We start from the raw sequence: 230686 nt of genomic DNA on the forward strand, positions 1-230686 counted from the left end.
GGTGATTGCACCGGCTGCGACCGATCCCTTCCAATCCCCCAACATGCCCTTTGCCCCTGCGCCAAGCGGCTTCTTCGCCACTATTGAGCCGGGGGCCATTGGCTCGTCTCTGGTGCTGTTGGCGGTTATCTGCGGCCTTGGCTACGGCGGTTGGTCTGTTTTGAATGAAATCCAGCGGGTGCAATTCGCCCCGGTGGAGCAGAGCCCGAATGTTCTGGCTGATCTGGACCCTGCCGGCAGCGCTGCTGACACGGGCGAGGGGGCGGTTGTGGCAGGGTCCTTTACCGCGCCGGTCGAAGGATTGGATCGCCTTTACCGTCCTCAGGCGCTTGAGGTTCCGGTTCTGGCGGCCCGGGATGCGCCGATTTCGACATTGGATCCGGCCGCTGTGGGCAGTTTCCTGCCGCCTGAGCCGGATATTGACTTTGGTTCCATCGCGGCAGCGCCGGAACTGGCTGTGCCGCAGGTGGTCGAAGACGCTGCACCCGGTGTGCAGATGGTTGCCGTGCGTCCTGCATGGGTACGGGTACGTGCCGCGGATGGCAGCGTGATCTTTGAGGGTATCATGGAACCGGGTCAAACCTGGCCCGTACCTCAGACCGAGGAAGCGCCCTCGCTGCGCGTAGGGGAAAGCGGTGCGATCTATTTCAAAGTGAACGGCCAGCACTATGGCCCTGCGGGCGCGCGGGGCACTGTTACGTCTAATCTGGCACTGTCGGTGGACCACCTGACCGCGACCTACAGCGTGGCTGATCTGGACAACAATCAGGAGCTGGCCAGCGCGGTTGCAGCGCTGCAGTAACAGCGCCGATTGCGACATAGCCGAATATCGAAAAGGCAGCCCCCGGGCTGCCTTTGTCGTTTCAAAGGGGCTGTTGGAACGCGCCCTTATTGTTCTGCCCGCAGGGCGGCGATCATGTCTTGCATGCCATTCAGCGGAACGTAGCCGCGCAGCAGTTGGTCCTGGACCACAAAGGTAGGCGTGCCGGAAATCGCCAGCGCACCGGCCAGTTGGCGGTTATCAGCGATCAGCTGTGCCACGCGCGGATCCTCCATCGCGCCCAGAATGGCGTCACCGTCCAGATCGAGTTTTCCCGCCAATTTCACCAGAGACCCTTCGGTGATCTTGCCACGATACTCCATCAGCGCATCGTTTAACTGGCCATAGGCTTCGTCACCGGCCACCAACTGGCTGGCGATGGCAAAGCGCGACGCCAGCAGCGACTCTTCACCCAGAATGGGGAACTCTTTGACGATGAACCGGATGTTCTGATCACCGGCGATCAGCTCTTTCACCTCGGCGTGGGCCTTTTTGCAGTAGCCGCAGCGATAATCGAGGAACTCGACCATCACGATGTCACCTTCGGGATTGCCCGTTTCCCAGGCACGCTCATCTTCAAACAGCATCGGCGCGACGCGGGCGATGGTGTTCTGGTCACGTTGCGCCTCAAACTCGGCCTGACGGTCCTGATATATCTCATAAGCTTCGACGATCACCTGCGGGTTCTCCAGCAGGTAGCTGCGCACAGCCGCGCCAAAGGCCTGCTGTTCTGCCGCGTCCATTTCTGACAGGTCCAGTGCCTGCGCGGGCACAGTCATGGCGGGCAGGGCGAGGGTGGCCAGCGTCAACGCACCAGCAAGGAGTTTCTTCATGATTATTTCCTCTTTGAAATCTTGGCCTGTTTCTCAGCCTGAGAGAGCACATCCTGAGCCCGACGCCAAGGGGCAGAGCCGCGTGGCAGAAGGCCGCTGGCCCGTTTGGAATGAATAAGCGCGCTTTTGAAATCGCCGCGCAGGGCGTAGCGTTCCGCCGTGACCAGTGACGCATGGCCGGGTTGACCCAGTTGCGCATAGGCCGTGCCCATATCACGCAAAACGCCACTGTTGCGGAAATCCTTCTGCCGCGCACGCTCCAGCACGGTCAGTGCCGATTTGTGCTGCCCTGCCAGAAGCAGCGCGCGACCCTGACCACCAAGGATCAAGGCATCACGTGGCGCCAGTTTCGCCGCCCGCCCATAAGCGTTAACCGCGGTGCTGATCTGGCGGTTTTCCAGCAGGATCTGACCGCGCAGTTCATGCAGATACGGATCATTTGGACGTTTGGCGATCGCCTGATTGATGTGGCTGAGCGCTTTTTGGGTTTGCGAATTGCGGTGATAGGCGATGGCCTGTCGCATCAGACGAATATCGGCACTGGTGCTGTCTTTGGCGCGGCGCAGGGTCCAGCTGGGGGCGCGTTGAAAGGCGGACAGTTTGCCCTGTGCGCGGGCAAACCAATAGTCCGCCGTGCTGCTGTCGGCGGGTTTGCCCTGCACCCCCGCGGCCAGCGCCTTCACTGCGCGCAGGCGGTCGCGGCTCAGGGGGTGTGTGCGGGCATAAGGGTCTTGGCGATGTTCGCTCAACAACTCCTGACCGCGAAACAACTCCAGCACCTCGGCAAAGGCGTGCGGGTCAACACGGGCAGAAGCGAGATAGCGAATGGCGCTGGCATCGGCAGAGCTTTCTTCGGCGCGGGTGTGGGATTTGAACAGGCGGTCGGCTGTGCTTTGGCTGCCAATGGCAATGCCACCGGCTGCCGACGGATCAGCCCCCGCCGCGGCAGCGGCCACCGCCAGCGCAACACCCAGTGCGGCCGCAGATCGCGAACTGCGTGCAGCCTGTGGGCGGCGGGCCAGATGACCGTTGGCAATATGCGCCGCCTCATGGGCGATCACCGCCTGCAGCGCGGCAGCAGATTTCAGTTTCATGATCAGGCCCGAATGCAGGAAGATATGGCGCGTATCGACCACAAAGGCGTTGAGGCTGGGATCCTGAATGACCAGCACCTTCACCGTGCCAGAGGGCAAACCCGCCGCATCCAGCACTGGTTTGGCTAGCACAGATAGTCCATTTTCAATATCCGGATCACGCAGCAGCGTCACAGCCCGAGCCGCCATCGGCTGTAGGGCCAGAATGATCACCATTGCGACGATATGGATACATCGGGTCATTGACGCCCCTCCTGTTTCGCGCTCAAAAGGCGCGTCGTTATGCGCAGAATGGGAGATAGTGATGCGGAACTCAAGACGCTCTGAGGTTGATCCCTTCATTGTGATGGATGTGATGGAAGCCGCTCATGCTGCAGAGGCCGCAGGCCGTGATATTGTGCATATGGAAGTGGGTCAGCCCGGTACCGCCGCGCCCGCAGCCGCCCGTGCCGCGCTGACCCGCGCGATGGCGACGGACAGTCTGGGCTATACCGGCGGTCTGGGCCTGCCCGCGTTGCGCAAACGCATCGCGCAGATGTATGGCGAATGGTATAACGTCGATCTGGACTGGAACCGCGTGGTGATCACGCCGGGCTCTTCTGGCGCATTTACCCTTGCCTTTTCGGCGCTGTTTGACAGTGGCGATCGTGTTGGTATCGGCGCGCCGGGCTATCCCTCCTATCGTCAGATCCTCAAGGCGCTGGGGATGACGCCGGTGGATTTACCCAGTGCACCGGAAAACCGGCTGCAACCGGTGCCGGCGGATTTTGCGGATATGGAGCTGAACGGCCTTCTGGTCGCATCCCCCGCTAACCCCACAGGCACGATGCTGGATTACGCCGCGATGGAGCGCTTGATGCTGGGGGCATACGCACATGGGGCTTCTTTCATCTCGGATGAGATTTATCATGGTATTGAATATGAGGCGAAGGCCGTCACCGCCCTTGAGGTGAGTGATGAGTGTTATGTCATCAACTCATTTTCAAAGTATTTCTCGATGACCGGCTGGCGCTGTGGCTGGATGGTGGTGCCCCAAGATCAGGTGCGCATTGTTGAACGTCTGGCGCAGAATCTGTTCATCTGTTCCCCGCACGCCAGCCAGATCGTTGCCCTGCATGCAATGGATTGTGAGGAGGAACTGGAGGCAAACATGGCCGTCTATCGCCGCAATCGCCAACTGATGCTGGAGGGGTTGCCCAAGGCCGGTTTCACCAAGATCGCGCCGCCGGACGGGGCGTTCTTTATCTATGCTGATGTTAGCGATCTGACCAACGACAGCCGTGCCTTTGCCTCTCAGATTTTGGAGAAGGCGGGCGTTGCAGTCACGCCGGGTCTGGATTTCGACCCAGTGCGCGGGGGTGGGACGCTGCGGTTTTCCTATGCGCGGGAAACTGCGCAGATCGAGGAGGGGCTGGCGCGCCTGCAACGCTTCATGGCAGAGCGGGGCGCCTGAGACGCCTGTTGGATTCGGGTATGTATCAGATCATTGAAAGGAGCCGGTGCTGTGGTGCGCTGGCTCTTCGCTTTTCGTGGTGGCTGCTTTAGGGTTTCGACAACAACCAAACGGGGGCGAATCCGGTGTGCAGGCTGATCAAAATTTTGGCGATGGTGTTTTGGGGCACGCTTGGGGCGCTGACGCCTGCGGCAGCGCAGGACCTCAGCGGTCTGGCGCGGGTTGAGGTGGGGGCGTCGCAGGTGCGAGACACTTGGGGCGGGGGTGTAGAACTGCGCCTTGGCCTGACGCAAGGCGTGCCGTTTCGGGTTTACACGCTGGCCGAACCTGCCCGTCTGGTTCTGGATTTCCGTGAGGTTGACTGGCGCGGTGTGACGGAAACGGCATTGCTGAATTCTGATAGTGTGTCCGCTCTGCGGTTTGGCGGGGTGCGGCCCGGGTGGTCGCGTATGGTGGTGGATCTGGTGACGCCCTTGACCGTTGAGACGGTGGAGATGGTGACAGAGCCAGAGACAGCCCGCGCCAATCTGGTGGTGGCACTGACCCCTGCGGAAGTGGCGGATTTTGCTGCGAAGTCCGGTGCCCCCTATGATCCGCGCTGGGATCTGCCACCGGTGACCGCGCGTGCGAAGGTCACGGGGCTGCCCGGCGATGGCCCGCTGCGAGTGATGCTGGATCCCGGTCACGGGGGGATTGATCCCGGGGCTGAACGGCAGGGGTATGCGGAAAAGGATCTGATGCTGGCTTTTGCGCTGGAACTCAAAGAAACTCTTTTGAGATCAGGTGGTTTTGAGGTGTTCTTGACGCGCGAAGAAGACCGTTTTGTCAGTCTGGAACGCCGCGTGGCGATGGCGCATGCGGTTGGGGCACATGTGTTTCTGTCGCTGCATGCCGATGCGCTGGCCGAGGGGCAGGCGTTGGGCGCGACCTTCTATCTGCTGTCTGATGAGGCATCAGATGCGGCCTCGGCCAAATTGGCAGAGCGGCACAATCGCTCTGACATCCTGTCAGGCGTTGATCTGACCGGACAGGATGATGTGGTGGCGGATGTGCTGTTGGATCTGGCGCGGCAGGAAACCGCGCCGCGGGCGGACCGGTTGGCGCGGTCGATGATTTCGGGGTTGCGTGGCGTTGGTGCGCCGCTTAACCGTCGTCCGCTGCGTCGGGCCGGCTTTTCGGTGCTGAAGGCGGCGGATATTCCGTCTGTCTTGTTAGAAATCGGCTTCATGTCCAGTGAACGGGATTTGCAAAACATTACAAACAAACAGTGGCGTATCAATGCTGCCGCCGGTGTGCGCGACGCGCTTCAGGCCTGGGCACGCGATGATGCGGCGCAATCGCGGCTGGTACGCCAGTAACCCGTCCAGCGCCGCATCGCCACTGACGCCCTAACGTTAGTGGGCAAAAGCTGGCTGAGGCGGCATCATTACGCCTTCTTGTTTTGACGCCCTTTGTGGGGACGATTATAGAGTGCGCCTAACACGCGATCACCAAGACCGATCCCAAGATAAGGACGCCACCAGTGCTGAGGTTCATTTTTTCCTTCTTCGGGGGGATTTTTTCCCTGATCACGCTGGGCATCGCCGTGGCGGCGTTGAGCATCGGCTCGATCTTCTACATCTATGGCCGTGACCTGCCCAGCCATGAGGCATTGGCGCAATACACTCCGCCGACCATCAGCCGGATCTATTCAGGTGAAGGGCGGATGATAGACGAATTTGCCAAAGAACGCCGTCTGTTTACCCCAGCAGAAGAGATCCCCGATCTGGTGAAGTTCGCGTTTATCTCTGCCGAGGATAAAAACTTCTACACCCATCAGGGCTACGACGCCCGTGGTATCGTGGCCGCGATGGTTGAGGCCGTGCGGTCGCGCGGGCAATCCGTGCGGGGGGCATCGACAATCACCCAGCAGGTGATGAAAAACTTCCTCCTTGGCGGTGAACGCAAGATTGAGCGCAAGATCAAAGAGATCATCCTGGCCACGCGGGTGGAGGATACGCTCAGCAAAGACAAAATCCTTGAACTCTACCTGAACGAAATTTTCCTTGGTCAGAACTCTTACGGAGTGACAGCGGCGGCGCAGACCTATTTCAACAAGACACTGGGTGAATTATCCCCGCATGAGGCGGCAACCCTTGCCTCGATGCCCAAAGCGCCGGGCAAGTTCCATCCGGTCCGCAACAAGGAACGGGTGCTGTCGCGCCGCAACTTCGTGCTGAAGGAAATGGCCGAAAACGGCTACATCACCCAAGCGGCCTACGAGGGAGAGCGGGAATTGCCGCTGCGTTCGGTCCAGAACGGGGATTTTGACAGCTTTAAGTCGGCTCTGCCGCCCCGCGATTATTTCACGGATGAAATTCGTCGTCAGTTGAGCAGCGATTTTGGCGAAGAACAGTTCTTCTCTGGCGGGATGAGCGTGCGGGCAACTGTGGAGCCGTCGATGCAGGTGATTGCTGCCGAGGCGTTGCGCCGTGGACTGGAAGATTATGACCGTGGCCGCGGAGTTTGGCGTGGCACTGGTGTGACCATTGCGGTCGATCAACTGGGCGATGAGGACAGCTGGCGCGCTGCACTGGCCAAGGCGTCTGTGCCCCGTGATATCACTCTGGCCGGCAAGTGGCGTCCTGCTGTGGTGTTGGCAGCCGGTGAAAAAGATATGCGCATTGGCATCGAAGGTGTGGATGAGGACGCAGATGGCCACTGGATCACCGCTAAGGACGTGACCTGGGCCAGCCCGCGTTTGTCAAACGGCAAGGTGGGGCGCAAGGCGAAGGTTGCCAGCGATCTGTTGAGCGTCGGGGATGTGGTGCTGGTGCGTGCGATGACCAAGGACAGCGATGGCAGCTTCATCCGCTGGACCTTGCGGCAAGTGCCGGAAATTCAGGGCGGGTTCATGGCGATGGACGTCAATACCGGCCGTGTAATCGCCATGCAGGGCGGTTTCAGCTACCAGCATTCGGTGTTCAATCGCGCCACGCAGGCCCGTCGTCAGCCCGGTTCCAGCTTCAAACCCTTTGTTTATGCAGCTGCGCTGGACAGTGGCTATTCGCCAGCGACGATCGTGATCGACGCCCCGATTGAGGTGAACACCCCACAGGGTCTTTGGCGGCCGAAAAACTCCTCTAACAAGTTCTATGGCCCGACGCCGCTGCGCACAGGCATCGAACAGTCGCGGAACCTGATGACGATCCGTCTGGCCCAAGAGGTCGGCATGGACGTGATCGCGGATTACGCCGAACGCTTTGGTGTTTATGACAACATGGGACAGTTTCTGGCCAACTCGCTGGGGGCTGATGAAACCACACTGTTCAAGATTGTGGCCGCCTATGCGATGTTTGCCAACGGCGGTGAACGGGTGGAACCGACGCTGGTGGACCGTATTCAGGACCGCTACGGCCGCACGATCTATCGCCACGACCAGCGCGACTGTCTGAACTGTGCGGATGCCAATTTGCCCGAGGGCAAGGCGCCGCGCATCTTCAGCAACCGCGAGCGGGTGATGGATCAGACCACGGCCTATCAGCTGACGTCGATGATGAAGGGTGTTGTCGATCGCGGCACCGCCACAAACATCCGTGTTGGCGTGCCGATCGCGGGCAAGACAGGGACCACCAACGATTCCCGCGATGTGTGGTTTGTGGGCTTTTCTTCGAACATCGTGGCAGGGTGCTACATGGGCCATGACAACCCGCGTCCACTGGGCCGTGGCTCCTATGGCGGCACAATGTGTGGCCCGGTGTTCAACGAGTTTATGAAAGAAGCTGTGAAGAAATACGGTGGCGGCGCCTTCAAGGTGCCGGAAGGTGGTCAGTTCATCAAAATCCACCGTTTCACCGGCGAACGTCTGGCTGATGATGCCAGCGGCGAACATGTTGTGGCTGAATTCTTCCGCGAGGGCGAAGAGCCGATCTTTGGCGTGACCTTTGACGGTGGCTTTGCCATGGGGTCGAACCTGCCGTTGTTTAACGACGGCGCGGAGCAGGGGCAGGAGGTCACCACCTCGACAGGCCGCACCACGGTAGTGGGGCCGAAGGCCAGTTTTGGCGCGGTGTCTTCCGGTGGATTGTACTAACCGGCGGCTGATCCGGTCTTAACATTTGAAACGCTCTGCGCGGATGCGCGGGGCGTTTTTGATTGGGGCGGTGCGCCTTGAGTGCGGCCGTGGTTGGCGCGGGCTTCTGGGCGCTTGTATCACAGGCGCGGCCTTGGTATCACGCAGCACTGTAAAGAGATAAGCAGGATTGCACCATGCGCGCCGAAATTCAGAACACTGTTTCCGAGATTGAGAAATCCCTGGCGTTGCTGCGGCAGCGGATGGACTATGAAACCGCGCAATACCGCATGGAAGAGTTCAACGCCCGCGTTGAAGATCCGACCCTGTGGGATGATCCTGAAAACGCCCAGAAGCTGATGCGCGAGCGTCAGACATTGCTGGATGCGATCAAGACCCATGACGACATGCAGCAGGATCTGGCTGATAATATCGAGCTGATCGAGCTGGGTGAAATGGAAGAAGATGATGAGGTCATCGCAGACGCCGAAGGCGCGCTGAAATCATTGGTCGCGCGGGCCGCTGAGAAAGAGCTGGAAGCGCTCCTCAACGGGGAAGCGGACAGCAACGACACCTTCCTCGAGATCAACTCGGGCGCGGGCGGCACCGAAAGCTGCGACTGGGCCTCGATGCTGGCGCGGATGTATGTCCGCTGGGCCGAAAAGAAGGGCTATAAGGTTGAACTGCAGTCGATGACCGCGGGTGAAGAGGCGGGCATCAAATCCGCCGCCTACAAAATCACCGGCCACAACGCTTATGGTTGGCTGAAATCAGAATCCGGTGTCCATCGTCTGGTGCGTATTTCGCCCTATGACTCGGCTGCGAAGCGCCATACCTCGTTCAGCTCCGTCTGGGTCTATCCGGTGGTGGACGACAACATCGAGATTGACGTGAACCCTTCGGATATCCGCGTGGACACCTACCGGTCGTCCGGTGCCGGTGGTCAGCACGTGAACACCACCGACTCCGCTGTGCGGATCACCCACATCCCGACCGGTATTGTTGTGACTTCATCCGAGAAATCGCAGCACCAGAACCGCGATATCGCGATGAAGGCACTGAAGTCGCGTCTGTATCAACAAGAGTTGGACCGCCGCAACGCTGCCATCAACGAGGCGCATGAAAACAAGGGGGATGCGGGCTGGGGCAACCAGATCCGATCCTATGTTTTGCAGCCCTACCAAATGGTCAAAGACCTGCGCACCAGCCATGAAACAAGCGACACCAAAGGTGTGCTGGACGGCGATCTGGATGGTTTCATGGCGGCCACACTGGCGATGGATGTATCGGGCAAAAGCCGCGCGGATGCGCAGGCAGAGGACTAAAAGCCTTCGCGCTCACTTAGAATTTGCGACAGGCGGTTCCTTCTGGGGCCGCCTTTTTGCTGTGCTGGCGGCTGCATGAGGTGTGGCGGCTAAACCATTATCGCGCTTTGGTCGTTTACTTGTGGGGATTGCCAGCTTTGTGTGTTTCGGCAATCCTTGTTGTGTGAAGGTCGGAGTAGGTGATGGATATTCTGGATTGCGATGCGTTGGAACTGTCCGCGCTCCTCGACGGGCGGGAGTTGAGCGCGGTTGAGCTGATGCGGGTCACGCTGGAACGGATCACTGCGGTCAATGGTGATGTGAACGCGATTGTGGCCCTGCGTGACGGCGATCGCCTGTTGGATGAAGCGCGCGCAATGGATCAGACCGAACGGCGCGGCTGGCTGCATGGTATTCCGCTGGCGGTGAAGGATCTGGCCAATGTCGAAGGGATCGTGACCTCCATGGGCTCGCCCTTGATGGCGGGCAAGGTGGCAGGTCAGGACAGTGTTTTTGCCGAACGGATGCGTCGGGCGGGCGCGCTGTTCATCGGCAAGACCAATACGCCAGAATTTGGTTTGGGCAGTCACACGTTTAACGAGGTCTATGGCGCGACGAAGAACCCCTATGACATGACACGGTCTGCAGGCGGTTCGTCGGGCGGCGCGGCGGCGGCATTGGCGTCGCGGATGGTCTGTGTGGCGGATGGGTCTGACATGATGGGCAGCCTGCGAAATCCGGCCGCCTGGAACAACATCTACGGCTTCCGTCCCAGTTTCGGTCGTGTCCCCGGCGATCCAGAGGGGGAGGTGTTTTTACAGCAGCTGTCCACCAACGGCCCAATGGGGCGATCGCCCGCCGATGTTGCCGCGTTGTTAGAGGTCATGACGGGTTGGGACATTCGTCAGCCGCACGGGCTGTTGCCGCAGATGTTTCTGGATCGCATCCGCACCAACGTAAATGGCTTGCGCATCGGCTGGCTATCGGACTGGGGTGGGGCTTACCCGATGGAGGCAGGCGTTCTGGACACCTGCGAAAGCGCTTTGGGTGTCTTTGAACAGCTGGGATGCGAGGTGGTTGAAATGCCCGCGCCGTTTGAAGCGGCGAAGCTGTGGAGCGCCTGGTGTACACTACGGTCCTGGTCCATTGCGGGGATGTTGGGGCCGCTTCATGCCAATCTGGCCAGTCGTCAGAAGTTGAAAGAAGAGGCGCTATGGGAGGTGGAGCGCGGCAAGGCCCTCAGCGCGATGGCGGTGCATCGCGCTTCTGTTGTGCGCTCGGACTGGTTCCGCCGCGCGGTGGAACTGTTTGCAGAGGTGGATATTTTGATGCTGCCGTCGGCGCAGGTCTGGCCCTTTGCCGTAGGCGATCGCTATCCGACAGAAATTGCAGGGCACGCGATGGACACCTATCATCGCTGGATGGAAATTGTGGTGCCGGTCAGCCTGCTGGGCCTGCCAGCGATGTCGATCCCTGCGGGCTTTGGGCAAAATGGCCTGCCGATGGGGATGCAGCTGATCGGTCCGCCGCGTGGGGATCTGCGGGTGCTGCAAATTGCCCAAGCCTGGCATGAGGCAACGAACTGGCCCGGCAAACACCCGCCGCGCCCCGCCCATAGCCTGCGTTTGCATTAATCTGCGCCTCCGTCGCGGTTTTGGCCCCAGTTGGGGACGTGACGGAGAAAGTGGCTAGGCAACGGCATTACATCTGCTAACCTACCCTTGAGGAGAAAGACCAAGCCTATCGCAAGGTTGAGGGAGGATTTGCATGACGGAGGCGGCAGAACAGTACGCAGCCGCGCACCAAGCGCACCACACAGATGACACGAATAACGGCCTGGAGCATGGCGTGCCCGAGTTCGGAGCGGTCACTTTCGCTGTGCTGTCGCAGGCACTGGCGCGCGGGTGGCGCGATTTTATGCGGGCGCCGGTGTTTGGGGTGATCTTTGCCTCTGTCTATGTGTTGCTGGGCATTTTTATGGTCTGGCTCACACGATGGAGCGGTCACAGCTACTGGTTGGTGTTTGCCGCCGCAGGCTTTCCGTTGATCGGGCCGTTCACCGCCGTCGGGCTTTATGAGGTCAGCCGCCGGTTGGAACGAAACGAAATCCTGAGCATGAGGCGTATTTTCGGCGTCATCCTATTGCAGAGTCAGCGCCAGCTGCCGTCCATCTGCGCGATCATCATCTTTATGTTTCTGTTCTGGTTCTTCCTGGCCCATATGATCTTTGCGGTCTTTATGGGGACGGTGACGATGACCAATGTGTCCACCTCGTTTGAGGTGTATCTGACCACCAACGGCCTTTCGATGTTGGCGGTGGGCACTGTGGTGGGCGCCGGATTTGCGCTGTTGTTGTTCATGATCACGGTGGTGTCGCTGCCGATGCTACTGGACCGTGAGGTGGACTATGTCTCTGCGATGATCGGATCGTTCCAGCTGGTGCAGGAAAACTTCCTGCCGATGATCCTTTGGGCTGGGCTTGTTGCGGTGCTGACTTTTGTGGCAATGCTGCCAGTCTTCATGGGGCTGTTCATTGTGCTGCCGCTTCTGGGGCATGCGACATGGCACCTCTATGATATCCTGCTGCAAAGCGGTGCGGAGGAGGCGGGCTAAAGGTTGCCCGCCAATGTGCAGCTACGGTTCATCTCAATCGTCACCCCAGCTTGGCGGCCTCTGCCGCCAGCGCCCTGATCCCCGCCCAGTCACCTGCGGCCACCATTGCCTTTGGCGCGACCCAACTGCCGCCCACGCAGGCGGTGTTGGTCAGCGACAGGTAGTCCATCGCATTATCCGGGCTGACGCCGCCGGTGGGGCAGAACAGGATCTGCGGCAGCGGTGCACCGATCGCCTTCAATGCAGGTGCGCCACCGTTTGCCTCAGCCGGGAAAAACTTCTGCACGCGGTAGCCGCGTTCCAGTAGCCTCATCGCTTCGCTTGACGTGGCTGCGCCGGGCAGCAGCGGCAGGCCGATCTCTTCGCAGGCGCTCAGCAGCGCATCGGTCGCACCGGGGGAGACGGCGAATTGCGCACCCGCCTCTTTTGCCGCCTCTGCATCGGCGCGGGTCAGAACGGTGCCTGCGCCAACGATGCCGCCATCCACGCTGGCCATTTCGCGGATCACATCCAATGCGGCGGGGGTGCGCAGCGTCACCTCCAGCACCGGCAGGCCACCTGCGACCAGTGCACGGGCCAGATCAGCGGCATAGTTCGCAGTCTCGACCACCAGAACAGGGATCACAGGCGCGGTGCGGCAGAGGTGTTCGGTGAAAGTGCTGGCTGCTTCGGGTGTCATAACTCTTGATCCTCTTATTCAGACAACAACGCCTGCGCCGTCTTCGGCATTACCGACCAACTGGCGGAAGGGGGCGAACAATTCGCGCCCGATGCCGTGGCCATTGTTACTGAGGTCCGGCGCGCGGGCAGGGCGATCCTCAAAACCTGCGGTCAGGTTATCAAGGGTTCCCGCCGTCGCATCCACACGGATCAGATCGCCATCCTGCACCCTGCTGAGCGGACCGGCGCCCAGGGCTTCGGGGCTGACATGAATGGCGGCGGGCACCTTTCCGGAGGCACCGGACATGCGCCCGTCAGTGACCAGCGCTACTTTTAGTCCGCGATCGAGGAGGACAGCGAGGGTCGGCGTCAGATTGTGAAGTTCGGGCATGCCATTGGCGCTGGGACCTTGGAAACGGACAACAACAACGGTGTCTTCGGTAAATTCACCTTTTTGAAACGCTGCCTTAACCGCTGCCTGATCTTCAAACACCCGCGCCTTAGCCTCTACCACATGCAGGTCAGGCGCGACGGCCGACACTTTCATAATGCCGCGTCCCAGATTGCCCTGCAGCTGCTTTAGCCCCCCCGAGGGCTTGAAGGGATCGCTGGCAGGGCGCAGGATCTTGGCGTTCAGACTGTCACGGGGGCCGGGTTCATAGGCCACCCGCCCGTCATGCAGCTTTGGTTCCTGCGTATAGCGGTTCAACCCGTCACCCGCAGTGGTTTTCACATCCTCATGCAGCAGCCCGGCCTCTAGCAGCTGTCCGATCATATATCCCAGACCACCAGCGGCGTGGAAGTGGTTCACATCCGCCAGACCGTTTGGATAGACCTTTGCCAAGAGGGGCGTTGCGCTGGACAGTTCGTCGAAATCCTCCAGCGTCAACAAAACGCCCGCCGCCCGCGCCATCGCGGGCAAATGCAGGACAAGGTTCGTGGATCCCCCCGTCGCCATCAGACCCACAATGCCGTTCACAAAGGCCCGTTCATCAAGGATCTGCGACACCGGACGGTAGTCATTTCCCAGCGCGGTATTGGCCAGGGCGGCCTCTGTGCCTGCAACAGTCAGCGCATCGCGCAGCGGTGTGTTGGGATTGACGAAAGAAGCGCCGGGCAGGTGTAACCCCATAAATTCCATTAGCATCTGGTTGGAGTTTGCAGTGCCGTAGAATGTGCAGGTGCCGGGGCCGTGGTAGCTGGCCATCTCGGCCTTCATCAGCTCATCTCGGCTCACGTTGCCTTGGGCAAATTCCTTGCGCACGCGGGCTTTTTCATCATTCGGCAGACCGGACGTCATCGGTCCCGCAGGGAGGAAAACACCAGGAATATAACCAAAGGTGGCGGCACCGATGATCAGACCCGGCACGATCTTGTCACAGACGCCCAGATAGAGTGCGGTGTCAAAAGTGTTGTGGCTCAGTGCCACACCGGTGGCCAACGCAATCACGTCGCGGGAAAACAGCGACAGTTCCATTCCCACCTGTCCCTGCGTGACGCCATCGCACATTGCAGGCACGCCGCCTGCCACCTGCGCGGTGGCACCGTTTTCACGCGCGGTGGCGCGGATCAGATCGGGGAAGCGTTCAAAGGGCTGATGCGCCGACAGCATGTCATTATAGGCGGTGACAATGCCAATGTTGGGCGTGCGCCCGTCGGCCAGCCGCGCCTGATCATCGCCCATTGCGGCATAGGCGTGGGCCTGATTGCCGCAAGTCAAATGGGCACGGCGCGTGCCTTCCTCCGCCGCCTGTGCCATGCGTGACAGATAGGTTGTGCGGCTCTGCTGGCTGCGTTCACGGATACGGTCTGTGACCCTTGCGACGGTATCGTTCAGCTGGGGCATGGGATCCTCTTGCTTCCTTGGCGCGTCTGGGCACTGCGCACCGTTGCGGAAGATATGTCATGTTAGCGTTAACAATTCAACCATTCATACAGAAAAATAATCTCACCCGTACGGGCCCAATCTGTCGGCATGATCTGGATACGAAAACACCCAGCGAAGGTCTAGAAGGTGCCCCATTTGCGCCTGAATTGCCTGTCAATTTTTAGACAAATCACAACAAAGGGCAGGGGACGCCCTGAGGAGTAGGCAGATGAAAAACTTTGGACTCGCAGCACTGATTGCTTTTGGTTTTGGCCTTTCGGCCTGTGCCACTGTGGATACCGCCAGCCGGAACGCACCGATTGACCTGCCGCAACTGGCAGCACCTGTCACACAAAGCGTGACCGTTGCAGACTACAACATCAAAGTATCGCGCGAACTGCGCGTGTCCGAGGCAAACGTGTATTACCCCCTTGGCGATATTGTCTGGCGCGGTGAACCGATCGGCGATCGCCATGCACAGGTTGCGCGCATCTTCCAATCCTCGGTGCAGCGCGTTCAGGCTGATACTGTGGATGGCGCCCTGCCGGTGATCGTTGATATCGACGTCAAACGCTTCCACGGTATGACCGAAAAAACCCGTTATACCGTTGGCGGAGTGCATTCGATCACCTTTGATATGACCGTGCGCAATCCCACAACCGGCGCCATCCTTGTGCCCCCCCGTGAGATCAGTGCCGACCTGCGTGGTTTTGGCGGCAGTAAGGCCATTCAGGCCGAGCATCAGGGCCGCGGTCAAAAGGTCCGCATCACCCGCCATCTGGCCAATGTGATCCAGCAGGAACTGACCCAGCCGGGTTCGGTGCAGTCGCAGATCACCGAACTGGTGAACGGGCTGGAAGTGAACATCGTCCCCGCTGGCGAGGACGCAGTGCGCCTTTGAAGAGGACACAGGACCAACAGGTCTTTCGCAATAGATCAAACACAGGTAAGAGGGCGCCATGACAGCGCCCTCTTATTCCGTGATCCGCCTTAAACCCAAAGCCAATGCCCGCGCCATTCGCCGCGGCTTCCCTTGGGTTTATGACAATGAACTTGTAACCGACCGCCGCACCAAAAAACTGGCGGCAGGCTCTCTTGCCGTATTGGAAGAGTCTGATCACACCCCCTTGGGTCTGGTGGCGGTGAACCCCAACTCAAAGATTTTCGGTCGTATGCTGGACCGCAATCCAAATGCGGTGATTGATCAGTCGTGGTTTGCCACCCGTATCGGCAAGGCGCTGGATATGCGATCCCGCCTTTACGCCGATCCATTCTACCGCCTTGTGCATGCAGAGGCCGACGGCCTGCCGGGCGTGATCATTGACCGCTTTGGCGAAACTGCCGTGGTGCAACCAAACGCCGCCTGGGCCGATGCGCATTTTGACGCGCTGGAGGCGGCGCTGATCGCCACCACTGGCGTCAAAAACGTGATCAAGAACGCTTCGGGCCGCGCCCGTAGCCTTGAGGGGCTGGATGATGTCACTGCGACCACCACCGGCACCGCCCCTGATGCGCCGGTACAGGTGCCGATGAACGGCGCGATCTATATGGCCGACCTGACGGGCGGTCAAAAAACTGGTCTGTTTTTTGACCAGCGTCCGAACCATGCCTTTGCCGCATCCCTGTCGCGCGATGCCAAGGTGTTGGATGTGTTTTCTCATGTTGGCGGGTTCTCTCTGGCAGCCCTTGCTGGTGGCGCCGCCTCGGCGCTGGCGGTGGATGGATCCGCTGCCGCGCTGGAACTGGCTGAGGCTGGTGCGAAGGCGGCAGGGTTTGACGACCGCTTTGCCACGCGCAAAGGCGATGCGTTTGACACCCTCTCCAAACTGGGGGAAGAGGGCGAAACCTTTGACGTGGTGATCTGTGACCCACCTGCGTTTGCCCCGAACAAACAAGCGCTGGAGGCAGGCCTGCGCGCCTATGAACGTATCGCCCGTCTGGCGGCACCATTGGTGCGGCAGGGCGGCTATCTGGGCCTGTGTTCCTGTTCCCATGCCGCAGATGTGAACAAGTTCCGTGTCGCCTGTCTGCGCGGCCTTGGTCGTGCGGGGCGCGCGTCGCAGCTGTTGCATTCGGGCTTTGCCGGGCCGGATCACCCGCTGATGCCGCAACTGGCAGAAAGCGGCTACCTGAAATCGCTGTTCTTCCGCCTCTGACCGCGCATGAAGGTTCTGCTGGACACCTGCGTGATCTACCCCACCGTGATGCGGGAGGTGCTGCTTGGTGCCGCACGTGCGGGGCTGTTCACGCCGCTCTGGTCAGATCGGATTTTAGAGGAATGGGCGCGTGCTGCGCGCAAACTGGGCCCCGAGGGTGAGGCGCAGGCGCGGGGGGAGGCCGCGCTTCTCTCCGCGGCATGGCCCAAGGCAGCGGTGACATGGCCGCCCTCGCTAGAGGATCGCCTGTATCTGCCCGATCCCGCTGATACACATGTTCTGGCCGCTGCAATCTCTGGATCTGCGGACCTGCTGATCACCATGAATGCCAAGGACTTCCCGCGTCACATTCTGGCCGAAGAGGGGCTGGCGCGACAGGACCCTGATGGCTTCCTGCATGGTTTAACTCAGGCGCATCCGGGTATTATGGCCGATGTGGTCGAACAGGTCCGCGAAACCGCCGAACGCCTGTCGGGGGAGCCGTGGGCAACCCGCGCCCTGATGAAAAAGGCGCGGCTGCCTCGGCTGGGCAAAGCGCTGGGATAATACATTATCTGCGCCTTCCAATACTCTGAAGGAAATAGAAAAAGATCGCTTAAGCCTCAACGCCCCATTTCGCTTCTAGCGCTTCGATCGCCTTGATCCGCTCTGTGGTCTTGGGATGGCTTAGCAGCCACGCGGGGGTGCCGTTGCCAGCGCCTTTGGTCAGCACCTCCAGCTTCTGAAACAGGGATTTCTGACCTGCAGTGCCAATGCCCGATTTGGTCAGCAGGGCGGCGGCGTATTCATCGGCCTCATATTCATCACTGCGCGACAGCCGGGCGGCAAGGAGTGTGGTCAGCGTGTTGGCAATCATTGCGCCGACACCGGGGATGAAGCGTGACAAAACCATCGCCAAGGCGGTGCGCAGGGCGTTCTGGCCGGAAAAATCAATCATCCGGCGGCGCGAATGGCCCAGAGCCACATGGCCCAACTCATGGGCGATCACACTGGCCAGCTCTTCGCCGGTAACCTCGCCGTTCTGAAATTTGCGATAAAATCCACGGGTGATGAAAATCCGTCCGTCCGGTGCGGCCAGACCGTTTACCGGATCGATCTCATAGATGTGCACCTTGATGCGGTCCAGCTCCAGCGCTGCGGCCATACGATCGGTCAGCAGGCGCATCTTGGGATCCATCAGCTCGGTCGATTGTTCGTTCAGTTCCCGCGCAGTGCGCCACGCGGAAAAGCGGTACATCGCCAAGGCATAGAGGATGGCAAGGAGGATCGGGGCAAATTTCAACATACCCCAGATATGGGGCGAGGGCGGGCTTCAGGCAAGAGCGGAGTGCGCCCTACAAACGCAAAGAGCGGCCCCGAAAGGCCGCCCTTGGTCACGCGATGTCAGCGAACATCAGCCTTCCAGATGCGGGCGCAGTTGTTCCAGCATATAGCCTGCCTCGGCCGCAGTGCCGAGGATGTCATCTGCCGACGCCTTGCCAGCCTGACTGAGCGCCCAGACAACTGTGCAGCGGGTGCCAGAGGCGCAGTAGGCCAGAACCGGACCGTCGGCTGCGGCATCGACCATTGCAAACTGTTTGGCCACGTTTTCAGGTGTCATGGTCTGGTGGGTCAACTCCAGCACCTCAAATTCAATGCCTGCCGCCGCGGCGGCCTCGGCCATGGCTGCGGCCTGATGGCTGGGCGGGTTTTCGGCATCGGGGCGGTTGCAGATCACCTTGCTAAAGCCAGCCGCCTTGATGGCGGGCAGGTCGGAGGGGTTGATCTGCGGCGATACGCTATAGCGGGGGGTGATTTGACGAATATCCATGCGCTCAGCCTTATTCTGCCGGAACCGCGCTGTCCAGTGTTTGGCGCACGCGCGGTGCAATCGCCATGCCTGCCACCATCGCCAGCACAAAGATCACGCCGCCTGAGCCACCATAAGACAGCGACGCAATCGCTGGGCCAGGGCACAGGCCAGCCAGTCCCCAACCGGCCCCAAACATAACAGAGCCAAGGACGAGGTTGCGGCCCAGCTTCGGCTCGGGTGGGGTGGGGAAAGCGCCGCCAACCAGTGGCGTGCGGCCCGGAACCAGCAACCACGCGACCGTCATCGGCAGGATTGCCCCCCCCATCACAAAGGCCAGCGTCGGGTCCCAGTCACCAAAGATATCCAGCCAGCCCTGAACCTTGGTGGTGTCGGTCATGCCGGATAGGTAGAGGCCAGTGCCAAACAGCCCACCGGCAATAAATGAAAAGAGCAGGCGCATCAGATCACCCCCAGAATGTGACGGAACAAAATGACGGTCAGGCCGCCCGCCATGATGTAGAACACGGTGGCCACAATGCCGCGCAGCGACAGGCGCGAGATACCGCAAACCCCATGACCAGAGGTGCAGCCATTGGCCATGCGGGTGCCAACGCCGACCAAAAGACCGGCGGCGATGATCACCAGCCAGTTGTCGGTGATATGGGTATCAACAGTGCCCACGAACGGGATCAGCAGCACCGGCAGGGCAAAGACGCCGATCAGAAACGTCAGTCTTTCTGCGCCAGACGACCAGCCAGTGCGATCGACCAATCCGCCGATTATGCCACTGGCGCCCATGATGCGGCCGTTGGCCAAGAGGTAGACCGCCCCGCCAAGGCCGATGACGATACCGCCGATCAGCCCCCAGATCCAATCTGCGGGAAGTGAGCTTAACATCGCGTTTCCTTTCTGGATGTTATTTTGTTTTACGGCCCCTGCACAGTTCGCATGTGATACAGAGGGCGCGCAGGGTCGGTGCAAATTTGCCCCGAGCCTGCGGGTGAGTGGCGTTAGACTCTTACAGCTTGTTCACCGGAACCTTCAGGAAGACGTCGCCCTGTTCATCCGGCTCCGGCATCTGACCGGCGCGCATGTTCACCTGTAGCGACGGGATGATCAGTTTCGGCATCGCCAGTTGCGCATCGCGTTCATCGCGCATCTTGACGAACTCGTCCTGCGCGGCGCCGGCACCGACGTGGATGTTGCGCGCCTTCTGTTCGCCGACGGTGGTTTCCCACGCATAATCCTCACGCCCCGGTGCCTTGTAATCGTGGCCGACGAAAATCCGAGTGTCGTCGGGAAGGGCAAGGATCTTCTGAATCGACTGATAGAGAACTTGGGACGAGCCGCCGGGGAAGTCGCAGCGCGCGGTGCCAAAGTCAGGCATGAACAGCGTGTCGCCGACAAAGGCGGCATCGCCCACCACATAGGTCAGACAGGCAGGCGTGTGACCGGGGGTGTGCAGCACGTCCAGACGCATCTGCCCGATGTGGATGCTGTCGCCTTCGACAAACAGTTTGTCAAATTGGCTGCCGTCGCGCTGAAACTGGGTGCCTTCGTTGAAAACTTTACCGAAGGTGTCCTGCACAATCTTGATCTGATCACCAATACCGATCTTGCCACCCAGCCGTTCCTGTAGATAAGGGGCGGCGCTTAGGTGGTCGGCGTGGACGTGGGTTTCTAGCAGCCACTGCACCTCCAGCCCTTCACGTTCGACAAAAGCGATGACGGCATCTGCTGAGGCAGTGTCGGTGCGGCCAGAGGCATAATCAAAATCCAGCACACTGTCGATCACCGCCGCTGCGGTGCCGGCTGGGTCGCGCACGACATAGGAAATGGTGTTGGTGGCGTCGTCGAAAAAGGCGGTGACAGCGGGTGTCATGGCATGGCGTCCTTATGCGTGGTCCTGTTCGTTGGAAAATATATATTAAATTGCGAATGTGTTTCAAGCCCTGCTTTGCTGCATGACGGCTGTTGATATGTATCAAGGCGTCATATCGGGGGATGCGTCATAATAATAAAGGGCAAGATACTCCTTGTCCGAATAAGAAGGACATACGCTATGACCCCGCTTGAAACCCGCCGTGACCAGTTGCTTTGCCGTCTTGGTGAACTGGACAGTCGTTTGCACAAAATCGAAGACTCGCTCGACAAACCTCATTCCAAGGATTGGGATGAAGCTGCGGTGGAGCGTGAAGGCGATGAGGTGCGCGAAGGCCTGGGCCACGCCGGTCAGGAGGAGATCCGCCGCATCCGTGCCGCCCTGAAACGCGTGCGTGAGGGTGAATATGGCTATTGCGTGCGCTGCGGTGACGAAGTGGCGACAGAACGTCTGGACCTGTTACCCGACACCCCATTTTGTGCGGGCTGCGCCGCCAGCCACTAGCCTTGGCGGCAAACAGGCCTGTTTTCAAAGCGCGGCGATGAGGGGCGCGTCGCACCTGTGCCAAACAGGCCGGGCAAATATGGGAAAACACTGGCCAGCGCACAAAAGAGCGGTAAGATTGCACCACAGGCCAGCACGCACTGGCCTTTTCATGGGAGGAAGACATGAAATACACCGTAGACACACTGCTGACAGGCGGAGATGCCCCGCTGTCTGATGTTCTGGCCACGACGCCTGCACGCGATATCCGCAGCCTTGTTCAGGATCTGCGCACGCTGGCGATCCGGCTGGAGACAGGGATGCGCGCGCGCGCTGGCACAGCATCCGCCAGTACCACGCAGGCCGATGATCTGGACGAAGACTATTTCGACAATATGCCGGTTTGAGGCATTTGTCTGATCGGGGGTCTGCCTCAGCCGAGGAAGATCCCCATCACCACCATCATCAGCCCAAAGACTGACAACAAGAGGGCCGCCATGTTGAGCGGCACGATCTTTTTCAACGCATCGCGCATCTCTTCATCGTTAAGGCCCGCTTTTTTCGCGCCGGCCACTTTCAGGATGCACCAGAACAGGCCGAACAGCCCTGCAACTGCCAACGCGGCGCCACTCCAAATTAACCAAGTCATGCTCTCGCGGTCCTTCCCTCAGCAGATGTTGGCGATGGCCTAGCCGATCCCATGCGCCTTGGCAACGTGGCGCATTTTCGCAGGCGTGGGCCGCCTGCACCCTGCTGCCCCTTGCGGGGGCGACACAGGGGCGCTAGGGAAGGGCAAAGCAAATGGAGATGAGCGCCATGGAAGAACAAGACTACAAACAAGACAAAGACTCCAGCTACCGCGTCACTGCGGACGAACTGCGCCAGTTCATCGAACGGTTCGAGCGTCTGGAGATGGAAAAGAAAGACATCGCCGATCACCAGAAAGAGGTGATGGCCGAAGCCAAAGGTCGCGGCTACGACACCAAGGTGATGCGCAAACTGATCGCCCTGCGCAAACGCGACAAGGACGACATCGCCGAAGAAGAAGCGGTGATGGAAATGTACAAAGAAGCGCTGGGCATGGTCTAAGCCTGCATGGCCTGATCAGATCTGATCTTGCCCCCCAGCCATAGTCTCGAAAGCCGTCCCATTGCGGGGCGGCTTTCTTCTTTCATGCAGGCGTAGCCTAGAGCCCCGCCAGCCACTCCTTCACTGCGGTGCCGATCTCATCCGGGCTGTCTTCTTGGATGAAGTGGCTGCCGGCCACGGTCACTTCAGACAGGTTGGGGAAGCTGCGGACATAGTCGCGTACGGGACCGGCGATCAGTGCGCCGGGTTCAGCGTTCACGAACAGTTTGGGCAGTGGCGTTTCGCATAGCCATGCGGAATAGGCGCCGACAATCTCTGCCACATCCGCTGGCGTGCCCTCGATCGGGATCTGGCGCGGCCATGTCAGGGTGGGGCGACGATCCTCACCCTTGTTCAGGAAGGGGCGGCGGTATTCGGCCATTTCTTCCTCGCTCAGATCGCGCAGGATGGACCCGGGCAGGATCGCCGCGACGAAGGTGTTGTTCTCTAGGATCATCTCTTCCCCTGCGGGGGAGCGCATGGCCTCAAAAATCGGACGCGCTGCGGCGGGGAAGGCGTCCCAGCTGGGCACAGGTGCGACGATCCCCTCCATAAAGGCGATACCTTTGACGCGGTCGGTATAGGTATGCGCCCAGTGAAACCCAAGGGCAGAGCCCCAGTCGTGAATAACCAGCGTCACGTTATCATGCACGCCCAGCTGATCCAGCAGGGCGTAGAGGTAGTCGCGATGCTGCAAGAAGGTGTAGCTGCCTGGCCCACTCTTTTCCAGTTTGTCGCTATCCCCCATGCCAATCAGATCCGGCGCAATCAGACGGCCCATCCCACTCAGGTGCGGCATGACATTGCGCCACAGGTAGGACGAGGTCGGGTTGCCATGAAGAAAGACGATCGGGTCGCCTGTGCCGGCCTCAATATAGGCCATCTGTTTGCCGTGGACGGTGGCGAATTTCTTGCAGTTGCGGAAATCTGTAGGCATGGGGCGGCATCCTTGGATGGATTGGACATGACGTTTCCGGCTGCACCGCAGGGTGGAAAGCGGCAAGGCGCTGGAAGGATCATTCCAGAGTAAAAGAGCCAAAACAAGTGCGCAGGCAGACGACGATTGCTACGAATATATGGGCTTCAATACTCACCACCGCGTCAGCCCCTGTATGTCATCAGCCAACGCATGCCCTTAGCTGGAACGCTCAGCGATGGGCAGAAGGGGGCGTCACATTTGTGCGCATGAGGGTCAGTAGGGGGCGCCCTGCAATGATTGTGAGCTTGGTTTTCATCTGTTGATCTGTGCTGGTCGACAATAGTGGCAGAGCGAACCTGTGGCACTGGCAAAGGAAAGTGGCACGTGATCAGGCGTTGGCACCCGCCGACCGGTCTTGGCCCGTAGTATAATCGCTTTCGACTTGCCCCTGCCACCGCTTCTGCCCATTTTGGCGCCTATGACCTTCCTGCCTGATCACCCGCTGCCCAAAGGGGCGTTCCGTTTCATCGCGCTGGACGTGGAAACCGCCAACCGTAACCGTGGCAGCATCAGCCAGATCGGTCTGGCCTGTGTGGGTCTTGACGGGGGGATGCAGACGTTTGCCACCTATATCGACCCGCGCGAGGATTTTGCCGCTTTCAATATCCAGCTTACCGGCATCAATGCCGAAACCGTACGCGGTGCGCCCACCTTTGCGCAGGCTTGGGCGCGCCTCTTACCGTTTCTGCGTGGCGAATTGATCATTCAGCATAGTGGTTTTGACGAAAAGGCAATCAATGAAGCCTGCACGCTGGCGGGGCTGCCTGTGCCACGGCTGATCTGGGCCGACAGTGTGAAAATCGCCCGCAAGGCCTTCCCAGAGTTTCGTGGGAATGGCGGTCACGGCTTGGGTCATCTGAAAGAGGCGCTGGGCCTTGAGTTTCACCACCATGATGCAGGCGAGGATGCACGCGCCGCAGCGGAGGTGGTTCTGCTGGCAGAGGAGCGGTTGCAACACTCGGTGGAGGCAATCACCGGCAAACGCGCCGATGCGCAACTGTCGCTGAATATCTAGCGTTGCCGGTGGCGTGGTGTTGTCGCAGGGCTAAACCTCAAGGCTCAACCAGTGTTACGCCTTGGATGCGCGAGATGTCATAGACGTCTTCGTCGTAAATCTCACTCAACGTGTCCAGCATGCTGTCATTCCAGCCGGGCAGGTCGATCTCTTCTTCCAGCTCGTCATCCAGCGCGAATTTGTCGAGGAAGGCAGCGATCACGCGGCGCTTCTGGATTTCATTCATATTGGGATGCTGTTTCAGATAGGCGCGGAAGCGTTTCATGCCTTCACCGCTCATGATTTCTGTCAACAGATCAAACCCGCCCACAATCTTTTCGTTATGTTCCAACCCCGCCATGTCACGCACCAGTTGCGCCCACAGCAGCGGGGTGTCCTCATTGCACCAGACATGGATCTGCGCCTCTGGCACATGGCTGCGCAGGCGGTTGATCAACTCGCTCCAGCGCAGGTGCCGGGGATCTGCGCCGCCCATGAAGTCCAGAAAATCCGGCGTTGGCGCCTGTGCAAAAACCGCCGGTAGAAAGGTTGCCGGATTGCGGATCGCCAGAAACAGTTCGACCTGATCGTGCTGAAACAACGTGCAGAATCGGGCCAGCCGCACCTCTGCACCGGGGTAGATCACCCCCTTGTTGATCGCCACCTTAGGCACAGAGAAGAAGTTTTCGTTGGAAAACAGAATGCGGTCGGGATCATCCGCACCCTCTAAAATGTCATGCAGCAGTCTGTCATGCGCATCCTCGGCCAGTGGGCCCTGATCCATCGTCTGCAACAGATCACGAATCAAGCGGCGATAGGCGGTCGGGCGCGGCACGCTGATGCCACGTTTGTGGAAAGCATCGCGGTTCTTCAGCAGACAACGGACCAGTCGTTCGTCGTCGGTATTGTGGGCGCCAGCGTGTAGGACGACGTGCATCGATTTCCTCAAATACTGTCAGCGGGGTCACGGCAGGGTGCCGCAGTAGGGTTTGATGACGCAGTATAAGGTCTTTTCTGGACAGATAAACTGCTTTCAGGCAAAGGGGGCGGCATGACCGACAGCACTGCTCATTCCTCGCGCCCGTCGCCCTCCGCCGCCCCCAAATGTCGTTCGTTCTGGCGGATGAACCCGTGGTCGCTGGGCGCGGCGCTGATTGCGGCGCTGGTGTTGATGCCGATTGTGGCGGTGGTGTGGATTGCCTTTAACCCCACCGACAATATCTGGCCGCACCTAATTTCCACTACGCTGCCACGCTACATGCGCACGACGCTGGCGCTGATGATCTGTGTCGGTGCGCTGGCCGGTGTGATGGGCACCGTGACCGCATGGCTGATTTCGCGCTACCGCTTTCCGCTGTCTGGCTGGCTGGAATGGCTGCTACTTTTGCCACTGGCGATCCCGGCCTATGTGGGAGCCTATGCGCTGGTTGATCTGCTGGAATACGCAGGTCCGGTACAAACATGGCTGCGCGGGCTAATGGGGTGGAAGACCTCGCGTGACTACTGGTTCCCTGAAATTCGCAGCTTCGGCGCGGCGGTGATTGTGCTGGGTGCTGCGCTTTACCCCTATGTTTACCTCTTGGCGCGCCAAGCGTTCCGCGAGCAATCCGCCGCAACCGAGGAGGTGGCGCGTTCGCTCGGCTCAAACGCTTGGGGACGGTTTTTCCGTGTTGGTCTGCCGCTGGCGCGTCCGGCGATTGCCGCTGGAATGGCGATCGCGATGATGGAAACTGTGAATGATTTCGGCACCGTGGATTATTTTGCCGTGCAGACCCTGACCACTGGTATTTTCACCGTCTGGCTGGAAAGCAACAACGCAGGCGGTGCAGCGCAGCTGGCGTCTGTGGTGCTGGTTCTGGTGATCTTCTTGGTCACGATGGAAAAGGTCAGCCGCCGCAAGACCCGGTTCTTTGCCATGTCCGGCCGCCACCGTTCGGTTACGCCTGTGGCTTTGTCGGGCGCGGTGGGCTGGGGAGCGATGGCGCTCTGCGCTCTGCCGTTCCTGATCGGCTTTGCCATGCCTGTTGGGGTGATTTTGCACCATGCATTGCGCAATGCAGAGGTGTGGCAGGACCCAGCCCTTTATGCCGCACTTTGGAACACGCTGTATGTCGGTGGCATCGCGGCGGTGCTGACGGTGCTGGCGGCGGTCTTTATGGTTTACGGCGTGCGCTTGTCGGGCCGCAGCCTGCCGCGTCTGTTGTTGCCGGTCACCACCATTGGCTACGCGGCCCCCGGTGCGGTGCTGGGCGTTGGGATCCTGATCCCGCTGGCGGCCTTTGACAACTGGATGGCTGATCTGATCGAGGCCGCAACCGGCGTAGACATCGGGCTGGTGCTGACGGGATCAGCGGTGGCGCTGATCTTTGCCTATGGTGTGCGTTTCTTTGCCATTGCGCAGGGGGCTGCGGATGCGGCGATGGGGCGGGTGTCGCCCAGCCTGCCGATGGCGGCACGGTCGCTGGGCCGCACCAAAGGACAGGTGCTGCGTCAGATCTATGCGCCGCTGATCCGCGGCTCTGTCGGGTCGGCACTGCTATTGGTGTTTGTGGATGCGGTGAAGGAACTGCCCGCCACGCTGTTGCTGCGCCCGTTCAATTTCGACACGTTGGCGACACGAGTGCATGAACAGGCGTCACTGGAAAACCTCGGCGATGCGTCACCTGCGGCGATTCTGGTGGTGCTGGTGGGGCTGGCCGCGGTGGCGATGCTGGCGCGGGCCAATCGCTGATCACCGGTGTTTAAACTGACACTCTGATCCGATGCCCCAAGCCGCTATAGGTTCAGCTTATGGTGAGATAAAGCCCTTGAATGCTCTCACGAATTTGTGCCCAGAAAAGAGGCATGCATTGTCGTTAGCGCCTTTAATGTCGCGAACCGTCGCGCTACGTTGCGTCACTTAGGGGGTCGTATTTCTACGACTCGCAGTCGCTTGGAACACAGCATCAACACCTTTCTGTCACGCCTTGTCGCGCGGCATGGCCCGTTAGTTGCAGTTCCTCAGCAATGTGCCCAGCAGTGTTTTCTGTTCGGGGCTTCTAGCAAAGGACAAACGTGATGGGACGTTTTCTCGTTTTTTCAATCGTCGTGGCGCTGACGGCGCTGTCACTCTTGGCGGCGATCTTCAATGTGTGGTTCCTGCTGCCGTTCCTGTTTTTTGCCTTCCTGAGTATTCTTGGGGTGCATGATCTGATGCAGGCGCGCCATGCGGTGCTGCGCAACTATCCGGTCATCGGCCATATGCGGTTCCTGTTCGAAGGGATCCGCCCCGAGATTCGCCAATACCTGATCGAAAGCGATCAGGACGAAGAACCATTTTCGCGCGATGCCCGTTCGCTGATTTACCAACGCGCCAAAGGGGTCGAGGATAAACGCGCCTTTGGCACCCGCCAGCGCGTTTATGATTCAGGCTATCAGTGGATCACGCACTCGGTCGCACCTAAGGACATCAAGGATGAGGATTTCCGCATCACCGTCGGCGGGCCGGAATGCAAACAGCCCTATGAGGCGTCGATCTACAACATCTCTGGCATGAGTTTTGGCGCGCTATCGCCGAATGCCATTCTGGCGCTGAACACCGGTGCAAAGAAGGGCGGCTTTGCCCATACCACCGGCGAAGGCGGAATCAGTCGGTACCACAAAGAAGGTGGCGGCGATCTGATTTATCAGATCGGGTCGGGCTATTTCGGTTGCCGCACTGAAGAAGGGCGCTTTGACCCTGATAAATTCACCAAGGTTGTGGCCAACCCGCAAGTGAAGATGATCGAGGTGAAGCTCAGTCAGGGCGCCAAACCGGGTCACGGCGGCGTTCTGCCCGCGGCCAAGATCACGCCAGAGATTGCCGAGGCACGCGATGTCCCGATGGGCAAGGACTGCGTGTCGCCCGCGCGTCACCCCGAATTTGAAACCCCGATTGAGCTGTGTCAGTTCATCGCCCGCCTGCGCGATCTGTCCGGGGGCAAGCCGGTGGGGTTGAAGATGTGTATCGGCCACCGTCGGGAATTTATGTGTCTGGTGAAGGCGATGCTGGAAACAGATATTGTGCCCGATTTTATCGTGATCGACGGCAAAGAGGGCGGGACAGGTGCCGCGCCAGTGGAATTTGCTGATCACCTCGGCATGCCGCTGACAGAGGGTCTGACGTTTGCCCACAACACCCTGCGCGGGGTGAACCTGCGCCACCGCCTGAAAATCGGCGCCTCGGGTAAGATCGTGTCAGCCTTTGATCTGGCCCGTATCATTGCGCTGGGGGCAGATTGGGCGAATTCGGCCCGTGGCTACATGTTCTCTATCGGCTGTATTCAGGCGCAGGCTTGCCACACCAACCACTGTCCCGTGGGTGTCGCCACGCAGGATCCGCTACGGGCACGGGCGCTGAACGTGCCGACGAAATCGGAACGGGTCTACCGTTTCCACAAAAACACCATGCATGCGCTGGCCGAAATGACCGGTGCGGCGGGTCTGGAACATCCCAGTGAATTTCTGCCCCACCACCTGCTGATCCGCGAAAAGGACGGCGATATGAAGACAGGCCATGAGGTTTATCCCTACCTGCCGCAGGGCTTCCTGTTGCGGAACGAGGATGTGGGCGGTGGCTACATGAAGCGCTGGGAACGCGCCCGCGCCGAAAGCTTCGCGCCGGTGGATTACATCCCGTGAGGATTTTGCGAGTTTAAGACATCAGAACGCCCGCCAATCGGTGGGCGTTTTTTTTGGGCGCGAGGCGCGCCTGACCTTGGGGAGGCGCTTGAAAACCTTTGTGACTTGAAAGGGCGCTCAACAAGAAATGTCTTGCGTTAGTAGTAATGACATCGCAAATGCGCCTTCCCGGGGGGAAGGTCAGGCGCGGCTCGGGCTGACGCCCGAGCTATTTTATCTCACCCTGCTGCAGTTCGATCACTTGGCTCAGCTTGCCGGTGTCGCGGCTGTAGATCAGCACGCGGTCATCTTCTGTCACCACCGCCTGCCAGCGCTTGGTCTGGGTGTAGGCCTCGGCGCGCACACCGTCGGGCAGCACCAGCGTTTCAGGGAAATCCAAGGATTTATCGTTGAAGCGGATGACAATCACCGCGATCAGCACTAAAAGCCCGACAATCATCGTGCCCGTCAGCCCTGTGACCAACAGGCGCAGGACCTTCAGGTCTGCCGGCAGCTCTGCCGCGGGTGTCTCGTTTGTCTCTGGCTCTTGGGGGTTATCCATGTCGCTCACGCAGCTTTCCGTCACCATTCAGGCGGACCCGCCCAAACGCCTTGATAAGGCGCTTTCGCGTGATGTGCCAGCCGAAGCTTCGCTGTCACGCACCCGTCTGGCGAAACTGATGGCTGATGGGATGGTCACCCGCAGTGGTGAGGCGCTGACAGATCCCAAAGGCCGTGTGGCAGAGGGGGACGTGATCGAGATCCGCATTCCTCAGGCCGAGGACAGCCATATCGGTCCCGAAGACATCCCGCTGGAGGTGATTTTTGAGGATGACGATCTGATCGTCATCAATAAACCTGTCGGGATGGTGGTGCACCCGGCCCCTGGCACGCCGTCGGGCACTCTGGTCAATGCGTTGCTGCATCACTGTGGGGACACGCTGTCGGGTGTGGGGGGATCAAAACGTCCGGGCATTGTGCACCGGATCGACAAGGACACCAGCGGCCTGTTGGTGGTGGCAAAATCTGACAAGGCCCACCACGGTCTGGCGGCGCAGTTTGAAAAACACACCGTGGAACGGTATTATCAGGCGGTCTGCTACGGTGTGCCGGATGCGAATGACCCGCGCGTGCGCGGCGTCAAAGGTGTGAACTTTGAGCCGGGAAATATCATGAAAATCACCACCCAGCTGGCGCGGCATAAAACCGACCGCCAGCGTCAGGCGGTGTTGTTTGAAGGCGGGCGTCACGCCGTGACCCGCGTGCGCATTGTCGAGGCGTTTGGAACCCCAGAGGTCGCGGCTCTGGTCGAATGCTGGCTGGAAACCGGCCGCACCCACCAGATCCGCGTGCATCTGTCCCATGCAGGCCATTCGCTGATTGGTGATCAGACCTATGGTGGGCGGCGCAAACTGTCGGAAAAGACGCTGGGCATTCGTGGTGTCACCGCGGCCAAAGATTTCCCCCGTCAGGCGCTGCATGCGGCTGTGTTGGGCTTTGTGCATCCGGTGACCAGTGAGGAAATGCGCTTTGAAGCGCCGCTGCCCAGTGACATGAGCAAACTGATCGAGGCAATGCGGGCTGGCCCGAAGGGCTGAAGCGTTTGAAGGAAATAGAGGCTAAGGGGAGATCCTTAGCCGACAAAACCGAAATCTTTCAGCCCGTCCAGCACGAACTGCACTGACAGTGCCGCCAGCAGCATGCCCAACAGGCGGGTCACAACAGTGATGCCTGTCTTGCCCAATGCGGTTTCCAGCAGTTCTGCGCTGTAAAACAGCACCAGCGTGATGATCAGCACCAGAGACATGATGGTCAGCGTCGACACCAGACCGGCCCAACCGGGGATCTGACCAGACAGCAGGATCACCGTGGCAATCGCACCGGGCCCAGAAATCAGCGGCATGGCGAGGGGGAAGACCGAAGGATCATCGGTATGATCATCCTCTTCGGCCTGCTCTGCCTGATCCTCCCGCCGTTTGGTGCGGCGTTGAAATAGCATGTCCAGCGCGGTCAGGAACAACAGTATGCCACCGGCAATGCGGAACGCAGGCATCGATATACCGACAAAGCCCAGAACCGCCTCACCCCCAAGAGCAAAGAGCGACAGCAGCGTGCCGGCAATCAAACAGGCGCGCAGCCCGATGGCGCGGCGTTTGGCGCGTGGCATCCCGTGGGTCAGCGCGATGAAGATCGGCGCCAGACCGATCGGGTCCATGATCACAAACAGGGTGACAAAACCGGTGATGAAAAAGGCGCTGTCCATAAGTGTCCTCAAAGGCCGATGGGCGGGGTTCGACGAAGATGACGTAAGGGAGGTGCAGATGCAAAGGCAAAATGCCCCAGCGACCTAACCCAACCTTTATCCCTGCGTCTCTGCTGCCTCCAGCCGTTCCAGTGCTTCCATCCACAGCTCCTCGGCGCGGTCCATCGCATCCTTCAGTTCGGCGTATTTCTTCTGCAACATGACAGCTTCGTCTTTACGATCAGTAAACAACGACGGGTCGGCCAGCCGCTCCTGCAGTTTTGCTTCCATCGCCTGTAGCTTCTCGATCCGCTCTTCGCCTTTACGGGCCTCTGCGCGCAGGGCTAGGATTTGATCGCGGTTGGCGCGTTTGGGGGCTACGGGTTTGGGCTTTTCGGCCTTAGGCGGGGTGTCTGCGGCCAGCAGCATCTTGCGATAGGCCTGCAGATCCTCCTCATAAGGGGTCACAGCACCGTCTTTGACCAGCCACAGGCGATCCGCGACCATCGACAGCAGATGCATATCGTGGCTGACCAGCACCACCGCACCGCCATAGGCGCTGAGCGCCTCCACCAACGCCTCACGGCTCTCGATATCCAGGTGGTTGGTCGGTTCATCAAGGATCAACAGCTGCGGCGCGGGCAGGGTGGCCAGCAGCAGCGACAGCCGCGCCTTTTGTCCGCCAGACAGACGCCCGACCTCGGTTTCTGCCTGTTCGGCCATCAGGCCAAAGCCCGCCAGTTTCGCCCGCAACTTGCTGGGATGTTGCCCCGGAAGTTCCCGTTGCAGGTGCTGCAGCGGCGTTTCATCGACGTGCAGTTCATCCACCTGATGCTGGGCAAAAAAGCCGATGCGCAGCTTGCCGGATCGGTTGATCCCGCCCTCCAGCACCTCCAGCCGGTCAGACAGCAGCTTGGCCAGTGTGGATTTGCCCTGACCGTTTTTGCCCAACAGCGCGATCCGGTCGTCCTGATCAATGCGCAGGTTCAGCCGCCGCAGCACTGGCGTGCCATCATAGCCGACGCTGGCATCCTGTGTGGAAATAATCGGCGGTGACAGGGGTTCGGGGTCGGGGAAGGTAAAGACCGTGCGCGCCGCATCTTCGGGTGCGCGGATGGTTTCCATCTTTTCCAGCATCTTCACCCGGCTTTGCGCCTGTTTGGCCTTGCTGGCTTTGGCCTTGAAGCGATCGACGAAGCTTTGCAAATGGGCGCGCTGCGCCTCTTGTTTCTTGGCGGCAGCGGATTGTACCGCACGCTGCGCTGCACGCTGCGCGGCGAATTGATCATAGGGGCCAGTGTAATAGGTCAGCTGGCGCCCCTCCAGATGCAGGATCGACCCGACTGCGCGATTGAGAAGGTCGCGATCGTGGCTGATGATCAGCACCGTATGGGGATATTTCGTCAGGTAGTTTTCCAGCCACAACGCCCCCTCAAGGTCGAGGTAGTTGGTTGGTTCATCCAGCAGCAAGAGGTCAGGTTCGGCAAACAGCACCGCAGCCAGCGCCACCCGCATCCGCCAGCCACCAGAAAAGGCCGAACACGGCATGCGCTGCTCGTCCGCATCAAAGCCAAGGCCGCGCAGGATGTTGCTGGCGCGCGCCTCTGCCGACCAGGCGTCAATATCGGCCAGCCGCGTCTGCACCTCAGCGATGCGGGCAGGATCGGTGGCGGTTTCTGCCTCTGCCATCAGGGCGGCGCGTTCGGTGTCGGCGGCCAGAACCGTGTCGATCAGCGACACCTCATTGCCCGGCACCTCCTGTGCAACACCGCCGATGCGCGCCCGCGAGGGCAGGTCAATCGATCCGCCATCCAGATGCAGATCGCCGCGTATCAGTTTGAAAAGCGTTGTTTTCCCCGCCCCATTGCGGCCAATCAGGCCGACCTTATGGCCGGTGGGAATTGTGGCGCTGGCCCCTTCAAACAGGGGGCGGCCTTCGATGGAATAGCTGATGTCTTGGATCCGTAGCATAAAGGGCCAAGTGCCAGAGAGAGACGGCCAAGTCAATCTGTGCAGGGCTGTGCAGAGATGCGCAAATTGGGCAGAGAAAGTGATATCAGACAACTCAAAACGCGCCGTCGGCCTGTTTGATGTGTTTTACTGCTTTTGAGTGTGTGTCGCCCCTTGCACCGCCCCAATCTGGCGCATAGCAGAAATAGAGCGCATCCTCAGCCTAACCGATTTTCACCATAGCCAGGGTGGTGTGCCCTTTCAAAGGATCCGGACCAAGAATGTCGCCAAGCCTCCGCAAACCGCATCTGTTGACGCTGATCCTGCTGACCTCTCTGTCGGTGATGTCGCTCAACATCCTGCTGCCCTCGCTGGGGGGGATCGCGGCGGATTTTGGTGTCAGCTACACGTTTGCGTCGTTGTCTGTTTCTGGGTTCCTGCTGGTTTCGGCGGTTTTGCAGATGATAATGGGGCCGCTGTCTGATCGTTTCGGGCGCCGTCCGGTGGTGTTGTGGGGGACGGCAGTGTTTTCGTTGGCCTCCCTTGGCTGTGCGCTGGCTGGCGATATCTGGACCTTTCTGCTGTTCCGTTTGGGACAGGGGGGCATTGTGGCGGGCATGGTGTTGTCCCGCGCGGTGGTCCGCGATGTCTACCCGCCGCAGGAGGCTGCCCGTCGCATTGCCCAGATTGGGGCCGCGATTGCACTGGCACCGCTGCTGGCACCGGCGCTGGGGGGCGTTTTGGACAGTTTCTTTGGCTGGCGGTCGGTGTTTTATCTGCTGGCGCTTGTGGGGGCGGGTGTCTTTGCGCTCAGCTGGTATGATCTGACAGAGACGAACATCAGCCGACAGGCCAGTTTCGCAGCGCAGTTTCGCGCCTATCCTCAGCTGCTGCGCTCTGGTGCGTTCTGGGCCTATAGCGGCATTCTGGTGTTCGCATTGGGCGGTTTTTACGCCTACCTCGTCGGTGCGCCGGTGGTGGGCGAAGGCATCTTTGGCATGAACACCACGATGGTGGGCTTGCTGATGGGGGCCACGGCAGTTGGGTTTTTACTGGGCAGTTTGGTCAACGCGCGGCTGGCGGCCTGGATCGGTGCGTGGCGGATGATGCTATTGGGGCGCTGCCTGTCGTTGCTGGGCTGTCTCAGCGCAGCGGCGCTGCTGGCGTTCTGGGTGGTGCATCCGTGTGTGATTTTTCTGGGCGCGATCTGCCTTGGTCTTGGCAATGGGCTGACCTTGCCGGGGGCCAATGTGGGCGTGATGAACGTGGCGCCGCATCTGGCCGGTTCTGCCTCTGGCCTGTCTGGCGCGTTGGGCGTTGTGGTGGGGGCGGTTCTGACGCCTGTGGTGTCGACGCTGTCGGATGGGCCTGATGGGGCGGCTATGCTGATGCTGTCGATGGCCGCCTGTGGTGCGGTGGCGCTGATCTGCACGCTGCTGATCCCGCGCGCCGCGCGCCAATAACGCAGTTGTGCGCATCCGCTTGACCTTTGGGCACCATCAAGCGGCGCCTCAGGCAATCAACAGGCTTTTCAAACGCCTGCCGCCGTGTTAGCAGGCGCGAGAATTGAATTGGCCGGACGTGGTGTCTGGTCTTTGACCTTTGAGGATATCCCGATGGCTGTACAGCGCACTTTCTCGATCATCAAACCCGACGCAACCAAACGCAACCTGACCGGCGCGATCAACGCCAAACTGGAAGCCGCTGGCCTGCGCATCGTCGCCCAGAAGCGCATCCACCTGACCAAAGCCCAAGCTGGCGTTTTCTACGCTGTGCACGCTGAGCGTCCCTTCTACGACGAACTGTGCGAATTCATGGCGTCTGAGCCGATCGTTGTTCAGGTTCTGGAAGGCGAAGACGCCATCGCGAAAAACCGCGAAGTTATGGGCGCAACCAACCCTGCCGAAGCGGCCGAAGGCACCATCCGTAAAGAGTTCGCCCTGTCGATCGGCGAAAACTCGGTTCACGGTTCCGACGCAGCCGAAACCGCAGCAGTTGAAATCGCATACTTCTTCTCCGGTCTGGAACTGGTAGGCTAAGCCACCGACCCAATCGGTTGATGAAATCTAGGACGCCCGTGGCCTGATGGTTGCGGGCGTTTTTCTTTGGCATGACAGGGGTAAACAGGGAACTTGCGGTCTTTCCTAGCGCCTGCGCTATCGCTACCCTCAGACCCAGGTTTGAGGAGGGCTAGCAATGAACAAAGTGGCACTGGTAACGGGCGCAGCACGCGGTATCGGGTTGGAAACAGCGCGGCAGTTTCTGGCAGGCGGCTGGTCGGTGGCGCTGATCGATTGGGATGCTGAGGAAGTGCAGACAGCGGTTGCAGACCTCGGCCCGCAGGCGGCGGCGTTTGTCTGTGATGTGGGTGACCCAGAGGCGGTGCAGGCGATGATTGCGGCGGTGCTGGCGCGGTTCGGGCGGTTGGATGCGCTGGTCAATAACGCAGGTGTGGCAGAGTTTGGCCCGATTGAAGCGTGCGATTTCGCCATGTGGAAACGGGTGATGGGGACAAATCTTGATGGTGTGTTCCTGTGCACTCAGGCGGCCATGCCTGCGCTGAAGGAAACACGGGGCGCGGTGGTGAATATCGGGTCTATTTCGGGCCTGCGGGCCTCCACCCTCAGGGTGGCCTATGGCACCTCCAAGGCGGCTGTTATTCAATTGACAAAACAGCAGGCGGCGGAGCTGGGCGAATATGGCATTCGCGCCAATTGTGTCTGTCCGGGGCCGGTGCGTACCAAATTGGCAATGGCCGTGCATAGCCCTGAAATCATTGCCGCCTATCACGATGCCATCCCCCTCAACCGCTATGGTAGCGAGGGCGAGATCGCCGGTGTGATCACCTTCCTTTGTAGTGAGGCGGCCGGTTACGTGACCGGTCAGGTGATCGCGGCTGATGGCGGGTTTGACTCCACCGGTGTTGGCCTGCCGGCGCTGCGCACCTGATGGGCGCACCACTGTCTATCCCCAACGTGATGGCGCGGCGGTTGTGGCTCGACAGCAACCTGTTGCTGGCGCCGCCCACAGGGTCGCTTGACCTGCCGGATATGATTGCCCGCCTTGGATTCGTCCAACTGGACACGGTGCAGGTGGTAGCGCGGGCGCATCATCATATCCTGTGGTCGCGAAATCAGTCCTACCGTGAGACGATGTTTGACCCGCTGTTGGCCCGTGACCGTGCTGTGTTTGAACATTTCACCCATGATGCTTCGGTTTTGCCGATGCAGTTCCTGCCTTATTGGCAGCGCCAGTTCCGCCGCAAGGCCGAACAGATGGGCAAGGCGGGCTGGTGGAAGGGGCTGCCAGATGAAGCCGCGCGGGCAGAGATCAAGGCGCGGATCGCCCGCGAGGGCGCGCTGTCGACACATGCGTTTCAGTCCGGTCCCAAATCCAAAGACCACGCATGGGCCAAGAAACCCCATAAAATGGCGCTGGATTACATGTGGTATGCGGGCGAACTGGCGACATGCTACCGGCAGAATTTCACCAAGTTTTATAACCTGCCCGAACGGGTATTCCCCGATACCCTGCGCAGCCAGAAGGTATCGGACCCCGATCAGATCAACTGGCTGTGTCAAGCAGCGCTCAGGCGTCTGAGCTTTGCCACGCTGGCCGAGGTGCAGCGGTTCTGGGACGCGATGAGCATGGCAGAATGCCGTAACTGGGCAGCGGATGCGGACCTGATAGAGGTGGAGGTGGAGACCGCCAATGGCAGTCGCTACAGCGCCGTGGCCAGTGCCGATCTGGAGGATCGGATGGCGGAACTGGCGGACCGGCCTGCGCCGGGGCAGCGGATGCGGATCCTCAATCCCTTTGATCCCGCAATCCGTGACCGCGACCGGTTAGAGCGACTGTTTGGCATGCAGTATCGGGTGGAAATGTTCGTGCCTGCGGCCAAGCGACAGTATGGCTATTACGTTTACCCGCTGCTGGAGGGCACACGCTTTGTTGGTCGCGTTGAGGTCAGTGCCGACCGCAAGGCCGGGGTGCTGCGTCTGGGGCAACTGTGGCTGGAGAAAGGGCAGCGGTGGGGGGCAGGCCGTCAGGCGCGGCTGCAGGCAGAGCTGCGCCGATTTGCGCGTCTGGCAGACTGTGTCTATGCGCCAGCGGGCTCAGAGCTGTTAAGCTGAGCCAGACTAGCGTTTCACCGGATGGCTGAGGTCAGGCAGCGAGATATTGGCGACCTGCTCGGCAATCGGATCGGTGGACAGCGGGTGCAATTGCGCATCATAGGCCTCTTCGCCCTGAAAGGTCTCCCATTCACCACCACGGAACACTTCCAGCCCGCTGAAGTTCGATTTGTAGCCCATCTTGGCACTGCCCGGCACCCAGTAGCCCAGATAGACGTGGGGCAGGCCCGCCTCGCGCGAAATTTCAATATGATCGAGGATCACATAGGTCCCCAGAGAGTCTGCGCGCCGTTCCGGGTCATAGAAAGAATAAACCATAGAGGTGCCGTCATCCAACAGATCCGTCAGGCAGACAGCCACCAGTTTGCCGCTGTCGCGGTCCACATATTCGATGACACGGGTGCGGATCGGGGTTTCTTCGACCATGGCGGCAAATTCGAACACATCCATATCAGCCATGCCGCCATCGGAATGACGGCTGTCCAGATAGCGGCGGAACAGGTCAAATTGTTCCTCCGTCGCCCAGGCGGATGTGGTGCGTCGCTCTAGATAATTGTTGCGGCGCAGGGTGCGACGCTGGGATTTGTTGGGGTTAAACGCGCTCACATCAATCCGCGCCGACAGACAGGCGGAACAATCGGTGCAGGACGGACGATAGAGGACGTTTTGCGACCGGCGAAAACCCTGTTTTGACAGGCTATCGTTCAGCTTCGTCGCGCTGTCCCCTTGCAAGGCAGTGAACAGTTTCCGTTCCATTCGGTCCGCCAGATAGGGGCAGGACTGGGGCGCGGTTACGTAAAACTGGGGCGCAAGGGGTAAAGTATGTCTCATACACTCAAAACAATATCGCGGTCGGATTTCGAAAGCCTAGCAGTCAAAATCACGCAGGTCGAGTGTTGATCTCATCCTTTACCCGGCACGCCTAAGCGCCTCGCGCCTTGTTGATCGCGACTGTTCCCAAGAGATGGTCTGTCAAACCTTGACCGCGTGCAGTGGTCAGCATCAAAACGATAGACACAACCTGCAACAGCGTCAGCGCGAACGAAACGCTCAAGCCAAAGGTATGCAGAAAGGCCATCATCAGGGTGAAACGTTCGCCGTTGGCCTGGCGGAATTCTATCGCAAAGACCCGCATGCCCAGCGTCGCCGATCCCCCCGCCAGCGTCACCACACGGTAGGCAAAGCCCACAATCAGCATCAGAAACGGAAAGAAGAACAGGCCGGTGAATGCGGTGAACGGCACAACCAGTATGGTGATCAGCGCGATCATGACAGTGTCCAGCACCCAGGCAAAGAAACGCTTCATTGCCACGTCGCTGTAAAACTCGGGTTGGGTTTCGGGATCGGGCAGGGACCATAGGGGCGTGTTCATTGCAGGGTTCATTGGGGGACCGTCAGATTTGAAAAAGGTAAGGGCAGATTTTTAGGAAAAAACCGGGGCCGGTCTGGGAGAGACCGGCCCACGATAACCTGAGGCATCTTAGGCGTCAGTATATAACGTTCAGGCAGTGTCACCGTCACGGGTGTCAGGTGTCTCGGCAGCAGGTGTTGCGGCGGTTTTGGCACGATCATCCATAAACTGGTCGAATTCTGCCTTGTCTTTGGCATCGCGCAGGCGCTGCAGGAAGGTCTCGAACGCTTCTTGTTCCTGTTCCAGACGGGCCAGCGTGTCTGCCTTATAGGCGTCAAAGGCGCTGTTGCCGCTGGAACGGGTGGCGTAGCCGTAATGTGCGGTGTTGCGGTGGCGGCTGTGGCGGCAGGATTTCTTGAACATTTGCTTACTCCAGATCATGTAGAACAATAGGGCGAGACCAACCGGCCAGAAAAAGATGAACCCCAGAACCATCGCGGCGATCCAGGCGCCTTTGCCCTTGTTGTCCAGCCAGTTTTCGGCACGGGCCAGCCAACCGATCGGGGCGGTTTCGCGGGGGGAATAGGCTGCGGTTGTCATCACTTTCTCCATGTGTTGCGTTGCGGGGGCAGCGTGTGTGCTGCGGCAGTATGTTAATGCCTTTCACATTAAATAGATTGGGATTGCGGGTGCGTCCTGCAAGGGGTGATGTAAATCTTTTTTACATTTATGTGATTGAGGCTGTGAAATCAGCCAGTTGCGCACCCGTGAGGGGGCCTAACATTTGCGAGTCCAACGCAAAAATGTGGTGTGGCGTGCCCGCCGCAGCCCAAATCGCTTCAAAGTCCAGCAAACGCGGGTCCAGAAAGGCACGGATCGGGTTCAGATGTCCCACAGGCGCCACGCCCCCGATGGCAAACCCCGTCTGCGTGCGGATCAATGCCGCATCCGCTTTGCCCAATGGCTCACCGGCAAGGACACTGGCCTTGTCCGTGCAAACCTGATTGCCACCAGCGGTCAGGAACAGCAACGCCTCACCGCTGTCTGCGCCGCGAAAGATGATGGATTTGGCGATTTGGTCCAGATGACAGCCCGCCGCCTCCGCCGCCTGGGCGGCGGTGCGGGCCAGACCCAGTTCCTTGATCTCGACGCGCACACCGGCGTCTTCCAGCGCGCGTTTGACGCGTTTCATGCTTTTGCTCATGGATGGCCCCATTTGTTGATCTGACGGGTGATGCGGCGCGTGAAAAGGGTGAGGCGCGCCTCGGTGATGGTTTCAGCCCCGTAAAGCGATAGCATCCGGAACTGCGCTTTGGGGGCGCAGGGTTTCAATAGTCCCCATTTCAGCACCCGATATAAGGGGCGGCGGAGCACCAGCCGGTCGATCCACGCTGGCCCCCCCAGCGTGGTGATCACCAAAACTTGTTGCAACTGCATCAGACGTGGATGCAGGGCGCCGGTCGCAGCATCGACGTCAAACGCCACACCGGGCAGGAATGACCGGTCTACCCACCCCTTTAATTTCGCCGGCATGCCCGACCACCACGTGGGGAAGATCATCACCAGCGCCTCAATCCCCTGCAGCTCAGCAGTGTCAACATACGGGGGCGTATGATACGCGTCCTTCTCCGCCGCGCTGAGGCAGGGATCATAGCCTTCCGCATAAAGGTCACTCAGGATCACGTCATGGCCACGCGCCCGCAGGTACGCCACCGTATGGTCGGCCAGATGTGCCGATAGGCTGCCTCTAGAGGGGTGACAAAGAACACAGAGGGTTTTCATCGCCTTATACCTCGCTCGTTTTTCCAGATTTAACGTTTCAGCGTGTAGGTGATCAAGGGGCAGCCATCACAGCTGCTGCGCTTTGTCCCCTTGACGGACAGGGGGCGCCGTGGCCATCTGATCCTATGACTTTTGCCGCACGTATCACCCGCCAACCTGTTGCTTTTGATCCCGAACTTGGCGCAGAGGCGCTGGCCCAGCTGCCTGACATGGGATCTGAGGTTAACGCGCTCTTCCATGCTGTTGCGGGCTGTTCCCCCTATCTGAAAGGGCTGATGGCGCGAGAGGGAGAATGGATCTCGGCCGCAATGGCGGACCCAGAAGCGGCAGTGGCCGCAGAACATGCCATCTTGCGCGAAACGGCGCCGGATCAGCTGCCGGATGCGCTGCGGCGTGGCAAGCGGCGGATCGCGCTCCTGTCTGGCGTGGCAGATTGCGGTGGCGTCTGGCAGTTGGAGCAGGTCACAGGGGCGTTGACCGACTACGCTGACCTTGCGGTGCATCTGGCTCTGCGCGCCACCATTGGGGCCGAGATTAAGCGCGGCAAATTGCCCGGCGCAGTACCCGAGGACGCTGAGCGTGCGGGCGGCATGGTGGCCTTGGCAATGGGTAAAATGGGCGCGGGGGAGTTGAACTATTCCTCCGATGTGGATCTGATCTGCCTCTTTGATGAAACGCAGTTTGATCGCGACGATTATCACGATGCCCGCGCCTCTTTTGTGCGGGCCACGCGTCGGATGTCGACGATGCTGTCGGACCTGACCGCCGAAGGCTATGTCTTTCGAACCGACCTGCGCCTGCGCCCCGATCCTGCGGTGACGCCAGTGTGCATGGCCATGGCGGCCGCTGAAACCTATTACGAAAGCTTGGGGCGCACGTGGGAGCGCGCGGCCTATATCAAAGCGCGTCCCTGCGCCGGCGACCTGGAGGCAGGCGCGCGTTTCCTGCACACGCTGCGCCCGTTTGTCTGGCGCAAACACCTAGATTTCGCCGCCATTCAGGACGCCCACGATATGCGCTTGCGCATCCGCGAACACAAAGGTCTGGGCGGTGCGCTGGATCTGGCGGGTCACAACATGAAGCTGGGCCGTGGCGGTATCCGCGAGATCGAATTTTTCACCCAGACCCGCCAGTTGATCGCCGGTGGTCGTGACACCGATCTGCGGGTGCGTGGCACTGTACCGGGGCTGTCTGTGCTGGCAGACAAAGGCTGGATCACGCCCGAAGCGGCGGAGAAACTGACCAACCACTACCGGTTCCACCGCACCGTCGAACACCGTGTGCAGATGGTTAATGATGCCCAAACCCACGCGCTGCCGACATCACCGGAAAACATGCAGCGTCTGGCCTGTTTCCTAGGTCGTGACCGCGCCGATCTGGAGGTGGAACTGCGTCAGCGGCTTGAAGAAGTGCATGGCCTGACAGAAGAATTCTTTGCCCCCGACGCCGCTGATCCCCGCGCGATCGAGGAAGAAGTGCGCTTTGATCCAGAAGTGATCCGCCGCTGGGCCAGCTATCCCGCTTTCCGCAGTTCTCGCGCGGTGGAGATTTTTGAACGGATCAAGCCACGCCTGTTTGGCCAACTGCAACGGTCCGCCAAGCCGGAGGAGGCGCTGATCGCGCTCGATGGGTTCCTGTCGGGCCTGCCTGCTGGCGTGCAACTGTTGTCCCTGTTTGAGGCCAATCCGCAGCTTATTGACCTCTTGGTCGATATTGTCGGCACCTCGCCGTCGCTGGCCACCTATATCTCGCGCAACTCCGGCGTTTTTGATGCAGTCATTGGCGGGTCGTTCTTTGCCGATTGGCCCGGCCGCGCAGCGCTCACCGAGGAGTTGGTCGCAAGGCTGGCGGCCGATCCTGATTATGAACACAAACTTGACCAGACCCGCCGCTGGTCCAAGGAATGGCGGTTCCGCATCGGTGTGCATCACCTGCGTGGGCTGATCAGCGGCGATGAGGCGGCCGAGCAATACGCCGAACTGGCAGAGGCAACGCTGGCGGCGCTCTTCCCTGCAGTATTGACGCAGTTTGCGCTGAAACACGGGGATCAGCCGGGGCGCGGTGCGACGATCCTTGGCATGGGGTCGCTGGGCGCAGGGCGGCTTAACGCCAATTCGGACCTTGACCTGATTGTGGTGTATGATGCCGACGGGGTGGAGTTTTCCGAGGGCCGTAAACCCTTGGCGGCGCGGACATATTACGCGAAACTGACACAGGCGATGGTTACAGCGGTAACCGCGCAGATGCCGCAGGGGCGTCTTTACGAGATCGATATGCGCCTGCGCCCCTCGGGCACGCAGGGTCCGGTGGCAACCTCGCTCACATCGTTCCGCGATTATCAGATGGGGGAGGCCTGGACATGGGAACACCTCGCTCTCAGCCGCGCCCGTGCCGTTGCCGGATCAACGGAGGTCGCGGATGACGTAGAGGCAGTGCGCCGTGACGTGCTAGGTCTGTCGCGCGAAATAGGAACACTCTTTAGCGACGTGTCAGACATGCGCGACCGGATCGCGGCGGCAAAGGGACCAGCAGGTCCGTGGGATGCCAAGGTGGGTGCGGGGCGTTTGCAGGACATCGAGCTGCTCTCGCAAGCGCTGGTGCTGGCAACGCAGGCAGATACGCGATCAACCCGCGACGGGCTGGTTGCGGCGGCCGCCACGGGCGTTTTGGGGGATGAGGAAAAGGAACGGCTGCTCATGGCCCATGATCTGTGTTGGACGGTGCAGATGGTGAACAAACTGATCAGCAACACCCGGCTTGATCCACAGGACATGGGCGAAGGCGGGCGCGAAATGCTGCTGCGCGAGGCGTCAGAGCCGACGCTGGACGTGCTGGAAGCACGGCTGGTTGAGGTCACGGCAGAGGCCGCAGCGGTGATAGAGACTGTTTTGCAGCGAAATATAGTGGCAGAAGGAGCCATGTGATGAGCAACGCAAACCCCTCCGATCCGCTGGATCACAAAGGTCTGATCCGCGAAGCTTACCGTATCGAAGGTCTGACGCAGGATGAAGCGCGCTCCATTTTCCTTGATTGGGCGCTGAACCTGCCGTTGGGCCATGATCAACACGCGGCCGCAGCGGACCTGCTGGCCCGTTATGGTGCCGATCAGCCCGACAATCCGATGACCGCGGTTCTCGAAGAGGCCAAAGCCCCCACAGGCCGGGCCAAACGTCGCGGCGGCTGGCGTGCGCGTCGTGACGATGAGGTTACGGGGTAGGTCACTCGCTGCCAAACCAAAGATTTGGCAGCGCCCGAACCGCCTCCGTTTTGCCGAAGGCAAACCGCCAGTTCGACGGCGTGGGCGTTTCGCTTTGCCCCTTGGGTCGGGCGCTAGAAAGACTGAGAAGAAGCCGTTCGAGGCACATTATAGTTATCCGACATGATAAGGGCCGCGTGATGCGGCCCTTGTCATGTCTGCGATCGTGTTAAACCTCACGCGCCGCGTGACAGGGCGGCGACGCCGGTGCGGGCGATTTCGACCAGACCCAGCGGTTGCATCAGGGCAGCGAAGGCTTCGATCTTGTCGGGTGCGCCGGTCATTTCAAAGACGAAACTCGTCAGGGTCGAGTCGACCACATTGGCGCGGAAAATCTCGGCCAGACGCAGTGCTTCGATGCGTTTTTCGCCTTCGCCGTCAACTTTGATCAGCGCCAGTTCACGTTCCACAACCGGGCCTTCAACGGTTAGGTCGTGGACGTCATGCACGGGCACGATGCGGCCCAGCTGCGCTTTGATCTGTTCGATCACCTGCGGGGTGCCGGTGGTGGCGATGGTGATGCGGCTGAGATGACCTTCGTGATCAATCTCGGCCACGGTGAGGCTTTCGATGTTGTAGCCACGGGCCGAAAACAGGCCGATCACGCGGGCCAGAACCCCTGGCTCGTTGTCTACCAGAATGGCCAGCGTGTGACGTTCCTTCACGTCCGAAAAGTTCGGGCGCAGGTTATAGGCGGAGTGGCTCGTGGAGCCTTTTTTGATGTGTAGAGCAGCCATTTTTCTATCTCTCAAATCTTGTGCATCTGCAATTCAGTAATGGAGGGATCGGGGGCAGAGACCGCCCCCGAGGCCGTTCATCACACCAGAACCGCGCCGCCGGACTGGATCACGCCCTGGGTTTCTGCATTGCCCAAGAGCATTTCGTTATGGGCCTTGCCCGATGGGATCATCGGGAAGCAGTTTTCGTGCTTCTCTACCAGACAGTCAAAGATCACCGGCCCGTCATATTGGATCATCTCCATGATCGCGTCGTCCAGATCAGCAGGGTCGGAACACTGGATGCCCTTACAGCCAAACGCCTCTGCCAGTTTCACGAAATCAGGCAGCGATTCCGACCAGCTGTGGCTGTAGCGTTCGCCGTGCAGCAGTTCCTGCCACTGACGCACCATGCCCAGACGTTCATTGTTCAGGATGAATTGTTTCACCGGCAGGCGGAACTGCATTGCGGTGCCCATTTCCTGCATGTTCATCAACCACGATGCTTCGCCCGCCACGTTAATCACCAGACTGTCCTGATGCGCCATTTGCGCACCAATAGAGGCGGGGATGCCATAGCCCATGGTGCCCAGACCACCCGAGGTCATCCAGCGGTTCGGATCCTCAAACCCAAGGTATTGTGCCGCCCACATCTGGTGCTGCCCCACCTCGGTGGTGACATAGCGGTCCATGTCCTTGGTCAGCGCCTCCAGCCGTGCCAGCGCGTACTGCGGCTTGATGGTGCTGCCTTCCTGCGTGTAGGCAAGACAGTTCACCGCTTTCCAGTCCTCAATCTGTTTCATCCAAGATGCAACGGCCGCTTTGTTGGTTTTGCGACCGCGGGCTTTCCAGACCTTCAGAATGTCTTCCAGAACGTGGCCCACGTCGCCAACGATCGGAATGTCCACACGGATCACCTTGTTGATCGACGACGGATCAATATCGATGTGTGCCTTGGTCGAGTTGGGGCTGAACGCATCCAGACGGCCGGTGATCCGGTCATCAAAACGCGCACCGACGTTGATCATCAGATCGCAGCCGTGCATCGCCATGTTGGCCTCATACAGGCCGTGCATGCCCAGCATGCCCAGCCACCCCTTACCAGACGCCGGATAGGCGCCCAGACCCATCAGCGTCGAGGTGATGGGGAAACCGGTGCCATCCACCAGTTCGCGCAGCAGCTGGCTGGCCGCCGGGCCAGAGTTGATGACGCCACCACCGGTGTAAAATACCGGGCGCTCGGCCTTCTCGATGGCGTCCACCAGCATCTCGATTTCGGCCATGTCACCTTTCAGCTTGGGCTGATAGTGGCTGACTTCAACCTTCTGCGGCGGGGTGTATTCGCCGTCGGCAAACTGTACATCCTTCGGAATGTCGATCAGCACCGGGCCCGGACGGCCCGAGGTGGCAACATGAAACGCCTCATGCAGGGTGCCCGACAGTTTGTCGGTGTTTTTCACCAGCCAGTTGTGCTTGGTGCAGGACCGCGTGATGCCAACAGTGTCGGCTTCTTGGAACGCGTCCGAACCAATCATGAAGGTTGGCACCTGACCCGTCAGAACCACAATCGGGATTGAATCCAGCAGCGCGTCGGTCAGGCCGGTCACCGCGTTGGTTGCACCGGGGCCAGAGGTCACAAGGCACACGCCAGGTTTGCCGGTCGAACGCGCATAGCCTTCCGCCGCATGCACCGCGCCCTGTTCGTGACGCACGAGGACGTGCTTGATATCGTTTTGCTGAAAGATCTCATCATAAATCGGTAGCACTGCGCCCCCGGGGTATCCGAATACGACATCCACACCCTGATCTTTGAGGGCCTGGACTACCATTTTCGCTCCGGTCATCTGACGTGTCATGTTTTTGCTCCGTTTACGACGTCAACTTTACAGCTGCCAAGAAAAAGCCCCCGACTTTCGTTCGGGGGCGCATGGGGTTTCCTTATGGTGTCCGTTACCGGCCCATGCGCCAATGTTCTACAATGACCACTAGGGTGTTCATGTTGAAATGACCTTTCTTGGTGCTTGGCATGGTTTTATTGGCCTGCTGAGGGGGCGTCAACCGTTAAAGAAACGTAAAACGCCCGTTTTTGGGCGAAATTCTTTGCGATAGTTGCGCTGTATGGGTTGTGATGTGAAATTTTCGGAAAAAATCGTAGTGACGTTGGGTGTTTTCCGCCAAATCTCCTTCGAAAATAACGACGCAGCAGGTCGGGGATGGGGGCAGCGTCGGTGAACGGTGATGGGGATCGGCTGATCCGCTGGCCTTGGTTAACAGGTGCGCCGTTGTCGCTGCGGGGCTGGATGATACCCTCCTGATCACTGGCAGCAGAGCGCACGAGCGCTTGCTCCATTCCTGTGCGGCAATCCACCCTGCGCACGCTGCCCTAGCAGCTTGTTCACTTCTGCCTGCCAGTCTCCCCCCACGGTAAGGGGACAGACAGCAGATGAACCAAGCCAACACAGACCAGACCGCGCCGCAGGTGGACAGCCCGCTTGATGCGCAACTCGCCGAGGTGGCCACGACATTGGCCGACCTCAAGGATGACATGAAAGCGATGCAATACCGCATTCGCCTCGATGATGACGGGGCGGTGCGGGACAACCTGCGCCTGATCAGTGATCTGCGCAACTGGTTGAAAATCGCCTTTGAGCTGGAGGCAAAATTCCATGACCGAGAACACACACGCGCCGGACAGGCAGCCGCCTACAGCGTCGATTTCGACCACGCCCGCGATCAGATCCGCTGCCGGTTGGATCGGTTGCGCCGATGCGGCCCTGCAAAACGCCTTCCTTGATGAGCTGAGCGAGGAAGAAATCCTCGCATTGCCCTATCTGTTTGAGTTCTGGGCGCTGGATCATCAGCTGCCGCCTGCGGGTGACTGGCGCGCGTGGGTGATCCTGGGGGGGCGCGGCGCGGGCAAGACACGCGCTGGTGCCGAATGGGTGCGCGCACAGGTCGAAGGGGCGCGGCCTTTGGACAAGGGGCGCTGTCAGCGCCTCGCCATCGTGGGCGAAACACTGGATCAGGCACGCGAAGTGATGGTCTTTGGCGACAGCGGCATCCTGGCCTGTTCACCTCCCGATCGCCGCCCCGACTGGATCGCCAGCCGCCGCCTGTTGCGCTGGCCAAATGGGGCGGAGGCGCAGATTTTCTCTGCCCATGATCCTGAATCCCTCCGTGGCCCGCAGTTTGACGGCGCTTGGGTCGATGAGCTGGCCAAATGGCCGAAGGCGCAGGACACATGGGACATGCTGCAATTTTGCCTGCGTCTGGGCGATCAGCCGCAGGTGTGCGTCACCACGACGCCGCGCAATGTGCCGGTGCTAAAGGACCTCTTGCGCCGCGATAGCACCGTTGTCACCCACGCCGCCACCTCGGCCAACCGCGCCAATCTGGCCGACAGTTTCCTGGAGGAGGTAGAGGCACGCTATGCAGGCACCCGTCTGGGCCGTCAGGAACTGGCCGGCGAGCTGCTGGAGGAGGAAGAGGGCGCGCTGTGGTCCATCGGGGGGCTTGAACGGCTGCAGGTCGAACAGGTGCCGGATCTGGACCGCATTGTCGTTGCCGTTGATCCGGCAGTGACCGCCACCGATCGTTCGGACACCTGCGGGATCATCGTGGTCGGCGCGGTGCTGCGTGGGCCTGTACAGGACTGGCGCGCTTATGTGCTCGATGACGCGAGCTGCCCCGCCGCCAGCCCCAGCGAATGGGCCGGCCAAGCGGTGGCGATGATGCGCAATTGGGACGCCGACCGTCTGGTGGCAGAGGTCAATCAGGGCGGCGATCTGGTGGAAAGCGTTGTGCGTCAGATCGACCCCAGCGTGCCGTTCACCAAATGCCACGCCAGCCGGTCAAAAGCGGCCCGCGCTGAACCGGTAGCTGCTCTTTATGAACAGGGACGGGTGTTTCATGCCCGCGGCCTTGGCCTGTTGGAGGATCAGATGTGCGCCATGACCACCCGTGGCTACATGGGCGCGGGCAGTCCTGACCGCGTCGATGCGCTGGTCTGGGCACTGACGCATCTGCTGCTGGAGCCGTTGCGCAATCAGCGTCAGCCGCAGCTGCGTGCGCTCTAGTGAACGGTTGTTAACCAATTGCCCGCACATTGATCCCAACAGCGAAACGCACATCCGAAACACACCAAACAAGCCGACCCGCAGGAGCGATGATCATGGTCTTTTCCTTCTTTAAATCCACCGCATCTGCCCCCGCAGCGGGCCCCGTTCCGACAACAGCACCCCAAACCCGCGCCGCACCCGTGCCGCATGTGAAGGCCAGCGCCGCAGGCCGTCTGATGGCTCCCCAAGGGCAAGTCCGCACGTCCCCCCGTGCCACGTGGAGTGCCCGCGACGGCGCGACGCTGGCCCGCAACGGATTTCAGGGTAATCCGGTCGGCTTTCGCTGTGTGAAGCTGATTGCCGAGGCCGCGGCCTCACTGCCGCTGATTCTGCAGGACCGCAAGCAACGCTTTGAGGTGCACGAATTGCTGACCCTCCTGCGCCGCCCCAATCCCGTGCAGGGCAAGGCGGAGTTGCTGGAAGCGCTTTATGCGCAGATCCTTCTCAGTGGTGACGGCTATCTGGAACTGGTTAGCCGTGATGGCAGCCCGGTAGAGCTCTATGTTTTGCGCTCTGACCGCATGGCGTTGGTGCCCGGCGCCGATGGCTGGCCTTTGGCTTACGACTACAGCGTTAACGGGCGCAAACACCGTTTTGATATGCAGGGCGAGGTGCCGCCGATCTGTCACATCCGCACCTTTCATCCGCTGGATGATCATTACGGCATGTCGCCGCTGCAGGCTGCCGGGCAGGCGCTGGATGTGCATAATTCCGCCTCGCGCTGGTCAAAGGCGCTGCTCGACAATGCTGCGCGGCCTTCCGGGGCCTTGGTCTATCAGGGTGTCGACGGGCAGGGCGGCCTCAGCCCCGATCAATATGACCGGCTGCAATCGGAAATGGCCACCTACCATCAGGGCGCGGGCAATGCAGGCCGGCCGATGCTGCTCGAAGGGGGGCTGGATTGGAAACCAATGGGCCTGTCGCCCTCGGATATGGAATTTCAGAAGACGAAAGACAGCGCCGCCCGTGAAATCGCGCTGGCCTTCGGGGTGCCGCCGATGCTCTTGGGCATTCCGGGCGATGCCACTTACGCGAATTATCAAGAGGCCAACCGCGCGTTTTACCGCCTGACTGTGCTGCCCTTGGTGCAGAAGGTCTGCGGTCGGCTGGCGACCTTTCTCGGTCAGCACAGCGACGTGGCGCTGGATCTCCGTGTGGATTTGGATCAGGTGCCAGCTCTTGCCGGTGAACGGGATGCACAATGGCAACGGGTCAACGACGCAGCGTTTCTGAGTGACGCAGAAAAACGCCGCCTTCTGGGGCTGCCGGAATTGGGCGTGGCCGAGGGGGCTGCGCCGGACAAACCCGCCGGACAAACGCCATGAGCAATGAGCGCCGCTTTGAACCGTTTGAATGCGCGCCGGGCTTGCGGCTGGAGGCGCATGAGGCGCTCACCGAGTTGCACGTGACCGCGTTGCAGGATCGTCTGACCCGCCTGGAGGCGGCAATGGAACGGCTGGAACGCCGGTTGTGGCTCACCGTCTACGGTGTTGTGGCAATGATATTGGCCGAAGCGGCGCAATCGCTTCTGGGCCTCAACTGAAAGGGGATGATAAAAATGCTGGAACATAAATTTACGCAACATAGTAACACCTTAGTGGTCGAAGATGAGGGCGTGATCAGCGGCTATGCCAGCCTGTTTGATCATGCCGATCAGGGGGGTGATCTGGTGCGCCCAGGCGCATTTGCCGCGTCGCTCAAACGGCTGGCTGCGGCGGGCAGTGCGGTCAAAATGCTTTGGCAGCACGATCCCGCCCAACCCATCGGAATTTGGGACGACATCCGCGAGGACGCCCGCGGCCTATGGGTCAAGGGACGGCTGTTGCCCGGCGTTGCCCGCGCCCGTGAGGCACAAGCCTTGATCGCGGCGGGCGCCATTGACGGGCTGTCGATCGGCTACCGCACCGAACGCGCCAGCAAGGCCGCAGATGGCACCCGTCACCTGCAACAGCTTGACCTTTGGGAAGTGTCGCTGGTGACCTTCCCGATGCTGCCCACCGCCCGTCTGAACCTGACCGGCAAGGGCCGCGACCCCGATACACTCGCTATGCTCTGCACCGCGCTGCGACAGGCTGGGGCAGAGATGCACCCCGACTAAAAGACACCAAACCGACACCGCAGAAAGGATGATCAGATGACCGAGGCCCCCCCTCGGACCGGCGTAGCTATGCCGCCGGTTCAGACAGAACCCCACCCCGAACTCCAGACCAATGTCAAAGCGGCAATGGCTGAATTTATGAACGGTTTCAGCGCTTTCCGCGCTGATGTTGAGAAACGTTTTGCTCGTCAGGAACAACGCATGAAACAGACAGAACAAAAATCCCACAACCCCACACGTCCTCACCTCAGCGCCGCGATGACACCTGAGGTGCCGCATCAGAAAGCCTTCAACGCTTACCTGCGTTTCGGTGATGACGATGGCTTGCGCGGACTGGAACTGGAGGGCAAGGCGCTTTCCACTGCGGTCAACAGCGACGGCGGCTATCTGGTCGACCCCGTCACTTCGGATAGTGTGCAATCGGTGCTGTCCGGCGCCGCTTCGATCCGCCAGATCGCCAATGTGGTGACTGTGGAGGCCACCTCTTACGACGTGCTGGTTGATCATGGCGAATTGGGTCACGGCTGGGCCAATGAGGTGGACGCCACATCTGAGACCACAACGCCGACGATCGACCGTATCGCCATCCCGCTGCACGAGCTGTCTGCTCTGCCAAAAGCCAGCCAGCGCCTGCTGGATGACGCGGCCTTTGATATCGAAGGCTGGTTGGCCGGCCGTATTGGCGAAAAATTTGCCCGCGCCGAGGCTGCGGCCTTCGTCAGCGGGGATGGCATCGACAAACCCACTGGTTTCCTTACCCATGCGACGGCGCATAACGACAGCTGGACCTGGGGCGGTCTGGGCTATGTGAATTCAGGCTCCGAGAGCGGCTTTAGCGGGCCGGAGGTGCTGATTGATCTGGTCTATGCCCTTGGTGCTGAATACCGCGCGGGTGCCAGTTTTGTGATGAACTCGCAAACCGCAGGCATGGTGCGCAAATTGAAGGACGCCGATGGCCGCTTCTTGTGGTCGGATGGTCTGGCAGCGGGTGAACCTGCGCGCCTGTTGGGCTATCCGGTGGTGATTGCCGAGGACATGCCAGACATCGCCGCAAACAGCTACGCGATTGCCTTTGGCAACTTTGGTGTTGGCTATACCGTGGCGGAACGCCCCGATCTGCGCATTCTGCGCGATCCTTTCAGCGCCAAGCCGCATGTGCTGTTTTATGCCACCAAACGGGTGGGCGGCGATGTCAGCGACTTTGCCGCGATCAAGCTGCTGCGCTTCTCCAACAGCTAAGGCGCACAGTTGACCGTTTGCGCGGCCCCATGTCTGGGCCGCGCCCTAAACCCAACACCCAACCAACAGCGGAGAGCACCAAGATGCTGCACACCATGACGCTGCAAGACATCACCCCCGTCGCGCCCGAAGCCCTGCCGATGGCAGAGCTGCGCGATCATCTGCGGCTGGGCAGTGGCTTTGCCACCTCGGACCTGCAGGACGATCTGTTGATAGGGTTCCTGCGCGCTGCATTGGCCGCGATTGAGGCCCGCACCGGCAAGGCCATACTGACCCGAATGGTTCAGCTGCGCCTCAGCACATGGGGCGATCCCTGTCAGCAGGCGTTGCCGCTGGCGCCTGTGCAATCTGTTGCCCGCCTGACGCTGACGGATCCCGACGGTGACGCAGAGGAGGTGGATCCGTCGCGCTATCACCTGATTGCCGACAGTCACCGCCCCCGCCTGATTCCACGCGGTTCCACCCTGCCGCTGATCCCCGCAGGCGGCGAGGCAGAGGTTCAGCTGAGCGTCGGCTTTGGCGACTGGCAGGCGGTGCCACCGGATCTGGCGCAGGCGGTGCTGATGCTGGCGGCGCATTATTATGAATACCGCGATGACATCGGCCTCAGTTCTGGCTGCATGCCCTTTGGCGTCACCGCTTTGATCGAACGACACCGTGACCTGCGGATTGGCGGTGCGTCATGAAGCGCACTGTGAAGCCGCCGCCTCACCGGAACCGCCAGCTGATCCTTGAGGCACCTCTTCAAACCGCTGATGGTGCAGGGGGATTTATCACCACATGGCAGGCCCTTGGCGTCTTGTGGGGGGCAGTTGCGCTGCGCTCTGGCCGCGAGGGCGCGGGCCTGTCGCAGACCCGCCTGCGCATCACGCTCAGGGCCGCGCCGGTGGGATCCGCGATGCGTCCCGCCCCGAACCAACGCCTGCGTGAAGGTACGCGCCTCTACCTCATTGACAGCGTGCATGAAAGCGACGCTGGCGCACGCTACCTCACCTGCCTGGCTCATGAAGAGGTGGTGACATGACCTATGCCCTCGCTGCGGCGCTGCAACAGGCGGTTTTTGATCGTCTCAGCAATGATGCAGACCTGCTGACACTGGTGGATGGTGTCTATGACGCGCTGCCCGCAGGCACGGCGCCGGATCGTTACGTGCAGATCGGGGCTGAGAAGGTCACGCCCCGCTCAGACAAAAGCGGCACCGGCGCACGGCATGAGCTGCAACTGCTGATCGTCGGGCAGGATACAGGCTTTCTGCCCGTCAAACTGGCGGCGGTGCGCATCAGTGATCTGTTGCAGGACACGCCCCTGTCGCTCACCCGTGGTCACCTGCTGCGGCTGTGGTTCCTAAGCGCAGAGGCGCGCCGTGATCGCAGCGACAACAGTCGTCAAATCATCCTGCGTTTTGCTGCGCAAACCTATGATGAATAACATTAAAAAGGAGTGTCGCTATGGTAGCGCAAATGGGTAAGGATCTGTTGATCAAGGTTGATCTGACCGGTGATGGTCAGTTTGAAACACTCGCCGGGCTGCGTGCCACACGCATGTCGTTTAATGCAGAAAGCGTCGATGTTACCAGTCTGGACAGTGCGGGTGGCTGGCGCGAACTGCTGGCGGGTGCGGGCGTGCGTTCTGCCGCGATTACCGGGGCGGGGATCTTCAAGGATGCGGCGACGGATGAGCGGGCGCGTCAGATCTTCTTCGATGCGGAGATGCCAGATTTTCAGGTGGTCATCCCCCATTTCGGCATTGTCGAGGGGCCGTTCCAGCTGACTGCGATTGATTATGCCGGCAGTCATGATGGGGAGGCGACATATGAAATGTCGCTGGCCTCCGCGGGCGCGCTGACCTTTACGGCGGCGGTCTGATGTCAGCGGCTATGGCAGGCGCAACTGAGGGCGCAAACCCCTATGCCGGTGAGGTGACGCTGGTGCTGAACGGTCAACCTCTGGCGCTGAAACTCACCCTTGGCGCCTTGGCCGAATTGGAGGCGTCACTGGGGGCGGACACGCTGATTGCACTGGTCGAACGGTTTGAAACCGGGGCTTTTTCCAGCCGTGACGTGCTGGCGCTGCTGCTCGCGGGGCTACGCGGTGGTGGTTGGCAGGGCAACGCGGCAGATCTGGCGTCTGCTGACATCAACGGCGGTCCGCTCGCTGCTGCCCGCATTGCGGCGACGCTGTTGTTGCGGGCGTTCAGCCTGCCGGAACAGGCACCATGAGCGGGGGTTTTGACTGGCCCGCTCTGCTGCGGGCGGGCCTTTACCAGCTGCAGCTGCGGCCCGATCAGTTCTGGGCGCTGACGCCGATAGAGCTGTCTTTGATGTTGGGCCATGCGCCCGATGGACCCAGCAAAATGACCCGCAACACGTTGCAAGACCTGATCGCCACATACCCCGATGCCAATCCACAGGAGGGATCAATATGACCCCTGATGATATTGAAAATATGGATACTTTGTTGGAATCGCTATCGCGTCAGATGAGCGAAAATGCCAGCCTCACAGGCCAGTTTTCCGCAGAACTTGCCCGTATGCAGGGCAGTTTGCGCCAAACCTCGGCCGAGATGGCGCAGCTGGAACGCGGTATGTCGCGGGGGCTGCGCCGTGCTTTTGACAGCGTGGTTTTTGATGGCGCACGGCTGTCGGAGGCGCTGGGGCAACTGGCGCAGTCGATCTCCAACACTGTTTATGCGACGGCGATGAAACCGGTGACTGATCACTTCGGCAAGCTCTTGGCGCAGGGCGTCGGATCCATCGTGCCCTTTGCCAACGGTGGTGCATTTTCGCAAGGCCGCGTCATGCCTTTTGCCAAGGGGGGCGTTGTCTCTGGCGCCACGCCCTTTGCCATGCGCGGCGGGATGGGCGTGATGGGGGAAGCAGGGCCAGAGGCGATCCTGCCGCTGACCCGCGGTCGCGATGGGCGCCTTGGTGTGCAGATGTCCGGCGGCGGCACGGCGCCCACGGTGGTGATGAATATCACCACGCCGGATGCCGCTTCGTTCCAACGCTCGCGCAGTCAGGTCGCTGCAAAGATGTCTGCGGCGCTGTCGCGGGCTTCGCGCATCAGCTAAAGAGGATAAGCCTATGAATTTTCACGAAGAGCGCTTTCCAGAAACCCTCAGCTTCGGTGCGATAGGCGGGCCGGAACGGCGTACGGATGTGGTGACACTCACCAACGGGTTTGAAGAGAGAAACACCCCCTGGGCCCATTCGCGACGGCGTTATGATGCGGGGTTGGGCCTGCGATCGCTGGACGATGTGGCGGCATTGGTGGCGTTTTTTGAGGCCCGCCAAGGTCAGCTCTTCGGCTTTCGATGGAAGGATTGGGGGGACTATAAATCTGCGCTGCCGTCCGCCGATCTAACGCCAGTGGATCAGGTTCTGGGGACGGGCGATGGCACCGCACGACGCTTTCAATTGGCCAAGACCTACCGATCAGGCGACCACAGCTATTTGCGTCCGATCACCAAACCGGTGGCGGGCACGGTTGTTGTTGCGGTTGATGGCGTGACCATGCGCGAAGGGGCGCAGTTCGATCTGGATGTGGCGACCGGCATTGTCACCCTCAATGAGGCTCCGAACGCCGGGGCCGAGGTCACGGCGGGATTTGAATTTGACGTGCCTGTGCGTTTTGACACCGATCATATCCGCGCCTCGGTCGCGTCGTTTCAGGCGGGCGATGTGCCCGATGTGCCAGTGGTGGAGGTACGGGTCTGATGCAGTTACCGGATCATATGGCAGATCACCTCAGCACAGGCGTCACCACGCTGTGCCGCTGCTGGCGTGTTATCCGCCGTGACGGGGTCACGTTGGGCTTTACCGATCACGATCGCGCCTTGCGCTTTGGCGGGGTGACCTTTCTGGCTGACACTGGCCTTAGCGCCAGTACCTTGCAACAGGCCACGGGCCTGTCGATTGACAATGCCGAGGCTCTGGGTGGTTTAAGTGCCGCGCAGGTCAGTGACGCGGATATTGAGGCGGGGCGCTATGATGGTGCCGCCGTTACCTGCTGGTTGGTCAACTGGACGGATGTCAGTCAGCGTGCAGTGCTGTTTCAGGGGCATTTTGGCGATCTGGAACGCGCTGGCGGCGCCTTTCGGGTGGAGTTGCGCGGGCTGACCGATCAGCTGAACACGCCGCTCGGGCGCAGCTTTATTGCGCCATGCGCGGCCGTGCTGGGAGATCAGCGCTGTCGGTTCGATACGGCGGCGGCGGGGTATTCGGTGACGGCTGCGGTGAGGGAGGTGGAGAGTGGCAGTGCTCTGCGCTTTGCGCCGCTTAACGGATTTGAAGCGGGGTGGTTTCAGCGAGGCCACCTGCGGGTTGTTACCGGCGCAGCGGCAGGCGCCTTGGTTGCCGTGAAGGGGGATGAGGCTGAAGAGGGGGGGCGGCTGATCACCCTGTGGGAGCCGTTGAAAGGCGGGCTTCAGTCTGGTGATCAGGTGACGCTGACCGCAGGCTGCGACAAGGCGTTTCAGACCTGTCGGTTGAAGTTTAATAACGTGCTGAATTACCAAGGTTTCCCCGATATGCCCGGTGATGACTGGCTGATGGCGCATCCCGCGCAGGCGGGGCAGAACAGCGGCGGCTCACGGCGATGAGCGCGCCAGTGCCTGAGCGGATCCTCACCGCTGCGCGCGGCTGGATCGGCACGCCCTATCGCCATCAGGCCAGCGCGCGGGGGGCGGGGTGCGATTGTCTGGGCCTCATTCGTGGTCTGTGGCGCGAGGTGTTGGGTGCGGAGCCTGAAGTGCCCCCAGCCTACAGCCGTGACTGGGATGAGGCGACAGGGGCAGAGGCGCTGTGGCAGGCTGCGGCCCGTCATTTGATCGTGAAACCGCTTGAGACGGCGGCGGTTGGTGATGTGGTGCTGTTTCGCATGCGCCGGGGCGCGGTGGCAAAGCATTTAGGCGTGCAATCCGCCCACACCCCACATGCTAAATTTATTCATGCCTACAGCGGTCATGGCGTCGTCGAAACTATGCTGACTGCGCCCTGGCAACGCCGGATTGTAGCGCGGTTTCAATGGCCTGCACTGATTACTAACGAAACCTGAAGGGGGACTGCACATGGCAACCATTCTCTTATCTGCGGCGGGGGCGGCTGTTGGCGGCGCATTGGGCGGCACGGCCTTTGGTCTCTCTTCGCTTGTTGTGGGCCGTGCCATCGGGGCCACCTTGGGCCGCGCGATTGATCAGCGTCTGATGGGGGGCAGTCAAACGGTAGAAAACGGCCGCATCGACCAACTGCGCCTCACCCGCGCGTCCGAAGGAACGATGATACCGCAGGTCTATGGCCGAATACGGATCGGCGGTTCCGTCATTTGGGCCAGTCAGTTCAGCGAACATGTCACCACCAATCGCGGCGGCAAAGGCAGCCCGCGGCCAACGGTGCGCAGTTATAGCTACAGCGTCAGTCTGGCCCTGGCACTGTGCGAGGGGGTGATCGGCGGCATTGCCCGCATCTGGGCTGATGGGGTGGAGATTTCCCCACACGATCTGACAGTGCGGGTCTACAATGGGACCGATGACCAATTGCCCGACCCCTTGATCGAGGCCGTAGAGGGATCCGGCCAGGTGCCAGCCTATCGCGGCACCGCCTATGTGGTGATTGAGGATCTGGATCTATCCGCCTTCGGCAACCGCGTACCGCAGCTGAACTTCGAGGTGCTGCGCCCTGACTTCACCTATGATGATAGTGCGGATGCGGAGCCTGCGCATGCTGTTCAGGCCGTCGCGTTGATGCCTGGCAGCGGTGAATATGCTCTGGCAACAGAGCGCGCGGTGATTGCGGATGGACCGGCGCGAAAGCGGGTGGCGAATGTGAATTCAGTGAATGGGCAGAGTGACATAGAAGCCTCCCTTGATCTTCTGGCGGTTGAGTTGCCGGAGGTATCCGCCACCTCGCTGATTGTCAGCTGGTTCGGCGATGATCTGCGTGCCGGCCACTGTCGCTTGCGTCCGATGGTCGAGGGGCCGACGGGGGATGCCGACGGCATGCCTTGGGGGGTCAGTGGCATCAGTCGGGGGGCGGCAGAGGTGGTGCCGCAGGAGGAGGGTCGTGCGATCTATGGCGGCACGCCCTGCGATGCGTCGGTCCTCCAAGGTATTGCCGCGTTGAAGGCCGCAGGTCAGGCGGTGATGTTTTACCCCTTCATCCTGATGACGCAGATGCAGGGCAATGATCTGCCCAATCCATGGACGGGCAACACCGGCCAACCGCATTTGCCGTGGCGCGGACGCATTACCGGCGATCCCACGCAGGCCGCTGGCGATGTGGCGCAGTTTGTTGGCACTGCGCAGGCCAGCGATTTCACCGTGATAGACGGACAGGTCCGTTATAATGGCCCAGCCGAGTGGTCCTACAGCCGTTTCATCCTGCACAACGCGGCGCTGTGTGCGGCGGCGGGGGGCGTTGATAGCTTCTGCATTGGATCGGAAATGCGCAGTCTGACGCAGTTGCGCGGGTCTGACGGCAGTTTTCCTTTCGTCGCCGCCTTGCGCAGGCTTGCGGCTGAGGCGCGCATGCTGCTCGGGCCTGAGGTGAAGCTTGGCTATGCGGCGGATTGGTCGGAATACTTCGGGTTTCAGCCGCAGGATGGATCGGGGGATGTGCTGTTTCACCTCGATCCCCTGTGGGCGGATGACAACATCGACTTTATCGGTATCGACAACTACCTGCCGCTGTCGGACTGGCGCGAGGGTGCGGATCACGTGGATGCCCATTGGGGCGCGATTCACAACGTTGATTACCTGCGTGCCAATATCGAAGGTGGGGAGATGTTTGACTGGTACTACGCCAGCCCCGCCGCCCGTGACGTGCAGGACCGCAGTCCGATCACTGATGGCGCCTATGGGGAGAATTGGGTGTACCGCGCCAAGGATCTGCGCGGTTGGTGGTCTAACGCGCATCACGAGCGCGTGGGGGGCGTGCGACAGGCTCAGCCCACTGACTGGGTGCCGCAGTCAAAACCGATCTGGTTTACCGAGTTGGGCTGCGCCGCCATCGACAAAGGCAGCAACCAACCGAACAAGTTTCTGGATCCGAAATCATCCGAGTCTGCGCTGCCCTATTTCTCCACCGGTGGGCGCGATGATCTGATGCAAATGCAGTACCTGCGCGCGATGCTTGGCTATTGGTCTGATCCTGCGCATAACCCGGTGTCCGATGAATATGGTGCGCCGATGCTGGATATGTCGCGCGCCTTTGTCTGGGCGTGGGACACGCGGCCCTATCCGGTTTTTCCGCGTCATCTGGACCTGTGGTCGGATGGCGACAATTACGCGCGCGGGCATTGGCTGAACGGGCGCGGTGCCAACCGATCGCTTGCGTCTGTGGTGCGCGAGATGTGTTTTGAGGCGGGGCTGACGCGGATCGAGACATCTGCGCTGCATGGCGTGGTGCGGGGCTATTTGCGCGATCACTTGGGCGACGGGCGTGCAGCGTTGCAGCCGTTGATGTTGCAACACGGCTTTGACGCGGTGGAGCGGGACGGCGTTCTGACCTTCCGCAATCGCGGTGCTGAGGTGCAGTTTGCGCTGAGCGAGGCCCAACTGGCCCGCAACGAGGCGCTGGAGGGCAGTGCCGAAAAATCGCGTGCAGGCAATAGCGAGATGGCTGGCCGCCTGCGTCTGCGTTTCGTCACCGCAGGAGCGGATTATGAGGTGGCCGCTGAAGAAAGCGTTCTGCCGGATGAGGCGACGCAAGCCGTTGCGGCGTCAGAGCTGCCCCTGTCGCTGACCCGGGCCGAGGGACGCCACACGGTCGAACGCTGGCTGGCAGAAGCGCGGTTGTCCCGTGGTCGTTTGCGCCTGTCTTTGCCCCCCTCAAGGCTGGAGATCGGGGCAGGGGATGTCTTGTCCTATGAGGGGGCCAGCTACCGGGTGGAGCAGGTGGAATACGGCGCCGAACAGCTGATTGAGGCGGTGGAGGTGGACCCGACGCTTTATGCGCCCTTGCCGTTGGAGGATGCGCTGGTGCCGCCCGCGCCCTTTGCGGCGCCAGTGCCGGTTCTGCCGTTGTTTCTGGACCTGCCTTTGCTGCGCGGGGATGAGGTGCCACATGCGCCCCATCTGGCGGTCACCGGCGATCCGTGGCCCGGTACGGTGGCGGCATATCATAGTGGTCAGGATGCAGATTATACGCTGCTTGCGGAGGTCTCACAGCGCAGCACGGTGGGTGTTCTGACTGCGCCGCTCGCGCGCGGACCGGTGGGGTTATGGGATCATAGCGCGCTGATGCAGCTGGATCTGCTGAGCGGTCATCTGGAGGCGCGGTCGCCAGCCGAGGTGTTGGCCGGAGGCAATGTGGTGGCGATCGGCGACGGTACGCCGGATGGTTGGGAGGTGGCGCAGTTCACCAATGCAAATCTGGTGGCGACAGGCGAATTTGGCCCACGCTATCACCTGCGCGGGCTGTTGCGTGGGCAACAGGGAACCGAGGTGGAGATGCCGCAAATTTGGCCGGTGGGAAGCTATGTCGTGCTGTTGGACGGCACAGCGCAGCAGTTGGGGCTGGCGGCGAACACCCGTGGGCTGGCACAGCATTTCCGTATTGGTCCGGCGCGGCGGGGCTATGATGATCCCAGCTTCGTGCATGCGGTCCATGCCTTTGCGGGGCGTGGACTGCGCCCCCTTGCACCGGTGCATCTGAGCGCCGAGGCCGCGGGCGGCGATCTGACGCTACGCTGGATCCGCCGCACACGGATTGATGGCGACAGCTGGGAAGCGCTGGACGTGCCTCTGGGTGAGGAGCGGGAGCAGTATCTGCTGCGGGTTCTGGAGGGGGGCACGGTGCTGCGCGAGGTGGTGGTTGAGGCGCCTGAGTGGATTTATACGGTGGCCGATCAGGCGGCGGATGGCGGAATTGCGGGACGTGTGGTGGAGGTGCGGCAGATCTCGGCTAGTTATGGCGCAGGGGCGGCGGCGCGTGTTGCGTGGGGGTGAGAGGCCAGATTGGCGGAGTCTGTGGTGCGCCTGACCTTGGGAAGGCAAAACATGTGCTGCAGTGGTGTCTGCTGAGGCCTCTCAGCCCAAGTAACATCAGCAAATAGAGGACACACGGCTTCCCAGGGGGGCACGGGCTTTGCCCGCGTTGTGTTCTTTATTGAGGCCGACGCCGCCCGTTCTGCGTGTGATACCCCCCGTCACGGATTTGCATTTTGCCAATCCGTTCTATCTGCTATATTCACCGTACTCTTACGAGCACAAGGATGGCAGAACACATGGCCGAAACCCGTAAAATCCTGACCCAGGTTGATCCCGTCTGGTCGCAGATCCGACAGGAAGCCGAGGTCGCCATTGCCGAAGAGCCGCTGTTTGGCGGTCTGATCCACTCCAGTATTCTGCACCATGACAGCGTCGAAGCAGCGCTGGCCTATCGCGTTGCGGTAAAACTCGCCTCTGCCGAGATGTCGGAGCAGTTGATCCGCGAGATTGCAGATGCCGCCTATGCCGCCGACCCGTCACTGTCGATGGCGGCGCGTGCGGATCTGGTGGCGGTGCGTGAACGCGACCCCGCCTGTCACCGCTATCTGCAGCCGATGATGTTCTTCAAGGGATTTCAGGCCCTTCAGGCCTATCGCATCGGCCATTGGCTGTGGAACGCGGGCCGCAAGGATATGGCCTATTTCTTCCAGATGCGGGTGTCAGAGATGTTCGGCATCGACATTCACCCCGCCGCCCGGATCGGCAAGGGGATCATGATCGACCACGCCCATTCCATTGTCATCGGGGAAACCGCTGTGGTGGGCGACAACGTGTCGATGCTGCATTCGGTGACGCTGGGCGGCACCGGCAAGGAAGAAGAGGACCGCCACCCGAAAATTGGCAATGGCGTGCTGATCGGCGCAGGGGCCAAGGTGCTGGGCAACATCAAGGTTGGTGATTGCTCCCGCATCGCGGCTGGGTCTGTTGTCCTGCATGAGGTGCCGTGCAAGAGCACCGTGGCTGGTGTGCCGGCCAAAGTGGTGGGCGAAGCGGGCTGTTCGCAGCCCTCGGTCAGTATGGATCAGCTGCTGGGACAGTAAGCGCTGGCTGTGAATTGAGATTTGGACCCCCGTGGCGGAGACGCTGCGGGGTTTGTTTTTAGGAGACATCTCCGGATCGCGCCCGACCCCGTCCCCGTCTTGTCGGAGACAAACCTGCGGTTTGATGGGTGGGCGCGATTTGCGTCTGCTGGACATGCTGAAACGTCGGTGCGTTATTGATCGTAAATCGCGTGTTTTAAGCCGCCCTCGGGGCCGGGCGCGATCCGGCGCAACAAAAAAGCCCCGATTCTCATCGGGGCTTTCTTAGCGCACTCGGCCTGCAGCTTACGCCAGCATGGTCAGCGGATTTTCAAGGTTCTCGACAATCGCCGCCAGCAGGTTCGCGCCCACGGCGCCGTCGATGACGCGGTGGTCAACCGACATGGTGACCGACATCACGGTCGCCACGGTCAGTTCGCCGTCCTCACCCACAACGGGTTTCTTCACGCCCGCGCCCACCGCCAGAATGCCTGCGTGGGGTGGGTTCACGATGGCGTCGAAATTGTCGATGCCAAACATCCCGAGGTTAGAGATCGCAAAGCTGCCGCCCTGATATTCATGCGGTGCCAGTTTGCGGTCACGGGCGCGGGACGCCAGATCCTTCATCTCGCCGGAAAGCGCAGAAAGTGATTTCATATCAGCGTCTTGCAGAACAGGGGTGAACAAGCCGCCCTCAATTGCCACGGCGACGGCCACGTCGGATGCTTTCATCTGCAACACGCGATCACCGGCCCAGACGGCGTTCGCCTCGGGCACGGCTTGCAGCGCGTTCGCAACAGCCTTGATGATGAAATCGTTGACCGACAGTTTCACGCCGCGCGCGTCCAGCTGTTTGTTCAACTGGCTGCGGAATTTCAGCAGCGCGTCCAGTTTGATGTCACGCCGCAGGTAGAAATGCGGGATGGTTTGCTTGGCCTCGGACAGGCGGGCGGCGATGGTTTTGCGCATGCCATCCAGCGTGACCTCTTCGTAATCGCGACCGTCGTACATTTTGACCACAGCCTCGGTCGACGGACCGGTGGGCGCGGCTGCCGGTGCGGCTGTTTTGGCCGGTGCGGCGGCTGCGGCTGCGGCTGCGGGCGCAGGCGCTGGTGCGGCAGTGGCGCCTTCGACGTCGGCCTTCACGATGCGGCCACGGGGGCCGGACCCGGTCAGGGTCGCCAGATCAAGGCCCTTGTCCGCCGCAATGCGACGCGCCAGAGGCGAGGCAAAGATGCGGGTGCCATCTGTTGCGGTGGCGGCCGCAGGGGCGGGGGCAGCAGCGGGAGCTGCCGCTTCGACGGCGACTGGAGCCGCCTCAGCCGCAGCTGCGGCAGGGGCCGCAGGCGCGCTGGATCCGATGTCATCTGCGCTTTCACCGTCTTCGAGCAGCACCGCGATCACCGTGTTGACCGCCACCCCTTCGGAGCCTTCGGCGATGACGATCTTGCCAACAACGCCTTCGTCGACGGCTTCAAACTCCATCGTGGCTTTGTCGGTTTCAATCTCGGCGATCAGATCACCGGAGGACACGGTGTCCCCTTCTTTGACCAGCCATTTGGCCAGCGTGCCTTCCTCCATTGTGGGGGAGAGGGCGGGCATGAGGATTTCAATAGGCATGTTTCAAACTCCTCAGCGATAGGTCACTTGTTTCACGGCGGCGATCACCTCGTCGGTGGTGATCAGCGCGTGACGTTCAAGGTTGGCGGCGTAGGGCATGGGAACATCCTTGCCGGTGCAGTTGATCACTGGGGCATCCAGATAATCGAACGCGCGTTCCATGATGGTGGCCGACAGGTGGTTGCCGATGGAGGCGACAGGGAAACCTTCCTCGATCGTGACGCAACGGTTTGTTTTCATGACCGAATTCAGCACGGTGTCATAGTCGATCGGGCGCAGGGTGCGCAGGTCGATCACCTCGGCCGAGATACCTTCCTCGGCCAGTTTGTCCGCCGCTTCCAGTGCGTATTGCATGCCGATGCCGAAGGACACCAGCGTCACGTCAGAGCCTTCGCGCCAGATGCGGGCCTTGCCAAAGGGCACGGTGAAATCATCCATCTCGGGCACGTCGAACGAGCGGCCGTAGAGGATTTCGTTTTCAAGGAAGATCACCGGGTTGTTGTCACGGATCGCGGTTTTCATCAGACCTTTGGCGTCGGCGGCCGAATAGGGCATCGCGACCTTCAGGCCGGGGATCTGCGCGTACCATGCGGCGTAGTCCTGGCTGTGCTGCGCGCCGACGCGGGCGGCGGCGCCGTTCGGGCCACGGAACACCATCGGCGCCCCCATCTGACCGCCGGACATATAGAGCGTCTTGGCGGCGGAGTTGATGATCTGGTCAATCGCCTGCATGGCGAAGTTGAAGGTCATGAACTCGACAATCGGGCGCAGGCCGCCGAAGGCTGCGCCAGTGGCGATACCGGCAAAACCGTGTTCGGTGATCGGGGTGTCGATCACCCGTTTGGATCCGAATTCGTCCAAGAGACCCTGCGACACCTTATAGGCGCCCTGATATTCAGCGACCTCTTCGCCCATGAGGAAGACGTTTTCATCGCCGCGCATTTCCTCTGCCATAGCGTCACGGATCGCTTCGCGTACGGTCTGTTGTTTCATCGGCGTGCCTGCGGGCCAGTCCGGCGTCAGGTCGGCGGGTTGCGCGATGGGGGCTGCTGGGGCGGCAGGTGCGGGCGCTGCGGCCGGTGCGGGTGCGGCCTCGGCCACGGGGGCAGTGGCGGGTGCTGCGATGTCATCAGCGCTTTCGCCTTCTTCGATCAGCACGGCGATGGGGGTGTTTACCTTCACGCCTTCGCTGCCTTCTGCAATCAGGATCTTGCCGATCACGCCTTCGTCTACCGCTTCAAATTCCATGGTGGCTTTGTCGGTTTCAATCTCGGCCAGAATATCGCCGGAGTTGACGGTGTCGCCTTCTTTGACCAGCCATTTGGCCAGCGTGCCCTCCTCCATCGTGGGGGACAGGGCGGGCATCAGGATTTCGGTTGCCATTATCTGTGTCTCCTCAACGAATTAGGCGTAAATGTCGGTCCACAGCTCTTCGAGCGCGGGTTCCGGGCTGGTCTTGGCGAATTCTGCGGAGGCGTTGACGATCGCTTTGATCTCTTTGTCGATCGCTTTCAGATCATCCTCTGTCGCGTGTTTGCCGGTCAGCAGCATGTCACGGACCTGTTCGATCGGGTCGCGTTCGTCGCGCATTTTCTGCACTTCTTCGCGGGTGCGGTATTTCGCCGGGTCCGACATGGAGTGGCCACGGTAGCGGTAGGTTTTGACCTCTAGGATATAGGGGCCGTTGCCCGCGCGGCAGTGGGCGACAGCTTTCTCAGAGGCCGCTTTCACCGCCAGCACGTCCATGCCATCGACGATTTCACCGGGAATGCCAAAGGGTTCGCCACGGGTGTAGATGTCGGCGGTGGAGGTGGAACGCGCCTGCGCGGTGCCCATGGCGTACTGGTTGTTTTCGATGACGAAGATCACCGGCAGATCCCAGATAGCGGCCATGTTGAAGGTTTCATAGACCTGACCCTGGTTCGCCGCGCCATCGCCGAAGTAGGCGAAGGTCACATTGTCATTGCCACGGTATTTGTCGGAAAACGCCAGACCAGCACCCAAGGGCACCTGTGCCCCAACGATGCCGTGGCCGCCATAGAAATGTTTCTCTTTCGAGAACATGTGCATGGAGCCGCCTTTGCCCTTGGAATATCCGCCTTCGCGCCCCGTCAGCTCGGCCATTACGCCGTTCGGGTCCATGCCACAGGCCAGCATATGGCCGTGATCGCGGTAGGAGGTGATACGCTTGTCGCCTTCTTTGGCCGCAGCCTCAAGGCCGACAACAACCGCTTCCTGACCGATGTAGAGGTGACAGAAGCCACCGATCAGACCCATGCCGTACAATTGACCTGCCTTTTCCTCGAATCGGCGGATCAGCAGCATGTCGCGGTAGTAGCCTTTCAGCTCGTCAGCAGAAACGTTTGGTTTCTTTGTGCTTTTTCTAGCAGCCATCGTGGCGGGCTCCCCCTAATAGCTAAATAGTTTAGTGTTAAACTACTTCATAAAGTATTTTCTGCGCTGTGGCGAGGATTAATGTGTCGCAACGGAACTTTGGCAGAAAGGCGCTTTCTGACAACGGTAAAAATGACGGTATTTTTAGGGAAGGCCGCAGTTAGCGGATGACAATTTCGTCGCTGCGCATCAGGCCCAGCACGTCGCGTGCCTGTTCGTCCAGCAGGTCAAGATCAAGGTAATCGTCAGACAGGCGGCGGGTCAGGTTTTCCATGCGGGCGACTTCTGTCTCTAGTACGGCAAGTTCACGCTGCAGAGTTTCGCTTTCGGCGATGATCTCGGCCCGGCGGAACACACCTGAATCCCCCTGCACGGCGGCAAAGGTGAAATAGGAACCGGCCAAAAAGGCCAGAGCAAAGTAGATCCAAATGCCAATACTGCGTCGCTTGCTGCGCTGCATTCTGCTGCCTCTCTTACCCGCACATGCGGTGATCCACCTCTGACGGGTGGTGGCAGAACTATGCCACAGGTGATTCGGCCTGTGTATCCCCCTAGCCAAAAGAGAGTGGTGTTTTCTGTGGAAAACTACGGTTTTGTTGTTGAAAAGCGACGGATCGCGGGGGGTGGGATCCGCAAAAGAGGGCTGCGTTAAGGTTTGTCACGTGGATCAAGGCGCAACTGCAGGAAGATGAGGTCCAGCCACTGGCCGAATTTCTGCCCGACCTCGGGCATCTGGGCGGTGATCTGAAAGCCGAGGGATTGATGCAATTTGATCGAGGCCTCGTTGCCAGCGGTGATACCCGCCACCATGATATGCAGGTCTTTGGCGCGGGCGTGATTGATGAGCGCCTGCATCAACTGCCGCCCGACACCGCGCCCACGCTGGCCGTCGCGCACATAGACGGAATGCTCCACCGTTTCGCGAAACCCGTCAAAAGGCCGCCATGGCCCGTAAGAGGCGTAGCCAATGACCTGACCGTCGCTTTCGGCGACCAGCACCGGCAGACCGTCCGCCTGCCGCACCTCCATCCATGCGGCGCGGTTGGCGGCATCGACTGTGTCGTTGTTGAGGATCGCCACGGTGTTCAGCACCGCATGATTATAAATCTCCGCGATCAAAGCGGCGTCAGCGGGCAGGGCGGGGCGGATGATCATGGCTGGCACTCGGCGTTGTGGTCTTCGACGGGGAGTCTGCGGGGTCAGAGGCAGAAGTCAACGCGGGACGATTGCGGTGGGCGATGGAATGGGGTGTTACGTTTTGGTTGGGCTTTGTGGGGTTAGGAAAGCTTGATTCCTGTCAGTTTTGTGTCCCAGGGTTTTGGTGTGTCCCTTTGGTTTCGAGCAAATCTGTCAGAAAAAGACTATTTTAATAATTATATGTTTGATCTTAATTTCCCCAAGCCCTCCGAAAAAGAACAAACACTTGACCGGAATCGCATAGGGTGAATTCCTTGAAAAATTATTAATTCAAAAGGGGAATAGAAGATGGCATTCGATCCTATGAATCCGTTTGGTACATTTTCGATGCGCGCATCGATTGTTTGGAGGTATCGTCTGTTTGGGATCATACCCGGCGGTTTTGGTGCTTTGATGGCTCTGCTATCCGTCCAAGACTATTGGCTGACCTCGTCCGATACGCTGACATTTGTTGTGTTGATTGGTTACGCTGTACTAGCCTTTCTTTTGATACCTTATGCGGTCTACGCGATTGAAAAGTCGCTCGGATTCCTGATGGGGGGGAATATGTTGGTCTTTGAGGGGCATATTTTTATTCTTCTTAAGTTGGTGAAGTATGCACTAGCGGGTTTCTTCTTACCGGTTTTGGCACCCATTGGTTTGATCTACGTCCGAAACGAAAACATGTTTGCGCTTGGACAAATGGAAGCCCAAGAAATGATGGCGCAACGCGAAGAACTTGAGCGCCAAGCAGCAGCTGAAGCGGCTGAGGTCGCGCGTAAAGAGGAAATCCGAGAAGAAGCGAAAAAGCTGATGCAAGAGATGAAGGATGCCGAGAAAGAGTGACGCACTCAATAACTGCTTGGTGTTCTGCTCCGTCAGGATCGGCTTGAACATGTTGAAGATCTTAATAAAAAAGGCGCCCCCATTCGGAGGCGCCTTTCTTAATTCGTGTCGCTTGAGATTTAGCCTGCAACCGAAGCGTCGTAGATCGACTGGACCGATGCGTTCAGGGCGGCGTCGAATTCATCGTCGCTTTGCTGGGCCGACAGGCTTTCGGTCAGCGCGCGCGAGAACGACGCGATCATGCCGGTGTTGGCGGCCAGACGGCTGTTGGCTTCGTCACGCTCATAGCCACCGGACAGGGCGACCATGCGCAGGACGCGGGGGTGGTCGGCCAGCGGTTTGTAGGTGTTGGCGGCCTCGGGCAGGGTCAGTTTCAGCATCACTTGCTGATCGTCCGCCAGCGCGTCCAGTTGCGCCTTGATCTCGGCCAGCAGGATGTCCTCGGCTTCGGCTTTGTCGGCGATGGTGATGGTGACCTCAGGTTCGATGATCGGCATCAGGCCCGCGGCGAGGATCTGTTTGCCGATCTCAAACTGCTGGGCAACAACGGCTTTGATGCCTTCGGGCGAGGCGGCGTTGATGACCGAACGCATTTTCGTGCCGTAGATGCCTTTGGATACGGCTTTGGCCAGCAGAGCGTCCAGTTCGGGCATCGGCTTCAGGATTTGCACGCCGTCTTGCTCATCCGCCAGACCTTTGTCGACCTTCAGGAAGGGCACAACCTGGCAGTCTTCCCACAGGTAGGTGGCGGTGGGTTTGCCGTCGATGTCGCCGTCCATGGTGCGTTCAAACAGGATCGCGCCCAGCACGCGGTCGCCATTGAAGGCCGCGGATTTGATGATGCGGGCGCGCATGTCGTGGATGATGCCGAACATCTCTTCTTCGGAGGAATAGGCATCTTCGGTCACGCCGTAGAGGCGCAGCGCCTTCGGGGTGGAGCCGCCGGATTGGTCCAGAGCCGCGATAAAGCCGTTGCCGGTGCCGATCAGTTCACTTTGGGTCTGGTTGGTCATAGGTGTGGTCCTGCGTATAAATTAGGTGGTCTGTTGGGTGCGCGCGCCCCATATGTCTGCGCTGCAAATAAGCGAGGCGTGCCGGACTGGCAATCTTGGTGGCGCTAACGATGGGAAAGTTTCAGGCCACTGTGGTAAGTCAATGCGTTAAACAACGCGGTTCCTAGCAGAATGCCCTGAAAATGTCGCGGGTTTTGTCGGGGGATAGGCGGGTGACGTGCGGGTGGGGCGGCAAGGATCCGCGCCCACCTGTTCGACGTCTTGCGCATAGCCCTGCCGCTTAGCCCTGCAGCGCGGCAACGCCGGGCAGGGTTTTGCCCTCCATCCATTCAAGGAAGGCACCGCCTGCGGTGGAGATGTAGGTGAAATCCGCTGCCGCGCCTGCTTGGTTCAGGGCTGCAACTGTGTCACCGCCGCCCGCCACGGAGGTCAGGGTGCCAGCCTTGGACAGCGTGGCCGCTTTTTGCGCGGCGGCGTTGGTGGCTGTATCAAACGGTTCGATCTCAAACGCGCCCAGCGGGCCGTTCCAGATCAGGGTTTTCGCGCCGTCCAGAATGGTTGCGATTTTTTCGACAGCAGCAGGGCCAGCATCCAGGATCATCTGATCCGCAGGGCAGGCGTCATTGGCGACAACGGTGTTTTCGGCGTTCGCTTTGAACTCACCGGCCACAACCACGTCGGCGGGCAGCACGATGTCACAGCCGGCGGCGGAGGCTTTGGTCAGGATGTCCGACGCGGTGTCGGTCATGTCGTGTTCGCATAGGGATTTGCCCACATCGATGCCTTGGGCGGCAAGGAAGGTGTTGGCCATGCCGCCACCGATCACCAGATGGTCGACCTTTTCCACCAGATTGCCCAAGAGCTCCAGCTTGGTGGACACTTTGGCGCCGCCAACAACAGCCACAACCGGGCGCACCGGCTGACCCAGCGCGCCTTCCAGAGCCTCCAGTTCAGCCTGCATCAAACGGCCAGCGCAGGCGGGCATATGGTGGGCCAGACCCTCGGTCGAGGCGTGCGCACGGTGGGCAGCGGAAAACGCGTCCGAGCAGAACACATCGCCCAGCTTCGCCAGACGGGCGGCAAAATCCGGGTCATTCTTTTCCTCACCGGGGTGGAAGCGGATATTCTCCAAGAGCGCCACTTCGGCGGCTTCAACTTCGGCGGTCGGGGTTTCGGCGCCTTCCAGCGTTTCGATGAAGGCAACAGAACGGCCAAGGGCCTCTTCAAGCGCAGGCAGGGCCACACGCAGCGACATGTCCAGCACAACCTTGCCCTTGGGGCGACCAAAGTGGGCGATCAGCAGCGGTTTGCCACCCTTTGCCAGAATATCATTCACAGTGGGCACGATCCGTTCGATGCGGGTCGCGTCGGTCACGATACCATCGGCCACCGGCACGTTGATATCCACGCGCACCAGCACGCGTTTGCCGTTAAGATCCATATCGTCGAGGGTTTTCCAGGCCATGTCCCGTGCTCCAAATACAAAAATATGCCAAGCTGTCGGCGCGGTTCATGGCGCGGTATCGCCGTCAGGTCAACCTCATGCGGTTCAATTGGGTTGGCAATTGGCGGCAGGCAGCATAGATATCAGACAAGTTTTGACCAACAGGAGGCCCAGATGGCCGAGTATAAAGATCCCGAAAACACCATCCTGATGGAACTGAAGGGTGGCACCGTTGTTATCGAGCTGCTGCCCGACGTTGCCCCCAAACACGTTGAGCGGATGAAAGAGCTGGCGCGCGCAGGTAAATACGACAACGTCGCCTTCCACCGTGTGATCGACGGTTTCATGGCCCAGACCGGCGACGTTCAGCACGCCAACATGGAAACAGACTACAACCCCGGCCGCGCAGGCACCGGTGGGTCCGATCTGCCTGATCTGCCTGCCGAATTTTCCAAGATCCCGCACGCCCGTGGCTCGCTTGGTGCGGCACGTTCGATGAACCCGAACTCCGCCAACTCGCAGTTCTTCATCAACTTCAGCGACAACAACTTCCTGAACGGTCAATACACCGTTTACGGTCAGGTCACCTCTGGCATGGAACATGTTGACGCGATCGTGCGTGGTGAACCGCCCGCGAACCCTGACCGCATGATCAGCGTGAAGGTTGCCGCCGATGCATAAGGCACTGGCAGCAGCACTGGTTCTGGTAGCAGGCCCCGTCGCCGCTGCCGGTATCACCATCGAGGTTGAGGGTGAGGCCAAGGGCACCATCGCCATTGATCTGTTCGAAGATGTGGCGCCCGGTCACGTCGCCCAGATCACTGAACTGGCAACCGAGGGCGCCTATGACAACGTGGTCTTCCACCGCGTGATCGAGGGCTTCATGGCACAAACTGGTGATGTGGAATTTGGCGTGATGGGGGGCGATATGCGTCTGGCCGGTCGCGGCGGATCTGAACGTCCTGATCTGAAGGCAGAGTTTTCGGATCAAAGCTTCGAACGTGGCGTGGTCGGCATGGCCCGCAGCCAGAGCCCGGATTCGGCGAACTCTCAGTTCTTCATCATGTTTGCACCAGCACCGCACCTGAACGGCCAATACACCGTTGTGGGTGAAGTGACCGCAGGCATGGATGTGGTCGATGCCATCAAGCGCGGCGCGGGCCGTGGTGGTGCCGTTCTGGGCCAGCCGGATGTGATGAAAAAGGTCACTGTGACAGAGTAAGCTGTTTGCAGCTGTGAAAAGACGAAACCCCGATGCGCCTGCGTCGGGGTTTTGTTTTGCGCAGGCATCACATCCCCGTGGGGGCGCTTCCCAGAACCGGCAACCTCCGCCACAGTCGGACTGAGGAGGATCCCCCATGAAACGCCTACTGACTGCCCTGACTGTTACCCTCGGCCTGACGCTGCCTGCGGCCGCAGACCCCAGTTTCTGGCGCTATGAATGGCCGAGGACCAATTTCGATAACACCACTGTGGAGAACTGGGCGCAGATCCTGTCGGGTGGTCCGTCCAAAGATGGCATTCCGGCGATTGATGATCCGCAGTTCATGGCGCAGGGCGAAGACACCACGCTGGCACCAAGGGAAAGCGTGATTACTGTTGCGCTGGACGGGCAGCCTGCGCGCGCCTATCCGCTGCGCTATCTGATGTGGCATGAGATCGTGAATGACCGCATCGGTGACACGCCCGTCGCGGTGACTTACTGCCCCTTGTGCAATTCGGCCATCGTGTTCGATCGCCGCGTGGCTGAGGGCGAGCTGACATTTGGTGTCTCGGGTAAACTGCGCCATTCGGATATGGTGATGTATGACCGCGAAACGGAAAGCTGGTGGCAACAGGCGCTTGGCACCGCCATCGTTGGCGACCTGACGGGGCGGGAGCTGACACAACTGCCGGTCTGGATGGAAAGCTGGTCCGCCTTCCGCACCGCGCATCCTGATGGTCTGGTGATGGCAGAACCTGATTTCCCCCGCGCCTATGGGCAAAACCCGTATCGCAGCTACGACAGCTCTCATCGCCCATTCCTCTATAGCGGTGAAAACCCACCTCACGGCATCGCGCCCCTGATGCGGGTGGTGCGGGTTGGCGACGCGGCATGGACCTTTGACCGGCTGCGTGATGAGGGGGCGGTGACGGAAAATGGCGTCACGATCAGCTGGGAGGATGAACAGGCTTCCGCCCTCGACACCGCCGCCATTGGACAGGGCCGCGCGGTTGGCGCGATCCGCGTGCGCGACGGGCAGGGCAGGGATGTGGCCCATGATGTGATGTTCGCCTTTGCCTTTCATGCGTTTTGGCCAGATGGCAGATGGATGGTGAACTGAGTGTTTGAAGACTATTGAAAAGCGGCTTCTGTGTATCTCAAATATCCCGGGGGATGAATTTGCGCAGCAAAGAAGGGGGCTGCGCCCCTTTACCCGTTATCCCCGTCCACGACATTTCCATTGCGCGCCGCCGCCCGCGCCGCTATCACACCCATATGAACACAATGACCTGCACCATTATCTGCGGCATTATTACCTGCTGAGGTTGCTCAGGCGGGTTGTTCTTTATCTTCCAAACATCGGTTGATCTTGCTAAGCCCGCTGACAGCGAAGATGGGTGCCTGTGAGGACGCTATGACTGAGATTAAACTGCACAATTCCAAGACCCGGTCGAAAGAGGTCTTTACCCCGATCGACCCCGAAAACGTGCGGATGTATGTCTGTGGCCCCACGGTCTATGACCGCGCCCATCTGGGCAATGCGCGGCCCGTCATCGTCTTTGACACGCTCTACCGTCTGCTGCGTCACGTCTATGGTGCGGAACACGTGACTTATGCGCGTAACTTTACCGATGTGGATGACAAGATCAACGCAACCGCGCTGGCCCGCAAAGAGGCAGGCGCGGCAGGCACGCTGGAAGAGCTGGTCACCGAACGGTCCAATGAGACGATTGATTGGTATCTGAAAGACATGGGCGCGCTTGGCGCGATTGAGCCCAACCACATGCCGCGGGCCACAGAATATATCGCGCAGATGATCGCGATGATCGAGGATCTGATCGCCAAGGGGCATGCCTATGCCGCCGAAGGTCACGTGCTGTTTTCGGTCGAAAGCTATAGCGCGTATGGCGCCCTGTCGGGCCGGTCCGTTGATGACATGATCGCCGGCGCGCGGGTTGAGGTGGCGCCTTACAAGAAGAACGCGATGGATTTTGTGTTGTGGAAACCCTCCACCGATGATCTGCCCGGTTGGGACAGCCCGTGGGGCCGGGGGCGCCCGGGCTGGCACATTGAATGTTCGGCCATGTCCTATGAGCTGCTGGGTGCGTCCTTCGACATTCACGGCGGCGGCAACGACCTGCAGTTCCCGCACCATGAAAATGAGATCGCGCAAAGCTGCTGTGCCCACCCGCATGGCGATTTTGCCCGGTTCTGGATGCACAATGAGATGCTGCAGGTTGAGGGCAAGAAGATGTCCAAATCGCTGGGCAACTTCTTCACCGTGCGCGATCTCTTGGATCAGGGCGTGGCCGGTGAGGTGATCCGCTTTGTCTTTCTGTCGACGCACTACGGTAAGCCGATGGACTGGACCGAGAAGAAGCGCGCCGAGGCGGAGGCAACGCTGTTGAAATGGCGCCGCTTGGTCGAGGGTGTCCCGGCATCCGCACCGTCTGAAGAGGTGGTTGCTGCGCTGGCAGATGATCTGAACACCGCTGGGGCCATTACCGAACTGCACCGGATTGCGGGCGCAGGCGATGCGGGGATGTTGAAAGCATCGGCTGCGTTGTTGGGGCTGCTCTCGGATGAGATGGGCGATTGGGTCAGCAGCGGTGACGTGGATTTGAGTGGTTTGGCTGATAAGCTGGCAGGTCTACGCGCGACCGCAATGGAAACCAAAGACTTCGCCCCTGTGGATGCGCTGAAATCGGCGTTGATGGCGGCCGGTGTCGAAGTGCGGATGAGTAAGGCTGGGGTGGAACTGCTGCCCGGTGCCGGATTTGACGCAGCGAAGCTGGAAGGGCTTTAAACCGAACGCTGATTGCAAGAACCCGCCCGGGCTTGTCCGGGCAGCGCCCGACCCGCCCCCATGGGCGGGCGCTTCACGCCCACCCCGGGCCGGGCGCTGCCCGAACAAGCTAAAGAGCCAGACACATGAGCAAAGAACGCCTTTACATCTACGACACCACATTGCGCGATGGACAGCAGACGCAGGGGGTGCAGTTTTCCACCGCGGAAAAGCACCAGATCGCGCAGGCGCTGGATGAATTGGGGGTGGACTACATCGAAGGTGGTTGGCCCGGTGCAAACCCCACTGACAGCGAGTTTTTTGAAGACAAGCCGAAGCTGAAGGCGCACTTTACTGCCTTTGGCATGACCAAACGCGCCGGCCGGTCTGCTGAAAACGATGAGGTTCTGGCGGGTGTGATGAACGCGGGCACATCCTCAGTCTGTTTGGTGGGCAAGAGCCATGACTTCCACGTGGAAACCGCGCTGGGGATCACGCTGGCGGAGAACACCGAAAACATCGCGCGTTCGATCGAACATATCGTGAAGGCAGAGCGTGAGGCGCTGTTTGACGCCGAGCACTTCTTTGACGGTTACAAGGCCAATCCTGAATACGCACTGGAGGCGATCCATGCCGCCTATACCGCGGGCGCGCGTTGGGTGGTGCTGTGTGACACCAATGGCGGTACATTGCCACAAGAGGTAGGCGATATCGTCCGTGCAGTTATTGCATCGGGCATTCCCGGCGATCACGTGGCAATCCACACCCATAATGACACCGAAAATGCCGTTGCGGGATCCTTGGCCGCCGTCGATGCGGGGGCACGGCAGATCCAAGGCACGCTGAACGGCTTGGGAGAGCGTTGCGGAAATGCCAATCTGACCACGCTGATCGCCACGCTGTTGCTGAAGGAACCTTATGCCAGTCAGTTTGACATCGGCATCACCCGTGAGGCGTTGACCGGTCTGGTGAAGGCGTCGCGCCTGTTGGATGATATCCTTAATCGCGTGCCGCATCGGCAGGCGGCCTATGTGGGCGCTTCGGCTTTTGCGCATAAATCGGGGCTGCATGCCAGTGCGATCCTCAAAGATCCCTCAACCTACGAACATATTGACCCCGCCAGCGTCGGCAACGCGCGGATCATTCCGATGTCCAATCAGGCCGGTCAATCCAACCTGCGCCGCCGTCTGACGGATGCGGGTATCGCGGTTGAGGCAGATAATCCTGCATTGGGGCGTATCCTTGAGGTGATCAAAACGCGCGAGGCGGAAGGTTACACCTACGATAGCGCACAGGCGAGTTTTGAGCTGCTGGCGCGTCAGGAACTGGGCGAACTGCCTGCGTTTTTTGAGGTGAAGCGCTACAAGGTCACCGTCGAGCGGCGCAAGAACAAGTATAACGAGATGGTTTCCCTGTCCGAGGCCGTGGTCGTTGTGAAAGTGGACGGGGAAAAGAAACTCTCCGTCTCGGAATCTTTGGACGACACTGGCAGCGATCGTGGTCCGGTAAACGCATTGGCCAAAGCGCTGGCGAAGGATCTGGGGCGCTATTCTGAGGCGCTGGCCGATATGCGTCTGGTTGATTTCAAGGTGCGGATCACCCAAGGCGGAACCGAGGCTGTGACGCGCGTCATCATCGACAGTGAGGATGGTGAGGGGCAGCGGTGGTCTACCGTTGGTGTCTCGGCCAACATCGTTGATGCGTCGTTTGATGCGCTGCTGGATGCGATCAACTGGAAACTCCTGCGCTGCGAGGCGGGTTAAGCGATGGCCGAGGCGGATTTCATCGCTTGCGCCGATCTGGTGCTGCGCGGCGATCCTGATCGGTTTATGGCCGTCATGGCTGCACCTGTGGCAACGCGCGATCTGCTGTTTGCGCTTTATGCGGCGAATGTGGAGATTGCGCGCGCCCCTTGGGTGACGCAGGAAGAGATGATTGCAGAAATGCGCCTGCAATGGTGGCGCGATGCCTTTGAGGCGCTGGGGCAGGGCAAGCGTCCGCGCGGGTCAGAGGTGACGGCGGCCTTGGCTGAGGTGTTGCCAGCGGATCAGGCTGGGTTGATGGATCAACTGTGTGCGGCGCGGCGCTGGGACATCTACAAGGATCCCTTTGAGGACGCTGCGGATTTTGAAAGCTATTTGCAGGACACCTCGTCCAACCTGTTGCAGGTGGCGGTGAATACGCTTGGTGGTGGGGATGCGTCTGTGGTGCGTGATCTGGGCTATGCGCAGGGGCTGGCCAATTTCCTGCGTGCCATTCCCGCGCTGGAACAGTCAGGCCGTGTGCCATTGCTGGACGGTCGGCCAGAGGCGGTGCAAGCCTTGGCCGCCGGGGGGCTGGAACGGCTGGCGCGGGCGCGGCGGCGGCGCGGCGATATTCACCGCGATGCGGCGCCGGTGCTCTTGGCCGGTTGGTTGGCTGGTCCGGTGCTGAAACGCGTGGTGGAAAACCCGATGGCGGTTCTGGAGGAGGCACTGCTGCCGTCAGAGGCGGCGAAGCGGTTTGGCCTGATGTGGCGCAGTGTCAGCGGGCGTTGGTGAGGTGCGCGAAGGGCTGCGCCTGATTGTGAGGAGCCAACGCGTGCTGCGTTTCATCTAGCTCTCTCACGCCAGCTCATCCTTGGGTTGGAACATCAGCCAGATCAGCGCGCCACCGGCCAGCATCAGGAAGGGTGCCATGGCGATATTGACCGCAGCCCAGCCCACGGCCGCCTCGCCGCCAGAACAGTTCATCAAACCGCCGGACGCCAGTGATGCCAGTGTCACACCACCGAACACCAGCAGGTCGTTGAGGCCCTGCATGCGGCCGCGTTCCTCTACCGTATGCGATGCCGCCAGCAGCGAGGTCGCACCGATAAAGCCAAAGTTCCAGCCGATGCCCAATAGCACCAGCGCGATGAAGAAGTTTTCCAGTTCCACCCCTTGCAGGGCGACAACACCGGCACCGGCAAGGATGACAAGACCTGCGGCGATGATCTTCTGTGTGCCGAAACGGGCAATCAGGTGACCGGTGAAGAAGCTGGGAATATACATCGCCAACACGTGCGCTGTAACGATATCGGCGGCATTATCCTGATCGAACCCACAGCCCACAACCGCCAACGGGGTGGAGGTCATTACAAGGTTCATCAGCGCATAAGAGACCATGCCACAGATCACCGCCACGGCGATCACCGGCGTGGTGATCAGCTGCCAGCGCGTGCGACCCTGCGGTGCATCGGCACTGGGTTTCGGTGGGGTGGGGATGTCGAGAAACAGGAACAACAGCGATCCGATCAGGTTGATCGCAATAATCGCCACATAGGCGCCAAGGAAGGGCACGACATAGGCGTCTGACGTCAGTTTCACCAGCTGCGGGCCGATGATCGCGGCGGCCAGACCACCTGCCATCACGTAGGAAATCGCCTTGGGCCGGTAGGCATCCGATGCGGTGTCTGCGGCAGCAAAGCGGTAGAACCCATGCGCCGACATATAGGTGCCGGTGAGGAAACTGCCGACCAGAAACAGCGGAAAGGATGAGATTGACAGCGCATAGGCGCCGACCGCTGCGCCCGCCGCGCCAAATCCGGTGCCCATCATGAAGCCAATACGGCGACCAAACCGTTGCATCACCGCCGCCACGGGGGTGGCCGATAGCATCGAGGACAGCACAATCATGGTGATCGGCAGGGTGGCGAAACAGATGTTTGACGCCAGACTCTGCCCCGCGAGCCCACCAATGGTGAACAGCATCGGCATCTGCGCGCCCAAAAGGGCCTGCGCCAGCACAAGGATAACGACATTGCGCTTGGCCTTGCGGTTATCTTCGGGAGCAGATTGGTCGGGTGATGTGGTCGCGGTACTCATGCAGGTTTGCTAAACCCTATACCGCAACGCCGCAAGCGTCGTGACGTCGCTGTGGTCCCTACGGTGCTGCGACTGACCTGTGCAAAAGTGCACATTTTGGAATATTTAAGGTGGCTGCCATCAGGCCCGCTATCAGGTCGCGTATCAGGCTTTGTCAATCACGTGACCGAAGGACCCATAGACACTTCCGTCGATCAGGCCCATGTCGGGCAGAGCGTTACCCTCGGCATCTTGGGCTGTGAACAGCGGCGTTCCTTCGGCTTTCAGCGTGGTGGCATAGTGAAACTCATGCGCTTTCCACGTGCCCTGCAGCGGTCCTTCGGTTGCTGAAAGTTCGCGGTACCCAAGGTGAAGTTTTCGTTGGGCAAAAGAAGTTTCCAACCGCAACAGACCCGCCATTTGGTGACGGGTGCCCTCGGCATCAATCAGCCCCTCGCCCAGTGTCATGTAGCCGCCACATTCACCATAAATTACAGTGTCTTGTGCGGCTTTTCTGAGGCTGTTGAGGAAGGTCGTGTTGCTGGCCAGGCGGCCCGCGTGCAGTTCTGGATAACCGCCGGGCAGGTACAGGAAATCACAAGACGGCACCGCCTCATCCGCCAGCGGGGAGAAGGCCGTGACCTCCGCCCCTGCAGCGTGCCAGTCCGCCAGCAGATGCGGATAGGAAAACGCATAGGCCTGATCGCGTGCTACCGCGATGCGTTGCGCGGGCGGGATCATGCGCGGCGGTGTTTGCGGCAGGGAAGCCCTTTGCGGTGTCGGCGCCATCAGCGCCATCAGCGCCTCTTGATCCAGACTATCCGCCAAAGCATCGGCCGCCGCCTCAAGGAAACTCTCCAGATCCGAGCGCTCCCCAGCCTGCACTAGGCCAAGGTGGCGCGAGGGCATCACCAGCGCCTTGTTCCGGCGCATTGCCGCCAGCACCGGCAGGCCAAGGGGGGCCAGCGCACGGCGCAGCATTGCCTCATGACGATCAGATCCCACGTTGTTCAGGATCACCGCACCAACGCGCACGGCGCTGTCAAAACGGGCAAATCCCGCGACCAACGGCGCGACGGATCCGGCCATACGACCCGCATCCAACACCAGCACCACGGGCAGTGAAAACAGACGGGCCAGATCGGCCACCGCGCCCTTGCCCTGCGGCGGGGCACCGTCAAACAGGCCCATCGCACCCTCAACGATTAAAGCGCTGTCTTCGCCTGCAGCAAGGCTGCGCAAACGACCCGGTGTCATCGCCCAGGCGTCAAGGTTCAGGCAAGGCGCGCCGGATGCGGCCTCGTGAAACTTGGGATCAATGTAGTCAGGACCGGATTTAGCACCACGCACGTTGATGCCTTGCCGCGCCAGCAGACGCAGCAGTGCGAGAGTCAGCGTGGTTTTGCCCGCGCCAGAGGAGGGCGCGGCGATGATCAGGCCTTTTCCCGCGACGTTGGGGCCAGCGATACTTTGGCCCGCGATATCCGGCGCAGCGCTCACGCCTCTTCTGCGGGGCGGCCGCGGCCCAGCGGGTCCAGATTGCGCGGCACTTCGCCTGCGGTCAGCGCCTGCCAGTCCAGCACCTGCCGCATCAGCACCGATCGGCCAATGCACAGGATCGCGGGCGGTTTCAGGCCCGATGCCTTGATGTCAGCGGACATGCTGCCCAGCGTGGTTTCCAGCACCTGCTGATCCTCTGTCGTGGCGGAACAGACGACCGCGCAGGGTTCATCGGCGGGGCGACCGGCGGCCAGCAGTTCACCGGCGATGCGATCCACATGTTTCATGCCCATGTAGATGACCAGCACCTGCGCCCCCTCGGCGATCGCCTTCCAGTTCAGCGACGACGGGGTGTCGCCGGTCTGATCGTGACCGGTGATGAAGGTCACCGACTGGTTCACGTCGCGGTGGGTCACTGGAATGCCCGCATAGGCCAGCCCGCCGATACCGGCGCTGATGCCAGGAATGATACGTACGTTGATGCCCTGTTGGACCAGCGTCTGCGCCTCTTCGCCGCCGCGACCAAAGACAAAGGGATCGCCACCCTTGAGGCGCAGCACGCGTTTGCCTTCTTTGGCCAGATCCACCAGCCGCAGCGAGATGTCGCGCTGTTTCGCCGACGGTTTGCCGCCGCGTTTGCCCGCGTAGATATGTTCCGCCTGTGGCGCCCACCGCAGCACGGTTTCCTGCACCAGTGCGTCATAGATCACCACATCCGCCTGTTGCAGCGCGTTGATTGCGTGCAGGGTCAGCAGCCCCGGATCACCGGGGCCCGCGCCACAAAGCCAGACCCAGCCAGGTTCCATGGTGGGCCAATCATACTGCGGGAGGGTGAGTGAATCTGTCATGCGCCCTATATGCCCGCAAGCGCGCCGTTGGTGAAGTCCGTAAACGACATATTGGCGGCGCTAACGTCGCGCTTTATAGTCCGGCCAAAGGAAGGCGCGAATGAGCAGGAAACCTCAGAAAGATCCCAAAGAGTTGCGCCGTGGCTGGACCACCGGCGCCTGCGCCACGGCGGCCACTCGTGCCGCGCTGAAAATGCTATGGGGTGAAGCGGTGCCAGCCCGTGTGCGCATCACCCTGCCACGCGGCGAGCGGCCGGAGTTTGAGGTGGTCAATGCCCGCCGGGGCGACGGCTGGGCCGAGGCGGGGATTATCAAGGACGCAGGCGATGATCCCGATGTGACTCACGGCACGCTGATTCTGGCGCGGGTGGAGGCATCCGACGGTGGCGTGGTCTTCGTCGGCGGGCAGGGCGTGGGGCAGGTGACAAAACCCGGCTTGCCGATCCCCCCCGGTGAACCCGCGATCAATCCCGTGCCGCGACAGATGATGACCCAGACTGTCGAAGAGGTCGCTGCACGTTTAGGCCGTGCGCCTGATATCCAGATCACCGTGTCTGTGCCTGCGGGCGAGGAACTGGCGAAGAAGACATGGAACCCGCGACTGGGCATCGTTGGCGGTCTGTCGATCCTTGGCACCACGGGGATTGTGCGGCCCTTTAGCTGTGCGGCCTGGATCGCGTCCATCCATCGCGGCGTGGATGTGGCACGGGCCGAGGGTTTGGGCCATGTGGCGGGCTGTACTGGGGCGACGTCTGAAAAGGTGGTGCAGGGGCTTTACGGCCTGCCTGACCACGCGATGCTGGATATGGGCGATTTTTCTGGCGGGTTGTTGAAATATGTGGCCAAACATCCGGTCCCGCATATCACCATCGGTGGCGGCATTGGCAAGATCACCAAACTGGCCCAAGGGGCGCGGGATCTGCATTCGGGGCGTTCTCAGGTGGATTTTCAAATGCTGGCCAACTGGCTGGATAATCCTGATCTGGCCAACTGCAATACGGCGCTGCAAGCCTATACAATCACAGGAAAACCCATGGCAGATCTGATCGCTGAAAAGGCGCTGGTGCAGGTGCGTGCCATGCTGCCCGATGAGGTCGGCGCAGACATCGTGATCATTGATCGTGCGGGCAACCTTTTGTCGCGCACCGCTGCGCCCGCAGGTGGCGCATGACGATCCTTCTGTTGGCGGGCACGGGCGAAGGGCGCAAGCTGGCCGAAGGGCTGGCGGCGGCAGATGTGCCGGTGATTGCCTCGCTCGCCGGGGTGACGGAGGCGCCGAAACCCTTGCCAGTGCCAACCCGCGTGGGCGGTTTTGGCGGCGAGGCGGCATTTGGTGCGTACCTGCGGGAGACTGCAATTACGGCCATTTTGGACGCCACGCATCCTTTCGCCAGTGCCATGTCGCACCGCGCGGCCAAGGTCGCGGCCGAGATGTCTTTGCCCTACTGCCAACTGCTGCGCCCTGCGTGGGTTCCCGAAGCGGGGGAGTTCTGGACCTGTGTGGCCTCACCAACTGCAGCCGTGACGCGGATCGCGGCGGGGGCGAAGGTGTTTCTGGCTACAGGCCGTAAGTCGTTGCCGGATTTCATGGGATCGGAGTCCATGGGGCTGTCGCATTGTGACGTGACGCTGCGGGTCGTTGATCCGGTCGCAGGTGACTTTCCCCTGCCACAAGGCCGCTATCTGGTCGCCCGCCCGCCGTTTTCTGAAGCGGATGAGCGGGAGGTGTTTGAACGCCTGCGCATCGACACGCTGGTCGTCAAAAACGCCGGTGGCCGTTTTGGTCGGGCGAAACTGGCGGCAGCGCGGGCGCTGGGTATTCGGGTGATCATGATCGACCGGCCAACGCAGCCCGAGGGGTTGAAGGTGGATACGGTCGCGGCGGCACTCGACTGGGCGATTGCACAAAGGAGCACGTCGTGAGCGTCGGGCGTATTATTGAAACGGACGCCTGCGTGGCGGAAGGGGTTCAATGGCTGTGCCAGAACGACCCGCGTATGGCGGTGGCCTATCAGGCGACGGGCCCCTTACCATTGCGCCGTAAACCGGACGGGTTTGGCGAGTTGTTGTCCGCGATCGTCAGCCAGCAGGTCAGCGTGGCCTCGGCCAATGCGATCTGGAAACGCTTGCAGGAGGCAGGGTGCACCAGCCCTGCGGGCGTGTTGGCCTACAGCTTTGACGAGTTGCGCGCCCTCGGCCTGTCACAGCAAAAAGCACGTTATGCGCTGGCGCTGGCCGAGGCGGGGATTGATTACGATGGGCTGCGATCTGCACCGGATGCAACGGTGATTGAAACGCTGACTGCCGTCAAAGGCATCGGTGTCTGGACGGCAGAGATCTACGCGATGTTCTCACTTGGCCGCGCAGATGTCTTTGCCCCCGGTGATCTGGCGCTGCAGGTGGCGGCGCAGCATCTCTATGGGATGGAGGCGCGGCCCAAAGAGCGAGAGCTGCGCAGGCTAAGCGAAAATTGGCGGCCATGGCGCGCCGTTGCAGCGCGTCAGCTCTTTGCCTATTACAGGCATGTCAAACAACGGGAAGGTATCAGATGACACGTGTATTGCAGGCAGGCCGTAAAGAGGCCAAATCAGGGGTGACACGGTCGGTCGTGGTCTTTCTGCACGGCTATGGCGCCAATGGGGCTGACCTGTTGGGGTTGGCCGATCCGCTGGCCGATCATCTGCCAGACACGTTGTTCATCGCGCCCGATGCGCCGGAAAACTGCGCCGGTGCACCTATGGGATACCAGTGGTTTCCGATCCCGTGGATCGATGGATCATCTGAGGAAGAGGCAGAGCGGGGCTTGATGCAGGCCTCGGAAGATCTGAACGCTTTCCTTGATGCGTTGCTGGTCGATGAGGATCTGCTGCCGGAACAGATGGTGCTGTTCGGCTTTTCCCAAGGCACGATGATGTCGCTGCAGGTGGCGCCGCGTCGTGAGGATGAGATTGCGGGCATCGTCGCGTTTTCCGGCCGTCTGCTGGCGCCGGAACTCTTGAAGGATGAGGCGGTGAGCAAACCGCCGATCCTCTTGGTGCATGGTGATCAGGACGACGTGGTGCCGCCGCAGTCCCTGCCTGAGGCGGCAGAGGCGCTGGATGAGGCTGGGTTCAAAGAGGTTTATGCCCACATCATGAAGGGCACCGCGCATGGTATCGCGCCCGATGGTCTGTCGGTGGCGCTGGCGTTTATGCGCGACAAACTGGGGCTTTAAGGGCGGTCGCGACAGGGGGCCCTTTGCCCCCTGCTTGGCCTGCGGCCAAGTCCGCCGCAGCAGTCAGCAGCATTGAAAGACTGGGGTTAGAGGCCGACCATTCGGCGGATGTCAGCGGGGCTGGCGCCATCTGCGCGGTATTTGGCGATGGCGCGCGCATCATCACGTTTGGCCAGTCGTTTGCCCGTCGCGTCGCGGATCAGGCGGTGATGATGGTAGCAGGGTGTTGGGAGGCCCAGCAGCTGTTGCAGCAGCACGTGGATTTGCGTGGCCTCAGAAATGTCTTGGCCGCGCACCACATGGGTGATGTTCTGATGCGCGTCATCCAGGATGACGGAGAGGTGGTACGATCCCAGAAAATCGCGCCTTGACAGGATGATATCACCCACAGTTGAGATGAGGTCTGGGGTGGGGGTGATCACGGTCTGCGGGTGCGCGCCGGTCTCTTCATAGCTGATCGTATCTGTGTTCAGGGTCGCTATTGCGCGCGCCATGTCGAGGCGTAACGCGGCGCTTTCGGGCATTTTTTCCGGGCGTGGTTTGTTACGGCAGGTGCCGGGGTAGATCAGGCCGTCGGGACCAAAGGCGGGGTCGCCCCCTTCCTGCGGGGCGGTGAGCGCGGATTGGATATCGCGCCGCGTGCAATCACAGGCGTAGAGCAAGCCGCGTTCCCACAGGCGTTCCAGTGCCGCGTGGTAGGCTGGCAGACGGTCGGATTGGCGCAAAGGTGCCGCGTCCCATGTGAGGCCAAGCCAGCGGATGTCTTCATAGATCTGATCTTCCCACTGTGCGCGCGCACGGGTGCGATCAATATCCTCAATCCGCAATAGAAACCGTCCGCCTGCCGCGCGGGCCATGTCATGGGCTAAGAGGGCAGAATAAGCGTGACCCAGATGCAATGGCCCTGTGGGGCTGGGGGCGAACCGGGTCACGAAGGGCATTAGACTTGCCCGCTGTCCTGTGTATCCAGCCACTCTTGGAACACCTGCTTGGCGCGGTCTGTGTAGGCTTTGTAGCGGTCTTTGCGGCCGCGACGGCCACCCTTCAGGCCTTCGACAGGACGGAATAGGCCGAAGTTCACGTTCATCGGTTGAAACGTCTTGGCCTCGGCCCCGCCGGTGATGTGGTGGATCAGGGCGCCCATGGCGCTGTCCTGCGGGGCTGTTGGCAGATCCTGCCCGAGGATCTCTGCTGCGGCGAGGCGACCAGCCAAGAGGCCCATCGCGGCGCTTTCCACATAGCCCTCAACCCCGGTGACCTGCCCGGCGAAGCGGATGCTGCCGCCCGTTCCCAGACGCGATTTCAGGCGCATCTGATCATCCAGCAAGGTGGGCGAATTCAGGAAGGTGTTGCGGTGGATGCCGCCCAGGCGGGCGAAACTGGCATCTTCCAGTGCCGGGATCATTTTGAACACTTCGGTCTGGGCGCCGTATTTCATCTTGGTCTGGAAACCAACGATGTTGAACAATGTCCCCAGTGCGTTGTCGCGGCGCAGCTGCACCACGGCGTAGGGTTTGTTTTCGGGATCATGCGGGTTGGTCAGGCCAACCGGTTTCATCGGGCCAAAACGCAGCGTGTCGTGGCCGCGTTCTGCCATCACCTCGATCGGCAGGCAGCCGTCAAAATAGGTCGCGGTTTCGCCATCATGAAATTCGGTCTTCTCCGCCGCCATTAGGGCCGCGATGAAGGCGTCATACTGATCCTTGGTCATCGGGCAGTTGAGGTAGGCTTTCTGCTCTTCCTCTGTCTCACCCTTGTCGTAGCGCGACTGCATCCATGCCACGTCCATGTTGATCGTATCTGCATAGACAATCGGCGCGATGGCATCAAAGAAGGCCAGACGTTCGGATCCTGTTTCCGCCTGAATGGCCGCGCCCAGCTTGGCCGAGGTCAGCGGGCCGGTGGCGATGATCCAATGCCCTTCGCTGGGCAGCTCTGTCACTTCGCCATATTCAACGTTGATATTGGGGTGATCCAGCAGCGCCTGCGTGACGCTTTCAGCGAAGGGATCGCGGTCAACGGCCAATGCGCCACCCGCAGGCAGGCGGTGTTTCGCGGCCATCTGCATGATCAGCCCGTTGGCGGCGCGCATTTCCCAATGCAACAGCCCCACCGCATTTTGTTCATGGTCGTCCGAGCGGAAGGAGTTTGAACACACCATCTCCCCGAACGATCCCGTCTGATGCGCAAAGGTTTCCACCTCCGGGCGCATCTCATGCAGGATCACTTCGACACCCATGTTTGCAGCCTGCCAGGCCGCTTCCGATCCGGCGAGGCCGCCGCCGACGATATGCAGTTTTTTATCCATGGCCGCGATGTAGGGCAGATTGACCGTTTTGGAAAGAGCTGAGAAATGCGAACGCGTGGTTTACGGCTGATCCATCGGCAGCCCCGACGGCACGCTGTCCGGCACCCCAAGGCGCCCCTCAAGCGATGCCTCATCCGTCAGCGCGCCCAAGAAGGCGAGGATGGCGCGCATCTGGGCCTCTTCCAGATCAATGCCGGGCAGTTCGATGGCAGCGGCAATGTCCAGCAGTTCGACCTCATCATCAAGCGCGGCAAAATCGTTGAGGGGCAGGGGGTGCAGGCGGGCCTGTGTGCGATCATAGGTCAGCAGGCTGTCCACTGGTCCCATATGATGCAGCAGCATTGCCTCAAGGTCGGCGAAGGCCCCGGCGTGACCGTAGGGCGCGGTTTCGGTGATGTTGCGCAAGGATGGCGTGCGGAAGCGGTAGAAATCAACCAGCTGCCCCGTGACCATGTGACGACCAGTGTCGCTATAAGGCACCTCACCTCCCTTGCCGGGACCAATCTGCGGCGTGCCGATGGCGTGGAAGTCCTGATCCGTCTGCAACAGGCCGGCGTGACAGCCCGAACATCCTGCCTGCCCATAAAACAGTGCCATGCCTTTCTGCGCCTCTTGGCTCATCGCCGTGTCATCGCCCGCCAGATAACGATCAAAGGGGCTGTTCACCGCGCGGAATTCATAGGCGATGAATGCGGCGATGGCGTTGGCGATGTCGGGCATGGCGATGGCGCGCTCGCCCTGTAGGGCGGTGAAGCGTTCGCGGTATTCTGGGATCGCCGCCACCCGCGCGGCCAGTAACGCCCATGCCGTGAACGGGTCATTATTATGTACCGCGTCGGCGACGGGGTTTTCGCCCTCTTGTCCTGCCATTTCCTCCGGTGACAGGATCGGCAGCATTGCCTGTGCCGCCAGCACGCTATCCACCGCCCCGGGCAGCGGGCGGTCGGGGGGCATCTGGAACCCGAACGGGGCCGAGGCGTCGGTTGCGACCCGGCCATCATGAAACATCACGGTGATGTCGCTGGCGCCAAGGTTCCATAGCGCGGGCGCATTGCGCGGAATGCGCCCCGGTACGGTTTCGCCGTCGCGCAGACGACGATCAGGGCCCAGGCCGATGCCGCCATCGCCGATCGACAGTGACATGTCGTCAGAGGTGCCAAGGCTGGGATGGTGGCAGGTGACGCAGGCGACAGTGCGGTTGCCCGACAGTACGGGATCATAAAACAGCTTCTGCCCCAAAAGTACCTGCGCCAGATCTGGTTCGGGAAAGGTTGCGTGGGTCGCCGCGGCCGGTAGATCTAACAGATCCCGTTCGACTGCGTCTTCGGCCAGTGAGAGTGTGGCCGTGAGAGATGTGACGCCAAAAGCGGCGACCCAGGCTCGCATGATCAAGGGGCCGTGATTTGGCCCACAATTAGGCAATAGCAGGCGGAATTGCGGCAGCAAAGTGGTCACTTGGAAAAAATCCACATGGAATTTGGAAACAATTGCCTCAATTTGCGCGAGATCAGCCGCGAAGGTAACGGCGGTGCGCAAGTGAACCTATTGATCCCATTCAGGTTTACGTTTCTCAAGGAAGGCCTCAATGCCTGCCTCTGTCTGGTGGTGCAGCATGTTTTCAACCATCACATCGCCCGTGTAATCGTAGGCGTTGCTGAGGCCCATCTCCAACTGTTTATAAAAGGCTTCTTTGCCAATCTTCACTGCGGCGCCCAGTTTTTCGGCAACAAGCTGGGCCAGCGCCTCTGTTTCTGCGTGCAGATCCTCGGGCGCCACCGCGCGGTTGATCAGGCCCAGGCTCTCCGCCCTCTCGGCGCTTATGAACTGACCGGTGGTCAGCATCTCAAACGCCTGTTTGCGCGGGATATTGCGGCTCAGGGCGACCATTGGCGTCGAACAGAACAGCCCGATGTTCACCCCGTTGACGCCAAAGCGCGTGCCGCTGGCGGCGATGGCCATGTCGCAGCTGGCGACCATCTGGCAGCCTGCGGCGGTGGCAATGCCCTGCACCTCGGCAATCACTGGCTGGGGCAGGCGCTGGATGGTTTGCATCATGGTGGCGCAGCGGTTGAACAGATCCTTGAAATAAGCGCGGCCCCCATCGGCGTCTGCACGGGCGGCGGTCATCTGTTTCAGGTCGTGTCCTGCGCAAAATGCCTTGCCTGCACCGGATAGGATGACAGCGCGAATGCTGCTGTCGCTGGCCAGTTCGTCAAACGCCGATTGCAGGGCGGTCAGCATCTCATCGCTGAGAGGATTTAGTTTCTCTGGCTGGTTCAGTGTCAGTCGCGCCACCGCACCGCTGTCGCTACGTTTTAAAATCGCCATCTTGCCCTCCTCCTCAGGTTGGCTCAATCCTAGCCTGTATGAATGAGGGAGGCCAGAGGAGGAGTGTTATGTCCTTGGAAATGAATGCCGCAGAGCTGGAGGAGTTTATCGCGAAGGTGTTTCCCCAGATCAAAGATGATTTTGTCATTGAGGAGCTGGAGGAGATGCGCATCAAGGTGCGGCTGAAGGTGCAGGACAAACATCTGCGCCCCGGTGGCACCGTGTCGGGTCCGTCGATGTTTGGGCTTGCGGATGTGGCGGTGTATTTTGCCATCATGGCGATGATCGGACCCAAAGCGCTGGCGGTGACAACGTCTTCGTCGCTGGACTTTATGCGCAAACCTGTGGCGCATGCGGATCTGCTGGCCGAATGTCGCCTGCTGAAGCTGGGCAAGGTGCTGGCGGTGGGGGATGTTCTGTTGTTTTCCGACGGGATGGAGGCGCCGGTGGCGCGCGCCTCGATGACTTATTCGATCCCGCCACGCTAAGGGCTTGATCGGCAAAAGAAAAGGGGCCGGGGAAGGATCCCCCGGCCCAAGTGGTGTTCCAGCATGGACGGGGAATGTCATGCACGCCAGAACGGGCGACGGGCCTCCGTATAAGCCGCGTCACGTGACAGGCCGACATCCGCGAGTATGTGATCGGGCAGCGCACGAAGCGCTTTGCGCGTATGATGGCGGCGATGCCAATGTGTCAGGGTAATGGCGAAGCTCAGTGCGAGCTGCGCCGCAAGTGGCGCAGTTTGTCCAAGATCATAGGTGATCACGTCATAGACGGTCGATGTTCTTGCGTCTGGCATTGAATTGCTCCCAATTGTATTGACACAATATAGCAATCTGGCTACAAGTATATTGATACAAAATCACAGCACAATCCGTCTAGGAAAACATTGTTATGGGTACAAATTGGTTGCCAGATCTGTCGAATGCCGGTCGATCTAAGTACAAAGCGCTGGCCAATGCGATCCGAGATGGCGTTGCGGTTGGCGACCTGCGCAGTGGCGAGAAGCTGTTGCCTGTGCGTGAGCTGGCCTACCAGCTGTCGGTTACGCCGGGCACAGTGGCGCGGGCCTATTCCGTGCTGACGGAGGAGGGCGTGTTGAGCGCTGGCGTGGGGCGCGGCACCTTTGTGGCCGAAACCACGACACGCAGCGATCCGTCTTACGACTGGCCCCAAATCCTCAGCCTGCGCAGCCCGCTGTTGCCGGACATGGGGCAGGGCGAATTGATCCGCGACGCGATGCGCAAAACGGCGGACACTATCGGCGCCCGCGATCTGCTGAGTTATCCGACCCGCGCGATGGATCTGCCGCTGCGCCGGGCCTTGCGACGGTGGATGTCGGATCTGCCTGTCGGGGCCTTCACAGCGGAGGAGCTGGTGCTGACTCACGGCGCGCAGAACGCGCTGTTGATGGTGATGCAAACTGTGCTGAAGGGACCCGATCCGGTGATCGCGGTGGAGGAACTGACCTATACGGGGTTCCGCCGCGCCGCTGCGCTGTGCAATGCCCGCGCTGTGGCGGTGCGCACCGATGAAGAGGGGCCTGTGGTTGCCGATCTGGAACGGTTGGTGCGTGAAGAGGGGGTGCAGCTGTTCTGCACCTCGTCCGAAGTCAGCAATCCCACCGTGCGCTTTACCTCTGCCCGCCGTCGCCAGGAGGTGGCGCAGCTGGCGCGGCGCCTTGGGCTGCATATTGTGGATGATGACTGCTACTCGATCGGCAATCATCAGGCGGAAAGCTACTACTCGCTATTGCCTGAACGGGGCTGGTACGTGTCCTCCCTATCCAAGGCGCTGACACCTGCGCTGCGGGTGGGTTACGTCGTGCCGCCGAAGGAGTATGTTGCTGATCTGGAACGCACGGCGCATTTCAACTCGTTCGGCTTGTCGCCTGTGCTCAGCGATCTGGCGCTACACTTTATGGAGGATCCGCGCATGCTGACGGTTGCGGCCAAGGTCCGGGCGCGGATCAGTGAACTGGTGCGTACCGCGGTGAATCACCTTGGCGCCTACGACCTGAGTTGGAATGAGGATGTGCCGCTGCTGTGGTTGCGCCTGCCTGAGGGGTGGCGTACTGCCAGTTTCCTGCATGCTGCGGAAAGCAGTGGCGTTCTGTTGCGCAGCGCAGAGGATTTCGCCCTGCGTGATGGTCGCGCGCCGCATGCGGTGCGGATTGCGGTGAATGGTATGGTTGATCAAGAGAGGTTTGAAGCAGGTATTCTGCGTCTGGCCGAGTTGCTGGACAATCCGCAGGAAGAAATCGGCGTCTGATCGCCGGCTAGGTGGTGGATAAATGCGGGGTATTTTAATACCTATTTTATAACCATCTGATTTTGCTTGTTAAAAACTGCATTGCTGCAGTTGACCCGAATTTCAGGGGCTGTATAAACCCGCAATCGAATTCGGAAATCGGGCGTGGCCCTGTTTCCTTCACTGAACAAGGGTACTCCCGCGATGAAAACCTTCTCTGCTACTCCGGCAGACATCGACAAGAAATGGATCATCATCGACGCCGAAGGCGTGGTGCTGGGCCGTCTTGCTTCGATCGTCGCCATGCGTCTGCGTGGCAAGCACAAGCCGTCCTTCACTCCTCACATGGATATGGGCGACAACGTGATTGTCATCAACGCTGACAAGATCCAACTGTCCGGCAACAAGCGTGCCGACAAAAAATATTACTGGCACACTGGCCACCCGGGCGGCATCAAGCACCGCACCGCCGGTCAGATCCTGGAAGGCGCCTATCCTGAGCGCGTCGTAACCGCAGCCGTCAAGCGCATGCTGCCGGGCAACCGCCTGTCGCGCAAGCAGATGACCAACCTGCGCGTTTACGCTGGTGCAGAGCACCCGCACGAAGCCCAGAGCCCTGAAGTTGTGGACGTGAAGTCCATGAACTCCAAGAACACCCGGAGCTAATGAGATGACCGATCAAATCAATTCGCTCGAAGAGCTGGGTGCAGTTGCAGGCGACGCCGCAGCAGTGACCGAAGTAGAAGTAAACCGTGAGCCGGTTCGTGACGAACTGGGCCGCGCCTACGCAACCGGCAAGCGTAAAGACGCTGTAGCCCGTGTATGGATCAAACCGGGTTCCGGTAAAGTATCCGTAAACGGCCGCGACATGAGCGTGTACTTTGCACGCCCTGTTCTGCAGCTGATCCTGCGTCAGCCGTTCGAAGTTGCTGGCGTTGAAGGTGAGTTTGACGTTGTTGCCACCGTTAAAGGCGGCGGCCTGACCGGCCAGGCGGGCGCGGTTAAGCACGGCATCTCCAAAGCTCTGCAGCTGTACGAACCGTCGCTGCGCGGTGCGCTGAAAGCGGCCGGCTTCCTGACCCGTGACTCGCGCGTTGTTGAACGTAAGAAATACGGTAAGCGTAAAGCACGTCGTTCCTTCCAGTTCTCGAAGCGTTAATTCGTTTCTCTGGAATTTGGTTCAAAGGGTCGCCTTCGGGCGGCCCTTTTTCGTTTTGAAGCGCGGAAACTTTTACGCGAATTGTATTTTATTTAGGTGTTAACCATCTCTTTACCCTGATCTGAGAGTGTATGGCGGTTCCTGGCGCTGAACGTCCAAAGGTGGAGGGTGTGGGGTGATGCGGTTGCCGTCTGCAAAATCACTGCGTCTTTACGCTGTACTGTCGGTTGTGCCTGCGGCGCTGTTGGCTGCATGGGCGCTGCTGGCGGGGCAGGGGCAGCATGTGCTGGCACACGGGCCTTTGCTGGCGAAACATCAAGGTACGGCCTGCGCCAGTTGCCATATCCCGGCGCCGGGCAGTACGCGTCAGCAGATACAGGCGGAATTGCGATATCTCACGGGGCTGCGGGCGACGCCGGTGGATTTTGGCTATCAGCCGGTGCAATCGGCGCAATGTTTGACCTGTCACGAACGGGCCAATGACCGCCACCCGATCTATCGTTTTCGCGAACCCCGATTTCGTGATGCAGCGCAGGTGGTGGAGGCGACCAGTTGCATGGGGTGTCATTCGGAACATGGCACGGTGAAAATCAGCAGCGGCACCACCTTTTGCGCTGCCTGTCATCAGGATCTGAAGCTGAAGGCAGATCCGATAGATGTGCCTCATATCACATTGATTAAACAGGAAAACTGGGGGAGCTGTATGACCTGTCACGACTTTCACGGCAATCATCGTTATGATGTGCCGAACCGGATGGCGGATGCGCTGCCGCTGGGATCCTTGCGCAGCTATGTGAGCGGCGGCGCTGATCCTTATGGCGGTTTCAAGCAGGTCCGCGGGCAAATGCCATGAGTGGTCTGCGTGTGTATTCTGGGGTGATGGCGGGGTTTGCCTGTCTGGGGGTGTACCTTTTTGCCGCCGCACCGCCGCCCCTGCCGGAGGCAACGCAGGTGGCGCAATCGGGCTGCACCCGCCCCGTTGCGCAGCTGTTTGACAGTGTGAACGCGATCAATCAAGCCGCGCGGGATGTCTATACCCGCGATATCGTTGGTCCCGGATTGAAGGCGGGGTTGAAGTTCGACGAGGAGTGGCAACACCCCACAGTGGAGGCGGGGCCGCTCCCCGCGTTATTCCTGCGCCTCACCGCCGCCAAGCTGGAGGCGATGCCCATTCGCCTTGGCCTTTATCTGGGATCTGATGCGCCGATCAACAAATCGAACCTGTTCAGCGATGCGCAATTGCAGCAGTTTGTCAGCGTAAAGGCCAGCCGCACCCCGGTTTTTGCAGCGGAGGAGGGCATTGGTCAGATCGCTATGTATCCCGATATTGCCGCCGCGCAGCCCTGTGTCAGCTGTCATAATGATCATGCCGACAGCCCTAAGGTGGACTGGAAACTCAACGATGTGATGGGGGCGACCACATGGCTTTACCCGCGGGCCGATGTGCCTGCGGAGGAGTATCTTGAGGCGGTGGAGGCGACGTTTCACGCCGTGGCGCTGGCCTACGGGGACTATCTGGACAAGGCGCAGGGCTTTGCCACACCGGTGCGCTTTGGCGATGCATGGCCTGTGGTTGGGCAGGCACAGCTGGTTTTGCCGGATCGGGCCCATTTTTTGACACGTGTCCGCAAGGAGGCAGCGGCGGCGTTGGCAGTTGGGTTGCTGCCGGATCAGAACGGAGACGCGCCATGCACAGAATGATCAAGACATTGCGCCGTGTGCCCTATGCAGGGGGTATTCTGTTTTCGCTGATCTGTGTGCAGGCGGCGCTATTGGGGATGGTTAATCTGCCGCTGCGGCTGAACCTGCCGCGATTTGATGTGCAGGTCGTGACCGGCTGCGCGCTACTGGCCTGCCTGTCCGTGCAATGGGTGTTGTTTGCCAAAAGGGTGCTGCGCCAAAACCGCAACATGCGCCAGCATCTGGTGCTGCATCGGTGGTCTGGGGTGACGGTGACGCTGCTCTTTGCCGCCCATGCGATCCGCATGGGGCACTTGTGGATGTCCCTCCTGACGGTGGTGTTTTTTCTGGTCGCCCTGACCGGCGTGTTGAACCGTGAAGTGCTGGGATACCGGTCCAACCTGATCTACCTGATCTGGCTGACCTGTCATATCGGGTTGTCAGCGGCCCTGTGGCCGCTGATCGGTGTTCATATCTGGGTGGCGCTGGCCTATCAGTAGGCTAGCGCATAGATCTGTTTTACCCTTGCAGAAGGCCTTCGGCTTCAACCTGCGCCCACATTTCTTCCCAGACTTTTTTCATCCGGCCTTTGTGCTTCACTGCTTTCGCGGCCTCCACATTTGCCATCATGCCATCGCCTTTGACGATGATCAGACCGGCCATGCCCATTGCCGTGTGGGGCGTACATTTGTAGCCATAGACGCCGGGTACGGTCAGGGTCAGGTCAAAATCCTTGCTGATCTTGCTTTTCCACGGCTCCACGCCCTCGGGGATCATGCCTTTGATGGATTCACTGTTGTGACCCTTATGGACCGAGGCAAAACGCACGGTGTCGCCTGCCTCGACCACTTGGATCAGCGGCTTGAAGATCATGCGACGTTTCTTGTCGTCGGGATCTTTGTTCAACATATCAACGGTATAGGTCTGCTGTGCCAGTGCGGGGCCTGCAACCAGCATGGCGGCACCGGCCAGAATGATCTGACGGCGATTGAGTTCGAATGTCATTGGGTGTGTCCTTGCCAACATTCATCGGGGCGATGAACATAATTTCCGGCGGTCTGCCCGTCCCATGCAGCGCAGGGGTGGGGTTGGATGGCTTATAGTGATGCCTAAACCCTTGGATTTGCCGGGGCAATGCGACCAGCGAGCGCAGGGGCGTAGCGCAGATCCGGATTTAAAAATCGGGATCAATCAGCCCAAGACCACGCAAGTAAATTCCGATGCCGCTTTCCAGCAGGGCGTCGGCCTCAAAGGGCGATTGGGTGCCGGGGGAGTTGCGTGCAAACAGCTCTACCACGCCGTGACTCATCGCCCAGATATGGGCGGAAAACATTGCGGCAGGGGGGCGTTTGTCAGCCGGAATATGTTGGGATAGATCGGTGGCTGCCTTTTCCATCACACCCCGCGCACGGGTGGCGATCAGCGCCAGTTCCGGTGTGCGGTTGACGGAGATTCCGCTTTCAAACATCGCGATATAGTGGCCGGGATGTTTGCGCGCAAAGGCCATATAGGCACGGCCGGTTGCCGCAAACGCGGCCAAGGCAGAGGGTTGGCCGCTGTCATAGGCAAATTGCATTACATCGGCAAAAATCTCATAGCCCTGACGCGCGGCTTCGGCGATCAGGTCCTCGCGGCCGGCGAAATGGCGGTAGACCGCCGCTGGCGTGACACCAGCGGTTTTCGCTGCCTCCGACAGGGTGAAACCGGTGGGGCCTTTTTGTTCGATCAACTGCAAGGCTGCATCGACCAGCGCCTGCCGCAGGTTTCCGTGATGATAGCCGCGTTTAGACATGGATGATCAGACGTCCCATATCTCTGGGCCTCCGCAGATGGATGGATCGGGCGTGTCGAGTTTGGCCGCGTCTTTGTAGGTGTAGTCGATGGCGGACAATACATGGCGGATTGCGGCGAGGCGCGCGCGCTTTTTGTCATCTGTGCGCAGGATTGTCCACGGGGCCGCCGTGCAATGGCTGCGGGTCAGGGTTTCATCAATAGCGGCGCTATAGTCGTCCCAGCGCTTCAGCCCCTCGACATCAATCCAGCTGAGTTTCCATTGTTTCAGCGGATCGCGTTCGCGCGCCAGAAAGCGGCGCAGTTGTTCGCCGCGCCCGACATTGAGCCAGAACTTGAACACCAGGATCCCGTCATCGACCAGCATTTGTTCAAATGGCGTGACCTGGGCAAAAAATCTTTCGCGCTCAGTCGCTTCGCAGAACCCAAAGACATGTTCCACAACGCCACGATTGTACCAGCTGCGGTCGAAAAAGGTGATCTCTCCGGCGCTGGGAAGGTGGTCGATGTAGCGTTGGAAATACCACTGGCTTTGTTCGGCATCGCTGGGTTTGGAGAGGGCGACAACATTGGCGCCGCGCGGGTTCAGATTTTCGCGGAACCGTTTGATGGTGCCGCCCTTGCCAGCAGCGTCGCGCCCTTCAAAGACGATGGCAATGCGGGCGCCGCTGTCACGCGCCCAGGATTGCAGTTTGACCAGTTCGATCTGCAGCGCGGCCATGTCACGGGCGTAGTCTTTGCGCCGCATCTCACGTTTGTAGGGATAGCTGGGCGACAGGATGTCGTCCTTGTCAGCCTGCGCGATGGCCTCGCGAAGATCACGCGGGGCGGTGTTGTGGTAAAAGGCGCTGATCGCCCCGTCAAAAGGTAAGTCCATTAGGGGCCTCCTGCGCTGATAACCTACGGGTATTATGGGTGGAATTTACGCGCTGCGCAATCCGGCGCGGCGGGCGGCGCGGTGAATGGCGCCCATGACATCTTCGCGCGCGATATGATGTGGCATGTGGCCAACACGGGGGATCAGTGTCAGGCTGGAGGTGCCGACCTTGTGCGACAGGGGCAGGGCGTGGATTTCCATTGGCACAATGTCGTCGTCTTCGCCGTGCACGATTTCCGTCGGGGTGGTGATCGAGGAATAGAGCGGCTCCAGTGCCGACAGCTCGCGCGCGAGATTGACCCGATGCATGGCATTCACCCGCAGTGCATTGCGGCGCAGGCTGAGGCGGGCACCAATGTGGCTGAGGTAGCCCAGTGGCGGGCGCTGAGGGGCGAAAATTTCACCCAGCTCCCGCTCGATCAGACTGTCAGGGACAAAGGCCGTCATCAGTGGCGCGGAAAACTGCGACATGACCGGATTAGAATTCAGCCAGTAATATATCGGCATTGCGCTGTCGAAGGGCAGAGCGGGCGCGCTGACGGTGACAAGCGCTGCCAAACGGTTGGGAAAGCGCACGGCCCAAGCGAGCGCAACCGCGCCGCCATAGGAATGGCCAACCACAATAGGCATCGGTGCGCCAAGTGCGCCAGCGGCCTTTTTCAGCACCCTTGCCTGTTCCACAACGGAGTTGTCAGAGGGCAGCACATCACTATAGCCCATGCCAGGGCGATCCATGACCAGCACGCGATAGCTGCTGGACAGGCGATCGGCCAGCGATAGGGTAAAGTCACGCGTATTGCCCGAAAGCCCGTGGATCAGCACCAGATCGGGGCCGCTGTCGCCCTTGATCACCACATGCAGCTTGCGCCCGTCCACCTCAATGAACTGACCTTCAGGCGGATGGTTTTGCACCGCCTCCTTCTCTGCCGTGGTGGCGCGGATATGCACCCAGCCAGTGAGGCCCGCAAGCATCGTCAGAAGGTAGGTCAGCGCATCGGTCACTGGGGTTTGACCCGCCCGTCCGACCCGTCCTTGATGCCGATATCGGCCATGTCAAAGGGTGTGGTCTGATAGATCTGGTTGATCCAGTTGCCGTAAAGCAGATGCGCGTGGCTGCGCCAGCGGTTCTGCGGGTCGTTGGTGGGATCATCGTCCGGGTAGTAGTTCATCGGCACGTTGATCGCACTGCCCGCAGCGACGTCGCGGTCATATTCTTCCTTCAGGGTGCCGCTGTCATATTCAAAGTGGTTGAAAATATAGAGCGCGCGGTGACCTGGATCTTCGACCAGACAGGGGCCAACCTCTTCACTGCCCAGAAGGGTGGTGAGGGCGGGGACCGCATCCACCTCTGCCTGATGGATTTCGGTCCAGCGGCTGACGGGGATCACGCAGTCATCGGAAAAGCCGCGCAGGTAAGGCGAGGCCGGCGCGCGGTTCTGGTGGCGGAAACAGCCGAACGCCTTGTGGTCCAGCATGTATTTTTTCACGCCGTGGAAATAATTGATCATGGCCATGCCACCCCAGCAGACGCCGAAGGTGGACTGTACATGCGTCTGGGTCCAGTCAAAGATCTGCTTCAACTCGCCCCAGTAATCCACATCATCAAACGGCAGGTGTTCAATCGGCGCGCCGGTGATGATCAGCCCGTCAAACTTGTCGCCGGAGGCCAGCACATCTGAGAACGGACGGTAGAAGCTGGCCATGTGTTCGGCAGCCGTGTTGCGGGTTTTGTGATCGCTCATCCGGATCAGCGTCAATTCAATCTGCAACGGCGTGGCGCCGATCAGACGGGCGAATTGATTTTCCGTCTGGATCTTCTTCGGCATCAGGTTGAGGAGGCCGATTTTCAGCGGTCGAATGTCCTGCCGTGTGGCCCGATCATCCGACATCACCATCACGCCTTCGCGCGATAGCACGTCATAGGCGGGTAGGTCGGCGGGCAGTTTAATCGGCATTTTATCCGGGCTCCTCTTTGGGGATTATTGGGGTCAGTTCACGCAGCGTGCCAAATGGGGCGCGGTGCAAAGGGGGCGTTGGGTAATAAGGCGCGGACCCTATGCGGGGTTTGCACTACGCTCAAGGGCGATCGCGATCAACTTATCGAAATCATCGGCGGTCTTCACCTGAGCCACCTCATCCATATGCAGTGTTATGCCCCAATTGCGCGCCATCGCTTCATACCGGGGCTGACGGTGGGCCAGTGCCTGCGCGTAGGCCCAGCGGATGAATTCATCGGGATCAACCTGTTCTTCGTGCATCTGGAACAGGTTCAGATATTCGTTCCACACCCGATCGAGGAAGGCAGGCTGATAGGACATCGGTTTCGGCGCTTTGTCGAAACGGTGGATCAGCTCATCGGTGTGATCCTCGCTGCCTTTTAGCCAGATCAGCAGGGTGTTGTTGGCCAGCGCTTTCAGGATCGGGTCATTGGCGTCCTCTGGATCGACCCATTCGCAGATCGACCCGCCAGTGTCGCAGATGAAATGCGGATAACCATAAAGCGCCTCTGCCCGTTCGATGAAATAGCCAGTGTCATTCAGTGCTTTCACCTCGGCCTGACGGAACTGTTCCTGACGGCGGGTGTATTCGGCATAGGACAGCCCGCCCTTGTCGGGGGTGCCGGGTTTGCCCAGATAAGCAGCCACGGGGGTGAGGTTTTCAAAGGTGATGTTCGATCCGATATAAATCGAATCCGACATCAGCAGTTCGCGCAGAAACGGCACCTTCATCGCCTCACGCTTGGCGTTATCGGCGATATATTCACCCATGTAGTGCGTGCCGATGCGGTAATCGATTGAGTAGTGGAACCAGTCGCCCTGATCACGCAGCAGGTTTGACAGGTAGGTCTTGCCAAGGCCAGACATACCAAAGAACAAAATCCGTTTATGCGGCGCATCGCGCCAGTCCTGTGCACTACGATAAATCATGACATTCCTTCACTTCCTGATCGTTCCTAGACAGCGGGTGGGAAGGCGTCAACGGTTGTGGCGCTGAACATAGAAAAACCGGGCAATGTCGGCATTGCCCGGTTTGATTCACAACCGTCTGATCGGGATCAGAAGCGGTGGGTCAGCTGCAGGCCAACGGCGTTTGCAGTGTTGTCGGTGAACTCGCCCGAGACGGGGGCGCGGGTGGTCGCATCACCCAGCCAAACGCGGCGCACACCAAGGGTGAGGTTGGTTTTCTCGGTCAGGCTGTAGCGTGCGGCGATGGTCAGCGAGGTGAACCCATCGGTCGGGCCGAGGTTGCCTGTCAGATCATCTGTGCTCTTCTCGTAACCTGCAACGGCGCTGAGGGACAGTTTGTCGTTCAGACGACGGCCCAGACCCAGAGTGTAGGACACGGTGTTGCTGTCATAAGAGGCCAGATTTGCACCCAGAGTTTGCGGGGTGATGTCGAACACGGTCCATTCAACCCAGCGGGCAGACGCCAGCAGCAAGGTGCCCGGCGCGATACCTGTCTGGAAGTCGAAGTTCACTGACTTCGGCTTGCGAATTTCCAGATCGGTGTTGAACACCGTGCCGGTGCCGAACTGTTCTTCGACGTTGAAATCGTGCTTGATCTCAGAGTTGAAAGTCAGGGCAGCGCGCAGTGCGATATCTGGAATTTCGTAGGTTGCACCAACAAGGAAACCATAGTCGGTCTGCGTGTCTGTGTTCAGACGATAGATGCCGCCACGTGTGGGCAGGCCGGTGATTTCACCTTCGGTACGCAGGGCGCGGACACCACCGTGAACGGCAACGTTGTCATTGATGCGGTAGCGCAGAACAGCGGTGATCGCATTTGAGTCAACGGTTGCGGTTGTGCCAGCCAGCGGATAGCCGGTGCCGGTCGGGTAGGACACGTCTGAACCGAAGGGTTGGTCAAACAAAATACCCAGCGAGATTTTGTCATTCAGCTGCTGTTTGTAGCCGATAGCGACCTGAGTGTAATCTTCTGTGATATTGCCGGTTCCAAGAGCGCCACCGCCGACCGAGCCAGAGACGTTGGGGCTGATCGAACCAAAGCGCAGATCGACCACATTGCCCTCTTCGAACATGAATGAGATGCCCTGACCGGTCCGGTCGATACCACCTGCGTGCACGGCGCCAGCCGTGAGAGTCGCTACCGCGACCCCTGCCAAAAACTTGTTCATGCATTCCTCCCCTGCATGGTAGATTTGTCTTATGTGCATAGCCAAGCAGAAATCCGCCTGTCAATGTGACCCTAGCGTAAACTCGGCCCAGAGCGTGCTTCCAGCCCTTGAAGGTTGATTTTTGCTACCGTGACAATTCTGCACGGATGTTGAGGGAATTTGCGGCGAAAATGACCAAAGCGCCGACCAGAACCCAGAGGTCCAGCGCCTCGCCGTAAACGAGAAGGCCCAGTACAGCGATCAACGGAAGGCGCAGGAAATCTACCGGCATCACCACGCTGGCAGGGGCCAGTTTAAGGGCTGTTGTCATGCAGAAATGTGCCACCAATCCCGCCAGCGCAATCAGCGCCAGCCAAGGCAAGTGAGCGGTGGAGGGCAGGGTGATATCCCCATCGTAACCCGCCGTTATCAATCCTAAAAGTGCCTGCATGAGGGTGAGATAGAAGAGGATGCAGGTTATGGTTTCGGTTCGTGTCAAGCGGCGGGTGAACACCGCCGATCCGGCAAACCCGATGGCTGCCAGCGCGGCAGCGATTTGCCCGACGGACAGCGTGTCGGCTGTAGGGCGCGCGACGATCAGGATGCCGATGAACCCCAGCCCCCCTGCGACGGCACGGGGTGTTGTGATCTTCTCTCCCAGCAGCAGTGCCGAAAGCAAAATTGCCCAGAGAGGCGAGGTGAACTCCAGCGCGAAAACTTGTGCAAGCGGGATGATCGGCAAGGCGTAAAACCACAGGTTCTGGCCGGTAAAATGGCACAGGTTGCGCAGAAAGTGCAGGCCGAGGTTGCGGCGGGTGATCTCCCGCAGATGGCCGGTTGCTCCGGCAACGCTTAGCACCACGACCACACCGATTATGCTGCGGTACAACATGATCTCGAACGTATCCAGATCCAGACTGATCGCGCGGCCCGCAATGGCCATGGACGAGAAAGAGACAATCGCGCCGCTCATCCAGAGGGCGGCCTGAAGCGTGCGGTTCAAACCTCGGAAATCTCATATTCACGCGGCAATCCCGCAGTGACCTTTGCCCAGACGCTGGCCGCGCCCCGCGCCTGATGGGCGTCAAATGCGGCACGGTCGGAAAACAGTTCATCCACTTCAAATCGCCCACCGCTGCCTTCGGTGACCTCAAAACGCAGGCAGCCGGGTTCGGCGCGGGTCAGCCGGATATGGTCGGGCAGCGCAGCGCGCACCGCCTCCAGTCGCTCTGGCGGGCAGATCATCGCGCCTGTCAGGTGGATGTGTTTGTGACTCATGACTCACTCCTTCCGCTGCACCATCGCGGGCAGGTGTCTTTGCCGCAAGTGTTTTGTGCGCGACAAAGAAAAACGGCGACCCCGAAAGAGGCCGCCGTTCAGAAAGTTCAGATCGCGGGATCACTCCAGCTCGATGGTGCCCGGCGGTTTCGAGGTGACGTCATAGAAGACGCGATTGACGCCTTTCACCTCGTTGATGATACGGGTCATCGTTTCGCCCAGGAAATCGTGGCTGAACGGATAGTAATCCGCAGTCATACCGTCGACCGAGGTCACAGCGCGCAGGCCCACGGCGTAATCGTAGGTGCGGCCATCCCCCATCACACCCACGGTGCGCATCGGCAGGATGGCGGCAAAGGCTTGCCAGATCTCGTCATACAGACCGTGTTTGCGAATCTGGTCGATGTAAACCGCATCTGCTTCGCGCAGTATGTCCAGCTTGTCGCGGGTGATTTCACCAGGGCAGCGGATCGCCAGACCCGGTCCGGGGAAGGGGTGGCGGCCAATGAAGCTGGCGGGCAGGCCCAGTTCGCGACCCAGTACGCGGACCTCATCCTTGAACAATCCACGCAGCGGTTCGACCAGTTTCAGGCCCATTTTCTCGGGCAGGCCGCCGACGTTGTGGTGCGATTTGATGGTAACCGAGGGGCCGCCGGAGAAGCTGACCGATTCAATCACATCAGGATAGAGTGTGCCTTGGGCAAGGAATTCGGCACCTTCGATCTGGTCGGCGTATTTCTGGAACACGTCGATGAACAGCTTGCCAATGATCTTGCGCTTGGTCTCTGGATCGCTGACACCCTCCAACTCACCAAGGAACAGGTCGCTTTCGTCGGCGTGGATCAGGTTCAGGTTGTAGTTGTCGCGGAACATCGCGACGACTTCCGCCGCCTCATTCTTGCGCAGCAGGCCATGGTCCACAAACACACAGGTCAGCTGATCGCCGATCGCTTCGTGCAGCAGGATGCCGGTGACAGAGCTGTCAACGCCCCCAGACAGGGCGCAGATGACTTTCTTGTCGCCGACCTGTGCGCGGATGTCTTCGATCATTTCCTGACGGTAGGCGCCCATGGTCCAGTCGCCAGAGAAACCCGCCAGTTTGACGAAGTTTTCATAAAGCGTCGCACCTTTGGGGGTGTGGTGCACCTCGGGGTGGAACTGAACCGCATAGAAATGACGTTTGGTATCGGCGGTGATCGCGAAAGGCGCGTTGGGCGAGGTGCCGTAGACCTCAAAGCCGGGTGCGATTTCGCTGACGTGATCGCCGTGGCTCATCCAGACCTGTTCGTCACCCTCCGCGAACCAGCCATCCAGAATGTCCAGCTGACTTTGCGGGGTGACAAAGGCACGACCAAATTCGGCGGTGCCGTGGCCGCTTTCGACCTTGCCGCCCAGCTGGTGCATCATCACCTGCTGACCATAGCAGATGCCAAGGATCGGCACGCCGAGATCAAAGATTCCTTCCGGTGCGCGCGGACTGCCCTCGCGGGTGACGCTGTCCGGCCCTCCGGAGAAGATCACAGCCTTGGGCGCCATGTCGCGCACAAAGTCGATGGTGACCTTCTGATAGGGGTGGATTTCGCAATAGACGTTCAACTCGCGCAGGCGACGCGCAATCAGCTGCGTGACCTGGCTGCCAAAGTCGATGATAAGAAGGCGGTCGTGTGATGTCTGGGTCATGTTTGCCTAGTAGGCAAGCCAGCCCCGTTTCGCAAGAGCCTGTTGCGGCAAAGGTGCGGAAAAACCGACGCGGGATGACGGTTGGGCGCAGGGTGGCTCGGGCTTTGCTGAGCGCGTATTGCGCGCCCTTTATATGTTTGCGGCGTGTCGATACGGTGAATGCGGCGGGGTGCGTCCAAAAGCGACGCTTCTTATGCCGCAATGCGGCGTCTGACGCTGGGGCAAATGCTGGCTTGCCATAAATACGGATGGTTTATGTCGCTTTTGGGTTTCAGGTGACGTTCCCGACAAGAAATCATACCAGCCCCCACGTTAGGCTGAACGGGAAACAGTTATTCAGAACTTGAGGGGGGCAAAATGTCCGAAGCAGGATCGCGCAGACGCGCAAGAGGTGGCGGCGGTGCAGCACGCCGTGCAGAGCGTAGCGCAGTATCGTTTGAAACCGCCAAGTATATCGAGCGGAATATCCCTAACTTCGAGGTTCTGACCGAAGAGGCGCTGGAGATCATCGAAGCAAACGCGGAAACCATCCTCGAAGAGGTTGGTGTCAACTTCGTGAATAACCCTGTTGCGCTGGACCGCTGGCGCGACGCGGGTGCTGACGTTGACGGCGAACGTGTGCGGATCCCGCGTGGGCTGGCCCGCCAGCTGTGTTCGACCGCCCCCAAGCAGTTCACCCAGCACGCCCGTAACCCCCAGCGTAACGTTGTCATTGGTGGCAAGAACCTTGTTCTGGCGCCGATCTATGGCCCGCCCTTTGTGCATGACGCCAAAAAGGGCCGTCGCTACGCTACGATGGAAGATTTCCGTAACTTCGTGAAGCTGGGCTACATGTCCAAATGGCTGCACCACTCGGGCGGGACCGTTTGTGAACCCACCGACATCGCGGTGAACAAGCGTCACCTCGACATGCTGCAGGCCCACATGACCCTGTCGGACAAGCCGTTCATGGGCTCGGTCACCGAACCCAGCCGTGCGCAAGACAGCGTTGAAATGTGCGAGATCCTGTTCGGCAAAGATTTCGTGCAGGAAAACACCGTGATGACCTCGCTCATCAACATCAACTCGCCGATGACTTTCGACGATGTGATGATGGGCGCGCTGGAAGTCTACGCACAGAACAATCAGGCCTGTATCATCTCGCCCTTCATCGTGGGCGGTGCCATGGCGCCGGTATCGGTTGCTGGTACGCTGACGCAGGTTCTGGCCGAAACACTGGCCGGTATCGCCTACAGCCAGTTGATCCGTAAGGGTGCGCCGGTGATCATGGGGGCCTTCGTCTCCTCGATCGATATGAACTCGGGCGCACCGACCTTCGGCACCCCTGAGGCCAGCCAAGTGACCTACGGCGTTGGCCAGCTGGCCCGTCGTCTGGGGCTGCCTTACCGTTCGGCTGGATCCTTCTGTGGTTCCAAACTGCCCGATGCGCAGGCGGCCTATGAAACCGCAAACAGCCTGAACATGGGTCTGCTGGCTGGTGTGAACTTCATGTTGCACTCCTGCGGTTGGCTGGAAGGTGGTCTGGCGGCGTCTTATGAAAAATTCGTCATGGACGCGGACCAACTGGGGGCGCTGCACAAGATGGCCGAAGGCGTTGCAATCGACACCAACGCGCAAGCGATGGATGCGATCCGCGAAGTGGGCCCCGGTGGTCACTACCTTGGCTGTGCGCACACGCAGGCAAACTTCAAAACCGCGTTCTGGCGTTCGGAACTGCTGGATTACAAACCGTTTGAAACCTGGGCCGATGAAGGCAGCCGTGACACCATGGCACTGGCCGGTGAACGGGTTGAAAAGATGCTGAACGACTATCAGCAGCCTGCACTTGATCCAGCGATCAACGAAGCGCTGAACAGCTTCGTGGTCAAGAAAAAGGAATCGATGCCTGACGTGATCGGCTAAGACTGACAGTCACATCGATACCAAAACCAAAGGCGCACCTTGCATCAGGGTGCGCCTTTTCCATTGGGGCAAGCCTCTGAAAACGTGGGAGCTGTTAACGCTGTTTTCGGCTGTTTCAGTGTGCCGCCGCGCGAGGGGATTCGCCCGTTTTGACCGGTTTCGGGTGCAATATCATCGCCTTGAAAGGTGTTGCGCATCCAATAGCTGCGCACGGCGCTTTTCCGCCTTGTTCATACTTTAGCAATCAAGATTGAAGCACGCCCCGGCCGTTAACGAATGCCTAACCGCTTCGCTGAAGGGTCTGGGGCGCAGCTGCACGGGGGCAGAGAACCCAAGGGGCAGCACCCATCTAAGGAGGTTAAAGAGAATGCAATTGAACGCGCCATCACCGACTCGTCCGCATGGGGCAGCCGACCCCGAAGCGGGTGACATACCTGATTGGGTGCCGCCGTCCGCGCGTCTTTATCTGGCGCATGTGGAGCACGGCCAGCCAATGCGCCGTCTGGCGCGCCTGTCGGGCTGCCATGCCTCAACCGTGATGCGTCAGATTCGTAAACTGGAATCCCAGCGTGATGATGTGCTGGTCGATTTGGCCCTGCAGCGTCTGGGCACCAAGCACCCGTTCAAAGAGGAGGCCGTCATGCGTCAACCCCAGCTCACCGATGGTGCAGATGCCAAGACAGCCCGCAAGGGGCAGGCGTTTTTTGCAGAGGCGCAGCCGTTGCTCAGCGGTCTGGCGCAGAAAGGGCAGGTGTTGGCGGTGGCCTCTGACATGGAAAAGGCGGTGCTGGTTGATGCAAGCGGTGTGCGCAAATCTGTGGTCGATCGCGCGTTGGCCGAGGCGCTGGCGCTACGGGGGTGGATCGAATGCGCCCAGCCGGGGCGGGTGTCACGTTATACGCTCAGTGCGGAGGGGCGCCGTCAGTTGACGCTCAATGCGGCCACGGGGCCTGCCGGTTTTGCCGAGGCGCAGGCAGGGTTTCGTACGATGGCACAGGGCGCGTCGTCCCGTCCGCAACCGAGGTCGCCCTATCAGGATCTGCGACAGGATCTGCGACAGGGGGAACGGGTGGCGCACGCGGAAACCCCGCTGGCGCTGTTGGCTCGGCGACGGGATAAGTCCGGCCAGTTGTTTCTGGGGCCGCGCATGGTCGCGGCCGGTGAACGATTGCGGGAGGATTTTGAACTGGCCTCTCTGCGGGCCGAGGATGAGGCGCTGTGGAACCCGCTGGCCGGCGGCGACGCCCAGCCGGATGATCAACCCGCAATTGCGGCTGCACGGGTGCGGATCGTTCGCGCGTTAGACGCGCTGGGGCCGGGGTTGGCGGATGTGGCGCTGCGCTGTTGCTGTTATCTGGAGGGTCTGGAAGCTGCTGAACGCCACATGGGATGGTCCGCCCGCTCCGCCAAAATCGTGTTGCGCATCGCTCTGGAGCGTCTGCATCAGCACTACGTGGACGAAGGCGAGGGGGGCGCGCTGATCGGCTAGACGTTGATCAGCCAGCTTACCCTATAAGGCGCGATCGGCATCAATCCGAAGGGACACAAATCCGAAGGGGCAAAGACGATAACGCTCACAAGCTGTTCAATACTGGACGGTCACCTTCGGGAGCGCCCTGAAGGAGCGCGTCCGCCTTTGATCCGTTGCAAGCGACCAGCGCTGTGGCCGCGCAAAAAGAAACCCCGCGACGGCAGGCCAGTCGCGGGGGTCTGAAGTCTGTCAAAGGGGGCAGGGCTTACTCTGCCGCAACCTCTGCGCCTGCTTCCAGATGCTTCAGCAGGTTCTCGGGCGAGCTTTCGCCGTAGGGGTCTTCACCGTGGTTGTCGCTCAGGCCGGGCTCTTCGAACCATGCCTCAACCTGACCGTCGTTGATGATCGCCGCATAGCGCCAGGAGCGCATGCCGAAGCCGAGGTTATCCTTGGCGACCAGCATGCCAGCCTTGCGGGTGAACTCACCGGACCCATCGGGGATCACTTTGACGTTTTTGATGCCCTGACCTTCGGCCCATTTGTTCATCACGAAGCTATCGTTGACCGACATGCAGTAGATCTCTTCGATGCCCAGTTCGTTGAACTTGGCAAAGTTGTCTTCAAAGCCCGGCAACTGATAGGTGGAACAGGTGGGGGTGAAGGCACCCGGCAGCGAGAAAAGGATCACGCGCTTGCCAGAGAAGTAGTCATCGCTGGACATGTCCTGCCAACGGAACGGGTTCGGGCCACCAACGGATTCGTCACGAACACGGGTGCGGAAGGTAACTGCGGGTACTTTTTGGCCTGCTTGCATCGGTCTATCCTCGATTAAGGTCACAACTCTGACGCTTCTTTATAACGATTCCAAACTTGGGGCTAGAGCGCAATTTCGCCGCACTGCAGAAATATGATTTTTATTAAAATATGATTAATAAGTAAGCGTTTGCTGCACTGCAATTGGCCTGATTTCTGCAATGCAAAAGAGGCGGGATTAACCCTCATAGCGTCGCATTTCATCTGTTTATTGAGAGGTATGCACTGGGCGCATAGCTTGCATCTGGGAATGGTGCTTTTCGTATCGCAACGTTATAGTAAGGAAATCAGACAGGTGAATATCAGGATAGCTTCCGTGCGCGATCTCAAGATTCCTCAGCAGCGGCACCCCGAAAAGGCCCACCGGCCCGACAATGCCCAGCCAAAGAAACCCAGTTGGATCCGCGTTAAGGCGCCGGTGTCCGACGGGTATAAAGAAACCCACAAGATCATGCGCGAAAACAAACTGGTCACAGTTTGTGAAGAGGCGGGATGTCCCAACGCAGGTGAATGCTGGTCGCAGGGCCACGCGACCATGATGATCATGGGCGATATCTGTACCCGCGGCTGCACCTTCTGCAACATCGCCACTGGCAAACCCGATGGTTTGGACGCGTTTGAGCCGGGCCGCGTTGCTATGGCGGTGCAGAAACTGGGGCTTAACCACGTTGTGATCACCTCTGTTGACCGGGACGATCTGAAAGATGGCGGTGCGGAACATTTCGCCCAGACCATCCGCGCGGTGCGTCATCGGTCACCGAAAACCACGATTGAAATTCTGACCCCCGACTTTCTAAAAGCCGCTCCTGGCGCCTTGGAAACCGTGGTCGCAGCCAAGCCCGACGTTTTCAACCACAACCTTGAAACCGTTCCGGGCCTCTACCTCGAAGTGCGCCCTGGCGCGCGTTATTTCCACTCGCTGCGCCTGTTGCAGCGGGTGAAGGAACTGGACCCAACGATCTTTACCAAATCCGGCATTATGGTGGGGCTTGGGGAAAAGGCTCCTGAAGTACGGCAAGTGATGGACGACATGCGCGCTGCGGACATCGACTTCCTCACCATCGGCCAGTATCTGCAGCCGACCCCGAAACACCACGCGGTGGACCGTTTCGTGCATCCTGATGAGTTCAAAGCCTATGAGAAAGCCGCCTATGGCAAGGGCTTCCTCATGGTCTCCGCCACTCCGCTGACCCGTTCGTCCTATCACGCAGGCGATGACTTTGCCCAATTGCGCGAGGCGCGGTTGAAAAAACTGGGGCAGGCATAAGGTTGTCATCCTGACAGACCGAAAAACACACCCAAAAGCCGCCCCGGTATCAAGACCCGGTATCAGGAGCGGCTTTTCCTATTTCAGTGCTGTGATGCGGTCGCTTAGACCTCATCTTCCTCAACAAAACGCACCTTGCCAATGAAAGGCAGGTTGCGGTTGCGTTGGGCGTAATCGATGCCGTAGCCGACGACAAATTCATCTGGAATCTCAAAGCCGATCCAGTCGGCCTTTACGTCCGCCTCACGGCGCGACGGTTTGTCCAGCAGCGCAATGGTGCGCAGTTTGCGCGGGCTGCGACCTTTGAGCAGGCGCAGGACATGGGTCAGGGTGAAGCCGGTATCAACGATGTCTTCCACCACCAGCACATCACGGCCTTCAACCTCGCCCCGAATATCTTTCAGGATGCGCACCTCACGGGAACTTTCCATATCGTTACCGTAGGACGACGCTTCAAGGAAATCGACCTCCACCGGCAGGCCCAATTCACGCACGATATCGGCGATAAACACAAAGCTACCACGCAGAAGACCAACAACAATAAGTTTGTCGGTGCTGCCAAATTCAAATTCAATCTCACGCGCAAGGGATTCGATCCGGGCGGCGATTTGCTTGGCTGAGATCATTTCGTCGATAACATAAGGACGCTTGGACATGAGACCCTCTTGCAATTTCGCCGCCACTCTACGAAATGAACCTGTGAGATACCATGTGAAAAGATGGAAAAGACCGCGAAATGCCGACACATTCCGAAACACGCCAGATGCCCTATACGGCCCAGCAGATGTATGACCTTGTGGCGGATGTGGCGACCTATCCCAAGTTCTTGCCATGGTGCGCCGCCGCCCGCATCCGCAAGGTAACGCCGCAAGGCAACGGGACAGATGTGATGGAGGCGGATCTGGTCATTTCCTTCAAGGTGTTTCGTGAACGGTTCGGAAGCCGCGTGGTGCTCTCGCCTGAGGGCAAGCGGATTGACACCGAATATCTGGACGGCCCGTTCAAATATATGAAAAGCTACTGGCATTTCACGGACCGCGAGGACGGGCAGTGCGATGTGTCTTTCTTTGTGGATTTCGAGTTTAAGAATGCCGTTCTGCAGGGCATCATCGGCGTGGTGTTCAATGAGGCAATGCAGCGCATCGTGCGTGCCTTCGAAAGCCGCGCGGCGACGCTCTACGCTTGATCTTGGAACACAGGGCGCGATGCCGCTGACGGATTTCTGGCGCTTCGCGGTCTTTTCCTGCCTAACACGGATGGGATAGCCTGCGGTTGCAGGGGGATCCGGTGATGCGCAGCTTTACCCAAAAACTGGCGGAATTTGCCACGACAACGGCGTTTGAGGACATCAGCGCTGAGGCGCGGTCAATGGTGCAACTGTCGTTGATCGACTGGGCGGCCTGTGCGCGGGCGGGCCTTGGCGATCCGGTTGCGGCGATCTTGCGCGCTCAGGCGATGGAGGAGGGCGGCGCGCCCCAGGCAGGTTTGGTTGGTGGCGGGGCGGTGCCCGCACGGATGGCTGCGTTAGCGAACGGCACCATCGGTCGGGCCGCCGAATTTGACGATCTGTGTCTGGGCACGGGCATTCATCCCTCCGCCAGTGTTGTGCCCGCGGCGTTGGCGGTGGCGCAGAAAACGGGGGCGGATGCCCGATCTTTTCAAACGGCCTGCGCGGTTGGGATGGAGGGGGCAATGCGTATGGGCATGTGGCTGACAGCCTCTGCGTCAGGGGGGGAAACGGCGTACCCTCCGTTTGATCTGACAGGGATTTCGGGGGGTGTCGGCGCTGTGCTGGCCGCGGCGCATCTGTTGCAACTGACCGCCGCTGACACTCAATTCGCGCTGGCTTTGGTTATGGACCGTGCGCGCGGGGCCGCTGTGGAGGCTGGTGCAATGGGGCCAGCCTATGACGCGGGCCTTGCTGCCAGCTATGGGGTTGAGGCCGCAGGATTGGCCGCGCAGGGGGGGCAGTTGCGCAGCCTGCATTGAATGCTGTGCCAACGGCGCCCCCCTCTGCCCCGAATGCTCTGGCCAGTTTGGGTGCGATCTGGATGGTCGCGGGGATCAGTCATCGGTTTCACGCTTGTGATCAAGGGATCCAGCCGGCACTGCTGGCGTTGCAGGACCTGCTGCCACTGCGCGCAGAGGATTTGCGCGTGATCGAGGTCGTTGTGCATCCGCGTCGGGTGCGGGGATGTGCGGATGCTGCGCCGATGACCGGCTCGAGCGCACGCTATTCTATTGCCACGGTCTTAGCGATGGCGATCCTTGGTTATGACACCACGCAACCAGCCCGGTTCAGCGATGCCACCTGCGCCGATCCAGCGGTACAGGCCCTGCGCGCCAAAGTGCGCGTTCGTGTTGACCCCACGACCAGCGAAACGGCGGCCCGCCTCAGGGTGCAAAGCCGCAAGGGCCTGTTTGAGGCGTCCCATGACATGATTGCGCCTCTGGACCTTGCGCAGCGTAAGGCGCAGGTCTTGCGCAAGGCAGGGGCGCTGGTGGGGGACGAGAGAGCTGCCGCGCTTTGGCTGGCAGTTGACGGGCTGCAATCCCCCGATAATTTTGCGGCCCTCCTGACCTAAAGGTTTACGGTTCGACGTCTGCGGGCCATCTGTGCGATTTCGGGCGGCACATGTCCCGCCCCACCCATTTTTCCTGTCTCCTACCTCCCGAAGGATATATCGCGACTATATCCTTTCTAGGTCCGTGCCAGCGGTTCGAGAGGGCGCATTTTAGCACCATCCGGCAAAAGGCCGCGCCGTCCCCGCCGGAACGGCCTATGCGCCTTAGGACCATCGAGAGGGCGGACCATACTTTATCTCAATTGAGGCGATAAAGGCGGATATCTATATTCGTTTGTAGAGAGCACGAGCACACAATCGCATAAGCGACAAACGAGAAAGAGAAACACCATGACCCAGATGACCGTTCTGAACACCGCTGAGATCATCAACAACAGCATCGTTGCACATTACGTTCTGGGTCATCAGCTGCGCGCCGCTGCTATCGACGGCAACCGCAGCCTGCCGGTGCGCGCCTATAAGAACGCCGAGAAATGTGGTCTGGGTAAACTGATCTCCTTCCTGAAAGACAACGCACAGATGACCACCCGCGCCAAAGAAGTTGACGCGCTGCACCTTGACCTGCACGACGCCGCCTGCGGAGTTGCGGCGCTGATCGCCACCGGCAATTTCGACGCGGCGATTGATGAACTGGCCACTGGCTACTACGCCGATGCAGCTGCGGCCCTGACCAAGGCACTGTCGCACTGGAAAGTTGAGATTTCGTAAACGCCACAAACTTTCTCGGCTCTCTCAACCGAAAAGCGCCCCCGGATCGGAGGGCGCTTTTGTTTTGCTCAACGGCGCTGGCGTTAGGGGAATATTCATAAAAGGCGCATAAAATCTGTCGGGCAGGTGCGTTACGGTCCCGTATTAATACTGACAGGTAAAGGAGGAAGGGGCAGTTCAAAGGTCAGCTGTGAAGTCAGCCAACGAAAAAGGCGCCCCGAAACGGGACGCCCTTGGAACTCTCACTGAGCGGTCGCTTAGCCCTGCGCAGCAGGGGCTGCAGGGGCGGGGACAGTTTTGCCGCCGGACAGGGGATCGTCCTGACGCTGAACCGAGCCTTCGAAATGTGCGCCGCTTTCGATGGCGATGGTTTTGTGAATGATGTCGCCTTCGACCCGGGCGGTCGAGGTCAGGCGGACCTTGAGGCCGCGCACGCGGCCCACGATGCGGCCATTGATCACCACGTCGTCTGCGACGATCTCGCCCTTGATGGTGGCGGTTTCGCCGACAGTCAGCAGGTGCGCGCGGATGTCGCCTTCGACGGTGCCTTCGACCTGAATGTCACCGGTGGTTTTCAAGTTGCCGGTGATGTGCAGGTCAGAGGACAGGACCGATGCGGCAGGCTTGGCCTTTGCCGGGGTCGGTTTGAAGTCAGGCTTGGGCGCGGCCGGGATGGCCTCAAGCGCTGCCGATTTCGGAGTTTCGGTGGCCTTGGGGCCGGGTTCGTTGATTTTGCTCTTAGAAAACATCGTTTGCCGCCTTGATATACGTCATGGGGTTTTGGGGTTTGCCACCTACGCGCACCTCGTAGTGGAGATGGGTCCCGGTTGAACGTCCGGTATTCCCCATATCACCGATACGATCCCCGCGCGAGACCCTTTGGCCGACCTTCACGCGAATTTTCGACAAATGAGCGTAGCGGGTTTCGATGCCGAAGGCATGTTGGATTTTAATCAACCGTCCGTAGCCCGAGGACCAGCCGGCATGGATGATGACGCCATCGGCGGTGGAATAAATCGGGGTGCCGCGGGGGCCAGCGAAGTCAGCGCCCTTGTGCAGGCGGCGACCGCCGGTTTTCGGGTCACGACGATAGCCGAAACCACTGGTGAAGCGCACCGTGTCCTTCACCGGTTTGGCAAAGGGTGCCTTGGAGGCGGCGATACGGTAGAGGTTTAGCTGATCCAGCTGACGCAGGATGCGGTTTGCGCGCAGTTCATCCAGTGAGGGTTCTTCGCCCTTGGTGGAAAATGACAGAGGCACCAGCGGGCCGCCCTGACCAGCGTGGTTCGCACGGACCTGACTGATCAGGCTTTTGGTCGACAGGCCAGCGGCGCGGAACATTTTGTCCAGTGGTTTGACGGAAATGGTCATCGCATCTTCAAGCTGGCGGAAGATCTGGTCGTTCTGATCCTCCATCAGTTTGATTTGGAACTGCAGATCTTCGGCATCGCGCAGCGCCTGCTGCGCGTCGGCCAGAATCTGGTCGCGCTCCTGTGCGGTGTTGGCCAGAGCCGCGACCATGAAGTCCAGCGTTTCGTCATGGCCCTGCGGCGCAGCACCGGAGGTGTCGGCATCGGTTATCTGTTGCAGCACCGCCAGACGACCGCGGGCTTGGTCGCGTTCACCCATCGCGTCGCGCAGGTTGGCTTGAATGACTTCAATGCCGGTTTCCAGTTCGGCGCGCGAAATTTCGGAGGCCAGCAGTTTGCTCTGCATGTCAGAGATTTGTTCCAGCGCCAGATTGAACCGTGCCTGTGCGGCGATTGCTTCGGCTTCGCGGGTGTCGCGTTCTGCGGCCAGCTGGTTCAGTCTGTTTTCATAGGAGCGTTGATCGCGTTTGGCCTGTTCGCGGAAGTTGCCAGCGCCAATATTATCCATCAGCAGGATTGCTGTCGCCACAATCGCCCAGGCGACCACTGTGGCGCTGCCAGCGAAGCCGATCAGCTGCGTCATCGGGCGCAGACGAATAAAGCGTGTGTCGCTGTCAGAACGCAGGAAAACCCTACGTTCCGGAAACCAGGTTTCCAGCATAGCATTGATGCGAATAGCGAGACGTGTTCTCACGTAGCCGTCCTTTGTATGTCCCCACTCGTCGATGGTCCGTTTCTATGGCGGATCCACCGGAGTGGTGTTTACCAGCCCCATGAGCCAAGGCAACATTTTTAGCAAATGGTCGCTGGAATAGTGGTTGTTTTCCGCCTAGTTGGCGAAAAATTGCCGATATTCTGCGGGTGTTGCAGACAAGGGGGCAGACAGGGGGGGCAGACAGCGGACAGCGCTGCACAGTCAGGCGCCGCGCTGCTTTTGCGGGGTTTGGTCGGCCAGCGGCCAGTAGAAATCTGGCGGCAGGCCAGCCTCGGCGCGTTTTTCCTCATTGAACGGTGGCTTCAGCGCGCCGTGAAAATAGGTGCGCACCAGGCGGTGGAATTCGTCTTTGGGATCCAGATCGTGCCGACCGCAGAGGAAGTGGAACCATTTTGACCCGTAGGCCACATGGCCCACTTCTTCGGCGTAGATCACTTCTAGGGCTTCGATGGTTGCGCTCTCTTTGGCTTTCTTGAAAATCTCGATCATGCCGGGTGTTACATCGAGGCCGCGGGCCTCCAGCACCATTGGCACCACGGCAAGGCGGCCCATGATGTCATCCACCGTGTCCTCTGCCGCGCGCCACATGCCAGCGTGGGCCGGCATGGCGCCATAGTGGCTGCCCATCGCTTCAAGACAGTCGCATACCATATTGAAATGCTTTGATTCTTCATCTGCGGATTTTACCCAGTCATCGTAAAATCCCAGCGGCATTTTGACATGTCCGAAACGGGCAATGATGTCCCAGTGCAGATCCACCGCGTTCAATTCGATATGCGCCACCGCGTGTAGGATCGCTTTGCGTCCCTCAGGGCTGCCGGGGCGGCGGCGGGGCACGTCGCGGGGATCCAGCAGTTCGGGTTTTTCAGGACGGGCGGGGCGCAAAGGCGGTTCGGCCTGACCCACTGGCAGCGGCGTGCCAGCGCTGCGGGCGGCAAACCAATCGGCTGCATATTGATGCGATAGCGCGGTTTTTTTACGGCCATCGGCGGTGGTTAGAACCTCCACCGCCATCTGGGTTAGGGTTTTCTGTGTCATATGAGGCGCCCCCAAACGTCATGGTTCGGGGGCGCTTTTCTCATAGTGCTTTGACCGCGTCCAGCACCTCTTCGACGTGGCCTTTAACCTTCACTTTACGCCATTCGCGCACAATGGTGCCGTCCCCCGCGATCAGGAAGGTAGAGCGTTCGATGCCCATGAATTTCTTGCCGTACATGGATTTTTCTTTCCAGACGCCGAAATCCTCGCAGACTGTGCTATCCTCGTCAGACAGCAAAGATATGCCGAGGGCCTTCTTCTCGCGGAATTTTGCATGGCTGGTAAGGCTGTCTTTGGATATGCCGAAGACCTGAGCGCCCAGTGCTTCAAACTCGGCTTTGTGCGCAGTGAAATCCTGTGCTTCGGTGGTGCAGCCGGGGGTGTTGTCACGGGGGTAGAAGAACAGAACAACCGGTGCTGGACGCAAGGCTGACAGGGTCACAGAATCGCCGCCGTCCTGCGGCAAAGTGAAATCAGGGGCAGATGTGTGTGTCACAGACGTGTCCTTATGCGAGGAGTTGATTTGAAGTGGTTCGACACACGGTATAGTCCTAAGACGGACAGAATAAAGGGCGCATGGGTAAAATGCCGCTGCGAAAGGTCGATGGTCTATTTAGGGGCTGGCGACGCGGATCATGGTGGCGCGGACTGGTTCCGTCCTGAACAAGAAGAGCAGGAGCGCAGGCGGTGAAACCCGCACAGGATCAAGAGACAGATCAAGAGGCAAATCAAGAGGCTGAGATGTCGGGGGCTGTTGCTTCTGAGGTTTCGGAATTGGCGGGCGGTGAGCCGGCCAACAGCACGGATGCGCCTGCTGACCCGTCTGACGCCGCCGGTGCGTCAGAGCCCGCGCCGCGTCGTCGTCGGGTGTGGCGGATCTGTTTCTGGTCGCTGGGCTGTACCAGTGGTTTTGCCCTGCTATTTGCGGCCCTTGTGTTCTGGCTGATTGGTCGTGAGATGGACGTGCCGGATTGGGTGCATACGCGGCTGGAGGCGCGTCTGTCGCAGATGCTACCTGCGGGTCAGGTGCGGTTTGATGATCTGAAGGTCGAGCTGGGCACGGGTATCCGTCCGCGCGTCACGCTGCATGGGGTGGAAATTGACGATGATCAGGGGCGCCAGATGGTGCTGCTGGATGCGTTGACGGTGCGGTTGGCAACGGATCCGCTGTTTGACGGCCAGCTGCGACTGGGGCGTTTGCAGGTGTCGGGCGCAGAAATGGTGATACGCCGCCTCAGCGATGGGTCGTTTGACATTGCGTTTGGCAATGCCGTGCCCGCCGTCGGCACGGGCGCCAGTCCAGCAGAGATTGTCGCCGAAATAGACAACTGGCTGCAAAGCGATGAATTGCGCCATGTGCAATCGGTTATCGCTGACGGTGTGATCCTGCGCTATGAGGATGCCCGTGTGGGGCGTGCCTGGACTGTGGATGGCGGTCGTGTGGATCTGACCCGTGACGGCGATGATCTGCGCCTGCGCGGTGATCTGTCGGTGCTGGGCGGACATGAATATGTGACCACAATTGAAACCACTTTCGATAGTCGCATTGGGGAAACTGCCGCACGCTTTGGCATGCTGTTTGAGGATATGGCAGGGCCGGACATTGCCTTGCAGTCGGCGGCGGTGGCGTGGTTGGGTGCGGTGCAGGCGCCGATCTCTGGCGCGTTGCGCGGATCGTTGAACGAAGATGGCAGTCTGGGCGCGATCAGCGGCACCTTGCAAACCGCCGGTGGCGCGATTCAGCCCAGCCCACAGGCTAAGCCAGTGCCGTTTCGCTCGGCCCGCAGCTACTTCACCTATGATCCTGCCGGTCAGATCCTGCGGTTCGATGATCTGGCAGTGGACAGCGACTGGATCGCGTTAGAGGCAGACGGTCAGGCGACACTGCGCGGTATGGAGGGTGGTCTGCCGCAAGGGTTTGAGGGGCAGTTCCGCCTCAGCAAACTGTCGGCAGCACCCGAAGACTACTTGGCCGATCCCATCGCGGTGGATCAGGCATTGATGAGTTTCCAGCTGGATCTGGATCCCTTCGCCCTGACATTGGGCGAACTGGCGCTGACGGCCGAAGGTCAAACCATTGTCGCACAGGGCCGCGCAGAAGTAGGGCAGGCTGGTTGGGCGCTGTCACTGTCGGCGCAGGCGCAGACGCTGGATGTGCCGGCGCTGTTGCGGATGTGGCCCGAAACGCTGAAGCCCAAGTCGCGCACTTGGGTGGCGGAAAATATCTATGAGACCACGGTGACCAACGGCCATTTCGCCTTTCGCAAACCAGCGGATGGCGACGCACAGACCTATGCCAGCTTTGAATTTGCCGACACGCGTCTGCGCTACAGCCGCAAACTGCCGGTGGTCGAACAGGCGCATGGGCACGCGGTCCTAGAGGGCAACCGATTCACTGCCGTGGCTGACGGTGGCTATCTGACCCCGCCAAAGGGGGGACAGATTGATGTCACCGGCACCAGTTTTGTGATCCCTGACATTCGCATCAAACCTGCGCCCGCGGAGGTGAGCCTTGCCGCCAGCGGCAAGCTGCGCGCGGCGCTATCGCTGTTGAATCTGCCGCCTTTGTCGGTGCTGGATAAGGCCGGGCGGGATCTGGATCTGGCGTCGGGCGAAGTGGTGGCGCGGGGGGAATTGCGGATGCCCCTGCGTAAGAAGTTGCCGCCAGACTTGCTGCGCTTTCAGGTGGCGGCGGTGCTGTCGGATGTGGCCAGCACCACATTGGTGAAGGATCGCCAGTTGCGCGCCGATCGTCTGGAGCTGCGTGCGGACAATGACCGTATGGTGATCACCGGCCCCGGCACGCTGGAAGGGGTGCCTTTTGATGCGGTTTATGAAAGCAGCCTGAAAAAGGCAGATCGTGGCAAGGCGCAGCTGACCGGTTCGATCGAAATCAGCAATCGCGCGTTAGATGCATTTAACATCGACCTGCCCAAAGGCACGTTGCGCGGCGTTGGGCGTGGTCAGATGGATGTGACCCTGCAAAAGGGCCGCCCGCCTGAATTCCAGCTGACCTCTGATCTGGCAGGTGTCGGCCTGTCGCTGCCGCCGCTTTACTGGTCCCTGCCGCAATCGCGCAACGGATCGCTGACTGTGGCCGGACGGCTGAGCAAACCTGCCCAGATCAACACCCTCAGCCTTGAGGCGGCGGGGTTGCGGGCGCGCGGCGCACTGTCGCTGCGGCCTGATGGCGGGATGAAAGAACTGACCTTGTCCCAGTTGCAGGCAGGGCGCTGGCTGGACGCCAAGGTGACGCTAAAAGGGCGCGGCAAGGGTAAAACGCCGGAGGTGCTGCTGCAGGGGGGCACCGTTGATCTGCGACATGTGCCCAAAGCAGGAGAGCGGGCCACTCAACGGCAGGCCAGTGCATCGGGCGCGGTGACGCCTCTTAGTGGTGGTTTGGATCAGCTGCGCATATCTGACAGTCTGCGGCTGACAAACCTCGCCGGTCAGTTTCTGGCTGGTCGCGGCCTCAACGGGGATTTCACCGCGCAGGTCAACGGGCAGGCACCGGTGAATGGCACTGTTTACAGCGCGGGCAGTCGCAGCGCCTATGAATTGCGCAGCCCCGATGCGGGCGCGGTGTTCAAGGCGGCGGGGCTAATGAAACAGGCCCGCGGCGGTGAAATGATCCTGCGCCTGACAGAGGTCGATACCCCCGGTCACTATGACGGTGAGCTGAACGTCACGGGCACCCGCGTCATTGAGGTGCCGGTGTTGGCCAGCCTGCTGCATGCGGTCAGCGTTGTGGGGCTGGTCGAACAGATGGCGGCGGGCGGCATCCTTTTTTCCAATGTTGAGGCGCGGTTCCGCCTGACACCGGATCGCCTGATCCTCAGCCGTGCATCGGCGGTTGGTGCCTCTATGGGGCTGTCGATTGACGGCTATTACGACCTGAAGGAGCGGCAGATGGATTTTCAGGGCGTGCTGTCACCGGTCTATATGGTGAACGGCATCGGGTCGCTGTTGACGCGCAAGGGGGAGGGGCTGATCGGCTTTAACTATTTGTTGCGCGGCAGGGGGGATGATCCGCGGGTCATTGTCAATCCGCTGTCGCTCTTTACGCCCGGCATGTTCCGGGAGATTTTCCGTCGCCCGCCGCCAAAGGTTGACCAATAGGCCGCGTCGTTTACATAGGCCGCTGCCAGAGCAACCGCGTAAGTGATGTGAACCTATGAAACTCGCTGATTTTGATTTCGACCTGCCCGAGGAATTGATTGCCACCCGTCCGGCCAAACCTCGCTCCTCTGCGCGGATGCTGGTCTGTCAGGGGCAGGCGATCAGTGATCACCACGCGATTGACCTGCCGCAGTTCCTGCGTCCCGGTGACCGGCTGGTGCTGAATGACACCAAGGTGATCCCCGCGCGCCTTTTCGGTCAGCGTCCCCGTATGGGCGAGTTGGGGGAAACGCGGGCCAAAATGGACGTGACGCTTTTGGAACCCCGGGCTGATGGCGCATGGGCGGCACTGCTGAAACCACTGAAGAAAATCCGTGAGGGCGAGGTGATCGAATTTTCGCCAGCTCTTTCTGCGACGCTGGAAGGCAAGGCAGACGGTCAGGCGCATTTGCGGTTCAATTTGACGGGTGATGATTTTGACGCGGCTCTGGCCGAGGCAGGCGCGATGCCGCTGCCGCCATACATCGCGGCCAAACGTCCTGCGGATCAGCAGGACAAAGAGGATTATCAGACCCTATGGGCCAAACACACCGGCGCGGTTGCCGCGCCCACCGCATCGCTCCATTTCGATGAGGCGCTGATGCAGGCCTTGGCTGCGCGTGGCGTTGAGGTGACGCATGTGACGCTGCATGTCGGCGCGGGCACCTTCCTGCCGGTGAAGGTCGAGGATGTCACAACCCACAAAATGCACGCCGAATGGGGGCAAGTGACAGCGGCTGCTGCGGCAGAAATCGCGGCGACCAAAGCGGCGGGCGGTCGGGTGATCCCTGTCGGCACCACCGCCCTGCGCCTGATCGAAAGTGCAGGCCGGTCTGGCGCGATTGAACCGTGGGAAGGGGAGACGGATATTTTCATCTACCCAGGGTTCACGTTCAACGTCACCGATGCGCTGATGACCAATTTTCATTTGCCGAAATCAACGCTGTTGATGTTGGTGTCCGCCCTGATGGGGAAAGATGTGATGGACAGCGTCTATAAACATGCGGTGGCGGATGGTTATCGCTTTTTCTCATATGGCGATGCGTCGCTGCTGATCCCCGAAGGGTGATATTGGGGCGTCATCCGTCGTCTTGCGCTGCGCCGCCTGCGCAGGTGCAGGAGGTTAACAAACCATTGCGCCCATATGTGTGGCAAACACGCCGCAGTGCAGCGCGATTGTGCCGGCGCGCGCCCCAATGACGTGAAAACGACCCGGCCAAAGTCGTTTTCATCAGTTTTTCCGATTTTGCAGTAAGCTAGTCAGCGAATCTGTTTGAAACCCCAGCACATTGCGATGTGCGCAATCGGGATTAACCTGATGATCCAGATCCTTTCCAGCGCCTGGGCGCTGTTCCTTGGCCTTATGCTCTTGATGGTTGGCAACGGCCTTCAGGGGACGCTTTTGGGTGTGCGCGGCGATATCGAGGGGTTTTCGACCCTAGAAATGTCGATGGTGATGTCGGCCTATTTCATTGGCTTCCTTGGTGGATCGCGGATGGCGCCGGAGATGATCCGCCGTGTGGGGCATGTGCGGGTCTTTGCGGCGCTGGCATCGATGATTTCGGCGGTGCTGATCCTTTATCCGGCGCTGGTGCATCCGGCGACTTGGATTTTGGGGCGTGTGGTCATCGGGTTCTGTTTTTCGGGCGTGTATGTGACCACCGAGAGCTGGATCAACAACGCGGCCAGCAATGAAAACCGTGGCAAGGCGCTGTCGCTATACATGATCGTGCAGACCTTCGGCATCGTGGCGGCACAGGGCCTGCTGCTGGTTGCGGATCCGTCGGGGTATGAGCTGTTTATCATCATCTCTGTCCTCGTTTCCGTGTCCTTTGCGCCCATTTTGCTGTCCATCAGTCCAACACCTGCGTTTGGCTCGGCGAAACCCTTGTCAATCAAAGAGTTGCTGAAGGTGTCACCGCTGGGTTGTGTGGGTATGTTCCTGCTGGGCGGTGTGTTCGCAGCACAGTTCGGTATGGCGGCTGTTTACGGCGGCGCAGCGGGATTGACGGTGCCACAAATCTCGATCTTTGTGGCAGCGTTCTATGTGGGCGCGGTGCTGTTGCAATACCCATTGGGCTGGATTTCGGACCGCATGGATCGACGTTTGTTGATCGCGATTGTGGCCGGCCTGGGCGGTGTGGGCGGTGTGATCGGCATCTTCAGCAACAACGCGTTTGAGGTGCTTCTGGTTGCGGCCTTTGTTGTCGGTGGCATGGTGAACCCGCTTTATTCGTTGTTGGTGGCTTATACCAACGACTTCCTCGATCCAGACGATATGGCCGCCGCCTCTGGTGGTTTGGTGTTTATCAACGGGGTGGGTGCGATTCTGGGGCCGCTGATCACGGGTTGGCTGATGGGCGTTGTGGGGCCTGAGGGGTATTTCGTGTTGATCGCGGTGCTGCTGTTTGCCACCGGTGCTTATGCGATTTACCGGATGACCCAGCGCGCAGCGATCCCGACCGAGGACACAACCAGCTATCAACCGGTTATGGCATCGGCCACGCCGGTCGCGGTGGAGTTTGCCCGTGAATACGCCATCGAGAGTGCCAGCGAGGACGACGATACTGTGAGCGCAAACACTTAAAATTAATACAAACCGTTGTAAAAGTTGACTGTCCCTCAGCGGCTGTTCGTGATTAACGTTGCGTTACGAACAGCTCTGTAGACAGGAGGCGGGCATGGCTGGAACAATGACAAAAACCAAAAAACAGACGTCGCTGAACATCAAATGCACCCCCGAAGAGGTGCTGACCTTCTGGCTGGATGAAGTGGGCGAAAAGAGCTGGTATCTCAGCGATGCTGAGCTGGACGCCAAAATCACGGCACGCTTTGGTGAAGCATGGCAGGCTGCGCGGGCAGGGCGGTTCGGCATGTGGCTGACCTATCCCAGCGGCGCGCTGGCCTATATCATTTTGCTGGATCAGTTTCCGCGCAATATGTTCCGTGGCAGTGGGCAGGCCTTTGCCACCGATGCCAAGGCGCTGGCGGCGGCAAAGATCGCGATTGATCATCACTGGGACATGAAGATCGACGCACCTGCGCGCCAGTTCTTCTACCTGCCGCTGATGCATTCGGAAAACCTTTGTGATCAGGAACGTTGTGTGCGGATGATGAAGGAACGTATGCCGCAACAAGGTGGCAGCAATCTGCTGCACGCCAAGGCGCACCGTAAGGTGATCCGTGATTTCGGTCGTTTCCCTTACCGCAATGCGGCGCTTGGCCGTCACAACACACCGCATGAACGCGCTTTCCTGGCCGAGAGTGGTTATGGCGATGTGGTGCGCGAGTTGCAGGGGGCTGCAGCGGCCGCAGTATGATCTGCACGCCATCTGGGACGGGCTTGATGTAAAATTCTGACTGTTTAACAACAGCTTGCCCCCGCAGTGCGCAACAATGCGCTGCGGGGGCTTTTGGTTTGTTGTGACGTTACGGAAAATAGTTTAATATCAAACTAAATCAGGAATCGGAGGGGCTGATGGCTTCCAAATCGTTTGACGTCGTGGTGATCGGGGCTGGTCCCGGTGGGTATGTGGCTGCCATTCGTGCGGCGCAGCTGGGTCTGTCTGTGGCCTGTGTAGAGCGGGAGCATCTGGGCGGCATCTGCCTGAACTGGGGCTGTATTCCTACCAAGGCGCTGCTGCGTTCAGCCGAGGTTTACCACCAGTTTGAACGTGCAAAAGAATTTGGCCTGACCGCGGATAAATTCAGCTTTGATCTGGATGCGATTGTTGATCGCTCCCGCAAGGTGGCCGCGCAGATGAACGGCGGCATCAAGGGCCTGTTCAAAAAGAACAAAATCACCTCCATCATGGGGGAGGCGACGATTGTGTCGAAGGGCAAGGTTTCGGTTAAAACCGACAAAGGTGTGGAAGAGTTGACCGCTCCCAGCATCATTGTCGCGACCGGCGCCCGCGCGCGCGAATTGCCGGGTCTGGAGGCCGACGGTGATCTGGTCTGGACCTATCGCCACGCGTTGAAACCGGTGCGGATGCCGAAGAAATTGCTGGTCATCGGATCGGGCGCCATCGGCATCGAATTTGCCAGTTTCTACAACACTTTGGGTGCTGACACGACAGTGGTTGAGGTGATGGATCGCGTGCTGCCTGTGGAAGATAAGGACATCAGCGCCTTCGCAAAGAAACAGTTCGTGAAGCAGGGTATGAACATCATGGAGAAAGCCATGGTGAAACAGCTGGATCGCACCCCCGGAAAGGGCGTTGTTGCCCATATTGAGGTCGGTGGTAAGATTGAGAAGCACGAATATGACACGGTGATTTCCGCCGTTGGCATCGTTGGCAACACCGAAGGTCTGGGCCTGGAGGCACTGGGTGTGCAAATCGACCGTACCCATGTGATCACCGATGAATATTGCCGCACCGGTGTTGATGGCGTTTACGCCATTGGCGATATCGCCGGCGCGCCGTGGTTGGCGCACAAGGCCAGCCACGAAGGTGTCATGGTCGCCGAACTGATCGCCGGTCAGAAGGTTCACCCGATCAAACCGGGGTCGATCGCGGGCTGCACTTATTGTCATCCGCAGGTTGCCTCCGTCGGGATGACAGAGGAAAAGGCGAAAGACGCGGGCTACAAGATTAAGGTTGGCAAGTTTCCCTTTATTGGCAATGGCAAGGCTGTGGCAATGGGGGAGGCGGAAGGTTTGGTCAAAACCATCTTTGACGAGAAAACCGGCGAATTGCTGGGCGCCCATATGGTCGGCGCTGAGGTGACGGAGATGATCCAAGGATATGTCATCTCGCGCCAGCTGGAAACCACCGAAGAAGACCTGATGCACACCGTCTTCCCGCATCCGACTATGTCGGAAATGATGCATGAAAGCGTGCTGGCGGCCTATGACCGGGCGCTGCATATCTGATTTCGGACGGGAACCTGCAAAAGTGAAAGCCGGGCGAATTTGCCCGGCTTTTTCGTACCTTGTGTGATTCAGGTCACCGCAATGGTGCCACCTGCTGCGACCCAATCATCCAGACTGCCAATCACATGCACATCGCCATAGCCCATCGCGCCCAGCATCCGACAGGCGTTTTGTGCTCGCCCGCCCGATCCACAGTAAAGCGCAATGGTGGTGTCATAGCGGAAACGATGATCATACAGCGGATCGCGCGGATCGGCTGCGGACCGTAGCCGTCCCAACGGCACATGCATCGCGCCCTTTGCCTTGCCCGTGCGGGCCAGTTCGTCGGGTTCGCGCACGTCAATAATCAATGCACCCCCTGAAATAGCTCGTTGCACGGCATCTTCGGCCTGAAAGTAGGGGGACGGGGCTTGGCGAAACATAAACATTCTGTCGGGTCCTTTGTGCGGTCTTACGCGGGTCGATCGGGCGTTGTTTAATTAGGCCAACACACGGCCGCACATACTCCTCTTAAGGAATGAAAACGACCTAAAGACGTGTGGTTTTAGCGACTGCAGCCAAAAGCGCGGATGCGCGTTCTGCCTATACTCGCTGCAAGTTATTAATGTTCCCTTAATGTTCGCAATTTTTGGTTGGAGACTCGGCGCGTAGCGACTATCTGTTAACGGCAACGGTCAACCGATGGCGCAGGCGCAGGGACAAGTGATGGCGGATCTGAAGAAAATTGAAGTGCGCGGCGCACGCGAACACAACCTGAAAAGCATCGACGTGGATATTCCGCGCGATGAACTGGTGGTGATTACCGGCCTGTCTGGGTCTGGAAAATCCTCGCTGGCGTTTGATACGATCTATGCCGAAGGCCAGCGACGCTATGTCGAAAGCCTCAGCGCTTATGCCCGCCAATTCCTTGATATGATGGAAAAACCTGATGTGGATCACATCAGTGGTCTGAGCCCTGCGATTTCTATCGAGCAGAAGACCACCTCGAAAAACCCGCGCTCTACCGTCGGAACGGTGACCGAGATTTATGACTATATGCGGTTGTTGTTCGCACGTGTTGGCACCCCCTACAGCCCGGCCACCGGCCTGCCGATTGAGGCGCAGCAGGTGCAGGATATGGTGGACCGGGTGATGACGATGGAGTCGGGCACACGCGCCTATCTTCTGGCCCCGATCGTGCGCGACCGGAAGGGTGAGTATAAGAAAGAGTTTCTGGAACTGCGCAAACAGGGGTTCCAGCGGGTGAAGGTGGACGGTGAATTCCATGATCTCGACACCCCGCCGACGCTGGACAAGAAGTTTCGCCATGACATCGACGTGGTGGTTGACCGTCTGGTGGTGAAGGAAGGGCTGGAAACCCGTCTGGCCGACAGTTTCCGCACCGCGCTGGATCTGGCAGACGGGATTGCCGTGCTGGAAACCGCGCCGAAGGAGGGCGATCCGGAACGCATCACTTTCAGTGAAAACTTCGCCTGCCCGGAAAGCGGGTTCACGATTTCTGAAATTGAGCCGCGCCTGTTTTCCTTTAACGCACCATTTGGGGCTTGCCCGAAATGTGACGGTCTGGGGATGGAGCTGTTCTTTGATGAACGCCTCGTGGTGCCAGATCAGAACCTGAAGATTTACGATGGTGCGCTGGCGCCCTGGCGCAAGGGAAAATCGCCCTATTTCCTGCAAACGATTGAGGCGATCGCCGCGCACTACGGCTTTGATAAGAATGACAAATGGAAGGATTTGCCGAAGAAGGTTCAGCAGGTTTTCCTTTATGGGTCCGGTAAGGAAGAGATCCCGTTTCGCTATGATGAGGGGGGGCGTGTTTATCAGGTGACACGCACCTTTGAGGGGGTGATCCCCAACATGGAACGCCGCTACCGCGAGACGGATTCGAACTGGGTCCGCGAAGAGTTTGAGCGCTACCAGAACAACCGGGCCTGCGGTGCCTGTGGCGGCTATCGCCTGAACCCAGAGGCACTGGCGGTCAAACTTGGCCCTGCTGATGGGGAGGCCGCGCCACTGTTGCATGTGGGGCAAGTGGTGCAGATGTCGATCCGCGAGGCCTATGACTGGTGCCGCACTGTGCCGGACCATCTGACCGATCAGAAAAACGCCATCGCCGGGGCGATCCTGAAGGAAATCCGCGAACGTTTGGGCTTCCTGAACAATGTGGGTCTGGAATATCTGTCGCTCAGCCGGAACTCCGGCACTTTGTCGGGGGGCGAAAGCCAGCGGATCCGTCTGGCCAGCCAGATCGGATCGGGCCTGACGGGGGTGCTGTATGTGCTGGATGAACCCTCTATCGGTCTGCACCAGCGTGACAATGACCGTCTGTTGGATACGCTGAAAAACCTGCGTGATCAGGGCAATACGGTGATTGTGGTCGAACATGATGAGGAAGCGATCCGTGAGGCGGACTATGTCTTCGACATCGGGCCGGGGGCGGGTGTGCATGGCGGCCAGATCGTGTCGCAGGGCACGCCGGAACAGATTGCAGCAGACCCCGCATCGTTGACCGGTCAATATCTGACCGGCGCGCGCGAAATTGCGGTCCCCGCGGAGTGGCGAGAGGGCAATGGAAAACATGTCACCGTGGTGAAGGCCACCGGCAACAACCTGCAGGACGTGACGGCGAAGTTTCCGCTGGGCAAGTTTGTCTGTGTCACCGGCGTGTCCGGCGGTGGGAAATCGACGCTGACGATTGAAACGCTGTTTAAAACCGCCTCTATGCGGCTGAACGGCGCCCGCCAGACGCCCGCGCCCTGTGACACCATCAAAGGGTTGGAACATCTGGATAAGGTGATCGACATTGATCAGCGCCCCATCGGGCGCACGCCACGATCGAACCCTGCGACCTACACGGGCGCCTTTACCCCGATCCGCGAATGGTTCGCTGGTCTGCCAGAGGCCAAGACGCGAGGTTACAAACCCGGTCGGTTCAGTTTCAACGTCAAAGGTGGACGGTGTGAGGCCTGTCAGGGCGACGGGGTCATCAAGATTGAAATGCACTTCTTGCCGGATGTCTATGTGACCTGCGAAACCTGCAACGGTGCGCGTTATAATCGCGAAACGCTGGAGGTGAAGTTTAAGGGTAAGAGTATCGCGGATGTCCTTGATATGACTGTCGAAGATGCGCAGGAGTTCTTTCAGGCGGTGCCGTCGATACGCGATAAGATGGACGCGCTAATGCGGGTTGGTCTTGGCTATATCAAGGTGGGTCAGCAGGCGACCACGCTGTCAGGCGGTGAGGCACAGCGGGTGAAGCTGTCGAAAGAGCTGGCGAAACGCTCCACCGGTCGAACGCTCTATATCCTTGATGAACCGACAACCGGCCTGCATTTTGAGGATGTGCGTAAACTGCTTGAGGTGCTGCACGAGTTGGTTGATCAGGGCAACACTGTTGTTGTGATCGAGCATAACCTCGATGTGGTGAAAACGGCGGACCACATTATCGATATCGGCCCAGAGGGTGGCGATGGTGGTGGCCGTATTGTGGCCGAAGGTACGCCGGAACAGGTGGCGGAGGTGGCAGAGAGCCACACAGGCCGCTACCTGAAGCCGATGTTGCCCGGTGGTAAGGTTGCTGCGGAATGAGTGAACAAATCCTCCGCCCCGCTTTGGCGGCATTGGCCGTGACAGTGCATGAGGGGCGGGTTTTGTTGGTGCGGCGCAGAAATGACCCTGATCGCGGCATATGGGGCTACCCCGGCGGTCATGTTGAGAGCGGTGAAACCGCGGCCGCGGCGGCTGTGCGCGAACTGCAGGAGGAAACGGCCGTTACGGCGGAGGCTGTGGCAACCTTGGGGGGACTGGATCTGATCGGTCACCACGCAGATGGCAGTGTTAAGCATCACTATTATCTGGTCGCGGTGGAATGTCGGTATTGTGCGGGTAGACCAGTTGCCGATGATGACGTTGATCAGGCGGTTTGGGTGCCCGTGGCTGACGTGCTGGAGCATAAAATAGCGCTGAGCGATCATGTGGATGATCTGCTGCGTCAGGTGCTGGACAGATAAATCACGAAAAGGGCGCCGGAAGGCGCCCTTGGTCGTTTGGAGTTTTAGCGGGTTATTTCTTCATCGGGCAGGTGTTGATGCCGATAATGGAATAGAGCGGGCAGGTACCAAACAGGCCTGTAATCAGTGGGATTACCCCGATCCACATCCAAATGCCGTATCCCATGATCGCCCCAAGGGTCAGTAGAGCACCCAGTGCGATCCGCAGGATTTTATCCACCCCGCCAACATTGTTTGCAAACATAGCCGTCTCCTTATCTGTCTGTTGAGTATAAAATATAATACATATTGAATGTATTATATGATCTAAATCAATTCAGACAGCCGGTGGCAGGGCTGATTTTGCGGTCACACATGCGTGAGACGGTGGCGCATTCAACGGCGCCCGCGCCCCTCAAACCGTGGCAACATGGCGGAGAAGTCTTTGCCCAGGCCATCCTCTGCCTCGACAAACTGTTCATAAAGCGCACGGGCCAGTTCACCCATTGGGGTGTCGGCGTCGGCGCTTTCTGCTGCTTGCTGGCTCAGGCGCAGATCCTTCAGCATCAGTTCTGCCGCAAAGCCGGGAGTATAACCGTTGTCTGCGGGCGATTGCGGTCCCACACCGGGGGCAGGGCAGTAGGCGTTCATTGTCCAGCTGTAGCCCGACGAGGTGGAGACCACGTCAAACATCTTGCCGCGGTCCAGCCCCAGTTTGTCCGCAAGTGCGAAGGCTTCGCAGGTGGCGACCATCGTGACGCCAAGGATCATGTTGTTGCAGATCTTGGCCGCCTGACCAGCGCCCGCATCGCCGCAATGCACGGCCTTTTGCCCCATGATGTCAAACAGCGGCTTTACCGTGTCAAACGCATCCGCGCCGCCGCCTACCATAAAGGTCAGTGTGCCGCCTGCGGCCCCACCAACGCCGCCCGACACGGGGGCATCCAGTGCCCCCATTCCTGCCGAGGCCGCCTGTGCGGCAACTGCGCGCGCGCTGTCCACGTCAACGGTCGAACAGTCACACAGCACCGCGCCTGCACGCATCGCGGGGATCACATCACCAGCAACCGCGCGCAGAATTTGACCGTTCGGCAGCATGGTGACCACCACATCGGCAGCCTCAGCGGCTGCGGTGGCTGTTTCCGCTTTGCTCACGCCTTCGGGCATTGGGGCAGCCAGGTCGAAGCCTGCAACATCATGGCCCGCAGCAGCCAGATTGGCGGCCATCGGCCCCCCCATATTGCCCAGGCCAATAAATGCGATTTTCATGGTGGTCCTCCTCAGATCTTCAGCGCGTCAGCGCCAAGTGGCATCAGCATCTGTGTCACCTCAAGTGAGGGAACAGCGTCTATTTGCCGGTGTTTCCATGTGGGATTGCGGTCCTTGTCGATGATCTGAGCGCGCACGCCTTCCAGAAAATCGCCCTGATCCATCGAACGGTAGGTGAATCGGAACTCCTGCTCCAGCGCCTTTTTGATGTCATCGCTCAGGCGGGCGCGGTGCACCAATTCAATCGTGCATCCGGCAGAAAGGGGGGAGACGCGGCCAAGCACTTTCAGCGTTTTGGCGGCAAATTCGCTGTCTGTCGCTTTCAGCACTGCCAGGATATCTGACAGGCTGTCACCGGCAAAACAGGCGTCAATCTCTGCTTGCTGGCTGGCCAGAGGGCTGCTGGGCACGGGATGGGCGGCACGGTCAATTGCGGTCCAGTCGCCGGTTTCAATCAAGGTAGCGGTCAGTGCCGGCCAGCGGTCTTCGGGGATGTAGTAATCGGCGAAACCAGCGTGGATCGCATCTGCGGCACCAATCCGGCCACCAGTGGCGCCCAGGTATTCGCCGATGCGCCCCGGTGCGCGGGCAAGGATCAGCGTGCCGCCCACATCGGGGATCAGGCCAATACCGGTTTCGGGCATCGCGATCTGCGTCGTGTCACCGACCACGCGGTGGGATCCGTGACAACCTACACCAACGCCGCCGCCCATGGTGAACCCCTGCATCAGGCTGGCCACCGGTTTGGGGAAACTGAACAGTTTGGCATTCATCCGGTATTCATCGCGCCAGAAGGTGCGGGGGCCGTCGTATTTGCCCTTGATCCCCGCCTCATACATGGCGGCAATGTCACCACCGGCGCAAAAGGCGCGGTCGCCTTCGGCGTCGATCAGCACCATTTTGACCGCATCGTTTTCAGCCCAGTCATCCAGCGCCTGTTCCAGCGCCAGCGACATGTCGTGGCTCAGCGCATTCAGTGCCTTGGGACGGGTGAAAGTGATGCGGCCGATCTGGCCTTCTATACGGGTGCGTATGTCGTTCATATTGTCCGGTCTTATGCGTTTTCGGCCAAGAGGTGACGCGCTACAATCAGGCGCATGATTTCATTGGTGCCTTCAAGGATTTCATGGACGCGCAGATCGCGCACGGTTTTTTCAACGCCGTAGTCCGCCAGATAGCCGTAGCCCCCGTGCAGCTGCAGGCACTGGTTGGCGACCTTCGATCCGGCCTCGGTCACGAAACGCTTTGCCATTGCGCAGAACTTGCTGGCGTCGGGGGCGTTATTGTCCAGCTTCCACGCCGCTTGTCGCAGGAAGGTGCGCGCCGCCTGTAGCTCAATTTCCATATCAGCCAGACGGAATTGCAACGCCTGAAACTGGTCAATGGTTTTGCCGAAAGCTTTGCGTTCGCTCATATATTGCAGGGTCTGGGTCAGCGCCGATTGCGCCGCGCCCAGCGAACAGGCGGCGATATTGAGGCGTCCGCCATCAAGACCGGCCATCGCGTATTTGAAACCGTCGCCTTCAGTGCCAACCAGGTTAGTGGCGGGGATTTTACAGTCATCAAACTGCACCTGACGGGTGGGTTGGCTTTTCCACCCCATTTTGTCCTCTAGCCCGCCGAAGGACAGGCCGGGGGTGCCATCCTCCACATAGACGGTGGAGATACCGCGCGCGCTGTCATCGCCAGTGCGCACCATGACGATATAGCCATCCGAATAGCCGCCACCAGAAATGAACGCCTTGGTCCCGTTCAGCGTATAGCCTTCGTTGGTTTTTTCCGCGCGTGTTTTCAGCGCTGCGGCGTCAGAGCCGGATCCCGGTTCTGTCAGGCAGTAGCTCAACACCTTTTGCATGCTCAGCGCTGGTGCCAGCACCGTTTCACGCAGGTGATCGTCGGCGAAAGTGTCGACCATTTTGGCACACATATTGTGGATCGACAGAAACGCGGCCACAGACGGGCAGGCCATCGAGAGCCCCTCGAAAATCAGCGTAGCGTCCAAACGGCCAAGACCGGATCCACCGGACTCTTCGGACACATAGATGCCCCCCAGTCCCAGCGCGCCCAGCTCTGGCCACAGTTCTTTGGGGATGGTGCCATCCTTTTCCCACTGGCGGGCATAGGGCGCGATATGTTCCTCGCCAAAGCCCTTGGCCATATCAAAAATCGCAGTCTGTTCCTCTGTCAGCGCAAAATCCACCACCTGTCCTCCCGTCGCTGGTGATTGCCCGCGGACCCCTCTGCGAATTGCAATCGGGGTGCGGGTTATTTGAACATACGTTTAATTAACAAATCCTACACAACTGTTTCAAGAGGGAGGAAAAGCACCGTGCACAAGCGATGAAATAGCGTCTGGATCGCGCTCCAACAGGGCGGCGGCAGCGTCGGTGGTTTCTACGACACTAATGGTCAGAGTATCGAAGTGCGCCCACAGGCGTTTCAGGTCCTCTGCCACCGACAGCGCCAGTTTGGTCGGCGCGTAAAAGACCACATGATTTTGGCTTGGGGTTGCCTGTTGCTGCGTCATGACCTTGTTCTGCACCGCAAGCACCGATTGAAATTCAATCTGAGTCAGGGTGATGCGCGACAGATCATGCAGGTGGTTGCGGTTCGGTCGGTAGTCTGGATGTTTCAGATACTGGCGCAGTGTGGAGAGGGCTTCATCAATGATAACAGCGCCTTCGATGCGCATGTAAACCAGATCAAGATCCGGTTCGATACTGTAAGCGATGGGCAAGTGTTTGGGCCTTGTGTGAATGTGTCTTGGGTATGCGGCGTAGGTCGGTCCGGCGCAACAGCGTGCGTTCGGGCGCATTTGCGCTGCTGATCGGGGGGCATCGGGCGGGCTGCTGGAAAAAACCGTGCGGGACTCAGAATGGCATTCAGATCCATTTTTGGGCACGAAACTGTGGCGTGCGGGGGAAGGCATGGATCAGCTTGGAAGTTCTGCAACCTTCTGGGGCAGCGAGGTTAGGGTCAGTCCCAGCATCGCGATGGCTTGTGCCTCGCTGGTGGCGTTGGTGGCGGTCACTGTGGGGTGAGGTTGCCACAGCGCAATGCAAGGTTTGATCAGGTTGGTCAGCGGCAGGCTGGGGGCCAGATAGATGATCTTGCGCGGTGTGTCGCCTGCGCCCAGCACCCGATCCAGAGAGGGCTGCAGCGTCACGCGTTTGGCCATGTCGATGGTGCCATCCGTTGCCCCGCGCAGATCACAAAGCAAATTCTGACCTTCACGTGCGTCAGGGTGTGTGGCGTAGATTTGCAATGCTTCGCTATAGTCCGCTTCGGTCACGATATCGCTGAAATAGAACAGAGCAAGGTTTTCGGGCAGTAAGATCTTGAGGCTGACGGTCATCTCAAAAGTCCCCGTGGTCAGAGTGGTTTTGCCGAAAGATTGGCTGCTTTTGACCGCAGTGGCAGGGCGCTGGAACCAGATTAACCGGATCGGACCGACGCTGTTTTCTGGCGTGTCTGCGGGACAGGGCAACTGGCTGTCGTATGGCGTTAGGTGGGGTCTGTTCTGGGGTCTGATGGGGCCGTTTCAGAGGGGCGATATGCACCCTGGGGTTGAGTGGAATCTGATGTGCGCTCAGATGCTTAGTGGGCATGGAAGACATAGAGTTGGGTGTAATCCATGGCAGCGACCTGTCGGCACCGGCCTGTTCGCGAAAGCAACAGCGCGCGCCAACGGAGTACACGTATATGTCGTGTGGTATGCTCAACTTTTAATGTATCCTTGTCTGCACATATCCACAGCCTGCGGGGTAAGTTTCGATAAATCAAGAAATTTTGAACAAGTTTTTTTGAAAATCGAAAATAAAAAGAGGCATGTGGTGATCCACATGCCTCTTTCGTTCAGGTTGATTGGCCCTTTAGTCCATCGCCTTGAAGGCAAACTCGCCACCTTCTTTGATGCCAGAGAACCAGCGCGCGGTGACCGTTTTGGTTTTGGTATAAAACCGCAGCGCATCAGGACCGTATTGGTTGAGGTCGCCAAAGGCCGACTTTTTCCAGCCGCCAAAGGTAAAGTAGCTGAGCGGCACCGGAATGGGGAAGTTGATACCAACCATGCCGACGTTCACCCGATTGGCAAAATCACGTGCGGTGTCGCCATCTGCGGTGAAGATCGAGGTGCCGTTGCCGTAATCATTGTCGATGATCAGGTTCAGCGCGTCCTCGTAGCTGTCCATGCGGACCTGAGACAGAACAGGACCAAAGATTTCCTCTTTGTAGATGTCCATGTCGGCGGTCACATTGTCGAAATAGGTCGGGCCAACGTAGTGGCCGTTTTCATAGCCCTGCAGGCTGAAGCCACGACCATCGGTGACCAGATCCGCACCCTGTTCCACGCCAGAGGAGATCAGGCCGTTGATGCGGTCCTTGGCTTGTGCGGTGATGACGGGGCCGTAATCTACGTCCTCTTCGGAGGTGTATGGACCAACCTTCAGCGCCTCGATGCGGGGCACCAGCCGTTCGCGAAGGGCGTCAGCCGTTTCCTGCCCCACAGGCACCGCAACCGAGATCGCCATGCAGCGTTCGCCAGCGGCGCCGAACCCTGCACCGACCAATGCGTCGGCGGCTTTGTCCAGATCGGCGTCGGGCATGATGATCATGTGGTTTTTGGCACCACCGAAACACTGGGCACGTTTGCCGTTGGTGGCAGCGCGGCCATAGATGTATTGCGCAATCGGCGTAGAACCGACGAAGCCCACAGCCTGAATGGTTTCATTGTCAAGGATCGCGTCAACCGCTTCTTTGTCGCCGTTCACAACCTGCAGCACGCCATCGGGCAGGCCTGCCTCTTTCAGCAGTTCAGCCAGACGCAACGAGGTGGAGGGGCAGCGCTCTGATGGTTTCAGAACCATTGCGTTGCCGGACACCAGCGCCGGCGCCATTTTCCACAGCGGGATCATGGCGGGGAAGTTAAACGGTGTGATGCCCGCAACCACGCCCAGCGGCTGGCGCATGGAGTAAAGGTCGATACCGGGGCCGCCGTCGTTCATGAACTCGCCCTTCAGCATGTGCGGTGCACCCATGCAGACTTCGACCACTTCCAGACCACGTTGCACGTCACCGCGCGCATCTGGCAGTGTCTTGCCGTGTTCGCGGCTGACCAGTTCGGCCAGTTCGTCCATGTGTTCGTTGATCAGGTCGCCAAACTTCATCATCACACGGGCACGACGCTGCGGGTTGGTGGCAGCCCATGCAGGCTGTGCGGCGGCGGCTTTGGCGATGATTTCGTCCATCTCTGCCACGCTTGCCAGCGGCACGCGGCTGGCGGCTTCGCCAGTTGCGGGGTTGCTGTTTTCGGTAAAGCGGCCGGATGTGCCCGGGACCAGCTGGCCGTCGACGTAGTTCATGATTTCCTGCATGGAAAACCCTCCTGATGACTTTGCGCTCAGCATAGTATTGCAAAAAACGCACGAAAAGACGAAAGATACCAAAACGGATTTGCGAAAACGCAAACCATACGACAGCGTAGGGCAAAGGATGTTTTATAGACCCGCGCCAAAACGTCAAAACGACAGGAGAGAAGGGCGGATGACACCGAATTGGGATGATATGAAGGTGTTTCTGGCCGTCGCACGGCTGGAAAGCCTATCGGCGGCAGGGCGTGATCTGAAGGTGGATCCGGCGACAGTGGGGCGCCGCATCGCGCGGTTTGAGGAACAGATGGGGGCGCCGCTCTTTGCGAAATCGCCGCAGGGCTATGCATTGACCGATGCAGGCCAGCGCCTGTTGGTTCATGCCGAACGTGCCGAACAGGCGATGACCGGCGCAGTTGAGGAACTGGCCGGGCAATCGGGCAACCTTTCGGGGACGATCCGCATCGGGGCACCTGATGGCTGTGCGAATTTCCTATTGCCGAGGGTTTGCGCCAAAATTGCCGAGGCAAACCCCGACCTCAACATCCAGATTGTTGCCTTGCCGCGCCTGTTCAACCTGTCAAAGCGCGAGGCGGATATGGCCATCGGTGTCAGCGCGCCAGAGGCCTCAACCCGTCTAACGGTGCAGAAAATCACCGACTACAAGCTCTACCTGGCGGCGGCGCGGGGTTACCTTATGAAGCATCCGCGTATCCAGTCGCTGAAGGATCTGAAAGACCACCAGATGGTGGGATACATTCCAGACATGATCTTTGACAAGGAATTGGATTACCTTGGCGAACTGGGGATCGGCCATGTCAATATGGCGTCGAACTCTGTCTCGGTGCAGTTTAACGCTTTGCGCGCGGGGGCAGGCATCGGCGTGGTGCATGGTTTTGTGCTGTCCAACGCGCCGCGTCTGCGCAAGGTGCTGGGGGATGAGGTCAGCCTGACCCGTAGTTTTTACCTGATCCGCCACGCCGATGATCGCCGTCTGGAACGGATGAACCGGTTTGCTGATGCGTTAAGCGAAGGTCTGCGGGCCGAAGTGGCGCGGCTGGAAAGCAGTATCCCTGACTGATGCCCGTGACGAGCCTATGGTAGAATGAACCACCCGCGCTGACTTGACACTCGCTGTTTGCTGGTCAACCCTGAAGGGGTAGATCATATGTATGGAGGAGAGTGTGCATGCTGGTTAATCAAATTCTGAAGGCAAAAGGCGATACTGGGGTTGTCACTGTGAAACCCGGAACTGGCGTGGCAGAGGTTGCGCAGATTCTGGCGGAACGGCGCATCGGGGGTGTTGTTGTGTCGTCAGATGGAAAATCGGCAGAGGGCATTATCTCGGAACGTGATATCGTGCGGGCACTCGCGGTGCGCGGGCCCGATTGTATGCAGGAATGCGTTGATGACATGATGACACGCAAACCTGTGTGTGGCGCGCGCAGTGACAGTGCCGATGACGTGATGAAACGGATGAGCGAAGGCCGCTTTCGTCACATGCCGATCATGGAAGATGGCGCATTGGTCGGTATCGTGACGATCGGCGATGTTGTGGCGGCCCGCCTCGAAGAGCTGTCAATGGAACGCAATGCCCTCGAAGGCATGATTATGGGCCACTGACCCCTGTCAGCCCACCAATGACCAAGAACCGCTCATGCCCCGCAAATGGGGCGTGATGCAGCTTTTGATAGTGCAGCGTTCCGCCAGCAGATTTCCGCAATGCAGCATTTGTGCTTGCATTTCGCCGCGCAATAATATTGCGTGCCCGCGAGAGGAAATTGCGCGAAGAGCCTGTTCGCGCCAGTGAGGGGGGAATTCTCCATGCGTATTGGCCTTTATCCCGGTACTTTTGACCCGGTTACTTTGGGGCATTTGGATATCATCCGCCGTTCGGCCACGATGGTTGACCGTCTGGTGATCGGGGTTGCGATCAACCGCGACAAGGGGCCGCTGTTTTCACTGGAAGAACGGGTGGCCATGATCGAAGAGGCGACACGCGACATCGCCACTGAAGTAGGCATTGAAATTGTCGTACATCCTTTTGAAAACCTGCTGATCCACTGCGCCCGCGACGTTGGTGCGCAGGTGATTATCCGCGGTCTGCGTGCTGTTACTGATTTTGAATATGAATACCAGATGGTTGGCATGAACCGTGCAATGGACGCCTCGGTAGAGACGGTGTTTCTGATGGCCGAGGCCCGGCATCAGGCGATCGCCTCTAAACTGGTAAAAGAAATCGCGCGACTGGACGGCGATATTTCCCGTTTTGTAACCCCTGAGGTGCGGGAAAAGCTGCTGGACAAATTACATAGGTAAGAACATGGCCAAACAGGACACCGACGCACCGGACATTGTAGAGACACTCTTTACCATTCCGGTGCAGCGGTTGATCTTGTGGCTGTCACTGGCCGCTGGCGCGATGGTGCTGATCATCTTGATCTGGGCGATGACCCATAATCGCTATGTGGTGACGGTTGATGTGCGCGGCATGGATGCCCCGCGCCTGTGTTGGGAAGAGAGCGAGGGCGGCCTGTTCAGCGGCGCCCGAGAGGCCAAGCGGTCACGCGCTCCGCGCCGCAGTTATCTGGGTTATTGCGGTGGGGTGCTGACCACCCACGGCGCTTTTGCGCTGCCGCATACCCATCCGCGCCCCTGGGTCGGCCAGAGCCGTGCAGAAATCTACGATCGGCTGAAACGCAGCTGTCGCTACGATCTGGTGGTGACCGCCGAAAAACGGCCCAGTCGCCGCGATGCGGGCAAATCCCGCCGCAACCCGCCGGTGATCCGCCGGGTGATGATGACCTATCCCTGCTAAATCCTCAGCGATGCTGAACGATCGCTGCTGATGGCCCTCGCTGGGGGCAGTTTGCCTGTGTTTGTGTGTTTTCTTTGACTTCTGGCCGTCTGCGCTTAGGCTTATCATGTTAACGAATGCCGCCAAGAAAGTGGATTACGCGCCAAAAATATAACGCCACTTTCCCACACCCAGCCAGCGACAGCCAGCGAGGAAACAAAACATGACCCAAGCCCCGATCATCGCCGCCAAGAAACCGACCAAGGTCGAACTGGAGGCAGGTAAGGATTATTTCTGGTGTCGATGTGGGCAGTCGAAATCACAGCCTTTCTGTGATGGCTCTCATCGCGGCACAGGTCTGTCACCGCAGAAGTTTACCGCTGAAAAGGACGGCGCGGCGATGCTGTGCCAGTGCAAGGCCAGCGCCAATGCACCTTTCTGTGATGGGTCGCACGCGCGCCTTGGCGATTTACAGGCCGGTGATCCTGCTCCGGAGCCGAAATCAGACATCCCGCAGGCGACCCCGACGCCCGAAGAGCCCACCGTCGCCCGCATTCATGCGCTGGCGCGGGATGGGTTGTCGAAGTTGGGCCATCACGGCGAAATGGGATCTATGGGCATCCCGCGTAAAGATCTGCCGCATTGGGATGATATCCAGATCCTGCCTGCGCAGATGGCCCGCAAGCCGCTGCTGGATGACGTCCCGGTGGCGACCGAGGTGGTGATCGGCCCCCGCGCTGCGAAACCGCTGGTGTTGGATATCCCGCTTTTTGTCTCTGACATGAGTTACGGGGCCCTGTCGGAGGAGGCGAAAACCGCTCTTGCCCGCGGGGCAGAGGCGGCAGGCACTGGCATCTGTTCCGGCGAAGGCGGCATGCTGCCCGAGGAACAGGCCGCCAACAGCCGGTATTTCTATGAACTTGCTTCGGCCCAGTTTGGTTGGTCGCTGGATCATGTGGCCAAGGTACAGGCGTTTCACTTCAAGGGCGGGCAGGGGGCCAAAACCGGCACCGGCGGCCATCTGCCCGGTGAAAAGGTGCAGGGCAAAATCGCTGAAGTGCGCGGGCTGGCCCAAGGGCAGGATGCCATTTCACCTGCGACTTTCGTGGATTTGCATCGGCCTGAGGATTTTAAACGCCTCGCCGATCAGGTGCGCGAACGCTCGGGCGGGATCCCGATTGGGTTCAAACTGTCGGCCAATCATATTGAGGATGACATCGACTTCGCCCTTGCGGCCTCGGCCGATTATATCATCCTTGATGGGCGCGGCGGTGGCACCGGCGCGGCGCCGCTGATCTTTCGCGACCACATTTCAGTGCCCACCATTGCTGCGCTGGCGCGGGCGCGTCGCCATCTGGATGCGCGCACCGGGCGCGAGGTGACGCTGGTGATCACCGGTGGTCTGCGTGTTGCAGAGGATTTTGCCAAGGCGCTGGCGCTGGGGGCGGATGCGGTTGCGGTGTCTAACGCTGCAATGCAGGCGGTGGGCTGTATCGCGGCGCGGATGTGCAATTCCAATAACTGTCCCGTCGGTGTCGCCACCCAGAAGCCAGAGCTGCGCAAGCGGTTGGATGTGCAGCGCGGGGCGGATCAACTGGAACGCTACTTTGGGGCCTCGGTGGAGTTGATGCAGGTTTTGGCGCGGGCCTGCGGCCATGACAGCCTGTCCGGTTTCAGCCCGCGTGACATCACCAGCTGGAAACGAGAGGTTGCCGATCTGAGCGGTATCCGCTTTGCTGGCGTTGGTTGAGGAGCAACGGGTAGGGGAATTATGACCGACGACACCAGTATCCAAGAGGATCAGACAGACGTCGCTGTGCGCCGGGCACGGGGTGAATTCGTGCGCGGACTGAGCGGGTTCCGGCACGCCATTGGCGATGCGGAATTTCCGCCAGAGGCGGGGCGGTATCATCTGTTCGTTGCGCTCAATTGCCCGTGGTGTCACCGTGTGACGCTGACCCGTGCGGTTCTGGGATTGCAGGACAGTATCACGATGGACGTGGCCTTCCCCAACCGCACAGGGGACGATGATCCTGCGGGCCCTAACCTGTGGGAATTCGCCCCCCATCGTGTCGCCAGCCTGACCGACACGCGCCTGTCAGACTGTACCGAAGAAACGGCAACCGGCGAGAGCCTGCGTCTGGCCAAGGCGATTTACCAGCGCGAAGGGTCGCAGGAACAATCGCTCCCCGTTCTTTATGACAAGCACGCAGGCCGTATCGTCAACAATGAAAGTGCCGAAATCATCCGTATGCTGGACGCCCACGCGGCCGCGCTGGGATCAACCAATGCCCAGCGTCCACAGCTGTGGCCGGCAGATGCCGGCCTGCGTGATCAGATCAGGCACTTGAATGACAGGATCTACACCACCATCAACAACGGCGCTTATAAGGCGGGGTTTTCATCTGATCAGGGAGTTTACGCACAGGCTTTCACCGCTTATTTTGACACGCTGGCATGGCTGGAGGATCTGTTGTCGGACGGGCGGGCCTATCTGACGGGGGACGCTTTTAGCGAAGCGGACCTGCGTCTGTTCCCCACGCTTTACCGTCATGATCCGGTTTATCATTTGCGAATGAAACTGAACGGGGCGCGGATCCTTGACTACCCACATCTGTGGCGCTGGTTGTGTCGGGTCTATGCCTTGTCTGGTGTGGCTGGGGCAGGATCGCTGATTCATTGTCGACAGGGTTATTTCGGGCGTACATGGAACGGGACCATCCCACTGGGGCCTCTGACCCCGATGTCCTATCCGCAGGCTTACCTTCATCCCGAACTGGCGGGATGATGCAGGCCCGGCCAGATCAGTTCTGGAACATCGCGCTGGCCCATTCGGACAGGAATGATCGCCGTTTCAGCTGATCCAGAAACACCAACAGGCCGGGACCAACCTGTATCCGGTTGAGCGATGGATCAACGCGGTCAAGGTCCAGCGCTGGATGCGTCAGTGGGATGGCGGATGATCCATGGGACGCGGCCAGCAGATGATCGATAAACCGCCGCGACAATTCGGGTGATGGCGCGTTGCGGGTGATGAGGGCTGTGCGCAACATCACGGTGGTGAAATCCTCGGGCAGGATAATCGCAAATTCGTCCCTGTCGTCGCGATTGATCGCGTAGCTGCCCAGCACGTTGTAGGCAATCAGCAGCTCGCCCGATTTCACCGCATCAATCATATGCGACGAACAACAATAAAGCCGCGCATCAAGCCCCCCCATTACCTCTGTCAGGCGCCAATAAACCTCGGACGCGCGGGCGTCCTGCGTGGCAAAGAGATAGCCCAGCCCAGACTGACGCACATCATAGGTGCCAGTGCGACCGCGAAACACCTCAGGGTGCTGGCGCAACAGATTGATCAGATCGTTGCGGGTCTGCGGGAGAGGTAAACCATTCAGGCCGGTTGTCGACACCACAATGGCTGCCGGTTCTTGGGTAAAGGCAAACAGCATATCGTTCCAAACCGCCCAAGGCGGCAGGGTGCTGGTGACCTCCGATAGGTGCGGGCTGGCCCAGCCGTCATTGGCCAGTTTCGTCTGCAGGTCCATCGCACTGGAAATGACCACATCAAACCCTGCGCCCTCATCGACAATGGCGCGCTGCACTTCGGTGGAGCCGGCGACGGTATAGTGAATGGCGCTGTCAGGTTCAGCGCTGAGGAAAGAGGTGATCATCGGCGCGATAAAGGCGATATCGGCGGTCGAGATGATGCGCAGCACCTGAGCACTGTCTTCAGGACCGAACCAGGCCTCTTCTTCTGCCTCAAACGCCAGGGTCCCCGCGGGGAACCAACTGACCGCGATCAGCAGGATAAGGGAAAGAGCAAACTGACGCATGCGCCACCTCCTTGACTGTTGGCGATCTGCAACCTGCCACCGTGGGCCTCTACCACCTCTTTGGCAATGGTCAGGCCCAGACCGGATCCGACGATGGCCTGTGTATTGGCACCGCGGGCAAAGCGTTTGGGCAGCAGACCCAGATCCGCGTCGCCAAAACCGGGGCCCGTGTCTGATACGCTGACCCTAGCGTATTGACCATTGTCCAGAGACATCCGCTTCAGGGTGACATCCACATCCGCGCCAGCGGGGGCGTATTTCACGGCATTGTCCAGCAGGTTGTGCAACGCGTTTTGCACCAGAATAGGGTCCCCCATGATAAACGCAGCATCCGTGTCCGTTGCGTTGCCGAACGCTGTGTCTAATGCGGCTTTGCCTAATGCAGTTTTACCTGTCGCGGTGAGGGTGATGTCCTTCAGCTCTGTTGTCGGGCGCATTCGCTCTACCGTATCGGCGACCAGACGGTGCAGGTTGATCTCTTCTCCGGTCAGTTGATCCAGTCGGAAAGTTACCATCGCATGATCCAGCAGCTGACCAGCGGTGCGTGAGCTGTCGTCGATTGCGCGGATCATATCCCTCACTGCTTTGCGGGTCTCAGGATCTGTTGACGTGCGCTCTACCACCTCGGCCTTGGTGCGGACAACCGCCAGAGGTGTGCGCACACGATGCGCGGCCTCAGCGATGAAATCCTCGGATCGCAACAAGGACTGTTTCAGCCGCCGCATGAAGGAATTGAGTGACGACACCAATGGCACCATTTCTGACGGTACAGGCGCGGCCACGGGGCGCAGATCTTTCGGCCCGCGTCGCGACACAGAGGCGGTCAGCCGGTCCAGGGGGCGGATCGCACTGCGGGCGATGATCCCTGCGAGAATGACAGATAGTAAGAAAAAACCCGCCCCAATCGCCATGGCACTGCGCGAAATGCGCGCCAGCGCTTGTTTTTGTCCCGACAGTGTCTGCGCCACCGATACCTCCAGAAACCGCTGGCCCTGATCGGTGGAAACGCGCCGCCGCACAGTGGCAAGACGCACCTCTTCACCCAGAAAGGGGGTGGATAAATAGGCGGGCGTGTTGGGCGCGTCACGCCCCGCAGCGGCACTGGGCAGATCGGCATAACCGCTGAGAAAGACGCGTTCCAATCGAATGGCGTAAAACACCCGCTCATCCGACAGGCTGTCCAGCATCGACAGGGCGGAATAGGGCAGGTCGATGCTGATCTCGCCATTGCTGAGCCGGGCGCTGTCTAGAATAGACAAGGCAGACGCGGTCAGCACATTGTCCTGACTGTCCTGCGCCACCTGACGCGCCACAGATTGCACCACGAAATAGACCACCACCGCCAGAAGTGCCGCACTGGCCAAAAGCGACATCAGAAGCCTGCGCCTCAGTGATCCATGCGCGACCGGTGTCCTCATGTGACCTCCAGCTTGTAGCCGAGGCCGCGCAGGGTGGTGATCCTTACGCTGGATCCTTCCAGATGGCGCCGCAGACGGGCGATGTAGACCTCAATTGCGTTGTCGGTGACGTCCTCATCATATGAAAACAATCGCTCTACCAGCGTAGATTTGGAAAAAACATGCCCCGGTGTCTGGGCCAGAACCTCAAACAGGCGCAACTCCCGTGGGCGCAGCTGGATGTCCTGATCGGGCAATTTCAACGTGCCAGAGAGCGAATCAAACCTCAGATCCCCAAGTCGCAGCAGGTTCTGCGCCACCCCACCACGGCGTCGCATCACCGCCCGGCAACGCGCTTCCAGTTCGGAAAAATCGACCGGCTTGACCATGTAATCATCCGCGCCCAGATCCAAAAGCGTGACCCGATCCGTCACCTCTGAGCGGGCGGTTAACACAATAACTGGCGTGCTCCCCGTCTGTTGGCGGTGGCGCGACAAAAAGGTTCTCCCATCCCCATCCGGAAGCATAATATCCAGCAATATCAAATCATAAGAGGTTGTTGCTGTGAAATCACTTGCGGTCTGAATATCAGGTGCATGATCCACCACATGGCCATCCAGCATCAGCCGCTCGACCACCGCTGCGGCCAGTTCTGTGTTGTCTTCGACCAAGAGGAACCGCATGGCGCGTACTTTCTTTTTTGTGCAAGTTTTTTAGTCGTGTCAGCTTTGTGTCAGCTTAAATTGTCAGCCTCTCTCGAGATGAGCGGCAAGCGCCGCCATTGTCAAATGGGAGGAAACAACATGACATTCAGTTTCGGCCGTCAGGCCATTCTTGCGGCTGCCACGGTACTGGGCCTGTCGGGCGCGGCGCTGGCAGATGGGCACAAGGTCGTCGACAGCATCCACTTCCTGATCCCCGGCGGCGCAGGCGGCGGCTGGGATGGCACCGCGCGCGGCACAGGTGAGGCGCTGACTGCGGCGGGCTTGGTCGGCAATGCGTCCTATGAAAACATGTCGGGCGGCGGCGGCGGTAAAGCCATCGGTTATCTGATCGAAAATGCCGACAGCCAGCACGGCACCTTGATGGTCAACTCGACCCCAATCGTGATCCGCTCGCTCACCGGTGTGTTTCCGCATAACTTCCGCGATTTGACGTTGGTGTCGGGAACTATCGGGGATTACGCCGCCATCGTTGTGGGCAAAGACAGTGCTCTGAACACAATGGATGACTTGCTGGCCGCCTTTGACGCAGATGCCTCGGGCACCGCGATCGGCGGTGGCTCCGTGCCCGGCGGTATGGATCATCTGGTGGCCGCAATGGTGATGGAAGCGGCAGGCAAAGATGCACTGACGGTGAAATACATTCCCTATGACGCTGGCGGCAAAGCGATGGCAGCTCTGCTGTCCGGTGAAATTGCAGCACTTTCCACTGGTTTCTCCGAAGCAGTGGCGTTGGCGGACGCGGGTGAGGTGAAAATCCTTGGCGTGACTGCAGATGAACGCGTAGCGGCCTATGACGCCCCGACGATGAAGGAACAGGGCATCGACACCACTTTTGTCAACTGGCGTGGCTTCTTCGCCGCCCCCGGTCTGCCTGAAGACAAACTGTCCATGTATCAGACCGCAATTGCCAAGATGTACGACACCCCTGAATGGGAAGCTGTGCGTGCACGCAACGGCTGGGTCAATATCCATAATTCCGGCGACGAATTCAAAACTTTCCTGGAAGGACAGGAGAAGGTCATTGGCGATCTGATGAAGAAGCTCGGCTTCCTCTAAGGCGCCATTAGCACACGCCGGTGCGAGGGGCGCTGCCCCTCGCGCTCCCCGAGGTATTTTCTGCAAGAGGAAGGGGAGAGCACAGCGGCCCTCCCCAAAACGGAAGGAAAGACCTTCCCCTTGCGCGGTCATCGGCTCCTCAGCCTGTACCGTGGCACGAGCTTAACTCCAAAGTGGTTAAGAAACTCTTTCCTCTTGCGGAAAATACCTTGGGGTGAATTGGGCCGAAGGCTCAAGAGGGGCAAGGCCCCTGCGTCTCATATCACTCTGTCCAACAAGGTCAAAAGGAGGCACCAGATGGCGCTGGACCGCTGGGTATCATTCATCATTTTGTGTGCGGCACTGGGCTATGGCTATGCTGCGTTTTTTACCATGGATGCGGGGTTGCCGCCGTTCATGCAACGCAACCCGATCTGGCCCAGCACTTTTCCAAAGGTGCTGTCCGTGCTGGCGATTATCACTGCGCTGGTGATTTTGCTGGGGCTGGAGAAATCTGGCGAGACCGGCAAAGAGCCGGAAATCGATTATCGCCGCCTGGGAGATTATCAACTGGGTCAAGCGCTGACTTTGCTGGGCTTGATGGTGGGCTATGCGCTGTTGCTGCGGCCGGCGGGGTTTCTGCTCTCGACCTTTGCTTTCCTGTGTTGCGGCGCCTTCATCTTGGGGGAGCGCAAGTTTTACATTCTGCTGCCGGTGGCAGGGTTTGCGGCCTTTGTTGTCTGGTATCTGGTTGATGAGGTGCTGGGGATTTTCCTGCGCCCGTGGCCATTTTTTGTGTGAGGGGGATGTGAGATGATTGAAGGACTTCTCATCGGGCTTAGCGCTGCCTTTTCCATCCAGAATTTGGCGATGGTGGTTGCTGGCTGTCTGATTGGCACCTTTATCGGCATGTTGCCGGGACTGGGGCCGATGTCGATCATTGCTATTATGATCCCTGTGGCGATCACCATCGGGGATCCGTCTGCTGCGATCATTCTGTTGGCGGGGGTATATTACGGCGCGATCTTTGGCGGATCGACTTCTTCTATCCTGTTGAACGCGCCGGGGGTGGCGGGGACCGTGGCGTCCAGCTTTGATGGTTATCCGATGGCGCGCAGGGGGCAGGCAGGTAAGGCATTGACCGTTGCCGCTATTGCTTCCTTCGCTGGCGGTAGCATTGGGGCACTGTTGCTGATGATCTTTGCACCAATGCTGTCAAGGGTGGCCTTGCTGTTTCATTCGGCGGAATATTTCGCCCTGATGGTTGTGGGCCTTTCGGCGATTGCGGCCTTTGCTGGCACGGGCAATGTGGCGAAGGCTGTGTTGATGACGCTTTTGGGGCTGATCATGGCCACGGTGGGAGAAGGGGCGCTGTTTAACATGCCACGTTTCACCATGGGGTTGATGGATCTGCAATCGGGTTTCAGTTTCATCACCCTTGCGATGGCGATGTTTGCCCTGCCGGAGGCATTGTTTCTGGTGTTGAACCCCGCGCGATCCGTGCAAGGTAGCAGTGGCAAAATCGAAAATCTGCGCATCACCCGTGAAGAGGGGCGCCAGATTGCGCCGGTCATCGGCCGCCAGTCGGTGCAGGGTTTCTTTATCGGTGTGCTGCCGGGGGCGGGGGCGACGATTGCGTCGTTTCTTGGCTATGCGGTGGAACGCAACATCGCCAGTAAGGAAGAACAGGCGGAGTTTGGGAAAGGTGCGATTAAGGGCTTGGCGGCCCCTGAAACGGCCAATAACGCCGCTTGCACCGGATCGTTCGTGCCGCTGTTGACGCTGGGCATTCCGGGATCGGGCACCACCGCGATCCTGTTGGGGGCGTTGATTGCGCTGAACGTCACGCCGGGGCCACGGTTGATGATTGATGAGCCGCAGATCTTCTGGGCGGTGATCATTTCGATGTACATTGGCAATCTGGTTCTGCTGGTGCTGAACCTGCCGCTGATCCCCTATATCGCCAAAGTGCTGACCATCCCGCGCAATTACCTGATCCCGTTCATTCTGTTTTTCACCCTGATGGGCAGCTACATCGGGCAAAATAACGCAACTGAACTTTTGATCCTTGTGGGGATGGGCGTCTGTGCCATGGTGTTGAAGTTTGCAGATTACCCGCTGGCGCCGCTGCTGATCGGATTTATTCTGGGCGGTATGTTGGAAGATAACTTCTCTCGCTCGATGCAGCTTTATGATGGGATCGGCTTTATTGTGGAGCGTCCTATGACCCTTGGCCTGTTGGCGATTGCGGCCCTGTTGGTGATTGTGCCCAGCTACCGCGCCCGTCGCGCTAAGGCACGCGCTGCTGGGGTGGCCGAGGGAGACTGACCTACGTGAAGACCTGTGCTGGCAGTGGTGATGGCCCTGCTGGCACAGGTGTCGGCCTGCCTGTGGTGAGGTTTCGAAAATTTATGTAAGGTATGGCAGACAGTGCGCCAGTTTGTTCGAACACTTTGGTTGACGAATTGGAAAACTGGCACAAGGTTCTGGCAGAGCATGAACACCAATCGCGAGGGCCGCGTCCATGAGACGCCTCGCACCTGTTTCATTGCAGTCTGTACCCGCGGAATGCTCTCGGCTTGAAACTTAGCCTTCGGGGCGCGCGCTATCGGCTTGTATTAAGTCCGTTATTAAGTCCGTGGTTTTGCCGCAGAACCCGCCACAAGACCATATGGCCTTTGAGCAAGAGTTCTAGGATGCGTCGGATCGGGTCGAAAAAGCACTCAGTCTAGAGGGTAGCCTGCTCCATTATTGTGCATGAGAAGGAAGGCTGATGCCATGCGGATGCCCTGTGCAATCGCATTGATGCGGAAACCCTAAAGCAATCAATCTGCCTCATTTCAAATACGGCTCGCTGGCTCCATAGGCGCGCCGGTCAAACCAGCAGACGCTTCTGCGTCCTCATGGGATCCGGATATCTATGAGCGGAAAGTCCGGTCGCCTTCGAAAGGAAAGTGACCTGAACGAGCAGTTGAAGCGGCACAAAATTCGACATGTCCAGTATGCTCAGGGCCTTTGCAAAATACGTGGAAGACTTGCATCAAACACGGAAAGGATCACAGAGCGCGCTATTTCATCCCTGTTACGTTATGCTTTTTATTCCCCGATCTGCACAGACATGCAGTACGTGAAACTGTTACAGCTGTGCGGGCACATAGATCATGCCAACTTGATTCTATTCAGGACCGTTTGTTTCACACAGATCAAGCACATTGAGCGCTACGAGGGGAAAATAAGTATGCCCAGCAATGTCGAACCGAGCATTCGCCAGCTCAGAGCACTCGAGGCGGTTGCGCGTACAGGTAGTTTTACCGCAGCGGCAGAAGAACTCGGTGTGTCTCAGCCCACAGTTTCAAACCTGATTGTCGCCCTTGAGCGCCAAACCGAGTGCCGGTTTTTGCGGCGGGGCAGCAAGGGCATCGAGACAACCGAGATGTTCGAGAAACTGCGTCCACAGATCAAGGCTCTGTTGGCCCTGAAATCCGAGGTCGACCTGGAGATTGGTAACCGAAAGGGTCTGAAATCCGGAAGCTTTTGGGTCGGCTATTCAACTTATCAGATCGCCATGCCGCCTATCGCTAAGTTCATTCAAACATACCCTGGCGTGACGTTGAACGCGCGCGCGATGGCAAGCTTGGACCTTCTGCCATTGCTGCGTGCCGGTGATCTGGATGTGGCCTTTGTGACCGCCTGTGACGCGATAGATGATTTGTTTTGCCGGAAAGTCGCCTCCTTTCGGGTTGGCATTGTGGCACGTCGGGACGGGCCGCTGGCCGGGGTGGAACGCCTGACATGGAAAGAGGTTGCGAACCTCAGGCTTATTCAACGTGAGCCAAATGCTGGTACACGTCAGATATTTGAAAGCGCGGCAGCCAGATCAGGGATCGTGCCCGATACAGTTTTGGGTCTGGGGTCCTGGGGGTCAATAACATCGCTCGTACGCGCTGGGGTGGGCGAGGGCGTCGGATTCGAATCAGAATTGATGGTCACAGACAAGGATCTGATGTTCATACCAATTGATGACAAAAATCTGGGTGCGCATCAGTTTCTCGTTGCATTGCCTGCTATGGCAGGATCGTCAGCGGTCAGTAACTTCTATGAAATAACACAAAAAACTCTTGACGGTATGGATGGCTAAGCCAAACATAGCCTAAACCTATTTTTTGCCAGTAATTATTAAACTGTTACATTTCATGCGTAAATGATCGTCAAACAAACCTGGAGGTTGTCATGTCGATCCGTCTTATCTTGATGTCCACTGCCGCAACGATGATTGCGGTCCCTGCGCTGGCAAATTGCCCAGTCGCAACCGTCGCGGAGCCAATGGGGCTGAAACCCGCATTCCCGCAGCAGCTGGAACTGACTGAGCTGCAATCGGGCGCATCTTGCACCCTTGAATTCTCGGAAAACCCTGCGATTGCCGAACTGAATGGCAAAATCCTTGGCAATGCTGATCTTGCTGCTGTTGCAGACCGCCTGCCGGCCGAGCCTTTGGTTTTGATGCCTTATGAGAGCATCGGCCAGTATGGTGGCGCAATCACCGGCATCTCGAAAGCGACAGAGTCGGGCACATCAGACCTTTTGTCCGTACGCCACGTAAACTTTGTGCGTTATGCGGATGACCTGCAAACGGTTGTTCCCAACATCGCCAAAGCGTGGGAGTGGAACGAAGATAAGACCGTTCTGACAATCACACTGCGCGAAGGCCACAAGTGGTCGGACGGCGCGCCCTTCACCGCCGAAGACGTTGCCTTCTGGTACAATGATCTGCTGCTGAACACCGACATTCTGGAAAAAACCCCGGATCGCTGGCTGTTCGCAGGCGAGCCGATCAAGGTTGAGGCGGTCGATGATGTGACCGTGCGCATGTCCTTCCCGGTGCCGACGCCGGGCATTCTGAACCGCTTTGCAGTCGACTACGGCCAGCCGTTCCAGCCCAAGCATTTCCTGGGTCAGTTTATGCCCAAATACAACGAAAATGCTGACGCGCTGGCGCAGGAATACGGTTTCGCCAACGGTGCCGAAGCGGTTGATTTCTACTACGGTGGTTCGGACTGGAAAGACGTGCCTTCGCCGCTGCTGAAAGATGCCGACAAGGCCGCGGCCATTGGGCGCGCGGTTGTGCCGACCCTGGAAAGCTACATCGTTGTAGAAGAAACCTCGGAAGGCCGTAAACTGGTGGCGAACCCCTATTTCCACCAAGTCGACACTGCAGGTAACCAGCTGCCCTATATCAACGAAATCGTTGAGAGCTATGTCAGCGACAAGGAAGTTCAGAACCTCAAGGTCATGAACGGTGAGGTTGTCTGGAAACAGCAGGCGATCTTCCTGGAAGACTTCCCGCTGCTGAAAGAGAACGAAGCCAAGGGCGGCTACACGATCCAGTTCGCTCCGACTCTGGGCGAAAACGTGTTCTTCTCGTTCAACCGTACCCATAACGACGAGGTTCTGCGCAAAATCTTCAACGACGTGCGCTTTAACCGTGCCATGTCGCTGGCAATGAACCGCGATGAAATCAACGAGATTGTTTATCTGGGTCAGGGCACACCGCTGCAGGGTGTTCCGGCAGAACCCAAGACGGTTTCTTTCATCTCGGATGACATCCTGAACAAAGACATCGCCTATGATGTCGAGGGTGCCAAGGCCCTTCTTGCTGAAATGGGTCTGAGCGATAGCGATGGCGACGGGACGCTTGAGCGCCCGGATGGTAAGCCGCTGGTTATTCGTCTGGTGTACTCCTCGCAGGGTGTGCCGGTGAAAATGATGGAACTGGTGCGCGACTACTGGACCGCAGTGGGCGTCCGCGTTGACCTGAAAGAGGTGACCTCGGATGAATACCGCGCAGCTGGCAACAATAACGATCTGGATCTGACGACCTGGAAATATGATGGCAATACCGGTCCGACCATCTCGCAGGATGTGACCGTTTTCGTGCCGCCCTTTGGTGATTTCTTCAACCCGGGCACCGGCGCGAAATGGGCCACATGGAAACAGACCGATGGCGCGGAAGGCATTGAGCCCCCGGCGGATATCAAAAAGCTGTGGGATCTGAGCGAACAGTTCATTCAGGTTGAGTTCGGCTCGGATGCCAGCAATGAAATCGGTGCGGAAATCGTTAAGATCCACACAGATAACATGCTGAAGATCGGCACCGTCGGTGACATCGTTTCCCCCTTCCTGTGGCGCAACGATCTGCAGAACGTCAAACCCATCAAGTCGAAAACCTATGACTTCTACTGGGCCTACCCCTACCGCCCCTCGCAGTGGTGGCTGGAACAGTAACCACCATAAAGGTTTGACATTTTATTCCGGGGCGTTTGCAGCAGACGCCCCGGTGTTTGCAGTCCACGCTGCAATTTTGGGACAGATGTATGCTAAGATTCACCGCCGAACGACTCATAGGAATGGCCATTACGATGCTTCTGGTATCGATGATGGTATTCCTTATCATGGAAATCCCGCCGGGAGATTACGCCGATCGCTATGCGTTTCGGAAATACTCGGGCACCGGGGTCAACGTGACAGAAGCTGATGTGCAGGCCATCCGCCAAGAGCTGGGCTTGGATAAACCGATGCTTCTGCGTTATTTCGACTGGATTGGCGGCATCGTTCTGCGCTGGGATTTCGGGCAGGCATTTGCATTTGAAACCTCTGTGACCAAGGTGATCGGCGACAAGGTTTGGCTGACCGCGGGTATTCTGTTTGCGACGCTGATCCTGACCTATCTGATTTCAATCCCGGTTGGGATTTATGCGGCCGTGCGACGCGGCTCGGCCATTGACTACGGGTTGACTATTTTCTCATATCTGGGCCTCGCGCTGCCGAACTTTCTATTGGCACTGGTGATGCTTTATTTTGCCAACCGGTGGTTTGGGGCGGATATTGGCGGGTTGTTCTCGGCCCAGTATCAGGACGCTCCCTGGAGCATGGCCAAGGTCTGGGACATGCTGAAACACCTCTGGTTGCCCGCGGTGGTGCTGGCCTGGTCGGCCGTGGCCTATCAAATCCAGACTGTGCGCGCGACCATGTCCGATGAGCTGAACAAGCTGTCCGTCACCGCAGCCCGTGCACGCGGCGTGCCCGAGCGCAAGTTGCTGATCAAATACCCGGCCCGGCTGGCGATTAACCCGGTCGTCTCGACCATCGGGTTCGACGTGAACCGGATCTTCTCGGAATTGCCGATCGTAGCGGTGGTTCTGGGGCTGACTGAACTGGGCGAGTTGCTGCTGAAAGCGTATCTCGACCTCGATATGAACGTGGCTGGTGCGATCCTGTTGATGCTGACCTTTGCCATCGTCTTTATGAATTTCCTTTCCGATCTGCTGCTGGCGTGGCTGGATCCACGCATCAAGTTGGGGGCGTGACATGACCGATATGACAGATCCCGAAATGACCCCGGCCCAGCGTCGGGCCGCAGAAAAAGAACGTCAGCAGCTGCTGAAGTACTATTCGGCTTCGCAATGGACCCTGATCTGGTGGCGCTTCAAGAAGCACCGGGCTGCGATGTATGCGTCGATTGTGCTGGGGGTGATGGCGCTGACCGGACTGTTTGCCGAAATCGTGGCCCCTTATGGCCCCGTGACGCGCGACACATCATATATCGAAGGTCCGCCGCAAATTCCCCGGTTCTGCGACGACAACGGCTGTTCTATCGTGCCCTTCATCAACGGCACCAAAACCGAACGTGATCCGGTGACCCTACGGGCCATCTCAGTGCCTGATCCTGACGTGCGTAACTATTTGGGACTGTTCGTAAAAGGCGACGAGGTTAAGGTTCTTGGCTTTATCCCAACCGACCGCCATTTGATCGGATTGCAGAACCCGGATGCGAAAATTCACTTCTGGGGGACAGATGATCTGGGACGTGACGTGTTTTCGCGTACCGTTTACGCGACGCGCACATCGCTTTCAATTGGTGTGATCGGGGTGCTGATCTCCTTTGTGCTGGCACTGATCATCGGTGGGATCGCCGGGTATTTTAGCGGTATCATCGACAACGTGATCCAGCGCGTGACCGAGGTGATCCGGGTTGTGCCCATTATCCCGCTGTACATGGGACTGGCCGCTGCCATGCCCAAAGAGTGGTCGACCACTCAGGTCTATTTCGCGATGACACTGATCCTGGGCCTGTTCGGCTGGCCGACACTGGCGCGGCGTATCCGGTCGCAGCTTCTGTCCATCCGTAACGAGGACTACGTGGTCGCGGCGCGACTTGCCGGCGCGCGTCCAAAGCGCATTATTGGCCAGCACATGCTGCCCAGCTTCACCAGCTTCATCATTGTCGATCTGGTGATTTCGTTCCCTTACATGATCCTGTCTGAAACCGCGCTGTCCTTCGTAGGTCTGGGCCTGCGCCCACCATCAGTTTCTTGGGGTGTGCTGTTGCAACAGGCGCAATCGGTCCGCGCGATCGAACAAACTCCTTGGTTGTTCATTCCCGCCGTGTTCGTGGTGGTGGCCGTCCTGGCCTTTACTGTAATCGGTGACGGTCTGCGCGATGCAGCCGATCCTTATGCGGAGGCGAAGTGATGGGAAACATACTCGACGTCAAGAACCTGACCCTGAATTTCCGCACGGATGAGGGCCTGATCCAGCCAGTTCGTAATGTTTCTTTCTCGTTGGAAAAGGGCAAGACGCTGGGCATTGTTGGCGAAAGTGGTTCGGGCAAATCCGTATCGACCAAGGCGATTATGCAATTGCTGCCGGGGACCGCCAGCATCGCTGAAGAATCCCAGATCAACTATGTGATGAAAGATGGACAATCCATCGACCTGGCCAAAGTGCGTGCGCGTGACCCGCGTATGGGCGTGGTGCGCGGCGGCGAGATTGGGATGATCTTTCAGGAACCAATGGCCAGCTTTTCGCCGATCTACACCATCGGCAACCAGATCATGGAAGCGATCCGACTACATCGTGGCCTTAACAAACGGCAGGCACGTGAGCTGGCGATCGAGATGTTGGACAAAGTGGGCCTTACCAACCCGTCTGTGCGCGTCGATCAGTTCCCACATGAGATGTCAGGCGGTATGCGGCAACGCGCGATGATCGCGCTGGCCTTGTCGGCCGGTCCGCAACTTCTGATCGCGGATGAGCCAACAACCGCGCTGGACGTGACGATTCAGGCACAGGTTCTGCAATTGATGCGCGACCTGCAATCCGAGCTTGGGATGAGCATGATCTTCATCACCCATGATCTGGGAGTTGTCGCTCAGGTCGCCGATGATATTGCGGTGATGTACAAAGGCGAGATTGTCGAGCGCGGTACTGTGCGCGAAGTCATCAATAACCCGCAACAGGCCTATACCCAGCGTTTGCTGGACGCGGTTCCACGGCTGGACAAGGTTGTCCCGCCTGCGCCGTTGAAGAAGGCCAGAAAGCTGATGGACGTCACCAATCTGGGCGTTGAGTTTGAGTTGCGCAACAAGAAGCTGTTCCGCACTGAGGTTGAGACGGTCCGTGCGGTGAGTGACATTACCTTCGACATCCTGAAAGGTGAGACGGTAGGGCTGGTCGGCGAAAGTGGATCGGGCAAAACCACCGTTGGGCGCGCGATGCTGCGCGCCATTGATCCCAGCGAAGGCGAGGTGATCTTTCACCGGAAAAACAAGGGTGACATTGACCTCGCTCACGCATCCGAAGCGGAACTGCGCGAGGTGCGCAGCAAGATCAACATGGCGTTCCATGAACGACCAGTCCAGTTGCACAATCTGGGTGGCAAGTTGCTACGCAACTTCCGTCCGGAAATGAGCCTCGTCTTTCAAGACCCGTATTCTTCCTTGAACCCGCGAATGACGGTGCGGGACATCATTGCCGAACCGCTGGTGGCCTCGGGGTTGATGAAAGACAGGGAGCAGATTGACGAACGGGTGCGCGAAATCGCGGCGCGTTGCAAGATTGATCTGGAGCATCTGCGCCGTTTCCCACATGCGTTTTCCGGTGGCCAGAGGCAGCGGATCTGTATTGCGCGCGCGTTGGTGTCCAAGCCCAAGTTTGTTGTCTGTGATGAATGCGTTTCGGCGCTGGATGTGTCGATTCAGGCTGAGATCGTCGCGCTGTTGAAGGACGTGCAGGCCGAACTGGGGGTCAGCTTCCTGTTCATCGCCCATGACTTGGCGGTGGTCGCGCAGATATCGCACCGGGTCGCGGTTATGTATCGAGGAAGGTTCATGGAATATGGCCCGACCGACAAGATCTTTTTCAATCCGCAACATCCTTATACCAAAGCGTTGCTGTCCGCCGTGCCACATCCCGATCCCGACATTGAATTCAAGCCGACCGGTATTGAGGGCGGCATGATCCATCCCGTCGCCTCCTCAAGCCCGGACGGGGTGTCGTTGCGCATCCCGGATCAGCCCTCCGATGAGCCGATCCAACTGGTGGAAGTGGATGAGGGGCACTTCGTTGCCTGCCATCTGGATCAGCAGGCGACCGTGCAAAGAACTAAGTCGCTGGAACCCGCTTAACCGGCGGAAATACCCTTGCGGGAGCCACAGGAAAACTGTAGCCCCGCCATAGCTCAAAGCTATGTTGTAGAAACCTTCATATAGAAGATGAATGGCATGACTGATCAAACCCAAAAATTACCAAAACCGCATCTCGGCGAACCGTATCTTTTGACTCCCGGGCCGCTGACAACGTCACTGCCCGTGAAAGAGGCGATGCTGCGTGATTGGGGCAGTTGGGATGGCGATTTTCGCGCCATGACTGCCGAAATGCGCCGCCGCCTGCTGGATATTCTGGGGCCGGAGAAAGGCCGCTATGACTGTGTGCCGATGCAGGGCAGCGGTTCATATGTTGTCGAAGCGATGTTGGGTAGCTTTGTCCCCAAAGATGGCAAGGTTCTGGTGTTGTGCAACGGCGCCTATGGTAAACGCGCAGTGCAGACTCTGGGCTATCTTGGCCGCGATTGTGCAGTGATCGACATGGGGGACTATCTGCCTCCGCGTGGGGATCAGGTGGCAGACGCCCTGCAGGCCGACCCCGCCATCACGCATGTGCTGGCCATTCACTGCGAAACCAGCTCAGGCATCCTCAACCCGCTCCAAGAGATCTCGGATGCGACGCAGGCCGCTGGCCGCAAGCTGCTGGTTGATTCCATGTCGGCCTTCGGTGCTGTCCCGCTTGAGCCGCATGTGATCCCGTTTCAGGCGATGGTCAGCTCGGCCAACAAATGCATTGAGGGCGTGCCGGGCTTTGGCTTTGTGATTGCAGAAACAGATGCGATCAAGGCCGCGGAAGGCAACAGCCATTCGTTGAGCCTGGATGTTCACGCGCAATGGGCCGCGATGGAGAAGACAGGTCAATGGCGCTTTACCCCGCCCACGCATGTGGTTGCGTCGTTCATCGAAGCGCTGCGCGCGCATGAGGCGGAGGGCGGCGTTGCCGCACGGGGCGCGCGGTATCTGGAAAACCGAAAGACGTTGGTCAAAGGGATGCGTGCACTGGGCTTCGTCACTTTGCTGGACGAGGAGTGGCTGTCGCCGATCATCACCACCTTCTTCTGCCCAGATCACCCCCGTTTTGCGTTCCCGGATTTCTATGATCGTATGAAAGCGCGCGGATTTATCCTGTATCCCGGCAAACTCACGGCGGCTGAAAGCTTCCGGGTTGGCCATATCGGGCAGGTCGATGCACATGTGATGCAAGCGGTTGTTGACACGGCAGCTGACGTGCTGCGGGACATGGGGGTCGACAATGCCAGCCCTTCGGATGACACCCTCAAACAGAAACAGGCCGAACCTGCCTGACGAAAGGAAAGACAATGAGCAAATTTAAAGCCGCCGTGTTTGATTGGGCGGGGACAATGGTCGATTTTGGCTCCTTCGCACCGATGGGTGTGTTTGTGCAGGTCTTCGCCAAGTTCGGAATCGAAACCACGATCGAACAGGCCCGCGCACCGATGGGCGCGCCCAAATGGGATCACATCCGCTCCATGATGGATATGCCCGAAATCGCGGCCCAGTGGGAAGCGAAATACGGTAATGCGCCAACTGATCAGGACGTCGACAAGGTCTATGAGATCTTTGTGCCGATGAACGAAAGCGTCGCTGCCGACTACGCGGAACTGGTTCCGGGTGGCAAGGCTGCGATTGATGATCTGCGGTCCATGGGCCTGAAGATCGGATCGACCACGGGTTACACACGTTCGATCATGGAAAATGTCCTGCCGGTTGCCGCCGCTCAGGGCTATGAGCCGGACAATCTGATCTGTGCCGACGACCTGCCCGAAGGCCGACCGGGCCCGCTTGGAATGTATAAATGCATGGTTGATCTGGTGGCCTATCCACCTGCGGCAATCGTCAAAGTCGATGATACCGAACCGGGCATCAAGGAAGGCGTCGCTGCTGGCTGCCTGACTGTGGGCGTATCTATGTCCGGCAATGCGGTTGGCAAGACACCGGAAGAACTGGCTCAGCTGTCCGCAGACGAGATTGACTCGCTGCGCCAGCATGCGACCAAGATCCTGAAGGACGCCGGTGCGGACTATGTGATCGACACGGTTGCCGATCTGCCCGCGCTGATCCGTGAACTGGACGGCGCAGAGGACTGATCCCATGCTCAAGGAGGCTCCGCGCAATTTTCTATTCATCGTCATCGATCAATTCCGCGCGGACCTTCTGACGGGCGCTTTGGGGCGGAATGTGCCTTTACCCAACATGCGCGCTCTGGCTGCGCGATCGGTGCATTTCCGCAACCACCATACAGTTGTCGTGCCCTGCGGTCCTGCACGTGCGAGTCTGCTAACGGGCCAGCACGCGATGAACCACGGATCGGTTCAAAACGGTATTCCGCTACGGCGCGATATGCCCAACCTTGCAACCGCGCTGCGTACCATCGGGCGAGAGCTGTTGTTGTTCGGCTATACGGACACGCAGCCTGACCCCAGAGGTCTGCACCCGAATGACCCTGCGCATCTGTCCTATACAGGGCCGATTGCGGGGATCACCGAGGTCACCGAGATGCGCGAGGAAGCGTGGGAGTGGCTCGCCCATCTCAGATCGCGTGGCTATGACGTGCCGGATGCGGGGGGCGACCTCACTGCGCTCTACAGGCCTCAGAACGATACCCTCGGAGGGCCGGCGCTCTATGATGCGCAGGACAGTGATACCGCGTATCTGACTGATCGGGTATTGGCGCATCTGGATGTGCGCAAGTCACAGCCATGGTCTGCTATGGTCACCTATATCCGGCCGCATCCTCCGTTCGTTGCTCCGGCGCCCTATAACGATTTGATCAAGCCGCAGGATATCCCACCGCCAGTTGAGGCGGGCTTTGAGCATCCGTTTTTTGAAGCCTATCATTCCGGCCCTAGCGGAACGGATATGTTCTGGGGGTTCGATGGTCAGCAAAGTGCCATAACACCCGAACAGATCGCTCTCTGCCGGGCCACCTATCTGGGGCTTGCCGCAGAGGTTGATCATCATATTGGCCGACTTTTTGAGTGGTTGCGAAATGCGGGGCAGATGGACGACACGCTGATCGTGTTGACTGCCGATCACGGAGAGATGCTGGGTGATCTTGGCCTTTGGGGAAAACAGACCCCGTTCCGCGCCGCATCCCATGTGCCCTTAATGATCGGGCATCCGGATCTTGAGCCCGAAGAGATCGACGCATTGACCCAATCCATTGATGTCGCCCCTACGGTTCTGTCGGCGCTTGGTGCCGCTCCGCCGTTCGAGATGCAGGGCAGCAACCTCTTGGCACCTGACCAGCCCTACGGGCAGGCTGCTATGGTCGAGCTTGAGCTTGGATCCGAAAGCGGCCAGGGACGTTTCGAAACCGCTTGGCAGTGCCCATCTGATCATTGCCGCGCCCTCGCGTTCGAGAAAGACGGATACCGGCTTGCGCATTTCGCGACGGATATCGAACCGATGCTGTTTGACGTCGAAAAAGATCCGAACTGCACCCAGAATTTGGCTTCAGGAGAGCAAACCAGAACACATCGGCTCCAAGCTGAGGCACTTTCATACAGAATGAGAAAAAGCCGTTCAGCACAGTTTTGAAAGCCAATCAGCCAGGTTTTATCAGGCGCCCCGCCATTGCAGTTTCCCAATGACGTCTTATGAGGTTGAAATTTTCTGAGTGGCAACTGTAGGGCACCGTGAGAAACGCGCGCCAGACGTTTGAGGATCTGTCTGAGGGGCGGATTATTGTGGACATGCACGAGGTGCGGTCGCGCTTTGGTGACCGCGGCGCAGGCCGGGTGGCGATTTTCTGAATTCACTGAAAAATGCAGCTTGGGGATAACGTTCCTCAGGCTGCTGGTTTGAGGCGGCAGAATGTGCATGGATATCCTTTAGACATCCTTCATCAATCGCAGCGCGTCATAGATTGCTGCGTGGGTGTTGCGCGCACTGACCGCATCGCCAATGCGAAACAGCTGGAAAGTACCCTCGGCGTTGCGTACGACCTGTTGCGGCTGTCCATCGATCAACGCGTCATAGTCCACCGCGCCCAGATTGCGCGACAGCGGTTTCAGATCAAAGTAAAGATCCGCGAGCGGCAGGGTGCCATAGTTCACCACCACTTGATCATAGTGCTGGTCCTGCCGATGGTCGCTGTAGTCGGTGCCGATCGTGGCGCGCAGCTGATTGCCATTGCGGGCAACCCCCAGCAAACGACGGGCGACCGTGAAGGTCACATCGCTTTTCTGTAGTGCCCGCATGTAAGGCACCAGATTCATTCCCATGATATCGGGGGCAAACGTGCGGTCCGGCGTCATGACCTCGACCCGCGCGCCGGCCTCAGCGGCGACTTCGGCAGCCATCAGGGCAGGGTGGTCGCCACTTTCATCGTAGATCAGGGTGTTTTGTGCTGGTTTCACGTCGCCCGCGATCAGATCCCAAGCGGTGATGACCTGATCCTGTTCCGTGCCACTTTCAAATAGCTCCGTATTCGGTATGCCGCCTGTCGCCACAATCACCACATCGGGAGAGAGGGCGGTGATGTCCTCTGCTTCTGCCCATGTATTAAAGCGAAATTCCACATCCCGCGCCGCGCATTGCACCATGCGCCAGTCGATGATGCTGATCATCTCGCGCCGCCGCTTTGACTGCGCGGTCAGACGCACCTGCCCACCGGGGTCTGGCTGTGCCTCAAACACCGTGACATCATGGCCGCGTTCTGCTGCAACGCGCGCTGCCTCTAACCCCGCGGGGCCGGCGCCGATGATGACCACTTTTTTACGTGTCTCTGCGGGGGGGATCTCATGCGGCATGGTCAATTCGCGACCTGTGGCGGCGTTGTGAATGCACAGCGCTTCGCCCGCCTGATAGATGCGATCCAGACAATAGGTGGCGCCGACGCAGGGGCGAATGTCCTCCTCTCGTCCCTCAACGATCTTCTTCACGATATGCGGGTCGGCCATATGTGCCCGCGTCATTCCCACCATGTCCAGCAAACCGGCCGAGATTGCATGCCGCGCGGTGGCCACATCGGGGATCTTGGCGGCGTGGAATGTGGGCAGGCCGGTCGCTTTTTTCACCTCGCCAGCGAAATCCAGATGCGGCGCGTTTTTCATTCCTTGCACGGGGATCACATCTGTCATCGCAGGATCCGTGTGGATGCGGCCGCGGATCACGTTGAGGAAGTCGATCTGCCCGCTGTCTGCCAGCCGCTTTGAAATCTCGATCCCCTCGCTGGCGGTGATGCCGCCTGCTTCCGCCTCATCCGCCGTGTAGCGGGCACCAATGATGAAGTCGTTGCCGACACGGTTGCGCATCGCATCAATCACCGCCATTGGCAGCGCCATGCGGCTATCAAGCGTCGCGCCGCCAAAAGGTCCGTCCAGATCATTTGTCAACGGCGACCAGAACTGATCGAGCAGGTGGCCGTAAATCTGCACCTCAATTCCGTCCATACCGCCTGCCTTCATCCGCTCTGCAGCATCGGCGAAATCGCTGATGATGCGGTCGATATCCCAATCCTCAGCCAGTTTCGGAAACGCCCGATGTGCTGGTTCACGGTGTTTCGAGGACGAGACAGAGGGCAGCCAGTCCCCCTTGTTCCAACCCGTGCGCCGACCCAGATGGGTCAGCTGGATCATCACCGCACAGCCGTGTTCGTGGCAGGCATCCGTCAGGCGTTGGATATGAGGCACCACATCATCGCGGTAAGCGAGGATATTGTTAAAGACCGGCGGGCTGTCGCGGCTGACGGCGGCGGATCCTGCGGTCATCGCCAGCGCCACGCCCGCCCTCGCGCGTTCGGCGTGATAGGCGGCGTAGCGCTCTTTTGGCATGCCGTCTTCGGGATAGGCGGGTTCATGCGCGGTGGTCATAATGCGGTTGCGCAGTGTCAGGTGTTTCAGCTGATAGGGTTGCAGCAGCGGGTCTTGGGTCATTTCTGGCGTCTCTGCTCTCGCGGGTGGCTGGTCAATGAAAGGTTAATACGGATGCATAGGGTGTGAATACGGTGGCGTATGGCGTGGCTAGTGCCACGCGTCCGGCATCGATGCCTTTTTCTGCTCGATAAAGGCCATGATCTCCTGATCTTTGGCGATATCCAATGGCGGCGCTTCATAGTCACGCAGCACTTGTTTCCATTGGGCATTGGCGCGGGCGCTGGCGTCAATACGGCCTGTCTCGTCCCATGTCTCAAAGGGTTGGTCGTCGTTGAAACCACTGTCCCAATAGGCGGTTTTATAATGGCGCAGCGTGTGATCGGTGCCAAAGAGGTGTTCGCCTGGCCCGAACTGCGCCAGCGCGTCAAACCCCAGGCTGTCCTCATCGATGACAAGCCCGCGCATATAGGCATGCAACGCGCCGCACATATCGAGGTCCATCATGAACTTCTCATAAGACATCGACAGCAGCCCATCGAGGAAACCAGCCGAATGCAGAATGTAATTCGCCCCCCCTTGCACCGCTGACATCATCGACATCATTGCCTGCTGCATCGCCTGCCCATCTGGCATTTTGGAGGTGGAGAAGTTGCCCGCACAGCGCAGTGGCAGCCTATAGCGTCGTGCCAGTTGCCCCATCACCAGTGATCCCAGCGCGGGTTCTGGTGTTCCAAAGGTCGGCGAGCCAGTCCGCAGCGCCATCGACGACAGGAACCCTGCCATCACCACGGGGGCGCCGGGCCGCGTCAGTTGCGCTAATGCGCAGGACGACAGGGTTTCCGCCAGACATTGCGCGATGGAACCTGCCATTGTCAGCGGCGATACCGCCCCGCCCAGCAAGAAGGGCAGGTGGATCGACCCCTGGTTCGCCGCCGCATAGGCGCGGATGCCTGCGGATGTCACGCCGTCCAGCACGAGGGGCGATGTCGTGTTGAAATTGCCAATGATGACGCAGTTCTGATCGACAAAATCCGCGCCGAACAGAATGCGGCACATATGAATACTGTCTTCGGCCCGTTCAGGCGCGGTGATAGAGCCGAGGAAGGGGCGGTCAGAGTAGCGAATATGAGCCTGCACCATATCCAGATGGCGTTTGTTCACCGCGATATCGGTGGGTTCGCAAATGGTGCCGCCAGAATGGTGCAGCCACGGCGAGGATTGCGCCAGTTTGACGAAGTTTTGGAAATCCTTAATGGTGCCGTACCGCCGCCCCTGATCCAGGTCCATCACAAAGGGACTGCCATAGGCTGGGGCCAGCACCATTGCATCACCGCCGATTTGCACGTTGTTTGCAGGATTACGGGCGTGTTGAATGAATGTCGCGGGTGCGGTTTGCAGAATGTCACGGATCATGCCGCGCGGGAAGCGTATGCGCCAGACCTGTGCGCTGTCCTCACGCACCTCCGCACCGGCCTCTTTGAACAGGCGCATGGCTTCTGCGTCCTCGCGCAGCTCAATCCCGATCTCTGCCAGAATACGGTCGGCGGTGTCCTCGATCTGTTCCAGCGCGCCGTCATTCAGCAGATCATAGGTTGGAATGCCCCGCGTTATATAAGGTACACGCAGATGCGGATTGGCACCGGGGGCGATGGTGCCGCGACCGGACTTGCGGCGTGCGGCACGACTGGAGCGTTGGGCGATGGTCACAAGCTTCCTCCTTGCTGATGGCGGGGAGTTGGGGCGCTATTGAGGCCCTCTTGACAGTAGCGTCCACAGAATCGACATATATGTCAAGTTACTTGTATATGCCTCTGCTTTTTGTTAGCCACAGGGCATGGAACCTGTTCATCCCACGCCTGACCTCATTCGTTCTGATCGCCCTGATCGCCAGTCAGAGGCAGATTGGCTGCAGGCGGCCTATGAGTTGCTGACCGAAGCAGGGGTAGACGCGGTAAAAATCATGCCGCTGGCCAAACGACTGGGCGTGTCGCGCACCTCCTTCTACTGGCACTTCAAGGATCGCGATGCGCTGCTGGAAGCGATGGTCAAACGGTGGGAGCAGAAAAACACGGGCAACCTGATTGCCCGCACTGAGGCCTACGCCGAAAGCATCGCCGAAGCGGTGTTTAATCTCTTCGACTGCTGGATTGATGACGACCTGTTCGATGCACCACTTGATTTGGCTATCCGTAATTGGGCGCGTAATGATGCGGATCTGGGCCAGCGCGTAGATCAGGCGGATTCGTGCCGCAAAGAGGCGTTGAAGGCGATGTTTCTGCGGTTCGGTTTTGACGCAACCCAATCAGAGGTCCGCGCGCTTACCGTTTTATATGCGCAGGTCGGCTATATCTCGATGCAGATCGAAGAGGATCGCGAAGGCCGGATTGCCCGTATGCCCGATTATATCGAGGCCTATTGCGGTCAGCGCCCGACCGAGCGTGAATGCCGCCGTTTTCAGGCCCGCCACCCCTGAACAGTCGTCGACAGTCCCCCCCTTTGACGGGGCGAAACCGCAGCCCGCCCGCCTACCGCTCCCCGACGCACGGCGTTTTGACAGCATTTGCCCGCCAAACCTGCCTGCCGACATGATTTGAGGCTTGAAACCGCGCGTTCTGAGCCGTAGTAAGACGCAAATTTCATCAGGCGACCGTGCGGGTGGCCTGTCACCCTTGTGAGGAAACAAATGCAAGTTACCGAAACCCTGAACGAAGGCCTGAAGCGCGGTTACGAAATCGTTGTTCCGGCTGCTGAGCTGGACGCAAAGGTCAACGAGAAGCTGGTCGAAGCCCAGCCCGAAGTCGAAATGAAAGGCTTCCGCAAGGGCAAGGTGCCCATGGCACTGCTGAAAAAGCAGTTTGGTCAGCGTCTGCTGGGCGAAGCAATGCAGGAAACCATCGACGGTGCGATGAACAAGCACTTCGAAGACAGCGGCGACCGCCCTGCGATGCAGCCGGCTGTTGAAATGGTTGACGGCGAAAACTGGAAAGAGGGCGACGACGTCAAAGTCACCATGTCCTATGAGGCTCTGCCCGAGATCCCCGAAGTAGACTTCGGCGGTATCGCGCTGGAGCGTCTGGTTGTGAAAGCCGAAGCCGAAGCCGTAGACGAAGCGCTGGCATCGCTGGCCGAAACCGCGCAAGATTTCGAAGCACGCGCCGAAGGCGAAGCTGCCGAAGACGGCGACCAGGTTGTGTTTGACTTCCTCGGCAAAGTAGACGGCGAAGCCTTCGACGGCGGTGCCGCCGAAGACTACCCGCTGGTTCTGGGTTCCGGTTCTTTCATCCCCGGCTTCGAAGAGCAGCTGGTAGGCTCCAAAGCGGGTGAAGAAAAAGACGTAAACGTCTCCTTCCCTGAAGAGTACGGTGCAGAAAAGCTGGCCGGCAAAGCCGCTGTGTTTGAGTGCAAGATCAAAGAAGTGAAAGCCCCGAAAGCGGCTGAGATCGACGATGAGCTGGCCAAAAAATTCGGTGCCGAAGATCTGGAAGGTCTGAAAGCCCAGGTGTCCGAGCGTCTGGAAGCGGAATACGCTGGTGCTTCGCGCGCTGTGCTGAAGCGCGGCCTGCTGGATCAGCTGGACGGTCTGGTCTCCTTTGACCTGCCGCCGTCGCTGGTTGAAGCTGAGGCAAGCCAGATTGCACATCAGCTGTGGCACGAGGAAAATCCTGAGGTTGAAGGCCACGATCACGACAAGATCGAGCCGACCGAAGAGCACAACAAACTGGCCGAACGCCGCGTGCGTCTGGGCCTCTTGCTGGCAGAACTGGGTCAGAAAGCCGAGGTTGAGGTGTCTGACGCCGAAATGACCCAAGCGATCATGAACCAGGCACGTCAGTACCCGGGCCAAGAGCGTCAGTTCTTTGAATTTGTTCAGCAGAACCAGCAAATGCAACAGCAACTGCGTGCGCCGCTGTTCGAAGACAAGGTTGTTGATCACATCGTTGAAGGTGCCAAAGTCACCGACAAAGAGATCAGCAAAGACGATCTGCAGAAAGCTGTCGAAGCGCTGGAAGACGAATAAGTCTCTGCTGTTTGATGACGTTAGAAAGGCCATCCTTTGGGGTGGCCTTTTTCTGTGTGCATTCGTGATCGCGGCGGGGTCACTGGCAAATTGACATTTGCCTATGAACCTGTTCCAAGGCGGCCAAGCGAGACATTGCATATCGGGGACTTCTGCTATGACTGCCACCAAACGTATCGTCATCTCCAGCGACCACGCTGATATTGAGCTGCGTAAAAACATCGCCAAACACGTCGCCGCTAAGGGCTACGCGGTGGATGACATCGGTCCGATGACAACCGAAAGCACACATTACCCAATCCACGGCCAAGCCGCGGCAGAAAAAATCGCAACCGGTGAAGCGGATCTGGGCATCATCGTCTGCGGTACCGGTCAGGGCATCATGATGTCGGCCAACAAGGTTCCGGGTATCCGTTGCGGCGTGTGCTCAGATGTGTTCTCGGCCAAGATGATCCGTGCGCATAACAACGCACAGATGCTGTCGCTTGGTGCGCGTGTGGTTGGCGAAGGTCTGGCATTGGAAATCGTTGACGCCTTCCTTGAGGCAGAGTTCGAAGGTGGCCGTCATGCTACCCGTGTGGACATGATTGAGGGTTAAGTGACCGATCTATGATCGACCTTTGGGCCGAAGGATGAGAGGCACCCTGTGGGGTGCCTTTTTTATGGGGTCTTTTCGCAAGGCGGGCACCACACAACGGCGGAGTTACTTCGTCCTCCCATTTTCCCTGCCTTCTACCTCCCGAAGGATATATCGCGACTATATCCTTTCTAGGTCCGTGCCAGCGGTTCGAGAGGGCGCATTTTAGCACCATCCGGCAAAAGGCCGCGCCGTCCCCGCCGGAACGGCCTATGCGCCTTAGGACCATCGAGAGGGCGGACCATACTTTATCTCAATTGAGGCGATAAAGGCGGATATCTATATTCGTTTGTAGAGAGCACGAGCACACAATCGCATAAGCGACAAACGAGAAAGAGAAACACCATGACCCAGATGACCGTTCTGAACACCGCTGAGATCATCAACAACAGCATCGTTGCGCATTACGTTCTGGGTCATCAGCTGCGCGCCGCTGCCATCGACGGCAACCGCAGCCTGCCGGTGCGCGCCTATAAGAACGCCGAGAAATGTGGTCTGGGCAAACTGATCTCCTTCCTGAAAGACAACGCACAGATGACCACCCGCGCCAAAGAAGTTGACGCGCTGCACCTTGACCTGCACGACGCCGCCTGCGGAGTTGCGGCGCTGATCGCCACCGGCAATTTCGACGCGGCGATTGATGAACTGGCCACTGGCTACTACGCCGATGCAGCTGCGGCCCTGACCAAGGCACTGTCGCACTGGAAAGTTGAGATTTCGTAAACGCCACAAACTTTCTCGGCTCTCTCAACCGAAAAGCGCCCCCGGATCGGAGGGCGCTTTTGTTTTGCTCAACGGCGCTGGCGTTAGGGGAATATTCATAAAAGGCGCGTAGAACCTGTCGGGCAATCTGCAGAATGGGAAGCGCTGGTTCGCGAGGAAACTGAACTGAGCAAACGGAACTGAGGAGACGCGATAGAGGAAAGTTAAATGTCTGAAGGGTATCGCTGGCATGTCGTGAGGAAGAGAGCGCCACACTCTTTGCCAAAAGCAAAACGGGCCGTGAAAGGCCCGTCCGCTGTAAATATATCTGATCGCCTTAAGAGGAGTGATCGTATGCGCGTTCACCGTGGACAGTGAGGTCCAGACCGTTCACCTCTGTCTCCAGATCCACCCGCAGGGGGAAGATCAGGGCGACCAGTTTGGCCAGCACCACAGACGCCACAAGTGTGAAGGCGCCGACGATGGCAAGGCTGCCCAGCTGCGCCATCCAGCTGCCCGCGCCAAACGCAGCGATCATGATGGTGCCGAAGATGCCGCCAACGCCATGGACCGCGAAGACATCCAGCGTATCGTCAATACGCAGCTTGTTGCGCACGAGGTTCACAGCCTCTTGGCACAGAACCCCTGCGACGGCACCAATGATCAGCGCTTCAACAGGACCAACAAAACCGGAGGCTGGTGTGATCGACGCCAGACCCGCAATAGTGCCGGTGACCAGACCGACGAGCGAGGCCTTGCCGTGTTTTTTATATTCCCACGCCAGCCAGGTCAGCGAGGCGGTCGCGGCAGAGATATGCGTCACGGTCAGCGCCATCGCAGCACCACCGTCAGCCGCCAGTTGCGATCCGCCATTGAAGCCAAACCAACCGACCCACAACATCGCGGCGCCGATCATTACATAGCCGGGATTGTGCGGCGGGGTGGTTTGGTGTTTGCGCGCGCCCAGCATGACAGCCAGAACCAGTGCGGCGATGCCTGCGGTTTCATGGACCACGATACCACCGGCAAAGTCCTTGACGCCGGTGTCGCCAAAGATGCCCCCGTCAGCCAGAAAGCCGCCGCCCCAGATCCAGTGGGTCACCGGCGCATAGACCAGAACCATCCATAAGGCTGAGAAGGTCAGCACAAAGGCAAAACCGATGCGTTCCACATAGGCCCCTACGATCAGCGCTGGTGTGATGATCGCAAAGGTCATCTGGAACGCAAAGAACAGTACCTCTGGCAAGTTGCCCGAGAGCGTGTCAGCGGTGACCCCATTCAGGAAGGACTTGCCGAACCCACCCCAGTAGGCATTGCCGTCGCCAAAAGCGATGGAGTAGCCGACCGCAAACCACAACACGCTCATCAAGCAGGCGATGGCGTAGCAGTGCATAAAGACGCTGAGTACATTGCGTGCCCGCACCAGGCCGCCGTAAAACAGCGCCAGTCCAGGCAGTGTCATGAACAGCACCAGTGCTGTCGCGACGATGATCCAGGCGGTATCCGCTCCGTTCATATCTGTGATCCTCTCTTCCTGATTTCGGGGAGGCATCTCAGAACGGGCGCAAAAGAAAACAGCAAAGACATAAAAAACAGATGAAAAAACATCCGTTTTGCAAAGCGATTATTTATTGGGCGATAAAAATGGCGACTAGGTTAAATTTTAGTCACGCCGTAGTTGCCGCATTTTTCAGCAAGGTGAGTGCTTTTTCAGCGGCTGCATCGCGGACTTTGGCGCGGCCCAATGCCCCAAACTCAACCGTTTCGCTCACTGGTGCGGTGGATTCACTGGCGATGGCAAAGCACACGCGGCCCTCTGGCTTATGCTCTGATCCACCGGGGCCGGCGATGCCGGTGATCGCGACTGCGACCTGTGCGTCTGAATGGCGCAGGGCGCCTACGGCCATCTCGCGGGCGACCTCTTCGGACACCGCGCCAAACGTTTTGAGTGTTTCACCTGAAACGCCCAGCATCTGTTGTTTGGCGGCGTTGCTATAGGTGACGAAGCCGCGATCGACGACGGCGGAGGAACCGGCAATATCCGTAAGCCTGGCCATAACCATGCCGCCGGTGCAGCTTTCGGCCGATGCCACCCTCCAGCCACGTGCTTTCAGCGCGCTCAGAACCTCTGTCGCCAGTGTCACGGTCAAATCCCCAGAACCCCATGGCTGATCCATGCACCCAGCATGACAACAATAGCGGCAAAGATGCCAGCGATCACATCATCCAGCATCACACCCAACGCATCGCCACGACGGTCTGCCCACCCCACAGGGCCGGGTTTCAGGATGTCAAAGGCGCGGAATGCGACAAAGGCGGTGACCCAGCCCGGCCACAGCGCCAACATGCCTGCGCCAGAATGGCTGATGCCGATAAACACTGGTACCAGCGCGATCCACTGGCCCGCGACCTCATCAATCACGATTTCGGACGGGTCGTGATCATCCTTGCCGCGTGTCTCTTTGATTGTGGCCCACCAGCCGATGGCAAAAACCGCCGGAATGGCGAGGAGGAAACCAACAAGGCCAAAGATCCAGTAGATCGCCGCCGCCGCGGGCAGGGCGGCCAGCGACCCCCAGGTGCCGGGGGCAGGGCGCAACAGGCCAGAGTAGAAGAATGTGGCGATCAGATTGGTCATCGCATGGGCCTTATCTTGTCGTTTGAGGGGCGCGTGGTTTGAGGTGTTGCGAACCCTCCCTGCATAAGCGCACAGGGCGCAAAGGGCAATCTTCCGCTCTATTCCGGCGCGAATGCACAAAAATTAAGCAGTTGACTTTTGTGTGGCTAAAAACGTAGCGGCAAGCGTTGAAACCCTCATATTCTCTGGTCTAGCCAGAATATAGCGCACAAGGATTAAGCGATTATGCCGCTCAGGCTTGCAGACAAAACCATCACCGCTCCGGTTTTCTTGGCCCCGCTGGCCGGAATCACTGACCTGCCGTTTCGCGATCTGGTGTCGCAGTTCGGTGCAGGTCTGGTGGTCAGTGAAATGGTCGCCAGTCAGGAAATGGTCCAGGCCAAACCGGGTGTGCGCGAACGGGCTGAGCTTGGCTTTGAGAAGGTGAATACGGCCGTGCAGTTGGCAGGCCGAGAGGCATCGTGGATGGCGCTGGCCGCCAAGATGGTCGAAGACAACGGTGCCCAGATCATCGACATCAATATGGGCTGTCCGGCGAAAAAGGTGGTGAACGGCTATTCAGGCTCTGCGTTGTTGAAGGATCTGGATCACGCGCTGACCTTGATTGAGGCAGTGGTGGAGGCGGTCGATCTGCCGGTTACGCTGAAAACACGGCTGGGATGGGATGACACGCTGCTGAATGCGCCGGAATTGGCGCAGCGGGCGGAAAATGCCGGTATTCAGCTGATCACCATTCACGGCCGCACCCGCTGTCAGTTCTATAAAGGCAGTGCGGATTGGTCCGCGATCAATCGGGTGAAAGAGGCGGTTAGTATTCCAGTGATCGCCAATGGCGACATCTGTTCGCCACAGGACGCTACCACGGCGCTGGAGCGTTCCGGCGCGGATGGGGTGATGATTGGGCGCGGAGCGCAGGGGCGGCCTTGGCTCCTGGCGCAGGTGGCGGCTAATCTTTATGGCCGCAAAGCACCTGAGGTGCCGACGGGCCAGACGCTCGTCGAGATGATCATTGGCCATTACGAGGCGATGCTGGCGTTTTACGGCACCGATCTGGGCTTGCGCGTCGCTCGCAAACATCTGGGTTGGTACATGGATGAGGCGGGCACCTCTGCCATGAAACGCCGCACGCTTCTGACCGCGAAGGAACCTGCAGCAGTGATCGACCTGCTGCCTGATGCAATTCTGAATCCCGAAGAGGTGGCCGCATGACCCAACCCGTTTCCGCCGGGCCTGATGTGACGATGGACGCAAGCCTCTGGTCCTCGTTGCCGATTCCGGGGGTGTTGATTGATCCCGACGACAATATCGCCGACATCAATTCCGCCGCAGAGGGGTTTTTGAACACCTCGACGAAATCCATTCGCGGTGAACCTGTCTGGGACCGGATCACTGTTGATGCTCCGCTGGAGGAGGCGTTCGAACGCGCCCGTCACAGCAATTCGCCGCTGTTTGTGAATGACGTTGATGTGGGCACCGGCAGCCGCGCGCCATTGCATTGTAATCTGCAGATCGCACCGCTGCAGGGGCGCGCGGGATATATGATTTTCCTCATCAGCCCGCGGGAGTTGGCGGGGCGCATGACGCAGAGCAATTCGGTGAAATCCGCTGCTAAATCCGCTATCGGCATGGCGGAAATGCTGGCGCATGAGATCAAGAACCCGCTCGCGGGTATCACGGGTGCAGCGCAGCTGTTGTCGATGAATCTGCGCCCTGAGGATCTGGAGCTGACCGACCTGATCGTGGAGGAAAGCCGCCGCATCGTGAAACTGCTGGAGCAGGTGGAGCAGTTTGGCAACCTGTCGGAACCCGAACGTGAAGAGGTCAATATTCACGACGTTCTGGATCGCGCCCGTCGGTCCGCCCTGTTGGGCTTTGGCGCGCATATGAACATCATCGAGCAATACGACCCCTCGCTGCCGATGGCACTGGGGGATCCGGATCAGTTGCTGCAGGTGATCCTCAATCTGGTGAAAAACGCATCCGAAGCGGCGGATAAGTCGGGTGGCACCATACGGTTGCGCACGTTTTACGAACATTCTTTCCGTCTGCGCCGCGCTGATGGCACCGGCCAGTCTCTGCCGTTGCAGGTGGAAATCAGCGATGACGGCCCCGGTCTGCCCGAAGACATCAAGGGCGATATTTTCGATCCTTTCGTATCGGGGCGCGAAAACGGCACAGGTCTGGGTCTGGCGCTGGTGAGCAAGATCATATCCGACCATGGCGGCTGGATCGCGGTGGAGTCTGTCCCCGGTCGTACGGTCTTTAAAATTTCTCTGCCGATGGCAGAGGCGCCCAAGCGGCGTGCAAAAAAGGAGAGCTAAAACATGGATGGCACCGTTCTTGTCGCGGACGACGATCGCACGATCCGCACCGTTTTGACCCAAGCGCTGACGCGCGCAGGCTGTAAGGTGCACGCCACCTCGTCGCTGACCACGCTGATGCGCTGGGTTGGGGAGGGCAAGGGGGATGTCGTAATCTCGGACGTGGTGATGCCGGACGGGAACGGTCTAGAGATGCTGCCAAAGATCGCGCAGGACCGCCCCGGTCTGCCGGTGATTGTCATCTCGGCGCAAAACACCATCATGACGGCCATTCAGGCTGCTGAGGCAGAGGCTTACGATTATCTGCCCAAACCTTTCGATCTGCCCGATCTGATGAAACGCACCGCCAAAGCACTGGAGCAGCATCAGCGTGCCGCCCCCGCCGCCGCGCGGGTGGAGGAGGCAGATCGTCCTGATGAGTTGCCTCTGGTGGGGCGCACGCCTGCGATGCAGGCGCTTTACCGTCTCGTTGCGCGGGTGATGAATACTGACCTGCCAGTTCTGATCGCGGGTGAAAGTGGAACAGGCAAGTCACTGATTGCGCGGGCAATTCATGATTTTTCGGACCGTCGGACCTTGCCGTTTGTGACCATCACCGCCTCTGATCTGCAGGACATCGAAGGTCCTGCGCGGGTTTTGGCGCGGGTCAAAGGTGGCACTGTTCTGATTGACGAAATAGGCGACGTCGATGCCGAGGTGCAGGCGCGCATTGTGCGGATGATCGACAATCCCGGCGAACACGTGCCGCGGTTTATGGCCACCAGTCAGACTGACCTGACCGAGGCGCTGGATCGTGGGGAGATCCGCCAGGATCTTTACTATCGCCTCAGTGGGGCAACGCTGATGGTGCCGTCCTTGCGCGAACGGGTGGAGGATATTCCGCTCTTGGCCGAACACTTCCTGTTGCGCGCTGAACGCGACGGCCAGCCCTCGCGCCGCCTGTCAGGGGATGCGGTGGAGCTGATGCGCAGCTATAGCTGGCCCGGCAACGTGCGTCAGCTGGAGCATGCGGTGCGTCGTCTGGTGCTGACGTCACGCGCGGATGAAATCACCCGCGCTGAGGTGGAGTTGGTGCTGGGCAATCAGCCAGAGATGGAGCCGGTGCTAGGGGGAGGGGACACGGAAAAACTGTCGGCCTCTGTCGCGCGTCATCTGCGGCGCTATTTCGATCTGCATGGCGCGATGTTGCCGCCAGCCGGTCTGTATGCGCGAATCCTCAGGGAGGTTGAGCTGCCGCTGATTGAGATTGCGCTAGAAGCAACAGGTGGCAACCAAGCCAAATGTGCCGATCTGTTGGGGATCAACCGCAATACGTTGCGCAAGAAAATCACCGATTTGGATATTAACGTGACACGTCGCCGGAAATTGATGTAAAATCGCAACAATGGCGTGACGGATTGATCTGATTTTTCGGCTCCGTCCCCATATAAAGTGGTTTGGTGTCAGCAATGGCCCATCAATTTGAGGACGCAGGCGTGGCCTTTCAGGCACAGCAAAAACGTGCGCACAGCCGGTCGTGGGCGAAAATCAGCCGATTGCGACGTCAGCGGAAGGTGCAGAACATCGCAACCTTCTGTCTGGTTGTGTTGGCGCCAATTCTGGTGGTGGCAACCTATCTGGTTTTGGGACCGCTGGATCAGGGGGGATCATCCTTTTCCCTCCGGCTTATCCTGCTTGCGGATTTTGTCTATGCTCTGCTTGTCGCCGCGTTGGTCTTGCAACGTATCGCGGCGCTGATTTCGGCGCGCCGGGCCAAATCAGCGGGTTCAAAACTGCATCTGAGGCTCACCGGCGCATTTGCATTTTTGGCCCTTATCCCAACTGTTTCCGTGGCGATTTTTGCAGCTTTGACGGTGAATGTTGGCCTTGAGGGTTGGTTTTCGGACCGTGTCCGGCAGGTGGTGGGCTCCTCTCTCGCCGCGGCGGAAGCCTATGAGGAAGAACATCGCCGCGACCTTACTGCGGACACCTTGGCGCTGGCCGCACATATCGATCGGGCGCGGCGCAAGTCATTCTTTATCACCGATGGGGACGTGCGGGTGGTTCTGACACAAGGGCAAAGTCAGGTTCAGCGCGGACTGAAAGAAGCCTATGTTGTTGATGGAACAGGCGAAATCCGGGCCCGTGGGGATCGCAGTTACCTGTTTGATTTTGAAGAGCCCACATCGGACCAGCTGCAACGCGCCAGCGAGGATGGGGTGCAGATCATCGCCGATTGGCCCAATAACGAATTCCGTGCGCTGGTACGCCTGAACGCCTTCGTGGACCGGTTCCTTTACGTCAGTCGTGAGGTGGACGGTTCGCTCCTCGGGCTGTTGGATGATACCAAACAGACAGCGCAGTTTTACCAACAATTGGAAAGCGAACGCGGGCGGGTACTGTTTGAATTCGGTCTGATTTATCTTGGGTTTGCGATGATCCTGATCCTCGCCGCGATCTGGCTGGGCCTGTGGTTTGCGGAACGCCTGTCTGGCCCGGTTGGACGTCTGGCGGGGGCGGCACAGCGTGTCGGTGGCGGCGATCTGGACGTAAGGGTCGTTGAACAGGAAGGCGATGATGAGATCGCTATGCTGGGGCGCTATTTCAACCAGATGACCCGGCAGCTGAAGGCACAGCGTCAGGAGCTGTTGGAAAACACTGAACAGGTGGAACGCCGCCGTCGCTTGTTTGACTCGGTCCTCAGTTCCGTCACGTCAGGCGTTGTTGGTCTGGATGAAGAGGGGCGTGTGACCTTCGTGAACCGGTCCGCTGAACGGTTACTGGACTGGAAGGGGGAAGAACACGCCGCCGTGGCGCTGGCCGTTGCAGTGCCGGAGTTTGCTGCGCTGTTTGATCGTCTGACCGACGAAGGCATGGGCGCTGTGCAGGGCGAGATCAAGGTGACGCGTAACGGGCGGCTGGAAAACCTGTTGGTACGAATGGCCACCCGTCAGGCCGAAGATGGCGCGCTCGAAGGCTACGTTGTGGCTTTTGATGATGTCAGCGATCTGGTTGCTGCGCAGCGGATGGCCGCCTGGGGCGATGTGGCCCGTCGGATTGCCCATGAGATTAAGAACCCGCTCACCCCGATCCAATTGTCTGCAGAACGTATCAAGCGTAAATTCGGGCGTCAGCTGGATCAGGAAAACGCTGATAGTCTGGCGCAGCTGACAGAGGTTATTGTCCGACAGACCAACGACTTGCGCCGCATTGTGGATGAGTTTTCCAAATTTGCCCGTATGCCGGAACCTGATCGTCGGTCGGAGGATTTGGTGAAGCTGGTGCGCGACGCGGTGGTGTTGCAGCAGGCGGGCCAGCCGGACGTGACGTTTGATGTCGACCTGCCGGATCAGGTGATGAACGCCAATCTGGACGCCACAATGATTTCGCAGGCGCTTACAAATCTGATTAAAAACGCCGGCGAAGCAATTGAAAGCTATAACAAAAACCATAGGGGCGATGAGGTTCAGGGGGAAATTCGTGTTGCATTGATCCGTGAAGGACGCAGCGCGACTTTGCGAATTAGTGACAATGGCATCGGCCTGCCCGAAGACCGCGCGCGCCTGTTTGAACCCTATGTTACCACCCGCAGCGAAGGCACCGGACTGGGCCTTCCGATTGTGAAAAAAATTCTTGAAGAACATGGCGGTACGTTGTCTCTTGAGGACGCGCCGGCATTTGAAGATACCACCCGATTTGGCGCCATGGCCGTTGTGCGGCTGCTTTTGACCGATCCGGTCGAGGCGAAAAGTGCTGAAGTGCAAGTAAAAGACGTGAGGCAGTGAGTGATGAGCGATATTCTGATTGTTGACGACGAAAAAGACATTCGCGAGTTGATTTCAGATATTCTGGAAGATGAAGGCTTTAGCACCCGTCTTGCAGGTAATTCTGACGATGCCATGCGCGAAATTACTGACGATCAACCGGGGTTGATCATTCTGGATATCTGGCTGAAGGACAGCCAGATGGACGGGATCGACATACTGAAAGCGGTGAAGCGGGATTACCCAGATGTGCCGGTGGTGATCATCTCGGGTCACGGGAACATCGAAATTGCCGTCGCGGCGATTAAACAGGGTGCCTATGACTTCATCGAGAAGCCGTTCAATATCGACCAGCTTTTGGTGGTGATCCGCCGTGCGATGGAAACTTCGCGTCTGCGTCGTGAAAATCTCGCGCTCAAGCGCAAGGACGGCGGCGAGGCTGAGATGATCGGCGACACCGCCGCTTTCCGTGCGTTGATCGGCCAGTTGGACAAGGTGACGAAATCCAACGGTCGGGTGATGCTGTCCGGGCCCTCGGGTGTGGGCAAGGAGGTGGCTGCCCGCTACATTCATGCGCAGTCTAACCGCGCCGGTGCGCCCTTTGTGACTGTGGCCTGCGCCACAATTGAACCAGAACGCATCGAAGAGGTACTGTTTGGTCGCGAAAGCGCGGAGCGTGGTGTGGAGCCGGGCCTGTTGGAACGGGCAGATGGCGGCATTATCTTCTTTGATGAAGTGGCGGATATGCCGTTGGGATCACAGTCCAAGATCCTGCGTGTGCTGGTGGATCAGCAGTTCCAGCGTGTAGGCGGCGCTGACAAGGTGAAGGTGGATCTGCGCGTTATATCCTCCACCAGTCGCGATCTGGAGGCAGAGATTGCCAGTGGCACCTTCCGCGAGGAACTGTATCACCGGTTAAATGTGGTGCCGATTGCGGTGCCGTCTCTGGAAGAGCGGCGCGAGGATATTCCCACCCTGGCGGGGCATTTCATTGAGATGTTCAATCAATCGCAGGGACTGCCGCTGCGCGAGCTGTCACAGGATGCGGTGGCCCTGATGCAGACGATGCGCTGGCCGGGCAACGTGCGCCAGCTGCGCAACCTTATCGAACGAGTGCTTATCCTTGGTGATGGTAGCGGCCCGATCGAGGCGCGCGAGCTGCCGGATTCGGGCGAGGGGGCGGCACCCTCGGATCAGGTGGTCTTGACCGGTACGCTGGCCACCCTGCCATTGCGCGAGGCGCGTGAGGTGTTTGAACGGGAATACCTGCTGACGCAGATCAACCGTTTCGGTGGAAATATCAGCCGCACCGCCAGTTTTGTCGGGATGGAACGATCTGCCCTGCACCGCAAGCTAAAATCGCTGGGCGTCGTCACCTCGACCAAAGCTGGCGCACGGGTGGCGTCAGTGGACAAAGAAGCCGCTGAGGCGGAATAAGCGACATTCGATATCTAAGGTGAACAGGCGCCCATGAGTTCGCGGGCGCCTGCTTCTATGTAAACGTCGTAGGCTTATTGCGGCGTTGCGACCTGCGATTTGCCGCTTTGACCGCGGTAGATACAGGCGTTCGGCGCAATGCCGGTCATCCGCGCGGGCACGGCGACAGGCTGACCGCGTTCACATCGGGGCAGGGTGACCTCATTGTAGCCTTTGTTCAGCATGCACTGTTCTTTGACACGCACACGCAACCGTTCATTCACATCCACCGTGTAGGGTTCTGGATCGGTCCAGTAGTGATCGGTGATGCAACGGTCCTTGTGGTCGCAGATCTTGCGTTCGCGTTTCACCGGCGGGTGATAACGGATTTCGGTGGCAACCGGTGCCTCCCGAAGCGCCCGTACCTCGCAACGTACAAGATCACGGTCGCGATCCTCGATGGTTTTTCCGGGCTGATGGTAGACGGTGTAGTTACAGCCGCTGAGGACCGCGCCACATAGGGCGAGCCATGCGAATCGTTGCATATTTGCCTCCTTTGTTCGCTTCCAGCGTGTCCCTCGCGGCGCTGTAAGGCAATATCATGGGGCTTGATAGGCGATAACATCCCAGCGCAGGCGCGGGTGGACAATTCAATTGACCCCCCGTGCGCGCCATGCGATGCAGAGTGCTGGATTACGGGGCGCTGGATTGCAGGGGAACATCTGATGAAGGTCATCATCTGCGGGGCAGGGCAGGTTGGCTGGCAAATTGCCCGTCATCTGTCCGGTGAAAAAAACGACGTTACCGTGGTGGATAACAACGCGGATCTGGTGCGTCGTGCCACTGATACGCTGGATGTGCAGGGGATTGCGGGCTTTGCCTCTTATCCTGATGTGCTGGACCGCGCGGGTGCGCGCGATGCGGATATGATCATCGCCGCCACCCATTCCGATGAGGTCAACATGGTGACCTGTCAGGTGGCGCACTCGGTCTTCGCCATTCCGCGCAAAATCGCGCGCCTGCGTTCGCAAAGCTATCTGACGGCGATCTACTCTGACCTCTACCGGCGCGACCACATGCCGATTGATGTGGTGATCAGCCCCGAACGCGAAGTGGCAGAGGCGGCGCTACAGCGGATCGCCTCGCCCTCGGCCTTTGACACGGAAACCTTCCTGTCTGGCAGGGCGCATCTGATGGGCATCAGTATTGAGGACGGTTGCCCGGTGATCAACACACCGCTGCGTCAGTTGAATGATCTGTTTTCCACCCTGCGCACCATCGTGGTGGGAATCCGCCGCGACGGCCGCCTGTTTGCGCCGGAACCGGACGACCAGATATTCGTCGGCGATGAATGCTATGTCTTCACCGTGAACGAAGACATCAATCGCACGATGGAAATCTTTGGCAAAGAGACCAAGAAGCAGGAACGCGTGGTGATCATCGGCGGTGGCAATGTGGGGCTGGCCGTGGCCCGTTCGCTGGAGGCACGCACCGAACGTGTGCGCGCCAAGGTGATCGAGCGCAGCCGTAAGGTCGCCGAAAAAGACGCTGATATCCTTGAGAAAACTATTGTACTGCATGGTGACGGGCTGGATGTGGCCCTGTTGTCAGAGGCCAATGTTGACCGCGCCGATGCCGTGCTGTGCCTGACGGACGACGATAAAACCAACATGCTGGCCGCTGTGCGCGCCAAGGCCGAGGGCTGCCCGATGGCCATCGCGCTGATCAATGACCCGACCTTGGTGCCGATGATGGCGCCTTTGGGCATTGATGCCTATGTGAACCCGCGCGCCACCACCGTGAGTTCGATCCTGCGCCATGTGCGTCACGGCAAGGTGCGCAGTGTCTATTCCATCGGCGACGCCGAGGCCGAGATGATCGAGGCAGAGGTTCTATCCACCTCACCCATTGCCGGCCGCAAGATCCGCGATATCGAATTTCCCGAAGGTGTTCTGGTGGGCGGCGTGTTGAAAGGCGACAAGGTGGTCAAACCGCTGGCCGATACGCGGGTGGATGATGGCGACGTGATTGCGCTGTTCTCCCTTGCTTCTGATGTGCCAGAGGTGGAACGGTTGCTGCAGGTCTCGATTGACTTCTTCTAGGATGTGAGGGTGGCCTGATGTGGGCACGGATTATCCGCCAGCCTCTGTTTCTGTTGCTGATGGGCCTCTCGGCGCTGGCTATGCTGGTGCCCGCGGCGCATGGCTTTGTGCTGGGGCGCGCGTTTGAGGGGCGGGCGTTTCTCTACTCTGCGTTGCTGGGTGTTCTGGCTGTGGTGCTGGTGTCGATCGCGCGCGATGGTGTGCAGCGGCGCCGTGGTGCGATGGGCGACCTCTTGGCGCTGTTTGCCGCGATGGCGGTGTTGCCGCTGTTTCTGGCGCTGCCCTTCTATGAGGCGCTGCGCACCACCTCGTTCCTCAATGCCTATGCCGAAATGGTGTCATCCCTGACCACCACAGGCGCGGCATTTTTTCCGGCGGATCGCCTCAGCGACACGCTGCATCTGTGGCGCGGCATGGTCGGCTGGATGGGCGGCGCGCTGATCTGGGTGGCTGCGGCAGCTATTCTGGCGCCGTTGAACCTTGGCGGGTTTGAGGTCACCGCCTCCGCCGAGCCGGGGCAAAGTGATCAGTTGCACGGCCGTCATGAACGCATCGACCCGCAACGCCGTATCATTCGCGCGGCCAAAGCGCTGTTGCCGATCTATGCCGGTCTGACCTTTGCCCTGTGGCTGATGCTGATGGTGATTGGCGACCGACCGCTGGTCAGTATGATCCATGCGATGTCGATCATGGCTTCCAGCGGGATCACACCGCTTGCCTCCACCAGTGAGGCGCAATCTGGTGTTCCCGGAGAGGCGATCTCCGCGTTGTTCATGCTGTTTGCTCTGTCGCGGCTGACGTTTTCTGCGGACACGATCACCACCTCCAGGCGCAGCCTTCACGAAGATCCCGAGTTCCGTTTGGGCATGTTCATCGTGATCGCGGTGCCACTGGTTCTGTTTCTGCGTCATTGGGTGGCGTCCTATTCCGCGGATGAAGAGCAAAGCCTGCTACTGGCCCTGCGTGCCCTTTGGGGCGGTGTTTTCACCACGCTGTCCTTCCTGACCACCACCGGTTTTGAAAGCGTCGAATGGGAAACTGCGCGCAACTGGTCGGGCCTGCCGACGCCGGGTCTGATGCTGCTGGGGCTTGCGATGATGGGCGGCGGGGTTGCGACCACTGCGGGCGGGGTCAAACTGCTGCGGGTCTGGGCGCTTTACCTCAATGGATTACGGGAAATGGACCGCTTGGTGCACCCTTCATCCGTGGGGCGCGCGCAGGGGATGTCGCGGCGCATCCGTCGGCAGGGGGCGTTTATTGCGTGGATCTTCTTTATGATGTTTGCCCTGTCGATGGCGCTGTTCACCATGGTCTTTGCCGGTTTCGGTTCTGACCTTGAAACTGCGCTGACACTGGCGATTGCGGGCCTGTCGACCACCGGGCCCTTGGTGCAAATCGCGACGGATGAGGCGGTAAACCTTGTGACACTGGCACCAATGGCCAAACTTGCCTTCGCGGCGGCGATGGTTTTGGGGCGGTTGGAAATGCTGGCCTTTGTCGCGCTGTTCACCGGCCAGTTTTTGCGCCGTTGAAGGCGGCGCTGGTCACCCAATCGCCACACTGCGGCCTCTCAGCCACGGATAGGGTGAATTTTGGGCTGGAAACTCCGCCGCGCCCGCGACATAGTGGCAAAGCTAGATAACAGGGACGCCGGAAAGCGGCGCAATAATAAAAGGTAACCATACATGGCTTCCGATAAACAGAACCTGCAAGACGCCTTTCTCAATCACACTCGGAAAACCAAAATCCCGGTCACTATCTTCCTGATCAACGGCGTAAAGCTGCAGGGTGTGATCACTTGGTTTGACAATTTCTGTGTGCTCCTGCGCCGTGACGGCCAGTCGCAGCTTGTTTACAAACACGCTATTTCGACCATCATGCCGGCACAACCCATCAACCTTTACGATGGTGAAGAGTCCTAATTGGAAACGCATGAACGGATCGCGACCCGCGCCTGGGTTCTGCATCCCGATCTGAAATCCGACAAGAACCGTCGCGCAGCGGAGTATGCCTTGGATGAGGCGATCTCGCTTGCGGCGGCTTTGCCCGATCTGGAGGTGGTAGGATCCACCAAGGTGCCGCTGCCCCGCGCGCATCCGGGCTACCTTTTTGGGTCCGGCAAGATTGAGGAGCTGAAGCAGCTGCTGAAGGCAAATGAGGTGGAGCTGGTGCTGATCGACGGCCCCGTGACCCCGGTGCAGCAGCGCAATCTTGAAAAGGCGTGGAAGGTCAAACTGCTGGACCGTACCGGCCTTATTCTTGAGATCTTCTCGGACCGCGCCCGCACACGCGAAGGCGTGTTGCAGGTGGAAATGGCTGCTTTGTCCTATCAACGCACTCGATTGGTGCGGGCCTGGACCCACCTTGAACGTCAGCGTGGCGGCCTTGGCTTTGTTGGGGGGCCCGGTGAAACCCAGATTGAGGCCGACCGCCGTGCGATTGACGAACAGTTGGTGCGCCTGCGCCGTCAGCTGGACAAGGTGGTGAAAACCCGCGAATTGCATCGCGCCGCACGTGCGAAGGTGCCGTTTCCGGTGGTTGCGCTCGTTGGCTATACCAACGCTGGAAAATCGACGCTGTTCAATCACTTAACCGGCGCTGATGTGATGGCCAAAGACATGCTGTTCGCCACGCTTGACCCGACGATGCGCCGCGTGGATCTGCCTGACAACGGGCCAGAGGTGATCATGTCTGACACCGTTGGTTTCATCTCTGACCTGCCGACCGAACTGGTGGCGTCGTTCCGTGCAACATTGGAAGAGGTGCTCAGCGCCAACCTGATCCTGCACGTGCGTGACATTTCTCATTCGGAAACCGAAGGTCAGGCGAAAAATGTTCTGTCGATCATGGAGTCACTCGGCGTGGGCAAGGATACGCCCGTGCTAGAGGTCTGGAACAAGATCGACCTCTTGGATGACGACAACCGCGCCACGCTGCAGGAGCGCGCAGATCGTGAAGAGGACATCTTCGCCATCTCGGCCATCACGGGGGAAGGGCAGACGAAGCTGCTGGACGCGGTGAAGGCAAAGCTGGCATCCGAAACCCATGAAAGCCAGATCAGCCTGACCTTTGCCGAAGGGCGCAAGCGCGCATGGCTGTTCCAAGAAGATCTGGTGCTAGAGGAAGAGCAAACCGAAACCGGTTTCGACCTCACCGTGCGCTGGACGGCGCGGCAGGAAAAACGCTTCCGCGATCTCTGAGACGCACAGTAATACGCATTCAAAACGCGCGAGGCTCACCTTGCGCGTTTTCTGTGTCAATTGACGTAAAGTTTATTCTCCGTTTCCACAATATCCTTGGGGAAGCGCGTAACAGCCGGGGGCGAAGCCCCCTCTACCCGTTGATGAAGCCTATTGCGCGGTTGAGTGCGCCTGAAACCATTTCCAGGTGTCGTCGGCGATTTTGGGTCCGATTTCGTAAAACCAATGGGTGTGGTTTGGGATCAGGTGCAGTTCTGTGCGATGACCCGCACGTGCGTAACGCTGACCGGCCTCTTTGGCCGCAGCGGCGTTGAATATATGATCGCGCCCACCAAGGTAGAGGCGCAGCGGTGGGCCATGCTTGGCGTCGCGGATCATTGTCGCTTGCGGGTGGCCGGCATGGGTCGCGACCGCCTGCCAGGGCCCGCGGATCTGATTGGCCATCGTCAATGCAACCTGACCGCCTTGCGAATGGCCGAACAGATAGATCCGGTCAGGGTCGATCGCGCGCGTTGCGCTTATGTCAGCGATCAATTGCTGAAACGTATCCCCCTTCAGCGCAGACAAGAAGTGCTGTGGATCATCACGTGTATCTGGTGCAAGGAGGGCCAGATCGTGTTGGCGTGCTGTCGGCAGCCACATATCCAGAACCGACAGGGGGGATCGCCCGGTCCCTGCAAACAGTAGGACGAGCGGTGCAGGATCGTCGCCTGCGGGCAGGACGGCCTGCCAGCGGACCGCGCCGCTTCTGCCTGATGTGGCGGCGTCTGTTACCGTGGGGCTGGGGCTGTAATCATAGGTTTCCGGCACCTTCGGGGTCAGGGCACGGCGGTTCACCGTGACAAAGGTGTTGGCGCTGACAGGCGATTGTGCCATCGGCTGCAGGTGCAGCGCCGGATCGGACAGAACGGAGTCACTCGCGGCAGTGTGCGTGCTGTCCGGTGGGGCGATCATCAGGCTGGCTGAGTTGATGATATAGAGGCTGATTACGGTCAGAAATCCTGAAATAAGCCCAAAGAAAAAGCGCATTTTCACCCGTCCGTTTCCCTTTAAGAAATGCTTGATCACATCTTATTGGGGAAATCGGGCGGAACGATGGCTCATCATCGCTTTGACAAAAATTGCCGTGCTCAGCGCGGCATGGCATCTAGAAATGCTTTCACCCTTGGGGTGACCCAATCCAGCAGTATCGGCGCGCCGTAGCCAATTTTGCCGCCAACTTTTTCACGGAAAGTGTCATAGGTTACGTTGTATTTCGCCCAGCTGCCCCCGTTGGAGGCAAGGTTCTGGTTCGGTGCCTGAAAGCGGTCCAGAGATTTGGCAAACACCGCGTCAGGCGTCTCATTGGCTTCAAACTCCTGCCAGATGGCCAGCATCTCAGCACCTTGAGCGTCGGGCAGCAGGCCAAAGATGCGGCGGGCGGCTTCCAGTTCCTCCGCCTCTTTGGCGCTGGCGTCGTAGTCGCCAAAGATGGGATGATCACCTGCGTCAATCTCCACCAGATCGTGCAGCAGCAGCATCGTAATCACGCGGTCCACATTGATTGGATGCGGCGCATGTTCGGCAAGGACCAGTGCGTAAAGCGCCAGATGCCAGCTGTGTTCGGCGGAGTTTTCAAAACGCGATCCGCCAGAGATGTAAGTGGCGCGATACACCGGCTTCAGGCGGTCGCACTCGTTGAGGAAGGCAATGCGTTTGGCCACATCACCCGTTGGCGCTGGGGTGGTGTCCAATGCGGCGCGGACATGGGCAAACATTTCTGGCCAGTCAATGTGCAGGTTTCTGGCGCGACCCTGCGCCAGATTATCCTCCACCACCTGCACATGATCGGGCAGGGGGACGGCGGGCGCTGCGGCCTGTAGCATCGGCTGGACATGATCCATTCGTTTCGCTCCCCGCGCAGCGGCGGTGCTGCCGGCCTCAAACTCATCCCAAAGCGTGCGCATTTCGGCCGCCTGATCCGCAGGCAGCAGGCCAAACAGGCGCGTTGCGGCTGCCGCCTCTGCCTGAGCCACAGCATCTGCATCATGGTCCAGATGGATGGGGTGATCGCCTGCGTCGATTTCTACCAGATCGTGCAGCAGGATCATTTTGATCGCTTTGGACCGATCTGCCGGATCGCTCAGTTCAGGGATGTCCATCACCAGCGCATAGAGTGCGACATGCCAGCTGTGCTCGGCGGAATTTTCCGGTCGTGACAGATCCTGAAGTGCCGACTGACGGTCCACCTGTTTCAGTTTGCAGGCCTCATTCAGGAAGGCCATCTGGGCATCAAGCTGGGGGGTGTCTGTCATGATTTTTGGATCCATTTTGGAATGTAAGTGACTGCAATGGAAATGATAATTCCGACAAGAGTCAGGAAGGTCAGCGCGTAGATGCCGCCCGTGCCCGTGGGGTCACAGCCGTGTTCTGATCCAGGCGGCAACAGAGTGAATAGCGAAAAGGCCGCAAACACCGCATAGGCGATCAGCAAGGGCTGTCGCGGATGGTGCAGCCAGAATGTGGCAAAGGCGATGCCTGCGCCGAAATGCAGAATAAACAGCAGCGGGTGACCAAAGGGCGGTGTGACGGTTTCGAGGATCACCGGCATCAGCTCTCCCTGCGCCCAGATCGGGGGCAGTGGCGGACGGTCAGTGCCCACATGGGCGAAGCAGTGGAACCAGTCCCGTTCACCGAGCGCTAGCAGAAAAGACAGGCCAAAACCTGTTAGCAGGAAAAGAAAAAGGGCCTGCGAGGCCCTCATCCTTTTTGCGCTTTCTGCCCAGATTCTTTCTGATCTGCCAGAAACCCTTTGAGCTTGTCCTGCAGGAACCCGCGGGCGCGTTTTTCGGCCAATCGCACGCGGACGGCGGTCATGAACGCCTCTTGCGTGGTCTGTGATGAGGCCCCCAGTTGTTTGGAGACCTCCTCAATCAGCCTGTCATCGCCCATCGCCTCGGCCGCCTCAATGGTGTCCTTGGCCAGCGCGTCTGCCAGATCCTCAGCGACGGTCATTAGCGGGTGTTCTCCGTCAGGCGGCGTTTCACGTAGTCGTTGACGCTGCCGACCATGGTATCCATATGTTCGGGACGTTCGTAGAAATGGCCCGCCCCCTCGATCTGTTCGTGGGTGATGGTGATGCCTTTTTGTTCGTGCAACTTGCCCACCAGCGTTTCAGTGTCCGAAGGCGGCGCCACGCGGTCGGCGGTGCCATTGATGATCAGGCCCGAAGATGGGCAGGGTGCCAGGAACGAAAAGTCGTACATATTCGCAGGCGGCGAAACAGAGATGAAGCCGGTGATTTCCGGACGCCGCATCAACAGCTGCATGCCGATCCAAGCGCCAAAGCTGAAACCCGCGACCCAGCAATGTTTGGAGTTGGAGTTCATCGACTGCAGATAGTCCAGCGCCGAAGCCGCATCAGACAGTTCGCCCACGCCCTGATCATATTCACCCTGGCTGCGCCCGACGCCACGGAAATTGAACCGCAACACGGTAAAACCCATGTTATAAAAGGCGTAATGAAGGTTGTAGACAACCTTATTGTTCATGGTGCCGCCAAACTGCGGATGCGGGTGCAGGACGATGGCGATGGGTGCGTCGCGGTCTTTCTGCGGGTGATAACGGCCTTCTAGGCGGCCTTCCGGACCGGGAAAAATGACCTCGGGCATGTGTCGCCTGTCTCCTCTAGCGTGTTTGCACGTCTTTATGCGTGGATGCGACGGGTTATTCTTGACGAATTCCGTTGCTAACTTTAGAACAATTCTAAATCGCTGCCTCTTGAAGTGGGCGGCTGCTAGCGAGATAAGCCCTGCAAGCCCTATCGTCAATCTTGTTCGCGAAGGAACCTAAGTCGTGAAACTAAGTACAAAAGGTCGTTACGCCATGGTGGCGCTTGCAGACATCGCGCTGCAACCCGCTGGCACGCTGGTTTCGCTTGGTGAAATCTCCAAACGTCAGGATATTTCACTGCCTTATCTGGAGCAGTTGTTTGTAAAGCTGCGCCGTGCGGGACTGGTGGAATCTGTGCGTGGTCCGGGGGGCGGTTACCGCCTGTCGAAATCCACACATGAGATCCGCGTGGTTGAGGTGCTGTCAGCGGTGGATGAGACCGTTGATGCGATGCACAAGGGGGCTGGGGCCTCTGGCGCGTTGTCTGGTTCCAAGGCGCAGTCTGTAACCAACCGCCTGTGGCAAAGTCTGTCGGCGCATGTCTACGTTTTCCTGCATCAGGCGCGGCTGTCGGATGTGATCAGCAATGGTCTGGCACCCTGTCCTGCGGTGCCGGATCTCTTTGCCGTGGTGGATGAGGATTAAGGCGTGATGCGCACCTATCTGGACCATAATGCTACCACCCCGCTGCGTGCAGAGGCGCGCGAAGCGATGATTGCCGCGATGGACACATTCGGCAATCCGTCTTCTGTGCATGGGGAAGGCCGTGCTGCCAAATCGCTGGTGGAAAAAGCGCGGGCGCAGGTGGCATCGGCCCTTGGGGCGGATGGGGCGGATGTTATCTTTACCTCTTCGGCGACCGAGGCGGCGGCACTGTTTTGCGCCGGGCGTGGGTTTGTCGGGTCTGATCTGGAACATGATGCAGTGGCGTCGTGGATCACGCCAGATCTGACGGTGGATCAGACCGGTGTTGCGACCGTGACAGATCCTGCCAATACCGTGTTGCAACTGGCGAATTCTGAAACCGGCGTTTTGCAATCCCTGCCTGACGGGCTGGCAATGTCGGATATGACGCAGGCCTTCGGCAAAGTGGCGCTGGCGTTCAACTGGTCCGGTGCAACAGCTGCGATCATTTCAGCGCACAAGTTGGGTGGCCCCAAGGGCATCGGTGCGCTGGTGATCAAACGCGGCACCGATGTGTCTGCACAACTGAAAGGCGGCGGACAGGAAATGGGCCGTCGTGCCGGCACTGAAAATCTGATCGGCATCGCGGGTTTCGGCGCTGCAGCAGAGGCGGCGGCGCATGATCTGGCAGGCGGCAAATGGGAGGAGGTTGCGCGCCTGCGTGATTTGCTGGAAGCGACCATTGCAGCCGCCGCACCTGATACTATTTTTGTGGGACAGGGTGGTGAGCGCCTCCCCAATACCAGCTGTTTCGCCACGCCCGGATGGAAGGGCGAAACGCAGGTGATGCAGATGGATCTGGCAGGCTTTGCCATCAGCGCAGGATCGGCCTGCAGCTCTGGCAAGGTGCGCGCCAGCAAGGTTTTGACCGCCATGGGATATGGCGAAGACGTCGCCAGTTCCGCGATCCGTGTATCGCTGGGGCTGGAGACGACAGGGGATGACGTTTTGCGCTTTGCGAAGGCTTGGCTGCAAAAACAACAGAAATTCCACGCCCGCGCGGCGTGATAGGGACGCGAACAGGAGAATAGACATGGCTGCTTTGGATAATCCCAACGGGATGGATCAGGTCAAGGAAGGTGTCGATCAGGAAACCGTAGATGCCGTACGCGAAGTGGGCGGCGCCTATAAGTACGGTTGGGAAACCGAGATCGAGATGGAATATGCCCCCAAAGGGCTGAATACCGACATCGTTAAATTGATCTCGGAAAAGAACGACGAACCCGAATGGATGACCGAATGGCGTCTGCAGGCGTTCGAGCGTTGGGGCCAGATGGATGAACCTGACTGGGCGATGGTGAACTACCCTGAAATCGACTTTCAGGATCAGTATTACTATGCCCGCCCAAAATCCATGGAAGAAAAGCCCAAGTCGCTGGATGATGTGGACCCCAAACTCTTGGAAACCTATTCCAAGCTGGGTATCCCGCTGAAGGAACAGATGATCCTTGCCGGTGTTGAAGGTGCTGAGGATGCGCCGTCTGAGGGCCGCAAGGTTGCGGTGGACGCGGTGTTTGACTCCGTTTCTGTCGGCACCACCTTTCAGGCGGAACTGGAAAAGGCAGGCGTTATCTTCTGCTCCATCTCCGAGGCGATCAAAAAGCACCCTGAGTTGGTCAAGAAATACCTCGGCACCGTGGTGCCGATGACGGATAACTTCTACGCGACGCTGAACACTGCCGTGTTCTCGGACGGGTCGTTCGTCTACATCCCGCCGGGCGTACGGTGTCCAATGGAGCTGTCCACCTACTTCCGTATTAACGCGGAAAACACCGGTCAGTTTGAACGCACCCTGATCATCGCAGACAAGGGCAGCTATGTGTCCTATCTGGAAGGCTGCACCGCGCCCCAGCGTGACACCGCACAGCTGCACGCCGCTGTGGTGGAAATCATCGTCGAAGAAGACGCCGAAGTGAAATATTCTACCGTTCAGAACTGGTACCCCGGTGATGAAAACGGCAAGGGCGGCATCTACAACTTCGTCACCAAACGCGCCGACTGCCGTGGCGCCCGCTCCAAGGTGATGTGGACGCAGGTAGAAACCGGGTCTGCTGTGACGTGGAAATATCCCTCCTGCATCCTGCGTGGTGACGACAGCCAGGGCGAGTTCTACTCGATCGCGATTGCCAACAACATGCAGCAGGCCGACACTGGCACGAAAATGGTGCACTTGGGCAAAAACACCAAGTCGCGGATCGTGTCCAAAGGCATCTCGGCCGGTAAGGCGCAGAACACCTACCGTGGTCTGGTGTCGATGCACCCCAAAGCCAAGGATGGCCGCAACTACACCCAGTGTGACAGCCTGCTGATCGGCGACAAATGCGGCGCCCATACGGTTCCGTATATTGAGGTCAAGAACAACTCGGCCCGTGTGGAACACGAAGCAACCACCTCGAAGGTGGATGACGAACAGCTGTTCTACTGCCGCCAGCGTGGCATGGACGAAGAAGAGGCCGTGGCGCTGGTTGTAAACGGCTTCTGTAAGGAAGTGCTGCAAGCCCTGCCGATGGAGTTCGCAATGGAAGCCCAGCAACTGGTTGCCATCTCTCTGGAAGGGTCCGTGGGGTAAAGAACCCTTGGGGGTCTGAACCAGCGCAAGGAAATCGTGCAAACGAAAAGGGGACGCAGATGATCGTCACAACCACAAACTCGATCGAAGGACGCAAGGTTGCCGAATACCGCGGCATCGTTGTGGGTGAGGCGATCGTCGGCGCCAACATCGTGCGGGATTTCTTTGCGGGCATCACCGATATCGTCGGTGGCCGGTCCGGCGCCTATGAAAGCAAGCTGCAGGATGCCCGCGACACGGCCCTGCGCGAGCTGGAAGAGCGCGCGGCGGTCAAAGGCGCCAATGCCGTCATCGGCGTTGACCTCGACTACGAAGTGGTGGGCGAGTCGATGATGATGGTCTCGGCGTCTGGCACAGCAGTGGTGCTGGACTGATGCTGCGGGGCCTCTTGTCTGCAACCACCACCGGGCTGTTCTGTTCTGGTTTTGCGTTTTTCGTCAGCCAGATTGCCCCCATGCTCAACAACTCACAAATTCTGGCGACCAGTTTCGTCAGCGGCTTTCTTGGGTCTGTTGTGGCCCAAATGATCATCAGAAAATAACCGCCTGCGCGAGGCGATACGAGGAATAGAAAATGTTGGAAATCAAAAACCTGCAGGTCAAACTTGAAGAAGAAGACAAGCAGATCATCAAAGGTCTGGACCTGACCGTCGAAACTGGCAAGGTGCACGCGATCATGGGCCCGAACGGGTCGGGTAAATCCACCCTGTCCTATGTGCTGTCGGGCAAAGACGGCTATGAGGTCACCGGTGGTGAAGCTCTGCTGGACGGCGAAGACATTCTGGATCTGGAACCCGAAGAGCGCGCTGCCGCTGGCCTGTTTCTGGCGTTCCAATACCCGGTGGAAATTCCCGGCGTAGGCAACATGACCTTCCTGCGCACCGCTGTGAACGCTCAGCGCAAAGCGCGCGGCGAGGAAGAAATGTCCTCGACCGAGTTCCTGAAGGTGGTCCGCGAGAAAGCCAAAACCCTGAAGATCGACGCCGACATGCTAAAGCGTCCGGTGAACGTCGGCTTTTCGGGGGGTGAGAAGAAGCGGAACGAGATTCTGCAGATGGCCATGCTGGAACCCAAGATGTGCATCTTGGACGAAACCGACTCTGGCCTTGATGTGGATGCGATGAAACTGGTGGCCGAAGGCGTGAACGCCCTGCGTGCCGAAGGTCGTTCCTTCCTTGTGATCACCCATTACCAGCGCCTGCTGGACCACATTAAACCCGATGTTGTTCACATTCTGGCCAACGGTCGTATCGTCAAAACCGGCGGCCCCGAGCTGGCGCTGGAAGTTGAGAAAAACGGCTACGCCGACATTCTGGCGGAGGTGGCATAATGGCGCTGCCGCAAACCAAACTGGACGCAACTGACGCACGCCTGAATGCGCTGTCGCTGCCTGCGGGCCCCGCGTGGCTGGTTGAGGCGCGTGAAACCGCGCTGGCGCGTGTGCGGGCGATGGGCCTGCCGTCGCGCCGCGATGAATACTGGAAATACACCCGTCCTGACACGCTGGTGCAGGCTGATCCCGTGCCCGCCGCGCTGTTTGACGGCGCAGAGGCACCGGTGTTTGACGGCATTGATGCGCTGCACGTTGTCTTCGTTGATGGTGCGTTTGACGCCGATGCCAGTGATGATCTGACAGGCGAAGGTCTGGAAATCACCCGTTTGGCCGATGCGCCGGACATTCACTGGGCCAAGGATCTGTACGGTCGGCTGGAAACCAACGGCCAAACCCCCGTTGAACGTCCGCTGGCCGCATTGAACAGCGCCTTTGCCACCGATGGTGTGCTGATCCGCGTCACCGCCGCGGTCGCGCGTCCTGTGAACATCAGCTACTACCACCGCGCCGAAACCTCGGACGCGACGCTACACCACGTGGTGAAGTTGGAAGAGGGCGCATCGCTGACTCTGCTCGAAAACGGTGCAGGCGCGGCGCGCCTGAACACCGTGCTGGAGGTTGAGGTGGCTGATAACGCCAGCTTCAACCACGTGCGGGCGCAGGGCCGTGATCATGAACGTCGTGCGGCAACGCATATCTTTACCCGTCTGGGCACTGAAAGCGCGTTCAAATCCTTCACCCTGACCGCAAACGGTGTCATGACTCGCAACGAATGCGTGATCGAGCTGACCGGCGATGATGCCATCGCGCATGTCGCGGGTGCCTGCATGGGCGACGGCAAGGATTTCCACCACGACGACACCGTGTTCATCACCCATGACGCCCTGCGCTGCGAAAGCCGTCAGGTGTTCAAAAAGGTGCTGCGCAACGGTGCAACCGGCGTGTTTCAGGGCAAGATCCTGGTAAAGGAAGGCGCGCAGAAAACAGACGGTTATCAGATCAGCCAGTCGATGCTCTTGGACGATGACAGCCAGTTCCTCGCCAAGCCCGAGCTGGAAATTTACGCCGACGACGTGGCTTGTTCGCATGGCTCCACCACCGGTGCAATTGATGAAACAGCGCTGTTTTATCTGCAATCGCGTGGTGTGCCGACGGATCAGGCAACGGACCTGTTGGTTCTGGCCTTCCTCGCCGAAGCGGTGGAAGAGATCGAAGCCGAAGAGCTGCGTGATGAAATCACTGCACGCCTGCAAGGCTGGCTGGAGCGTCGTCGCGCCTGATGTCTGTAACCCGCGATATCGTGGCCACCTACCGGGGGCCGGGCCGAGTATTGGCCCGGCGTCTGGCGATGGGGGAACGCGAAGACCGCGCCTTGGCCGTTGCGATGGCCGGGTGCTTTATTGTGTTCGTGGCCCAATGGCCGCGTTTGGCCCGTGAGGCTCATCTGAGCGGCGAAGAGCTGAACATGCTCCTTGGCTCCACGCTGCTGGCGTGGGTGTTCATGATGCCGCTGTTTCTGTACGTGATGGCGTGGATTGTGCATCTGGTGGCGCGTGCTGCCCGTGGCAAGGCCAGTGCCTTTGGCTCTCGTTTGGCGTTGTTCTGGGCGCTCCTCGCCTCCAGCCCATTGGTGTTGCTGCACGGGATGGTTTCGGGCTTTATCGGGCCGTCTGCAGCACAGGATGCTGTGGGGGCGCTATGGCTTGGCGTGTTTGCATGGTTCTGGCTAGGTGGTCTGATGAAAATTCACTGGGGTCAGAAAGGCGGGGAGGCGTCACAGTGATTGACGTGATTAAGAAACTGTTGATCGAGTCGCTGCGCAACCCGCGCGCAGCGGCCCCCAAGGTCTTGGCCCTGCCGTTGAATATGCAGGTCTGGGGGCTGGTTCTGGGGTTGGTGATTGTGTCAAACGCGGTGATCTATGGGCTGTTCCTGTCGTTTCAGTCGCCGCTTGGCATCCTGCCTCAGATCACCAACAACCCTGTCGGCTATGCGCTGGCGACTGGCGGTATGTTTGCGGCGCTGGTACTGCTCTTTGACTGGATCGGCCGGATGATGGGCGGACGTGGCGATCTGCGCACCAGCCTGGTTGTGGTGACCTGGCTGCAGGCGCTGCAGTTGATTGTTCTGACCGCGCTCAGCTTTCTGGGGCTGGTCTTGGGGGGGGTGGCGTCGCTGGTCAGTTTGGCATTTTCGATCTATTTCTTCTGGATGCTGATGTGTTTCCTGAATGCGGCACATCAGTTTAACTCTCTCGGGCGTAGCTTCACTCTGATGTTGCTTGGCCATTTCGGCGCTGCCTTCGCGCTGTCTTTCCTGCTGGTTCTGACCGGCTTTTCTCCTGTAGGACCTGTCTGATGTACGATGTCACAAAAATCCGTGCCGACTTCCCGATCCTGTCGCGTGAGGTGAACGGCAAACCGCTGACCTATCTGGACAACGGCGCCTCGGCTCAGAAACCGCAGGTGGTGATTGACGCAATCACCAAGGCTTACGCTGAAGAATATTCCAATGTTCACCGTGGCTTGCACTATCTTTCTAATCTAGCAACAGAGAAGTATGAGGGTGTGCGCGGCATCATCGCCCGTTTTCTGGGGGTGCGTGATGAGGATGAGATTGTCCTCAACTCCGGCACCACCGAGGGCATCAACATGGTCGCCTACGGCTGGGCGATGCCACGGATGCAGGCCGGGGATGAGATCATCCTGTCCGTCATGGAACACCACGCCAACATCGTGCCGTGGCATTTCCTGCGCGAACGTCAGGGTGTGGTGATCAAATGGGTGGACACCGACGCTTCAGGCAATCTGGATCCGCAGAAGGTGCTGGATGCCATCACGCCCAAGACGAAGCTGATCGCCGTCACCCAATGTTCCAACGTTTTGGGCACTGTGGTGGACGTTAAGGCAATCTGCGACGGCGCGCGCGCCAAGGGCGTGCCAGTGCTCGTCGATGGCTCGCAAGGCGCAGTGCATATGCCCGTCAACGTCGAGGACATCGGCTGTGATTTCTACGCCATCACCGGTCACAAGCTTTACGGCCCATCAGGGTCCGGCGCGATCTATGTAAAGAAGGAACGCATGGCCGAAATGCGCCCCTTCCTCGGCGGTGGCGACATGATCAAAGAGGTCTCCAAAGAGGCGGTGATCTACAACGATCCGCCGATGAAGTTTGAGGCTGGAACCCCCGGCATCGTGCAGACCATCGGTCTGGGCGTTGCGCTGGACTACATGATGGATGTGGGTATGGAGGCGATTGCCGCGCATGAGGCGGATTTGGCATCCTATGCCAGTGAACGCCTCAGCGGTCTGAACTGGTTGCACCTGCAGGGCAGGGCGCAGGGTAAGGCGGCGATCTTCTCCTTCACCATGGCGGGGGCAGCGCATGCGCATGACATCTCCACCATTCTGGACAAAAAGGGCGTTGCTGTGCGTGCGGGTCATCATTGCGCTGGTCCGTTGATGGAACATTTGGGGGTCTCCGCCACCTGCCGCGCCTCTTTTGCGATGTATAACACCCGTGCAGAGATCGACACGTTGGTCGATGCGCTGGAACTGGCGAACGACCTGTTCGGTTAAGCCTGAACACCCTTCTGATCCGGCGGCAAAAAAACCTGCCGCCGGACCGCGTTACCGATTGCACCCTGATTTGCCTTGCGGTAATCAGACTTCAGGCACCCATAGCTCAGCTGGATAGAGCGCTGCCCTCCGAAGGCAGAGGCCTCAGGTTCGAATCCTGATGGGTGCGCCATTTCCTTCTGTTCTTGAATATCTCCGCGGCTTTCCCACCTCAGGTAAACCTTAGTTTAGATGCTATAGCGTTAAGCGATATATTCATGCTTTTGGTATCACATTTTTACTATTCATATTCCGCATCTCTCTTGACTAAGATACGCATAGATATGGTAAAAACGCCGTGCCTGACTGGTCCTGTGGCGGGAATTTTAGTCTGGGTTTAGTGCGTATTTGTTCCATATTCGGACATTGAAGTGGCTGCTTTATTTTACATCGCCCATGACCTCGACACCGTTCTGGTGCGCTATACAGGCCACCATATCGCGGCGGATGTGGACAAGGTTTATGACGAACTGGAGCGCAATACGGAATGCAGTCATTGCGTGCGCTTTTATGTTGACCTGTCAGGTGTGACGTCCCACGCATTGAACCGCGAGGACCTGATCAGCCTCAATGCCCGGGTGACGGAGTGTGCCGCCTCGCGCACCATCACAGAACCGCATCCGCTGCTGTTGGCGTATTACGCGCCTACGTTACCGGCGCAACAGGTCGGGCGGGCCTGCACTGGGCGTTGGAACCTGCATCCTGATTTGGTGTGTATGACATCGGCTCTGCGGAAAGACTGCGCGACCTTTTTGCATGTTGATCTGGCATCGCTTCAGGCGGCGGAAAGGTCAGTGTTTTACAGCCTGTAGCCAATAGCCTGTAACCACAGGCCAAAAGAAAACCCGCCGGGATGAGGCGGGTTTTACAGGTCTGGATGGCGGTAAGTAGTGTGTCGGGCGTCGTTTACCGACCCCAAGTGCGCACAGTGCCGCAATCCATGTGTACGAAGTTCGAACGCGAATAACGCCCAACACCGCCCGCGCGGCACACAGCGGCCGCCTTGGCCATCTGCGCGACGGAGCGCGACTGCAGGCGCAGGTCAGCAGCCTGACCCTTCATATGGAGCGAGTTCTTCGCAACGCCGCCGGATTTCGATCGCAGCATCGCGTTGGTGCGCGGCGAGCGGTAGCCCGACAGCAGCATGTAGGGTTCATTCACATCCATGAGGTTGTGAGCGGCGGCCATAATATCAATGTTGCGGCGGTCGATGTTGATCACATCATTGGTACGCCAGTCGCGCATGAAGTGGTTCACTTCTTTTAGCGCGTCTTTGATGTAGTCGCCTTCGATCCAGTAGATCATATCAAGGTTCTCGCCAGTCCGGCCAGAGTACATGCGGATGCGGCGAATATCACCGGAGCCGCGCAGGAACCCTGCGGCCTTGGAGAAAGTTGGTGCTGCGGTTACTGTGGTTGCCGCAAACGCGCCGAGGAGCGCCCGCCGCGTCAAAGTAATATTGGTCATGTTAGCGCCCGTCCTGTCGCTTACCTGTGTTGCCCGCGATGTTACGCGGAACCTGCCATCTCATCCCCAGATGCAGGTGCCATATTACATACAAGTTTCGTTCCACCAAGCCGCATTTGACCGCTTTAGTTTTGACAAACGGTTTTCGGCGGTTTTTTGCGCAAATTTTTGTGAACGGCATTTGCCAGTAAGAGCGTTTATGCTGGGAAAAAACGGGACACGGCCAATTTTTTGACCACACTGCAACCCTGCCGCAACAGCGACAGCTAGAGTGGTGTTAAACGCATGTTTTTATGATTTGTGAATGGACAGTGTCGCGAAAACAGGCCAAGGACGGCCTTAGATAAAGTGAATTAGTAAAGAAAGACGCGCGCATGTTTTCCGGACACCGTTTTGATTTTCTGACTTTTGACTCTTCGTCGAATTCTGTCGTTTCGCGGCGGCCTCGTCGACTAACACACCTATTCGCGGGTGTCGTTGCTGCCTCATTTTTCGCGTTTCAGGCGCCTGTTGCGGCGCAAGCGCAGGTGACGGCCTTCAAACAGGCGGTGGCCGAAGGTGCCTCTGACGATCGCGAACTGGCGCGGTTTTATCGCGAAAATGGCTTTTCTGCCGTGTGGACCGGTGAAGGCGACGCGCATCTGGCCCGTCGTCAGGCGCTGCTGGCAACGCTGGCGAATGTGGCCAGCCATGGCTTACCTCAGGCGCGGTATGACGTGGATGGTTTGATTGCGAAGATGCGCGCAGCACAGACGCCGCGCGATCTGGGCTTGGTGGATGTGGCCCTGTCCAAGGCATATCTGGCCTATGCCCGCGATGTGGAATACGGCGTGCTGGAACCGCAGAAGGTCAACAAAGAGATCGTGCGCAAACCGCTCAGCCGTGACGGGGCGGCGTATATGGCAGATCTCCTTGACGGCAAGCCACGCGCGGTGATGAACGCGCTCGCACCGAACACACCGCAATATCCGCGCTTGCGCAAAGAGATGTTGCGCCTGCAAGCGGTGATCGAACGTGGCGGTTGGGGTGCGACCGTGCCCGGCAAGAAGCTGGAGCCGGGTGATAAGGGCGCATCGGTTGTCAAACTGCGTGACCGCCTGATTGCGCTGGGGTATTTGAACCGGTCTGCTTCCCGCAGCTATGACAGCCGCATTCAGGCGGCGGTACAGCAGTTTCAGGCCGACCACGGTCTGGAACAGGATGGCGTTGCCGGTGCCACCACCTTGAAAGAGTTGAATGTCTCTGCAGAAAAGCGTCTGCAGTCGGTGCTGGTTGCGATGGAGCGGGAACGCTGGACCAACTTTGAACGTGGCGAACGTCACGTCTGGGTAAACCTCACGGATTACACCGCCAAGATCATGGATAACGGCAAGGTTACCTTCGAGACCCGTTCCGTCATCGGTGCCCGCGATTCCGACCGTCGCAGCCCCGAGTTCAGCGATGAGATGGAGCATATGGTGATCAACCCCACCTGGAACGTGCCCCGGTCTATCGCGGTGAAAGAATATCTGCCGCAGCTGCAACGTAACCCCAATGCGGTGGCGCATCTGCGTCTGGTCGATGCGTCTGGTCGTGTTGTCAGCCGCAACGGTGCGGACTTTACCAAATACACCGCGCGCAGTTTCCCGTTTAACATCAAACAGCCCCCCTCCAGCCGTAACGCGTTGGGTCTGGTGAAGTTTATGTTCCCGAACCGCCACAACATTTACCTGCACGACACGCCGCAAAAGGCGCTGTTTGCGCGTGAAACACGGGCCTACAGCCACGGCTGTATCCGTCTGGCGCAACCGTTTGAGTTTGGCTATGCGCTGCTGGCCAAACAATCGAGCGAACCGAAAAAGGTGTTCCACCGCTATCTGGACACCGGCCGCGAAAGCCACGTGGATCTGGAACAGCACGTTCCGGTGCATATTGTTTATCGTACCGCTGTGGTGCCTGCCAAAGGTCGTGCCAACTATCGCCGCGACACCTATGGCCGCGATGCGCAAATCTGGAACGCTTTGCAGTCGGCAGGGGTGGAACTGGGCGCCATTCAAAGTTAAGTCTCTTGCCCAACGGTTATCCGAGGGCAGGACATGAGCATTACAGTCAAAGACATTGCAGCATCGCTGGGGGCGGAGGCCTTTGGCGATGTTTCTATTTCCATCACCGGTGTGGCGGAGCCTGCGATGGCGGGGGCGTCTGATCTTGCGCTGGCGATGAAACCTGCCTTTGCCAAAGGGCTGCCTGACGGTCAGGCGCAGGTGGCGATGCTGTGGGCGGGGGCTGATTGGCAGGCGCTGGGACTTAAGGCTGCCATTGTTGCACCGCGCCCGCGCTTTGCGATGGCGGGGCTGTCGGCGATGATGGACGCAGGGCAGGGATATGCTGCAGGCATCCACCCTTCGGCCATTGTCGATGTCCGTGCCAAACTGGGCGCCGACGTCACCATTGGCCCGCTGGCGGTTATCTCTGCCGGTGCGGTGATCGGCGATGGGTCTGTTATCGGCCCGCAGTGTTTCATCGGCGCGGATGCCTCGCTGGGGCAGGGCTGCTTCCTGCGCGAGGGCGTGAAAATCGGTGCGCGTGTGACCATCGGTGACCGCTTCATTGCTCAGCCCGGTGCGACGGTTGGCGGCGATGGGTTTTCCTTCGTGACGCCAGAGGTGTCAAACGTCGAACAGATGCGTGACACCTTGGGCGACGCGGGTGAGGCCAAGGCGCAAAGCTATGCGCGGATCCACTCCCTCGGCTCTGTCAGTGTCGGTGACGACGTCGAAATCGGTGCCAACGCCTGTATCGACTGCGGCACCGTGCGCGATACCCGCGTCGGCAATGGGGTGAAAATCGACAACCTCGCCCAGATCGGTCACAATGTTGAGGTCGGTAATGACACATTGATCTGCGCGCAGGTCGGTATCGCCGGATCGACACGTATCGGTCACAATGTGGTGTTAGGCGGTCAAACCGGGGTCAGCGACAACATCTTTATCGGCGACCACGTGATCACTGGCGGTGCCACCAAGGTGCTGGCCAATGTGCCTGCGGGGCGTGTCATGCTGGGCTATCCGGCGATGAAGATGGAGACACATGTCGAAGCCTACAAGGGCCTGCGCCGCTTGCCCCGATTGTTCCGCGATGTGGCCGCGTTGAAGAAAGCGGTTTTAAATGCGGACGGGAATGACTAAATCATCCTCAGTGAGAGGGAAGGGGACTTGAGCATGAGCATCAAGGAACAGGTAATCGCCATCATCGCCGAGCAGGCCGTTCTGGAACCATCCGACGTGTCCGAAGACAGCACGCTGGAAGATCTGGGAATCGACAGTCTCGGCCTCGTGGAAAGCATCTTCGCCATCGAAGAGGCCTTTGATATTTCGGTGCCGTTCAACGCAAACGAGCCGGAGCAGAGCGATTTTGACATCTCCTCTGTCGCCTCGATCATCAAAGGGATCGAACAGCTGGTGGTTGAGCAAAAGAAATGACCCGCGCAATGAACCGTGTTGTGATCACTGGTGCAGGCACGATCAATGCGCTTGGCGCCTCTGTGCCTGCCACGCTGGAAGCCATGAGCGAAGGCCGTTGTGGCATTGGCGAGTTGGAGTTTCAGGATGTTGACCGTCTGGCGATCAAGATCGGCGGACAGGTCAAAGGCTATGACTCTGAAACACGGTTTAACCGTCAACAACTGGCGCTTTATGACCGGTTCACCCAATTCACTCTGATCGCCGCGCGCGAGGCGCTGGCGCAGTCGGGTTTGGTGTTTTCCGGTGATCTGGCGGCCACCTCCGGTGTGATCCTTGGCAATTCGGGCGGCGGGATGACCACACTCGATGCCAATTACCGCACGGTTTATGAGGACGGAAAAAATCGCGTGCACCCGTTCGTGGTGCCGAAATTGATGAACAACGCCGCCGCCAGCCATGTGTCGATGGAGTTTAACCTCAAAGGTCCCAGTTTCACCGTGGCCACCGCGTGTGCCAGTTCGAACCATGCAATGGCGCAGGCCTTTAACATGGTGCGCTCTGGGATGTCCAAGGCGATGGTGACCGGCGGTTCTGAATCTATGCTGTGTTTTGGCGGTGTGAAGGCCTGGGAAGGTCTGCGCGTGATGTCAAAGGACGCCTGCCGCCCGTTCAGTGCCAACCGTAATGGTATGGTACAAGGCGAAGGCGCGGCGATTTTTGTGTTTGAGGAATACGAACATGCCAAAGCGCGCGGCGCTGACATTCTGGCAGAGGTGGCGGGGTTTGCCATGTCCTCTGACGCCAGTGATATCGTCATGCCGTCCAAACAGGGCGCGGCGCGGGCGATTTCCGGGGCCTTGCGGGATGCGGGCATCAACGCCGATCAGGTTGGCTATATCAACGCCCATGGCACCGGCACGGCGGCGAATGACAAAACGGAATGTGCTGCAGTGGCTGATGTATTCGGGGCGCATGCGGATCAGTTGATGATTTCGTCGACCAAAGCGATGCACGGCCACCTTATCGGCGGCACCGGCGCGGTCGAGTTGCTGGCCTGTATCATGGCGCTGCGCGACGGGGTGATTGCCCCCACCATTGGCTATGAGGAGGCTGATCCCGAGTGCGCGCTGGATGTGGTCCCGAATGAAGCGCGGGAGGCGCAGGTAGACTATGTGCTGTCCAATGCCTTTGCCTTTGGCGGGCTGAACGCGGTTCTGGCGCTGAAACGCGCCTGATCGACACGCAGTGTTCGAAATAAAAAGGCCGCGTTGGAGACATCCCAACGCGGCCTTTCTTTTGCAACTGTGCTGGCCTTAGCGCTGCAGTGTTGCCGTTACTTTGTCGTAGCCGGCGGTGAAACCGCTAAGTGACATTTTCAGGTCAACGCGCTGATCGGGCGCGACGAAAGGCACCAGTGAGACAATCGCGCTGGCACCGCGCTTGTAGGCGTCAATGTCCTGTTGGGTCAGGCCGATACGGGCGTAGCAGCCCTGCGGGTCACAGACAGAGAACGGGTAACGCTGTGGCACATTGGCATCGACAAGGATAGTCAGCTGCGCCGTCAGCAGGGTTTCCAGCGGCACTGCGACCAGTGCACCAGCGACAGCCTGACCACCCGGAGGCAGACGGAAGATGCGCATGTTGGCGACCTGATTGCCTTCGGCACCATACAGCGGCTGCAGCAGCTGGCATGGCTCTTGTTCCTGACCGGTGCGGTAGCATTCCAGCTGCCAGTCGCCGCTTTCTTCGCGGATATAGGACTGCGGCTGTGTCGGAGTGCCAGTGTTCAGGCCGGCGCCTTGTTGCGCGTCGGGAGCGGGGGTGGAATCGGTATTGGGTTGCGTCGCCTCCGCCGCAGTATCTGCACTGCTGGCGTCGGTCGTGGCGTCCTGTGCGAAAGCCGCTGCACCACAGGTGAGCGCGGCGATCAATGAGAGGGATTTCGACAACTTGTTCATGGAGGTATCAACCCGTTTTTTGCTTATCCATAGCCCGTGTAACATGGGCCTTCGGCCTTCGTAAGCATGTAATATTGGCAGGCCGTCGGGCAACAGCGAAAACCCGCCGCTGATGTTCACAGTCAGGTGATGTGGTTGATGAGCGATGCCGGGTAACAATTTGAAAATAAATAAAGAAAAAGGGGCCATAAGCGGCCCCTAATTCAATTTTTGCTCCCCGTCGGACTGGCCGACTTAGTCATTAAAGGGACGCTAGGATGTTTGCCTGTTCGGGTCAACAGTTCCCGTCATATTTTTTTGAAAAAAGGTGCCGCCCTGTATTTTACAGGGCGGCCAGTCTGACAGGGAGGAAGTCATCCACCCGCGATGGACATGGCGGATGGATAAGGCCACTATAGCGCGACAAACTTAATGAATTCCTTATGCACCGCACGCATGTGCAGTGCGCAGATGACAGGGGCCTCAGGTGGATCAGAAACTCTTTATCGGTGGCGGTGGTGAGAACTACGGTGAACAACAATTTCTGTCGTTGAAATACGCAAACCGCCACGGGCTGATCGCAGGCGCTACCGGCACCGGCAAAACCGTGACCCTGCAGATCATGGCCGAAGGGTTCTCGGCCGCCGGCGTGCCGGTGTTCATGGCGGATGTGAAGGGCGATCTGGCCGGTCTTGCCAAAGCCGGGCGTGCGGATTTCAAACTGCATCAGGCCTTTAGCGATCGCGCGGCGAAAATCGGGTTTCAGGGGTACTCCTACGCGGGTTTCCCCGTCACCTTCTGGGATATGTTTGGCCAGCAGGGCCATCCAGTGCGCACTACGGTCGCCGATATGGGGCCACTTTTGCTGTCGCGTTTGTTGGAGTTGAGTGAAGCGCAGGAAGGTGTGCTGAACATTGCCTTCCGTATCGCCGATGAACAGGGGCTAGCACTGTTGGACCTGAAGGATCTGCAGGCGATGCTGGTCTGGCTGGGTGAAAACCGCGCCGATGTGGCGCTGCGCTACGGCAATATCGCTACCGCCTCGATCGGGGCGATTCAGCGGCGGCTGCTGGTCTTGGAAAATCAGGGGGCAACGCAGCTCTTTGGTGAACCTGCGCTGGATCTGGGCGATCTGATGCGCTGTGACCCTGACGGGCGCGGGCAGATCAATATTCTGGCCGCGGATCAACTGATGGGATCACCGCGTCTTTATGCGACCTTCTTGCTGTGGCTGTTGTCAGAGCTGTTTGAGACCCTGCCAGAGGTGGGCGATCCCGATAAACCCAGGCTGGTTTTCTTCTTTGATGAGGCCCACCTGCTGTTTGAGGATGCCCCTAAAGCATTGGTTGACAAGGTGGAACAGGTGGCGCGCCTGATCCGGTCCAAGGGCGTTGGCGTCTATTTCGTCACCCAAAACCCTGATGACGTGCCAGAGGATATTCTGGGGCAGCTGGGCAACCGCGTACAACACGCGCTGCGCGCCTTTACCGCACGGGACCGCAAAGCATTGCGCATGGCGGCTGAAACCTACCGCGACAACCCCCGTTTTGACACAGAGGACGCAATCCGTGAGGTCGGTGTGGGGGAGGCGGTAACGTCTTTTCTGGCCAAGAAAGGGGTGCCGGGCATGGTCGAACGCACCCTGATCCGTCCGCCATCCTCACAATTGGGACCAATCACCAAGGCAGAGAGGGCAGGGCTTATGGCGGCCTCTGCGCTTGCAGGAAAATACGACATGGCCCAAGACCGTGAGAGCGCATATGAGATATTGACGAAACGCGCCGAACAGGCGGCTCTTGCGGCAGAACAAGCTGAAGAGAAAGAAGAACAGGCTGAGGTGGCTGAACGCGCATATCGCTCCGCGCGGCGCTACAGCGGATCGCGTGTGGGCCGTTCCTCGGCCCGCGTGACCCGCAGCAGGGCGCAGGGCGACACCATCGGCAGCGCTCTTGGCAAAGCACTGGTGAAAGAGCTGCGCGGCACCACGGGGCGCCGGTTGGTGCGTGGCATTCTTGGTGGGTTGTTTAAGGGACGTTAGGCGTCCCGCCACTCACCCGGCTGCAACTGCCCCAGATGCCAATCACCGATGCGTACGCGGATCAGTCGCAACGTTGGAAACCCCGCTGCGGCGGTCATTCGGCGGACCTGGCGATTGCGTCCTTCGGAAATCGTCAATTGCAGCCAGCTGTCAGGAATGCTCTTGCGCACTCGGATGGGCGGTACACGTTCCCAGACGTCTGGTGCTCTCAGCCGTTCAGCACGGGCTGGGCGGGTCATGCCGTCCTTCAACTCTATCCCCTTGGCCAGACGCGCTAGCGCTTCATCGGTGATGTTTCCCTCAACCTGCGCCCAGTAGGTCTTGGACATCTTGTGGCGGGGATTGGAAATCTTCGCTTGCAGCTTGCCATTGTCGGTCAGCACCATCAGGCCTTCGCTGTCGCGATCCAGACGCCCTGCCGGATAGACCTGCGGCACGTTGATGAAATCAGACAAAGTCGCACGCTTGCTGCCTTCGCTGCCACGATCCGTGAACTGCGACAGCACATCAAAGGGCTTGTTAAACAGGATCACCCGCGTCACGCCGCGCCCCTTTCAATGTTCCAAAATACGCCCGCCGGAGGTATGCCGCGATGGCGGCACCCTGTGCGGGGATCAGGTGTTGCCGGATCTGGTGAAGCGCGCCGCGTCCGCCGCAGCACGACGGATGGCGTTGGATTTATGCACGGTTTCCATAAACTCTGCTTCAGGATCACTGTCATAAACCACGCCGCCACCGGCCTGAATGTAAAGTTTCTGATCCTTCACAATTGCTGTACGCAGGGCGATGCACATGTCCATGTCGCCTCCAGCACTGAAATAGCCGAGGCCACCGCCATAAATGCCGCGCTTTTCCGGTTCCAACTCATCGATGATCTGCATCGCACGCACTTTCGGCGCGCCGGACACAGTGCCTGCCGGCATACCGGCGAAGTAGGCATCAACCGCATCCTTGCCCTCATCCAATTCACCCACCACGTTGGACACAATATGCATCACATGGCTGTAGCGTTCGATGATAAACTCCTCTGTGGGTTTCACAGTGCCGATTTTCGCCACCCTTCCCACGTCGTTGCGGCCCAGATCCAGCAGCATCAGATGCTCCGCCAGCTCTTTCTGATCGGCCAGCAGATCGGCCTCCAGCGCCTTATCTTCTGCCGGTGTAGCACCACGGGGGCGAGTGCCGGCGATGGGGCGAATGGTAACCTCGTTGTCAAAGACGCGCACCAGAATTTCCGGGCTGGCGCCAATCACCTGAAAGCCGCCGAAGTTGAAATAAAACATGAAAGGCGACGGATTGGTCCGGCGCAGTGAACGGTAAAGCGCGAAAGGCGGCAGGGTGAAGTCCTGCGTCCAGCGCTGGCTGGGCACCACCTGAAAGATGTCACCGGCGCGGATATAGTCCTTGGCCTTTTCAACGGCGGCCAGATAAGCGTCTTTGGCAAAGTTTGACTGCGGCGGTGCAACCTCATCCGCCTCACCCAGATCGCGGCTGGCCTGTGGCATGGCGCGTTCCATATCACGAACGGCATCCATCACCCGTTCTGCCGCCTGCGCATAGGCCGCGCGGGCGGATTGACCTTCATTGGTCCAGACAGGGGACACAACGGTGACGTCGCCTTTGACCCCGTCCAGCACCGCGACCACCGACGGGCGCATCATCACCGCATCGGGCACGCCCAGAGGATCAGGATTCACGTCGGGCAGATGTTCGACCAGACGGATGGTGTCATAGCCCAGATACCCGAACAGGCCTGCGGCAGCGGCAGGCAGATCGTCGGGCAGGTCAATCTTGCTCTCGGCAATCAGCGCGCGCAGATTGTCCAGCGGGTTACCGGTCTGATCCTCAAACGCTTCGCCGTCGAAACGAGCGGTGCGGTTGATCTGCGATTGTTCGCCATGACAGCGCCAGATCACATCAGGTTTCATGCCGACGATCGAAAAGCGCCCTCGCACCTCGCCGCCGGTCACAGATTCCAGTACAAAGGCGTCTTTCTGTGCGCCCGTCATCTTCAACATCAACGACACCGGCGTGTCGAGGTCTGCGGCAAGACGCGCGTAAACAACCTGATTTTCACCGGCCTCATAGGCACGGGCGAAATCATCATAGGAGGGAATAAGATCCACCGTTCGTTTTCCTTTGCGATCCCGCTTAGCGGAAGTTTGCATGAACCGCATTGATTGCGGTCTGATCCAGATAGATGCCAGCAGCGTCCTGAATAGCGCGCGCATAAGCGGCGTAGAGGTCATCAGACAGACCCGCATCGCCCTGCTGCGCCAGAATGTTGCGGAAACCGACCACTTCGGCGTTGTCCAGATCGGGGCCGTTCACCGCCCCAAGGCTGACAATGCTTACAGTACCATCTGCGTCCGCCACCACAGCCGCATCCCCGGCAGTCATCGCAAAGACCTGGTTGATCAGCGCCTCAGGGGCATCTGTGATGAAGTCAGAGCGCATAATGTCCGTTTCCGCGCGTGCGGTCAGCCCCAATTCGTCCATGCCGGTGCCGGATTTCACTTGCTCTAGCAACTCCTCGGCCTTGGCGGAAAGCGCCTTGGCGGTTTGCGCGGACCGCCATGCGGCGGTCGCTTCGGCACGCACACTGTCCAGCGGTTGCACGGCGGCGGCGACATTTTCGTCAAAGCGCAGGGCGACAATGCCGCCATCGTCCAGGCGGATGATTTCGGGATAGTCGCTGGCCGTCACCGACGTTGCGGCCTCGCGGAAGGCGCCATAGCCTGCGATTGGTTCTTCGCTGGCGTCATGCCAGTCGATGCTGGCCAATTTTGCGCCGCCTTCACCGTCCAGCTCTTCTAGCGTCGCGCCACCAGCCAAAAGGTTGTCGATGTCTTCGGATACACGTTCGATCTGGCGGCGGGCAGCCCCGGCTGCCAGATCGGCGTGCAATTCGTCACGCGCCTGTTCCAGCGTGGTCTCTGACCCCAGAAGAATGCCGTTTATGCGGAACAGCGCCGGGCCAAGCGAGGTTTCCACCGGTCCCACAACGCCCGTGCCCGGTGCGGCAAAGACCTCCTCAGCCGCGCTGCCAAGGCTGGCGGCTGTGGCATCGCCCAGATCCACATCGGCCAGATCCAGACCACGGTCGGCCACCAGTGTTTCAAAGTTTTTTTCGCCCGCATCAAGCGCTGCACGCGCAGCTTCGGCGCTGGCAGCATCGGAATAGATCAGGCGTTCGACCAGACGGCGCTCAGGGACGAGGTATTGATCAATCCGCTCTTCATAAAGAGATTTGATCTGGGCCTCATCCACCTCGATGCCAGCCACCAGGTCATCAGGCGACAGCCAGATGTAGGTCAGGCGCTTCTTGGCGGGGGTGGTGAACTGATCGACGTTTTCGCTGTGAAACGCGGTCAGCTGCGCCTCTGTCGGTGCGGCGATCTGCGCGCTGAGGTGCGTGGTGTTGAGCAGCGCCCAAGTGAAATCGCGGCGTTCACCCGCGTAGTTGATCAGTGTGTTGGCATAGGTCGAAGGCATTGGCGTGCCGGTGACAACCGCGCCTTGCAGCAGTGCGCGCACGGTGTCGGCGCGCATCTGGCCTTCAAACTCGATTTCAGACAGGCCCGCCTGTTGCAGCGCAAAGCGATAGCTGTCGCGGTCAAAACCATTCGCGCTCTGGAAGGTGGGAATGGCGAGGATCTGTTTGCTCAATGTCTCATCACCGATCGACAGGCCCAGTTTCGCTGCTTCATTGTCCAGCGATGCCTGACCCACCAAACGGGCCAGAACCGCACGGTCGATACCGGCAGAGAGGACCTGATTGAACGGCATCGCGGAACCGGCCTGTGCCTCGATCGCGCGGATGTCCTGTTGCAGGGCGCGGGCGTAATCGTTGACGTCGATATCTTCATCGCCGACCGATCCCACGCGGGTGATATTGCCCGACAGGTTGGTGGCGCCAAAGCCGCCAAGCCCCACGATCAACAGGCCCATGATGCCCCACATGAAGGTTTTGGAAGTCTTGCCGCTGGCCATGTTCAGTCCTCAATATATCGTCAGCCGCCGCAGGGTCTGGCCCACGGCGCAAATTTAGCTGTTCGCGAATGTTTAGGCCGAAGCCCGCAGCGCCGCAAGGTCTGCCAGTGATGCAAGGCGCTGAAACAGCGTTGCAATGCCGGTGCGGTCCACATTGGCAAAGGCAATGCGCAGCTGTCGGGCGCCTGCGGGGTCGTCTTTGGGCATGAACATGGTTCCGGGCAGGGCCAGAACGCCAATGTCGCGCACCATCTGTTTCGCAAGCGCGTCAGACGCGATGGCGAAGGGATGTTCCATATAGGCAAAATAGGCCCCGCAGCCGAGGAGCTTCCACCCTTGGGTCGCCAGCACACCAAAGCCATCCTCAATCGCAGCGCGCCGGTCGAGGATTTCAAGGCGCTCGCCTGCCAGCCAATCGCCAAGGTTCTGCATGCCCCAAAGGGCCGCGTGTTGGGCCAGTTGGTTGGGGCAGATGGTGACGGTGTCGATAAACTTTTCCATTTCGGCCAAGCGTGCGGGGCTGGCGACGACTGCCCCAACACGGTGACCGGTCAGGCGGTAGGATTTGGAGAAGGAATAGAGCTGGATCACCGTGCTCTGCCAATCGCTTTCCTCAAACAGCCCATGCGGCGCACCTGTCTGTGCGTGGAAATCGCGATAGGTTTCATCAATGATCAATGCCAGATCATGGTCGCGCGCCAGATCGCGGAAGGCTGCGATCAGATCAGCGGGATATTCTACACCACAGGGGTTGTTCGGGCTGACCAGGACAATGGCCCGGGTGCGGTCAGTGATCTTGGCTGCGGCCTCAGCCACATCGGGCAGCATCCCGTCACCGCAAGCAAGGGGCACTGTGGCCACGCCCTGCATATCGAGCCACATTTGATGATTGAAATACCATGGGGTTGGCAGGATTACCTCATCCCCTTCGGCACATAGAGAAATGATCGCGGCACAAAAGGCCTGATTGCAGCCAGAGGTGATGGCGACCTGATCTGCGCTGACCTGTCCTTTGTAGGTCTTGCTGACGGATCGTGCCAATTCAGCGCGTAATTCCGGCAGGCCAAGGTCAGGGCCATATAGATGCGCCTCTGGCAGGTTCAGTGCGGTGTCTGCAATCGCTTGTCGCAGCGCGGGCGGCGGGGGATCAACGGGTGCGGCCTGTGAGACATTGATCAGCGGGCGGCTGTCAGGAAATATCACGCCATCCAGCCAACGCCGCGCCTCCATCACGGGGGGGGCAAAGGTGGTGGTGGTGCGCGCGGTGCTCATCTGTCTGTCCTCATCTGTGCAAGAGCGAGGATATTCAGTTAAGGGGCGGGAGCAAGATGGAAAAACCACGGTGTGGGTAATGTGAGGTAAGGACGGAGGAGGGCGCTGTTTTTGCGATCGCTATAGGCGTTGCAGTTCAGAACAGCGCAAAGAAAAAGGCGCCTCCGGTGGGGCGCCTTTTGTGAATGTCGCGATCAATCGGTGCCGCGGTAGGGTTCGACGTATTGCAGTGCCATGTCCCAGGGGAAGAAGATCCAGGTGTCCTGGCTGACCTCGGTGATGAAGGTTTCGACCTGCGGGCGGCCTTGGGGTTTGGCGTAGACAGTGGCGAAATGCGCCTTGGGATACATCTGGCGCACCAGTTCCAGCGTTTTGCCGCTGTCCACCAGATCGTCGATGATCAGAATGCCTTCGCCGTCGCCCATCAGGTCTTCGCTCGGCGCTTTCAGCACCTCGGCCACGCCTTGGGCCTGATGGTGGTAGGATTTCACGCTGATGGTGTCGACGGTGCGGATGTCCAGTTCGCGTGCGATGATCATCGCCGGCGCCATACCGCCACGGGTGATCGCAACGATGCCACGCCACGCACCATCATCAGGCCCCTGACCGTCCAGACGCCAAGCCAGTGCACGGCTGTCGCGGTGGATCTGGTCCCAGCTGATGTGAAACCCTTTTTCGTGTGGCAGACGATCGGTCATGGCTTCCCTCATACGGAGTGGTGGGCGGTTGCGCCGCTGTTTGTGATTAGCCACGGGCGATACCGTGGCCTGCAGGGCAACGCAAGGAAAAGCGGGTTCTACGGTGTAAAAACCGCTTTCGGTAGTTCATCTGCACCCAAATTCCTGCCTGATTTCCTGAACACGCGCACGGCTGGCCGAGGTGCTCTGGCCGCAGTGATTTTCGCACGGGACGCCATCATTGTCGCCATCGGCGCGGGCGTAACCGCAAACGCACCATTGATAGACTGCATCGCGACAGCTTCGGACGCGGCTGCAGGTTTTGCCACAGCTGTAGGATTGTGCACTTTGATAAGGTTGAAAGGGGAGGGTACTCGCGCTTTGTGTGGCCCAAACAGGGGCCCCAAACAGGCAGGCAAGCATCGCAGCAGAAATGAGGCGCGGCATTTCGGTCTTCTTCTTGGTCTTTAAATGCCATTTCAGATATACTGCGCGAGACAGGGGCGCAATGCACACTTTTTGCGCGATCAGCGATTGATCAGAAGTGTCACGCCCAACACACCTACGGTCGCACTGCAGACGCGATCGACCACGGATTTTGCCCTGAGGTAGGCGGCGCGCGCCTGCGGGGTTGTGAAGATCAACACGAAACCGGTGTAAACGATAATCTCTATCCCGTAGACCACGCCAAGGATTGCTGCCTGACTGCGGAAGCTCAGCGGATCAGGAAAGATGGTGACAAAAACAGCTGAATAATAAAGCGCCGCTTTCGGATTGGCGAAATTGGTTAACAATCCGCCGCTGAACCCATGCATCACATTGCGCGATGACACATCAGCCACCGGCCTGTCCGCGCCGCGCCAGATTTGCAGCGCCATCCAGATCAGATAGCTCGCGCCGATCAGCTTCATTGCGGAAAACAGCCACGGCAGCGCGGTAAAGATCAGTGAAAGTCCGGCAAAGGCAAACCCGGCCCAGATCGTCGCCGCCAGCGCCAGACCCGCGCCGAAGCGCAGCCCGATACCACGTCCGTGGGCAAAGCTTTGCTGCATAAGCGACATAACTGCCGGACCTGGGCTAAGCAGCGCCACCAGTTGCGATGCCATCAGCAACCAGATCTGATTCAGAGCAAGGTCCATCATATGAGGATTTCCTATACTTTTCTTCTGCGGCGGCCGTAGCTTTTGACGCAGAATGTCGTCATGTGTTTGACTTTGCTGTGCGGACTACCAAATGTGCGGTCAAAGCGGCGTTTAGGGGATGCTGCGAAACCTCGCAACCCCCAGAAGCGCGGGCAGAGGTTTATTGAGACGGGCAGGGACCCGGAAAGGACAGAATATGGTAGACCGAAGCGGGATTTTTGCGGGCGATGATCCGTTCCAGATTGCACGCGACTGGCTGGCCGAAGCCGAGGCCAGCGAACCCAATGATCCAAACGCCATTGCCCTGTCGACGGTGGATCAGGACGGATTGCCCAATGCCCGTATGGTGCTGCTGAAGGAGGTGGAGGCAGATGCCTTTGTTTTCTACACAAACTACGACAGCACCAAGGCGGAAGAGATTGAGCAGGCAGGTAAAGCCGCCTTTGTGATGCATTGGAAGTCGCTGCGTCGACAAATCCGCGTGCGCGGTATCGTTAGTCGTGAAGATGGTGCGCAGGCGGATGCCTACTACAAATCCCGCTCTCTGAAGTCTAGGTTGGGCGCCTGGGCGTCTAAACAGTCTAAGCCATTGGATTCGCGCGCAACCTTAATGGGTGAGGTTGCAAAAGTTACAGCCCAGCATGGTCCAAATCCTACCCGCCCCCCCTTTTGGGGAGGTTTCAGAATCACACCGGTTGAGATTGAGTTCTGGGCGGATGGGGCATTTAGACTGCATGACCGCTTTGTGTGGCGGCGCGAAACAATGAATAAAAACTGGACAATACAACGCCTCAGCCCATGAATTTCACGTGACGCGAAATGCAATTAGTTGAAAGGTTTTCAACTTTTGCCTTGCAAGAATGATGGACGTGTCACATGAAATGATGTGGGGATGACGATCATGTAGGTATCGGGAACAGTGATGACTGAACGTGAAGGGGCCCGTAGGGTCACCGGCTTGGTGAAATGGTTTGATCCGGTCAAAGGATTCGGATTTGTTGTGGCCGATGAGGGAGGGCCCGATATTTTGCTGCACGCCAATGTGCTGCGAAATTTTGGGCAGAGCTCGGTCGCGGATGGGGCGAAGATTGAATTGGACGTGCAAAACACGGACCGTGGCATTCAGGCGATTGAGGTTTTTTTAATCGAACCGCCTGCGGCTGAGGAAAGTGCGACGCTGGCGGATTTCGAGGACATTGATCCTGCGGTTATTCAAGCTGCCACTCTGGAACCCGCACGGGTGAAATGGTTCGATAAAGGCAAAGGGTTTGGTTTTGCCAATATCTTTGGTCGCGACGAAGACGTGTTTGTGCATGTTGAGGTGTTGCGCCGATCAGGCCTTGCCGATCTGCAACCGGGAGAGGCCGTGGGGCTGCGCGCCATTGATGGTAAGCGCGGGCGGATGGCCACTGAGGTCTGCGCCTGGGAAGCGGCGCTGAAAGATGACTGATCTGCGGATCATACGGCCGTTCCTGAAAGGAGCGGCCGTTTCGTTATGTGCGGCCTGCATCGCGCTGGCGGGCGCCGCGCGCGCACAGGCCGAGAGCTGCGCTGAGGGACATATCGACCTACGCGGTGATTTCGGACAGGTGCGCTATCAGATCGAATTGGCGGATGAACCTCATGAGCGCGAGCGCGGCCTGATGTTCCGCGAAGAGATGGCGCAAAGCGCTGGCATGCTTTTTGTGTATGAACGTGAACAACGCGCAGTCTTCTGGATGCGCAACACCTACCTGCCGCTGGATCTGATTTTCGCCGATGGGCAAGGTGTGGTGCAGCATGTCCACGAAAACGCGGTGCCGTTGGATGAAACCCTGATTCCTGGCGGTGATGCTATTCAGTTTGTTCTGGAGGTGAACGCAGGTCAGGCAGCGCGTCTGGGGCTGAAAGCGGGGGCTGAAATGCGCCATCCTTCGATCAAAAACGCCCAATGGACCTGCGACGCGGGCCAGTGATTGCGCCTGATCCGTCTGGCCGTTTCAGTTTTCTGCGAAAACTGCTGCCCAAATGTCATTTTCGACTTTTCAATCCGATCATCAGCCGTTAGACCGCACCCACGGTCCGGGGCGTAGCGCAGTCTGGTAGCGCACCTGTTTTGGGTACAGGGGGTCGTGAGTTCGAATCTCGCCGCCCCGACCACTTCCTCCACTATGATTAGCGAATAGCTGGCGCACAGCCATGTGTTTGCGATGATTTTACGGAATCTGATGCGGAATCAATTGGGGCGGTTGACCGGCCGTCTGGGTGTTTTTTGCACAATAAATAATCACCCCATCAGTCCTGCAAAATCCGCGCCAAGCGCGGTCGCGCCAAGTGTGAAAAATCGCCAGATCAAAGCCATTTGGCAGGCGCTGCTCACTTTTCTCAATGGTGGCAGGCGATAAGGGTTTCGTCAAAAAAACAACGTGTATTCAGAATCGCAGTCGTTGTTGGATGACCTGCTGCACGACCTCCTCGTCAAGTTCAAAAATTATAAAATAGTCGTTGACCGTTTGTGTTTACTTACGTCACCTTGTGGGGGTCAGCGTCGATTGCCACTAGATGTAGTTAATATTTTGTTGTTATCGAATGCCGGGGGCAGATTTAGAAATTTCGGAACGCGGTCTAATTGCCGGCTCCTGATCTTCCACGCATCCTGAAAATTCCAGGGATGCGCCGGGGTGAGATGTGTGCGGTCAACTGCTGACACGAATTTTATAAAGGCACCCGCCCAAGTCAGGACAGCACCATAGGGCAGGGCGCCGTCAAAGCAGGCACAGACGGGGCAGCGTTGCGATGCAGATTGAACGGAAATTCACCACCGCCGGACAGGACGCCTACGCGGCGCTGGCGTTCACGACGACCACCTCGGAAATCCGCAACCCAGACGGAACCGTGGTTTTTCATTTGGCCGATGTCGAAGTGCCGGAAAGCTGGTCGCAGGTGGCGTCTGACGTGATTGCGCAGAAATATTTTCGTAAGGCAGGGGTTCCCACCGCGCTGAAAAAGGTCAAAGAGGCAGGTGTGCCAGAGTTCCTCTGGCGTTCAGTGCCCGCGGACAAAGACACAGATCTGGGCGGGGAGATATCCGCGAAACAGGTGTTTGATCGTCTGGCGGGCGCATGGGCATATTGGGGCTGGAAAGGCGGTTATTTCAGCTCGGAGGAGGACGCGCGCAGTTACTATGATGAAATGCGTTTCATGCTTGCAACTCAACGCGCTGCACCCAATTCCCCGCAGTGGTTCAACACCGGCCTGCACTGGGCCTATGGCATTGATGGTCCGGGGCAGGGCCATCACTATGTCGATTACAAAACAGGCAAACTGACCAAGTCGAAATCCGCCTATGAACATCCACAGCCCCACGCGTGCTTTATCCAGTCCGTTTCTGACGATCTGGTGAACGAGGGAGGCATCATGGACCTTTGGGTGCGTGAGGCGCGGCTGTTCAAGTACGGGTCGGGGACTGGCACCAATTTCTCCTCACTGCGGGCCGAGGGTGAACGGCTCGCAGGTGGTGGCCAGTCCTCCGGCCTTATGGGGTTCCTGAAGATTGGGGACCGGGCAGCTGGTGCGATCAAATCAGGTGGCACCACGCGGCGGGCGGCAAAGATGGTGATCTGCGACGTAGATCACCCCGATATTGAGAAGTTCGTAAACTGGAAAGTGACCGAAGAGCAGAAAGTCGCCTCGATCGTTGCCGGTTCCAAAATGCACGAGGCAAAGCTGAACGCGATTTTCGCCGCGATCGGCGCATGGCACGGGGCGATCGAGGATGCTACAGACCCCAAGACAAATGCAGGCCTGAAGGCGGCAGTGCGGGACGCGAAAAAAGTGGCGATCCCTGAAACCTATGTGAAACGCGTGTTGGACTACGCGCGTCAGGGCTATGATCGCATTGAGTTTCCAACATATGATACCGACTGGGACAGCGAGGCTTACGCGTCGGTTTCTGGTCAGAACTCCAACAACTCCGTTCGGGTGACAGATGCGTTTTTGCGCGCCGTGAGGGCGGATAAGGATTGGGCGCTCCTGAACCGTACCGACGGCAAGGTCGCCAAAACCGTGAAGGCGCGCGAATTATGGGAAGACATCGGCCACGCCGCATGGGCCTGCGCCGATCCGGGCATTCAGTTTCATGACACGGTCAACGCCTGGCACACCTGTCCAGAGGACGGTGAGATTCGCGGGTCAAACCCTTGTTCCGAATACATGTTCCTTGATGACACCGCGTGCAATCTGGCATCGATGAACCTGCTGACCTTCTACAAAGATGGCGTGTTTCAGGTTGATGACTACATGCATGCCACGCGCCTGTGGACAATCACGCTGGAAATCTCCGTCACCATGGCGCAGTTCCCGTCGAAAGAGATTGCACAGCGGTCCTATGATTTCCGTACCTTGGGGCTGGGCTATGCCAACATCGGCGGTCTGCTGATGAATATGGGGCTGGGCTATGACAGCGATCAGGGCCGCGCGATGGGCGCCGCACTCACTGCGATCATGACCGGCGTGTCCTATGCGACCTCTGCCGAAATGGCGGGGGAATTGGGCAGCTTTGCAGGCTATGCAAAGAATAAAGATCAGATGCTGCGGGTCATTCGCAATCACCGCACAGCAGCATATGGTGCGACAGAGGGCTATGAGGCGCTGGCGGTCAAGCCCGTGGCGCTGGATCTTGCAAACGTGCCGGATCAGCGTCTGGGCGAACTGTCGATGCAGGTTTGGGACCGCGCGCTGGAACTGGGTGAGCAGAACGGTTATCGCAACGCGCAGGTGTCTGTCATTGCCCCCACCGGTACTATCGGTCTGGTGATGGATTGCGATACCACGGGGATTGAGCCGGACTTTGCATTGGTAAAGTTCAAAAAACTGGCTGGTGGCGGTTATTTCAAGATCATCAACCGTTCGGTACCCAAGGCGCTGGAAAATCTAGGCTATTCCGCGTCGGAGATCGAACAGATCATTGCCTATGCGGTGGGCCATGGCAGTATGGGCAATGCGCCGGGCGTCAATCATACAGCCCTCCTCGGTCATGGGTTCACTGCCGCAGAGGTGGAAAAGGTCGAGGCTGCATTGGCCAGCGCCTTTGATATCCGGTTCGTGTTCAATCAATACACATTGGGCGAGGCCTTCTGCCGCGATACGCTGGGCATTCCGGCAGATCGTTTGGTGGATCCGTCTTTTGATCTGCTGCGACATCTCGGCTTTAGCCGTGCGGATATCGAGGCGGCGAATGACCATGTTTGTGGCACCATGACGCTGGAAGGTGCCCCGCACCTGAAGGAAGAACACTACCACATCTTCGACTGTGCAAACCCCTGCGGTAAAAAGGGCAAACGCTATCTCTCTGTGAACAGCCACATCACCATGATGGCTGCGGCGCAAAGCTTCATCTCGGGCGCGATTTCCAAGACGATCAACATGCCCAATGATGCTACGATTGAGGACTGCAAGGCCGCCTATGAGCTGAGCTGGTCCTTGGGCATCAAAGCAAACGCGCTGTATCGTGATGGCTCGAAACTCAGCCAGCCTTTGGCGGCGGCATTGATTGAGGGGGATGAAGAGGCAGCAGAGACTCTGGAAACGGGCACCCCACAGGAAAAGGCGCAAGTGCTGGCTGAAAAGATCGTCGAGAAGGTCGTCATTAAGGAACTGGTGCGAAGCCACCGCGAAAAGATGCCGGAGCGGCGCAAAGGCTACACGCAAAAGGCCGTGGTCGGCGGGCACAAGGTGTATCTCCGTACGGGGGAGTATAGTGACGGCGCGTTGGGTGAGATTTTCATCGACATGCACAAGGAAGGGGCCGGTTTCCGTGCGATGATGAACAACTTTGCCATCGCAGTGTCCGTGGGCCTGCAATATGGCGTCCCGCTGGAGGAGTTTGTCGACGCCTTCACCTTCACCAAATTTGAGCCGTCGGGCATCGTGCAGGGCAACGACTCGATCAAAAACGCCACATCGATCCTTGATTACATCTTCCGCGAGCTGGCTGTCAGCTATCTGGATCGCACTGATCTGGCGCATGTGAAACCGCAGGGGGCGACTTTCGACGATATCGGGCGCGGTGCCGAAGAGGGTCTGAGCAACGTTGAAGAGTTAAGCGACACTGCGGCGACCAAATCATTGGAAATGTTGAAACAAATCAGCTCCACTGGATATCTGCGCAAACGGATGCCACAGGATTTGATGGGGCTGCAAGTGCCGGAAACCAGCGCGGATATTGCGGTCGCACCGCCAGCGGTGGCACCAGCGGTCGATGCGCGGTCCAAGGCAAAGATGCAAGGCTATGAGGGCGAAGCCTGCGGTGATTGTGGCAACTACACGCTGGTGCGCAATGGCACCTGCATGAAGTGCAACACCTGCGGCGCAACATCTGGGTGTAGTTAACAACAGAATTCCGGGGCGGGTGCGCCTGCCCCTGATGCGGAATGGGCATACAGGCAAAACAGTATCGGGCAGTAAACTACATGCCCATTTCGCAAAACTGGCCCCCCTCGTGGGGGCCTTTTCTTTGTGCGCTCGGGTGTGTCAGGCGGGGGGAATTAAAAGAATACCGTAAAACTCCGTTGTTTTAGGTGTGAGCTGATGCAACTCAGGAGAGTTCGATGAAAATTGAAGCGATTGATGAATTTCAGGCTGAGTTGGTTGCTGCCTCATCAGAGGCGGCGCAGAGCGAACCGGACACGGCCATCCATGAGATCGCGCAGCGTATCGGATCGCTGTCGATCTCGCTGGCCTCTGCGGGCGGTGAAATCAGCGACACCAGCGCACGCGTGGTTTCAGAAGCGGAGGTTTTTCAAGGGCTTGCAGAGAAAACGTCACAGCTTACTGCACAGGGGCAATCAGTTCTTGAAAGTGCCAATTCGGCGGTAGCCATGTCAGAACAGGCAGAGGCGACGGTTTGTGATACCTCAAAACGCCTTGGATCTATGGTTGTGGATGTGAAGGGGCTGATTGACCGGGTTCAGACCATTTTCGAACGCCTGTCGCAGCTGGAGGGGAGCCTGCAGCGCGTTGCCACTGTGTCGACTGAGGTTGATAATATCTCGCGGAAAACCAATCTCTTGTCGCTTAACGCCTCGATTGAGGCAGCGCGCGCCGGTCGGCACGGACGTGGCTTTATGGTGGTTGCACAGGAGGTGAAGGATCTGTCGAACCTGACCAGTGAGGCGACCGGTGAAATCCATGACACGATCGGAGAGCTGGGCAAGGACTTGCGCAACTTGATAGAGGATGCAGAGCAGGCCGTGTCTAGCGCCAACTGCATTCGTCAGCAAACCAATGGAATCGGGGCTGAGATTGAGGAGATACCGCAAACTTTGGCGCGGATGGCGGCATCGCAGCGTGATATCTTGACCGCGAGTGAAGAGATAACCAATGTAACCGATGAGGTTGGCCAGACCATTCAGGCGCTGACGCAGGATGTGACCACCAGTGCCAGTAGTCTGCGGGATGCACAATCGGCAATGGCAGACATCACCGAAGATGCAGAAACCATCACGGGCATGGTGTCTCGTATGGGTGTGGAAACCGTTGATACCCCCTATATCCGTGCGGTGAAAGAGGCCGCAGAGGAGATATCGGGCCTGTTTTCTGATGCGGTGGCGTCCGGCCGCATGTCGTTGGTTGATTTCATGGACACCACCTATACGCCAATCCCGAACACCAATCCGGCGCAGGTTATGGCGCGTTTTACCCCCTATATGGACAGTGTTCTGCCGCCCATACTGGAACGTATGCTGAAGCTGTCAGAAGATGTGGTGTTCTGTGCCGCGCTGAACCGTGATGGCTATCTGCCCACCCACAATAAACAGTTTTCCTTGCCGCAGATCGAGGGAGAGGTGGAGTTTAACAGCGCCTTCAGCCGCAATCGTCGCATCTTTGATGATCGCGTCGGTCTGGCAGCTGGGCAATCGACCAAACCGTTTCTGATGCAGGCCTATCGCCGCGATATGGGCAATGGAAACTTCACCATGATGAAGGATCTATCGGTCCCGATCTACATCGACGGGACCCATTGGGGCGGTTTGCGATTGGGCTACAAGGCATAATCTGGATGTAATCTGCTACCTCACGCGCGACGCAGAAACGCCAACATCCACAGGCCTGCAATGGCGAAGGATGCCACCGCATTCCAGCTGGCCATCGACAGACCGAACAACTCCCAGCTGACCTGATCGCACATGACGATACCGGCGCCTTCCGTGGACAAGAGGCTGCCCATATCCAGCCCCGCGCCCCCACCGGTGCAGCTGTCGGGGCCTTCCCACCAATCGCGCTCGACACCGGTATGATAGACGGCCAGCCCGCCTGTGGTTGCCGCCGCCAGTGCGCCAAGGACAGAAAAGGCGCGCATTCCGCCCAGCATCAAGGCTGTGCAGCCAAAGGCGATTGCCGCTGCATGGGGCCAGCGTTGCCACAGGCACATTTCGCAGGGCGGATAGCCCAGAAACTGGAACATGAACGCCCCCCCCAACAAGGTGATGGAGCCAAGGGTCGCAAGGGCAACCAGCGTGCGTTGATCAGGTAGAATGGTCATAGGAACTTCACCAGATAGAAACCGCCGATCAGGATTGCCAGAAACAGCGTAAACATCAAGCCCAGACGACGCTCGATGAATTCACGGATCGGCGCACCGAACTTCCACAGCAGACCGGCAACGATAAAGAAACGCAGGGCGCGTGCGATGATTGAGGTGATAATAAAGGTGCTCAGCGGCATCGCGGTCCAGCCGGACATGATGGTGATCACCTTGAACGGGAAGGGCGTGATGCCCGCACCCAGGACTGCCCAGAAGCCAACGCCGTTGAATCGGGTCCTGAATTCTTCCATCGAATCGGCTTTGCCCATCGCTTCCAGCACCGGGCGCCCCAGCTCTTCGTAGAAAAACGCGCCGATGCCGTACCCCAGTAGGCCCCCTAGAACAGATCCCGCCAATGCGGTCAGCGCAATCAGCCAAGCTTTGGTCGGGCGTGCCAGCACCATCGGGATCATCAGAACATCCGGTGGAATCGGAAAGACCGAGGCTTCGATAAAGGCAATAAAGAACAATACCCAGATGGCCCGGGGGTGATCTGCCAGCGACATTGTCCAATCATAAAGTTTCTTAATCATACCTGCCTCGCGCTTTGCCCCTTTACGCCACGACTGGGCAAGGGGGTCAACAGCCATTCGCCCTGATGTGGCAGCGCAATCGGTTGTGACAGACGCCTGTTGGCGGATCCGCGCCGTAAATGGTTGGGCTGTCTGAAACATCAGACAAAAATATGCGCTCGAGGCGCGCTTTCGTACTGGACGCGGGGCGGGCAGGCGGGTAAATCATCCAAACGTTGCCCAAGTGGCGGAATGGTAGACGCAGGGGATTCAAAATCCCCCGCCGCGAGGCGTGCCGGTTCGAGTCCGGCCTTGGGTACCAATAAAATCAGGGGCTTGCGACCACGTGTCGTGAGCCCCTGTTTTGTTTTGGGGCTCTGCATTGGGCTGTTTGCGGCGATCAGTGTGTTGTGGGGTCAACATAACAAAACCCCGCCTCAAAGGACGGGGTTTCGAAAATCTCATCATGCGGGCGCGCGGGCGCCAATCAGGCGTTGGCTTCGCGGATTTTGTCCGCTGCGTCTTTCGAGTAGGTCACGTCATTTGTGTCAAACAGCGTGTCCAGCTCACCCGACAGGGTCATTTCGGTGATTATGTCACACCCACCGACAAATTCGCCCTTCACGTAAAGCTGCGGGATGGTGGGCCAGTCGGAATAATCCTTGATGCCCTGACGCACAGCGTCATCGGCCAGAACGTTCACGTCGGTGTAATCCACACCCATGTAGTTCAGCACGCCAGCCACGCGGCTGGAAAAGCCACACTGCGGCATGTCTTTGGTGCCTTTCATGAACAGCACAACGTCGTTGCCCTTCACGGTTTCATCAATTGCGGTCTGTGCGTCGCTCATTTTGCGTTTCCTTTGATAGGATCTCGTCCAGTTGTCCAACATATATGATGGACGGTGTGATTTGCCAATGCGGGGATTGGGGTGTGCGGTGCGCGAAAACTAAGGGGCGCAGAGGGGCGGATGTGTCCTCAGGTCGTGTCGCTTTTGGCGCTCTTGTCGCTGGCATCGCTGTGCGCGTGGGTTTTGGGTACGAACATGCGGGCATAAGCCGCCTGATCCTTTGGTACTTTCCAGGTGCGCACGGATCCGCCCCCCATGCCCGACTGATAATCAGATCGCAACGTGTGATGATCAGGATCGCTATCCTCATCCACCATCGGGGAACTGTCGCGGTTTACCCACGCCAGCAGCGCCAGCATCGCCGCACCCGCAAGGATCAGGATGGGGATCAGGCCAGTTGTCAGCAGCTCCATCATCGTTTTGATCCTTTGTTGCGGCGATCTATCGCGTCACTGGCGCGAAGGTTTACTCCGGTGCTTTGGTGGTCAGCGCCAGAGCGTGCAAATCGCCGTTGGGGCCGTCCATCTTGCCCTTCAGCGCGGCATAGACCGAACGCTGCTGCTGGACGCGGTTTTTCCCACGGAAGCTTTCGTCAACGATCATCGCCGACATGTGCTTGCCATCGGTGCCTTCTACCACGATCTGGGTGGCGTTCGGGAACGCCTCGCGCAGCATGTCTTCCAGTTCCTGTGCATATACGGCCATCGGGCCCTCCGGGTGTTCTTGGATCTTGGGTGAAATTTAGGGCGCGCGGCGGGTGGGTGCAAGCCGATCAAGCGTCTTGCGTCGTAAAAGCATATTTGAGGCTCACAATAAACAGCCAGACTGTGCTTAGAAGCCACAAAAGAGCTGCTATTTTCATCCCGTACTCAATCAGGGCCTCAAACCAAATAGGTTTGATGATGTTGTTGTCCTGAAGTTCCCAAGCGCCGGCCGCACAGTGCGTTTCGTTTAATGCTCGTAGGAAAAGATCTCCTCCAAAAAGCAAAATGATGCCGGATGTTATTGCGACACAAGGGATCGCCGCTTTGTGCGGTGAGATCATCAGTACCCATTTCAGAATGGCGAAGCCGGGAAGGTGTGTGAGAGCGCAGATTCCGATCGCAAAAAACAGTACTTTTGCGATTGTGGTCGGGTAGTCTGGGTAGCAAAAGCTGTCGTGAAGCCCAAACCCTGCAATAACGAGGTAGAGCACCAATAGATAAGCAGCCCCAAGTTGGAGTACCAAGTAACCAAATGGTGCGAGGCGGCGTAACAGGATCATAAATGCCTAATAAGCTAATGAATTTATATAATTATTGAGGATACCTTGGCGAAGGTGCAAGTTAAATCTGTTAAAGGTAGCCCGCCAGAGACTGCAAATACCGCGGCACATCGGCCAGCGCCTCTTGCACTTCCGGCTCTTCGAAATCGTGGATCGAGGTGTCTTCCTCTGGGCACATCGCTGCCATCAGCGCGCGTCCCTCGGCCAGTGCGGCGGGCGGGATCGGCAGTTTTGCAGCCTCACTCAGTAGCAGGAGCGCTTCATGAATTGGGCGGATCACCCGCAGGGCATAGGCCATGTGGTAGATCAGATCGGGGTCATCATGCCAGGTTTCATCGGGAAACAGTTCCCGCGTGATGCGCTGGCCGGCACCGGCACAGGAATAGGCGGTGCAGCCGGTAAAGCCTTTGATTTTCAGGTCCTTGTGGATGGTGCAGCGAAAATCGGGGCCAAGGTTGGGGCAGGGCGTGTCCGCCTCTTTGACGATGGCGAAATCCTCATCCCCATCAAAAGGATAAGCCACGCAGCAGATCGCTGCGCAGCTTTCACAGTTTTCAGTGAGCACCGGCAATTTCAGGTGCTCATCCGCCATGGGATCAGCCAACAGCCGCTTCAAAGCTGGTGCGGAACTGTTCAGACAGCTCTGCCAGCGGCGCGTCAGAGCCGCCCAGTTTCACGCAGTCACCGCCGAACTTGCCGACAAATTCGACGTGAACGCCAGCCTTTGCCGCTTCGCCCATCAGCCATTCCGCCTGATCGAAGTTGCAGGCCACCAGATAGCGTGCTTGATCTTCACCAAACAACAGCGCTTGATCGGTGACGTCAATCTGCACGCCAACCTCACCGGCCTCTGCCATTTCAAACGCGGCCAGCGCCAGGCCGCCATCGGCGAGGTCAGAACAGGCGCGGATGTATTCGGCATTGGCACGGATGAAATCACCGTTACGCTTTTCAGCCGCCAGATCCACGTGGGGTGCATCGCCCTCTTCGCGGTTGAACACTTCGGCCAGCAGGGCGGATTGACCCAAATGGCCCTTGGTTTCACCCACCAGCAGGGCAACGTGGCCTTCGCGGGCGCAATCAATGATCGCGTGGTCCGGTTGATCGATCAGGCCCACAGCGCAGATGGTCGGGGTCGGCAGGATCGCCTGACCGTCGGTTTCGTTGTATAGTGACACGTTGCCCGAAACGATCGGTACATCCAGTGCGGCAACCGCTTCGCCGATGCCTTTGATCGCGCCGACGAACTGGCCCATGATTTCGGGCTTTTCGGGGTTGCCGAAGTTCAGGTTGTCGGTGGTCGCCAGCGGTTTGGCGCCCACGGCGGTCAGGTTGCGGTAGGCTTCGGCGACGGCCTGTTTGCCACCCTCAACAGGGTTGGCACGCACATAGCGCGGTGTCACGTCAGAGGTGAAGGCCAGCGATTTTTCGGTGCCATGCACACGCACGATACCCGCACCAACGCCCGGCGCCTGAACGGTGTCGGCCATCACTTGCGAGTCATATTGCTGATACACCCACTGTTTGCCCGCATAGTTCGGCGAAGAAATCAGCGCCTTCAGACCGTCAATCGGATCAACGGCAGCGATTTCGCCCAGTTCTGCGTCCACTTCGGTTTCCACCCACGGGCGGTCATATTCCGGCGCGCGGCCCGATAGCGGCGACAGCGGCAGGTCTGCCTTCACTTCGCCGTTGTGCAGGATCAGGAAACGGTCTTCGGCGATGGTTTCACCAACGATGGCGAAATCCAGATCCCATTTTTCAAAGACGGCGCGCGCCTCTGCTTCCAGATCCGGTTTCAGAACCATCAGCATGCGTTCCTGAGATTCCGACAGCATCATTTCATAGGCTGTCATGTTCTCTTCGCGCTGGGGCACATCTTCGAGGTTCAGTTTGACGCCCAGCTTGCCCTTATCGCCCATTTCAACGGCCGAACAGGTCAGACCCGCCGCGCCCATATCCTGGATCGAGATCACAGCGCCGGTCTGCATCAGTTCCAGCGTTGCTTCCATCAGGCGTTTTTCGGTAAAGGGGTCGCCAACCTGAACGGTGGGACGTTTTTCCTCGATGGTGTCGTCAAATTCTGCCGATGCCATAGTGGCGCCGCCCACACCGTCACGGCCGGTCTTGGCGCCAAGGTACACAACCGGCATGCCAACGCCCGACGCTGCGGAATAGAAGATTTTGTCCGCATCGGCCAGACCTGCGGCGAACGCGTTCACCAGACAGTTGCCGTTATAGGCGGGGTGGAAACGCACCTCGCCGCCGACGGTCGGAACGCCGAAGCAGTTGCCGTAGCCGCCAACGCCTTCAACAACACCGTGCACCAGCTGGCGCGTCTTGGGGTGTGCGGTTTCACCAAACGACAGCGAATTCATCGCGGCAATCGGACGTGCACCCATGGTGAAGACATCGCGCAAAATGCCGCCAACCCCGGTGGCTGCGCCCTGATAGGGTTCGATGTAGGATGGGTGGTTGTGGCTTTCCATCTTGAAGATGACCGCCTGACCGTCGCCAATATCGACAACACCTGCGTTTTCGCCGGGGCCACAGATCACCTGCGGGCCATCGGTGGGCAGGGTGCGCAGCCATTTCTTGGAGGATTTGTAGGAGCAGTGTTCGTTCCACATAGCCGAGAAGATGCCCAGCTCGGTAAAGGTCGGCTCCCTCCCGATGATCTCTAGGATGCGCTCGTATTCGTCGGGCTTCAGCCCGTGCGCTTCGATCAGTTCGGGGGTCAGGCTCGGGTCTTGCATATCCGGTCACTCTCCAGCAGGCGCTTGTTGCGCGCTTCTTAAGGCGGTTTTCGGATTTGGGGAAGGGGGCAAAGCGGCTGAAACCGCTCTTTTGCGACATGTGTGTGACGCTGCTACCTGATGGCGGTCGCGCGTGCGGCTTTCAATTGGTCCCAAATACGCTCATCAGAGGCAGGGTTTTGCCGCGAAGCGCACCGGGGAGGTGGCGAAAATACTTAGCGTCAAACAGGGTTATTGACCTGTGTTTATTGGCCAAAAAAAAGGCCGAGCACTAAGCTCGGCCAAAGTCCAACAGGGAGGTATGAAAGTGACGAGAAATTCATCGTCGTCACCGTCGAATGCTGAAATAGGCATCGAAAGTGAATCCCGCAAGTCCCATATTGCCGCAGGGAAATCATGTCTGTTATGCGGTTTTTGCATACCCCTGAATATGTTAGGTTTCCCTAAGGATAAGTTACTGATCTCTCATCTGTTTGCGGTAGGCGATAATCTCTTCCTGAACGAAGTCGCGGAAGGCGGAGATACGCTTGGAGTGCCGTAGTTCTTCGGGGTAGGCAAGGTAAACGGGCACTTCGACCGACTGAACATCAGGCAGCACGCGCACCAGATTCGGGAAATCCTGCGTCAGGTAGTTGGGCAGAACCCCAATCCCCAGATGGTTTGCCACCGCCTGCAGGACGCCAAAGTAGTTGTTCACCATCAGCGTCGATTTCACATCATAGGTCATCAGGTGACCCACAAGGTTCGAACTGGCACCAACCTGCGGTGCGTTGGTATTCTGGCAAACCAGACGGTGTTCGCCGATATCCTCGATCGAGGCGGGCATGCCATTGCGTTCCAGATATTCCTTCGAGGCAAAAAGCTGCATGCGCACCGCCATCAGGCGTTTGCGGATTAGATCCGCCTGACTGGGTTCCTTCATGCGAATGGCAACGTCTGCCTCACGCATCGGCAGGTCCAGCACGCGTTCTTCCAGCATCAGTTCGATGTTCAGATCAGGGTATTGCTCATAAAGCTTCGGCAGGCGCGGTGCCAGCCACAGGGTGCCGAGGCCAATGGTGGTGGTGACACGCAGCTGGCCGAACACTTCTTCTTCGCTGTCACGGATGCGGGCAGCGGCGGCGTCCAGCCGTTTGGTCATGGCGCGGGTGGCGTCAAACAACAATTCGCCCTGTTCGGTCAGGATCAGCCCGCGCGCGTGGCGGTGGAAGAGGGTGGCGTTCAGGCTTTCCTCCAGTGCCCGCACCTGGCGCGACACGGCTGATTGCGACAGATGTAATACGTCGCCTGCATGGGTCAGGCTGCCTGCATCAGCAACCGCATGAAAAATTCTTAACTTGTCCCAATCCATTCCGAACACTTCCCGATTTGCGCGGTCCTGATACACTATACGATCGGAACCTTAACCCGCTTTCACGATATTTCGAATGGAAAAGACTAAGTTTTTTCTTGTAGGTCATAAATTATGACCTAATGTAAGTTTATATTCTAGCAAGCATGTAGTGTTGGGAGGCGCAAACATGACCAGCGAGAAAGTGACACTGAACGACCGCTTCGACCTGACAAAGGCACAGGTTCTACTCAATGGGACACAAGCCCTTGTACGTCTGATGTTGACCCAGCAGGCGCGGGATAAGGCGGCGGGGCTTAATACGGCAGGTTACGTTACCGGTTATCGTGGGTCTCCTTTGGGGGCCGTTGATCTGCAGATGCAAAGGGCAGAGGCGCAGCTGAGTGCGGCAAATGTCAAATTTCACGAAGGCCTGAATGAGGATCTGGCCGCCACGGCATTGTGGGGCGCGCAGCAGGCGGAACTGCGCGGCGAGGGGAAGTATGACGGCGTTTTCGGTCTGTGGTATGGCAAGGGGCCGGGGGTAGACCGATCCGGCGACGTGATGCGCCACGCCAATATGGCGGGCACGTCGAAACACGGCGGTGTTTTGATGGCGATGGGCGATGATCACACCGGGGAAAGCTCCACCGTGTTGCACCAGTCTGAATGGGCGATGGTGGATGCATATATGCCGGTTGTTAGCCCTGCGGGGGTTCAGGAAATCCTCGACTACGGCGTCTATGGCTATGGATTGTCACGGTTTTCCGGCCTTTGGGTCGGGCTGAAAACCATGAAGGACACGGTAGAGGCCACAGGCGTCATCGACGGTGCTATTGACCGAATGCAGCTGGTAACACCTGATTTCGCCATGCCCGCTGGTGGTCTCAACATCTGTCTGGGGGATACTCCCGCAGATCAAGAAGCGCGGATGATCGACTACAAACGCTTCGCTGCCGAAGCTTACAGTCACGCCAACAAGATCGACCAACGCAAATGGGGTAAGGCGGGGGCCAAGATCGGATTTGTCGCTGCCGGTAAGAACTGGCTGGATCTGGAGCACGCGCTACGGCTCTTGAACATTGATGAGGCCGAAGCCGAGCGTCTGGGCCTGACGACCTACAAGGTGGGTCAGACTTTCCCGCTGGATATGAAAGGCTTCCACGACTGGGCTGAAGGCTTGGACCTGATCGTGATTGTCGAAGAAAAGCGCAAACTGATCGAAGTGCAAGTCAAAGAGGCGATCTTTGACGATCGGCGTGGGCGGCGCGTTTACGGCTGGTACAAAGGCGGCGCTGGCATGATGGGGCGCGAAGAGCTGTTTCCGACCCGTGGTGCGCTGGACCCGATCTGGATTGCTGAAAAACTAGGCAATATTCTGATTGAAGAGGGGCGCGGCACCGAAGGCGTCAAGGCTGGCATGACCGCGCTGAGCGAGGCACGGCGCAATGACAACGCCGAAGAATTGGCTACCCGATTGCCCTATTTCTGTTCCGGCTGTCCGCATAACTCATCGACCAAAGTGCCAGAAGGCAGCCGTGCCTATGCGGGCATTGGCTGTCATTATATGGTGCAGTGGATGGACCGCGACACCTCTGGCTTCACCCATATGGGGGCCGAGGGCGCGAACTGGATCGGCGAAGCACCGTTTTCTAACACCGGCCATGTGTTCCAGAACCTTGGCGATGGTACCTATAACCACTCCGGTGTAATGGCGATCCGTGCGGCATTGGCCTCGGATGTCAATATCACTTACAAGATCCTATATAATGACGCGGTTGCCATGACAGGAGGTCAGGCAAATGAGGGCGGGTTGACCGCCTACCGCATCGTGGACGAGTTGCAGGCGATGGGCGTGGCCGAGATCGCTGTGGTCTATGATGAGAAGGAAGACGTCGACCTTGCGGCCTTCCCATCTTCTGTCCGTACTCACGAGCGATCGGAAATGGAGCAGGTTCAGAAAAAATTTCGTGACATCAAAGGTGTGTCGGCGATTGTTTATGTGCAAACCTGCGCTGCTGAAAAACGCCGCCGCCGTAAACGCGGGTTGTTTCCTGATCCCGATCAGCGGATTTTTATCAACACCGACATCTGCGAAGGCTGTGGCGACTGTGGCGTGCAATCGAATTGCGTCTCCATCGTACCGGTGGAAACGGAACTGGGCCGCAAACGGGCGATTGATCAATCCAGCTGCAACAAAGACTTCTCCTGCGTTAATGGCTTTTGTCCCAGCTTCGTCACCGTAAGCGGCGGCACCTTGAAAAAGGCGGCGACGAAGGCGTTGGACCTGCCGGATATGGTCGCGCCTACGCTGCCGACGATTGATGGCACCTATAATGTGGTGATCACTGGCGTTGGTGGCACCGGCGTTGTCACCATCGGCGCGGTCTTGGCGCAGGCCGCACAGATTGATGGCAAGGGTGCGGGGATGATGGAAATGGCAGGCCTCGCTCAAAAAGGTGGCGCGGTGCACATCCATTGCCGTATCGCAAACCAGCCCGACGACATCAGCGCTGTGCGTGTCGCAACCGGTGAATGTGATGCGCTGATCGGCGGCGATCTGGTGGTGTCTGCAGGGGCCAAAACACTGGGCCTGACGCGCACGGGTCGCACCGGCGCGGTCGTGAATAACCACGATATTATCACCGGTGATTTCACCCGTGACACGGAATTCCACATTCCCAGTGATCGCTTGCAGCTACAGGTTCAGGCACGGTTTCAGGATCGCGTGCAGCTGTTTGATGCGTCGGAACTGGCGCGCATCACCTTGGGGGATTCCATCTTCTCCAACATGATGCTGTTGGGGACGGCGTGGCAGCGGGGGCTGTTGCCGCTGAGTCATGATGCGATTGTGCAGGCGGTGACGCTGAACGGTGCCGCTGTCGAACGCAACTTGCGTGCCTTTGAGATCGGGCGGTGGGTCGCACTGCATCCCGCAGAGGCGGAGGCGCTCATTGCGCCGTCAACAGTCGTTGAACTGCCCAAGTCGCTGGAAGACCGCATCACCTACCGTGCCGATCATCTGGTGGCTTATCAAGGCAAGAAGCTGGCGCGCAAATACCGCAAGATGCTGGAGCGGTTTGAGGATATCGAACTGCGCGAAGCGGTGGCAGAAGGCTATCATAAACTGCTGGCCTACAAGGATGAATATGAGGTTGCACGCCTGTTGTTGCAGTCACAGCAAAAGGCGTCGGAGGTGTTTGATGGCGATATCTCCCTTACCTATCATCTGGCCCCGCCCAGCCTCACCGGCGACGGTACAGAGGACGGACGCCCAGCGAAGAAGACCTTCGGGCCTTCCATGAAACGCTGGTTCCGCCTGTTGGCGCGAATGAAAGGTCTGCGGGGCACCGTACTGGATCCCTTCGGTCGTACAGCGGAACGCCAGATGGAGCGGGCGCTGATTGCGCAGTATGAGGACGACATGGCCAAATTGATCCCGCTGATCACCCCATCGACCCGCGATGCGGCGATTGCGCTTGCCCGTCTGCCGTTGCAAATCCGTGGTTTCGGTCCCGTGAAGGCGGCAAACGAAGCCAAAGCGGCGAAAGAGCGTGAGGCGCTATGGTCGGTGATCCGCGCCGGTGGTCCAGAGATGGAGGCGGCAGCGGAATGAGTATCGCCGTCGATGCGGCGGATGTAACAGCGGGGTGAAGTTTTCGCCCGTTAAAGCGTGAGGCGCGGCATCTTCTTGATCCACGTCCCACGCCGCTGTTAGATCAAACGTCTACATGTTTCACTATGAAGGCCGCAGACTTTATGCCCGCCAAACGTCACATCGCGCGCGACATCTCTTATGCCTATTCCGCCCAGACCCGTGGCGGCCGCGCGGTGATCCGCACGGTTGAAAATATGACCGGCCGTCTGCAGATGATAAAACGCGCGGCGGGTTATGATCAGGAGGTGGCGGCCGGTGCTGATTTCTGGCAGGTCATGGTGGAACGGTATGGTCTGTCGCTGGATGTGGTGGGCGGCAGTCTGGACAATATCCCCGAAACAGGCCCACTGATCCTGATCGCAAACCACCCCTACGGCATTCTGGACGGGCTGATGATGGGGCACATCCTGTCACAGCGCCGCGCCGGTGACTTTCGCATTCTGGCGCACCGCGTGTTTCGCAAGTCCGAGGATTTGAACAAGGTGATCCTGCCCATCGCCTTTGATGACACCCGCGAGGCGGTGACGCAGAATCTTGCAACCCGCAAAGAGGCGGCGCGTTATCTGGGGCAGGGCGGAGCCATCGGCATTTTCCCCGGCGGTACGGTCAGCACCTCGGCAACGCCGTTTTCACGGCCTATGGACCCCTCCTGGCGCAACTTCACTGCGCGGATGGTTGCAAAATCCGGCGCCACTGTGGTGCCTGTGTTCTTTGCTGGGCAGACCTCGCGTTTGTTCCAGATCGCCAGCCACATGCACTACACACTGCGCATGTCGCTGTTGATCAAGGAATTTGCCAAACGTGTCGACACACCGGTGCAGACGGTGATTGGGCAGCCGATCGCGCCGGACCAGATTGCGCAGCATGCCGGTGACGCAAATGCATTGATGGCATTTCTACGTCGCGCCACCTATGATCTGTCGCCGGCACCACTGAACCCAGATGTGTTGGGGTTCGAGTTTGAGGAAAAACACAAAACGGCGGCGCAGCGCCGGACCTGAGGGTCGGTAACGCGACCGTCACCGCCTCCCTTGTTTCGCCGCATTGCCTAAGCCCCAGCCAATGCGCTATGCACGGATGCAAAGCAGTGCGTATGTGTTTTGCGCAAAGATGCCTCACACGCAGGTCGCCAGGACAGAAGGGCAGATAAAGATGGCAGTTGGTATTTTTGATTCAGGCCTGGGTGGCCTTACCGTTCTGGATGCGGTCAGCAAGCGACTGCCGGACGTGCCTTTCGTGTACTACGGTGACAATGCCCATGCGCCCTACGGTGTGCGCGATGCCAACAACGTTTATGATCTGACCACGCAGGCGGTGGAGCGCATGTGGGACGAAGGCTGCGATCTGGTGGTTCTGGCCTGCAACACCGCTTCCGCTGCCGCGCTGCGCCGGATGCAGGAGGGGTGGATCCCAGAAAACAAAAGGGTGCTGGGCGTTTTTGTGCCCCTGATTGAGGCGCTGACTGAACGCAAATGGGGCGATAACTCCCCTCCGCGTGAGGTCGAGGTGCAGCATGTGGCGCTCTTTGCGACACCTGCGACGGTGGCCAGCCGTGCATTTCAGCGTGAGTTGGCGTTTCGTGCGATTGGCGTGGACGTAGAGGCGCAGGCCTGCGGGGGGGTCGTCGATGCGATTGAGGATGGCGATATGATCCTCGCGGATGCACTGGTGCGCAGCCATGTGGATGCGCTGAAACGCAAGATGCCCGATCCACAGGCGGCTATTCTGGGATGCACGCACTATCCTTTGATGCATGATCAGTTTCAGGATGCATTGGGCGCGGATGTAAAGGTTTACAGTCAGGCCAATCTGGTTGCGGAAAGTCTGGCCGACTATCTGGGGCGTCATCCCGCAATGGTTGGGGCAGGAACGGAAAGTAAATTCCTGACCTCTGGCAATCCCGCTACGGTGTCGACCCGTGCAACGCAATTCCTGCGCCGCGAGATCAAGTTTCAGGCGGCCTAAGCCCGTTTGACCCTGATCAAAGCCGTCGCTGTTCAGATCCGGCATTTTATGTCGCAGGCGCGGGGGCTTTTGATCCTGTCGCCAAAGACCTAAATAGTTAACCACTAGAACAGACGCGCGCGAAGGAGCCAGCAGAATGAAGGGCCTGAAGAAGAAACGCAGGGTGCAGGTGATTGCTGTTGCAGCGATTGCACTGACAGTTTCCACCGGTCTGATCGGCTATGCGATGCGTGATGGCATCAATTTCTTCCGTTCCCCGTCAGAGGTGTTGGCCAGCCCACCAATCGCCTCTGAAACCTTTCGCATTGGCGGCTTGGTCGAAGAGGGGTCCCTTATGCGCGGTCAAGGGGAAGCGATCACCTTTAATGTGACCGACGGCAACGGCGTTGTAGCGGTCAGCTTTACCGGCGTTTTGCCTGACCTTTTTGAGGAGAATCAGGGCATGATCGGCACCGGAAAATACATCAATGGTGTCTTTGAAGCGCATGAAATTCTTGCCAAACATGATGAAACTTACATGCCGAAAGAGGTGGTGGATGCGCTGAAGGAACAGGGCGTCTATGTGGAACCTGAGGCGTAACATCAGCCCCCACCGCACGCAGCTTTACCGCCGCTTTAACCACAC

The 230686-nt window shown here is 59.0% G+C and carries 220 protein-coding genes and 3 tRNA genes (1 of these 223 only partly in view); 131 read left to right on the top strand and 92 right to left on the bottom strand.

Translation table 11 applies throughout. The features are described from left to right. Window positions 1-802 carry the 3' portion of a helix-turn-helix domain-containing protein gene (locus tag MHM86_RS00540; protein WP_239194682.1) on the top strand. It extends 362 nt beyond the left edge of the window, so only the last 802 of its 1164 coding nucleotides appear in the window; its start codon lies beyond the left edge, outside the window; its stop codon occupies window positions 800-802. Between the two features lie 86 nt (window positions 803-888). On the opposite strand, the gene MHM86_RS00545 is transcribed toward MHM86_RS00540, so the two are convergent. Together MHM86_RS00545 and MHM86_RS00550 are read right to left on the bottom strand one after the other, a co-directional pair. Continuing rightward, window positions 889-1653, bottom strand: a complete 765-nt coding sequence (locus MHM86_RS00545) for a DsbA family protein (protein ID WP_239194685.1) — start codon at window positions 1651-1653, stop codon at window positions 889-891. A 2-nt stretch (window positions 1654-1655) separates the two neighbouring features. Further along, on the bottom strand, window positions 1656-2990 hold the full coding sequence (locus MHM86_RS00550; RefSeq protein WP_239194688.1) for a M48 family metalloprotease: 1335 nt from the start codon (window positions 2988-2990) through the stop codon (window positions 1656-1658). Window positions 2991-3051: 61 nt separating this feature from the next. On the opposite strand from MHM86_RS00550, the gene MHM86_RS00555 reads away from it, so the two are divergent. The 6 genes from MHM86_RS00555 to MHM86_RS00580 all read left to right on the top strand — a co-directional run bounded on the left by MHM86_RS00555 (window position 3052) and on the right by MHM86_RS00580 (window position 12168). Beyond that, the gene (locus tag MHM86_RS00555) at window positions 3052-4200 is read left to right on the top strand and encodes an aminotransferase class I/II-fold pyridoxal phosphate-dependent enzyme (RefSeq protein ID WP_239194691.1); all 1149 of its coding nucleotides are present in this window, start codon (window positions 3052-3054) and stop codon (window positions 4198-4200) included. Between the two features lie 125 nt (window positions 4201-4325). After that, on the top strand, window positions 4326-5558 hold the full coding sequence (locus MHM86_RS00560) for an N-acetylmuramoyl-L-alanine amidase (RefSeq protein ID WP_239194694.1): 1233 nt from the start codon (window positions 4326-4328) through the stop codon (window positions 5556-5558). Between the two features lie 164 nt (window positions 5559-5722). Beyond that, window positions 5723-8272 (top strand): PBP1A family penicillin-binding protein, encoded by a 2550-nt coding sequence (locus MHM86_RS00565; protein WP_239194697.1) that lies wholly within the window; start codon window positions 5723-5725, stop codon window positions 8270-8272. Between the two features lie 176 nt (window positions 8273-8448). Then, entirely contained in the window at window positions 8449-9576 is a 1128-nt protein-coding gene (gene prfB / locus MHM86_RS00570) for a peptide chain release factor 2 (protein ID WP_239194700.1), read from the top strand. A 182-nt stretch (window positions 9577-9758) separates the two neighbouring features. Continuing rightward, window positions 9759-11189 (top strand): amidase, encoded by a 1431-nt coding sequence (locus tag MHM86_RS00575; protein WP_239194703.1) that lies wholly within the window; start codon window positions 9759-9761, stop codon window positions 11187-11189. A gap of 133 nt (window positions 11190-11322) precedes the next feature. Next, entirely contained in the window at window positions 11323-12168 is an 846-nt protein-coding gene (locus MHM86_RS00580; protein ID WP_239194705.1) for a DUF2189 domain-containing protein, read from the top strand. 40 nt (window positions 12169-12208) lie between these two features. On the opposite strand, the gene eda is transcribed toward MHM86_RS00580, so the two are convergent. Together eda and edd are read right to left on the bottom strand one after the other, a co-directional pair. Then, complete coding sequence (gene eda, locus MHM86_RS00585; protein WP_239194707.1) at window positions 12209-12847, bottom strand: bifunctional 4-hydroxy-2-oxoglutarate aldolase/2-dehydro-3-deoxy-phosphogluconate aldolase; 639 nt, start codon at window positions 12845-12847, stop codon at window positions 12209-12211. 18 nt (window positions 12848-12865) lie between these two features. Further along, window positions 12866-14674 (bottom strand): phosphogluconate dehydratase, encoded by a 1809-nt coding sequence (gene edd, locus MHM86_RS00590; protein ID WP_239194709.1) that lies wholly within the window; start codon window positions 14672-14674, stop codon window positions 12866-12868. A 250-nt stretch (window positions 14675-14924) separates the two neighbouring features. Between edd and MHM86_RS00595 the strand changes: the two genes are divergently transcribed. From MHM86_RS00595 to MHM86_RS00605, 3 genes are read left to right on the top strand one after another with little or no spacing between them, the layout of a single operon-like run. Continuing rightward, window positions 14925-15596, top strand: a complete 672-nt coding sequence (locus tag MHM86_RS00595; RefSeq protein WP_239194711.1) for a DUF6778 family protein — start codon at window positions 14925-14927, stop codon at window positions 15594-15596. 58 nt (window positions 15597-15654) lie between these two features. Then, window positions 15655-16851, top strand: coding sequence for an RSP_2647 family RNA methyltransferase (locus MHM86_RS00600; RefSeq protein WP_239194713.1), 1197 nt, complete (start codon window positions 15655-15657; stop codon window positions 16849-16851). Between the two features lie 6 nt (window positions 16852-16857). Continuing rightward, complete coding sequence (locus MHM86_RS00605; protein WP_239194715.1) at window positions 16858-17397, top strand: RSP_2648 family PIN domain-containing protein; 540 nt, start codon at window positions 16858-16860, stop codon at window positions 17395-17397. Between the two features lie 49 nt (window positions 17398-17446). Here MHM86_RS00605 and MHM86_RS00610 read toward each other — a convergent pair whose 3' ends face one another. The 5 genes from MHM86_RS00610 to MHM86_RS00630 form a co-directional block, all read right to left on the bottom strand. Continuing rightward, window positions 17447-18136 carry a M48 family metallopeptidase gene (locus MHM86_RS00610; protein ID WP_239194717.1) on the bottom strand — a complete coding sequence of 230 codons (690 nt, stop codon included), beginning with the start codon at window positions 18134-18136 and terminating at the stop codon, window positions 17447-17449. Between the two features lie 108 nt (window positions 18137-18244). Then, window positions 18245-18661, bottom strand: a complete 417-nt coding sequence (locus tag MHM86_RS00615; protein WP_239194719.1) for a TIGR01244 family sulfur transferase — start codon at window positions 18659-18661, stop codon at window positions 18245-18247. Window positions 18662-18671: 10 nt separating this feature from the next. Then, a complete protein-coding gene (locus MHM86_RS00620) occupies window positions 18672-19103 on the bottom strand; it encodes a DUF6691 family protein (RefSeq protein WP_239194721.1) in 432 nt (143 codons plus the stop codon). After that, window positions 19103-19540 carry a YeeE/YedE family protein gene (locus MHM86_RS00625; RefSeq protein WP_239194724.1) on the bottom strand — a complete coding sequence of 146 codons (438 nt, stop codon included), beginning with the start codon at window positions 19538-19540 and terminating at the stop codon, window positions 19103-19105. Before MHM86_RS00625 ends, MHM86_RS00620 begins: the two co-directional genes overlap by 1 nt. A 121-nt stretch (window positions 19541-19661) precedes the next feature. Then, window positions 19662-20525 (bottom strand): MBL fold metallo-hydrolase, encoded by an 864-nt coding sequence (locus tag MHM86_RS00630; protein WP_239194727.1) that lies wholly within the window; start codon window positions 20523-20525, stop codon window positions 19662-19664. A 180-nt stretch (window positions 20526-20705) separates the two neighbouring features. Here MHM86_RS00630 and MHM86_RS00635 point away from each other — a divergent pair, with 180 nt between their 5' ends. Next, complete coding sequence (locus MHM86_RS00635; protein ID WP_239194730.1) at window positions 20706-21029, top strand: TraR/DksA family transcriptional regulator; 324 nt, start codon at window positions 20706-20708, stop codon at window positions 21027-21029. A 164-nt stretch (window positions 21030-21193) separates the two neighbouring features. Continuing rightward, entirely contained in the window at window positions 21194-21415 is a 222-nt protein-coding gene (locus MHM86_RS00640; RefSeq protein ID WP_239194732.1) for a hypothetical protein, read from the top strand. A gap of 26 nt (window positions 21416-21441) precedes the next feature. Here MHM86_RS00640 and MHM86_RS00645 read toward each other — a convergent pair whose 3' ends face one another. Beyond that, a complete protein-coding gene (locus MHM86_RS00645) occupies window positions 21442-21657 on the bottom strand; it encodes a hypothetical protein (RefSeq protein WP_239194735.1) in 216 nt (71 codons plus the stop codon). 152 nt (window positions 21658-21809) lie between these two features. On the opposite strand from MHM86_RS00645, the gene MHM86_RS00650 reads away from it, so the two are divergent. Then, window positions 21810-22097, top strand: a complete 288-nt coding sequence (locus MHM86_RS00650; protein ID WP_231725037.1) for a DUF2312 domain-containing protein — start codon at window positions 21810-21812, stop codon at window positions 22095-22097. Between the two features lie 97 nt (window positions 22098-22194). Here the strand turns inward: MHM86_RS00650 and MHM86_RS00655 are convergent, their stop codons facing one another. Then, window positions 22195-23073, bottom strand: coding sequence for a haloalkane dehalogenase (locus tag MHM86_RS00655; protein ID WP_239194738.1), 879 nt, complete (start codon window positions 23071-23073; stop codon window positions 22195-22197). 460 nt (window positions 23074-23533) lie between these two features. Between MHM86_RS00655 and MHM86_RS00660 the strand changes: the two genes are divergently transcribed. Then, a complete protein-coding gene (locus MHM86_RS00660; protein ID WP_239194741.1) occupies window positions 23534-24130 on the top strand; it encodes an exonuclease domain-containing protein in 597 nt (198 codons plus the stop codon). A gap of 37 nt (window positions 24131-24167) precedes the next feature. On the opposite strand, the gene MHM86_RS00665 is transcribed toward MHM86_RS00660, so the two are convergent. Beyond that, entirely contained in the window at window positions 24168-25046 is an 879-nt protein-coding gene (locus tag MHM86_RS00665) for a hypothetical protein (protein ID WP_239194744.1), read from the bottom strand. 186 nt (window positions 25047-25232) lie between these two features. On the opposite strand from MHM86_RS00665, the gene MHM86_RS00670 reads away from it, so the two are divergent. Then, window positions 25233-26840, top strand: coding sequence for an iron ABC transporter permease (locus MHM86_RS00670; RefSeq protein WP_239196854.1), 1608 nt, complete (start codon window positions 25233-25235; stop codon window positions 26838-26840). Window positions 26841-27166: 326 nt separating this feature from the next. Continuing rightward, complete coding sequence (locus MHM86_RS00675; RefSeq protein WP_239194747.1) at window positions 27167-28768, top strand: FMN-binding glutamate synthase family protein; 1602 nt, start codon at window positions 27167-27169, stop codon at window positions 28766-28768. Between the two features lie 208 nt (window positions 28769-28976). Here the strand turns inward: MHM86_RS00675 and MHM86_RS00680 are convergent, their stop codons facing one another. Further along, entirely contained in the window at window positions 28977-29309 is a 333-nt protein-coding gene (locus MHM86_RS00680; protein WP_239196856.1) for a DUF6476 family protein, read from the bottom strand. Between MHM86_RS00680 and MHM86_RS00685 the strand changes: the two genes are divergently transcribed. Continuing rightward, window positions 29308-30345, top strand: a complete 1038-nt coding sequence (locus tag MHM86_RS00685) for an RluA family pseudouridine synthase (RefSeq protein ID WP_239194750.1) — start codon at window positions 29308-29310, stop codon at window positions 30343-30345. The two genes, MHM86_RS00680 and MHM86_RS00685, sit on opposite strands and share 2 nt — an antisense overlap. A gap of 35 nt (window positions 30346-30380) precedes the next feature. On the opposite strand, the gene MHM86_RS00690 is transcribed toward MHM86_RS00685, so the two are convergent. Further along, window positions 30381-31010, bottom strand: a complete 630-nt coding sequence (locus MHM86_RS00690) for a MarC family protein (RefSeq protein WP_239194753.1) — start codon at window positions 31008-31010, stop codon at window positions 30381-30383. A gap of 96 nt (window positions 31011-31106) precedes the next feature. Further along, on the bottom strand, window positions 31107-32960 hold the full coding sequence (locus MHM86_RS00695) for an ABC-F family ATP-binding cassette domain-containing protein (RefSeq protein WP_239194756.1): 1854 nt from the start codon (window positions 32958-32960) through the stop codon (window positions 31107-31109). 260 nt (window positions 32961-33220) lie between these two features. On the opposite strand from MHM86_RS00695, the gene MHM86_RS00700 reads away from it, so the two are divergent. From MHM86_RS00700 to MHM86_RS00715, 4 genes are all read left to right on the top strand, one after another. Further along, the gene (locus tag MHM86_RS00700) at window positions 33221-34402 is read left to right on the top strand and encodes a multidrug effflux MFS transporter (protein WP_239194759.1); all 1182 of its coding nucleotides are present in this window, start codon (window positions 33221-33223) and stop codon (window positions 34400-34402) included. A 153-nt stretch (window positions 34403-34555) separates the two neighbouring features. Further along, entirely contained in the window at window positions 34556-34978 is a 423-nt protein-coding gene (gene ndk, locus MHM86_RS00705) for a nucleoside-diphosphate kinase (RefSeq protein ID WP_058319021.1), read from the top strand. Between the two features lie 157 nt (window positions 34979-35135). Further along, a complete protein-coding gene (locus MHM86_RS00710; protein ID WP_239194762.1) occupies window positions 35136-35888 on the top strand; it encodes an SDR family NAD(P)-dependent oxidoreductase in 753 nt (250 codons plus the stop codon). Continuing rightward, on the top strand, window positions 35888-37072 hold the full coding sequence (locus MHM86_RS00715) for a winged helix-turn-helix domain-containing protein (protein ID WP_239194765.1): 1185 nt from the start codon (window positions 35888-35890) through the stop codon (window positions 37070-37072). Before MHM86_RS00710 ends, MHM86_RS00715 begins: the two co-directional genes overlap by 1 nt. Before the next feature lie 6 nt (window positions 37073-37078). On the opposite strand, the gene MHM86_RS00720 is transcribed toward MHM86_RS00715, so the two are convergent. The 5 genes from MHM86_RS00720 to MHM86_RS00740 all read right to left on the bottom strand — a co-directional run bounded on the left by MHM86_RS00720 (window position 37079) and on the right by MHM86_RS00740 (window position 40205). Next, window positions 37079-37903, bottom strand: coding sequence for an arginyltransferase (locus tag MHM86_RS00720; protein ID WP_239194768.1), 825 nt, complete (start codon window positions 37901-37903; stop codon window positions 37079-37081). Window positions 37904-37994: 91 nt separating this feature from the next. Next, complete coding sequence (locus MHM86_RS00725) at window positions 37995-38444, bottom strand: RDD family protein (RefSeq protein ID WP_239194770.1); 450 nt, start codon at window positions 38442-38444, stop codon at window positions 37995-37997. Between the two features lie 129 nt (window positions 38445-38573). Further along, complete coding sequence (locus MHM86_RS00730; RefSeq protein ID WP_239194773.1) at window positions 38574-39023, bottom strand: DUF2852 domain-containing protein; 450 nt, start codon at window positions 39021-39023, stop codon at window positions 38574-38576. Window positions 39024-39150: 127 nt separating this feature from the next. Continuing rightward, window positions 39151-39627, bottom strand: a complete 477-nt coding sequence (locus MHM86_RS00735) for a YbaK/EbsC family protein (RefSeq protein WP_239194776.1) — start codon at window positions 39625-39627, stop codon at window positions 39151-39153. Beyond that, complete coding sequence (locus tag MHM86_RS00740) at window positions 39624-40205, bottom strand: NAD(P)H-dependent oxidoreductase (protein WP_239194779.1); 582 nt, start codon at window positions 40203-40205, stop codon at window positions 39624-39626. Before MHM86_RS00740 ends, MHM86_RS00735 begins: the two co-directional genes overlap by 4 nt. A 125-nt stretch (window positions 40206-40330) precedes the next feature. Between MHM86_RS00740 and MHM86_RS00745 the strand changes: the two genes are divergently transcribed. Both MHM86_RS00745 and MHM86_RS00750 read left to right on the top strand, forming a co-directional pair. Continuing rightward, window positions 40331-43129 carry a glutamine-synthetase adenylyltransferase gene (locus MHM86_RS00745; protein ID WP_239194782.1) on the top strand — a complete coding sequence of 933 codons (2799 nt, stop codon included), beginning with the start codon at window positions 40331-40333 and terminating at the stop codon, window positions 43127-43129. After that, the gene (locus tag MHM86_RS00750; protein ID WP_239194785.1) at window positions 43129-43422 is read left to right on the top strand and encodes a hypothetical protein; all 294 of its coding nucleotides are present in this window, start codon (window positions 43129-43131) and stop codon (window positions 43420-43422) included. Before MHM86_RS00745 ends, MHM86_RS00750 begins: the two co-directional genes overlap by 1 nt. Before the next feature lie 215 nt (window positions 43423-43637). Here the strand turns inward: MHM86_RS00750 and ilvN are convergent, their stop codons facing one another. Beyond that, the gene (gene ilvN / locus MHM86_RS00755; RefSeq protein WP_239194788.1) at window positions 43638-44198 is read right to left on the bottom strand and encodes an acetolactate synthase small subunit; all 561 of its coding nucleotides are present in this window, start codon (window positions 44196-44198) and stop codon (window positions 43638-43640) included. Window positions 44199-44278: 80 nt separating this feature from the next. Then, on the bottom strand, window positions 44279-46033 hold the full coding sequence (locus MHM86_RS00760; RefSeq protein WP_239194791.1) for an acetolactate synthase 3 large subunit: 1755 nt from the start codon (window positions 46031-46033) through the stop codon (window positions 44279-44281). 587 nt (window positions 46034-46620) lie between these two features. On the opposite strand from MHM86_RS00760, the gene MHM86_RS00765 reads away from it, so the two are divergent. From MHM86_RS00765 to cysE, 18 genes are all read left to right on the top strand, one after another. Further along, window positions 46621-46971, top strand: a complete 351-nt coding sequence (locus tag MHM86_RS00765) for a hypothetical protein (RefSeq protein ID WP_239194794.1) — start codon at window positions 46621-46623, stop codon at window positions 46969-46971. Then, a complete protein-coding gene (locus MHM86_RS00770; protein WP_239196858.1) occupies window positions 46910-48253 on the top strand; it encodes a terminase large subunit domain-containing protein in 1344 nt (447 codons plus the stop codon). Before MHM86_RS00765 ends, MHM86_RS00770 begins: the two co-directional genes overlap by 62 nt. 95 nt (window positions 48254-48348) lie before the next feature. Continuing rightward, window positions 48349-49620: a phage portal protein gene (locus MHM86_RS00775; protein WP_239194797.1), complete on the top strand. Its 1272-nt coding sequence runs from the start codon at window positions 48349-48351 to the stop codon at window positions 49618-49620. Further along, the gene (locus MHM86_RS00780) at window positions 49617-49838 is read left to right on the top strand and encodes a hypothetical protein (protein WP_239194799.1); all 222 of its coding nucleotides are present in this window, start codon (window positions 49617-49619) and stop codon (window positions 49836-49838) included. The genes MHM86_RS00775 and MHM86_RS00780 overlap by 4 nt, the downstream gene beginning before the upstream one ends. A gap of 15 nt (window positions 49839-49853) precedes the next feature. Continuing rightward, window positions 49854-50393 carry an HK97 family phage prohead protease gene (locus MHM86_RS00785; protein WP_239194801.1) on the top strand — a complete coding sequence of 180 codons (540 nt, stop codon included), beginning with the start codon at window positions 49854-49856 and terminating at the stop codon, window positions 50391-50393. Between the two features lie 36 nt (window positions 50394-50429). Further along, window positions 50430-51632: a phage major capsid protein gene (locus MHM86_RS00790; RefSeq protein ID WP_370643970.1), complete on the top strand. Its 1203-nt coding sequence runs from the start codon at window positions 50430-50432 to the stop codon at window positions 51630-51632. Window positions 51633-51715: 83 nt separating this feature from the next. Continuing rightward, the gene (locus MHM86_RS00795; RefSeq protein WP_239194803.1) at window positions 51716-52318 is read left to right on the top strand and encodes a head-tail connector protein; all 603 of its coding nucleotides are present in this window, start codon (window positions 51716-51718) and stop codon (window positions 52316-52318) included. Then, a complete protein-coding gene (locus MHM86_RS00800) occupies window positions 52315-52656 on the top strand; it encodes a head-tail adaptor protein (RefSeq protein ID WP_239194805.1) in 342 nt (113 codons plus the stop codon). The genes MHM86_RS00795 and MHM86_RS00800 overlap by 4 nt, the downstream gene beginning before the upstream one ends. After that, window positions 52653-53060, top strand: a complete 408-nt coding sequence (locus MHM86_RS00805; protein ID WP_239194807.1) for a DUF3168 domain-containing protein — start codon at window positions 52653-52655, stop codon at window positions 53058-53060. Before MHM86_RS00800 ends, MHM86_RS00805 begins: the two co-directional genes overlap by 4 nt. A gap of 20 nt (window positions 53061-53080) precedes the next feature. Next, window positions 53081-53497, top strand: a complete 417-nt coding sequence (locus MHM86_RS00810; RefSeq protein WP_239194809.1) for a phage major tail protein, TP901-1 family — start codon at window positions 53081-53083, stop codon at window positions 53495-53497. A gap of 11 nt (window positions 53498-53508) precedes the next feature. After that, the gene (locus tag MHM86_RS00815; RefSeq protein ID WP_239194811.1) at window positions 53509-53850 is read left to right on the top strand and encodes a gene transfer agent family protein; all 342 of its coding nucleotides are present in this window, start codon (window positions 53509-53511) and stop codon (window positions 53848-53850) included. After that, the gene (locus tag MHM86_RS00820; protein ID WP_239194813.1) at window positions 53847-54056 is read left to right on the top strand and encodes a rcc01693 family protein; all 210 of its coding nucleotides are present in this window, start codon (window positions 53847-53849) and stop codon (window positions 54054-54056) included. The genes MHM86_RS00815 and MHM86_RS00820 overlap by 4 nt, the downstream gene beginning before the upstream one ends. Beyond that, a complete protein-coding gene (locus MHM86_RS00825) occupies window positions 54053-54700 on the top strand; it encodes a phage tail tape measure protein (protein ID WP_239194815.1) in 648 nt (215 codons plus the stop codon). Before MHM86_RS00820 ends, MHM86_RS00825 begins: the two co-directional genes overlap by 4 nt. A 13-nt stretch (window positions 54701-54713) precedes the next feature. Then, window positions 54714-55346, top strand: coding sequence for a DUF2460 domain-containing protein (locus MHM86_RS00830; protein ID WP_239194818.1), 633 nt, complete (start codon window positions 54714-54716; stop codon window positions 55344-55346). Then, entirely contained in the window at window positions 55346-56230 is an 885-nt protein-coding gene (locus MHM86_RS00835; RefSeq protein WP_239194821.1) for a DUF2163 domain-containing protein, read from the top strand. The genes MHM86_RS00830 and MHM86_RS00835 overlap by 1 nt, the downstream gene beginning before the upstream one ends. Next, window positions 56227-56685, top strand: coding sequence for an NlpC/P60 family protein (locus tag MHM86_RS00840; protein ID WP_239194824.1), 459 nt, complete (start codon window positions 56227-56229; stop codon window positions 56683-56685). Before MHM86_RS00835 ends, MHM86_RS00840 begins: the two co-directional genes overlap by 4 nt. Before the next feature lie 13 nt (window positions 56686-56698). After that, a complete protein-coding gene (locus MHM86_RS00845; protein WP_239194826.1) occupies window positions 56699-60574 on the top strand; it encodes a glycoside hydrolase/phage tail family protein in 3876 nt (1291 codons plus the stop codon). 278 nt (window positions 60575-60852) lie between these two features. Further along, on the top strand, window positions 60853-61656 hold the full coding sequence (gene cysE, locus MHM86_RS00850) for a serine O-acetyltransferase (RefSeq protein WP_239196862.1): 804 nt from the start codon (window positions 60853-60855) through the stop codon (window positions 61654-61656). 285 nt (window positions 61657-61941) lie between these two features. Here cysE and MHM86_RS00855 read toward each other — a convergent pair whose 3' ends face one another. From MHM86_RS00855 to MHM86_RS00875, 5 genes are all read right to left on the bottom strand, one after another. Next, window positions 61942-63255: a pyruvate dehydrogenase complex dihydrolipoamide acetyltransferase gene (locus MHM86_RS00855; protein WP_239194829.1), complete on the bottom strand. Its 1314-nt coding sequence runs from the start codon at window positions 63253-63255 to the stop codon at window positions 61942-61944. Window positions 63256-63267: 12 nt separating this feature from the next. Beyond that, complete coding sequence (locus MHM86_RS00860; RefSeq protein WP_239194833.1) at window positions 63268-64638, bottom strand: pyruvate dehydrogenase complex E1 component subunit beta; 1371 nt, start codon at window positions 64636-64638, stop codon at window positions 63268-63270. Window positions 64639-64659: 21 nt separating this feature from the next. Next, window positions 64660-65649 carry a pyruvate dehydrogenase (acetyl-transferring) E1 component subunit alpha gene (gene pdhA, locus MHM86_RS00865; protein WP_239194836.1) on the bottom strand — a complete coding sequence of 330 codons (990 nt, stop codon included), beginning with the start codon at window positions 65647-65649 and terminating at the stop codon, window positions 64660-64662. A 160-nt stretch (window positions 65650-65809) separates the two neighbouring features. After that, on the bottom strand, window positions 65810-66109 hold the full coding sequence (locus MHM86_RS00870; RefSeq protein WP_239194839.1) for a septum formation initiator family protein: 300 nt from the start codon (window positions 66107-66109) through the stop codon (window positions 65810-65812). Window positions 66110-66297: 188 nt separating this feature from the next. Continuing rightward, window positions 66298-66804 (bottom strand): GNAT family N-acetyltransferase, encoded by a 507-nt coding sequence (locus MHM86_RS00875; protein ID WP_239194842.1) that lies wholly within the window; start codon window positions 66802-66804, stop codon window positions 66298-66300. A 330-nt stretch (window positions 66805-67134) separates the two neighbouring features. On the opposite strand from MHM86_RS00875, the gene MHM86_RS00880 reads away from it, so the two are divergent. After that, entirely contained in the window at window positions 67135-67671 is a 537-nt protein-coding gene (locus MHM86_RS00880; RefSeq protein WP_239194845.1) for a hypothetical protein, read from the top strand. 119 nt (window positions 67672-67790) lie between these two features. Here the strand turns inward: MHM86_RS00880 and MHM86_RS00885 are convergent, their stop codons facing one another. Next, complete coding sequence (locus tag MHM86_RS00885) at window positions 67791-68684, bottom strand: fructose bisphosphate aldolase (RefSeq protein ID WP_239194848.1); 894 nt, start codon at window positions 68682-68684, stop codon at window positions 67791-67793. A 280-nt stretch (window positions 68685-68964) separates the two neighbouring features. After that, a complete protein-coding gene (pgk, locus tag MHM86_RS00890; protein ID WP_239194851.1) occupies window positions 68965-70149 on the bottom strand; it encodes a phosphoglycerate kinase in 1185 nt (394 codons plus the stop codon). A gap of 153 nt (window positions 70150-70302) precedes the next feature. Between pgk and MHM86_RS00895 the strand changes: the two genes are divergently transcribed. The 6 genes from MHM86_RS00895 (at window position 70303) to MHM86_RS00920 (ending at window position 76657) form a co-directional block, all read left to right on the top strand. After that, a complete protein-coding gene (locus MHM86_RS00895) occupies window positions 70303-70809 on the top strand; it encodes a peptidylprolyl isomerase (protein WP_239194855.1) in 507 nt (168 codons plus the stop codon). Then, complete coding sequence (locus tag MHM86_RS00900; RefSeq protein ID WP_239194857.1) at window positions 70802-71350, top strand: peptidylprolyl isomerase; 549 nt, start codon at window positions 70802-70804, stop codon at window positions 71348-71350. The genes MHM86_RS00895 and MHM86_RS00900 overlap by 8 nt, the downstream gene beginning before the upstream one ends. Before the next feature lie 136 nt (window positions 71351-71486). Next, window positions 71487-72452 (top strand): DUF3179 domain-containing protein, encoded by a 966-nt coding sequence (locus tag MHM86_RS00905; RefSeq protein WP_239194859.1) that lies wholly within the window; start codon window positions 71487-71489, stop codon window positions 72450-72452. Window positions 72453-72746: 294 nt separating this feature from the next. After that, window positions 72747-74138: a cysteine--tRNA ligase gene (cysS, locus tag MHM86_RS00910; protein ID WP_239194861.1), complete on the top strand. Its 1392-nt coding sequence runs from the start codon at window positions 72747-72749 to the stop codon at window positions 74136-74138. Window positions 74139-74263: 125 nt separating this feature from the next. Beyond that, entirely contained in the window at window positions 74264-75880 is a 1617-nt protein-coding gene (gene cimA, locus MHM86_RS00915; RefSeq protein WP_239194863.1) for a citramalate synthase, read from the top strand. Between the two features lie 3 nt (window positions 75881-75883). After that, window positions 75884-76657, top strand: a complete 774-nt coding sequence (locus MHM86_RS00920; RefSeq protein WP_239194865.1) for a squalene/phytoene synthase family protein — start codon at window positions 75884-75886, stop codon at window positions 76655-76657. 63 nt (window positions 76658-76720) lie between these two features. Here MHM86_RS00920 and MHM86_RS00925 read toward each other — a convergent pair whose 3' ends face one another. The 3 genes from MHM86_RS00925 to cobA all read right to left on the bottom strand — a co-directional run bounded on the left by MHM86_RS00925 (window position 76721) and on the right by cobA (window position 80289). Next, complete coding sequence (locus MHM86_RS00925) at window positions 76721-77962, bottom strand: MFS transporter (protein ID WP_239194867.1); 1242 nt, start codon at window positions 77960-77962, stop codon at window positions 76721-76723. A gap of 144 nt (window positions 77963-78106) precedes the next feature. Beyond that, complete coding sequence (locus MHM86_RS00930; protein WP_239194869.1) at window positions 78107-79441, bottom strand: cobyrinate a,c-diamide synthase; 1335 nt, start codon at window positions 79439-79441, stop codon at window positions 78107-78109. Beyond that, on the bottom strand, window positions 79438-80289 hold the full coding sequence (cobA, locus tag MHM86_RS00935; protein ID WP_239194871.1) for a uroporphyrinogen-III C-methyltransferase: 852 nt from the start codon (window positions 80287-80289) through the stop codon (window positions 79438-79440). Before cobA ends, MHM86_RS00930 begins: the two co-directional genes overlap by 4 nt. A 100-nt stretch (window positions 80290-80389) precedes the next feature. Here cobA and MHM86_RS00940 point away from each other — a divergent pair, with 100 nt between their 5' ends. Genes MHM86_RS00940 through MHM86_RS00955 form a run of 4 tightly spaced genes read left to right on the top strand, consistent with a single transcriptional unit; the run spans window position 80390 to window position 83503 of the window. Further along, window positions 80390-81460 carry a cobalt-precorrin-5B (C(1))-methyltransferase gene (locus MHM86_RS00940; protein WP_239194873.1) on the top strand — a complete coding sequence of 357 codons (1071 nt, stop codon included), beginning with the start codon at window positions 80390-80392 and terminating at the stop codon, window positions 81458-81460. Further along, window positions 81457-82212, top strand: a complete 756-nt coding sequence (locus tag MHM86_RS00945; protein WP_239194875.1) for a cobalt-precorrin-6A reductase — start codon at window positions 81457-81459, stop codon at window positions 82210-82212. The genes MHM86_RS00940 and MHM86_RS00945 overlap by 4 nt, the downstream gene beginning before the upstream one ends. Beyond that, entirely contained in the window at window positions 82209-82841 is a 633-nt protein-coding gene (locus MHM86_RS00950) for a DNA-3-methyladenine glycosylase (protein ID WP_239194877.1), read from the top strand. Before MHM86_RS00945 ends, MHM86_RS00950 begins: the two co-directional genes overlap by 4 nt. After that, window positions 82838-83503 carry an alpha/beta hydrolase gene (locus MHM86_RS00955; protein WP_239194879.1) on the top strand — a complete coding sequence of 222 codons (666 nt, stop codon included), beginning with the start codon at window positions 82838-82840 and terminating at the stop codon, window positions 83501-83503. The genes MHM86_RS00950 and MHM86_RS00955 overlap by 4 nt, the downstream gene beginning before the upstream one ends. An 86-nt stretch (window positions 83504-83589) precedes the next feature. On the opposite strand, the gene gluQRS is transcribed toward MHM86_RS00955, so the two are convergent. The 4 genes from gluQRS to MHM86_RS00975 form a co-directional block, all read right to left on the bottom strand. Next, window positions 83590-84444 (bottom strand): tRNA glutamyl-Q(34) synthetase GluQRS, encoded by an 855-nt coding sequence (gene gluQRS / locus MHM86_RS00960; protein ID WP_239194881.1) that lies wholly within the window; start codon window positions 84442-84444, stop codon window positions 83590-83592. Then, window positions 84444-85811 carry a methylenetetrahydrofolate--tRNA-(uracil(54)-C(5))-methyltransferase (FADH(2)-oxidizing) TrmFO gene (gene trmFO / locus MHM86_RS00965; RefSeq protein WP_239194883.1) on the bottom strand — a complete coding sequence of 456 codons (1368 nt, stop codon included), beginning with the start codon at window positions 85809-85811 and terminating at the stop codon, window positions 84444-84446. Before trmFO ends, gluQRS begins: the two co-directional genes overlap by 1 nt. A 60-nt stretch (window positions 85812-85871) precedes the next feature. After that, complete coding sequence (locus tag MHM86_RS00970; RefSeq protein WP_239194885.1) at window positions 85872-87197, bottom strand: cytochrome-c peroxidase; 1326 nt, start codon at window positions 87195-87197, stop codon at window positions 85872-85874. Between the two features lie 156 nt (window positions 87198-87353). After that, complete coding sequence (locus MHM86_RS00975; protein ID WP_255722981.1) at window positions 87354-88166, bottom strand: enoyl-CoA hydratase; 813 nt, start codon at window positions 88164-88166, stop codon at window positions 87354-87356. A 41-nt stretch (window positions 88167-88207) separates the two neighbouring features. On the opposite strand from MHM86_RS00975, the gene MHM86_RS00980 reads away from it, so the two are divergent. Beyond that, a complete protein-coding gene (locus MHM86_RS00980; RefSeq protein WP_239194889.1) occupies window positions 88208-88627 on the top strand; it encodes a PaaI family thioesterase in 420 nt (139 codons plus the stop codon). A gap of 77 nt (window positions 88628-88704) precedes the next feature. Here MHM86_RS00980 and MHM86_RS00985 read toward each other — a convergent pair whose 3' ends face one another. Further along, window positions 88705-88938: a DUF1127 domain-containing protein gene (locus MHM86_RS00985; RefSeq protein ID WP_239194891.1), complete on the bottom strand. Its 234-nt coding sequence runs from the start codon at window positions 88936-88938 to the stop codon at window positions 88705-88707. A 95-nt stretch (window positions 88939-89033) separates the two neighbouring features. On the opposite strand from MHM86_RS00985, the gene MHM86_RS00990 reads away from it, so the two are divergent. From MHM86_RS00990 to MHM86_RS01015, 6 genes are all read left to right on the top strand, one after another. Continuing rightward, on the top strand, window positions 89034-90410 hold the full coding sequence (locus MHM86_RS00990) for a PLP-dependent aminotransferase family protein (RefSeq protein ID WP_239194893.1): 1377 nt from the start codon (window positions 89034-89036) through the stop codon (window positions 90408-90410). A 183-nt stretch (window positions 90411-90593) separates the two neighbouring features. After that, on the top strand, window positions 90594-91055 hold the full coding sequence (gene rplM, locus MHM86_RS00995) for a 50S ribosomal protein L13 (RefSeq protein ID WP_058317289.1): 462 nt from the start codon (window positions 90594-90596) through the stop codon (window positions 91053-91055). A gap of 4 nt (window positions 91056-91059) precedes the next feature. Continuing rightward, window positions 91060-91548, top strand: coding sequence for a 30S ribosomal protein S9 (gene rpsI / locus MHM86_RS01000; RefSeq protein ID WP_239194895.1), 489 nt, complete (start codon window positions 91060-91062; stop codon window positions 91546-91548). Window positions 91549-91726: 178 nt separating this feature from the next. Beyond that, window positions 91727-92401, top strand: coding sequence for a cytochrome c3 family protein (locus MHM86_RS01005; protein ID WP_239194896.1), 675 nt, complete (start codon window positions 91727-91729; stop codon window positions 92399-92401). Next, window positions 92398-93249 carry a DUF3365 domain-containing protein gene (locus tag MHM86_RS01010; RefSeq protein ID WP_239194897.1) on the top strand — a complete coding sequence of 284 codons (852 nt, stop codon included), beginning with the start codon at window positions 92398-92400 and terminating at the stop codon, window positions 93247-93249. The genes MHM86_RS01005 and MHM86_RS01010 overlap by 4 nt, the downstream gene beginning before the upstream one ends. Next, window positions 93237-93728, top strand: a complete 492-nt coding sequence (locus MHM86_RS01015) for a hypothetical protein (RefSeq protein ID WP_239194898.1) — start codon at window positions 93237-93239, stop codon at window positions 93726-93728. The genes MHM86_RS01010 and MHM86_RS01015 overlap by 13 nt, the downstream gene beginning before the upstream one ends. Before the next feature lie 19 nt (window positions 93729-93747). Here the strand turns inward: MHM86_RS01015 and MHM86_RS01020 are convergent, their stop codons facing one another. From MHM86_RS01020 to guaA, 10 genes are all read right to left on the bottom strand, one after another. Further along, complete coding sequence (locus MHM86_RS01020) at window positions 93748-94233, bottom strand: pseudoazurin (protein WP_239194900.1); 486 nt, start codon at window positions 94231-94233, stop codon at window positions 93748-93750. Between the two features lie 169 nt (window positions 94234-94402). Continuing rightward, a complete protein-coding gene (locus MHM86_RS01025) occupies window positions 94403-95020 on the bottom strand; it encodes a TetR/AcrR family transcriptional regulator (protein WP_239194902.1) in 618 nt (205 codons plus the stop codon). A gap of 6 nt (window positions 95021-95026) precedes the next feature. Beyond that, window positions 95027-95896 carry a polyphosphate kinase 2 gene (gene ppk2, locus MHM86_RS01030; protein ID WP_239194904.1) on the bottom strand — a complete coding sequence of 290 codons (870 nt, stop codon included), beginning with the start codon at window positions 95894-95896 and terminating at the stop codon, window positions 95027-95029. 45 nt (window positions 95897-95941) lie between these two features. Then, the gene (locus MHM86_RS01035; RefSeq protein ID WP_239194906.1) at window positions 95942-96898 is read right to left on the bottom strand and encodes an alpha/beta fold hydrolase; all 957 of its coding nucleotides are present in this window, start codon (window positions 96896-96898) and stop codon (window positions 95942-95944) included. Next, complete coding sequence (gene metA / locus MHM86_RS01040) at window positions 96895-97851, bottom strand: homoserine O-succinyltransferase (RefSeq protein ID WP_239194908.1); 957 nt, start codon at window positions 97849-97851, stop codon at window positions 96895-96897. The genes MHM86_RS01035 and metA overlap by 4 nt, the downstream gene beginning before the upstream one ends. Before the next feature lie 99 nt (window positions 97852-97950). Further along, window positions 97951-98823: an ATPase gene (locus MHM86_RS01045; protein ID WP_239194911.1), complete on the bottom strand. Its 873-nt coding sequence runs from the start codon at window positions 98821-98823 to the stop codon at window positions 97951-97953. A 128-nt stretch (window positions 98824-98951) separates the two neighbouring features. Further along, a complete protein-coding gene (locus MHM86_RS01050) occupies window positions 98952-100031 on the bottom strand; it encodes an OmpP1/FadL family transporter (protein ID WP_239194914.1) in 1080 nt (359 codons plus the stop codon). A 124-nt stretch (window positions 100032-100155) separates the two neighbouring features. After that, a complete protein-coding gene (locus tag MHM86_RS01055; protein ID WP_239194916.1) occupies window positions 100156-101013 on the bottom strand; it encodes a DMT family transporter in 858 nt (285 codons plus the stop codon). Beyond that, window positions 101010-101288, bottom strand: coding sequence for a putative quinol monooxygenase (locus MHM86_RS01060; RefSeq protein ID WP_239194918.1), 279 nt, complete (start codon window positions 101286-101288; stop codon window positions 101010-101012). The genes MHM86_RS01055 and MHM86_RS01060 overlap by 4 nt, the downstream gene beginning before the upstream one ends. Before the next feature lie 120 nt (window positions 101289-101408). Further along, a complete protein-coding gene (guaA, locus tag MHM86_RS01065; protein ID WP_239194920.1) occupies window positions 101409-102968 on the bottom strand; it encodes a glutamine-hydrolyzing GMP synthase in 1560 nt (519 codons plus the stop codon). 357 nt (window positions 102969-103325) lie between these two features. Here guaA and MHM86_RS01070 point away from each other — a divergent pair, with 357 nt between their 5' ends. Together MHM86_RS01070 and MHM86_RS01075 are read left to right on the top strand one after the other, a co-directional pair. After that, on the top strand, window positions 103326-104870 hold the full coding sequence (locus MHM86_RS01070; RefSeq protein WP_239194922.1) for a trimethylamine methyltransferase family protein: 1545 nt from the start codon (window positions 103326-103328) through the stop codon (window positions 104868-104870). Window positions 104871-105237: 367 nt separating this feature from the next. Next, window positions 105238-106359, top strand: coding sequence for a DUF6456 domain-containing protein (locus tag MHM86_RS01075; protein WP_239194924.1), 1122 nt, complete (start codon window positions 105238-105240; stop codon window positions 106357-106359). A gap of 247 nt (window positions 106360-106606) precedes the next feature. On the opposite strand, the gene MHM86_RS01080 is transcribed toward MHM86_RS01075, so the two are convergent. Beyond that, window positions 106607-107155: a peroxiredoxin gene (locus MHM86_RS01080; RefSeq protein WP_239194926.1), complete on the bottom strand. Its 549-nt coding sequence runs from the start codon at window positions 107153-107155 to the stop codon at window positions 106607-106609. Between the two features lie 315 nt (window positions 107156-107470). Here MHM86_RS01080 and lipA point away from each other — a divergent pair, with 315 nt between their 5' ends. Then, window positions 107471-108421, top strand: coding sequence for a lipoyl synthase (gene lipA, locus MHM86_RS01085; RefSeq protein ID WP_239194928.1), 951 nt, complete (start codon window positions 107471-107473; stop codon window positions 108419-108421). A 104-nt stretch (window positions 108422-108525) separates the two neighbouring features. On the opposite strand, the gene hpt is transcribed toward lipA, so the two are convergent. Beyond that, entirely contained in the window at window positions 108526-109077 is a 552-nt protein-coding gene (gene hpt / locus MHM86_RS01090) for a hypoxanthine phosphoribosyltransferase (protein ID WP_239194930.1), read from the bottom strand. A gap of 80 nt (window positions 109078-109157) precedes the next feature. Between hpt and MHM86_RS01095 the strand changes: the two genes are divergently transcribed. From MHM86_RS01095 to MHM86_RS01110, 4 genes are all read left to right on the top strand, one after another. Then, window positions 109158-109607 carry a type II toxin-antitoxin system RatA family toxin gene (locus MHM86_RS01095; RefSeq protein WP_239194933.1) on the top strand — a complete coding sequence of 150 codons (450 nt, stop codon included), beginning with the start codon at window positions 109158-109160 and terminating at the stop codon, window positions 109605-109607. Between the two features lie 104 nt (window positions 109608-109711). Beyond that, the gene (locus tag MHM86_RS01100; protein WP_239194936.1) at window positions 109712-110410 is read left to right on the top strand and encodes an MmgE/PrpD family protein; all 699 of its coding nucleotides are present in this window, start codon (window positions 109712-109714) and stop codon (window positions 110408-110410) included. A gap of 5 nt (window positions 110411-110415) precedes the next feature. Further along, window positions 110416-111006 carry a hypothetical protein gene (locus MHM86_RS01105; RefSeq protein WP_239194939.1) on the top strand — a complete coding sequence of 197 codons (591 nt, stop codon included), beginning with the start codon at window positions 110416-110418 and terminating at the stop codon, window positions 111004-111006. 330 nt (window positions 111007-111336) lie between these two features. Continuing rightward, entirely contained in the window at window positions 111337-111714 is a 378-nt protein-coding gene (locus MHM86_RS01110; RefSeq protein ID WP_239194942.1) for a hypothetical protein, read from the top strand. 257 nt (window positions 111715-111971) lie between these two features. Here the strand turns inward: MHM86_RS01110 and MHM86_RS01115 are convergent, their stop codons facing one another. The 4 genes from MHM86_RS01115 to bcp all read right to left on the bottom strand — a co-directional run bounded on the left by MHM86_RS01115 (window position 111972) and on the right by bcp (window position 115333). Then, a complete protein-coding gene (locus tag MHM86_RS01115) occupies window positions 111972-112463 on the bottom strand; it encodes a polymer-forming cytoskeletal protein (RefSeq protein ID WP_239194945.1) in 492 nt (163 codons plus the stop codon). Then, window positions 112453-113778, bottom strand: a complete 1326-nt coding sequence (locus MHM86_RS01120; protein WP_239194948.1) for a M23 family metallopeptidase — start codon at window positions 113776-113778, stop codon at window positions 112453-112455. Before MHM86_RS01120 ends, MHM86_RS01115 begins: the two co-directional genes overlap by 11 nt. Window positions 113779-114000: 222 nt before the next feature. Further along, the gene (locus MHM86_RS01125; RefSeq protein ID WP_239194951.1) at window positions 114001-114837 is read right to left on the bottom strand and encodes a ferritin-like domain-containing protein; all 837 of its coding nucleotides are present in this window, start codon (window positions 114835-114837) and stop codon (window positions 114001-114003) included. A 40-nt stretch (window positions 114838-114877) separates the two neighbouring features. Further along, window positions 114878-115333, bottom strand: a complete 456-nt coding sequence (gene bcp / locus MHM86_RS01130) for a thioredoxin-dependent thiol peroxidase (RefSeq protein WP_239194953.1) — start codon at window positions 115331-115333, stop codon at window positions 114878-114880. Between the two features lie 191 nt (window positions 115334-115524). Here bcp and MHM86_RS17120 point away from each other — a divergent pair, with 191 nt between their 5' ends. From MHM86_RS17120 to lpdA, 5 genes are all read left to right on the top strand, one after another. Beyond that, window positions 115525-118956, top strand: a complete 3432-nt coding sequence (locus MHM86_RS17120; protein ID WP_239194955.1) for a DUF3971 domain-containing protein — start codon at window positions 115525-115527, stop codon at window positions 118954-118956. 55 nt (window positions 118957-119011) lie between these two features. After that, window positions 119012-120064 carry a tRNA preQ1(34) S-adenosylmethionine ribosyltransferase-isomerase QueA gene (queA, locus tag MHM86_RS01140; protein ID WP_239194957.1) on the top strand — a complete coding sequence of 351 codons (1053 nt, stop codon included), beginning with the start codon at window positions 119012-119014 and terminating at the stop codon, window positions 120062-120064. Between the two features lie 249 nt (window positions 120065-120313). Further along, window positions 120314-121582, top strand: coding sequence for an MFS transporter (locus tag MHM86_RS01145; protein ID WP_239194959.1), 1269 nt, complete (start codon window positions 120314-120316; stop codon window positions 121580-121582). A 94-nt stretch (window positions 121583-121676) separates the two neighbouring features. Further along, on the top strand, window positions 121677-122315 hold the full coding sequence (locus MHM86_RS01150; protein ID WP_239194960.1) for a DUF924 family protein: 639 nt from the start codon (window positions 121677-121679) through the stop codon (window positions 122313-122315). Between the two features lie 158 nt (window positions 122316-122473). Beyond that, the gene (gene lpdA / locus MHM86_RS01155; RefSeq protein WP_239194961.1) at window positions 122474-123871 is read left to right on the top strand and encodes a dihydrolipoyl dehydrogenase; all 1398 of its coding nucleotides are present in this window, start codon (window positions 122474-122476) and stop codon (window positions 123869-123871) included. 68 nt (window positions 123872-123939) lie between these two features. Here lpdA and MHM86_RS01160 read toward each other — a convergent pair whose 3' ends face one another. Further along, complete coding sequence (locus MHM86_RS01160) at window positions 123940-124299, bottom strand: rhodanese-like domain-containing protein (RefSeq protein ID WP_239194962.1); 360 nt, start codon at window positions 124297-124299, stop codon at window positions 123940-123942. Between the two features lie 277 nt (window positions 124300-124576). On the opposite strand from MHM86_RS01160, the gene uvrA reads away from it, so the two are divergent. Then, on the top strand, window positions 124577-127459 hold the full coding sequence (gene uvrA / locus MHM86_RS01165; RefSeq protein WP_239194963.1) for an excinuclease ABC subunit UvrA: 2883 nt from the start codon (window positions 124577-124579) through the stop codon (window positions 127457-127459). Then, window positions 127456-127881 (top strand): NUDIX hydrolase, encoded by a 426-nt coding sequence (locus tag MHM86_RS01170; protein WP_239194964.1) that lies wholly within the window; start codon window positions 127456-127458, stop codon window positions 127879-127881. Before uvrA ends, MHM86_RS01170 begins: the two co-directional genes overlap by 4 nt. 52 nt (window positions 127882-127933) lie before the next feature. Here the strand turns inward: MHM86_RS01170 and MHM86_RS01175 are convergent, their stop codons facing one another. The 7 genes from MHM86_RS01175 to MHM86_RS01205 form a co-directional block, all read right to left on the bottom strand. Beyond that, window positions 127934-128125, bottom strand: a complete 192-nt coding sequence (locus tag MHM86_RS01175) for a DUF2892 domain-containing protein (RefSeq protein ID WP_239194965.1) — start codon at window positions 128123-128125, stop codon at window positions 127934-127936. Window positions 128126-128256: 131 nt separating this feature from the next. After that, window positions 128257-129129 (bottom strand): 3-hydroxyisobutyrate dehydrogenase, encoded by an 873-nt coding sequence (gene mmsB / locus MHM86_RS01180; protein ID WP_239194966.1) that lies wholly within the window; start codon window positions 129127-129129, stop codon window positions 128257-128259. Between the two features lie 11 nt (window positions 129130-129140). Next, window positions 129141-130172, bottom strand: a complete 1032-nt coding sequence (locus MHM86_RS01185) for an enoyl-CoA hydratase/isomerase family protein (RefSeq protein WP_239194967.1) — start codon at window positions 130170-130172, stop codon at window positions 129141-129143. A gap of 11 nt (window positions 130173-130183) precedes the next feature. Further along, on the bottom strand, window positions 130184-131329 hold the full coding sequence (locus MHM86_RS01190) for an acyl-CoA dehydrogenase family protein (RefSeq protein ID WP_239194969.1): 1146 nt from the start codon (window positions 131327-131329) through the stop codon (window positions 130184-130186). Between the two features lie 108 nt (window positions 131330-131437). After that, window positions 131438-131866: a hypothetical protein gene (locus MHM86_RS01195; RefSeq protein WP_239194971.1), complete on the bottom strand. Its 429-nt coding sequence runs from the start codon at window positions 131864-131866 to the stop codon at window positions 131438-131440. A 195-nt stretch (window positions 131867-132061) separates the two neighbouring features. Beyond that, window positions 132062-132616: a hypothetical protein gene (locus tag MHM86_RS01200; protein ID WP_239194973.1), complete on the bottom strand. Its 555-nt coding sequence runs from the start codon at window positions 132614-132616 to the stop codon at window positions 132062-132064. Between the two features lie 385 nt (window positions 132617-133001). Then, window positions 133002-134501 (bottom strand): CoA-acylating methylmalonate-semialdehyde dehydrogenase, encoded by a 1500-nt coding sequence (locus MHM86_RS01205; protein WP_239194975.1) that lies wholly within the window; start codon window positions 134499-134501, stop codon window positions 133002-133004. 169 nt (window positions 134502-134670) lie between these two features. On the opposite strand from MHM86_RS01205, the gene MHM86_RS01210 reads away from it, so the two are divergent. The 6 genes from MHM86_RS01210 (at window position 134671) to MHM86_RS01235 (ending at window position 140080) form a co-directional block, all read left to right on the top strand. Next, window positions 134671-135576, top strand: a complete 906-nt coding sequence (locus MHM86_RS01210; RefSeq protein WP_239194977.1) for a LysR family transcriptional regulator — start codon at window positions 134671-134673, stop codon at window positions 135574-135576. A 107-nt stretch (window positions 135577-135683) separates the two neighbouring features. Then, the gene (locus MHM86_RS01215; RefSeq protein WP_239194978.1) at window positions 135684-136118 is read left to right on the top strand and encodes a CBS domain-containing protein; all 435 of its coding nucleotides are present in this window, start codon (window positions 135684-135686) and stop codon (window positions 136116-136118) included. Between the two features lie 201 nt (window positions 136119-136319). Beyond that, window positions 136320-136814: a pantetheine-phosphate adenylyltransferase gene (gene coaD / locus MHM86_RS01220; RefSeq protein ID WP_239194979.1), complete on the top strand. Its 495-nt coding sequence runs from the start codon at window positions 136320-136322 to the stop codon at window positions 136812-136814. A 4-nt stretch (window positions 136815-136818) separates the two neighbouring features. Next, window positions 136819-137313: a hypothetical protein gene (locus tag MHM86_RS01225; RefSeq protein WP_239194980.1), complete on the top strand. Its 495-nt coding sequence runs from the start codon at window positions 136819-136821 to the stop codon at window positions 137311-137313. 202 nt (window positions 137314-137515) lie between these two features. After that, a complete protein-coding gene (locus tag MHM86_RS01230; RefSeq protein ID WP_239194981.1) occupies window positions 137516-139042 on the top strand; it encodes a glutamate synthase-related protein in 1527 nt (508 codons plus the stop codon). Between the two features lie 21 nt (window positions 139043-139063). Then, window positions 139064-140080, top strand: a complete 1017-nt coding sequence (locus MHM86_RS01235; protein WP_239194982.1) for a glutathione S-transferase C-terminal domain-containing protein — start codon at window positions 139064-139066, stop codon at window positions 140078-140080. Between the two features lie 16 nt (window positions 140081-140096). Here the strand turns inward: MHM86_RS01235 and MHM86_RS01240 are convergent, their stop codons facing one another. From MHM86_RS01240 to MHM86_RS01250, 3 genes are read right to left on the bottom strand one after another with little or no spacing between them, the layout of a single operon-like run. Beyond that, window positions 140097-141125 (bottom strand): ABC transporter substrate-binding protein, encoded by a 1029-nt coding sequence (locus MHM86_RS01240; protein WP_239194983.1) that lies wholly within the window; start codon window positions 141123-141125, stop codon window positions 140097-140099. Further along, complete coding sequence (locus tag MHM86_RS01245; RefSeq protein ID WP_239194984.1) at window positions 141092-142498, bottom strand: sensor histidine kinase; 1407 nt, start codon at window positions 142496-142498, stop codon at window positions 141092-141094. The genes MHM86_RS01240 and MHM86_RS01245 overlap by 34 nt, the downstream gene beginning before the upstream one ends. A gap of 41 nt (window positions 142499-142539) precedes the next feature. Further along, on the bottom strand, window positions 142540-143205 hold the full coding sequence (locus MHM86_RS01250) for a response regulator transcription factor (protein WP_239194985.1): 666 nt from the start codon (window positions 143203-143205) through the stop codon (window positions 142540-142542). 120 nt (window positions 143206-143325) lie between these two features. On the opposite strand from MHM86_RS01250, the gene MHM86_RS01255 reads away from it, so the two are divergent. The 11 genes from MHM86_RS01255 (at window position 143326) to MHM86_RS01305 (ending at window position 158285) form a co-directional block, all read left to right on the top strand. Next, a complete protein-coding gene (locus MHM86_RS01255; RefSeq protein ID WP_239194987.1) occupies window positions 143326-144303 on the top strand; it encodes a tripartite tricarboxylate transporter substrate binding protein in 978 nt (325 codons plus the stop codon). 297 nt (window positions 144304-144600) lie between these two features. After that, window positions 144601-145083: a tripartite tricarboxylate transporter TctB family protein gene (locus MHM86_RS01260; protein WP_239194989.1), complete on the top strand. Its 483-nt coding sequence runs from the start codon at window positions 144601-144603 to the stop codon at window positions 145081-145083. Window positions 145084-145095: 12 nt separating this feature from the next. Further along, entirely contained in the window at window positions 145096-146610 is a 1515-nt protein-coding gene (locus MHM86_RS01265) for a tripartite tricarboxylate transporter permease (RefSeq protein ID WP_239194991.1), read from the top strand. Window positions 146611-147520: 910 nt separating this feature from the next. After that, complete coding sequence (locus tag MHM86_RS01270; RefSeq protein WP_239194993.1) at window positions 147521-148420, top strand: LysR substrate-binding domain-containing protein; 900 nt, start codon at window positions 147521-147523, stop codon at window positions 148418-148420. A 92-nt stretch (window positions 148421-148512) separates the two neighbouring features. Further along, complete coding sequence (locus tag MHM86_RS01275) at window positions 148513-150564, top strand: ABC transporter substrate-binding protein (RefSeq protein ID WP_239194995.1); 2052 nt, start codon at window positions 148513-148515, stop codon at window positions 150562-150564. Window positions 150565-150653: 89 nt separating this feature from the next. Then, window positions 150654-151646, top strand: coding sequence for an ABC transporter permease (locus MHM86_RS01280; RefSeq protein ID WP_255722988.1), 993 nt, complete (start codon window positions 150654-150656; stop codon window positions 151644-151646). 1 nt (window position 151647) lies between these two features. Next, complete coding sequence (locus tag MHM86_RS01285; RefSeq protein ID WP_239194997.1) at window positions 151648-152811, top strand: ABC transporter permease; 1164 nt, start codon at window positions 151648-151650, stop codon at window positions 152809-152811. After that, a complete protein-coding gene (locus tag MHM86_RS01290) occupies window positions 152811-154745 on the top strand; it encodes an ABC transporter ATP-binding protein (protein WP_239194999.1) in 1935 nt (644 codons plus the stop codon). The genes MHM86_RS01285 and MHM86_RS01290 overlap by 1 nt, the downstream gene beginning before the upstream one ends. Window positions 154746-154841: 96 nt before the next feature. After that, the gene (locus MHM86_RS01295; RefSeq protein ID WP_239195000.1) at window positions 154842-156029 is read left to right on the top strand and encodes a 2-aminoethylphosphonate--pyruvate transaminase; all 1188 of its coding nucleotides are present in this window, start codon (window positions 154842-154844) and stop codon (window positions 156027-156029) included. A gap of 14 nt (window positions 156030-156043) precedes the next feature. Further along, window positions 156044-156832: a phosphonoacetaldehyde hydrolase gene (gene phnX / locus MHM86_RS01300; RefSeq protein WP_239195001.1), complete on the top strand. Its 789-nt coding sequence runs from the start codon at window positions 156044-156046 to the stop codon at window positions 156830-156832. Next, window positions 156807-158285, top strand: coding sequence for a sulfatase-like hydrolase/transferase (locus tag MHM86_RS01305; protein WP_239195002.1), 1479 nt, complete (start codon window positions 156807-156809; stop codon window positions 158283-158285). The genes phnX and MHM86_RS01305 overlap by 26 nt, the downstream gene beginning before the upstream one ends. A gap of 293 nt (window positions 158286-158578) precedes the next feature. Here the strand turns inward: MHM86_RS01305 and MHM86_RS01310 are convergent, their stop codons facing one another. Next, a complete protein-coding gene (locus MHM86_RS01310) occupies window positions 158579-160624 on the bottom strand; it encodes an NADH:flavin oxidoreductase (protein ID WP_239195003.1) in 2046 nt (681 codons plus the stop codon). Between the two features lie 87 nt (window positions 160625-160711). Further along, window positions 160712-162271 (bottom strand): trimethylamine methyltransferase family protein, encoded by a 1560-nt coding sequence (locus MHM86_RS01315; RefSeq protein ID WP_370643981.1) that lies wholly within the window; start codon window positions 162269-162271, stop codon window positions 160712-160714. A gap of 127 nt (window positions 162272-162398) precedes the next feature. Here MHM86_RS01315 and MHM86_RS01320 point away from each other — a divergent pair, with 127 nt between their 5' ends. The 4 genes from MHM86_RS01320 to MHM86_RS01335 all read left to right on the top strand — a co-directional run bounded on the left by MHM86_RS01320 (window position 162399) and on the right by MHM86_RS01335 (window position 165942). Further along, window positions 162399-163037 (top strand): TetR/AcrR family transcriptional regulator, encoded by a 639-nt coding sequence (locus tag MHM86_RS01320; RefSeq protein WP_239195004.1) that lies wholly within the window; start codon window positions 162399-162401, stop codon window positions 163035-163037. Window positions 163038-163247: 210 nt separating this feature from the next. Next, window positions 163248-164582 (top strand): trigger factor, encoded by a 1335-nt coding sequence (gene tig, locus MHM86_RS01325; RefSeq protein WP_239195005.1) that lies wholly within the window; start codon window positions 163248-163250, stop codon window positions 164580-164582. A gap of 157 nt (window positions 164583-164739) precedes the next feature. Beyond that, window positions 164740-165180 (top strand): ribose 5-phosphate isomerase B, encoded by a 441-nt coding sequence (rpiB, locus tag MHM86_RS01330; RefSeq protein WP_239195006.1) that lies wholly within the window; start codon window positions 164740-164742, stop codon window positions 165178-165180. 384 nt (window positions 165181-165564) lie between these two features. Further along, window positions 165565-165942 carry a hypothetical protein gene (locus MHM86_RS01335; protein WP_239194942.1) on the top strand — a complete coding sequence of 126 codons (378 nt, stop codon included), beginning with the start codon at window positions 165565-165567 and terminating at the stop codon, window positions 165940-165942. A gap of 316 nt (window positions 165943-166258) precedes the next feature. Here MHM86_RS01335 and MHM86_RS01340 read toward each other — a convergent pair whose 3' ends face one another. The 3 genes from MHM86_RS01340 to MHM86_RS01350 form a co-directional block, all read right to left on the bottom strand. Beyond that, window positions 166259-167437, bottom strand: a complete 1179-nt coding sequence (locus tag MHM86_RS01340) for an ammonium transporter (RefSeq protein WP_239195007.1) — start codon at window positions 167435-167437, stop codon at window positions 166259-166261. Window positions 167438-167588: 151 nt separating this feature from the next. Further along, window positions 167589-168098, bottom strand: a complete 510-nt coding sequence (locus MHM86_RS01345; protein WP_255722989.1) for a CinA family protein — start codon at window positions 168096-168098, stop codon at window positions 167589-167591. Continuing rightward, window positions 168068-168559, bottom strand: coding sequence for a phosphatidylglycerophosphatase A (locus tag MHM86_RS01350; protein ID WP_239195009.1), 492 nt, complete (start codon window positions 168557-168559; stop codon window positions 168068-168070). Before MHM86_RS01350 ends, MHM86_RS01345 begins: the two co-directional genes overlap by 31 nt. Window positions 168560-168784: 225 nt before the next feature. On the opposite strand from MHM86_RS01350, the gene dusB reads away from it, so the two are divergent. From dusB to MHM86_RS01375, 5 genes are all read left to right on the top strand, one after another. Beyond that, window positions 168785-169768, top strand: coding sequence for a tRNA dihydrouridine synthase DusB (gene dusB / locus MHM86_RS01355; RefSeq protein WP_239195011.1), 984 nt, complete (start codon window positions 168785-168787; stop codon window positions 169766-169768). Continuing rightward, window positions 169765-170880 carry a nitrogen regulation protein NR(II) gene (locus MHM86_RS01360; protein ID WP_239195013.1) on the top strand — a complete coding sequence of 372 codons (1116 nt, stop codon included), beginning with the start codon at window positions 169765-169767 and terminating at the stop codon, window positions 170878-170880. The genes dusB and MHM86_RS01360 overlap by 4 nt, the downstream gene beginning before the upstream one ends. A 3-nt stretch (window positions 170881-170883) precedes the next feature. Next, window positions 170884-172254: a response regulator gene (locus MHM86_RS01365; RefSeq protein WP_239195015.1), complete on the top strand. Its 1371-nt coding sequence runs from the start codon at window positions 170884-170886 to the stop codon at window positions 172252-172254. Window positions 172255-172328: 74 nt separating this feature from the next. After that, window positions 172329-174644, top strand: coding sequence for a PAS domain-containing sensor histidine kinase (locus MHM86_RS01370; protein WP_239195017.1), 2316 nt, complete (start codon window positions 172329-172331; stop codon window positions 174642-174644). Between the two features lie 3 nt (window positions 174645-174647). After that, complete coding sequence (locus tag MHM86_RS01375; RefSeq protein WP_255722990.1) at window positions 174648-176060, top strand: sigma-54 dependent transcriptional regulator; 1413 nt, start codon at window positions 174648-174650, stop codon at window positions 176058-176060. 74 nt (window positions 176061-176134) lie between these two features. Here the strand turns inward: MHM86_RS01375 and MHM86_RS01380 are convergent, their stop codons facing one another. Continuing rightward, window positions 176135-176584, bottom strand: a complete 450-nt coding sequence (locus MHM86_RS01380) for a hypothetical protein (protein ID WP_239195021.1) — start codon at window positions 176582-176584, stop codon at window positions 176135-176137. 180 nt (window positions 176585-176764) lie between these two features. On the opposite strand from MHM86_RS01380, the gene trkA reads away from it, so the two are divergent. From trkA to hflX, 4 genes are all read left to right on the top strand, one after another. Then, a complete protein-coding gene (gene trkA / locus MHM86_RS01385; protein ID WP_239195023.1) occupies window positions 176765-178141 on the top strand; it encodes a Trk system potassium transporter TrkA in 1377 nt (458 codons plus the stop codon). Window positions 178142-178158: 17 nt separating this feature from the next. After that, a complete protein-coding gene (locus MHM86_RS01390; RefSeq protein WP_239195025.1) occupies window positions 178159-179673 on the top strand; it encodes a TrkH family potassium uptake protein in 1515 nt (504 codons plus the stop codon). Window positions 179674-179826: 153 nt separating this feature from the next. Continuing rightward, entirely contained in the window at window positions 179827-180063 is a 237-nt protein-coding gene (gene hfq, locus MHM86_RS01395) for an RNA chaperone Hfq (RefSeq protein WP_058242056.1), read from the top strand. Further along, window positions 180064-181341 (top strand): GTPase HflX, encoded by a 1278-nt coding sequence (gene hflX / locus MHM86_RS01400; protein ID WP_239195027.1) that lies wholly within the window; start codon window positions 180064-180066, stop codon window positions 181339-181341. It begins immediately after the preceding gene. Window positions 181342-181491: 150 nt separating this feature from the next. On the opposite strand, the gene MHM86_RS01405 is transcribed toward hflX, so the two are convergent. The 5 genes from MHM86_RS01405 to MHM86_RS01425 form a co-directional block, all read right to left on the bottom strand. Beyond that, window positions 181492-182370 carry a S9 family peptidase gene (locus tag MHM86_RS01405; protein WP_239195029.1) on the bottom strand — a complete coding sequence of 293 codons (879 nt, stop codon included), beginning with the start codon at window positions 182368-182370 and terminating at the stop codon, window positions 181492-181494. 101 nt (window positions 182371-182471) lie between these two features. Next, window positions 182472-183635 (bottom strand): HD domain-containing protein, encoded by a 1164-nt coding sequence (locus MHM86_RS01410; protein WP_239195031.1) that lies wholly within the window; start codon window positions 183633-183635, stop codon window positions 182472-182474. Beyond that, window positions 183632-184084: a hypothetical protein gene (locus MHM86_RS01415; RefSeq protein WP_239195033.1), complete on the bottom strand. Its 453-nt coding sequence runs from the start codon at window positions 184082-184084 to the stop codon at window positions 183632-183634. The genes MHM86_RS01410 and MHM86_RS01415 overlap by 4 nt, the downstream gene beginning before the upstream one ends. After that, window positions 184081-184335: a hypothetical protein gene (locus MHM86_RS01420; protein ID WP_239195035.1), complete on the bottom strand. Its 255-nt coding sequence runs from the start codon at window positions 184333-184335 to the stop codon at window positions 184081-184083. Before MHM86_RS01420 ends, MHM86_RS01415 begins: the two co-directional genes overlap by 4 nt. Then, entirely contained in the window at window positions 184335-184991 is a 657-nt protein-coding gene (locus tag MHM86_RS01425) for an alpha/beta hydrolase (RefSeq protein WP_239195037.1), read from the bottom strand. Before MHM86_RS01425 ends, MHM86_RS01420 begins: the two co-directional genes overlap by 1 nt. A 184-nt stretch (window positions 184992-185175) precedes the next feature. Here MHM86_RS01425 and MHM86_RS01430 point away from each other — a divergent pair, with 184 nt between their 5' ends. From MHM86_RS01430 to MHM86_RS01485, 12 genes are all read left to right on the top strand, one after another. Beyond that, on the top strand, window positions 185176-185637 hold the full coding sequence (locus tag MHM86_RS01430; RefSeq protein WP_239195039.1) for an Rrf2 family transcriptional regulator: 462 nt from the start codon (window positions 185176-185178) through the stop codon (window positions 185635-185637). A 3-nt stretch (window positions 185638-185640) separates the two neighbouring features. Next, window positions 185641-186684, top strand: coding sequence for a cysteine desulfurase family protein (locus MHM86_RS01435; protein ID WP_239195041.1), 1044 nt, complete (start codon window positions 185641-185643; stop codon window positions 186682-186684). Window positions 186685-186709: 25 nt separating this feature from the next. Next, window positions 186710-188245, top strand: a complete 1536-nt coding sequence (gene sufB / locus MHM86_RS01440) for a Fe-S cluster assembly protein SufB (RefSeq protein WP_239195043.1) — start codon at window positions 186710-186712, stop codon at window positions 188243-188245. A gap of 59 nt (window positions 188246-188304) precedes the next feature. Then, window positions 188305-188619 carry a heavy metal-binding domain-containing protein gene (locus tag MHM86_RS01445; protein ID WP_239195046.1) on the top strand — a complete coding sequence of 105 codons (315 nt, stop codon included), beginning with the start codon at window positions 188305-188307 and terminating at the stop codon, window positions 188617-188619. A gap of 14 nt (window positions 188620-188633) precedes the next feature. Continuing rightward, window positions 188634-188786 (top strand): hypothetical protein, encoded by a 153-nt coding sequence (locus MHM86_RS01450; protein WP_239195048.1) that lies wholly within the window; start codon window positions 188634-188636, stop codon window positions 188784-188786. A gap of 32 nt (window positions 188787-188818) precedes the next feature. Next, window positions 188819-189574 carry a Fe-S cluster assembly ATPase SufC gene (gene sufC / locus MHM86_RS01455; protein WP_239195050.1) on the top strand — a complete coding sequence of 252 codons (756 nt, stop codon included), beginning with the start codon at window positions 188819-188821 and terminating at the stop codon, window positions 189572-189574. Then, complete coding sequence (locus MHM86_RS01460; RefSeq protein ID WP_239195052.1) at window positions 189574-190857, top strand: SufD family Fe-S cluster assembly protein; 1284 nt, start codon at window positions 189574-189576, stop codon at window positions 190855-190857. Before sufC ends, MHM86_RS01460 begins: the two co-directional genes overlap by 1 nt. Next, complete coding sequence (locus tag MHM86_RS01465; RefSeq protein WP_239195054.1) at window positions 190857-191360, top strand: YIP1 family protein; 504 nt, start codon at window positions 190857-190859, stop codon at window positions 191358-191360. The genes MHM86_RS01460 and MHM86_RS01465 overlap by 1 nt, the downstream gene beginning before the upstream one ends. Continuing rightward, window positions 191357-191935 (top strand): Yip1 family protein, encoded by a 579-nt coding sequence (locus MHM86_RS01470; RefSeq protein ID WP_239195055.1) that lies wholly within the window; start codon window positions 191357-191359, stop codon window positions 191933-191935. The genes MHM86_RS01465 and MHM86_RS01470 overlap by 4 nt, the downstream gene beginning before the upstream one ends. Continuing rightward, window positions 191935-193155: a cysteine desulfurase gene (locus tag MHM86_RS01475; protein ID WP_239195056.1), complete on the top strand. Its 1221-nt coding sequence runs from the start codon at window positions 191935-191937 to the stop codon at window positions 193153-193155. Before MHM86_RS01470 ends, MHM86_RS01475 begins: the two co-directional genes overlap by 1 nt. A gap of 95 nt (window positions 193156-193250) precedes the next feature. Next, window positions 193251-193327, top strand: a tRNA-Arg gene (locus tag MHM86_RS01480). Between the two features lie 238 nt (window positions 193328-193565). Then, on the top strand, window positions 193566-194006 hold the full coding sequence (locus tag MHM86_RS01485) for a hypothetical protein (RefSeq protein ID WP_239195057.1): 441 nt from the start codon (window positions 193566-193568) through the stop codon (window positions 194004-194006). A 94-nt stretch (window positions 194007-194100) separates the two neighbouring features. Here the strand turns inward: MHM86_RS01485 and MHM86_RS01490 are convergent, their stop codons facing one another. Next, complete coding sequence (locus tag MHM86_RS01490; RefSeq protein ID WP_239195058.1) at window positions 194101-194661, bottom strand: DUF882 domain-containing protein; 561 nt, start codon at window positions 194659-194661, stop codon at window positions 194101-194103. Between the two features lie 374 nt (window positions 194662-195035). On the opposite strand from MHM86_RS01490, the gene MHM86_RS01495 reads away from it, so the two are divergent. Genes MHM86_RS01495 through MHM86_RS01510 form a run of 4 tightly spaced genes read left to right on the top strand, consistent with a single transcriptional unit; the run spans window position 195036 to window position 199339 of the window. Next, window positions 195036-196703 (top strand): murein L,D-transpeptidase, encoded by a 1668-nt coding sequence (locus tag MHM86_RS01495; protein ID WP_239195059.1) that lies wholly within the window; start codon window positions 195036-195038, stop codon window positions 196701-196703. Window positions 196704-196736: 33 nt separating this feature from the next. Beyond that, window positions 196737-197828 carry a UDP-3-O-(3-hydroxymyristoyl)glucosamine N-acyltransferase gene (gene lpxD, locus MHM86_RS01500; protein WP_239195060.1) on the top strand — a complete coding sequence of 364 codons (1092 nt, stop codon included), beginning with the start codon at window positions 196737-196739 and terminating at the stop codon, window positions 197826-197828. A 33-nt stretch (window positions 197829-197861) separates the two neighbouring features. After that, window positions 197862-198122 carry an acyl carrier protein gene (locus tag MHM86_RS01505; RefSeq protein ID WP_239195061.1) on the top strand — a complete coding sequence of 87 codons (261 nt, stop codon included), beginning with the start codon at window positions 197862-197864 and terminating at the stop codon, window positions 198120-198122. Between the two features lie 8 nt (window positions 198123-198130). Next, window positions 198131-199339: a beta-ketoacyl synthase gene (locus MHM86_RS01510; protein ID WP_239196866.1), complete on the top strand. Its 1209-nt coding sequence runs from the start codon at window positions 198131-198133 to the stop codon at window positions 199337-199339. A gap of 78 nt (window positions 199340-199417) precedes the next feature. On the opposite strand, the gene MHM86_RS01515 is transcribed toward MHM86_RS01510, so the two are convergent. Next, a complete protein-coding gene (locus MHM86_RS01515; protein ID WP_239195063.1) occupies window positions 199418-200062 on the bottom strand; it encodes an invasion associated locus B family protein in 645 nt (214 codons plus the stop codon). A 466-nt stretch (window positions 200063-200528) separates the two neighbouring features. Between MHM86_RS01515 and MHM86_RS01520 the strand changes: the two genes are divergently transcribed. Continuing rightward, entirely contained in the window at window positions 200529-202079 is a 1551-nt protein-coding gene (locus MHM86_RS01520) for a helicase HerA-like domain-containing protein (protein ID WP_239195065.1), read from the top strand. Here MHM86_RS01520 and MHM86_RS01525 read toward each other — a convergent pair. The 6 genes from MHM86_RS01525 to MHM86_RS01550 form a co-directional block, all read right to left on the bottom strand. Next, complete coding sequence (locus tag MHM86_RS01525) at window positions 202076-202621, bottom strand: pseudouridine synthase (protein ID WP_239195067.1); 546 nt, start codon at window positions 202619-202621, stop codon at window positions 202076-202078. The two genes, MHM86_RS01520 and MHM86_RS01525, sit on opposite strands and share 4 nt — an antisense overlap. A 72-nt stretch (window positions 202622-202693) precedes the next feature. Continuing rightward, window positions 202694-204205 (bottom strand): anthranilate synthase component I, encoded by a 1512-nt coding sequence (gene trpE, locus MHM86_RS01530; protein ID WP_239195069.1) that lies wholly within the window; start codon window positions 204203-204205, stop codon window positions 202694-202696. A gap of 25 nt (window positions 204206-204230) precedes the next feature. Further along, window positions 204231-206072 carry a peptidyl-prolyl cis-trans isomerase gene (locus tag MHM86_RS01535; RefSeq protein ID WP_239195071.1) on the bottom strand — a complete coding sequence of 614 codons (1842 nt, stop codon included), beginning with the start codon at window positions 206070-206072 and terminating at the stop codon, window positions 204231-204233. Window positions 206073-206144: 72 nt separating this feature from the next. Beyond that, on the bottom strand, window positions 206145-207344 hold the full coding sequence (locus MHM86_RS01540; RefSeq protein WP_239195072.1) for an aminotransferase: 1200 nt from the start codon (window positions 207342-207344) through the stop codon (window positions 206145-206147). Window positions 207345-207538: 194 nt separating this feature from the next. Beyond that, entirely contained in the window at window positions 207539-208042 is a 504-nt protein-coding gene (gene gpt / locus MHM86_RS01545; RefSeq protein WP_239195073.1) for a xanthine phosphoribosyltransferase, read from the bottom strand. Window positions 208043-208548: 506 nt separating this feature from the next. After that, entirely contained in the window at window positions 208549-209163 is a 615-nt protein-coding gene (locus MHM86_RS01550; protein ID WP_239195074.1) for a LysE family translocator, read from the bottom strand. Window positions 209164-209359: 196 nt separating this feature from the next. Here MHM86_RS01550 and pdxH point away from each other — a divergent pair, with 196 nt between their 5' ends. The 6 genes from pdxH (at window position 209360) to MHM86_RS01580 (ending at window position 217196) form a co-directional block, all read left to right on the top strand. Continuing rightward, window positions 209360-209965 carry a pyridoxamine 5'-phosphate oxidase gene (pdxH, locus tag MHM86_RS01555; RefSeq protein WP_239195075.1) on the top strand — a complete coding sequence of 202 codons (606 nt, stop codon included), beginning with the start codon at window positions 209360-209362 and terminating at the stop codon, window positions 209963-209965. Window positions 209966-210085: 120 nt separating this feature from the next. Further along, entirely contained in the window at window positions 210086-210613 is a 528-nt protein-coding gene (locus MHM86_RS01560) for a cold-shock protein (protein ID WP_239195076.1), read from the top strand. After that, on the top strand, window positions 210606-211118 hold the full coding sequence (locus MHM86_RS01565; RefSeq protein ID WP_239195077.1) for a DUF192 domain-containing protein: 513 nt from the start codon (window positions 210606-210608) through the stop codon (window positions 211116-211118). Before MHM86_RS01560 ends, MHM86_RS01565 begins: the two co-directional genes overlap by 8 nt. Window positions 211119-211225: 107 nt before the next feature. Further along, window positions 211226-211302: transfer RNA gene (locus MHM86_RS01570), tRNA-Pro, on the top strand. 636 nt (window positions 211303-211938) lie between these two features. Next, a complete protein-coding gene (locus tag MHM86_RS01575; RefSeq protein WP_239195078.1) occupies window positions 211939-215532 on the top strand; it encodes a vitamin B12-dependent ribonucleotide reductase in 3594 nt (1197 codons plus the stop codon). 218 nt (window positions 215533-215750) lie between these two features. Continuing rightward, window positions 215751-217196, top strand: a complete 1446-nt coding sequence (locus tag MHM86_RS01580; RefSeq protein WP_239195079.1) for a methyl-accepting chemotaxis protein — start codon at window positions 215751-215753, stop codon at window positions 217194-217196. Between the two features lie 20 nt (window positions 217197-217216). Here MHM86_RS01580 and MHM86_RS01585 read toward each other — a convergent pair whose 3' ends face one another. Continuing rightward, window positions 217217-217684 (bottom strand): disulfide bond formation protein B, encoded by a 468-nt coding sequence (locus MHM86_RS01585; RefSeq protein ID WP_239195080.1) that lies wholly within the window; start codon window positions 217682-217684, stop codon window positions 217217-217219. Beyond that, window positions 217681-218259: a YqaA family protein gene (locus MHM86_RS01590; RefSeq protein WP_239195082.1), complete on the bottom strand. Its 579-nt coding sequence runs from the start codon at window positions 218257-218259 to the stop codon at window positions 217681-217683. The genes MHM86_RS01585 and MHM86_RS01590 overlap by 4 nt, the downstream gene beginning before the upstream one ends. Window positions 218260-218476: 217 nt before the next feature. On the opposite strand from MHM86_RS01590, the gene MHM86_RS01595 reads away from it, so the two are divergent. Then, window positions 218477-218560 (top strand) — tRNA-Leu (locus tag MHM86_RS01595). Window positions 218561-218725: 165 nt separating this feature from the next. Here the strand turns inward: MHM86_RS01595 and grxD are convergent. The 7 genes from grxD to MHM86_RS01630 form a co-directional block, all read right to left on the bottom strand. Continuing rightward, window positions 218726-219088 carry a Grx4 family monothiol glutaredoxin gene (gene grxD / locus MHM86_RS01600; RefSeq protein ID WP_239195084.1) on the bottom strand — a complete coding sequence of 121 codons (363 nt, stop codon included), beginning with the start codon at window positions 219086-219088 and terminating at the stop codon, window positions 218726-218728. Window positions 219089-219216: 128 nt separating this feature from the next. Then, entirely contained in the window at window positions 219217-219504 is a 288-nt protein-coding gene (locus MHM86_RS01605) for a hypothetical protein (RefSeq protein WP_239195086.1), read from the bottom strand. Window positions 219505-219553: 49 nt separating this feature from the next. Continuing rightward, on the bottom strand, window positions 219554-219793 hold the full coding sequence (locus MHM86_RS01610; RefSeq protein WP_239195088.1) for a BolA/IbaG family iron-sulfur metabolism protein: 240 nt from the start codon (window positions 219791-219793) through the stop codon (window positions 219554-219556). Window positions 219794-219860: 67 nt separating this feature from the next. After that, window positions 219861-220352, bottom strand: coding sequence for a hypothetical protein (locus MHM86_RS01615; protein WP_239195090.1), 492 nt, complete (start codon window positions 220350-220352; stop codon window positions 219861-219863). Window positions 220353-220422: 70 nt separating this feature from the next. After that, window positions 220423-220956: a hypothetical protein gene (locus MHM86_RS01620; RefSeq protein ID WP_239195092.1), complete on the bottom strand. Its 534-nt coding sequence runs from the start codon at window positions 220954-220956 to the stop codon at window positions 220423-220425. Continuing rightward, a complete protein-coding gene (gene purL / locus MHM86_RS01625; protein WP_239195093.1) occupies window positions 220949-223108 on the bottom strand; it encodes a phosphoribosylformylglycinamidine synthase subunit PurL in 2160 nt (719 codons plus the stop codon). The genes MHM86_RS01620 and purL overlap by 8 nt, the downstream gene beginning before the upstream one ends. 454 nt (window positions 223109-223562) lie before the next feature. Then, window positions 223563-224459, bottom strand: coding sequence for a LysR family transcriptional regulator (locus MHM86_RS01630; protein WP_239195094.1), 897 nt, complete (start codon window positions 224457-224459; stop codon window positions 223563-223565). 169 nt (window positions 224460-224628) lie between these two features. On the opposite strand from MHM86_RS01630, the gene MHM86_RS01635 reads away from it, so the two are divergent. The 4 genes from MHM86_RS01635 to ccmE all read left to right on the top strand — a co-directional run bounded on the left by MHM86_RS01635 (window position 224629) and on the right by ccmE (window position 230641). Then, window positions 224629-228054 (top strand): indolepyruvate ferredoxin oxidoreductase family protein, encoded by a 3426-nt coding sequence (locus MHM86_RS01635; RefSeq protein WP_239195095.1) that lies wholly within the window; start codon window positions 224629-224631, stop codon window positions 228052-228054. A gap of 143 nt (window positions 228055-228197) precedes the next feature. Beyond that, window positions 228198-229097, top strand: coding sequence for a lysophospholipid acyltransferase family protein (locus tag MHM86_RS01640; protein ID WP_239195096.1), 900 nt, complete (start codon window positions 228198-228200; stop codon window positions 229095-229097). A 151-nt stretch (window positions 229098-229248) separates the two neighbouring features. Next, window positions 229249-230061, top strand: coding sequence for a glutamate racemase (gene murI, locus MHM86_RS01645; protein WP_239195097.1), 813 nt, complete (start codon window positions 229249-229251; stop codon window positions 230059-230061). 136 nt (window positions 230062-230197) lie between these two features. Then, the gene (ccmE, locus tag MHM86_RS01650; RefSeq protein WP_239195098.1) at window positions 230198-230641 is read left to right on the top strand and encodes a cytochrome c maturation protein CcmE; all 444 of its coding nucleotides are present in this window, start codon (window positions 230198-230200) and stop codon (window positions 230639-230641) included. Window positions 230642-230686: the final 45 nt, after the last annotated feature.

The sequence above is a fragment of the Thalassobius sp. Cn5-15 genome (assembly GCF_022347685.1).
Taxonomy (GTDB): Bacteria; Pseudomonadota; Alphaproteobacteria; order Rhodobacterales; family Rhodobacteraceae; genus Thalassobius.

Bases quoted from the DNA above. Each gene is read 5' to 3' on its own strand.
- MHM86_RS00545 (WP_239194685.1), bottom strand. From the start codon at position 1,653: ATGAAGAAACTCCTTGCTGGTGCGTTGACGCTGGCCACCCTCGCCCTG.
- MHM86_RS00550 (WP_239194688.1), bottom strand. From the start codon at position 2,990: ATGACCCGATGTATCCATATCGTCGCAATGGTGATCATTCTGGCCCTA.
- MHM86_RS00555 (WP_239194691.1), top strand. From the start codon at position 3,052: ATGCGGAACTCAAGACGCTCTGAGGTTGATCCCTTCATTGTGATGGAT.
- prfB (WP_239194700.1), top strand. From the start codon at position 8,449: ATGCGCGCCGAAATTCAGAACACTGTTTCCGAGATTGAGAAATCCCTG.
- MHM86_RS00575 (WP_239194703.1), top strand. From the start codon at position 9,759: ATGGATATTCTGGATTGCGATGCGTTGGAACTGTCCGCGCTCCTCGAC.
- MHM86_RS00580 (WP_239194705.1), top strand. From the start codon at position 11,323: ATGACGGAGGCGGCAGAACAGTACGCAGCCGCGCACCAAGCGCACCAC.
- eda (WP_239194707.1), bottom strand. From the start codon at position 12,847: ATGACACCCGAAGCAGCCAGCACTTTCACCGAACACCTCTGCCGCACC.
- edd (WP_239194709.1), bottom strand. From the start codon at position 14,674: ATGCCCCAGCTGAACGATACCGTCGCAAGGGTCACAGACCGTATCCGT.
- MHM86_RS00595 (WP_239194711.1), top strand. From the start codon at position 14,925: ATGAAAAACTTTGGACTCGCAGCACTGATTGCTTTTGGTTTTGGCCTT.
- MHM86_RS00600 (WP_239194713.1), top strand. From the start codon at position 15,655: ATGACAGCGCCCTCTTATTCCGTGATCCGCCTTAAACCCAAAGCCAAT.
- MHM86_RS00605 (WP_239194715.1), top strand. From the start codon at position 16,858: ATGAAGGTTCTGCTGGACACCTGCGTGATCTACCCCACCGTGATGCGG.
- MHM86_RS00610 (WP_239194717.1), bottom strand. From the start codon at position 18,136: ATGTTGAAATTTGCCCCGATCCTCCTTGCCATCCTCTATGCCTTGGCG.
- MHM86_RS00615 (WP_239194719.1), bottom strand. From the start codon at position 18,661: ATGGATATTCGTCAAATCACCCCCCGCTATAGCGTATCGCCGCAGATC.
- MHM86_RS00620 (WP_239194721.1), bottom strand. From the start codon at position 19,103: ATGCGCCTGCTCTTTTCATTTATTGCCGGTGGGCTGTTTGGCACTGGC.
- MHM86_RS00625 (WP_239194724.1), bottom strand. From the start codon at position 19,540: ATGTTAAGCTCACTTCCCGCAGATTGGATCTGGGGGCTGATCGGCGGT.
- MHM86_RS00630 (WP_239194727.1), bottom strand. From the start codon at position 20,525: ATGACACCCGCTGTCACCGCCTTTTTCGACGACGCCACCAACACCATT.
- MHM86_RS00635 (WP_239194730.1), top strand. From the start codon at position 20,706: ATGACCCCGCTTGAAACCCGCCGTGACCAGTTGCTTTGCCGTCTTGGT.
- MHM86_RS00640 (WP_239194732.1), top strand. From the start codon at position 21,194: ATGAAATACACCGTAGACACACTGCTGACAGGCGGAGATGCCCCGCTG.
- MHM86_RS00645 (WP_239194735.1), bottom strand. From the start codon at position 21,657: ATGACTTGGTTAATTTGGAGTGGCGCCGCGTTGGCAGTTGCAGGGCTG.
- MHM86_RS00650 (WP_231725037.1), top strand. From the start codon at position 21,810: ATGGAGATGAGCGCCATGGAAGAACAAGACTACAAACAAGACAAAGAC.
- MHM86_RS00655 (WP_239194738.1), bottom strand. From the start codon at position 23,073: ATGCCTACAGATTTCCGCAACTGCAAGAAATTCGCCACCGTCCACGGC.
- MHM86_RS00660 (WP_239194741.1), top strand. From the start codon at position 23,534: ATGACCTTCCTGCCTGATCACCCGCTGCCCAAAGGGGCGTTCCGTTTC.
- MHM86_RS00665 (WP_239194744.1), bottom strand. From the start codon at position 25,046: ATGCACGTCGTCCTACACGCTGGCGCCCACAATACCGACGACGAACGA.
- MHM86_RS00670 (WP_239196854.1), top strand. From the start codon at position 25,233: ATGAACCCGTGGTCGCTGGGCGCGGCGCTGATTGCGGCGCTGGTGTTG.
- MHM86_RS00675 (WP_239194747.1), top strand. From the start codon at position 27,167: ATGGGACGTTTTCTCGTTTTTTCAATCGTCGTGGCGCTGACGGCGCTG.
- MHM86_RS00685 (WP_239194750.1), top strand. From the start codon at position 29,308: ATGTCGCTCACGCAGCTTTCCGTCACCATTCAGGCGGACCCGCCCAAA.
- MHM86_RS00680 (WP_239196856.1), bottom strand. From the start codon at position 29,309: ATGGATAACCCCCAAGAGCCAGAGACAAACGAGACACCCGCGGCAGAG.
- MHM86_RS00690 (WP_239194753.1), bottom strand. From the start codon at position 31,010: ATGGACAGCGCCTTTTTCATCACCGGTTTTGTCACCCTGTTTGTGATC.
- MHM86_RS00695 (WP_239194756.1), bottom strand. From the start codon at position 32,960: ATGCTACGGATCCAAGACATCAGCTATTCCATCGAAGGCCGCCCCCTG.
- MHM86_RS00700 (WP_239194759.1), top strand. From the start codon at position 33,221: ATGTCGCCAAGCCTCCGCAAACCGCATCTGTTGACGCTGATCCTGCTG.
- ndk (WP_058319021.1), top strand. From the start codon at position 34,556: ATGGCTGTACAGCGCACTTTCTCGATCATCAAACCCGACGCAACCAAA.
- MHM86_RS00710 (WP_239194762.1), top strand. From the start codon at position 35,136: ATGAACAAAGTGGCACTGGTAACGGGCGCAGCACGCGGTATCGGGTTG.
- MHM86_RS00715 (WP_239194765.1), top strand. From the start codon at position 35,888: ATGGGCGCACCACTGTCTATCCCCAACGTGATGGCGCGGCGGTTGTGG.
- MHM86_RS00720 (WP_239194768.1), bottom strand. From the start codon at position 37,903: ATGAGACATACTTTACCCCTTGCGCCCCAGTTTTACGTAACCGCGCCC.
- MHM86_RS00725 (WP_239194770.1), bottom strand. From the start codon at position 38,444: ATGAACACGCCCCTATGGTCCCTGCCCGATCCCGAAACCCAACCCGAG.
- MHM86_RS00730 (WP_239194773.1), bottom strand. From the start codon at position 39,023: ATGACAACCGCAGCCTATTCCCCCCGCGAAACCGCCCCGATCGGTTGG.
- MHM86_RS00735 (WP_239194776.1), bottom strand. From the start codon at position 39,627: ATGAGCAAAAGCATGAAACGCGTCAAACGCGCGCTGGAAGACGCCGGT.
- MHM86_RS00740 (WP_239194779.1), bottom strand. From the start codon at position 40,205: ATGAAAACCCTCTGTGTTCTTTGTCACCCCTCTAGAGGCAGCCTATCG.
- MHM86_RS00745 (WP_239194782.1), top strand. From the start codon at position 40,331: ATGACTTTTGCCGCACGTATCACCCGCCAACCTGTTGCTTTTGATCCC.
- MHM86_RS00750 (WP_239194785.1), top strand. From the start codon at position 43,129: ATGAGCAACGCAAACCCCTCCGATCCGCTGGATCACAAAGGTCTGATC.
- ilvN (WP_239194788.1), bottom strand. From the start codon at position 44,198: ATGGCTGCTCTACACATCAAAAAAGGCTCCACGAGCCACTCCGCCTAT.
- MHM86_RS00760 (WP_239194791.1), bottom strand. From the start codon at position 46,033: ATGACACGTCAGATGACCGGAGCGAAAATGGTAGTCCAGGCCCTCAAA.
- MHM86_RS00765 (WP_239194794.1), top strand. From the start codon at position 46,621: ATGAACCAAGCCAACACAGACCAGACCGCGCCGCAGGTGGACAGCCCG.
- MHM86_RS00775 (WP_239194797.1), top strand. From the start codon at position 48,349: ATGGTCTTTTCCTTCTTTAAATCCACCGCATCTGCCCCCGCAGCGGGC.
- MHM86_RS00780 (WP_239194799.1), top strand. From the start codon at position 49,617: ATGAGCAATGAGCGCCGCTTTGAACCGTTTGAATGCGCGCCGGGCTTG.
- MHM86_RS00785 (WP_239194801.1), top strand. From the start codon at position 49,854: ATGCTGGAACATAAATTTACGCAACATAGTAACACCTTAGTGGTCGAA.
- MHM86_RS00790 (WP_370643970.1), top strand. From the start codon at position 50,430: ATGACCGAGGCCCCCCCTCGGACCGGCGTAGCTATGCCGCCGGTTCAG.
- MHM86_RS00795 (WP_239194803.1), top strand. From the start codon at position 51,716: ATGCTGCACACCATGACGCTGCAAGACATCACCCCCGTCGCGCCCGAA.
- MHM86_RS00800 (WP_239194805.1), top strand. From the start codon at position 52,315: ATGAAGCGCACTGTGAAGCCGCCGCCTCACCGGAACCGCCAGCTGATC.
- MHM86_RS00805 (WP_239194807.1), top strand. From the start codon at position 52,653: ATGACCTATGCCCTCGCTGCGGCGCTGCAACAGGCGGTTTTTGATCGT.
- MHM86_RS00810 (WP_239194809.1), top strand. From the start codon at position 53,081: ATGGTAGCGCAAATGGGTAAGGATCTGTTGATCAAGGTTGATCTGACC.
- MHM86_RS00815 (WP_239194811.1), top strand. From the start codon at position 53,509: ATGGCAGGCGCAACTGAGGGCGCAAACCCCTATGCCGGTGAGGTGACG.
- MHM86_RS00820 (WP_239194813.1), top strand. From the start codon at position 53,847: ATGAGCGGGGGTTTTGACTGGCCCGCTCTGCTGCGGGCGGGCCTTTAC.
- MHM86_RS00825 (WP_239194815.1), top strand. From the start codon at position 54,053: ATGACCCCTGATGATATTGAAAATATGGATACTTTGTTGGAATCGCTA.
- MHM86_RS00830 (WP_239194818.1), top strand. From the start codon at position 54,714: ATGAATTTTCACGAAGAGCGCTTTCCAGAAACCCTCAGCTTCGGTGCG.
- MHM86_RS00835 (WP_239194821.1), top strand. From the start codon at position 55,346: ATGCAGTTACCGGATCATATGGCAGATCACCTCAGCACAGGCGTCACC.
- MHM86_RS00840 (WP_239194824.1), top strand. From the start codon at position 56,227: ATGAGCGCGCCAGTGCCTGAGCGGATCCTCACCGCTGCGCGCGGCTGG.
- MHM86_RS00845 (WP_239194826.1), top strand. From the start codon at position 56,699: ATGGCAACCATTCTCTTATCTGCGGCGGGGGCGGCTGTTGGCGGCGCA.
- cysE (WP_239196862.1), top strand. From the start codon at position 60,853: ATGGCCGAAACCCGTAAAATCCTGACCCAGGTTGATCCCGTCTGGTCG.
- MHM86_RS00855 (WP_239194829.1), bottom strand. From the start codon at position 63,255: ATGCCTATTGAAATCCTCATGCCCGCCCTCTCCCCCACAATGGAGGAA.
- MHM86_RS00860 (WP_239194833.1), bottom strand. From the start codon at position 64,638: ATGGCAACCGAAATCCTGATGCCCGCCCTGTCCCCCACGATGGAGGAG.
- pdhA (WP_239194836.1), bottom strand. From the start codon at position 65,649: ATGGCTGCTAGAAAAAGCACAAAGAAACCAAACGTTTCTGCTGACGAG.
- MHM86_RS00870 (WP_239194839.1), bottom strand. From the start codon at position 66,109: ATGCAGCGCAGCAAGCGACGCAGTATTGGCATTTGGATCTACTTTGCT.
- MHM86_RS00875 (WP_239194842.1), bottom strand. From the start codon at position 66,804: ATGATCATCCGCCCCGCCCTGCCCGCTGACGCCGCTTTGATCGCGGAG.
- MHM86_RS00880 (WP_239194845.1), top strand. From the start codon at position 67,135: ATGGCATTCGATCCTATGAATCCGTTTGGTACATTTTCGATGCGCGCA.
- MHM86_RS00885 (WP_239194848.1), bottom strand. From the start codon at position 68,684: ATGACCAACCAGACCCAAAGTGAACTGATCGGCACCGGCAACGGCTTT.
- pgk (WP_239194851.1), bottom strand. From the start codon at position 70,149: ATGGCCTGGAAAACCCTCGACGATATGGATCTTAACGGCAAACGCGTG.
- MHM86_RS00895 (WP_239194855.1), top strand. From the start codon at position 70,303: ATGGCCGAGTATAAAGATCCCGAAAACACCATCCTGATGGAACTGAAG.
- MHM86_RS00900 (WP_239194857.1), top strand. From the start codon at position 70,802: ATGCATAAGGCACTGGCAGCAGCACTGGTTCTGGTAGCAGGCCCCGTC.
- MHM86_RS00905 (WP_239194859.1), top strand. From the start codon at position 71,487: ATGAAACGCCTACTGACTGCCCTGACTGTTACCCTCGGCCTGACGCTG.
- cysS (WP_239194861.1), top strand. From the start codon at position 72,747: ATGACTGAGATTAAACTGCACAATTCCAAGACCCGGTCGAAAGAGGTC.
- cimA (WP_239194863.1), top strand. From the start codon at position 74,264: ATGAGCAAAGAACGCCTTTACATCTACGACACCACATTGCGCGATGGA.
- MHM86_RS00920 (WP_239194865.1), top strand. From the start codon at position 75,884: ATGGCCGAGGCGGATTTCATCGCTTGCGCCGATCTGGTGCTGCGCGGC.
- MHM86_RS00925 (WP_239194867.1), bottom strand. From the start codon at position 77,962: ATGAGTACCGCGACCACATCACCCGACCAATCTGCTCCCGAAGATAAC.
- cobA (WP_239194871.1), bottom strand. From the start codon at position 80,289: ATGACAGATTCACTCACCCTCCCGCAGTATGATTGGCCCACCATGGAA.
- MHM86_RS00940 (WP_239194873.1), top strand. From the start codon at position 80,390: ATGAGCAGGAAACCTCAGAAAGATCCCAAAGAGTTGCGCCGTGGCTGG.
- MHM86_RS00945 (WP_239194875.1), top strand. From the start codon at position 81,457: ATGACGATCCTTCTGTTGGCGGGCACGGGCGAAGGGCGCAAGCTGGCC.
- MHM86_RS00955 (WP_239194879.1), top strand. From the start codon at position 82,838: ATGACACGTGTATTGCAGGCAGGCCGTAAAGAGGCCAAATCAGGGGTG.
- gluQRS (WP_239194881.1), bottom strand. From the start codon at position 84,444: ATGCCCTTCGTGACCCGGTTCGCCCCCAGCCCCACAGGGCCATTGCAT.
- trmFO (WP_239194883.1), bottom strand. From the start codon at position 85,811: ATGGATAAAAAACTGCATATCGTCGGCGGCGGCCTCGCCGGATCGGAA.
- MHM86_RS00970 (WP_239194885.1), bottom strand. From the start codon at position 87,197: ATGCGAGCCTGGGTCGCCGCTTTTGGCGTCACATCTCTCACGGCCACA.
- MHM86_RS00980 (WP_239194889.1), top strand. From the start codon at position 88,208: ATGTCCTTGGAAATGAATGCCGCAGAGCTGGAGGAGTTTATCGCGAAG.
- MHM86_RS00985 (WP_239194891.1), bottom strand. From the start codon at position 88,938: ATGCCAGACGCAAGAACATCGACCGTCTATGACGTGATCACCTATGAT.
- MHM86_RS00990 (WP_239194893.1), top strand. From the start codon at position 89,034: ATGGGTACAAATTGGTTGCCAGATCTGTCGAATGCCGGTCGATCTAAG.
- rplM (WP_058317289.1), top strand. From the start codon at position 90,594: ATGAAAACCTTCTCTGCTACTCCGGCAGACATCGACAAGAAATGGATC.
- rpsI (WP_239194895.1), top strand. From the start codon at position 91,060: ATGACCGATCAAATCAATTCGCTCGAAGAGCTGGGTGCAGTTGCAGGC.
- MHM86_RS01005 (WP_239194896.1), top strand. From the start codon at position 91,727: ATGCGGTTGCCGTCTGCAAAATCACTGCGTCTTTACGCTGTACTGTCG.
- MHM86_RS01010 (WP_239194897.1), top strand. From the start codon at position 92,398: ATGAGTGGTCTGCGTGTGTATTCTGGGGTGATGGCGGGGTTTGCCTGT.
- MHM86_RS01015 (WP_239194898.1), top strand. From the start codon at position 93,237: ATGCACAGAATGATCAAGACATTGCGCCGTGTGCCCTATGCAGGGGGT.
- MHM86_RS01020 (WP_239194900.1), bottom strand. From the start codon at position 94,233: ATGACATTCGAACTCAATCGCCGTCAGATCATTCTGGCCGGTGCCGCC.
- MHM86_RS01025 (WP_239194902.1), bottom strand. From the start codon at position 95,020: ATGTCTAAACGCGGCTATCATCACGGAAACCTGCGGCAGGCGCTGGTC.
- ppk2 (WP_239194904.1), bottom strand. From the start codon at position 95,896: ATGGACTTACCTTTTGACGGGGCGATCAGCGCCTTTTACCACAACACC.
- metA (WP_239194908.1), bottom strand. From the start codon at position 97,851: ATGCCGATTAAACTGCCCGCCGACCTACCCGCCTATGACGTGCTATCG.
- MHM86_RS01045 (WP_239194911.1), bottom strand. From the start codon at position 98,823: ATGATTTATCGTAGTGCACAGGACTGGCGCGATGCGCCGCATAAACGG.
- MHM86_RS01050 (WP_239194914.1), bottom strand. From the start codon at position 100,031: ATGAACAAGTTTTTGGCAGGGGTCGCGGTAGCGACTCTCACGGCTGGC.
- MHM86_RS01060 (WP_239194918.1), bottom strand. From the start codon at position 101,288: ATGAGTCACAAACACATCCACCTGACAGGCGCGATGATCTGCCCGCCA.
- guaA (WP_239194920.1), bottom strand. From the start codon at position 102,968: ATGACCCAGACATCACACGACCGCCTTCTTATCATCGACTTTGGCAGC.
- MHM86_RS01070 (WP_239194922.1), top strand. From the start codon at position 103,326: ATGTCCGAAGCAGGATCGCGCAGACGCGCAAGAGGTGGCGGCGGTGCA.
- MHM86_RS01075 (WP_239194924.1), top strand. From the start codon at position 105,238: ATGCAATTGAACGCGCCATCACCGACTCGTCCGCATGGGGCAGCCGAC.
- MHM86_RS01080 (WP_239194926.1), bottom strand. From the start codon at position 107,155: ATGCAAGCAGGCCAAAAAGTACCCGCAGTTACCTTCCGCACCCGTGTT.
- hpt (WP_239194930.1), bottom strand. From the start codon at position 109,077: ATGTCCAAGCGTCCTTATGTTATCGACGAAATGATCTCAGCCAAGCAA.
- MHM86_RS01095 (WP_239194933.1), top strand. From the start codon at position 109,158: ATGCCGACACATTCCGAAACACGCCAGATGCCCTATACGGCCCAGCAG.
- MHM86_RS01100 (WP_239194936.1), top strand. From the start codon at position 109,712: ATGCGCAGCTTTACCCAAAAACTGGCGGAATTTGCCACGACAACGGCG.
- MHM86_RS01110 (WP_239194942.1), top strand. From the start codon at position 111,337: ATGACCCAGATGACCGTTCTGAACACCGCTGAGATCATCAACAACAGC.
- MHM86_RS01115 (WP_239194945.1), bottom strand. From the start codon at position 112,463: ATGTTTTCTAAGAGCAAAATCAACGAACCCGGCCCCAAGGCCACCGAA.
- MHM86_RS01125 (WP_239194951.1), bottom strand. From the start codon at position 114,837: ATGACACAGAAAACCCTAACCCAGATGGCGGTGGAGGTTCTAACCACC.
- queA (WP_239194957.1), top strand. From the start codon at position 119,012: ATGAAACTCGCTGATTTTGATTTCGACCTGCCCGAGGAATTGATTGCC.
- MHM86_RS01145 (WP_239194959.1), top strand. From the start codon at position 120,314: ATGATCCAGATCCTTTCCAGCGCCTGGGCGCTGTTCCTTGGCCTTATG.
- MHM86_RS01150 (WP_239194960.1), top strand. From the start codon at position 121,677: ATGGCTGGAACAATGACAAAAACCAAAAAACAGACGTCGCTGAACATC.
- lpdA (WP_239194961.1), top strand. From the start codon at position 122,474: ATGGCTTCCAAATCGTTTGACGTCGTGGTGATCGGGGCTGGTCCCGGT.
- MHM86_RS01160 (WP_239194962.1), bottom strand. From the start codon at position 124,299: ATGTTTATGTTTCGCCAAGCCCCGTCCCCCTACTTTCAGGCCGAAGAT.
- uvrA (WP_239194963.1), top strand. From the start codon at position 124,577: ATGGCGGATCTGAAGAAAATTGAAGTGCGCGGCGCACGCGAACACAAC.
- MHM86_RS01170 (WP_239194964.1), top strand. From the start codon at position 127,456: ATGAGTGAACAAATCCTCCGCCCCGCTTTGGCGGCATTGGCCGTGACA.
- MHM86_RS01175 (WP_239194965.1), bottom strand. From the start codon at position 128,125: ATGTTTGCAAACAATGTTGGCGGGGTGGATAAAATCCTGCGGATCGCA.
- mmsB (WP_239194966.1), bottom strand. From the start codon at position 129,129: ATGAAAATCGCATTTATTGGCCTGGGCAATATGGGGGGGCCGATGGCC.
- MHM86_RS01185 (WP_239194967.1), bottom strand. From the start codon at position 130,172: ATGAACGACATACGCACCCGTATAGAAGGCCAGATCGGCCGCATCACT.
- MHM86_RS01205 (WP_239194975.1), bottom strand. From the start codon at position 134,501: ATGCAGGAAATCATGAACTACGTCGACGGCCAGCTGGTCCCGGGCACA.
- MHM86_RS01210 (WP_239194977.1), top strand. From the start codon at position 134,671: ATGACACCGAATTGGGATGATATGAAGGTGTTTCTGGCCGTCGCACGG.
- MHM86_RS01215 (WP_239194978.1), top strand. From the start codon at position 135,684: ATGCTGGTTAATCAAATTCTGAAGGCAAAAGGCGATACTGGGGTTGTC.
- coaD (WP_239194979.1), top strand. From the start codon at position 136,320: ATGCGTATTGGCCTTTATCCCGGTACTTTTGACCCGGTTACTTTGGGG.
- MHM86_RS01225 (WP_239194980.1), top strand. From the start codon at position 136,819: ATGGCCAAACAGGACACCGACGCACCGGACATTGTAGAGACACTCTTT.
- MHM86_RS01230 (WP_239194981.1), top strand. From the start codon at position 137,516: ATGACCCAAGCCCCGATCATCGCCGCCAAGAAACCGACCAAGGTCGAA.
- MHM86_RS01235 (WP_239194982.1), top strand. From the start codon at position 139,064: ATGACCGACGACACCAGTATCCAAGAGGATCAGACAGACGTCGCTGTG.
- MHM86_RS01240 (WP_239194983.1), bottom strand. From the start codon at position 141,125: ATGCGTCAGTTTGCTCTTTCCCTTATCCTGCTGATCGCGGTCAGTTGG.
- MHM86_RS01245 (WP_239194984.1), bottom strand. From the start codon at position 142,498: ATGTCGCTTTTGGCCAGTGCGGCACTTCTGGCGGTGGTGGTCTATTTC.
- MHM86_RS01250 (WP_239194985.1), bottom strand. From the start codon at position 143,205: ATGCGGTTCCTCTTGGTCGAAGACAACACAGAACTGGCCGCAGCGGTG.
- MHM86_RS01255 (WP_239194987.1), top strand. From the start codon at position 143,326: ATGACATTCAGTTTCGGCCGTCAGGCCATTCTTGCGGCTGCCACGGTA.
- MHM86_RS01260 (WP_239194989.1), top strand. From the start codon at position 144,601: ATGGCGCTGGACCGCTGGGTATCATTCATCATTTTGTGTGCGGCACTG.
- MHM86_RS01265 (WP_239194991.1), top strand. From the start codon at position 145,096: ATGATTGAAGGACTTCTCATCGGGCTTAGCGCTGCCTTTTCCATCCAG.
- MHM86_RS01270 (WP_239194993.1), top strand. From the start codon at position 147,521: ATGCCCAGCAATGTCGAACCGAGCATTCGCCAGCTCAGAGCACTCGAG.
- MHM86_RS01275 (WP_239194995.1), top strand. From the start codon at position 148,513: ATGTCGATCCGTCTTATCTTGATGTCCACTGCCGCAACGATGATTGCG.
- MHM86_RS01280 (WP_255722988.1), top strand. From the start codon at position 150,654: ATGCTAAGATTCACCGCCGAACGACTCATAGGAATGGCCATTACGATG.
- MHM86_RS01285 (WP_239194997.1), top strand. From the start codon at position 151,648: ATGACCGATATGACAGATCCCGAAATGACCCCGGCCCAGCGTCGGGCC.
- MHM86_RS01290 (WP_239194999.1), top strand. From the start codon at position 152,811: ATGGGAAACATACTCGACGTCAAGAACCTGACCCTGAATTTCCGCACG.
- MHM86_RS01295 (WP_239195000.1), top strand. From the start codon at position 154,842: ATGACTGATCAAACCCAAAAATTACCAAAACCGCATCTCGGCGAACCG.
- phnX (WP_239195001.1), top strand. From the start codon at position 156,044: ATGAGCAAATTTAAAGCCGCCGTGTTTGATTGGGCGGGGACAATGGTC.
- MHM86_RS01310 (WP_239195003.1), bottom strand. From the start codon at position 160,624: ATGACCCAAGACCCGCTGCTGCAACCCTATCAGCTGAAACACCTGACA.
- MHM86_RS01320 (WP_239195004.1), top strand. From the start codon at position 162,399: ATGGAACCTGTTCATCCCACGCCTGACCTCATTCGTTCTGATCGCCCT.
- tig (WP_239195005.1), top strand. From the start codon at position 163,248: ATGCAAGTTACCGAAACCCTGAACGAAGGCCTGAAGCGCGGTTACGAA.
- rpiB (WP_239195006.1), top strand. From the start codon at position 164,740: ATGACTGCCACCAAACGTATCGTCATCTCCAGCGACCACGCTGATATT.
- MHM86_RS01335 (WP_239194942.1), top strand. From the start codon at position 165,565: ATGACCCAGATGACCGTTCTGAACACCGCTGAGATCATCAACAACAGC.
- MHM86_RS01340 (WP_239195007.1), bottom strand. From the start codon at position 167,437: ATGAACGGAGCGGATACCGCCTGGATCATCGTCGCGACAGCACTGGTG.
- MHM86_RS01345 (WP_255722989.1), bottom strand. From the start codon at position 168,098: ATGGATCAGCCATGGGGTTCTGGGGATTTGACCGTGACACTGGCGACA.
- MHM86_RS01350 (WP_239195009.1), bottom strand. From the start codon at position 168,559: ATGACCAATCTGATCGCCACATTCTTCTACTCTGGCCTGTTGCGCCCT.
- dusB (WP_239195011.1), top strand. From the start codon at position 168,785: ATGCCGCTCAGGCTTGCAGACAAAACCATCACCGCTCCGGTTTTCTTG.
- MHM86_RS01360 (WP_239195013.1), top strand. From the start codon at position 169,765: ATGACCCAACCCGTTTCCGCCGGGCCTGATGTGACGATGGACGCAAGC.
- MHM86_RS01365 (WP_239195015.1), top strand. From the start codon at position 170,884: ATGGATGGCACCGTTCTTGTCGCGGACGACGATCGCACGATCCGCACC.
- MHM86_RS01370 (WP_239195017.1), top strand. From the start codon at position 172,329: ATGGCCCATCAATTTGAGGACGCAGGCGTGGCCTTTCAGGCACAGCAA.
- MHM86_RS01375 (WP_255722990.1), top strand. From the start codon at position 174,648: ATGAGCGATATTCTGATTGTTGACGACGAAAAAGACATTCGCGAGTTG.
- MHM86_RS01380 (WP_239195021.1), bottom strand. From the start codon at position 176,584: ATGCAACGATTCGCATGGCTCGCCCTATGTGGCGCGGTCCTCAGCGGC.
- trkA (WP_239195023.1), top strand. From the start codon at position 176,765: ATGAAGGTCATCATCTGCGGGGCAGGGCAGGTTGGCTGGCAAATTGCC.
- MHM86_RS01390 (WP_239195025.1), top strand. From the start codon at position 178,159: ATGTGGGCACGGATTATCCGCCAGCCTCTGTTTCTGTTGCTGATGGGC.
- hfq (WP_058242056.1), top strand. From the start codon at position 179,827: ATGGCTTCCGATAAACAGAACCTGCAAGACGCCTTTCTCAATCACACT.
- MHM86_RS01405 (WP_239195029.1), bottom strand. From the start codon at position 182,370: ATGCGCTTTTTCTTTGGGCTTATTTCAGGATTTCTGACCGTAATCAGC.
- MHM86_RS01410 (WP_239195031.1), bottom strand. From the start codon at position 183,635: ATGACAGACACCCCCCAGCTTGATGCCCAGATGGCCTTCCTGAATGAG.
- MHM86_RS01415 (WP_239195033.1), bottom strand. From the start codon at position 184,084: ATGAGGGCCTCGCAGGCCCTTTTTCTTTTCCTGCTAACAGGTTTTGGC.
- MHM86_RS01420 (WP_239195035.1), bottom strand. From the start codon at position 184,335: ATGACCGTCGCTGAGGATCTGGCAGACGCGCTGGCCAAGGACACCATT.
- MHM86_RS01425 (WP_239195037.1), bottom strand. From the start codon at position 184,991: ATGCCCGAGGTCATTTTTCCCGGTCCGGAAGGCCGCCTAGAAGGCCGT.
- sufB (WP_239195043.1), top strand. From the start codon at position 186,710: ATGGCTGCTTTGGATAATCCCAACGGGATGGATCAGGTCAAGGAAGGT.
- MHM86_RS01445 (WP_239195046.1), top strand. From the start codon at position 188,305: ATGATCGTCACAACCACAAACTCGATCGAAGGACGCAAGGTTGCCGAA.
- sufC (WP_239195050.1), top strand. From the start codon at position 188,819: ATGTTGGAAATCAAAAACCTGCAGGTCAAACTTGAAGAAGAAGACAAG.
- MHM86_RS01460 (WP_239195052.1), top strand. From the start codon at position 189,574: ATGGCGCTGCCGCAAACCAAACTGGACGCAACTGACGCACGCCTGAAT.
- MHM86_RS01465 (WP_239195054.1), top strand. From the start codon at position 190,857: ATGTCTGTAACCCGCGATATCGTGGCCACCTACCGGGGGCCGGGCCGA.
- MHM86_RS01475 (WP_239195056.1), top strand. From the start codon at position 191,935: ATGTACGATGTCACAAAAATCCGTGCCGACTTCCCGATCCTGTCGCGT.
- MHM86_RS01490 (WP_239195058.1), bottom strand. From the start codon at position 194,661: ATGACCAATATTACTTTGACGCGGCGGGCGCTCCTCGGCGCGTTTGCG.
- MHM86_RS01495 (WP_239195059.1), top strand. From the start codon at position 195,036: ATGTTTTCCGGACACCGTTTTGATTTTCTGACTTTTGACTCTTCGTCG.
- lpxD (WP_239195060.1), top strand. From the start codon at position 196,737: ATGAGCATTACAGTCAAAGACATTGCAGCATCGCTGGGGGCGGAGGCC.
- MHM86_RS01505 (WP_239195061.1), top strand. From the start codon at position 197,862: ATGAGCATCAAGGAACAGGTAATCGCCATCATCGCCGAGCAGGCCGTT.
- MHM86_RS01510 (WP_239196866.1), top strand. From the start codon at position 198,131: ATGAACCGTGTTGTGATCACTGGTGCAGGCACGATCAATGCGCTTGGC.
- MHM86_RS01515 (WP_239195063.1), bottom strand. From the start codon at position 200,062: ATGAACAAGTTGTCGAAATCCCTCTCATTGATCGCCGCGCTCACCTGT.
- MHM86_RS01535 (WP_239195071.1), bottom strand. From the start codon at position 206,072: ATGGCCAGCGGCAAGACTTCCAAAACCTTCATGTGGGGCATCATGGGC.
- MHM86_RS01540 (WP_239195072.1), bottom strand. From the start codon at position 207,344: ATGAGCACCGCGCGCACCACCACCACCTTTGCCCCCCCCGTGATGGAG.
- gpt (WP_239195073.1), bottom strand. From the start codon at position 208,042: ATGACCGATCGTCTGCCACACGAAAAAGGGTTTCACATCAGCTGGGAC.
- MHM86_RS01550 (WP_239195074.1), bottom strand. From the start codon at position 209,163: ATGATGGACCTTGCTCTGAATCAGATCTGGTTGCTGATGGCATCGCAA.
- pdxH (WP_239195075.1), top strand. From the start codon at position 209,360: ATGGTAGACCGAAGCGGGATTTTTGCGGGCGATGATCCGTTCCAGATT.
- MHM86_RS01560 (WP_239195076.1), top strand. From the start codon at position 210,086: ATGACTGAACGTGAAGGGGCCCGTAGGGTCACCGGCTTGGTGAAATGG.
- MHM86_RS01565 (WP_239195077.1), top strand. From the start codon at position 210,606: ATGACTGATCTGCGGATCATACGGCCGTTCCTGAAAGGAGCGGCCGTT.
- MHM86_RS01575 (WP_239195078.1), top strand. From the start codon at position 211,939: ATGCAGATTGAACGGAAATTCACCACCGCCGGACAGGACGCCTACGCG.
- MHM86_RS01580 (WP_239195079.1), top strand. From the start codon at position 215,751: ATGAAAATTGAAGCGATTGATGAATTTCAGGCTGAGTTGGTTGCTGCC.
- MHM86_RS01585 (WP_239195080.1), bottom strand. From the start codon at position 217,684: ATGACCATTCTACCTGATCAACGCACGCTGGTTGCCCTTGCGACCCTT.
- MHM86_RS01590 (WP_239195082.1), bottom strand. From the start codon at position 218,259: ATGATTAAGAAACTTTATGATTGGACAATGTCGCTGGCAGATCACCCC.
- grxD (WP_239195084.1), bottom strand. From the start codon at position 219,088: ATGAGCGACGCACAGACCGCAATTGATGAAACCGTGAAGGGCAACGAC.
- MHM86_RS01605 (WP_239195086.1), bottom strand. From the start codon at position 219,504: ATGATGGAGCTGCTGACAACTGGCCTGATCCCCATCCTGATCCTTGCG.
- MHM86_RS01610 (WP_239195088.1), bottom strand. From the start codon at position 219,793: ATGGCCGTATATGCACAGGAACTGGAAGACATGCTGCGCGAGGCGTTC.
- MHM86_RS01615 (WP_239195090.1), bottom strand. From the start codon at position 220,352: ATGATCCTGTTACGCCGCCTCGCACCATTTGGTTACTTGGTACTCCAA.
- purL (WP_239195093.1), bottom strand. From the start codon at position 223,108: ATGCAAGACCCGAGCCTGACCCCCGAACTGATCGAAGCGCACGGGCTG.
- MHM86_RS01630 (WP_239195094.1), bottom strand. From the start codon at position 224,459: ATGGATTGGGACAAGTTAAGAATTTTTCATGCGGTTGCTGATGCAGGC.
- MHM86_RS01635 (WP_239195095.1), top strand. From the start codon at position 224,629: ATGACCAGCGAGAAAGTGACACTGAACGACCGCTTCGACCTGACAAAG.
- MHM86_RS01640 (WP_239195096.1), top strand. From the start codon at position 228,198: ATGCCCGCCAAACGTCACATCGCGCGCGACATCTCTTATGCCTATTCC.
- murI (WP_239195097.1), top strand. From the start codon at position 229,249: ATGGCAGTTGGTATTTTTGATTCAGGCCTGGGTGGCCTTACCGTTCTG.
- ccmE (WP_239195098.1), top strand. From the start codon at position 230,198: ATGAAGGGCCTGAAGAAGAAACGCAGGGTGCAGGTGATTGCTGTTGCA.